Annotated in this window: 224 protein-coding genes, 2 tRNA genes, 3 pseudogenes, 2 riboswitches and 4 other annotated features (2 of these 235 running past the window's edge); of the genes and pseudogenes, 45 read left to right on the top strand and 184 right to left on the bottom strand. The window is 39.6% G+C overall.

The annotated features are described in order from the left end of the window. From ilvB to JFU24_RS23900, 6 genes and pseudogenes are all read right to left on the bottom strand, one after another. Positions 1 to 1,352 carry the 5' portion of an acetolactate synthase large subunit gene (gene ilvB, locus JFU24_RS23925; protein WP_201250598.1) on the bottom strand. The gene continues 364 nt to the left of window position 1, outside the view, so only the first 1,352 of its 1,716 coding nucleotides appear in the window; it begins with the start codon at positions 1,350 to 1,352; the stop codon falls past the left edge of the window. A 116-nt stretch (positions 1,353 to 1,468) separates the two neighbouring features. Further along, positions 1,469 to 1,727: a binding site (T-box leader), on the bottom strand. A 543-nt stretch (positions 1,728 to 2,270) separates the two neighbouring features. Further along, a complete protein-coding gene (locus tag JFU24_RS23920) occupies positions 2,271 to 2,546 on the bottom strand; it encodes a GNAT family N-acetyltransferase (RefSeq protein WP_053347192.1) in 276 nt (91 codons plus the stop codon). Positions 2,547 to 2,697: 151 nt separating this feature from the next. Then, the gene (locus JFU24_RS23915) at positions 2,698 to 3,105 is read right to left on the bottom strand and encodes a PadR family transcriptional regulator (protein ID WP_201250597.1); all 408 of its coding nucleotides are present in this window, start codon (positions 3,103 to 3,105) and stop codon (positions 2,698 to 2,700) included. Next, positions 3,095 to 3,640: pseudogene (locus tag JFU24_RS23910) on the bottom strand (sigma-70 family RNA polymerase sigma factor). The gene JFU24_RS23915 and the pseudogene JFU24_RS23910 overlap by 11 nt, the downstream one beginning before the upstream one ends. A 165-nt stretch (positions 3,641 to 3,805) precedes the next feature. Next, the gene (locus JFU24_RS23905; protein WP_201223467.1) at positions 3,806 to 4,165 is read right to left on the bottom strand and encodes a YidH family protein; all 360 of its coding nucleotides are present in this window, start codon (positions 4,163 to 4,165) and stop codon (positions 3,806 to 3,808) included. 179 nt (positions 4,166 to 4,344) lie between these two features. Further along, on the bottom strand, positions 4,345 to 4,518 hold the full coding sequence (locus tag JFU24_RS23900; protein WP_162878664.1) for a hypothetical protein: 174 nt from the start codon (positions 4,516 to 4,518) through the stop codon (positions 4,345 to 4,347). A 491-nt stretch (positions 4,519 to 5,009) separates the two neighbouring features. On the opposite strand from JFU24_RS23900, the pseudogene JFU24_RS23895 reads away from it, so the two are divergent. Then, positions 5,010 to 5,208: pseudogene (locus JFU24_RS23895) on the top strand (IS5/IS1182 family transposase); the annotation flags it as partial. 111 nt (positions 5,209 to 5,319) lie between these two features. Here the strand turns inward: JFU24_RS23895 and JFU24_RS23890 are convergent. The 3 genes from JFU24_RS23890 to JFU24_RS23880 form a co-directional block, all read right to left on the bottom strand. Further along, the gene (locus JFU24_RS23890; RefSeq protein WP_056529148.1) at positions 5,320 to 5,598 is read right to left on the bottom strand and encodes a 2TM domain-containing protein; all 279 of its coding nucleotides are present in this window, start codon (positions 5,596 to 5,598) and stop codon (positions 5,320 to 5,322) included. 184 nt (positions 5,599 to 5,782) lie between these two features. Then, a complete protein-coding gene (locus tag JFU24_RS23885) occupies positions 5,783 to 6,139 on the bottom strand; it encodes a GIY-YIG nuclease family protein (RefSeq protein ID WP_201186068.1) in 357 nt (118 codons plus the stop codon). A gap of 18 nt (positions 6,140 to 6,157) precedes the next feature. After that, on the bottom strand, positions 6,158 to 6,913 hold the full coding sequence (locus JFU24_RS23880; protein WP_201250596.1) for a DUF2087 domain-containing protein: 756 nt from the start codon (positions 6,911 to 6,913) through the stop codon (positions 6,158 to 6,160). A 227-nt stretch (positions 6,914 to 7,140) separates the two neighbouring features. On the opposite strand from JFU24_RS23880, the gene JFU24_RS31420 reads away from it, so the two are divergent. Then, entirely contained in the window at positions 7,141 to 7,302 is a 162-nt protein-coding gene (locus JFU24_RS31420) for a DUF5412 family protein (protein WP_446728306.1), read from the top strand. Positions 7,303 to 7,439: 137 nt separating this feature from the next. On the opposite strand, the gene JFU24_RS23870 is transcribed toward JFU24_RS31420, so the two are convergent. The 14 genes and pseudogenes from JFU24_RS23870 to JFU24_RS23810 all read right to left on the bottom strand — a co-directional run bounded on the left by JFU24_RS23870 (position 7,440) and on the right by JFU24_RS23810 (position 16,068). After that, positions 7,440 to 7,640 (bottom strand): hypothetical protein, encoded by a 201-nt coding sequence (locus JFU24_RS23870; RefSeq protein ID WP_201186072.1) that lies wholly within the window; start codon positions 7,638 to 7,640, stop codon positions 7,440 to 7,442. 381 nt (positions 7,641 to 8,021) lie between these two features. Beyond that, a tRNA-Arg gene (locus JFU24_RS23865) sits at positions 8,022 to 8,095 on the bottom strand. Positions 8,096 to 8,514: 419 nt separating this feature from the next. Beyond that, positions 8,515 to 9,261 carry an alpha/beta fold hydrolase gene (locus JFU24_RS23860; RefSeq protein ID WP_201250594.1) on the bottom strand — a complete coding sequence of 249 codons (747 nt, stop codon included), beginning with the start codon at positions 9,259 to 9,261 and terminating at the stop codon, positions 8,515 to 8,517. 329 nt (positions 9,262 to 9,590) lie between these two features. Beyond that, on the bottom strand, positions 9,591 to 9,716 hold the full coding sequence (locus JFU24_RS30870; protein WP_255264011.1) for a hypothetical protein: 126 nt from the start codon (positions 9,714 to 9,716) through the stop codon (positions 9,591 to 9,593). Between the two features lie 133 nt (positions 9,717 to 9,849). Further along, positions 9,850 to 9,923, bottom strand: a tRNA-Arg gene (locus JFU24_RS23855). A gap of 176 nt (positions 9,924 to 10,099) precedes the next feature. Further along, positions 10,100 to 10,612: a metallophosphoesterase family protein gene (locus JFU24_RS23850; protein ID WP_201186076.1), complete on the bottom strand. Its 513-nt coding sequence runs from the start codon at positions 10,610 to 10,612 to the stop codon at positions 10,100 to 10,102. A 2-nt stretch (positions 10,613 to 10,614) separates the two neighbouring features. Then, a complete protein-coding gene (locus JFU24_RS23845; RefSeq protein WP_053347203.1) occupies positions 10,615 to 11,226 on the bottom strand; it encodes an XTP/dITP diphosphatase in 612 nt (203 codons plus the stop codon). Beyond that, positions 11,195 to 11,977, bottom strand: a complete 783-nt coding sequence (gene rph / locus JFU24_RS23840) for a ribonuclease PH (RefSeq protein WP_053347204.1) — start codon at positions 11,975 to 11,977, stop codon at positions 11,195 to 11,197. Before rph ends, JFU24_RS23845 begins: the two co-directional genes overlap by 32 nt. An 89-nt stretch (positions 11,978 to 12,066) precedes the next feature. Beyond that, entirely contained in the window at positions 12,067 to 13,140 is a 1,074-nt protein-coding gene (locus JFU24_RS23835; RefSeq protein WP_201186080.1) for a GerMN domain-containing protein, read from the bottom strand. A 62-nt stretch (positions 13,141 to 13,202) separates the two neighbouring features. Next, positions 13,203 to 13,727, bottom strand: a pseudogene (locus JFU24_RS23830) (dihydrofolate reductase family protein). A gap of 45 nt (positions 13,728 to 13,772) precedes the next feature. Next, the gene (gene racE / locus JFU24_RS23825; RefSeq protein WP_201186085.1) at positions 13,773 to 14,576 is read right to left on the bottom strand and encodes a glutamate racemase; all 804 of its coding nucleotides are present in this window, start codon (positions 14,574 to 14,576) and stop codon (positions 13,773 to 13,775) included. A gap of 10 nt (positions 14,577 to 14,586) precedes the next feature. Next, on the bottom strand, positions 14,587 to 15,030 hold the full coding sequence (locus JFU24_RS23820; RefSeq protein WP_057218537.1) for a MarR family winged helix-turn-helix transcriptional regulator: 444 nt from the start codon (positions 15,028 to 15,030) through the stop codon (positions 14,587 to 14,589). Between the two features lie 226 nt (positions 15,031 to 15,256). Then, on the bottom strand, positions 15,257 to 15,481 hold the full coding sequence (locus JFU24_RS23815; protein WP_028392149.1) for a helix-turn-helix domain-containing protein: 225 nt from the start codon (positions 15,479 to 15,481) through the stop codon (positions 15,257 to 15,259). Positions 15,482 to 15,603: 122 nt separating this feature from the next. Beyond that, positions 15,604 to 16,068, bottom strand: coding sequence for an acyl-CoA thioesterase (locus JFU24_RS23810; RefSeq protein ID WP_201250593.1), 465 nt, complete (start codon positions 16,066 to 16,068; stop codon positions 15,604 to 15,606). Between the two features lie 593 nt (positions 16,069 to 16,661). On the opposite strand from JFU24_RS23810, the gene JFU24_RS23805 reads away from it, so the two are divergent. After that, positions 16,662 to 16,856, top strand: a complete 195-nt coding sequence (locus tag JFU24_RS23805) for a hypothetical protein (protein ID WP_201186089.1) — start codon at positions 16,662 to 16,664, stop codon at positions 16,854 to 16,856. Positions 16,857 to 16,908: 52 nt separating this feature from the next. On the opposite strand, the gene JFU24_RS23800 is transcribed toward JFU24_RS23805, so the two are convergent. From JFU24_RS23800 to JFU24_RS23780, 5 genes are all read right to left on the bottom strand, one after another. Next, positions 16,909 to 17,457: an SMI1/KNR4 family protein gene (locus tag JFU24_RS23800; RefSeq protein WP_201186090.1), complete on the bottom strand. Its 549-nt coding sequence runs from the start codon at positions 17,455 to 17,457 to the stop codon at positions 16,909 to 16,911. A 23-nt stretch (positions 17,458 to 17,480) separates the two neighbouring features. Then, a complete protein-coding gene (locus tag JFU24_RS23795; protein ID WP_201250592.1) occupies positions 17,481 to 18,005 on the bottom strand; it encodes an HNH endonuclease signature motif containing protein in 525 nt (174 codons plus the stop codon). 165 nt (positions 18,006 to 18,170) lie between these two features. Beyond that, positions 18,171 to 18,944, bottom strand: a complete 774-nt coding sequence (gene sdhB, locus JFU24_RS23790; RefSeq protein WP_053347215.1) for a succinate dehydrogenase iron-sulfur subunit — start codon at positions 18,942 to 18,944, stop codon at positions 18,171 to 18,173. A 17-nt stretch (positions 18,945 to 18,961) separates the two neighbouring features. Further along, positions 18,962 to 20,713, bottom strand: coding sequence for a succinate dehydrogenase flavoprotein subunit (gene sdhA, locus JFU24_RS23785; protein WP_201186093.1), 1,752 nt, complete (start codon positions 20,711 to 20,713; stop codon positions 18,962 to 18,964). 70 nt (positions 20,714 to 20,783) lie between these two features. Further along, positions 20,784 to 21,392, bottom strand: coding sequence for a succinate dehydrogenase cytochrome b558 subunit (locus JFU24_RS23780; protein ID WP_201186095.1), 609 nt, complete (start codon positions 21,390 to 21,392; stop codon positions 20,784 to 20,786). Between the two features lie 397 nt (positions 21,393 to 21,789). Between JFU24_RS23780 and JFU24_RS23775 the strand changes: the two genes are divergently transcribed. Continuing rightward, the gene (locus JFU24_RS23775) at positions 21,790 to 22,233 is read left to right on the top strand and encodes a YslB family protein (protein ID WP_342214755.1); all 444 of its coding nucleotides are present in this window, start codon (positions 21,790 to 21,792) and stop codon (positions 22,231 to 22,233) included. A 62-nt stretch (positions 22,234 to 22,295) separates the two neighbouring features. Here the strand turns inward: JFU24_RS23775 and JFU24_RS23770 are convergent, their stop codons facing one another. The 25 genes from JFU24_RS23770 to zapA form a co-directional block, all read right to left on the bottom strand. After that, the gene (locus JFU24_RS23770) at positions 22,296 to 23,528 is read right to left on the bottom strand and encodes an aspartate kinase (protein WP_201250591.1); all 1,233 of its coding nucleotides are present in this window, start codon (positions 23,526 to 23,528) and stop codon (positions 22,296 to 22,298) included. Between the two features lie 90 nt (positions 23,529 to 23,618). Continuing rightward, positions 23,619 to 23,795: riboswitch (Lysine riboswitch) on the bottom strand. Between the two features lie 61 nt (positions 23,796 to 23,856). Then, positions 23,857 to 25,629, bottom strand: coding sequence for an excinuclease ABC subunit UvrC (gene uvrC, locus JFU24_RS23765; protein ID WP_201250590.1), 1,773 nt, complete (start codon positions 25,627 to 25,629; stop codon positions 23,857 to 23,859). A gap of 103 nt (positions 25,630 to 25,732) precedes the next feature. Next, positions 25,733 to 26,053 (bottom strand): thioredoxin, encoded by a 321-nt coding sequence (gene trxA / locus JFU24_RS23760; RefSeq protein WP_328113193.1) that lies wholly within the window; start codon positions 26,051 to 26,053, stop codon positions 25,733 to 25,735. A 242-nt stretch (positions 26,054 to 26,295) separates the two neighbouring features. Then, a complete protein-coding gene (locus tag JFU24_RS23755) occupies positions 26,296 to 27,273 on the bottom strand; it encodes an electron transfer flavoprotein subunit alpha/FixB family protein (protein WP_201186102.1) in 978 nt (325 codons plus the stop codon). Positions 27,274 to 27,344: 71 nt separating this feature from the next. Continuing rightward, positions 27,345 to 28,118: an electron transfer flavoprotein subunit beta/FixA family protein gene (locus JFU24_RS23750; protein WP_201250589.1), complete on the bottom strand. Its 774-nt coding sequence runs from the start codon at positions 28,116 to 28,118 to the stop codon at positions 27,345 to 27,347. 140 nt (positions 28,119 to 28,258) lie between these two features. Beyond that, positions 28,259 to 29,032, bottom strand: coding sequence for an enoyl-CoA hydratase (locus JFU24_RS23745; protein WP_201223450.1), 774 nt, complete (start codon positions 29,030 to 29,032; stop codon positions 28,259 to 28,261). A gap of 127 nt (positions 29,033 to 29,159) precedes the next feature. Beyond that, positions 29,160 to 29,747 (bottom strand): TetR/AcrR family transcriptional regulator, encoded by a 588-nt coding sequence (locus tag JFU24_RS23740; RefSeq protein WP_201223449.1) that lies wholly within the window; start codon positions 29,745 to 29,747, stop codon positions 29,160 to 29,162. Between the two features lie 205 nt (positions 29,748 to 29,952). Beyond that, positions 29,953 to 31,650, bottom strand: coding sequence for an AMP-binding protein (locus tag JFU24_RS23735; protein ID WP_201223447.1), 1,698 nt, complete (start codon positions 31,648 to 31,650; stop codon positions 29,953 to 29,955). 392 nt (positions 31,651 to 32,042) lie between these two features. Beyond that, positions 32,043 to 32,795 (bottom strand): response regulator transcription factor, encoded by a 753-nt coding sequence (locus tag JFU24_RS23730; protein ID WP_242485498.1) that lies wholly within the window; start codon positions 32,793 to 32,795, stop codon positions 32,043 to 32,045. Continuing rightward, on the bottom strand, positions 32,782 to 34,035 hold the full coding sequence (locus tag JFU24_RS23725; protein ID WP_201223445.1) for a sensor histidine kinase: 1,254 nt from the start codon (positions 34,033 to 34,035) through the stop codon (positions 32,782 to 32,784). Before JFU24_RS23725 ends, JFU24_RS23730 begins: the two co-directional genes overlap by 14 nt. A gap of 191 nt (positions 34,036 to 34,226) precedes the next feature. Further along, on the bottom strand, positions 34,227 to 34,778 hold the full coding sequence (locus tag JFU24_RS23720) for a cob(I)yrinic acid a,c-diamide adenosyltransferase (RefSeq protein ID WP_201186113.1): 552 nt from the start codon (positions 34,776 to 34,778) through the stop codon (positions 34,227 to 34,229). 287 nt (positions 34,779 to 35,065) lie between these two features. Further along, positions 35,066 to 35,482 carry a GlcG/HbpS family heme-binding protein gene (locus JFU24_RS23715; protein WP_201250588.1) on the bottom strand — a complete coding sequence of 139 codons (417 nt, stop codon included), beginning with the start codon at positions 35,480 to 35,482 and terminating at the stop codon, positions 35,066 to 35,068. A 19-nt stretch (positions 35,483 to 35,501) separates the two neighbouring features. Continuing rightward, a complete protein-coding gene (locus tag JFU24_RS23710; RefSeq protein ID WP_201186114.1) occupies positions 35,502 to 35,834 on the bottom strand; it encodes a glycerol dehydratase reactivase beta/small subunit family protein in 333 nt (110 codons plus the stop codon). Next, positions 35,831 to 37,666 (bottom strand): diol dehydratase reactivase subunit alpha, encoded by a 1,836-nt coding sequence (locus tag JFU24_RS23705; protein ID WP_201250965.1) that lies wholly within the window; start codon positions 37,664 to 37,666, stop codon positions 35,831 to 35,833. Before JFU24_RS23705 ends, JFU24_RS23710 begins: the two co-directional genes overlap by 4 nt. Before the next feature lie 6 nt (positions 37,667 to 37,672). Then, positions 37,673 to 38,119, bottom strand: coding sequence for a diol dehydratase small subunit (locus tag JFU24_RS23700; protein ID WP_201186115.1), 447 nt, complete (start codon positions 38,117 to 38,119; stop codon positions 37,673 to 37,675). A gap of 12 nt (positions 38,120 to 38,131) precedes the next feature. Then, the gene (locus JFU24_RS23695; protein ID WP_190271077.1) at positions 38,132 to 38,707 is read right to left on the bottom strand and encodes a propanediol/glycerol family dehydratase medium subunit; all 576 of its coding nucleotides are present in this window, start codon (positions 38,705 to 38,707) and stop codon (positions 38,132 to 38,134) included. A 13-nt stretch (positions 38,708 to 38,720) separates the two neighbouring features. Beyond that, positions 38,721 to 40,388, bottom strand: coding sequence for a propanediol/glycerol family dehydratase large subunit (locus tag JFU24_RS23690; RefSeq protein WP_190271076.1), 1,668 nt, complete (start codon positions 40,386 to 40,388; stop codon positions 38,721 to 38,723). A gap of 450 nt (positions 40,389 to 40,838) precedes the next feature. Next, positions 40,839 to 41,087, bottom strand: a complete 249-nt coding sequence (locus JFU24_RS23685; protein ID WP_201223443.1) for a GNAT family N-acetyltransferase — start codon at positions 41,085 to 41,087, stop codon at positions 40,839 to 40,841. A 227-nt stretch (positions 41,088 to 41,314) separates the two neighbouring features. Next, positions 41,315 to 42,520 (bottom strand): IS200/IS605 family element RNA-guided endonuclease TnpB, encoded by a 1,206-nt coding sequence (tnpB, locus tag JFU24_RS23680; RefSeq protein ID WP_201223442.1) that lies wholly within the window; start codon positions 42,518 to 42,520, stop codon positions 41,315 to 41,317. Between the two features lie 65 nt (positions 42,521 to 42,585). After that, a complete protein-coding gene (locus JFU24_RS23675) occupies positions 42,586 to 42,747 on the bottom strand; it encodes a hypothetical protein (RefSeq protein WP_201223441.1) in 162 nt (53 codons plus the stop codon). Between the two features lie 214 nt (positions 42,748 to 42,961). Then, positions 42,962 to 43,369 carry a DUF350 domain-containing protein gene (locus JFU24_RS23670; RefSeq protein WP_053347227.1) on the bottom strand — a complete coding sequence of 136 codons (408 nt, stop codon included), beginning with the start codon at positions 43,367 to 43,369 and terminating at the stop codon, positions 42,962 to 42,964. A 65-nt stretch (positions 43,370 to 43,434) separates the two neighbouring features. Next, complete coding sequence (locus JFU24_RS23665; RefSeq protein ID WP_201223439.1) at positions 43,435 to 45,789, bottom strand: endonuclease MutS2; 2,355 nt, start codon at positions 45,787 to 45,789, stop codon at positions 43,435 to 43,437. A gap of 35 nt (positions 45,790 to 45,824) precedes the next feature. Beyond that, positions 45,825 to 47,543, bottom strand: a complete 1,719-nt coding sequence (gene polX / locus JFU24_RS23660) for a DNA polymerase/3'-5' exonuclease PolX (protein WP_201186121.1) — start codon at positions 47,541 to 47,543, stop codon at positions 45,825 to 45,827. Positions 47,544 to 47,759: 216 nt separating this feature from the next. Continuing rightward, positions 47,760 to 48,293, bottom strand: coding sequence for a CvpA family protein (locus JFU24_RS23655; RefSeq protein WP_098175815.1), 534 nt, complete (start codon positions 48,291 to 48,293; stop codon positions 47,760 to 47,762). Between the two features lie 4 nt (positions 48,294 to 48,297). Beyond that, positions 48,298 to 48,558 (bottom strand): cell division protein ZapA, encoded by a 261-nt coding sequence (gene zapA / locus JFU24_RS23650; RefSeq protein ID WP_053347231.1) that lies wholly within the window; start codon positions 48,556 to 48,558, stop codon positions 48,298 to 48,300. A 172-nt stretch (positions 48,559 to 48,730) separates the two neighbouring features. Between zapA and rnhC the strand changes: the two genes are divergently transcribed. Beyond that, positions 48,731 to 49,684, top strand: a complete 954-nt coding sequence (rnhC, locus tag JFU24_RS23645) for a ribonuclease HIII (RefSeq protein ID WP_207196164.1) — start codon at positions 48,731 to 48,733, stop codon at positions 49,682 to 49,684. A gap of 302 nt (positions 49,685 to 49,986) precedes the next feature. Here rnhC and pheT read toward each other — a convergent pair whose 3' ends face one another. The 3 genes from pheT to JFU24_RS23630 form a co-directional block, all read right to left on the bottom strand. Next, on the bottom strand, positions 49,987 to 52,401 hold the full coding sequence (gene pheT, locus JFU24_RS23640; RefSeq protein ID WP_201250587.1) for a phenylalanine--tRNA ligase subunit beta: 2,415 nt from the start codon (positions 52,399 to 52,401) through the stop codon (positions 49,987 to 49,989). Positions 52,402 to 52,428: 27 nt separating this feature from the next. Then, complete coding sequence (gene pheS / locus JFU24_RS23635; RefSeq protein WP_201250586.1) at positions 52,429 to 53,469, bottom strand: phenylalanine--tRNA ligase subunit alpha; 1,041 nt, start codon at positions 53,467 to 53,469, stop codon at positions 52,429 to 52,431. Between the two features lie 59 nt (positions 53,470 to 53,528). After that, positions 53,529 to 53,768, bottom strand: a binding site (T-box leader). Positions 53,769 to 53,812: 44 nt separating this feature from the next. Then, positions 53,813 to 54,571, bottom strand: coding sequence for a TrmH family RNA methyltransferase (locus tag JFU24_RS23630; RefSeq protein WP_201250585.1), 759 nt, complete (start codon positions 54,569 to 54,571; stop codon positions 53,813 to 53,815). A 122-nt stretch (positions 54,572 to 54,693) separates the two neighbouring features. Between JFU24_RS23630 and sspI the strand changes: the two genes are divergently transcribed. Then, positions 54,694 to 54,903 (top strand): small acid-soluble spore protein SspI, encoded by a 210-nt coding sequence (sspI, locus tag JFU24_RS23625; RefSeq protein ID WP_053347237.1) that lies wholly within the window; start codon positions 54,694 to 54,696, stop codon positions 54,901 to 54,903. Positions 54,904 to 54,937: 34 nt separating this feature from the next. Here the strand turns inward: sspI and JFU24_RS23620 are convergent, their stop codons facing one another. The 7 genes from JFU24_RS23620 to JFU24_RS23590 form a co-directional block, all read right to left on the bottom strand. Further along, positions 54,938 to 55,324: a general stress protein gene (locus JFU24_RS23620; RefSeq protein ID WP_053347238.1), complete on the bottom strand. Its 387-nt coding sequence runs from the start codon at positions 55,322 to 55,324 to the stop codon at positions 54,938 to 54,940. Positions 55,325 to 55,514: 190 nt separating this feature from the next. Continuing rightward, positions 55,515 to 56,345 (bottom strand): general stress protein, encoded by an 831-nt coding sequence (locus tag JFU24_RS23615; RefSeq protein WP_201223433.1) that lies wholly within the window; start codon positions 56,343 to 56,345, stop codon positions 55,515 to 55,517. 179 nt (positions 56,346 to 56,524) lie between these two features. Continuing rightward, positions 56,525 to 57,280: a YsnF/AvaK domain-containing protein gene (locus JFU24_RS23610; RefSeq protein WP_201186129.1), complete on the bottom strand. Its 756-nt coding sequence runs from the start codon at positions 57,278 to 57,280 to the stop codon at positions 56,525 to 56,527. A gap of 259 nt (positions 57,281 to 57,539) precedes the next feature. Continuing rightward, a complete protein-coding gene (locus JFU24_RS23605) occupies positions 57,540 to 58,865 on the bottom strand; it encodes a (Fe-S)-binding protein (protein ID WP_201186130.1) in 1,326 nt (441 codons plus the stop codon). Then, a complete protein-coding gene (glcD, locus tag JFU24_RS23600; protein WP_201223431.1) occupies positions 58,862 to 60,274 on the bottom strand; it encodes a glycolate oxidase subunit GlcD in 1,413 nt (470 codons plus the stop codon). The genes JFU24_RS23605 and glcD overlap by 4 nt, the downstream gene beginning before the upstream one ends. A 114-nt stretch (positions 60,275 to 60,388) precedes the next feature. Beyond that, positions 60,389 to 61,504: a CdaR family transcriptional regulator gene (locus tag JFU24_RS23595; protein ID WP_201223429.1), complete on the bottom strand. Its 1,116-nt coding sequence runs from the start codon at positions 61,502 to 61,504 to the stop codon at positions 60,389 to 60,391. Between the two features lie 75 nt (positions 61,505 to 61,579). Continuing rightward, positions 61,580 to 63,271, bottom strand: a complete 1,692-nt coding sequence (locus tag JFU24_RS23590; protein ID WP_201223427.1) for an L-lactate permease — start codon at positions 63,269 to 63,271, stop codon at positions 61,580 to 61,582. A 242-nt stretch (positions 63,272 to 63,513) separates the two neighbouring features. Here JFU24_RS23590 and JFU24_RS23585 point away from each other — a divergent pair, with 242 nt between their 5' ends. The 4 genes from JFU24_RS23585 to JFU24_RS23570 all read left to right on the top strand — a co-directional run bounded on the left by JFU24_RS23585 (position 63,514) and on the right by JFU24_RS23570 (position 67,292). Continuing rightward, positions 63,514 to 64,245 carry a FadR/GntR family transcriptional regulator gene (locus JFU24_RS23585; protein ID WP_201223425.1) on the top strand — a complete coding sequence of 244 codons (732 nt, stop codon included), beginning with the start codon at positions 63,514 to 63,516 and terminating at the stop codon, positions 64,243 to 64,245. 179 nt (positions 64,246 to 64,424) lie between these two features. Continuing rightward, positions 64,425 to 65,141, top strand: coding sequence for a (Fe-S)-binding protein (locus JFU24_RS23580; RefSeq protein WP_201223423.1), 717 nt, complete (start codon positions 64,425 to 64,427; stop codon positions 65,139 to 65,141). A 22-nt stretch (positions 65,142 to 65,163) separates the two neighbouring features. Next, positions 65,164 to 66,594 (top strand): LutB/LldF family L-lactate oxidation iron-sulfur protein, encoded by a 1,431-nt coding sequence (locus tag JFU24_RS23575; RefSeq protein ID WP_201223421.1) that lies wholly within the window; start codon positions 65,164 to 65,166, stop codon positions 66,592 to 66,594. After that, positions 66,591 to 67,292 carry a LutC/YkgG family protein gene (locus JFU24_RS23570; RefSeq protein ID WP_201223419.1) on the top strand — a complete coding sequence of 234 codons (702 nt, stop codon included), beginning with the start codon at positions 66,591 to 66,593 and terminating at the stop codon, positions 67,290 to 67,292. Before JFU24_RS23575 ends, JFU24_RS23570 begins: the two co-directional genes overlap by 4 nt. Before the next feature lie 60 nt (positions 67,293 to 67,352). Here JFU24_RS23570 and JFU24_RS23565 read toward each other — a convergent pair whose 3' ends face one another. Together JFU24_RS23565 and JFU24_RS23560 are read right to left on the bottom strand one after the other, a co-directional pair. Then, a complete protein-coding gene (locus JFU24_RS23565; RefSeq protein WP_056529259.1) occupies positions 67,353 to 68,438 on the bottom strand; it encodes a M42 family metallopeptidase in 1,086 nt (361 codons plus the stop codon). A gap of 64 nt (positions 68,439 to 68,502) precedes the next feature. Continuing rightward, a complete protein-coding gene (locus JFU24_RS23560) occupies positions 68,503 to 68,991 on the bottom strand; it encodes a dUTP diphosphatase (protein ID WP_201186140.1) in 489 nt (162 codons plus the stop codon). A gap of 109 nt (positions 68,992 to 69,100) precedes the next feature. Here JFU24_RS23560 and JFU24_RS23555 point away from each other — a divergent pair, with 109 nt between their 5' ends. Further along, a complete protein-coding gene (locus JFU24_RS23555) occupies positions 69,101 to 69,481 on the top strand; it encodes a sigma-w pathway protein ysdB (RefSeq protein ID WP_201186142.1) in 381 nt (126 codons plus the stop codon). Between the two features lie 64 nt (positions 69,482 to 69,545). Here the strand turns inward: JFU24_RS23555 and JFU24_RS23550 are convergent, their stop codons facing one another. The 26 genes from JFU24_RS23550 to JFU24_RS23425 form a co-directional block, all read right to left on the bottom strand. After that, the gene (locus tag JFU24_RS23550; RefSeq protein ID WP_201223417.1) at positions 69,546 to 70,118 is read right to left on the bottom strand and encodes a TVP38/TMEM64 family protein; all 573 of its coding nucleotides are present in this window, start codon (positions 70,116 to 70,118) and stop codon (positions 69,546 to 69,548) included. Positions 70,119 to 70,181: 63 nt separating this feature from the next. Beyond that, positions 70,182 to 70,454, bottom strand: coding sequence for a DUF1294 domain-containing protein (locus tag JFU24_RS23545; protein WP_053347251.1), 273 nt, complete (start codon positions 70,452 to 70,454; stop codon positions 70,182 to 70,184). A 70-nt stretch (positions 70,455 to 70,524) separates the two neighbouring features. Continuing rightward, the gene (rplT, locus tag JFU24_RS23540; RefSeq protein ID WP_034309067.1) at positions 70,525 to 70,884 is read right to left on the bottom strand and encodes a 50S ribosomal protein L20; all 360 of its coding nucleotides are present in this window, start codon (positions 70,882 to 70,884) and stop codon (positions 70,525 to 70,527) included. A gap of 35 nt (positions 70,885 to 70,919) precedes the next feature. After that, on the bottom strand, positions 70,920 to 71,120 hold the full coding sequence (gene rpmI, locus JFU24_RS23535) for a 50S ribosomal protein L35 (protein WP_034309070.1): 201 nt from the start codon (positions 71,118 to 71,120) through the stop codon (positions 70,920 to 70,922). A 34-nt stretch (positions 71,121 to 71,154) separates the two neighbouring features. After that, the gene (gene infC, locus JFU24_RS23530; RefSeq protein ID WP_053347252.1) at positions 71,155 to 71,655 is read right to left on the bottom strand and encodes a translation initiation factor IF-3; all 501 of its coding nucleotides are present in this window, start codon (positions 71,653 to 71,655) and stop codon (positions 71,155 to 71,157) included. Positions 71,656 to 71,753: 98 nt separating this feature from the next. Next, positions 71,754 to 71,890: a sequence feature (ribosomal protein L20 leader region), on the bottom strand. Between the two features lie 126 nt (positions 71,891 to 72,016). Beyond that, on the bottom strand, positions 72,017 to 72,511 hold the full coding sequence (locus JFU24_RS23525) for a GNAT family N-acetyltransferase (RefSeq protein WP_053347253.1): 495 nt from the start codon (positions 72,509 to 72,511) through the stop codon (positions 72,017 to 72,019). An 84-nt stretch (positions 72,512 to 72,595) separates the two neighbouring features. Further along, positions 72,596 to 72,766, bottom strand: a complete 171-nt coding sequence (locus JFU24_RS23520; RefSeq protein WP_201223415.1) for a hypothetical protein — start codon at positions 72,764 to 72,766, stop codon at positions 72,596 to 72,598. Positions 72,767 to 72,870: 104 nt separating this feature from the next. Beyond that, a complete protein-coding gene (thrS, locus tag JFU24_RS23515) occupies positions 72,871 to 74,802 on the bottom strand; it encodes a threonine--tRNA ligase (protein WP_056529270.1) in 1,932 nt (643 codons plus the stop codon). 440 nt (positions 74,803 to 75,242) lie between these two features. Next, positions 75,243 to 76,079 carry a sporulation protein YtxC gene (gene ytxC, locus JFU24_RS23510; protein ID WP_053347255.1) on the bottom strand — a complete coding sequence of 279 codons (837 nt, stop codon included), beginning with the start codon at positions 76,077 to 76,079 and terminating at the stop codon, positions 75,243 to 75,245. Between the two features lie 120 nt (positions 76,080 to 76,199). Continuing rightward, the gene (gene dnaI / locus JFU24_RS23505; RefSeq protein WP_053347256.1) at positions 76,200 to 77,138 is read right to left on the bottom strand and encodes a primosomal protein DnaI; all 939 of its coding nucleotides are present in this window, start codon (positions 77,136 to 77,138) and stop codon (positions 76,200 to 76,202) included. Continuing rightward, positions 77,125 to 78,543, bottom strand: a complete 1,419-nt coding sequence (locus tag JFU24_RS23500; protein WP_190271063.1) for a replication initiation and membrane attachment family protein — start codon at positions 78,541 to 78,543, stop codon at positions 77,125 to 77,127. Before JFU24_RS23500 ends, dnaI begins: the two co-directional genes overlap by 14 nt. A 58-nt stretch (positions 78,544 to 78,601) precedes the next feature. Beyond that, positions 78,602 to 79,063, bottom strand: a complete 462-nt coding sequence (nrdR, locus tag JFU24_RS23495) for a transcriptional regulator NrdR (RefSeq protein WP_053347258.1) — start codon at positions 79,061 to 79,063, stop codon at positions 78,602 to 78,604. Positions 79,064 to 79,322: 259 nt separating this feature from the next. Further along, positions 79,323 to 79,703: an adenosylmethionine decarboxylase gene (gene speD / locus JFU24_RS23490; RefSeq protein WP_053348147.1), complete on the bottom strand. Its 381-nt coding sequence runs from the start codon at positions 79,701 to 79,703 to the stop codon at positions 79,323 to 79,325. Positions 79,704 to 80,094: 391 nt separating this feature from the next. Beyond that, entirely contained in the window at positions 80,095 to 81,132 is a 1,038-nt protein-coding gene (locus JFU24_RS23485; RefSeq protein ID WP_201223413.1) for a glyceraldehyde-3-phosphate dehydrogenase, read from the bottom strand. A 159-nt stretch (positions 81,133 to 81,291) separates the two neighbouring features. Then, complete coding sequence (coaE, locus tag JFU24_RS23480; protein WP_201250584.1) at positions 81,292 to 81,891, bottom strand: dephospho-CoA kinase; 600 nt, start codon at positions 81,889 to 81,891, stop codon at positions 81,292 to 81,294. A gap of 24 nt (positions 81,892 to 81,915) precedes the next feature. Beyond that, the gene (gene ytaF, locus JFU24_RS23475; protein WP_201186149.1) at positions 81,916 to 82,548 is read right to left on the bottom strand and encodes a sporulation membrane protein YtaF; all 633 of its coding nucleotides are present in this window, start codon (positions 82,546 to 82,548) and stop codon (positions 81,916 to 81,918) included. 80 nt (positions 82,549 to 82,628) lie between these two features. Continuing rightward, entirely contained in the window at positions 82,629 to 83,459 is an 831-nt protein-coding gene (gene mutM, locus JFU24_RS23470) for a DNA-formamidopyrimidine glycosylase (RefSeq protein WP_201250583.1), read from the bottom strand. A 20-nt stretch (positions 83,460 to 83,479) separates the two neighbouring features. Beyond that, the gene (gene polA, locus JFU24_RS23465) at positions 83,480 to 86,104 is read right to left on the bottom strand and encodes a DNA polymerase I (RefSeq protein WP_201186151.1); all 2,625 of its coding nucleotides are present in this window, start codon (positions 86,102 to 86,104) and stop codon (positions 83,480 to 83,482) included. 126 nt (positions 86,105 to 86,230) lie between these two features. Continuing rightward, a complete protein-coding gene (gene hflC, locus JFU24_RS23460) occupies positions 86,231 to 87,163 on the bottom strand; it encodes a protease modulator HflC (RefSeq protein WP_201186152.1) in 933 nt (310 codons plus the stop codon). Then, complete coding sequence (gene hflK / locus JFU24_RS23455) at positions 87,160 to 88,176, bottom strand: FtsH protease activity modulator HflK (protein ID WP_201187983.1); 1,017 nt, start codon at positions 88,174 to 88,176, stop codon at positions 87,160 to 87,162. Before hflK ends, hflC begins: the two co-directional genes overlap by 4 nt. Before the next feature lie 254 nt (positions 88,177 to 88,430). Then, positions 88,431 to 90,209 (bottom strand): two-component system histidine kinase PnpS, encoded by a 1,779-nt coding sequence (pnpS, locus tag JFU24_RS23450; RefSeq protein WP_056529297.1) that lies wholly within the window; start codon positions 90,207 to 90,209, stop codon positions 88,431 to 88,433. Further along, entirely contained in the window at positions 90,193 to 90,924 is a 732-nt protein-coding gene (locus JFU24_RS23445; protein ID WP_201186155.1) for a response regulator transcription factor, read from the bottom strand. Before JFU24_RS23445 ends, pnpS begins: the two co-directional genes overlap by 17 nt. A gap of 292 nt (positions 90,925 to 91,216) precedes the next feature. Continuing rightward, positions 91,217 to 92,152: a malate dehydrogenase gene (gene mdh, locus JFU24_RS23440; RefSeq protein ID WP_201186156.1), complete on the bottom strand. Its 936-nt coding sequence runs from the start codon at positions 92,150 to 92,152 to the stop codon at positions 91,217 to 91,219. A gap of 125 nt (positions 92,153 to 92,277) precedes the next feature. Then, positions 92,278 to 93,549, bottom strand: coding sequence for an NADP-dependent isocitrate dehydrogenase (icd, locus tag JFU24_RS23435; protein ID WP_053347268.1), 1,272 nt, complete (start codon positions 93,547 to 93,549; stop codon positions 92,278 to 92,280). Positions 93,550 to 93,698: 149 nt separating this feature from the next. Continuing rightward, entirely contained in the window at positions 93,699 to 94,814 is a 1,116-nt protein-coding gene (gene citZ / locus JFU24_RS23430) for a citrate synthase (protein ID WP_201186157.1), read from the bottom strand. A gap of 537 nt (positions 94,815 to 95,351) precedes the next feature. Beyond that, complete coding sequence (locus JFU24_RS23425; protein WP_053347270.1) at positions 95,352 to 95,813, bottom strand: DUF441 domain-containing protein; 462 nt, start codon at positions 95,811 to 95,813, stop codon at positions 95,352 to 95,354. A gap of 188 nt (positions 95,814 to 96,001) precedes the next feature. Between JFU24_RS23425 and ytvI the strand changes: the two genes are divergently transcribed. Further along, the gene (gene ytvI / locus JFU24_RS23420) at positions 96,002 to 97,129 is read left to right on the top strand and encodes a sporulation integral membrane protein YtvI (RefSeq protein WP_201186159.1); all 1,128 of its coding nucleotides are present in this window, start codon (positions 96,002 to 96,004) and stop codon (positions 97,127 to 97,129) included. An 89-nt stretch (positions 97,130 to 97,218) separates the two neighbouring features. Here the strand turns inward: ytvI and aceA are convergent, their stop codons facing one another. From aceA to dnaE, 10 genes are all read right to left on the bottom strand, one after another. Further along, positions 97,219 to 98,502, bottom strand: coding sequence for an isocitrate lyase (aceA, locus tag JFU24_RS23415; protein WP_053347272.1), 1,284 nt, complete (start codon positions 98,500 to 98,502; stop codon positions 97,219 to 97,221). Positions 98,503 to 98,547: 45 nt separating this feature from the next. Then, positions 98,548 to 100,140 carry a malate synthase A gene (gene aceB, locus JFU24_RS23410; RefSeq protein ID WP_201186161.1) on the bottom strand — a complete coding sequence of 531 codons (1,593 nt, stop codon included), beginning with the start codon at positions 100,138 to 100,140 and terminating at the stop codon, positions 98,548 to 98,550. 426 nt (positions 100,141 to 100,566) lie between these two features. Then, on the bottom strand, positions 100,567 to 100,959 hold the full coding sequence (locus tag JFU24_RS23405) for an FxsA family protein (protein WP_201186163.1): 393 nt from the start codon (positions 100,957 to 100,959) through the stop codon (positions 100,567 to 100,569). An 81-nt stretch (positions 100,960 to 101,040) separates the two neighbouring features. Further along, positions 101,041 to 102,801: a pyruvate kinase gene (gene pyk, locus JFU24_RS23400; protein WP_056529314.1), complete on the bottom strand. Its 1,761-nt coding sequence runs from the start codon at positions 102,799 to 102,801 to the stop codon at positions 101,041 to 101,043. A gap of 133 nt (positions 102,802 to 102,934) precedes the next feature. Beyond that, positions 102,935 to 103,894: a 6-phosphofructokinase gene (gene pfkA / locus JFU24_RS23395; protein ID WP_057219326.1), complete on the bottom strand. Its 960-nt coding sequence runs from the start codon at positions 103,892 to 103,894 to the stop codon at positions 102,935 to 102,937. A gap of 276 nt (positions 103,895 to 104,170) precedes the next feature. Beyond that, entirely contained in the window at positions 104,171 to 105,169 is a 999-nt protein-coding gene (accA, locus tag JFU24_RS23390; protein WP_201186164.1) for an acetyl-CoA carboxylase carboxyl transferase subunit alpha, read from the bottom strand. Next, a complete protein-coding gene (accD, locus tag JFU24_RS23385) occupies positions 105,166 to 106,029 on the bottom strand; it encodes an acetyl-CoA carboxylase, carboxyltransferase subunit beta (RefSeq protein WP_201186165.1) in 864 nt (287 codons plus the stop codon). Before accD ends, accA begins: the two co-directional genes overlap by 4 nt. A 90-nt stretch (positions 106,030 to 106,119) precedes the next feature. Further along, positions 106,120 to 106,749, bottom strand: a complete 630-nt coding sequence (locus JFU24_RS23380) for a FadR/GntR family transcriptional regulator (protein ID WP_201186166.1) — start codon at positions 106,747 to 106,749, stop codon at positions 106,120 to 106,122. 5 nt (positions 106,750 to 106,754) lie between these two features. Further along, entirely contained in the window at positions 106,755 to 107,996 is a 1,242-nt protein-coding gene (locus tag JFU24_RS23375; RefSeq protein ID WP_201186167.1) for an NAD(P)-dependent malic enzyme, read from the bottom strand. 112 nt (positions 107,997 to 108,108) lie between these two features. Beyond that, positions 108,109 to 111,468 (bottom strand): DNA polymerase III subunit alpha, encoded by a 3,360-nt coding sequence (gene dnaE, locus JFU24_RS23370; RefSeq protein ID WP_446728294.1) that lies wholly within the window; start codon positions 111,466 to 111,468, stop codon positions 108,109 to 108,111. 181 nt (positions 111,469 to 111,649) lie between these two features. Here dnaE and JFU24_RS23365 point away from each other — a divergent pair, with 181 nt between their 5' ends. Continuing rightward, the gene (locus JFU24_RS23365; RefSeq protein ID WP_053347281.1) at positions 111,650 to 111,985 is read left to right on the top strand and encodes a YtrH family sporulation protein; all 336 of its coding nucleotides are present in this window, start codon (positions 111,650 to 111,652) and stop codon (positions 111,983 to 111,985) included. Next, positions 111,982 to 112,485: a sporulation membrane protein YtrI gene (gene ytrI / locus JFU24_RS23360; protein ID WP_201186169.1), complete on the top strand. Its 504-nt coding sequence runs from the start codon at positions 111,982 to 111,984 to the stop codon at positions 112,483 to 112,485. The genes JFU24_RS23365 and ytrI overlap by 4 nt, the downstream gene beginning before the upstream one ends. A gap of 154 nt (positions 112,486 to 112,639) precedes the next feature. Here ytrI and JFU24_RS23355 read toward each other — a convergent pair whose 3' ends face one another. Then, a complete protein-coding gene (locus JFU24_RS23355) occupies positions 112,640 to 113,578 on the bottom strand; it encodes a DHH family phosphoesterase (RefSeq protein WP_201186170.1) in 939 nt (312 codons plus the stop codon). A 169-nt stretch (positions 113,579 to 113,747) separates the two neighbouring features. Between JFU24_RS23355 and JFU24_RS23350 the strand changes: the two genes are divergently transcribed. Then, positions 113,748 to 114,050 carry a YtpI family protein gene (locus JFU24_RS23350; protein WP_201186172.1) on the top strand — a complete coding sequence of 101 codons (303 nt, stop codon included), beginning with the start codon at positions 113,748 to 113,750 and terminating at the stop codon, positions 114,048 to 114,050. A gap of 32 nt (positions 114,051 to 114,082) precedes the next feature. On the opposite strand, the gene JFU24_RS23345 is transcribed toward JFU24_RS23350, so the two are convergent. The 3 genes from JFU24_RS23345 to JFU24_RS23335 form a co-directional block, all read right to left on the bottom strand. Next, entirely contained in the window at positions 114,083 to 115,402 is a 1,320-nt protein-coding gene (locus tag JFU24_RS23345) for a DRTGG domain-containing protein (RefSeq protein ID WP_201186175.1), read from the bottom strand. 71 nt (positions 115,403 to 115,473) lie between these two features. Beyond that, positions 115,474 to 115,698: a hypothetical protein gene (locus JFU24_RS23340; protein ID WP_201223405.1), complete on the bottom strand. Its 225-nt coding sequence runs from the start codon at positions 115,696 to 115,698 to the stop codon at positions 115,474 to 115,476. A gap of 293 nt (positions 115,699 to 115,991) precedes the next feature. Continuing rightward, a complete protein-coding gene (locus JFU24_RS23335; protein ID WP_057219329.1) occupies positions 115,992 to 116,672 on the bottom strand; it encodes a metal-dependent hydrolase in 681 nt (226 codons plus the stop codon). Positions 116,673 to 116,792: 120 nt separating this feature from the next. On the opposite strand from JFU24_RS23335, the gene JFU24_RS23330 reads away from it, so the two are divergent. Beyond that, positions 116,793 to 117,890 carry a M24 family metallopeptidase gene (locus JFU24_RS23330; protein WP_201250581.1) on the top strand — a complete coding sequence of 366 codons (1,098 nt, stop codon included), beginning with the start codon at positions 116,793 to 116,795 and terminating at the stop codon, positions 117,888 to 117,890. Between the two features lie 96 nt (positions 117,891 to 117,986). Then, positions 117,987 to 118,442, top strand: a complete 456-nt coding sequence (locus tag JFU24_RS23325) for a universal stress protein (RefSeq protein ID WP_056529338.1) — start codon at positions 117,987 to 117,989, stop codon at positions 118,440 to 118,442. A 51-nt stretch (positions 118,443 to 118,493) separates the two neighbouring features. On the opposite strand, the gene argH is transcribed toward JFU24_RS23325, so the two are convergent. Then, on the bottom strand, positions 118,494 to 119,873 hold the full coding sequence (argH, locus tag JFU24_RS23320; protein ID WP_056529342.1) for an argininosuccinate lyase: 1,380 nt from the start codon (positions 119,871 to 119,873) through the stop codon (positions 118,494 to 118,496). Next, positions 119,870 to 121,075 carry an argininosuccinate synthase gene (locus JFU24_RS23315; protein WP_201186181.1) on the bottom strand — a complete coding sequence of 402 codons (1,206 nt, stop codon included), beginning with the start codon at positions 121,073 to 121,075 and terminating at the stop codon, positions 119,870 to 119,872. Before JFU24_RS23315 ends, argH begins: the two co-directional genes overlap by 4 nt. 214 nt (positions 121,076 to 121,289) lie before the next feature. Here JFU24_RS23315 and JFU24_RS23310 point away from each other — a divergent pair, with 214 nt between their 5' ends. After that, the gene (locus JFU24_RS23310) at positions 121,290 to 121,604 is read left to right on the top strand and encodes a hypothetical protein (RefSeq protein WP_201223402.1); all 315 of its coding nucleotides are present in this window, start codon (positions 121,290 to 121,292) and stop codon (positions 121,602 to 121,604) included. Between the two features lie 57 nt (positions 121,605 to 121,661). Here JFU24_RS23310 and JFU24_RS23305 read toward each other — a convergent pair whose 3' ends face one another. From JFU24_RS23305 to sppA, 9 genes are all read right to left on the bottom strand, one after another. After that, positions 121,662 to 122,174: a MogA/MoaB family molybdenum cofactor biosynthesis protein gene (locus tag JFU24_RS23305; protein WP_201223401.1), complete on the bottom strand. Its 513-nt coding sequence runs from the start codon at positions 122,172 to 122,174 to the stop codon at positions 121,662 to 121,664. Further along, on the bottom strand, positions 122,171 to 123,013 hold the full coding sequence (locus JFU24_RS23300; RefSeq protein WP_201186184.1) for an EcsC family protein: 843 nt from the start codon (positions 123,011 to 123,013) through the stop codon (positions 122,171 to 122,173). The genes JFU24_RS23305 and JFU24_RS23300 overlap by 4 nt, the downstream gene beginning before the upstream one ends. A gap of 257 nt (positions 123,014 to 123,270) precedes the next feature. Beyond that, a complete protein-coding gene (locus JFU24_RS23295; RefSeq protein ID WP_201223399.1) occupies positions 123,271 to 124,485 on the bottom strand; it encodes an acetate kinase in 1,215 nt (404 codons plus the stop codon). Between the two features lie 180 nt (positions 124,486 to 124,665). After that, positions 124,666 to 125,652, bottom strand: a complete 987-nt coding sequence (locus tag JFU24_RS23290; protein WP_053347294.1) for a class I SAM-dependent methyltransferase — start codon at positions 125,650 to 125,652, stop codon at positions 124,666 to 124,668. A 411-nt stretch (positions 125,653 to 126,063) separates the two neighbouring features. Further along, the gene (tpx, locus tag JFU24_RS23285; RefSeq protein ID WP_053347295.1) at positions 126,064 to 126,564 is read right to left on the bottom strand and encodes a thiol peroxidase; all 501 of its coding nucleotides are present in this window, start codon (positions 126,562 to 126,564) and stop codon (positions 126,064 to 126,066) included. Between the two features lie 182 nt (positions 126,565 to 126,746). Beyond that, complete coding sequence (ytfJ, locus tag JFU24_RS23280; RefSeq protein ID WP_201186188.1) at positions 126,747 to 127,211, bottom strand: GerW family sporulation protein; 465 nt, start codon at positions 127,209 to 127,211, stop codon at positions 126,747 to 126,749. 15 nt (positions 127,212 to 127,226) lie between these two features. Next, positions 127,227 to 127,919, bottom strand: coding sequence for a DUF2953 domain-containing protein (locus tag JFU24_RS23275; protein ID WP_201250580.1), 693 nt, complete (start codon positions 127,917 to 127,919; stop codon positions 127,227 to 127,229). Positions 127,920 to 128,019: 100 nt separating this feature from the next. Further along, complete coding sequence (locus tag JFU24_RS23270) at positions 128,020 to 128,562, bottom strand: RDD family protein (RefSeq protein ID WP_201250579.1); 543 nt, start codon at positions 128,560 to 128,562, stop codon at positions 128,020 to 128,022. Positions 128,563 to 128,574: 12 nt separating this feature from the next. Continuing rightward, a complete protein-coding gene (sppA, locus tag JFU24_RS23265) occupies positions 128,575 to 129,576 on the bottom strand; it encodes a signal peptide peptidase SppA (protein ID WP_201186191.1) in 1,002 nt (333 codons plus the stop codon). 205 nt (positions 129,577 to 129,781) lie between these two features. On the opposite strand from sppA, the gene JFU24_RS23260 reads away from it, so the two are divergent. Next, positions 129,782 to 130,582: an NAD kinase gene (locus JFU24_RS23260; RefSeq protein WP_201250578.1), complete on the top strand. Its 801-nt coding sequence runs from the start codon at positions 129,782 to 129,784 to the stop codon at positions 130,580 to 130,582. Between the two features lie 41 nt (positions 130,583 to 130,623). On the opposite strand, the gene JFU24_RS23255 is transcribed toward JFU24_RS23260, so the two are convergent. Genes JFU24_RS23255 through JFU24_RS23235 form a run of 5 tightly spaced genes read right to left on the bottom strand, consistent with a single transcriptional unit; the run spans position 130,624 to position 134,219 of the window. Beyond that, positions 130,624 to 131,394 carry a TatD family hydrolase gene (locus tag JFU24_RS23255; RefSeq protein WP_201186193.1) on the bottom strand — a complete coding sequence of 257 codons (771 nt, stop codon included), beginning with the start codon at positions 131,392 to 131,394 and terminating at the stop codon, positions 130,624 to 130,626. An 18-nt stretch (positions 131,395 to 131,412) separates the two neighbouring features. Beyond that, positions 131,413 to 132,156: an ABC transporter ATP-binding protein gene (locus JFU24_RS23250; RefSeq protein WP_057219336.1), complete on the bottom strand. Its 744-nt coding sequence runs from the start codon at positions 132,154 to 132,156 to the stop codon at positions 131,413 to 131,415. Beyond that, a complete protein-coding gene (locus tag JFU24_RS23245) occupies positions 132,140 to 132,922 on the bottom strand; it encodes an ABC transporter permease (protein ID WP_201186194.1) in 783 nt (260 codons plus the stop codon). The genes JFU24_RS23250 and JFU24_RS23245 overlap by 17 nt, the downstream gene beginning before the upstream one ends. Next, positions 132,919 to 133,203, bottom strand: coding sequence for a thiamine-binding protein (locus JFU24_RS23240; protein WP_053347303.1), 285 nt, complete (start codon positions 133,201 to 133,203; stop codon positions 132,919 to 132,921). Before JFU24_RS23240 ends, JFU24_RS23245 begins: the two co-directional genes overlap by 4 nt. An 11-nt stretch (positions 133,204 to 133,214) precedes the next feature. Further along, complete coding sequence (locus tag JFU24_RS23235; protein WP_309558004.1) at positions 133,215 to 134,219, bottom strand: ABC transporter substrate-binding protein; 1,005 nt, start codon at positions 134,217 to 134,219, stop codon at positions 133,215 to 133,217. A gap of 131 nt (positions 134,220 to 134,350) precedes the next feature. After that, a riboswitch (TPP riboswitch) is annotated at positions 134,351 to 134,460 on the bottom strand. Positions 134,461 to 134,681: 221 nt separating this feature from the next. On the opposite strand from JFU24_RS23235, the gene JFU24_RS23230 reads away from it, so the two are divergent. After that, positions 134,682 to 135,509, top strand: a complete 828-nt coding sequence (locus JFU24_RS23230) for a protein-glutamine gamma-glutamyltransferase (RefSeq protein ID WP_201223393.1) — start codon at positions 134,682 to 134,684, stop codon at positions 135,507 to 135,509. Positions 135,510 to 135,671: 162 nt separating this feature from the next. Here JFU24_RS23230 and rarD read toward each other — a convergent pair whose 3' ends face one another. The 7 genes from rarD to ezrA all read right to left on the bottom strand — a co-directional run bounded on the left by rarD (position 135,672) and on the right by ezrA (position 144,820). Next, positions 135,672 to 136,601 (bottom strand): EamA family transporter RarD, encoded by a 930-nt coding sequence (gene rarD / locus JFU24_RS23225; protein ID WP_201186197.1) that lies wholly within the window; start codon positions 136,599 to 136,601, stop codon positions 135,672 to 135,674. A 79-nt stretch (positions 136,602 to 136,680) separates the two neighbouring features. Further along, positions 136,681 to 138,282: an amidohydrolase gene (locus JFU24_RS23220; RefSeq protein ID WP_201186198.1), complete on the bottom strand. Its 1,602-nt coding sequence runs from the start codon at positions 138,280 to 138,282 to the stop codon at positions 136,681 to 136,683. Positions 138,283 to 138,427: 145 nt separating this feature from the next. Next, positions 138,428 to 140,011, bottom strand: a complete 1,584-nt coding sequence (gene mbcS, locus JFU24_RS23215; RefSeq protein ID WP_201250577.1) for an acyl-CoA synthetase MbcS — start codon at positions 140,009 to 140,011, stop codon at positions 138,428 to 138,430. Positions 140,012 to 140,145: 134 nt separating this feature from the next. Continuing rightward, positions 140,146 to 140,352, bottom strand: a complete 207-nt coding sequence (locus tag JFU24_RS23210; protein ID WP_056529390.1) for an alpha/beta-type small acid-soluble spore protein — start codon at positions 140,350 to 140,352, stop codon at positions 140,146 to 140,148. 82 nt (positions 140,353 to 140,434) lie between these two features. After that, positions 140,435 to 141,646: a tRNA uracil 4-sulfurtransferase ThiI gene (gene thiI / locus JFU24_RS23205; RefSeq protein ID WP_056529393.1), complete on the bottom strand. Its 1,212-nt coding sequence runs from the start codon at positions 141,644 to 141,646 to the stop codon at positions 140,435 to 140,437. Continuing rightward, positions 141,643 to 142,791, bottom strand: coding sequence for a cysteine desulfurase family protein (locus tag JFU24_RS23200; RefSeq protein WP_201223387.1), 1,149 nt, complete (start codon positions 142,789 to 142,791; stop codon positions 141,643 to 141,645). Before JFU24_RS23200 ends, thiI begins: the two co-directional genes overlap by 4 nt. A gap of 334 nt (positions 142,792 to 143,125) precedes the next feature. Next, positions 143,126 to 144,820, bottom strand: a complete 1,695-nt coding sequence (ezrA, locus tag JFU24_RS23195; RefSeq protein ID WP_201250576.1) for a septation ring formation regulator EzrA — start codon at positions 144,818 to 144,820, stop codon at positions 143,126 to 143,128. 168 nt (positions 144,821 to 144,988) lie between these two features. Between ezrA and hisJ the strand changes: the two genes are divergently transcribed. Then, positions 144,989 to 145,792 (top strand): histidinol-phosphatase HisJ, encoded by an 804-nt coding sequence (gene hisJ / locus JFU24_RS23190; protein ID WP_201186202.1) that lies wholly within the window; start codon positions 144,989 to 144,991, stop codon positions 145,790 to 145,792. 14 nt (positions 145,793 to 145,806) lie between these two features. On the opposite strand, the gene refZ is transcribed toward hisJ, so the two are convergent. After that, positions 145,807 to 146,451 (bottom strand): forespore capture DNA-binding protein RefZ, encoded by a 645-nt coding sequence (refZ, locus tag JFU24_RS23185; RefSeq protein ID WP_056529403.1) that lies wholly within the window; start codon positions 146,449 to 146,451, stop codon positions 145,807 to 145,809. A 153-nt stretch (positions 146,452 to 146,604) separates the two neighbouring features. Between refZ and JFU24_RS23180 the strand changes: the two genes are divergently transcribed. Further along, positions 146,605 to 147,084, top strand: coding sequence for a GAF domain-containing protein (locus tag JFU24_RS23180; RefSeq protein ID WP_201186205.1), 480 nt, complete (start codon positions 146,605 to 146,607; stop codon positions 147,082 to 147,084). A 41-nt stretch (positions 147,085 to 147,125) separates the two neighbouring features. Here JFU24_RS23180 and JFU24_RS23175 read toward each other — a convergent pair whose 3' ends face one another. Continuing rightward, positions 147,126 to 149,000, bottom strand: a complete 1,875-nt coding sequence (locus JFU24_RS23175) for a sensor domain-containing diguanylate cyclase (RefSeq protein WP_201250575.1) — start codon at positions 148,998 to 149,000, stop codon at positions 147,126 to 147,128. A 484-nt stretch (positions 149,001 to 149,484) separates the two neighbouring features. Here JFU24_RS23175 and rpsD point away from each other — a divergent pair, with 484 nt between their 5' ends. Beyond that, a complete protein-coding gene (rpsD, locus tag JFU24_RS23170; protein WP_053347316.1) occupies positions 149,485 to 150,087 on the top strand; it encodes a 30S ribosomal protein S4 in 603 nt (200 codons plus the stop codon). Between the two features lie 106 nt (positions 150,088 to 150,193). Here the strand turns inward: rpsD and tyrS are convergent, their stop codons facing one another. Beyond that, on the bottom strand, positions 150,194 to 151,450 hold the full coding sequence (tyrS, locus tag JFU24_RS23165) for a tyrosine--tRNA ligase (protein ID WP_201186208.1): 1,257 nt from the start codon (positions 151,448 to 151,450) through the stop codon (positions 150,194 to 150,196). A 70-nt stretch (positions 151,451 to 151,520) separates the two neighbouring features. Beyond that, positions 151,521 to 151,737 (bottom strand) — a binding site (T-box leader). Between the two features lie 146 nt (positions 151,738 to 151,883). Here tyrS and JFU24_RS23160 point away from each other — a divergent pair. Next, complete coding sequence (locus tag JFU24_RS23160; RefSeq protein WP_201250574.1) at positions 151,884 to 154,901, top strand: transglycosylase domain-containing protein; 3,018 nt, start codon at positions 151,884 to 151,886, stop codon at positions 154,899 to 154,901. A 195-nt stretch (positions 154,902 to 155,096) separates the two neighbouring features. On the opposite strand, the gene acsA is transcribed toward JFU24_RS23160, so the two are convergent. After that, the gene (gene acsA, locus JFU24_RS23155) at positions 155,097 to 156,815 is read right to left on the bottom strand and encodes an acetate--CoA ligase (protein WP_098175764.1); all 1,719 of its coding nucleotides are present in this window, start codon (positions 156,813 to 156,815) and stop codon (positions 155,097 to 155,099) included. 349 nt (positions 156,816 to 157,164) lie between these two features. Here acsA and JFU24_RS23150 point away from each other — a divergent pair, with 349 nt between their 5' ends. From JFU24_RS23150 to JFU24_RS23140, 3 genes are read left to right on the top strand one after another with little or no spacing between them, the layout of a single operon-like run. After that, entirely contained in the window at positions 157,165 to 157,797 is a 633-nt protein-coding gene (locus JFU24_RS23150; protein ID WP_201186210.1) for a GNAT family N-acetyltransferase, read from the top strand. Between the two features lie 27 nt (positions 157,798 to 157,824). Further along, positions 157,825 to 158,475, top strand: coding sequence for an acetoin utilization AcuB family protein (locus JFU24_RS23145; RefSeq protein ID WP_053347320.1), 651 nt, complete (start codon positions 157,825 to 157,827; stop codon positions 158,473 to 158,475). Next, a complete protein-coding gene (locus JFU24_RS23140; RefSeq protein ID WP_201223379.1) occupies positions 158,468 to 159,649 on the top strand; it encodes an acetoin utilization protein AcuC in 1,182 nt (393 codons plus the stop codon). Before JFU24_RS23145 ends, JFU24_RS23140 begins: the two co-directional genes overlap by 8 nt. Positions 159,650 to 159,747: 98 nt before the next feature. Here the strand turns inward: JFU24_RS23140 and ccpA are convergent, their stop codons facing one another. Both ccpA and JFU24_RS23130 read right to left on the bottom strand, forming a co-directional pair. Continuing rightward, entirely contained in the window at positions 159,748 to 160,752 is a 1,005-nt protein-coding gene (ccpA, locus tag JFU24_RS23135) for a catabolite control protein A (RefSeq protein ID WP_056529426.1), read from the bottom strand. Between the two features lie 380 nt (positions 160,753 to 161,132). After that, entirely contained in the window at positions 161,133 to 162,209 is a 1,077-nt protein-coding gene (locus tag JFU24_RS23130) for a bifunctional 3-deoxy-7-phosphoheptulonate synthase/chorismate mutase (RefSeq protein ID WP_053347323.1), read from the bottom strand. Between the two features lie 241 nt (positions 162,210 to 162,450). On the opposite strand from JFU24_RS23130, the gene JFU24_RS23125 reads away from it, so the two are divergent. Further along, positions 162,451 to 164,592: a cell division protein FtsA gene (locus JFU24_RS23125; protein ID WP_201250573.1), complete on the top strand. Its 2,142-nt coding sequence runs from the start codon at positions 162,451 to 162,453 to the stop codon at positions 164,590 to 164,592. Between the two features lie 56 nt (positions 164,593 to 164,648). Here JFU24_RS23125 and ytxJ read toward each other — a convergent pair whose 3' ends face one another. The 3 genes from ytxJ to JFU24_RS23110 all read right to left on the bottom strand — a co-directional run bounded on the left by ytxJ (position 164,649) and on the right by JFU24_RS23110 (position 166,248). Beyond that, complete coding sequence (gene ytxJ, locus JFU24_RS23120; protein ID WP_201186214.1) at positions 164,649 to 164,975, bottom strand: bacillithiol system redox-active protein YtxJ; 327 nt, start codon at positions 164,973 to 164,975, stop codon at positions 164,649 to 164,651. Positions 164,976 to 165,109: 134 nt separating this feature from the next. Further along, complete coding sequence (locus JFU24_RS23115) at positions 165,110 to 165,691, bottom strand: YtxH domain-containing protein (protein ID WP_201186215.1); 582 nt, start codon at positions 165,689 to 165,691, stop codon at positions 165,110 to 165,112. Between the two features lie 47 nt (positions 165,692 to 165,738). Further along, complete coding sequence (locus JFU24_RS23110) at positions 165,739 to 166,248, bottom strand: DUF948 domain-containing protein (RefSeq protein ID WP_053347327.1); 510 nt, start codon at positions 166,246 to 166,248, stop codon at positions 165,739 to 165,741. Between the two features lie 226 nt (positions 166,249 to 166,474). Between JFU24_RS23110 and JFU24_RS23105 the strand changes: the two genes are divergently transcribed. Beyond that, positions 166,475 to 167,587, top strand: coding sequence for an aminopeptidase (locus tag JFU24_RS23105; protein ID WP_056529438.1), 1,113 nt, complete (start codon positions 166,475 to 166,477; stop codon positions 167,585 to 167,587). A 118-nt stretch (positions 167,588 to 167,705) separates the two neighbouring features. On the opposite strand, the gene murC is transcribed toward JFU24_RS23105, so the two are convergent. From murC to JFU24_RS23090, 3 genes are all read right to left on the bottom strand, one after another. After that, positions 167,706 to 169,010: a UDP-N-acetylmuramate--L-alanine ligase gene (gene murC, locus JFU24_RS23100; protein ID WP_201187987.1), complete on the bottom strand. Its 1,305-nt coding sequence runs from the start codon at positions 169,008 to 169,010 to the stop codon at positions 167,706 to 167,708. 283 nt (positions 169,011 to 169,293) lie between these two features. Continuing rightward, positions 169,294 to 172,200: a DNA translocase FtsK gene (locus tag JFU24_RS23095; RefSeq protein WP_242485389.1), complete on the bottom strand. Its 2,907-nt coding sequence runs from the start codon at positions 172,198 to 172,200 to the stop codon at positions 169,294 to 169,296. Between the two features lie 409 nt (positions 172,201 to 172,609). Next, complete coding sequence (locus JFU24_RS23090; RefSeq protein WP_201250572.1) at positions 172,610 to 173,797, bottom strand: amidohydrolase; 1,188 nt, start codon at positions 173,795 to 173,797, stop codon at positions 172,610 to 172,612. Positions 173,798 to 174,335: 538 nt separating this feature from the next. On the opposite strand from JFU24_RS23090, the gene JFU24_RS23085 reads away from it, so the two are divergent. The 3 genes from JFU24_RS23085 to JFU24_RS23075 all read left to right on the top strand — a co-directional run bounded on the left by JFU24_RS23085 (position 174,336) and on the right by JFU24_RS23075 (position 175,973). Beyond that, positions 174,336 to 174,488 (top strand): hypothetical protein, encoded by a 153-nt coding sequence (locus JFU24_RS23085; RefSeq protein WP_201250571.1) that lies wholly within the window; start codon positions 174,336 to 174,338, stop codon positions 174,486 to 174,488. Between the two features lie 134 nt (positions 174,489 to 174,622). Continuing rightward, a complete protein-coding gene (locus tag JFU24_RS23080; RefSeq protein ID WP_201250570.1) occupies positions 174,623 to 175,156 on the top strand; it encodes an SF0329 family protein in 534 nt (177 codons plus the stop codon). A 175-nt stretch (positions 175,157 to 175,331) separates the two neighbouring features. Then, on the top strand, positions 175,332 to 175,973 hold the full coding sequence (locus JFU24_RS23075; protein ID WP_201250569.1) for a DUF4272 domain-containing protein: 642 nt from the start codon (positions 175,332 to 175,334) through the stop codon (positions 175,971 to 175,973). Positions 175,974 to 176,208: 235 nt separating this feature from the next. Here JFU24_RS23075 and JFU24_RS23070 read toward each other — a convergent pair whose 3' ends face one another. From JFU24_RS23070 to JFU24_RS23060, 3 genes are all read right to left on the bottom strand, one after another. Further along, the gene (locus JFU24_RS23070; RefSeq protein ID WP_242485387.1) at positions 176,209 to 177,015 is read right to left on the bottom strand and encodes a DUF1444 domain-containing protein; all 807 of its coding nucleotides are present in this window, start codon (positions 177,013 to 177,015) and stop codon (positions 176,209 to 176,211) included. A gap of 50 nt (positions 177,016 to 177,065) precedes the next feature. Continuing rightward, positions 177,066 to 177,377, bottom strand: coding sequence for a thioredoxin family protein (locus JFU24_RS23065; protein WP_053347331.1), 312 nt, complete (start codon positions 177,375 to 177,377; stop codon positions 177,066 to 177,068). A 492-nt stretch (positions 177,378 to 177,869) separates the two neighbouring features. Beyond that, positions 177,870 to 178,439 (bottom strand): hypothetical protein, encoded by a 570-nt coding sequence (locus JFU24_RS23060; protein WP_201250568.1) that lies wholly within the window; start codon positions 178,437 to 178,439, stop codon positions 177,870 to 177,872. A gap of 84 nt (positions 178,440 to 178,523) precedes the next feature. Between JFU24_RS23060 and JFU24_RS23055 the strand changes: the two genes are divergently transcribed. Further along, on the top strand, positions 178,524 to 178,973 hold the full coding sequence (locus JFU24_RS23055) for a YtoQ family protein (protein WP_056529456.1): 450 nt from the start codon (positions 178,524 to 178,526) through the stop codon (positions 178,971 to 178,973). A gap of 198 nt (positions 178,974 to 179,171) precedes the next feature. On the opposite strand, the gene JFU24_RS23050 is transcribed toward JFU24_RS23055, so the two are convergent. The 3 genes from JFU24_RS23050 to JFU24_RS23040 all read right to left on the bottom strand — a co-directional run bounded on the left by JFU24_RS23050 (position 179,172) and on the right by JFU24_RS23040 (position 181,944). Beyond that, the gene (locus JFU24_RS23050; protein ID WP_201250567.1) at positions 179,172 to 180,035 is read right to left on the bottom strand and encodes an AraC family transcriptional regulator; all 864 of its coding nucleotides are present in this window, start codon (positions 180,033 to 180,035) and stop codon (positions 179,172 to 179,174) included. A gap of 241 nt (positions 180,036 to 180,276) precedes the next feature. Continuing rightward, positions 180,277 to 180,789: a DUF84 family protein gene (locus JFU24_RS23045; RefSeq protein ID WP_053347335.1), complete on the bottom strand. Its 513-nt coding sequence runs from the start codon at positions 180,787 to 180,789 to the stop codon at positions 180,277 to 180,279. Positions 180,790 to 180,870: 81 nt separating this feature from the next. After that, positions 180,871 to 181,944: a M42 family metallopeptidase gene (locus JFU24_RS23040; RefSeq protein WP_053347336.1), complete on the bottom strand. Its 1,074-nt coding sequence runs from the start codon at positions 181,942 to 181,944 to the stop codon at positions 180,871 to 180,873. Positions 181,945 to 182,120: 176 nt separating this feature from the next. Between JFU24_RS23040 and JFU24_RS23035 the strand changes: the two genes are divergently transcribed. Continuing rightward, on the top strand, positions 182,121 to 182,438 hold the full coding sequence (locus JFU24_RS23035; RefSeq protein ID WP_053347337.1) for a PepSY domain-containing protein: 318 nt from the start codon (positions 182,121 to 182,123) through the stop codon (positions 182,436 to 182,438). 46 nt (positions 182,439 to 182,484) lie between these two features. Here the strand turns inward: JFU24_RS23035 and JFU24_RS23030 are convergent, their stop codons facing one another. Then, positions 182,485 to 183,330, bottom strand: coding sequence for a YtnP family quorum-quenching lactonase (locus JFU24_RS23030; RefSeq protein ID WP_201250566.1), 846 nt, complete (start codon positions 183,328 to 183,330; stop codon positions 182,485 to 182,487). A gap of 220 nt (positions 183,331 to 183,550) precedes the next feature. Next, positions 183,551 to 184,189, bottom strand: a complete 639-nt coding sequence (gene trmB, locus JFU24_RS23025) for a tRNA (guanosine(46)-N7)-methyltransferase TrmB (protein WP_053348155.1) — start codon at positions 184,187 to 184,189, stop codon at positions 183,551 to 183,553. A gap of 264 nt (positions 184,190 to 184,453) precedes the next feature. Between trmB and JFU24_RS23020 the strand changes: the two genes are divergently transcribed. Further along, a complete protein-coding gene (locus tag JFU24_RS23020) occupies positions 184,454 to 184,729 on the top strand; it encodes a YtzH-like family protein (RefSeq protein ID WP_201250565.1) in 276 nt (91 codons plus the stop codon). Here the strand turns inward: JFU24_RS23020 and JFU24_RS23015 are convergent, their stop codons facing one another. The 4 genes from JFU24_RS23015 to thpR form a co-directional block, all read right to left on the bottom strand. Next, the gene (locus JFU24_RS23015; RefSeq protein ID WP_201187993.1) at positions 184,730 to 185,512 is read right to left on the bottom strand and encodes a phosphotransferase family protein; all 783 of its coding nucleotides are present in this window, start codon (positions 185,510 to 185,512) and stop codon (positions 184,730 to 184,732) included. 365 nt (positions 185,513 to 185,877) lie between these two features. Continuing rightward, positions 185,878 to 186,597: a diacylglycerol/lipid kinase family protein gene (locus JFU24_RS23010; protein ID WP_201250564.1), complete on the bottom strand. Its 720-nt coding sequence runs from the start codon at positions 186,595 to 186,597 to the stop codon at positions 185,878 to 185,880. Beyond that, positions 186,584 to 187,591 (bottom strand): NERD domain-containing protein, encoded by a 1,008-nt coding sequence (locus tag JFU24_RS23005; protein WP_201250563.1) that lies wholly within the window; start codon positions 187,589 to 187,591, stop codon positions 186,584 to 186,586. The genes JFU24_RS23010 and JFU24_RS23005 overlap by 14 nt, the downstream gene beginning before the upstream one ends. A gap of 24 nt (positions 187,592 to 187,615) precedes the next feature. Then, the gene (gene thpR, locus JFU24_RS23000; protein WP_201186230.1) at positions 187,616 to 188,170 is read right to left on the bottom strand and encodes an RNA 2',3'-cyclic phosphodiesterase; all 555 of its coding nucleotides are present in this window, start codon (positions 188,168 to 188,170) and stop codon (positions 187,616 to 187,618) included. A gap of 489 nt (positions 188,171 to 188,659) precedes the next feature. Here thpR and JFU24_RS22995 point away from each other — a divergent pair, with 489 nt between their 5' ends. Then, positions 188,660 to 189,037, top strand: coding sequence for a MaoC/PaaZ C-terminal domain-containing protein (locus tag JFU24_RS22995; protein ID WP_152952308.1), 378 nt, complete (start codon positions 188,660 to 188,662; stop codon positions 189,035 to 189,037). 514 nt (positions 189,038 to 189,551) lie between these two features. Here JFU24_RS22995 and JFU24_RS22990 read toward each other — a convergent pair. From JFU24_RS22990 to JFU24_RS22940, 11 genes are all read right to left on the bottom strand, one after another. Next, complete coding sequence (locus tag JFU24_RS22990; RefSeq protein WP_201250562.1) at positions 189,552 to 190,796, bottom strand: Nramp family divalent metal transporter; 1,245 nt, start codon at positions 190,794 to 190,796, stop codon at positions 189,552 to 189,554. Between the two features lie 499 nt (positions 190,797 to 191,295). Continuing rightward, a complete protein-coding gene (locus JFU24_RS22985) occupies positions 191,296 to 192,108 on the bottom strand; it encodes an energy-coupling factor transporter transmembrane component T family protein (protein ID WP_201250561.1) in 813 nt (270 codons plus the stop codon). Beyond that, complete coding sequence (locus tag JFU24_RS22980; protein ID WP_201250560.1) at positions 192,101 to 192,976, bottom strand: ATP-binding cassette domain-containing protein; 876 nt, start codon at positions 192,974 to 192,976, stop codon at positions 192,101 to 192,103. Before JFU24_RS22980 ends, JFU24_RS22985 begins: the two co-directional genes overlap by 8 nt. Then, positions 192,961 to 193,776: an energy-coupling factor transporter ATPase gene (locus JFU24_RS22975; protein ID WP_201250559.1), complete on the bottom strand. Its 816-nt coding sequence runs from the start codon at positions 193,774 to 193,776 to the stop codon at positions 192,961 to 192,963. Before JFU24_RS22975 ends, JFU24_RS22980 begins: the two co-directional genes overlap by 16 nt. A gap of 14 nt (positions 193,777 to 193,790) precedes the next feature. Continuing rightward, positions 193,791 to 194,642 carry an SDR family NAD(P)-dependent oxidoreductase gene (locus JFU24_RS22970; RefSeq protein ID WP_201250558.1) on the bottom strand — a complete coding sequence of 284 codons (852 nt, stop codon included), beginning with the start codon at positions 194,640 to 194,642 and terminating at the stop codon, positions 193,791 to 193,793. Between the two features lie 119 nt (positions 194,643 to 194,761). Further along, the gene (locus JFU24_RS22965; RefSeq protein WP_201250557.1) at positions 194,762 to 195,937 is read right to left on the bottom strand and encodes a thiolase family protein; all 1,176 of its coding nucleotides are present in this window, start codon (positions 195,935 to 195,937) and stop codon (positions 194,762 to 194,764) included. Further along, positions 195,934 to 197,430, bottom strand: coding sequence for an AMP-binding protein (locus tag JFU24_RS22960; RefSeq protein WP_201250556.1), 1,497 nt, complete (start codon positions 197,428 to 197,430; stop codon positions 195,934 to 195,936). The genes JFU24_RS22965 and JFU24_RS22960 overlap by 4 nt, the downstream gene beginning before the upstream one ends. 69 nt (positions 197,431 to 197,499) lie before the next feature. Further along, on the bottom strand, positions 197,500 to 198,063 hold the full coding sequence (locus JFU24_RS22955; protein WP_201223358.1) for a biotin transporter BioY: 564 nt from the start codon (positions 198,061 to 198,063) through the stop codon (positions 197,500 to 197,502). Positions 198,064 to 198,450: 387 nt separating this feature from the next. Then, positions 198,451 to 199,302, bottom strand: coding sequence for a D-amino-acid transaminase (gene dat, locus JFU24_RS22950; RefSeq protein WP_201186241.1), 852 nt, complete (start codon positions 199,300 to 199,302; stop codon positions 198,451 to 198,453). Positions 199,303 to 199,327: 25 nt separating this feature from the next. Then, entirely contained in the window at positions 199,328 to 200,740 is a 1,413-nt protein-coding gene (gene pepV / locus JFU24_RS22945; protein WP_201250555.1) for a dipeptidase PepV, read from the bottom strand. Positions 200,741 to 200,892: 152 nt separating this feature from the next. Beyond that, positions 200,893 to 202,233, bottom strand: coding sequence for an MATE family efflux transporter (locus JFU24_RS22940; RefSeq protein ID WP_201250554.1), 1,341 nt, complete (start codon positions 202,231 to 202,233; stop codon positions 200,893 to 200,895). A 559-nt stretch (positions 202,234 to 202,792) separates the two neighbouring features. Between JFU24_RS22940 and JFU24_RS22935 the strand changes: the two genes are divergently transcribed. Continuing rightward, a complete protein-coding gene (locus JFU24_RS22935; RefSeq protein ID WP_053347355.1) occupies positions 202,793 to 203,527 on the top strand; it encodes an SDR family NAD(P)-dependent oxidoreductase in 735 nt (244 codons plus the stop codon). Between the two features lie 111 nt (positions 203,528 to 203,638). Here JFU24_RS22935 and JFU24_RS22930 read toward each other — a convergent pair whose 3' ends face one another. Beyond that, entirely contained in the window at positions 203,639 to 204,124 is a 486-nt protein-coding gene (locus tag JFU24_RS22930; RefSeq protein ID WP_201186249.1) for a DedA family protein, read from the bottom strand. Positions 204,125 to 204,345: 221 nt separating this feature from the next. Between JFU24_RS22930 and JFU24_RS22925 the strand changes: the two genes are divergently transcribed. Next, entirely contained in the window at positions 204,346 to 205,026 is a 681-nt protein-coding gene (locus JFU24_RS22925; protein WP_201186251.1) for a VOC family protein, read from the top strand. 46 nt (positions 205,027 to 205,072) lie between these two features. Here JFU24_RS22925 and lepB read toward each other — a convergent pair whose 3' ends face one another. The 10 genes from lepB to JFU24_RS22875 form a co-directional block, all read right to left on the bottom strand. Then, on the bottom strand, positions 205,073 to 205,651 hold the full coding sequence (lepB, locus tag JFU24_RS22920; protein ID WP_098175739.1) for a signal peptidase I: 579 nt from the start codon (positions 205,649 to 205,651) through the stop codon (positions 205,073 to 205,075). A gap of 64 nt (positions 205,652 to 205,715) precedes the next feature. After that, complete coding sequence (locus JFU24_RS22915; RefSeq protein ID WP_053347359.1) at positions 205,716 to 206,099, bottom strand: DnaJ family domain-containing protein; 384 nt, start codon at positions 206,097 to 206,099, stop codon at positions 205,716 to 205,718. Between the two features lie 210 nt (positions 206,100 to 206,309). Beyond that, the gene (locus JFU24_RS22910) at positions 206,310 to 207,968 is read right to left on the bottom strand and encodes an immunoglobulin-like domain-containing protein (protein ID WP_201250553.1); all 1,659 of its coding nucleotides are present in this window, start codon (positions 207,966 to 207,968) and stop codon (positions 206,310 to 206,312) included. 268 nt (positions 207,969 to 208,236) lie between these two features. Further along, the gene (locus tag JFU24_RS22905) at positions 208,237 to 208,647 is read right to left on the bottom strand and encodes a DUF4064 domain-containing protein (RefSeq protein ID WP_201250552.1); all 411 of its coding nucleotides are present in this window, start codon (positions 208,645 to 208,647) and stop codon (positions 208,237 to 208,239) included. 389 nt (positions 208,648 to 209,036) lie between these two features. Then, positions 209,037 to 209,210, bottom strand: a complete 174-nt coding sequence (locus JFU24_RS22900; protein ID WP_201186257.1) for a hypothetical protein — start codon at positions 209,208 to 209,210, stop codon at positions 209,037 to 209,039. A 36-nt stretch (positions 209,211 to 209,246) separates the two neighbouring features. Beyond that, on the bottom strand, positions 209,247 to 209,507 hold the full coding sequence (locus JFU24_RS31415; protein ID WP_397443376.1) for a DUF3953 domain-containing protein: 261 nt from the start codon (positions 209,505 to 209,507) through the stop codon (positions 209,247 to 209,249). Between the two features lie 44 nt (positions 209,508 to 209,551). Further along, entirely contained in the window at positions 209,552 to 211,012 is a 1,461-nt protein-coding gene (gene cobA, locus JFU24_RS22890) for a uroporphyrinogen-III C-methyltransferase (protein WP_201250551.1), read from the bottom strand. An 18-nt stretch (positions 211,013 to 211,030) separates the two neighbouring features. Further along, positions 211,031 to 211,846: a uroporphyrinogen-III synthase gene (locus JFU24_RS22885; RefSeq protein WP_201186262.1), complete on the bottom strand. Its 816-nt coding sequence runs from the start codon at positions 211,844 to 211,846 to the stop codon at positions 211,031 to 211,033. Positions 211,847 to 212,059: 213 nt separating this feature from the next. Then, entirely contained in the window at positions 212,060 to 212,770 is a 711-nt protein-coding gene (locus JFU24_RS22880; RefSeq protein WP_201250550.1) for a DsbA family oxidoreductase, read from the bottom strand. 73 nt (positions 212,771 to 212,843) lie between these two features. After that, positions 212,844 to 213,299: an RrF2 family transcriptional regulator gene (locus JFU24_RS22875; RefSeq protein ID WP_201186266.1), complete on the bottom strand. Its 456-nt coding sequence runs from the start codon at positions 213,297 to 213,299 to the stop codon at positions 212,844 to 212,846. A 170-nt stretch (positions 213,300 to 213,469) separates the two neighbouring features. Between JFU24_RS22875 and JFU24_RS22870 the strand changes: the two genes are divergently transcribed. Further along, positions 213,470 to 214,375 (top strand): EamA family transporter, encoded by a 906-nt coding sequence (locus tag JFU24_RS22870; protein WP_201250549.1) that lies wholly within the window; start codon positions 213,470 to 213,472, stop codon positions 214,373 to 214,375. 206 nt (positions 214,376 to 214,581) lie between these two features. On the opposite strand, the gene JFU24_RS22865 is transcribed toward JFU24_RS22870, so the two are convergent. The 8 genes from JFU24_RS22865 to JFU24_RS22830 form a co-directional block, all read right to left on the bottom strand. Next, positions 214,582 to 215,025: a ferritin-like domain-containing protein gene (locus tag JFU24_RS22865; RefSeq protein ID WP_201223351.1), complete on the bottom strand. Its 444-nt coding sequence runs from the start codon at positions 215,023 to 215,025 to the stop codon at positions 214,582 to 214,584. Between the two features lie 70 nt (positions 215,026 to 215,095). Further along, positions 215,096 to 216,373: a histidine--tRNA ligase gene (locus JFU24_RS22860; RefSeq protein WP_274608146.1), complete on the bottom strand. Its 1,278-nt coding sequence runs from the start codon at positions 216,371 to 216,373 to the stop codon at positions 215,096 to 215,098. Between the two features lie 1,350 nt (positions 216,374 to 217,723). Further along, a complete protein-coding gene (locus JFU24_RS22855) occupies positions 217,724 to 218,089 on the bottom strand; it encodes a hypothetical protein (RefSeq protein ID WP_201250548.1) in 366 nt (121 codons plus the stop codon). Positions 218,090 to 218,384: 295 nt separating this feature from the next. Next, on the bottom strand, positions 218,385 to 219,149 hold the full coding sequence (locus JFU24_RS22850) for a TIGR03943 family putative permease subunit (protein ID WP_201250547.1): 765 nt from the start codon (positions 219,147 to 219,149) through the stop codon (positions 218,385 to 218,387). Further along, the gene (locus JFU24_RS22845) at positions 219,149 to 220,162 is read right to left on the bottom strand and encodes a permease (RefSeq protein ID WP_201250546.1); all 1,014 of its coding nucleotides are present in this window, start codon (positions 220,160 to 220,162) and stop codon (positions 219,149 to 219,151) included. The genes JFU24_RS22850 and JFU24_RS22845 overlap by 1 nt, the downstream gene beginning before the upstream one ends. 220 nt (positions 220,163 to 220,382) lie before the next feature. Then, positions 220,383 to 221,051 carry a YdeI/OmpD-associated family protein gene (locus JFU24_RS22840; protein WP_201250545.1) on the bottom strand — a complete coding sequence of 223 codons (669 nt, stop codon included), beginning with the start codon at positions 221,049 to 221,051 and terminating at the stop codon, positions 220,383 to 220,385. 223 nt (positions 221,052 to 221,274) lie between these two features. Next, positions 221,275 to 222,537, bottom strand: coding sequence for an MFS transporter (locus JFU24_RS22835; protein ID WP_201250544.1), 1,263 nt, complete (start codon positions 222,535 to 222,537; stop codon positions 221,275 to 221,277). Between the two features lie 146 nt (positions 222,538 to 222,683). Further along, complete coding sequence (locus tag JFU24_RS22830; protein WP_053347372.1) at positions 222,684 to 223,439, bottom strand: SDR family NAD(P)-dependent oxidoreductase; 756 nt, start codon at positions 223,437 to 223,439, stop codon at positions 222,684 to 222,686. Between the two features lie 493 nt (positions 223,440 to 223,932). Here JFU24_RS22830 and JFU24_RS22825 point away from each other — a divergent pair, with 493 nt between their 5' ends. The 3 genes from JFU24_RS22825 to guaC all read left to right on the top strand — a co-directional run bounded on the left by JFU24_RS22825 (position 223,933) and on the right by guaC (position 226,861). Further along, complete coding sequence (locus JFU24_RS22825; protein ID WP_082527717.1) at positions 223,933 to 224,532, top strand: TetR/AcrR family transcriptional regulator; 600 nt, start codon at positions 223,933 to 223,935, stop codon at positions 224,530 to 224,532. A 544-nt stretch (positions 224,533 to 225,076) separates the two neighbouring features. Next, positions 225,077 to 225,580 (top strand): DinB family protein, encoded by a 504-nt coding sequence (locus JFU24_RS22820; protein WP_201186276.1) that lies wholly within the window; start codon positions 225,077 to 225,079, stop codon positions 225,578 to 225,580. A gap of 297 nt (positions 225,581 to 225,877) precedes the next feature. Next, positions 225,878 to 226,861 (top strand): GMP reductase, encoded by a 984-nt coding sequence (gene guaC, locus JFU24_RS22815; RefSeq protein ID WP_053347375.1) that lies wholly within the window; start codon positions 225,878 to 225,880, stop codon positions 226,859 to 226,861. A 348-nt stretch (positions 226,862 to 227,209) separates the two neighbouring features. On the opposite strand, the gene JFU24_RS22810 is transcribed toward guaC, so the two are convergent. Together JFU24_RS22810 and JFU24_RS22805 are read right to left on the bottom strand one after the other, a co-directional pair. Further along, complete coding sequence (locus tag JFU24_RS22810) at positions 227,210 to 227,770, bottom strand: HPP family protein (RefSeq protein WP_201186277.1); 561 nt, start codon at positions 227,768 to 227,770, stop codon at positions 227,210 to 227,212. Positions 227,771 to 228,211: 441 nt separating this feature from the next. Continuing rightward, positions 228,212 to 228,550, bottom strand: a complete 339-nt coding sequence (locus tag JFU24_RS22805) for a zinc ribbon domain-containing protein YjdM (protein WP_053347377.1) — start codon at positions 228,548 to 228,550, stop codon at positions 228,212 to 228,214. 241 nt (positions 228,551 to 228,791) lie between these two features. Here JFU24_RS22805 and JFU24_RS22800 point away from each other — a divergent pair, with 241 nt between their 5' ends. From JFU24_RS22800 to JFU24_RS22790, 3 genes are all read left to right on the top strand, one after another. Further along, positions 228,792 to 229,481 (top strand): response regulator transcription factor, encoded by a 690-nt coding sequence (locus JFU24_RS22800; protein WP_201250543.1) that lies wholly within the window; start codon positions 228,792 to 228,794, stop codon positions 229,479 to 229,481. After that, positions 229,478 to 230,482 (top strand): sensor histidine kinase, encoded by a 1,005-nt coding sequence (locus JFU24_RS22795; protein ID WP_201186280.1) that lies wholly within the window; start codon positions 229,478 to 229,480, stop codon positions 230,480 to 230,482. The genes JFU24_RS22800 and JFU24_RS22795 overlap by 4 nt, the downstream gene beginning before the upstream one ends. 100 nt (positions 230,483 to 230,582) lie before the next feature. Further along, positions 230,583 to 230,686: the start of an ABC transporter ATP-binding protein gene (locus JFU24_RS22790; RefSeq protein ID WP_201186282.1), read on the top strand. Its footprint extends 658 nt past the window's final position; only the first 104 of its 762 coding nucleotides appear in the window; the start codon lies at positions 230,583 to 230,585; the stop codon falls past the right edge of the window.

The following is a 230,686-nucleotide window of genomic DNA, read 5'->3' as shown; positions in this document are numbered from 1 at the left end:
GATATTGAAAGTACTGTCGCTTTCGGATCTGCTAGTTGCGCCCCGAGTGCGGAAGGTAATCCAAAGCCCATCGTGCCAAGTCCCCCGGAAGTGACCCAAGAATTTGGTTTGTTAAACGGATAGTATTGTGCTGCCCACATTTGATGCTGTCCAACATCCGTCGTAACAATGGCTTCTCCATTCGTTTTTTCATGAAGCATTTGGATGACTCGCTGAGGTTTCAGCACACCTTCTTCCTGTGTATAACGCAATGGGAATTCTTCATTCCATTTAGTCAGCTGTGTGGTCCATTCTTTAATATCCGGCATTTTACCACTTTGCCCAATCAACTCAGTTAGGGCTTCTTTCGCACTGCCGACTACCGGAATCTTTGTTGGTACATTTTTACCGATTTCTGCTGGATCAATATCGATATGGGCAACCGTTGCATGCTGTGCGAATTTTGCTAAATTCCCAGTCAATCGGTCATCGAATCTGGCACCGATATTTATTAATAGATCACATTTTGATAACGCCATATTTGCTGCAAAACAGCCATGCATACCGCCCATTCCGATAAAAAGCGGATGGTCAGCCGGAAAGCCGCCAAGACCAAGTAGCGTGTGAACAACTGGAATCCCTTGCTGCTCGACGTATTCCTTTAATAGATGGGATGCCTTTGCATGCAGGACACCTGCCCCAGCAAGAATGACCGGTCTTTTCGCTCCACTTACCGCTTCAACGAGCTTCCTAATTTGCAAATAATTTGGCTTCGTCGTCGGCTGATAACCAGGGAGATCCATTACAGGCTCATCATCCGTTGATACTCCTTCTAAAATGGCCATATCTTTCGGAATATCGATCAAAACCGGACCCGGTCGGCCGCTTGAAGCGATATAAAAAGCTTCTTTTATAATACGTGGGAGGTCTTCCGGCTTTCTTACTTGATAGTTGTGTTTTGTAATTGGGGTTGTAATCCCTAGTACATCAGCTTCTTGGAAAGCATCTGTACCAATTACACTAGTAGCAACCTGACCTGAAATAACAACAAGTGGTAAAGAGTCAATCATTGCATCCGCTAAACCGGTAACAATGTTTGTTGCTCCTGGACCAGATGTGACTATGACCACCCCCGGCTTGCCGGTAATCCTGGCGTATCCTTCTGCTGCATGGATTGCGCCTTGCTCATGTCTTGTCAAAATATGAAAAAGCTCTGAACTGTATAGCTTGTCATAAATCGGCAATACAGAACCACCCGGATAACCAAAAATGACTTCAACATTTTCCTTTTTCAATGCATCCATCAGGAATTCGGCACCACTAAATTGTGTCTTTCCACCTTTCCGATCAGCCACTACTGCTTTTTGTGTCATACGTAAAGACCTCCTCCACTTTCTCACTTGATATTTTTTCTTAAAATTCGGAATTTTCTGCTTTTTTAGCATACAAAAAAGCCTTCCCACCCCAAATGTACTTGCACTCTGCAAGTTAAAGGGGTGAAAAGGCTTGATAAGCCACTCCACGGTACCACCCTTTTTCGCACGAACTTCCATGCGCACTTTGAATAGTCTACACTATTCTCTGTTTTGGTAACGGGTACTGGTACGCACCCGTTCAGCTCTACTAGTCTGACGTTCAAGCCGAAACTCCAAGGTGAGTTCATCTTTCGGGACAATACCGGTTCTCAGCAACCCGGCTCTCTGTGAATGCCTTGTAAAAAGACTACTTATCCTCTTCAATGCTTTTCGCATAATTCATATTTTTAGAAACGCTTATGTTTGATGTCTTGTATTTGTGATTATCTTACTTGTATTTCGGGTACTAGTCAACAGGTTTTTAAAGAATTTTTTGATAATTCTAAATTGCAAGTTTTGTTGTATACGCTTACATACCTACTATTATCCCATTCTCTAAATAAATAAATTGTATTTATTTATTTTAAAAAATATTAAATATTCTATATTTTCAAATTACAAATCAATTTAAAGATTTTTCTCAAGGACCTTCATAAAAGCAAATAACTTATTCCGCGAACTTTACCCAATATCCCTTCTTCCTGTAAATTATGTTTTTTCTGAAAGGCGATTACTGCTTTTTTGTTTTACCCAAAATGACCGAACTAAAAAACCTGATATATAAATACTTACATCTCGTACGCAAGACAGCATAAAATCCAATTTCACATCATAACATCTGTTTTTAGTTTATTAGTATAAATACATAGAAAAAGGCTGAATACATAGGATAATGGATGAATAATCATGTTCATCCTCCTCGTATCAGCCCTTTAATTATTTGGCTAAAACATCCTCGTAATCGGCATTTTTTTCAAATTGTTTTTGAACGAATGTACATACCGGAACGACTTTTAGTTTTTCTTCACGTGCAAACTCAATCACCTTTTCAACAAGAGAATTACCTACCTTCTGCCCGCGAAGCTTGTCAGACACAACAGTATGGTCCACCGTGATTTCATTATCACCTGATTTATAGAACGTAATTTCCGCCAATTTCTCGCCAGATTCCGCGACAAAAAAAGAACCTTCACCTTTTTGGATATCCACCATTTTGATGACCTCCTTTTATATCCCTTTATCATATCTCACAAAATGAAAATTAAACAAATATTTAAAACTAAATTAAGATTGAACCGTCCAAATTACATCTTTTTTTCGATAAACACTTAACACAATGCCAAAATTGAACTACCCACCATTTTCACCCCTCTAAAACCGTTTGTAAGATGTATGAGCCTGCATTTTGTTTAGATTCTGACTTTGCGAGCATTCGGCGCCCTTTATTACTAAGGCGGTATGATTTCTTCTCCGTCTGTTCCCATTTGGCCTCAATGAAACCCCTCCGTTCCAAGTCATGCAGCATCGTATACAAAATTCCCTCCTGCTCGGTGAATTTTTCAATGCCCCGCCTTATTAAGGATGACATAATCTGATAACCGCTTTGTTCCTCCTGAAGAATTCGAAAAATGGCGATCATTACTTCCTCATCACTTTCCTTTGCCTGAACAAGTCGCTGTTTAATAGCCGTCTTTTGTTTGTCAGTAAACTTTACATCAGCAAAAACAGTTCTTTTCATTGCACGGTTGAGCTTATTCAATTTATCTTCCATCGTTATACCCCTCCAGCTTCTCTTTTAGCATCGCTTTCGCCCTCCGCATCCGGGTTTTTATTGTACCTTGGCTGATTCCCGTCATTTCGGAAATTTCTTTTATCGATAACTCTTGAAAATAAAATAAATAAATCACTTCCCTGTATTTTATCGGCAGATTCATCACGGTATGAGAAAGCATTTGATCCTCATCAAGCTTAAGAATAGTTTCTTCCACACTCATCGTTGCCTGTGGCTCCACCCGCTCATCCACGGTATATTCGATGTTCCGATGGTACCAGCTTTTCAAATAATCCTTACAGTGATTTATGGCAATCTTCCATAGCCATGTTCACAACTTTGATTGCTTCTTATATGTAGGCAATGCTTTATAACACTTCACAAAAATCTCCTGCGTTAAGTCTTCGGCAATAGTGAGATTTTTCACATATGAGTACACAAGCTGAAGAATATCCTGACCGTATACAGTCATAATCTCATCCAACCATATATCTTCTTCACCAGCCTCCATATATTCTGTAAATAACTCCTCCATAACCCTCATCCTTTCTTTCTAATTTATAGACGATTGTCAACAGGTTAAAGTTTTCTTAATTTACCCTTTATAATCAATGGAAGGATTCTTTCCATATACATGTAAGGATATGTATATAATAGGAAGAAACTAAAAAAACTGCCCTATACTGGATAGGACAGAATGTTAAAATTTTATAAAAAGAAAATATAAAATAATCATCAATAACATAATCACCATAAAGACCGCAATGAGAATTACCTGCGCACTAGAGGGTTTGAACGTCTCCTCGTTAATTTGTCGCTTCTTCTGCAAATAACCGAAAGTCGCCAATACAGTAATTACTAAACCCAAAGTACAAGTAAACATCCCCAACACAATACTAATCAAATCAATCCGGTCGTCCCGATACTTGCCGATCGTAAAATGCAAACTCGTAGTTAAAAAACCAACCCCTACAATCGCAATCACCGTTCTGATCCATGCCAAAAAGGTGCGTTCATTGGCCAAATGCTGCTGTGCATACTTTAATTGATTTTTTTCCATATCATCACCTTAGCTTGAATGTTTTATGAATAAATCATATCACAGTGATTGCTTTTTCACATTTACACTGGAGCCAATAAAGAAAATCATATACCCTTTTACTATAAACAGACTGATACACCAGAGACCTCGATTATTCCTAAATCCCCCTTGGTATACCAACCTTTTTATTTATTGTTTTATCTCTTAAGGAGCGAAAAGGCTCTAAACATAGACCCGACAAACATAAGCCCCGCACCACCAAGTAATAAATAAATACATAGTGTTTTATCAATAACATTCAAAGGATAAAGCAAGGCACCCAGTGCGAAAAAAGCCCCTATTCCTGTTATAATCCATCCTAATTTTTTCATGCGCAACTCCTAAAAATTAATTATTTAGTGAAGCTCCTCTAAGGGTTTCACCATCTATTGCAAAAACTACTCTGTCTTATTCCCATAATAATAGCTTAAACCATTTAAAAACTTACAACAAGTACGATTATCTTTCTAAAGGGTTTATTTAAAATTAACTAGAACTAAGAATCTCTCTATACGAAAAAAGGAACCATAACTGGTTCCTTCAGACTGTAGACTAACTCGATGAAAATCGAGTTAGTCTACAGTTTTTTTGAGGGGTTGTAAAAATTCGAACGTTGATTTCCACTCCAGGCACTCGCTTTCCGCGGGCGGTCAGGGAGCCTCCTCGGCGCCTTTGCGCCTGTGGGGTCTCCCTTGGACACGCTTTTCCCGAAGAAGTCTCGCACCTTCCGTTCCAATCAACTTTGTTTTAACAATTAGAATAAACACTTTTGCCTAGTCTTTTTTGTTTTAATATAGGAGTATTAAAACTTGAGGTGATGACAATGCTTTTGAAACATAATTCTATTCAGCGAGATCAACTTGAAATGATTACTTTGGATCAACTGGTGCCAGCGAACCATTTGGTTCGTAAAATTGAGGGTCCATTGACTTCCTTTCATTTATGACTTGGTGAAAGAGATGTATTCAGAGATAGGCAGCCCAAGTATTGATCCAGTTATTTTAGCTAAATTGACATTCATATTCAAAGGGAATTTCAAAAGGGGTCCGGAATTAAAACATTCTGGACCCCTTTTGTCTACAAACTGAAAGGAACCATAGCTGGTTCCTTAAATTGAACGTATTCATATTTTGTCAGACATCCTTTTTATCCTTTTCCATGAATTCCTTTATCTTTCTTTCTTCCCATTCTGATCCGAAGTTACCATCTGCAAAAGTTGTTATACCGTGTACCAGAACTCCAATTCCCCATCCTCCAAGTGGATAGAGGAACCACCAATAACTAGTATCCGTTATTAGGTTCATAACAAAAAGCATAGCATTAACCAAGAAATACACCGTTAGATGAATGTAGAATGCCTTAAGGTTTTCCACCCGCTTTTTCGCTCTTAAATATTTATCTTCATTTTCCATTCCCTCGCCCCCTTATCGTAAACACTTAAATATATTATTCTCCACATCAATAATACCTTATTTACCCAATTTTTATTACAAAAAGGAGACGATGTACATCCTATGATGGAATGCCGGGAATTCGGTTAATAATCGAAGATTGTTTAACTGCTATCTTTGTAAACTTAGATACCCTTCTAAAAAGTCAGCTGGATTTTACCCTATTGTATCCTCTTTCTTCATATGGCTGTATTTTTTCCAACCATGCTTCCTCAAGTTTTTTCAGTTCGCGTTTGGCATCAAAATATCCTGTTTCTTTCGGTTTTAGAACCTCTAGCACATCAAAAGAAAAGACTTCTTTCCCATATTGATTCCACTCATCTTGCAGCATTTTATTAGTACTTGTTCCCATTTCCAATTCAAATTGTTTACCCTTTAATGTCTTTAGATTCCTGGTGCTTCCTATAAATACTTTATTATTTATCGTGTTTTTTATTTGGTAAACTCCCGCTTCAACTTTTGTTTCCTTATATAATTGCTTTAATTCTTTTTTTCGATCCATCTTCATTGCCTCCATTCGTCATTTCTTCAGCCAATATTGGCTTCCATCAGGCTTTCTATCCAAGAATCCATATTCTATTAAATACCTTCTCAAAAGAACATAGTCATGATAGGCCGCTTCCAATATTTGATTGATTTCTTTTTCACTATATTTCTGGTCATTTTTAAAACGTTTCGAAATTTCTTGAAGAACAATAAACCTTTGTTTTTCCTTTGGTGGAAAAGTACTCAAAGCAGCCTGACTACCTTGTGAAAAGAATTTTTTCAATATGACCTCTTTTTCATCCTGCGTAACATTATAACGATCATCCACCATCCTTGCTTTTTGATGAAGAGGAACAAATGCAGGCGCATGTTTATCTTTATCTTTTAAAAGTTCCATCATGGCCAAAAATAACTTAGCTTGACGCTCTTTCTCTTTTAATACAAAGCGATGGTTCCGAATAGTAGAAGAACTCCCAATTCCCATTTCCTCTTGCACCTCAGCATCGTTTTTCCCTTGATAAAAAAGACGAAGAAGGCGATTCTGATGATCTGTGAGACCTGTTAGTTTCTTATCGAGATTAATCAAGTATTCGAACACCGATTGATGTGCATTTTCGATATGAATACGCATATACCTTTCTGCTTCATAAAGAGTCCCATCTATTGGATACACTATCCCTTTTTGAACTGTATTTCCGCACAGCAAACAAATAAACTGATTCTCTTCTTCGATATACCCCTGTTTTAGCTCATCATGCGATGCACTCCAAAACATTTCTGCATCCTGCATAAAACAAACACTTCCTTATAAAGTTTATAATATAATAAACATAATATTAATTTGTTTATATTATGTCAACATTTTTTGTGAATTAGACATTTTTATATCGTATTTATTCATTTTCCACATTAGTTTCGTTGCATTTTCACAAAAGGGGGTAGACTTTGGGAACATATAGTTTTGGGTAAAGAGAGAGCTATTAAGAAGTTTTTGAGTAGATGGGTTAATGGGAGTTTATTACTGATTGTCTGATTATTTACGGAGTGTATTGGACGTTCTTTGAAAAGCGGATTCTACCAACAGCGGATTTTCTTACAAAAGAATCATCTCTTGTCGACGAATATACGTTGAATGTTAACTTTACGAATGGCGTTGCGACGAAAGACGGTAATTATTAAAAATTGTGAAATTATTACCCTTAAACGATGTACCAAGTCAAAAAGCATCCAACTAGTTGGATGCTTTTTTTCAAATAATAATATGAAATTGGTTGAATTTAGTATAAATCCTTTGATTCGATAAAGAAGAATAAGTATTAGTTAGGCACAAACTTAAGTATTCCTTCCAGATAAACACCTTGTTCTTTTTTCGTGCACGCTCTTAACTTAATTCTTCCCTCCTCTTCTAATTCCTTGGCTAATTGGACTACCTTAGTTCCATCTTCGGCTATCTCTACTGAAAAGAAATTCCCCCGAGTGGAAGTTTGAATGAACTTAAATAATTTATCTTTATTCATCTAAACAACTCCTTATTTATTACAAATTCGACACAAAAGATAATCTACCTGCGATAAATAGAAATAAAAAACTTCCTTGAAGGAATACGAACATGAATAGTCCTAGAATCACAAGTCAATAGACATTCATTCTTGTAATTAGAAACCTAATTATTCTCCCTCTGATTTTTCCCAAGGTAAAAATGGAGTTCATACAATCACTAGATATTAACCCTTGCTCACTTGCCCTAAAACGAAAAAAACCTACGACAATGTAAAGGTCTATGAACATAATAATATTAATACCGAAAATAAGGAATCCCCCTAATCAATCATTTTAACTTTATCCCGATAAAAGAAAAACAGCCAAAACCTTAAAAAGGTTTTGGCTGTTTTTGTTAGTGTCCCAGGAGAGATTCGAACTCCCGACCGACGCCTTAGAAGGGCGTTGCTCTATCCAGCTGAGCTACTGAGACATTTCGCTGATTTTCTTCAGTTCAGTATAACGGTCACTTTTCGAACTTAGTCCGTAATCGTGATTTTTATTATAACCTAGTATAATACTCATTGCAATACTAGTAATAATAAATTTTGAAGAGTAATAGAATACCCCTACATTAATTCAAAATTCATCATGGTATTTGAATGAAGCTTGCAGTAAAAAAATGCAGAATACACTCTATCGAACAATTCGAAGTGATCATAATAATCAACAAAAGGAGAACACTTTGTTATAAGCGTTCTCTTCTTTTATCATATATAACTTATTAATTCATAATGACCTACCCATGTTATAAAAGGCAGCTAGAGAAAGCAATGTCATCCTGTTTATTTTAGTTAGATAAGTTACAAAACTGACGAATGAATTTCCGGAGTCTTTAGCATAGTAAACTTTTCATTCCTTCATAAAGCCAGTAATTTGACGATACAGCTTCTCGGGATGGGTGAAATTGACCATATGGTCAGCACCTGGAATTTCTATGATTCGAGCGTCTGAGTGCTTTCGAAAGTAATTGGCAACACGAAGGTTATCGGGTGAATCCTCCTTACCGATTATCAATAATGTTTTGGCCGTCAATTCTCCTAATCTTTCGATGGCCGGTGGTTGCGGCCAAATCAATTTAACAGCCGGCCATTCAAACATTCGGTTCATATGGTGCCGGAGCATTTGAACCATCAAATCCCGGTGAGGACTCATTGTTACAACACGATACGATGGATCACTGAGCAAAAGCTCAATCATCTTTTCGATATCGGGGGCAGCTTCATGAATCGTCTTCATACTCTCTTCAAATTCCTTTGAATAACTAAACCCAGATAATCCAGGCGCAAGCAAAACAAGTTTTGAAACCCTTTCAGGATAATTCAGAGCGAATTCAGTGGCAATTTGGCCACCCATTGAGTGACCGATGAGTGTCGCCTGATTGATTTCTAGATGATTAAGCAGCGACAGCAAATCTTCAACCTGGTTGACATCTTCTAAAGGGGTCGGTGATTTCCCGGTCCCACGTCCGTCAAAAGCAACGACCTTGTAGTGTTTCGCTAAAAGAGATGCGACAAATGTCCAGTTCCGTACATCAGCACCACCAGTGAGGAGAACCACAGGATGACCATTTCCATTAACTTCGTAATACAAATCCATTGAAATCCCTCCACCCATTACGATTTAATAATTAAAAATATGTTATCTTTCTTAATAATCCTGCCTTTTTCTGGCTTAACTTACAATTCAAGAAGCACCTTTTAATTTCCTTCCTTATTCTAGAATATTGCCCGATTGCGGAACAAAAATAAAGAAAATATCTTCATCTGTACTACACGTTACTTCAAAAAAACCAGCCCCATAAACGGGCGTTTATGGGGCTATTAATCCCTTTAATAAAAAAACAACTTATTTATGTCTATTCATAGAATCAAAACTCATTCCCAAAAACAAAGTAACATTTTCGATCATTTACACCTTTTTTGGTGCTAATATATGAAAAAAATATATTGGAACGCCCTTGGTTTAGAAGCGATAGAACTAGAAACAGGTATTTCCTCCAATAGTCCCCTTACGTCTACTTCAACATCTAATAATCCTTTTCTTTTGGTCATACGAAAAAAACCTCCTATATCGTTAGTAGGATAAGTCGATATACGGTGTAATTTCTTACATGACCGTTATACTGACCGTTTCACTAAACGATATAGAAGGTTTTCGTATCGGGCTTTAAAGCCACTTTGTTAGTGTCCCAGGAGAGATTCGAACTCCCGACCGACGCCTTAGAAGGGCGTTGCTCTATCCAGCTGAGCTACTGAGACATTTATGATATAAGTTGCGGTAAAACTTATGTATGCATTACCTTAACTGTTCCCTTAGGACACTTCTTATTATAGTAGGATATCAAAAGAAAGTCAACGGTTTTTCATAAAAAAGTTTTTTCTTTTTTATAAGCCAGGAAGCGGGGAAAAACGCTTCCTGATTATTATACATTAAGTTAGTCGATTCGATAAGACCTACTTAGCTCCTCAACGATTTTTCCTTCAAGATCATAATAGATGATTTCAAGTTGGTCACTTCCAATATCCAAAATGGCATATGTTTTCTCTTTTCGTCCGCGTGGCTGGCGTATGCTTCCTGGATTGATGAAGAGCTTGCCGTCAATCAACTCGGAACCAGCGGCGTGGGAGTGACCGAAGCAAATAATATCGGCACCGATTTCTTCACTTTTATAAGACAAATTCATTAAAGTCATCTTAATGTTATACAGATGTCCGTGAGTTAAGAAAAAGCGCTTGCCTCCAATGTCTTCAACAGCGTCATCTGGATAGGTGGCATCATAATCACAGTTCCCCCGTACCGCTAAAAAGCCCTTCATGAGAGGGTCTTTGCTTTCTAGCTCTGAATCACCGCAATGAATCATAGTAGCAACTTCTTCTTTATGACGGTCGGTTATCATGCTGATTTCATGAGTTAAGCCATGACTGTCACTCATTATTAGCACTTTCATCGTCACATTCCTTCTTCCCTTTTTAGAAATTGACCCAGTTTTTCATCCAAAGCCTTCAATGCATGAGCACGGTGGCTGATTTGGTTTTTTTCCTCTTTTGTCAGCTCAGCATTTGTTTTCCCCTGCTCTTTAACAAAAAAGACTGGGTCATATCCAAATCCATTCGTTCCTGAAGGCTGTTCGGTAATCAAGCCTTCCATCGTCCCAGAAACGGTGATTGTTTCCTGATTTGGTGACGCTAACGCTAAGGCGCAATAAAATCTTGCTGTTCTTTCCGCTTCTGGTACACCCTCTAGTTCCTGCAGAACTTTTTTCGTGTTCGCTTCATCACTCTTTGACTCGCCAGCATAGCGCGCAGAGTATACACCAGGACGCCCATCTAATGCATCGACAATCAAACCGGAGTCATCAGCTATCACGAAGTGACCTAGTTGATGGGCAATGGCTTCTGCTTTAAGAATTGCATTTTCTTCAAAAGTCGTTCCTGTTTCCTCCACATCTGGTGCGTCCGGTACGTCAAGAAGTGTTTTGACTTCATATCCTTTTGCTGAGAATAGACTTTCGAATTCCTTGGCTTTTCCTTTATTTTTTGTTGCAATAATTACTGTCTTCATACTTTGTCTCACCCTTTTGTATTTTATCGGCAATAACTCCAAGTGCTTCTTTTTGCACCTCGAATAAGGTTTGAAGTCCTTCTTGAGCTATTGAAAGTAATTGCTGTAACTCGTTATATGTAAAAGTTGCCTCTTCCCCTGTGCCCTGCAATTCGACAAATTCACCACTGCCTGTCATGATGATATTCATATCCACAAGGGCTGCTGAATCTTCCTGATAATTCAAGTCTAACACAACTCCTGCTTCTTCAATAATCCCGACACTTGTTGCTGCTAGATAATTTTTCAACGGAAATACCGCCAGTTTCCCCTCTTCATCCAGCCTATTTAAAGCAAGAGCCAACGCGACGAATGCGCCCGTAATTGAAGCTGTCCGAGTGCCGCCATCTGCCTGAATAACATCACAATCAATCCAGATCGTTTTCTCACCTAGCGCCTCTAAATCGACCACTGCCCGCAGTGACCGTCCAATTAGCCTCTGAATTTCCATCGTGCGCCCTGTTATTTTCCCTTTTGCCGATTCCCTGATTGTCCGTTGATTGGTTGCTCGCGGAAGCATCGAATACTCCGCATTTATCCAGCCTTTCTTTTTACCGCGCATGAACGGCGGAACCCGCTCATCAACACTTGCGGTACAGATGACCTTTGTGTCACCGACTGTAATTAATACCGAACCTTCAGGATGCTTCAAATAATCTTTTTGGATCTGTATCGTCCTTAATTCAGTATTCAGCCTGCCGTCAACGCGCATTTTGTATCCCCCTATTTTCAAAAAAAGAATAAGAGGCAGCGAAAGGCTGCCTCATTGTGTTATATCTATAAGTATACAAAATCCTTTCTTTAAAAACTACCTGTGTTCACTTTTTCTGGACGGACCACAGGTTCTGATAATTTCTTTCCTTCTTCGTTAAGAATATCTGCACTGCCTTGCACCTGTACTTCAACACTTTCAATTCCCTTTTGCTCCGTCAAAGATAAAACTAATGCATCAAGAACATCTTGAGAAACCTTTTTCTCTTTAAAACTACCAAGAATGTTTTCGTTAAAATTGAGGGTAACCTTTCCTTCTGCCATTTTCGGCTGATCAAGTAAGGCCACATCACTCATGAAGCCCGTTTGCAGGTTTGTTCCAGAAGGACTCTTCGTTAATTCCTCAATAACTGCTGTTACATTATCGGACACCGTCTCGCTAATACGGCGTGTTACCGGTACATAATAGGTGTACTCCTCGTCCCCGCCAATGTAATAGACAGTCAACGCTTTCGTATTCGAAATATCTACCACGTCACTCGTATCAATATTGATTCCGGAAGACCGTGAGATATTTTCATCTATCGGCGTGCCATTGACTGGCATTTCCGTAATATCTTCCCCATTGATCCTCATTTGGATTTTATCAACCGAGTCGAATTGAGTTAGTGTCCATGTAATAGCTTGAAGAATTTTGAGTTCATCTTCTTTTTGATAATTTTTGAACTCCGGTGAAAAGTCAGCCACAGCCACTCCTTCTTTTATGTTTACACTTATTTGAGTATCGGCAGGAATAACCGCTCTAAACCCATTGGGAAGCTTATCTGTAACTGGTCCATTATCCACGAGGTAGTCAAGGGCCTGTTTTGCGACGGCTTCCGATTTCGGAAGTTCCATTGTCTGTGGAACCACATATCCACTTTTATCAATTAAATACAACTCGGTCTTCACTGTTGCTGTTTCACCAGCAGTCTCTTCCCCATCTGTTGCCGGCTTTTGCTCCCCGTTGGACTCTTTTAATGAAGATTCATCCTCGACTAATGAAACATCCTTAGGCGGGTCAATCTCCTTTTTCTCTTCACCCCCAAATAATCCACATCCGGAAAGAAAAAAAGAAGATGCCAGAATGGTCACAGCCATTGTTACTTTTGATTTATTGGACATAAAATCACTCCTAGGACAGTTTGTACTCCTATTTATACGAGCCCTAAGGGAAAATAGACCAATTATTTTTCTCTCTGATCATGCAGCTGAGCAATCTGGCCGTACTGTTGTATGTTAGTCAGCTTTAATTTGACTTCAGGATTTCCTGCTTGAAACAAAGAAATCCCTTTACCTAATACTGTAGGAATAATAGAAAGAATCATTTCATCCACCAGCTGTTTTCTCATGAACTCACTAACTAACTCCGCACCACCGACTAGCCAAATCCTTGAGTCACCCTTTAGATTTCCGATGAAATCTTCCACATCTTCATTTACAAATTCCAGGTGCTCGTCTTTACCTTTCGCGCACTTCTAGAAAAGACGTAGCAGGTTTTATCTTGATAAGGAAATTCTTCTGCTAGTGTATATCTGTTGATACGTTTTGTTTCCCATGATCACCGTATCAATATTTTTAAAGAAATCGCCGTATCCATTATCCCCTGCACCTTCTGTCTCTTCAAGCCAATCTATGCTTCCATCCTCTCTTGCTATATATCCATCCATGCTTGTAGCTATATACATAACGATATGCTTTTGTGATACCATTTTTTTTGCTCCTTTCCACAAAAAAAAGACCTCCAAATGGAAGTCTTATAGGTGGTCAATTTTAATTGTTTCTATTGCATTGATATGAATACCGAGCCAACTCGATGCGATTGACCCAAACATATCTCTTGAACCAGTTGTGTAAAAACGATGAACCGGACGCTGCTTGCTTTTATTGATTAATCGATAGTAATCCAAAATAACACTTGCCTCACGGGCTGTCTCTTCCCCAGAGGAAATGACTTGTACTTTATCTCCCATATACTCTGAGATTACAGGCCCTAACAGCGGATAATGGGTACAGCCAAGGATTAATGTATCGATTTTCGTTTTCTTTAACGGGTTTAAAGTTTGAGCCACAACCCTATTCACGATTTTCCCTTGAAACTCTCCGCTTTCTACGATGGGGACAAATTTTGGACAAGCTAAACTATCCACTTTCACATCCGAATTGATGGAGGCAAGAGCGTCGTCATAGGCCTTGCTTTTCACTGTACCTTCTGTGCCAATTACTCCAATATGTAGAGAATTAGAAACCTTCAATGCCGCCCTTGCCCCTGGATGAATAACACCCAATACAGGAATCGGAAGTATCGCTCTAATTTCATCGAGCACCGCTGCAGTCGCAGTATTGCAGGCAATGATTAACATTTTAATATCCTTCTTCAATAAGAACCTTGTCATTTGCCAAGTGAAGGTTTGGACATCTTTTTTCGACCTTGGTCCATAAGGGCATCTTGCGGTATCGCCCAAGTAAATTATATTTTCATTTGGTAGCTGGCGCATGACTTCTTTAGCCACTGTCAAACCACCTACCCCCGAATCAATGATTCCTATTGGTTGTTTCAAAAATCTCGCCTCATTTTTCTTTCATTTCTTGATGTAGTTTTGCTAAAGTCCCACTTAGGGAAACGATATCGGATTCGCTGAAATTGACTAAAACGCCACTCAAGTACTGCTGCCGTTTGTTGATCACTTCTTCGATAATCCGTTCGCCTTCTTCAAGAAGGTGAATGCGAACCACACGCCGGTCTTTCTCATCCTTGACGCGCTGAACAAGCTGATGTTTCTCCATGCGGTCAATCAGTTCCGTCGTTGTGCTAAAGGCAAGAAACATCTTCGTAGACAATTCGCCAATCGTCATGTCGCCCGCTTCAAAAAGCCATTGCAAAGCCAGAAACTGAGGAATAGTAATTTTATAATCACTAAGAATTTCCCGTCCCCTTTGCTTAAGCCATGACGAAACATAGCGCAATTCCCTTTCGATCTCGACCACATGTGCAGCCTGATTCTCTTCACCCATACACCCAGCTCCCCACTTCATGAAACTTATCATACTACCATTTTGGGGGAAAGTGAAATAAATTTCAAGATAGATTATCTAAAGGATATAATGAAACCCCCTCCATTAAAATAAGCAGCATCTAAAGAAGTCAACACAATGAGAAATTATCTCAGACTTCCTTAAATGCTGCCAATGAATGGGAGAGAAAAAATATATAAGGCTTACGTATTAATGAGTCAACACATTAAAGCTTAAGTTCTCCCATACGAAGGAGTTCTATAACTGCCTGCGAACGTCCTTTGACTCCAAGCTTCTGCATCGCATTTGAAATATGGTTTCGAACTGTTTTTTCGCTAATAAACAATTCACCTGCGATTTCTTTTGTTGTTTTATCTTGTACTAGTAACTCAAATACTTCTTTTTCTCTTTTGGTGAGTAGTGGCTTATGAGTGAATTCGTTCTCCTTCAAGTAATGTTACCCTCCTTGCCTTCACCAGCATAAAACCCGGAGTGGGTGTCTATTTAGTCAAGATATAGTATGTCGGCTGGGGCAAGGGAGTGACTCTTTTACTTGTCTAATTGAAATTTTATTTAAGAATGTTTGACTTTTGTTCGCGCCATACGTTCCTTCATCTCTTCCGGCCAAGGAATCGGATTCCCAGTGGTTTTAGAGACTTGGACAATAGTTCCTCTACCCGTCAAGCAAACCGAACCATCTTGCTTGGTTCCCATGTAATGAATGTCCACAGAAGAATTCCCGACACGGGCCGCTTTTACATAGATCATCAATTGATCGTTAAAAAAAACCTGCTGGATATAATCACACTGTAAATCGGCAACAACCGGTATCTCATTGCTTCCATCCGAAGTCCAATCCTTCATAAAACCCATGCTATTAAAATACTCAATTCGTGCTTCCTCAAAATAGGTAAATGGAACCGTATTATTCAAATGACCGAACATATCCGTTTCCGAAAAACGGACCTTAATTTCATGTTTAAAAGAAAAGTCGCTGCCCCATTCTTTTATATTATCGATATATGATATTCTGTTCAATCTGTGCACCCCCTTATAAAATGAATGACTATTCACTCATTTTATAAGAAAAAATAGATAATGGAAAGGATTTTATATTCTCATCCTGTAAATATGATGGATTCGACCACTTAATTGTTGAAGCATACATACACCCAAATAATAGCTTTATTGTATTAGATCCCGGATTGACCGATCACGATATCGTAGAAGAATGCACAGCTGATTTTGCTAATAAGACTATCGTTAACATCTATTACAACCACGATGAACATCTATATCAGATAGAACCTAGATCTGCAAATGAGATAGTTTGGTATCACAGTCGTCCAGATGAATCCAATCAATTCAGCGTACTGAGTGAAATTTGGGATATCGATGATATGATTCCATTTACAAAATTTCAATTAGAAAAATAATACGTATCCGGTTCATAGACAACACATTTGTGTCATTTTTATGGGCCGTTTATTTCTTTACCTCACTCTTTCAACAAAATTGATATTATGTTGAAAGAGTGGATTTCAATATTTATCCCCTCTTTTTCAAAATGTGACACAAAAGTGATGTCTTTCCATGTTATGCTTTTAACAAACAAATAAGGAGCTGTAAACATGATTAGAATATTTGTTGTCATTTTACTTGCTAGCTTAATGCTAATTGGTTGTTCTTCTCAATCGAATGTAAAAACTTCGAATGTAAAGGCATCTAAAGAAGGGTCTGAATATAACGATATCGCAGAGGATATTTATCAAACAAACAAAAACGACAATAAACAAACAGTGATACTTGAAATCGATTCGAAATAATATTCGAAAAAAGAGCGACTGCATTCAATTAGCAATCGCTCTTTTATTTATTTTATCTAGTTCTATAGTAGTTTTCAGCTGTGTATATAGGCCAGCTCCAAAACGGTACACCTTGTGAAATAATGTAGCGGTCTAAGAAGATTTCAAAGTTAAGGTTTAGAGTTTTTATATCTGTAAATTCCAAAATGTTAAGGTAATTTGGATCCCCACCCTTTAGTTTTTCTATATCTAATATTAGATAACAGTCTTCCAATAGGTGTGCGATAGGAATCCCATGTTCACTTATATATTCAACTTCTTGAGTTTCTTTTATTTCATCTAAGTTAAAAAAATGAAGACCGCCCCCTATGTTAACACCGTCGTCATTGACTGATTCATATATTCTTGCCCCATTATGGAGTGTCAAGAACGCCTTGTAGTCTTCAGGAAGCTTGATACCTTGTTCACTTTCAAACTTTTCAACTTCAGTTGTCTTTATTGGAGCGTTAAAAGAACACGAAACGCTATAGACTTCCCCTTCCTCTGCTACTGACTTCATTTGGTCTTTGTTATCCAACAATTTCTTTAATCCGGACAATGTACTTTGTACAAAATGACTCACTTCACTAATCCCTCCAATATCAATTAATAGGAAGCCCACCAAGGATTAACTGTTTTTTGATGGAGATCTCTTGGCAACGGAAATAAATTAGACATCGCATTCGTTCCGCCATATTTTAATGGTAATTCATGATGTATATCAGCATTAGGCCATTTTGGTCCCCAATTTGGATCTCCATATGTTTTAATATACCATGGCATGAATTTATCCTTAAGTTTAGTATCTCTCTTAGTTCGTTTTTCTTCTGGTACTACCGCTATATTAGCTTTTGTCGGAGTCCACATAGTCGTTCTATTGTGTGAATTGTATATTTCAGGATAAGTAACTGTCTTTTTATTAACTAATACCTCTTCTGTTGCTCCATCACTAGTTTTTGTGCCACTACCTGTCCATCCCGCCGTAGTTCTTGAATAGGTTTGGTAAAAATGCGTAGTTTTATTATTGTAAGTCTTAGATGTTTTTTTACCTATTTTTATATCTGCACCTTGCCACTTCGTATCATATTTGGTTTGTTTTTCCGTATTTTTATAAACGAATAAATGACACAATTAATAAGTCTTTAATAAAAAGAACCCCAGATAAAACAATATAAAGATAATATCCCCACCATTAAAATCCGTTATTTCTCACCTTAATTTTAGATGTGAATCTGTTCACACTTTTTTAGACAAAAAAAGAACCTATATCCTAAGATACAGGTTCTTTTCTCATTATTAAACTTCGTCGCTTCCGAAGAAGTTACGGAATTGTTGAATAGTAGTATCACGGTTTAATGCTGCAATCGATGTAGTCAAAGGAATTCCTTTAGGGCAAGACTGCACACAGTTTTGTGAGTTACCGCAGTTTGCAAGGCCCCCATCAGACATAATTGTATTTAAACGTTCAGCTTTGTTCATTGCACCAGTTGGATGTGCATTGAATAAACGAACTTGTGATAATGGTTGTGGTCCCATGAAGTCTGAATTGCTGTTTACGTTCGGACAAGCTTCTAAACATACACCACAAGTCATACATTTAGATAATTCGTAAGCCCATTGACGTTTCTTTTCTGGCATACGTGGTCCTGGTCCAAGATTGTACGTACCATCGATTGGAATCCAAGCTTTTACCTTTTTCAATGAGTCGAACATACGGCTACGGTCGACTTGAAGGTCACGAACAACAGGGAAAGTACGCATTGGAGCAAGACGAACCGGCTGTTCTAATTGGTCAATAAGAGCTGTACAAGATTGTCTAGGTTTACCATTGATAACCATTGAACAAGCACCACATACTTCTTCAAGACAGTTCATGTCCCAAGCGATTGCTGTAGTGTGTTTGCCTTGTACTGTTACTGGATTACGACGAATTTCCATTAGAGCGGAAATTACATTCATATTCGGACGGTACGCTAATTCAAATTCCTCATCATAAGGAGCTGAATCCGGTGTATCTTGACGAGTGATTATAAAACGGACTGTTTTAGTCTCAGATTTAGTTTCAACCATTTTTTTGCTCCCCCTCTTTAATGTTTCGTAGTGTAATCACGTTTACGTGGTGCGATAAGTGATACATCAATATCTTCATAATGGAATTCAGGCGCTTGATCCAAGCCTTTGAATGTCGCCATTGTTGTTTTCATGAATTCCTCATCATTACGTTGTGGGAAATCAGGTTTGTAATGAGCTCCGCGGCTTTCGTCACGGTTTAAAGCACCAATTGTGATTACACGTGCTAATTGCATCATGTTTTGAAGCTGTCTAGTGAAGGCAGCTCCTTGGTTGCTCCATTTAGCAGTGTCATTGATGTTAATTTTCTTGTAACGTTCCATCAACTCAAGAATCTTGTTATCAGTTTCTTTCAACTTGTCATTGTAACGAACTACAGTAACATGCTGTGTCATCCACTCACCAAGTTCTTTGTGTAGAACATACGCGTTTTCATTACCATCAAGAGACATGACATCATTCCATTTTTCTTGTTGTTGTTTTTCGTAACCATCAAACAATGAAGAAGGAATAGACTCTGAAGTTTTATCAAGGCCTTCAATATATTTAACTGCATTCGGTCCAGCAACTGAACCACCATAGATTGCAGAAAGAAGTGAATTCGCACCTAAACGGTTACCGCCATGTTGAGAGTAATCACACTCACCTGCAGCAAATAAACCTTTAATGTTTGTCATTTGGTCATAATCTACCCAAAGTCCGCCCATAGAATAGTGAACTGCAGGGAAGATTTTCATTGGAACTTTACGAGGATCTTCACCCATGAATTTCTCGTAGATTTCAATGATTCCGCCAAGTTTGATATCAAGTTCTTTAGGGTCTTTATGAGAAAGATCCAGGTAAACCATGTTTTCTCCATTAATACCAAGCTTCATGTTCATACATACGTCGAAGATTTCACGAGTCGCGATATCACGAGGTACAAGGTTACCATAAGCAGGGTATTTTTCTTCTAGGAAATACCAAGGTTTTCCGTCTTTATATGTCCAGATACGTCCACCTTCACCACGAGCAGATTCACTCATTAGACGAAGCTTATCATCTCCAGGGATTGCAGTTGGATGAATTTGAATGAATTCACCATTTGCATAATTTACACCTTGTTGATAAACAATGGATGCTGCTGAACCTGTATTAATCATTGAGTTAGTTGATTTACCGAAAATGATTCCAGGACCACCGCTCGCCATGATGACAGCGTCGCCAGGGAATGATTTGATTTCCATTGAAGTCAAGTTCTGTGCTACGATACCGCGTGCTGTTTGGTCGTCATCGATAACAGCTCCAAGGAATTCCCAGCCTTCATATTTCGTTACAAGGCCTTCTACTTCATAACGACGAACCTGCTCGTCCAATGCGTAAAGTAATTGCTGACCAGTTGTTGCACCAGCAAATGCTGTACGGCTATGTTGAGTTCCACCGAAACGACGGAAATCAAGAAGACCTTCCGGAGTACGGTTAAACATTACGCCCATACGGTCAAACATATGGATAATCGATGGTGCTGCTTCGCACATCGCTTTAACCGGTGGTTGGTTAGCTAAGAAATCTCCGCCATAAACTGTATCATCAAAGTGGATATATGGAGAATCCCCTTCACCTTTTGTATTTACTGCCCCATTGATTCCGCCTTGGGCACAAACTGAGTGAGAGCGTTTAACAGGTACTAAAGAAAATAAATCTACCTGTTGTCCCAGCTCTGCTGCTTTGATCGTAGCCATTAAACCAGCTAGACCTCCACCAACGATAATAATTTTACCTTTACCCAATTCTGTCACTCCCTTATTTCCATTAGCAAAGCTATGTTTTTCCTAATACTTATAAATAAACTCTATCTTCTTATACGAAAGCGAAAATTGCGCTAACCCCTACATAAGAAAGAAGAACGAAAACGATCAAAGTAACGTAAGTCATGATTTTTTGCGATTTAGGTGAAACTGTTAGACCCCAGCTCACTGCAAATGACCATAATCCATTAGAGAAGTGGAAAATTGTCGAAATGACCCCAACTAAATAAAATGCAATCATAAATGGATTAGAGAAAATCTCTGCCATCATGTCAAAGTCAACCTCTGCACCTAATGCTGCTTGAATTCTAGTTGACCAAACATGCCAAACTAGGAAAATCAACGTAATGATTCCGCTTAGACGTTGTAAAAAGAACATCCAATTCCGGAAAAATCCAAATCTACCCAAATTATTTTTAGCAGTAAACGCGATATAAATCCCGTAAACTGCATGATAAATCAAAGGTAAGAAAATGATGAAGATTTCCAAGAAATAACGAAACGGTATGCTTTCTAAGAAATGTGCTGCTGAATTAAATGATTCCGGTCCCTTTGTTGCCATATAGTTGGTAACTAAATGCTCCAACAAAAACAGCCCGATCGGAATAACTCCAAGTAGTGAATGAAGTTTACGATTCCCAAACTCACGATTTTTTGCCACTAAGTGCCCCCCCTTAATTTGTGAAAAATCATGCAAAGATAAACTGGTGGCTACCTTTTATCTCCGCGTGAAAATAAAGTATAGAGTTTGAAACATCCCTATACTTTCTTACAATTATGTGACATGTCCATTTTACTCCTGACTTCTATGTGCGTCAAGAAAACGGATACAAGAATTCTCTTTTTCAGAATAGATTTTATTGGTTAAAATTGTATAATTTTTAATTGTCAAGATTATAACTTGGAGAAATTAGTAATTAATCTATTAATATCCCGGAATAATTTCTCATTTTTTCCCAATTACGATTGAAATAATAAAAAAACAGTATAATTTGCAAAAGAAAAACGTTTATAATAGATTTACAGAAAGAGGCGATAAACTATGAAAAAAATATTCTCTGCTGACGATAGAAGAAGAAGAAATTCAAACAGAAGAATCTCATGTTCCAGCTTTCGGCTACGAATTAATCCGAGAAGTTTTATTGAACGATATTCTCGGAAAAGATTCTAATCAAATTCTCTATTGGGCAGGTAAACAATTAGCGAGAAAATTCCCACTGAATGGCGAACAGGAAGTTGTTGCATTTTTCCAAAATGCAGGCTGGGGCCATCTTGAAATCATAAAGTTTTCGAAAACCGAGATGGAATTATCCTTAACAGGTGAAATAATCAGCCGTCGCTTAGATCTTCATCCTGACTGTCACTTCCAACTTGAAGCCGGTTTCCTTGCCGAGCAGTTTACACTGCAGAAAAAATTCTTAAGTGAATCGACAGAAGAAATCAAACGCCGCGCAAAAAAAGTGACATTTACCATTCAATGGGATCCTAGAGACCCAATCTAATGAGCCCAAAAACAGACTTACCTTTTTTGTCGGAAGTCTGTTTTTCATTAGACTCCAAGCAATCAAACAAGCACTTTTGCATGCTGCCCTAATTTAAACGCTTCATGAAGTGCTTCGACTGCCTTCACCATTTCCTTTTCATTGACGACAGTTGAGACTTTAATTTCAGATGTACTGACCATTTTCACTTGGATACCTGTGTTAGCCATCACTTCAAACATTTCGGCAGCCACTCCCGGATTAGATACCATTCCTGAACCGACGATAGACACTTTGGCCAATCCACCCTCTGTTTCTACTCTATCGAATGCCAATTGGTCTTTATTTTTTTCTAGCACGTTTAAAACAGCTTCCGTATCTTCACTTTTTATGGAGAAAGAAAGGTTTGTTGTATCCTCTGCTGTCATACTTTGGATAATAATGTCAACGTTTATCCGGTTTTTTGCAAGTGTCATGAAAATTGTGGATAATGATCCTAGTGATCGGGGCAAACCATTCACTGTGACCCTTGTAATACTGTCTTCAAAAGCAATACCGCGTACAATTAAATTTTCTTCCATAGTTGCTTCCTCCTCAATGGTAGTTCCTGCTTCTTTCTCCATACTCGAACGGACTTCAAGCGGAATCTGGTGGTTTTTCGCATACTCAACAGCTCTTGGATGAAGAACACCCGCCCCTAGATTGGCAAGTTCTAGCATTTCATCGTAAGAAATAGATTGCAGTTTTCGAGCGTCTTTTATGTAACGTGGGTCTGTTGTAAATACACCCGTTACATCGGTATAAATATCGCATCGGTCCGCATTTAATGCTGCAGCAATAGCCACTGCAGTCGTATCAGACCCGCCCCGCCCTAGTGTCGTGATTTCTCCATTTGCATCATTCCCTTGGAAACCTGCAACGACTACAATTTTCTTTGCCTGAAGCTGAGCTTGAATTCTCGAAGCATCAATGTTTAAAATCCGGGCATTCCCATGAACGGATTCTGTTTGCATGCCAGCCTGCCAGCCGGTGAAAGAAATAGCTTCACGCCCCGCTTCAATTAAAGCCATCGTTAACAGGGAAATCGTGACCTGCTCTCCAGTCGTCAATAACATATCCATTTCCCTCTTGCTTGGGGTTCTGGAAATATCTTGAGCCATGTAAACTAGTTCATCTGTTGTTTTCCCCATAGCTGAAACAACGACGACTACCTCATTCCCATTCTCTGCTTCCTCGATTACTCGATTGGCAACATTTTTGATTTTCTCGACACTACCGACGGATGTCCCGCCAAATTTTTGAACGATTAATGCCATCCTAATGCACCCTCTTTTTCTTTTTTAGGCAATAAAAAAAGCAATGAGAAATATCTCATTGCTGTGATCACGTATTTAATACAGTAAACACAGTGAGATAGCTCTCCAGGGTATACCCCCTGACAATCCGCCATTTATTAAATGTCAGACCAGAAAAACAAGGTATGAGTCTTGTCTTCCTTCGGCGTTATCCCCTTTCAAAACCTTTCATCGAAGCTCATACTTCTCCAGGTTTTTACTATTGAATTCCGCACCTCTATCAGCACTTTTAAGTTGTCTAGTTGAAAATTCCTTCTTATCATAGCATAGAGAAATGTAGGTAGCAAGATTATTCTTGCAATTTTCTAACGATTCCTTCAGCTACTCCTTTTGGCATGCCTGCCTCTTTAATTTGTTCTACCGATGCCTCTTTAATTTTTTTCAATGAACCAAAATGCCTTAACAATTGCTTTCTTCGTTTTTCTCCGACTCCAGGTATATCATCAAGCTGCGAGTGAACCGCATTTTTCCCGCGTAGCTGGCGATGAAACGTAATCGCAAACCGATGCACTTCGTCCTGAATTCTTTGCAACAGATAAAATTCCTGGCTACGCGAATCAAGCGGTACCATTTCCAGCGGATTGCCAATCATCAATTGCGATGTTCTGTGCTTTTCATCCTTAATGAGACCAGAAAGCGGAATATCAAGACCCAGTTCATTTTCTAAAATATCTCGAACAGCCTCCACATGTCCCTTTCCACCATCAATAATGATTAAATCCGGAAGTGGCAGCCCTTCTTTTAAAACTCGTGAATATCTTCTGCGTACAACTTCACGCATCGATTCATAGTCATCGGGTCCCTGGACAGTTTTGATTTTATATTTGCGATACTCTCTTTTTTCCGGCTTACCGTCAATAAACACAACTAAAGCGGAAACCGGATCACTGCCCTGAATGTTCGAGTTATCAAAAGCCTCGATCCGATGCGGGGTATAGATGCCTAATTGCACCCCAAGATTTTCCACCGCGTTGATTGTTCTTTCTTCATCCCGTTCAATCAAAGAAAACTTTTCCTGAAGGGCTATGGCGGCATTTTTATTCGCCAATTTAAGCATATCCTTTTTTGATCCCCGTTTTGGATGAATCGTCTTCACGCCAAGCAGCCCTTCAGCCATTTCCGCATCTACTGACTCTGGCAGCAAAATTTCCTTTGGTTTAAAGTGATTGGTAATCTCGTAAAACTGACCTAGGAATGTAAGAAGTTCCTGATCCGGTTCATCATACACTGGAAACAGGGAAACATCCCTTTCTATCAATTTCCCTTGTCGCACAAAAAATACCTGAACACACATCCAGCCTTTATCATAGGCATAGCCAAATACATCACGGTCGATAAAATCAGTCGTCATCATTTTTTGCTTTTCCATCGTGATATCGATGTGGGCAATTTTGTCACGGAACTCCTTTGCCCTTTCGAAATCAAGCTCTTCTGATGCCTCTAACATTTTTTCTGTCAGTTCTTTTTTTATCTCAGTATGGCCGCCGTTTAAAAATCGGTTGATATCATCCACCATTTTTTTATATTCCTGTTCCTCTACATCATACACACATGGAGCCAGGCACTGCCCGAGGTGGTAATAGAGACAAACGCGATCCGGTAGGGTATTGCATTTTCTAAGAGGATAGATGCGGTCGAGTAATTTTTTCGTTTCATTGGCCGCAAAGGCATTCGGATACGGACCGAAATATTTACCTTTATCTTTTTTGACTTTTCTCGTAATGATTAGACGCGGATGCCGTTCAGCAGTCAACTTGATGAATGGATACGTCTTGTCATCCTTCAGCATGATATTATATTTTGGATCATGTTTTTTGATTAAGTTTAACTCTAAAATGAGAGCCTCAATATTTGACGAGGTAACGATGTATTCAAAATCGTCTATCTCATTAACGAGTCGTAACGTTTTCCCATCATGGGAACCTGTGAAATAAGAGCGCACACGGTTTTTTAATACTTTCGCTTTTCCTACATAAATGATCGTTCCCTGACGATCCTTCATTAAATAACAACCTGGTTGATCGGGAAGAAGGGCAAGTTTATTCTTTATTTGTTGGTTCATACATTCAGCCTCCTGTTCTCCCTTTTTACAATTAATTATATATCAAGATAGCGAAAAAAGCTTCAAGTCCGCAGACTTGAAGCTTTTTTTAGCTAACTTAATATTAAGCGTGTTTTGCAATAAGTTCAGCAAGAGCTTCTTTAGGTTGGAAACCAACAACTTTGTCTACTACTTCACCGTCTTTTAGGACGATTAATGTCGGAATGCTCATTACGCCGAATTTTCCAGCTGTTTCTTGGTTTTCGTCTACATCCACTTTTACGATTTTAGCTGTGTCGCCAATTTCAGTATCAAGCTCTTGAAGAACAGGAGCAATCATTTTACAAGGTCCACACCATGGAGCCCAGAAGTCTACAAGAACGACACCTTCGCTAGTATCAGTTGTGAAAGTTTGGTCAGTTGCATTTACAATAGCCATATATATATCCTCCTCAAATTTACTCAAATAACTAAAGACAGTATACCATTGTTACTAGAATCGATGCTAATATTTTGCTTCAGTGGTAGGATGTCCAAAAACAGAGTAAATATACAGGTTTCTTACCTCTTCCTGATAGCTTAATTATTAATTAAAAATACAACACACAAAAAAAAAAAGGCATTTATCAGTTAACTGTCAAATGCCTTGTTCCTTACCTATATTGTTTATACTTTAAATGCTTTCTATTACGCGTTCACTTTTAACTTTTTGAACTCTTCTGTTAGTAATGGAATGACTTCAAAAAGATCACCGACAATTCCATAATCAGCTACGTTAAAAATGTTAGCTTCTGGATCTTTATTGATGGCAACGATAACTTTAGAGTTGGACATACCAGCTAAATGCTGAATAGCTCCAGAAATTCCGCAGGCAATATATAGGTCTGGAGTAACAACTTTACCCGTTTGGCCGATTTGCAAAGAGTAATCGCAATAGTCTGCATCACATGCACCACGAGAAGCACCGACTGCACCGCCAAGAACTTGAGCAAGTTCCTTTAATGGTTCAAAACCGTCTTCACTTTTTACGCCACGTCCGCCGGCAATGACTACTTTTGCTTCTGAAAGGTCGACCCCTTCACTTGCTTTTCTCACAACATCTTTAATAATCGTACGCAAGTCTTTAATATCTACACTTAATGTAGAAACATCACCAGAACGGGACTCATCTTTCGGCAATGGTTCAATATTGTTTGGACGAACAGTTGCAAACACAATTCCTGCTGTGACAATTTTCTTTTCAAATGCTTTACCAGAATAAATCGGGCGAGTGAAAACGATGTTTCCGCCTTCTTCTTCAATAGAAGTAACATCGGAGATTAAACCTGATTCAAGCTTGCCAGCTAGTTTTGGCGCTAGATCTTTTCCTAGTGCAGTATGACCGAAGAAAATGCCTTCTGGTTTTTCCTGCTCTATGACAGCAAGCAAGCTTTGCGCATAACCATCTGATGTATATTGTTTTAATTGATCATTTTCAACTGCTACAACTCGGTCTGCACCATACTGGATCAATTCATTCCCAAAATTTTGAACACTGTCACCAACTAAAACACCTACGATTTCTCCGCCATCTGCTGCAAGTTTAGCCGCACCGATTGCTTCAAATGATACATTTCTTAGTGAACCGTCGCGAACTTCGCCCAATACAAGAAACTTTCTAGCCATTTATAAAAACCTCCTGTGCTCTATTTTATCTTTTTGTTGTGTGTAGTATATTTTGAAAAGAACCTCTTCTATTAAATTACTTTTGCTTCACTGCGTAATAATTGAACAAGTTCGCTAACTTGTTCGCTAATCTCGCCGTTCAGCACTTTTCCAGCCTCTTTTTTAGCAGGAAGGTAGATTTCAATTGTTTTTGTTTTTGCTTCAACATCTTCTTCTTCCAAATCCAAGTCGTCCAATTCTAATTCTTCAAGTGGTTTTTTCTTCGCTTTCATAATTCCTGGCAAAGAAGGATAACGCGGTTCGTTTAATCCTTGTTGAGCTGTTACTAGCAATGGAAGAGAGGCTTCGATTGTTTCAGAATCTCCTTCAACGTCACGGATAACGCTTACATTTCCAGCAGCGATGTCCAATTTAGTGATTGTTGTAATATATGGAATTCCCAAAATCTCAGCAACGCGCGGACCTACTTGGCCGGAGCCTCCGTCGATTGCTACGTTTCCAGCAATGATTAAATCAGCATTTTTACCTTTTAAGTATTCACCAATAATTTTGGCAGTCGTGAATTGATCGCCATTTTCTATGTCGTCTTCAATATTTATTAATACGGCTTTGTCAGCACCCATAGCAAGCGCAGTGCGCAATTGCTTTTCAGCTTCTTCAGTTCCAACGGAAATAACCGTTACTTCTCCACCTTGTGCATCACGAACTTGGATTGCTTCTTCTACAGCATACTCATCGTATGGGTTAATGATGAATTCTGCTCCATCCTCATTAATTTTCCCGTTAGAAAGTGTAATTTTTTCTTCTGTATCAAATGTTCTTTTCAGCAGCACATAAATGTTCACGATAATACCTCCCGAATAATTTGAGTTTTGAAGATTATGAATTTTTTAAACATACTACTTGTATTCTTCAGATTTCATCAAAATCCTGCATAATGTATAAAAATAAGTTATTAATTCACTAGTTTTGACATGAAACACTACTATTTCCCTTTAAATATTGCTTCTCTTTTTTCGATAAAAGCACCAATTCCTTCTTTTGCATCAGCAGTATCGAAGGCTTGGCAGAATAGGACAGCTTCTCTTTCTACACCTTTATAGTAGGAATCATGCTTAGTATAATTTAATAGTTCAATAGTCGACTTTAATGCAAGAGGGCTTTTCTTTGCGATTTTAAAGGCTAATTCCTTCGCTTTCGGAATAAGTTCTTCATCTGTGAAGGCATGATTAGCTAATCCACATTGCACAGCTTGTAATCCTGTAATTGGCTCACTTGTAAATAGCATTTCAGCGGCCATTGCCGTACCGACATAACGAGGTAACCGTTGTGTGCCTGCAAATCCAGGAATTAATCCAAGCTGTAGCTCAGGCAAACCTAGTTTTGCTCTTTCTGTTACTAAACGGATGTGACAGGCCATAGCCAGTTCCAATCCCCCGCCAAGCGCTGCTCCATGAATAGCTGCAATAACCGGTTTTGGAAAAGATTCAATTTTTTCAAATACAGATTGACCATTTTTGGTCAGTTTCTCGAAAGCTTTACCGTTTTCTACTTCTGTAAACTCTTTAATGTCTGCTCCAGCAGAGAAAAACCTACCTTCTCCATGAAGAAGGACAACCCGTACGTTCTCGTTCTCCGCAATTTGATCGAAGGCTTGTGACAGCTCTCTAATGATTACCGAAGACAACGCGTTTGCAGGTGCATGATTAATCGTTATAAAAGCAACATGATTCTCGATTGAAAGCTTAAGGTATTCCATATCTATCCCTCCCGGCATGCTAGTCAAACTTTTTTTGAAAATTCAATATGTATCACTTCCCCATAAAACTGGAAAGCTGATTAATCGATTTTTTTGAGGATGACTAAGCCACCCTCTATTAAAATCGTTAACTTTTCAAGCTGCATCCACCCAGTAGAAGGCGGTGAACATCTTTTGCAAGGTCTGAGAGTGAATACTTTTGCTCATTCATCACCCAAGTTGTCACTGTTTCGTCAATCGTTCCAAAAATCATCTGCCTAGCAAGTAAATGATTTAAATCCGGCGAAAATTCGCCGTTCTCTTTTCCTTCTATAATGATCTGATCAATTAAATTTAAATATCCTCTTAACACATCATTAATTCTTAGGCGTAATTCTTTATTCGACTGTCTTAATTCCAACTGAGTGACGATTGCTAAATTCACGTCTTCTGAAAGGATTTGAAAATGTTTTTGAATGAGCACATACAGCTTTTCTGAAGCTGAGCTCTTTCCCTTAAGTTCTTCTTCAATCTGTTCTACAAAATAGCCCATCTTTTCATGAAATAATGATATTAAAATATCTTCTTTATTTTTAAAATAAAGATAAATGGTGCCATCCGCTACGCCTGCTTGCTTGGCGATTTTGGATACTTGTGCTTGATAATAGCCGTTTTGGGCGATGATGATAACAGCTGCATCAATAATTTGATTATACTTCGGTCTGTTGCTTTTCACTGGATGTCCCCTTTCAGAAAATGAATGAATCATCATTCATATTTCTATCATAAAATGGCGACCCTTTACTGTCAAGCAAAAACTTCTTAAGAGTCCTACACATTCCAATATGTTTATTGTACAGCTCAGATCTTTAGGTTGTCCAGTTGTTCTGTAAAAACACGGAGCTAAATTAACAACTGCTCCGTAAGAAGGTTAAGCTTCTTTAGGCTTCTTTTCTTTCCTCTGATATTTTTTTCTTTTCTTCATCAATAAGAACTCTGCGTAATATCTTTCCAATCGTCGTTTTAGGAAGTTCCTCTCTAAATTCATAGCTGCGCGGTACTTTATAGGAAGCTAGACTCTTTCTCGCAAACTTGTTCAATTCTTCTTCTGTCACACTTGCATCTTTTTTCAGAACGACATAGGCTTTGACCGTCTCACCACGATATGGATCTGGGATTCCTGCCACGACTACCTCCTGAATGGCCTCATGCTCATATAGTACTTCTTCGACCTCACGAGGGTAAATATTGAAGCCGCCTGCAATGATTGTATCTTTTTTCCTTTCGACTACATAAAAGAAACCTTGCTCATCCATGTAACCTAAATCGCCTGTAAGCAGCCAGCCGTTTTTAAATGTGTTTTCCGTTTCTTCCGGACGATTCCAGTATCCCTGCATTACCTGCGGCCCTTTTATTGCAATCTCACCAATTTCATTCGGCGGAAGCTCTTCGCCACTTTCTAGTGACAGAATTACTGAGTCCGTATCCGGCCAAGGCAATCCAATGCTTCCTTTAACCCGAGGCTGATCCCAAATAAAGTTGGCATGGGTAACCGGAGATGTTTCCGTAAGACCAAAGCCTTCAACCAGCTTCCCGCCCGTAATTTTCTCAAACTGCTCTTGAATCTCTAATGGAAGTGGTGCTGAACCGCTTATACAAGCATTGATAGAAGAAAGATCATATTTTGCGAGATCCGGATGGTTCAAGAGACCGATATACATCGTTGGTGCGCCTGGAAACATTGTTGGTTTCTGCTTTTGAATTGTTTTCAGCGTTGCTTTAACATCGAACCTTGGCATAATGATCATCGTGTTCCCTTCCATAACGGAAAGAACCAATACAGTCGTCATACCGTACACATGGAAAAATGGAAGAATCGCTAGAATCCGTTCTTCACCACGTTTATTTTTATAAAGCCAAGCATTACACATTTTCGTATTTGCAAGCAAGTTCTTATGGGTGAGCATAACCCCTTTAGGAAAACCGGTTGTTCCTCCTGTATATTGTAAAAGGGCCAGGTCATTCTGCACATCAATCGGCTCAGCGACTTCTTCTGGTATTTTTCGTTTCATGATTTCAGTAAATAGATGGTGATTACCCGCATGCTCCACATTGATGACAATACCGTATTCCTTTTTTTGAATAAAGGGATAGATAAGATTTTTCGGGAAAGGCAAGTATTCTTTGATGGCGGTTATAATGATGTGTTCTATTTCTGTTCTTGGGGCAACCGCAGTGACACGGGGAAATAAAATATCCATCGCTACGATTATTTTCGCTCCGGAGTCTTTCATTTGATACTCGAGTTCGCGTTCCGTATAGGTTGGATTAGTTTGAACTATGACTCCCCCAGCCATTAGTATCCCAAAAAAGCTAATGACACCTTGCGGACAGTTAGGAAGCATGACGGCAACTCGTTCTCCCTTTTGAAGACCGATACCTTTTAAATAGGCTGCGAACTTTAAAGCTGATACGTACACTTCTTTGAAGGTTAATTCCTTTCCCTGGAAATGAATCGACACCTTATCAGGAAATTCATCAGCAGACTCTTTCAAAAATGAATAAAGAGGTTTATCTTCATACGACAAAACAGCTGGTATTTGTTCCGGATAAATAGCTTGCCACGGCTTATTGCTCATTTGCCCCCTCCTTCTGAATATTCTCAATACTCTTTTTCATTATAATACAACCGGGATTTTCTTACAATTGCTGAAATTTAGAAAAAGTAAGCATAAAAGCTGATAATCAGTAGTAGAGCAGTGAAACCTCGAATCTTTAAGATTTATAGGTAGGGGTTCTAAAATAGAGTAAAGGGGCAGGTAGATTGATACTTTCCTTACTTCTCGCATAATTTTTTCTTAATTTGTTCACTTAATTTTCAAGTTCAGTCGTAAAAAGTTAAATGATATGAAATGAGTTTATCGCAATATGCCGGGGTTTATTAAAATATTTAATAAGAGAAAGCTGCTTTTCATAAATAACTTTGTATGGCTCCTAAGAGATTTAATCTAACGGATTAATTCATTCTACATTACAAAATTATTGAATGAGTTGATTCTTTTTTTCTTCCTATAAGAGATTGCTGCTGATATTGTGTTGGTGTAACACCTTCATGTTTTTTGAACACCCTTGCAAAATAATTTGGATCGGAGAATCCACATTTCTCGCTTACTTCCATTACGTTTTCCCTGCTGTAGGTCAAACATTTTTTCGCTTCTTCAAGTCGACGGACCGTAACATATTGAGTAATCGTATAACCAGTCTCTTGTTTAAAAAGTCTGCTAAGATATTGGCCACTAAGAAAGACCAACCTGGATAAAGTATCTAAATTTATATCTAAGTGATAGTTATTTTCTATATATTCCATGACTGTTAAAATATCGTCATGTTCACAGGGTGCTTTTAAAGAAGCTGAAACCGAGCGCTTTACTAAAGGTATATATTTGTTTAAGGCTTGCTCGATTTCTTTCGGGTGAGCAGGTTTTAATAAATAGTCACCTGTTCCTGACTTAGACGTTTTAAATGCTATGTAACTTTCATCGTACCCCGTTAGGAAAATAATTTGGCATTCCGGAACATCTCTTTTGATCATTTCCGCTGCCACCAAGCCATCCATGATAGGCATTTTAATATCCATAAGGATAACATCCATTCGATTTTGTTTAGCTATGTTCATGGCCTCCACCCCGTTTGTAGCTTCGAATAATTGGCTTATTCCTAGATTTGCTCTTTTAATTATCATTGTTAGCACTTCTCGTTCTAATGGTTCATCATCCACAATCATTACCTTCAAGACAAACACCTCCTGGATTAGGGATGACTATCCGTACCTTTGTGCCATTTCCAGGTTGGCTTTCTAACGCTGTAATACCGTACTCTTCCCCAAAATAAAATTGAATTCGCTTATGGACATTATTCATCCCAATTCCTGTAGTATGACTATTTTTTCTCACACTTGGTTGTAAAAAAATAGAGGATAACGTTTCCTTTGTCATCCCCACTCCGGTATCAGAGATTTCTATTACGACATTGTCATTTTTTATAAAAACATGAATTTTTATATCAACTGTACTATTATTTGGTTCAAACCCGTGAATGATAGCGTTTTCAATTATAGGTTGAATAGAAAGAATAGGCATTTTCAATGCTTCGGCATCAACTTCTACTATTTCTTCGTATTGAATTCTGTTACGAAAACGAGACTGTTGAATACTTATGTAATTTTTAACATAATCCAATTCTTCTTTTAACGAAACATGCTGATCTATATTACGCAGACTGTACCTCATGATTTTAGCCAATGAATACGTCACTTTTTGTGTTTGTTCCGCGTTCTCTAAATAAGCTAATCGGGAAATAGTGTTTAATGTGTTAAATAAAAAATGAGGATTAATCTGGGATTGCAATACCTTAAACTGTGCTTCCTCAAGAAATTTCTCCAGTGTGGCACGAACCTCCATCTCCTCCATCAACTTTTGATTCTTCTCATTTAACTCATCCTGCGCAAGATTATTAGCACCAGTTTTGATAATATAATTAGCTACTAGCTGAAGCATTTCTATTACTGCTTCAATTCGCTTGCGACCTGTAAATTCAATCTTCTCTACATAAAGCTGTATGAGCTCTTGATCCATTGGTATATGTTTTATTTTCTCCCTAATCTGGTTCACATGCTTTTCATCACGATTTTCTAACAGCACCTGGCCACATAAAACAGATCCAAGGTACTCCCCATTAAGAATAATAGGAGCAGCTATATCAACTAGACCAGAATGGCAATAATGCAAGATGGGCTTTGCCTGTTTTGCTGCAATGAGCCCCACCTTTTGATCCGACAATACACAGCATTGCAAACCTTCTTGGGAGGAGCGCATATGGTTACAAAAACTTGTGAAATTAGTTGGCATGGTTACAGGTATCCCCTGCTGATCCGCAATTATTACTCCAAAACCGGTAGCATCTGAAAAGCGTTTCTGGATATCCTGAAGAATATCCACATTCACAACATTACGTAATGTCAACATAGTTAACCTATACCTCCACATTAATTATCTTTTTATTTTGAAAATTAAAAATCATATGTCTTTTTACATTATAACTAATTAATTTTCAATAAAAAGTATAAAGTTCCGGAGTCAACCAAATAAATTTTTTTGTGAAATAAAAAGACTTGAAGACATGCTGCGTTAGAACTAAGAAAGCCTTCTTTCTGATGTTAGACTTGGTGCAAATTCGGTTCAATTGTCCCTGTCTGATGATTTACATAACGAGCTAGTACAAATAAGTAGTCAGACAATCGATTTAAATATTTTATTACAATTGGATTTACCGGTTGTTCTTTGTTAATTGCGATTGCATTACGTTCCGCTCTTCGGACAATGGTTCTTGCACTATGAAGTGATGCACCGATTGGACTTCCACCAGGCAAAATAAAATTAGTAAGAGCTTTAAGGTGTTCTTCCATTTTATCTATTTCTTTTTCCAAGAAGTGAACATCTTCTTCTTCTATCGGCCACCCCACTTGTTTCCCTATAGGAGTAGCTAATTCTGCTCCAATGTGAAACAATTTCGTTTGAATAATATGTATTGTTTCCTGTAATGACTTCCATTTCTCTTCGGCAGGAGCAAAAGAAAAAGCTAACCCAATCATGGAATTGGCCTCATCACATGTTCCGTAAGCTTCAACATACACAGATGCCTTTGACACTCTCTTTCCATATACGAGACTTGTTTCACCTTTATCACCAGATTTAGTATAAACCTTCATTACTTACACCCTCTCTATTTTTTTTGATAATTATATACCGCTCTCATCATGAAGATTTTCATAAAAAATGATAATCGCTAAACCAGAAATCGGTGGAATTCTGATTGTTAAGAGGCTTAAAAAATCTCTGCATTATGGGAAATCACTCTGGTATCAATGCCCTCATTTCAGTTCACGTTATTTAAGGCGAATGTCCATAAAAGCCCAGTTGATTCATGTAACAATCAGTGAAGAAGATAAGGAACCTCCACTGATTGTAATTTTGCTTTATTCATGGAGAATCCCAATTAATTTTCAAATTCATACAGTGCATCAACTGCACTCTGAGCTACGCGTATATCTTCATCAACGGAGCCACCACTTACACCTACTGCTCCGATAATTTGCCCGTTATTATACAATGGAATGCCTCCGCCAAATACAACAACCCGTCCGTTATTTGTAGTATTAATACCATAAAGTTCTTTTCCATTTGCAGCTACTAGAGCCAAATTCTCTGTCGTCATTTTCATGGCTATTGAAGTCCACGCTTTGTTTTGCGCAAGTTCAACGCTTACCAATAAAGCATCATCCATTCGGTGACAGGCGACAAAATTCCCTCCTTCATCCACAATGCTTATAACCATAGGTACTTTAATTTCGTTCGCCTTCTTTTCAGCACTCTCAATCAGATTTTTTGCTAATGTTAAATTGATATGACTCATTTTCCGCCACCCTTTCCTCTTAAAAAGCTAATGGCAATCCTTTAACTAAACGAGCTGCGTTCTTCCCTAATTTGCGACCGTTTTGAATGATGTCTTGTAAATAAGGTTCTTCCTGCTTCAAATTCTCGTGATGTACACATATATTCCCAACGCGATCGATGCCAATCCCCACTTTCAATGGAGACATACATGCTGCTTTACTCCCTAGTTCAATATAGTTGCTCGCTTTATCACATTTTTGCACTAAAAACGAAACCCCTTCTTCTTCTAGTCCTGCACATATTTCTTGAATTTGATTAACATTAAGAGCGCTGTCGTACAAAATTGCAATGTTTACTTCACGTTTATTCATTTAAATACCTCGTGCCTGACAGTGGCTAATATCAATCCAGTAGCCACTGCATTTCTCGGACCTTCTGTGCCGCGTATATTGGCAAAACCTGCTACAATCCCGTACTTACCCAATTCCTCTGTTAACATTTGTGGAATTTCAAAGTCTAGTGCAGATCCCCCCACCATAACGACAAAAGAAAGGTGCTTTAAATTACCTGTGGGGATTACCCGCTTAAGGGCGCGCAGCGCATTCGTCACAAACACCCTCCGTTTTGCACTTCTTCGGGTATCTCTAATTTTCTCCATAGATGCTTTGGTTGCTAAAGGGATAAGATCATCTTCTTCCCGGATTACAACTTTCCCAAATGTATATGGAGGAAAAGGGGTTTCAGAAAATAGCATCGTTCCGTCTTCTAGCTGCATATGGAATAAACTTAATACTTTTCCTAAAGGATGCTTTTTTATTTTTTCAGCGAGTTCCTTGTTGCCTAAAGCGAGTTCAGAATTTATGAGCATCGTGACCATGTCCCCTGCCCCAGCCAAGTGACTCGATTTAATTTTGCCCGATTCATTCATCATTGCAGCATCAGTAGACCCTCCACCCATATCGAGAATTACGATTGGCTTTCTCGTACCAGGGGTCGTTAGGGCTCCTCGAATGGCCATTTCCGCTTCAATACCGCCAATTTCTACGGCGACGCCAATTTCCTTTTCCAATAAAGAAGCCACTCTTTGGACAGGAACTTTGTCTGTTTTAACCATTGAGGCTAAAGCGACTCCGCTTTCCATGGATAGCTCACCCGCCATAGCCCCGTTAATTGAAGTCGGGATTACTGCATCAACGGCGAGAAAGTCAGAGATTGTAATATCATTTGGTAATTGTCCAGTGAGTTGGGCTAAATCATGCCGGAGACCATTAAACATCCCTCCAACATTGGTGCCTGTTTCTCCATAGACGTCTACCAATACTTCTAGCTTTTCATAAGTATTCATTATCGCTGCAGCTCCATCATTAATGGACACTTCTAGCTTTTGGTTATTCGCTCCTTTTAGAAGGACCCTTCCCGCTTCTATTTTTCGTTCGACAACTTCCCCTTTTGGTGTTCGAATTACCACCGCTGATCGATTGCCAACTAATGCTTTGGCAACTAACGCAATTTGTATCGTTTGGTCAGGATCCAATTGAAAAACAGTAGAAAGACCGTATGGATTGCTTAACGTCCGAATCACATGGCCCGGTAAAGCCACTTCTACTGCTGCTAATTTCAACAGAGGAACTTTTTCAATCATAGCTACCTCGTCCACGATGGGAATCTTTTTGTTCAGACGATTGTGTATTAATACTCCATCATCTTTTTGTACAACGGCACCGGTGATAGAAATCCCTTGACTTACTACCCGATTCAATTGGTGAGCAGCCCACTCATAATCAAAGTTTCTAGGGATAACAGCAATATAGTCTTGCCCCTTTTTTTCTACGTCCAATAATTGATCAATCAACACCGTTATTCCCACTCCTAACCCTGCTCCACCCGGAGTATCAGGGTTATGACCTATCATAGAAGATTCCGTGATAATGGTTTCGCTAATGAGATCCATGGCCAAATCACCTATAACCGGCACAGCATCATTCAAGCGAATAAGATCAATGTCTTTTAACTCGATGCCTGCTTTTTTAGCTGCTTCCTGCAAAGCTAGGCGAATGCCTTTCACGTTATCAGTCGTTCCTTTTATACCCGTTGTTTTCACTAAATACTGTGAAAAAAACTCTGTATGGTTTCCTTCCACACTTGCAATCGCCACTTCCGTTGATGAATTTCCGATATCTACACCAGCTAGAATCTTTTTCATCACTCTTTAATCCTCATTCCTCTTTAGCCTTCCTCGTCTTTCATACACATCTGCAGCTTCGCGAATTAATTTTGCATTCTCTAATGCCCCATACTCTTCTTCTAATTCATTAGCTATCGCTAAAAGCTGTTCTTTAGTCGAACGATTAGGGCGCATTGCATTATAAATTTGTAAGATACGGGCATCGGAAATATTAATCATTTCCGATGCTCTACGGAAGTTTTTTGCCAGCTGTGTTCTTCCTAAACTTTCACTAATATCTGCGTGCATTTCAAGCGTTTTTGGACTGATACGCAAGTCTGTTTCAGTTACGTCTCCTTTTAAAGCAGCATCCAATGTTAAATCATTGTAGGGTTTTTCTGTACGTGAAAATAATAAATCAGGCCTTTTTATCCCGAGTGGATAGTCATTTTTTGTTAAATTTACCTTTTTTTTCGTTGTTAGATTTTCCATCTGAATTCCCTCCTAGTCTTTAATTAAAAATTCTACTTTTAATTCAACTGGCTTTTGATCTGGAATAATAGATTGGCACTCTTTTAAATAGAGCAAGGCCGCTGCTGCTTGGTATTTAGGCCGTGTCATTTCGTCATTTAACACCGGTACAGGGCTAGGGCTTTCCCCTAGCGCGTACATGGCCGCGTTTCGTCCAATCGCCCTATACATGTCTAACGTAATTAAAGGTGATTGAGGAAATAATTCAAGATTGGTGAGCGGGTCTAAATCTCGTTGATGGATTACTGCTGTTCCCCTAGATTGCAGGCCTATACTGATTCCTGAACCACTCATTTGGGCTCCTCCATGTGCCATAAAAGCCAAATCAGCAGTGCGCAAGCTGCGAATGACCCGTGGTACGGCACCTTGCTCTTCAATCCCGGAAAGGATTTCACGTAGGACAGAAGCGTGATCGACTTTCACAATTGTTTTATTCATTTCTTTTCCAAAAGCAGGAGCGATCGCTACGATCACTTCTCTCGGATTTGTTCCTTTCGTGGCCGTTCCGATATCTGTTAATTTCATCTCTATTAAAAATGTTGTCGTCATATTCAATTCCCCCTTAATCAAAATCTTGCGGACTAATGGCTTGACGAATGTTTTTAATTTCTTCCCATCTTTCCGGACTGAGTCGATAGCCCGTCCCAGGTCCCTTGTAATCGTTTTCATCATTTACCGCACTTATAACCACATTATCTTTATTAATAATGGCTGATGTATGTAAATAGTCACCAGCTACCCTATGTTTCAACATATTGAAAATTCGTTCTGCAGTTTGTCGATAGCCACGCTTAGCTAAGATAAGAGCTACATCAAAACCTGAAATCCCATCTCGTAGTATTCGCTCTGCTGCCTTTAAATCTTCAACAACATTACGCTGCGGCATATCTACACTGCTGTTAGCATAAGTAGCCGCTTCGATTTCCTCATCTGTAATCACAGGGAATCCTAGCTCTTCGAAAATAACTTGTAAAGCTTTTGCTGCTTGATAACGGGTTTTGATAAGGCTTTCTTCATCCACCGGTTTTAATCCGCCGTCCACCATCATATCTCTTTGAATAATTAAGTAATCGTCCAAATCACTAGAATCCATATTAGAGCCTGCAAACATATCCTCATTGTTTGGTACAGCAGCAAATCCGGCAAAGATAAAATCTGTACCAGGAAGCATTTGACATAGCATTTTAGCGCTGCGTCGGATTTCCGAATGAGAAAAGGTTTGGTCATTTCCCGAAGCTACCTCCATATCAAACAATGTAGTAGCTAGGTTTTCTGCTAAGACAGCGCGGATTCCACTCGGTACCGAGGCTGGTATGCCAATACAACTGATGGAACCGTTTTGCAGCCCTTGAACGCCCGCTCCTTTCGCCATCATGACACAGCGAATCTCTAAATAAAGCATTGATTTTCCTTCTGCTCCGGCCATTTGCACCTCGGAACCAGTACCTGATGTAAAGCGCATTTTAGCACCTCTTGAAGCATAGGCAGAGGCTAAAAATGATTTCGACCAAGGCGTGTCATCCCCATCCATGAAGACTGATTCCGTACCATAGATAGAGACAGTTTCCGCATAAGAAGTCATTCCAAGCATTGCTAAGCGAAGTTCCGTCGCTTCTTCTAAAGAATCTTGAGTCAAGATTCCATTCCTTGCAGTTTGGGAACCTACAAGTAATGCCAATGCGTTAAAGGGGGCATAACGGGCAACTCCGACAGTTGTTTCTTGTTCATCAAATCCATAGAGTCCGGCTTCGGCAGCGTCTGCTGCCATTAATACAGGATTATCTCGTACATTCGTCACATGACATTGGTTAGACGGTGTTTTCCTTGCCCTCATTTTTTGTAAAGCCATCATCATTTCAACAACATTCATATGATTTAGGACTTCTAGAACTTTTGCGGGTGTGAGCCCTTTTGACAATCTAACAATTTCTGAACGAGACACATTAATATCCACGAGTTTCTTAGCAATCTCCAAGCTGTCAAGAGCCATGACTTGTTCGGTTAAGCTTCTATCTATTGTGTAATCTGCAATAAATTGATCTAACATATCAAAGTCTTCTCGTCTTTTCCCATCCAACTCTACTATCTGACCATTTTCTATTGTAATAGAAGGCTTGGGATCATTAGGGCTCGACATAGCAACAAATCCCATTTCAGGCCATTCTTTAACAAATCCATCTTTATTGACCGGTCTTTCTTCTAAGATCTCAAATCGTTTTGAGCGTAGCATAAGCGAATCCCTCTTTCTATGATTAGTTAGTTATTGAATAGCCTACATTAATGAGTTAATAAAAGAAGTAGAGACTTCTTCTTGGGTACAATAGCCACCATCAAAAGGCAATATTAAGGGCTTAATGATAATGATCTCCACCCTTTTTTAGCTTGGATATCATATTCTACTTTGTTAACTGTTTGATGGAGTTTTTATGACAATGTCCCTCCTTAAATTTGTTTCGTTTGTTTTATTATAATTTTCAGAATTATATATGTACCTAGACACAATTTGCATTCACTAGCATTTTTTTTACTTTTTAGCTATTAAATTTATTGACGAGTGACTAAACTCCGATTTTGAATTAGCCTTTGGTGTTTGAACACAGTATCTTAAGAAAACTCCTAACCTTGCAGACCTTAAAAAATGGAACAAAAAAAAGGAGTAATCTTTACTCCTTTTTGAACTTTAGTTTTTAATTCTATACCAATATTTATATTTTTCTTCAAACCCTAATTTAGCGTACAGGTTTAATGCAGGGGCATTCGATAATATAACCTGTAGGTAAGCATATTTCGCCCCATTTTCTTTTCCCCAATGCAAGAGATTTTTAATGAGTTTTGCTCCATACCCTTGGTTTCGAAATTTTTCTTGCGTAACAATATTGAACAACCCTAAGTATTCGCCTTCTAAAACGCCCAGTCCACACGCTAACACTGTTCAGCTTTTATCAGTCAGCAACATAAAGCATCTATCTGGAATAATATTCTCTAATTTTTTTTAAAATTGTTTGATCATGATCACTTATATGGTTTAACAGACAGAAATTACGAAACCAGTTTTCATTTAATTGATTATAATTGAACTACCCACCACTTATCGACCTTACGGTCTGATTGAAGTGGGGGATTCCTAAGAACATTAGCCTATCGGCCAATTTTTAATTAGGCTACTCCCGTAATTCCTACGGTTAGAAGCCTTATGGCTTCATTCATTAGATTGAGTCCTGCGTTAATATCTCGATCGTGGTAAGTAGAACAAAAAGGACAATCCCATTCACGAAGATTCAGATGTTTAACGTCTTTATTTTGGTAACCGCAGCTAGAACACAATTGGCTAGAAGCAAACGTTTTAGATACGGTCACGATTTGTTTACCATACCAGTTTGCTTTGTATTCCAACATTTTTTTGAATTGGTACCAAGATACTTCACTAATAGCCTTAGCTAGTTTGTGATTTTTCATCATATTCGACACTTGCAAGTCTTCCATTCCAATCACATCGTGGTTTTTGATGATTTCGGTAGAAACTTTATGTAAGTAATCCATTCGGGCATTTGACATTTTTTCGTGTAGGATAGCCACTTTTCGTTTTTGTTTTTGATAGTTTTTGGCTTCAGCCAATGGCTTATTTTGATTCAAGGCTATTTCTTGTCGCCTTGAAAGAATCCGTTGTGCTTTGGCCAATTTCTTTTCGACCGTCCGGAAGAATTTTGGGTTTTGATAGACCGTACCATCTGAAAGAATAGCAAAGTTCTTCAAACCAACATCTACACCGCACGAACGATTCGTTTTAAGAAGTACTTGTACATTGGTTTCGGCTAAAACGGAAATGAAATATTTACCCGAAGAGTTCCGCCTGATTGTGGCATTGATGATTCGCCCTTCGACTTCGCGGCTTTTAGCAAAACGAACTAGACCGAGTTTTGGCAATTTGATTTTGTTTCCAACAATTCCAATATTCCCATTCGTATGTTTAGTTGTATAGGACTGGATAGGATTCTTTTTCGATTTGAAGCGTGGTGACTTGTTTTGCTTTTTATAATATCGACTATAGGAATCTGCTAAATTTTCCACCGATTTCTGTAAGGCAATACTGTCTACTTCTTTCAGGAAAGAATACTCTTTCTTTAAAGCTGGAAGTTCTTTGATTGTTGCGTATTTATTCAGAAAAGAACCTTTCCATTCATTAGAGGGTAATTGGCCGTTCTGCTTCATTTCTTCACAGATATACCAGTAGGCATCTTTCTCCTTTTGTTTGCCTAAAAAGAAGTTATAGACAAAACGGGAGCAGCCGATCGTTTTATTGATTAGAACTAGTTGTTCTTTAGTTGGATAGATTCGAAATTTATAAGCTTTGTTTACGACCATTGGTTTCACCCCCTTATAGTTATTATTAACCACCGAACGTATGTTTGTCAAAAGATTACTTTGGCTTATGCCAACCGCCATTCATCTCCCCTTACCGTTGGGCTCTCGCCCTTCACACGTTTGAAGAGGGAATATTCTGGCGGGAAATGATAAATTTGCGTTTGCAGTGCCGGTAAAGCGTTCATTGATAGTTCTTCAATCTTTTGTATCAGTTTAGACTGATACACTTTTCGTCCTCCTCTTCCAAACTGTCAATATAACCATTTATACACTCAAAACATCATTTTTTAATAGGAGCTCAAATAAAAGAAGCGACACAAAGGCCGCTTCTATCAGGTGAAGAATATCATATAAATGATTCCAAGCAGAAAAAAAATTCCGCAACAAACGATTAGGATTTTTGCAAGTTTCTCCACAGTTTTCTCCCTCTCATGCAGAGCATTAAGAAATTCCAGCGCCGATGACAAAAGATAAAGCGATTGAAATGATCATCGATAGGAATCCAACTGCCCGATTATCTTTTTGTATCTCTTCATCTATTTTAAATCCAGGCGTCATAAATTCAAAAATAAAATAACCGATCAGCAGCAGGACAAATCCGTATACGCCCCAGCCAATCATTGTAATTATCGAGTTCTGAAGGAGAATAGATTGTTGAAATACATAGGCAATCCCAAAAATCTTGCCGCCTGTGGCCATCGCGACAGAAAGATTTCCCTGTTTGATTTCCTCCCAATTTTTGTACTTTGTGACAAGTTCAAAAATGGCTAAAAAAACAATAATGCACAAAATAACAACACTGTAACGAGCAGCTATATATACATATTCATTTTCCCACATGTTCTCCATGGTACAACTCCCGAATGGTAACTGACCATCCGGCTTGGCAGAATAGCCGGAATGACCACTTTCCTTTATTTAAATTCTACCACCGTCACACCTGTTCCACCTTCTGCAGCCTCGCCGAACCGAATTCGTTTGACAGAGCGGTGATGTTTCAAGTATTCCTGAACACCTGACCGGAGAGCTCCCGTTCCTTTACCGTGAATGATAGAGACACTCGAATATCCGGCCAGCAGAGCATCATCAACATATTTCTCCACTCTGGACAGTGCATTTTCGAAACGTTCCCCACGAAGGTCAAGCTCAAGGCTAACGTGATAATCTCTTCCTTTTATCGTGGTAAGAGGTTTCGTTTCTTTTACTTTTGTAGTCTTAATGAATTCTAAGTCAGATTCCTTTACCTTCATTTTCATGATTCCGATTTGAACCTGCCATTCATTACTTGAAGCTTTCTCAATTAGATGACCTTTTTGTCCAAAGCTAACAACCTTAACTTCATCTCCAGGTTTTAAGCTTTTATCCAACGGTTTAGCCACTTTATTTGCTGATTTTTTTATTTTAGGCGCTGCATCTTCAAGTCGCTTTTTCGCGTCGATTAATTCATGCTCTTTGACATCAGCATGCTTTTCAAGACGCAGTTTACGTAAATCAGCAATAATTGCTTCCGCTTCTTTTTTTGCATTTTCCACAATGGCAGCTGCTTCTTTTGCTGCCTTTTCGACCATCGCATCCCGTTCTTCATGGTATTCACCAATTTGCTTTTGAAGGTCTTTATGAAGAATTTCAGCCTGTTTCAGGTGATCTGCGGCTTCTAGTTCCTCTTCTTCGGCCTTCTTACGGCTATCTTCAAGGGACGCTATCATATTCTCAACTTTATTCGTATCTTCACCGATATGGCTGCGGGCGTGGCTAATAACGCTCTCTTCCAAGCCAAGACGCTTGGAAATTTCAAACGCATTACTCCGCCCCGGTACACCAATCAACAGTTTATATGTTGGACTCAAGGTTTCTACATTAAATTCAACACTTGCATTTATGACGCCTTCCCTGTCATATCCATACGCTTTCAATTCTGGATAATGGGTCGTTGCAATCACACGTGCACCGCGCTTATAAACTTCATCCAAAATCGAAATGGCTAATGCGGCACCTTCCTGAGGGTCAGTTCCCGCTCCAAGCTCATCGAATAAAACAAGGCTATCATAATCGACATTCTTTAGGATATCGACAATATTGACCATATGGGAAGAGAATGTACTTAAGCTTTGTTCAATCGACTGTTCATCGCCAATATCGGCATAAACAGAGGAAAACACAGCCGTTTCAGACCCATCCAGCGCAGGGATTTGCAGACCGGACTGGGCCATTAACGTACAAAGGCCAATCGTTTTAAGGGTAACGGTTTTACCCCCTGTATTGGGACCAGTGATGACGATTGTCGTAAATTCATCACCTAGGAAAATGTCATTAGCCACGACAACATCACTCGGAATGAGCGGATGCTTCGCTTTGAATAATTTCACGCGTCCTTCATTATTTAGAATCGGTTTAGACCCTTTTATCGCTTTTGCGTACTTTGCCTTGGCGACAAGGAAATCGACTTGTGCGAGCACCTTAACATTGTGAAGCAATTCCGGGGTGAACTCACCGACTTTTTCCGATAACTCGACTAAAATCCGTTCTATTTCCTGTGTTTCCTTCACTCGTGTTTCCTGAAGTACATTATTCAATTGAACGATTGCCTGTGGTTCAATAAACAACGTTTGTCCGGATGAAGATTGATCATGAATGATCCCGCCATACACACTTCGATATTCCTGTTTTACTGGGATAACAAAACGGTCATTGCGGATTGTGATAATGGCGTCTGACAACATTTTCGACGCATTGGAGGAACGAATCATACTTTCGAGTTTTTCCCTGACACGGCTTTCGTTCGTACGAATCTGGTTTCGAAGGGTACGCAACTTATCACTCGCAGAATCCATCACTTCGCCGTGCTCACTAATAGCATAAGTAATTTCCTGCTGCAATTCAATCAACGGATGAAGTGAATCAATATATTCTGCTAAAAGTGGAACTTCGATTTCCTGCTCCGCGATTTCATCAAAGAAACGACTCAGAATTCTGCCGGCACGAAGCGTACTCGCAAGCTCCATCAATTCCATCGGTGAAAGCATACCGCCAATCTGAGCCCGTTTTGCATGTGGACGGATATCAAAAATTCCGCCCAATGGCAAATTTCCTTTTAAACGGACAATTTTGGCTGACTCATCTGTTTCTTCCTGCCACCTCGATACTTCCTCAAAGTCAGTAGAAGGCATCAATTGCTGTGCCTTCTCCTTTCCTATGGAAGAGGATGCATGTGAGACTAATTGTTCTTTAATTTTATGAAATTCCAATGTCTTTAAAGCTTTATTATGCATGGAGTTAAAGCTCCTCCTCTTTTGTGGGCAAATAGTTAGTCATTTCTCTTTAAAAACGTTAATAATCCATCAGTATTCTTAGCATTAAGGACAGTGGATTTTTTAATCCAGCCTTTTTTAGCCGAAGAAACCCCGACCGGCATATGTTCAAGCATGTCAATGCTATGAGCATCGGTATTGATCACAATCGGAACGCCTGCTTCCTGTGCCTTCCGTAAATGAGGCGGAGCCAAATCTAATCGATTCGGGTTAGCATTCAATTCCAGTGCTGTATTCGTTTCGAGCGCTAGTTCAATCAGCATATCAATATCAACATCATAACCAGTTCGTTTGCCGATAATTCTTCCAGTTGGATGGGCGATGATATCAACATGCGGGTTATTTAACGCAGTTTTTAAGCGATCCATAATCGTATCACGAGGCTGGGAAAAACTTGAGTGGATTGAGGCGATAACCAAATCCATCTCTGCCAACAACTCATCGTCATAATCAAGTGTTCCATCAGGAAGTATATCCATTTCAATCCCTGAAAGCACGGTAAAATCATCATATTTTTCATTCAGGTCATGAATGATTTGTTTTTGCTCACGTAAGCGTTCCACGGTCAGACCGTTAGCCACTTTCAAATATTGTGAATGGTCAGTGATGGCCATGTATTTATAACCTTTGGCCCGGCACGCTTCAATCATTTCTTCAATCGAATAAGCCCCATCACTCCACGTGGTATGCATATGCAGATCACCTTGAATATCTTCTACCGAAATAAGTGGTTCATCTGCATCATATTGCTCCACTTCCGTTCCATCTTCACGTAATTCTGGAGGAATAAACGGCAGTCCAAAATGATTATAAAAGAGTTCTTCTGTTTCAAAAGTCAATACTTCACCCGTCTCAGCCACTTCTACTCCATACTCACTGATTTTCTCACCGCGATCTTTAGCCAGTTGGCGCATCCGGACATTGTGATCTTTTGATCCGGTAAAATGATGGAGGGTCGTGATAAATTCCTTATCCTTCACGATTCGGAAATCAACAGATATATCATATTCATAATCAAGTACAACTGACACCTTTGTATCGCCGGCTGCAATCACCTGTTTTATGCCCGATAATGAAAGAAGCTGATCCTTCACCGCTTCGGGATGATCAGTCGAAATAATAAAATCGAGATCTTTAATCGTTTCCCTCATACGACGAATACTGCCGGCTCTTGATGAACGGATGATATATTCCATGTTGGTAATAGCCAATTCAATATCATCCGCAATCGGTCTCATGAAGGCAAGCGGAAGCCGATCAGGCCTTGAACCAGCCTCAGCAATCGCAGACAAAATCTTCTCTTCCGTTTTTTTACCGAAACCGGAAAGTGCCGCGACCTTGCCTTCTTCACAAGCGAGTTTCAGGTCATTCACATCATTGATATGAAGCTCTTTATGCAGCTTGGCAATTTTCTTCCCTCCCAACCCTTGAAGTTGTAAGAGCGGAATCAAACCTTTTGGCACCTGCTCCTGAAGCTCTTCAAGAACAGTCGACTTTCCTTCATTGATATACTCTTCAATGACGGCTGCTGTTCCTTTCCCGATTCCACTTAAAGTGGTAAAATCTTCGATTGCCGTCAAACTCCGATCATCCGTTTCTAAGGCACCTGCCGCCTTGCGGAAAGCTGAAACCTTAAACGGATTCTCTCCTTTTAACTCCATATATATTGCAATTTTTTCTAATAATTTAATGATATCTTTTTTATTTACTGTCATTTTTTTCACCGCCGAAAAAATTAGTAGGGTGTCCCTTATTTTCTTTCTTAAAGATACCTTTCTTGGAGGTAAAGTACAAGCAGTCCGATTCTTACTATACGAATCAACTAGAAAGAAGTTTCATCGTTCTCCATACAAAGGGGCCTCACCCTTTCAAAGTATAGGAATCTAGGACTTTGAGAAAGGTAGATAGGCCCTCGTTTACTGTCATTAAGATTATTTCACAAACCAAAGATCTTTAACTTGTTCGGAAAGGAACGGCGTATGTTTCACTATAGATTCTGCCAGAAAAGAGCCGGTTAATGGTTCCTGAATGGAATCCATTGGCAGCAAGGCAGCTATGTATAATATAATAAACATGATAAGATAGACTTCGACAAATCCTAATATCCCGCCACCCCAGCGATTTAGCTGTTTTAAAATCGGCAGATAGGTAATGAAATTGAGCATCGATCCAAGCATTTGCCAAAGAATTTTGGTAGCGAAGAAAATGATTGCAAAGGCAATAGCGTTGTAATACGCCGTTTCAAGCCCTACTGTCTCGAAAAACATATTAATGGTCGAAGAATCACCTATCGTCGGGAATGGGATCCACAATTTCAAATTGGGAGCAAGATCGCCGTAGAACACATAGGCGACAATGAAAGCTACTATAAATCCAGTCATATGAACAGTTTGTAAAATAAAGCCACGCTTTAAACCGATTAATAAACCGATTAAAAGAATGGCCAAAATTGCTAAATCAAGCATGTACTCAGTCCTTCTCTCTCTTTAATTCCAGTTGAAGCTGGTCTAGTTCATCTTTTAATTTAATATATTCGTGGACGGTATTCACGGCCGTTAATACCGCAAGCTTACTCGTATCCAAATATGGATTTTTCATACTGATTTCTCTCATTTTCTCGTCAACCAGCGAAGCAACCTGGCGCATATGACTCGCGCTTTCTGTACCGACGATTGTATATGGTTGTCCGTATATATCAACTGTTGTTTTATTTCGTTTATCGTCTGACAAAATGATGCCCCCAATCTAAACAATCCTAATTCTATCATATCATGAAGTTTTTCGTCATGAAAGAGAGTACAACGTCATTTCTTGCATAAAATTGCAATAATTTGTCAAACGAAATCGACCTTAGGTTGAGGACTCCCTAAAAAAATAAAATTGAGTTAGGAGTTTACTAATTATGTCTCATGTTGTTTTACTTATCAGTCCTTCACAAATAACGGAAATGAAATCTCATTATTCCTCTTCCTTAGCCGCAAAACTGCCACCAGGAAGTATCTTTTCAGCTAAGCCACCCCTATGTACGGTGACCGCCTATAAATCCGGAAAAGTCCTTTTTCAAGGAAAGAATGCTGAAACAGAAGCGGAAAAGTGGCAGAAAGGTGCCGCTGCTCCAAAGAAAAAAGCAGCCTCTACCGCATCAGTTAATGTCCATCGTTATTCACCGCCTGCCCAGATTGGCACCATGTCTGTTATTGGTTCGGATGAAGTCGGGACAGGAGACTATTTCGGACCCATGACCGTCGTTGCTGTCTATGCAAAAAAAGAGCAGCTGCCTCTATTGAAAGAACTGGGTGTCCAGGATTCTAAAAATCTAAAAGACCCACAGATTATCGAAATTGCCAAACAGATTAAAGATGTAGTGCCATTCAGTCTGCTTACTTGTGATAATCCGAAATATAATACACTTCAGGCAAAGGGGATGTCACAAGGGAAAATGAAGGCCCTCCTTCATAACCAGGCAATAAAGAATCTTATGCAAAAAATCCAGCCAGAACAAGCAGAAGCCGTCCTAATCGACCAATTCGCTCAACCTGATGTATTTTTCAACTACTTGAAAGGCCAAGAACTATTTCAGGCAAACGCCACCTATTTGTGCACCAAAGCGGAAGGTATTCACCTTGGGGTAGCTGCCGCTTCCATCCTGGCACGCTATGCATTCGTAAAACGCTTTGATTTGCTGAGTGAAAAAGCCGGTTTCAAAATCCCTAAAGGTGCCGGCTTTGCTGTCGATGAAGCGGCAGCACGATTGATTCACGAAAAAGGAATCGACTCTTTAAATGAATTTACGAAAACCCACTTTGCCAATACGGAAAAAGCGAAGCGACTATATCAACAGAAATATCATAAATAAGGTAATGGTCTGAGTATTTTTATTTGCTTTACACGTGAATTCGCTCTGTTTACTCGTGAGTTCGCCCTGTTTACTCGTGAGTTCGCTCTGTTTACTCGTGAATTCATCCCGTTTACTCGTGAGTTCGCCCTGTTTACTCGTGAATTCATCCTGTTTACTCGTGAGTTCGCTCTGTTTACTCGTGAGTTCGCCCTGTTTACTCGTGAGTTCGCTCTGTTTACTCGTGAGTTCGCTCTGTTTACTCGTGAGTTCTGATTATAAAAAGACAGCTTCCCAAAATTCAGGAGGCTGTCTTTTTGAAATTATCCTCGTAGTTCTGCGCCAGCTTTTTCTTTAACAGCCGCAAGTACATTATCATGTGCTTTTGTTATATCCTCGTCCGTTAGTGTGCGTTCCGGATCGAAGTATTTCAGTGAGTAAGCGATGGATTTCTTACCTTGCTCCATTCTTTCACCTTCGTATAAATCGAAGATGCCCACTTCTTTCAGCAGCTTTCCACCGGCTTCTATAATAATGCTTTGAATGTCCCCAGCTTTTGTTGCTTTATCAACAACAAGCGCGATATCGCGTGTGGTCGATGGGTAGCGCGGAATGGTTTCATAGGCAATTGGCGCCACTTCCGCTTCAGCTAATGCTTTTAAGGAAAGTTCAAAAATGTATGTTTCTTTAATATCCAAGTCTTTTTGAACCGTTGGGTGCACCTGTCCGATGAAGCCAATCACTTCACTATTCAACAGTACCTCAGCTGTCCGTCCTGGATGCATATCATTGATTTCCGCTTGGCGATAACTGATTTGATCAGCTAAACCTAGTGTATCGAATAACGCTTCAATCACGCCTTTAGCTACATAGAAATCCACGGGTTTCTTTTCGCCTTGCCATAGGTGGGATTCCCATAGGCCTGTGATAGCCCCAGCAATATGTTCTTTCTCTTCAGGAAGCTCTTGTCCATCCTGCTTAAAGAATACTGAACCGATTTCATATAAGGCAAGTGAATCCAGTTGGCGAGCATTATTGTATTTCACGACTTCTAATAATTGTGGCACGATGCTCAAGCGCAATTGGCTTCGTTCTTCACTCATTGGCATTGCCAAACGAATGGATTCGCGAGTCTCCAATGCGAATTGGGCCGCTTTTTCCTGGCTCGTTAGTGAATAGGTTACTGCTTGGTAAAGGCCTGCTCCTTCAAGGGTACGGCGAGCTTTCCGACGTTTGATTTGATAGTCCGTCAATTGACCTGGAGTTGCTGAACCGATTGGCAACGTTGCGGGAATGTTGTCATACCCATATAAACGTGCCGCTTCTTCAACTAAATCCGCTTCAATCGTAATGTCACCGCGGCGGGTCGGGACTGTGATTGTGAACGTTTCATTGTCAAGCTCTACTCCAAATTGCAGGCGTTTGAAGATCGACTCTACTTCAGATACCGTCATGCCAGTACCAAGAAGTGTGTTGATTTTTTCAAGTGTGATGCTTATTACAGCAGGTTCCATTGTTAATTCGTCAACTTCTGCTGTTCCTTGCAGAATTGTACCACCTGCATACTGTGCAATTAATTGAGCAGCACGCTCTCCAGCTTCACGTACCCTGGCTGGATCGACTCCTTTTTCAAAACGGGCACTGGCTTCACTGCGTAAACCGTGGTCTTTTGAAGCTTTACGAACAACGGTACCGGCAAAATAAGCACTTTCAATAATTATATTCGTTGTATCATTTTTCACTTCGGAATTAGCTCCGCCCATCACTCCAGCAATTGCAACCGGCTCGTTGCCATTGGTGATTACTAAATGTTCAGGTGTCAAAGTACGTTCCGTTTCATCCAATGTGACCACTTTTTCTGCATCTTTTGCTCTGCGAATGACAATTTCTTTTGAACCAAAACGATCATAATCAAATGCATGTAGCGGTTGACCATATTCAAGCAAAATGTAGTTCGTAATATCGACTACGTTATTATGCGGACGAATACCTGCAGACATAAGGCGAGTCTGCATCCAAAGCGGTGACGGACCGACTTTTACATCTTTGATGATTTTAGCGATGTATAATGGATTATCTGCTTTCGCTTCCACTTTGACACTAATATAATCTGATGCTTTTTCAGCTGCTTCTTCATTCTCGATAACCGGCCATTTTACTTCCCGACCAAGAATAGCCCCTACTTCGTAGGCAACACCAAGCATGCTCAAAGCGTCAGAGCGGTTTGGGGTTAAGCCAAGTTCCAGCACTTCATCGCTTAAGCCAAGCTCTTCTAATGCATCTTTACCTACTTCCGCATCATTTGGAAACACGAAGATGCCTGTTGCATAGTCTTTAGACACAAGCTTGGATTCAAAACCCAATTCTTGAAGCGAACAAATCATACCGTGCGATTCTTCTCCGCGAAGTTTTGCTTTCTTAATTTTGAAGTTGCCCGGAAGCACAGCGCCGACAGTAGCCACTGCGACTTTTTGACCTTTATCGACATTCGGTGCACCACAAATGATTTGAACGGGATATTCTGACCCGATATCGACTAGACATTTATTCAATTTATCGGCATTTGGATGCTGTTCACGTTCAAGTACATGTCCGATGACAACTCCTTTAAGCCCTTCACTTTTCTTTTCTACCCCTTCAACCTCAATACCGCTTTTTGTGATTTTGTCAGCAAGCTCTGTTGCATTGATGCCGGAAAGGTCTACATAATCTTGCAACCATTTATATGACACAAACATGGTAGGTCCTCCTTTTTAAAATAAAATTTATGCTTCGTGATGATGGAATTGTTTTAAGAAACGAACATCATTTGTATAGAAGTGACGGATATCATCCACACCGTATTTCAACATTGCGATTCGTTCCACACCGATTCCAAAAGCGAATCCTGAGTATTTTTCCGAATCGAATCCAGCCATTTCAAGTACGTTCGGGTGAACAATCCCGCCGCCCAGCACTTCAATCCAGCCTGTTTGTTTACAGACGCTGCAGCCTTTTCCACCGCAGATTTTACAAGAAATATCAACTTCAACAGATGGTTCTGTAAATGGGAAGAAACTTGGACGAAGACGGATTTCACGGTCTTGACCAAATACTTTTTTCGCAAACACGTCAAGCGTACCTTTCAGGTCGCTCATGCTGATGTTTTCATCGATGACCAGGCCTTCAATTTGTTGGAATTGATGGGAGTGTGTCGCGTCATCGTTATCACGGCGATATACTTTACCAGGGCAAATAATTTTAACAGGGCCTTGGCCTTTATGTTTTTCCATCGTTCTAGCTTGTACCGGTGAAGTGTGTGTACGCATTAGGATTTCATCTGTGATGTAGAAAGAGTCCTGCATATCACGTGCCGGATGGCTTTTCGGCAGGTTTAATGCCTCAAAATTGTAGTAGTCGCTTTCGACTTCTGGACCTTCTGCAACTGTGTAACCCATACCGATGAATAAATCTTCAATTTCTTCTACAACACGTGTTAATGGGTGAAGATTCCCCTTGTTAACCGGTCGTCCTGGAAGTGTAACATCAATGGTTTCTGTTGCTAGCTTTGCATTGACAGCAGCTGTTTCAAGAGCTTTTTGTTTCTCCTCAATTTTTGAAGCGATTGCTTCACGAACATCATTAGCAAGAGCACCGATTTTCGGCCGTTCCTCCGCTGACAATTTACCCATGCCACGCAATACCTCAGTGATAGGTCCTTTTTTCCCTAAATAAGAAACACGGACTTCATTCAGTTCCTTTAGTTCGGAAGCTGCGGCAACTTTTTGCAACGCTTCTTCCTGCAGTTCTAGTAAACGTTCCTGCATCATGTCTTCCTCCTTTATTTTCCTTTTGTAAAAATAAACACAAAAAAACCCCAATCCCAGAAAGGGACGAGGTTTATGTATCGCGGTACCACCCTTATTAGTGCACAAGCAAAAAAACTTCGCACTCACTTCATAAAAATAACGGCTCTTCACCGGAACATTTTTCGGACCCTATGTCTTCCCAATGCCAACTCGAAAGGTGAATTCCCTTAAGCAGCGCCATAAAAATGCTTTCAGTCACGGCATTTTTTCCCTGGTTATGGATATCTTAAGTTACTACTCTTTGTCATCGTTGTTTTCATTATAAAATTCTGTTTTATTATATTATAATTCGTCAGCCGTTTCAAATTGATTTTCGTAAATGGTACATTAAAATCCCAGCCGCAATCCCTACATTAAGAGATTCGCTTTTCCCGTAGATAGGAATATAGAGGTTTTTCGTAGTTTTCTCTAGCAATCCCTTTGCTACTCCCTGTCCTTCATTACCAACAAGCAAAGCAAATCGAGAGGACTTTTCCACTTCTTCAAATGGCGAGGCTCCTTCAAGGGCTGTGCCGTAAACCGGTGTGCCTTTTTGCTTCAATTCATCGATGATTTCAGAAAGGTTTCCTTTGATGACAGGCATATGAAACAGGCTTCCTTGCGTCGAACGGACCACTTTCGGATTATACAGATCTGCACAGCCTTCGCCGAGAATGACAGCATCAATTCCAGCCGCATCTGCCGTCCGAATCATCGTTCCGAGATTCCCTGGATCCTGTACCGCATCTATCAACAATAGTTTATCCGGATTAATGGACGCCATACTAATTGATTTCTGCTCACATACAGCTGCAATTCCCTGAGGGGTCTCTGTATCACAAATCGCTTTCATAATATCATTTTTAACATAAATGACTTCTGTGCCTTCTAGTGTAAAATGGGCAGGCATTTCTGTTTCTTCATTAACAATCACTTCAATGACGATTTCTTCTTTTAACGCTTCTTCAACGAGGTGAAAGCCTTCGACTAAATATTTCCCTGTTTTGTCGCGCTCTTTCTTCGTCAATAGCTTTTTCCATTGCTTCACTTGCGGGTTTTTTACGGATTCAATATATTTCAAGGGTAAACGCTCCTTTAACTTTACACTGATTGTCCTATTATAACGCAATTTACATACATATTGCATGCCAGTTTGTGAAATGCTATTAATGTGAGTCATTATGTGTAAGAGGAGGAATAAATGTGAATTTAAACCTAAGGAATGCGATCATTCAAAACGTAACCGGGAATACTCAAGAGCAGCTAGAAGACACGATTGTCGATGCAATTCAGAATGGCGAGGAAAAAATGCTTCCTGGATTGGGCGTATTATTCGAGGTCATTTGGCAAAATTCATCTGAGCAGGAAAAACATGAAATGATTACTGTTCTCGAATCAGGATTAAAAAAATAACAGCCCTCGCAGGCTGTTATTTTTTTGTATTCGCTTACTTCGGCACTACTTTATCAAAGCCTGACTTTAGTTCATCGATAGATACTTCTTCATCGAGCAGCAAGATGAATTTTTTTGCGCTCACTTCTTCAAGCATCGCTTTTGTCTCATCATAAGAGTAGCCGTATTTCGTGAAAAAGCTGCGTAAATCTCCAGATCCTTCATCTGTGAAGTAGTGGAAGATTCTTAAAAAAAGAGTGTCCTCCTTATCCTGATTGGCGATGATCAGGATATCCGTATGTTCATTTCCAAGCTGCACATCATTTTTTATATTAGCTGCTACTGTCATTTGGGGGCCAGTAACGCCTTTAGCTTGTAATTCTTGAATTGCAGCAAGTAGTTCCGGATTAGAGTCAAAAACACCATATACGTTTTTTTCCATGTTTCTCCCCCTCCTTGTTACTCTACTTAGAATAAATTCCTTTGTAATTATACCTTGCGGCTTGATCAATAAACAAGCAAATTGTCTAATGAGAAATCCTAACCAATCATTAAAGGAATCCTTTGCATAAAAGGATTTCCACCCATTCCTTAAAAAAATAACAGCCTTGCGCAGGCTGTTATTTTGCGTCTTACAGATTATCGGTGTTAACTCGATTTTTGATGTATTCATCTCTCATGATATCCTTTTCCTTTTCTTCTTGCTGCACACTTTCAACATTCGGGTTCATAGTCCGATCCAGTGCCCCTGCTGTATCCAGTGCTTTTTTAGTATCAACAGAAAATGGGTCTACATTGGGGTCGCTCGCTAGTGTTCCATCATAATCCCCAGGCTTTTCCACCTTATATTTTTCGGTGGAGTTCGCCTTTATTTCTCGTTCTTCAGCTCGATTCGTGTTCAGGTATTGATTTTCAAATAAGTTGGCAGAATTCCCATGAAGCTCTTCGCTTTTTCCAGGCTGGGCTTCTACTTCCCTTGTTTGATAAGCATTAGCTGTTGTTTCCGGGAAAAGGTTAGGGTCCGGATTATTCATCATGCCTGTTTTAAGTGGGTTCTCTGCGGTAAGCCTGTCCGCTTTTTGCATGGTGTCGGTAGTTACTACTTCCTCCGGTGATATGGTTTCTGATTCATTCAGGAGAATCAGGAATTTCCCAGCTTGAATTTCGTTTATATAAGCAGTGGCTTCACTATCGGCAAGTCCCATATCTCCTAGCCGGCTCCTCATGTCTCCAGATCCTTCGTTTAAGAAAAAGTGTTTGACCTTTTCAATAAAAGAATCCTTATATGAATTCGTAATGACGTCTACATCCGATTCCTGCTTTTCATTCCCAAAATTCAAATCTTCTTTTTTATCTGCTATTACGGTTATTTCTTCATCACGAACTCCCTTTACTTTGAGAGTTTGTATTTCCTTAATAACTTCCGGATTAGAATCAAAAACACCATATAATGTTATTCCCATGCTTCTTCCTCCTTTGATAATTCCGATTTGAATCTTATGTGTATTTATACCCGGATGGCCCCAAATTAAACAAATGATGACTTACTCCAAAAGCGGTTTTCTAAAATTCCCTCTTGTAAAAAGAATTAGGATAAAAAGAGCCTGCAGTTTAAAAACTGCAGGCTCTTTTTATTACTCTTTTAGAAGCGCTCTTTTCTTCGGTCAGTTGCCTTTTTTTCATGTACGATTGTATCTTCAGTACTATCAAGCTGGATATCTTCTTTTTTGAAGGTATCCTGGACTTGTTCAGTTTCTTGTACAGCATGCTTCTTGATAACAATTTCATCTGTGACAACTGGTATTTTCGATCCTTCCAACTTTTCATCTACAACTGGGATACGCAATGTTTCCCCTTCATTAATACTGCTTGTTTCCAAACTATCCTCACGGCCTCGTCCATTTACTCCATAAACGTCGTCTTTATTTAATGCATCCGTTTTTTCGGTACCGTTATAAAGGGGGTTAGCTGAGTTCGTATCCAGCGTTGTTCCTGACGTTCCAACACCTCTTGCTCCGGTAGTGAATTTGTTTCGTGACGTTCCCAGATGTCCTTCTCCCTCTTCTACAAGAACTAGAACTTTCCCTTGTTCTACATCATAGACATGCTCTGCCGCTTCACTGTTAGAAAGCCCTGCATCCGCTAACCTGGTTGAAAGATCAGCCGTATTATCTGGCATGAAGAAACGTGCTACCTTGTCCATAAAGGATTCGTCGTTTGGAACATTTGTCATCGTATGCACATCAGTTTCTCGTTGATGATTCGTAAAATCTAATGTCTCTTCCTTGTCTGCAACAACCAAAATATCGTCTCCCTCAAAGCCCTTAGCCTTAAGTGCATTAATTGCTTGGATTACTTCTGCATTCGATTCATATACACCATATACTGTTTTATTCATGTTTCATTCCTCCTTAGGTTTTGTTGAGTGGATGTTATATATAAACTCTACCCTCTAGGTCCCTAAGTAAACGAGGATGTAATATTTCATTTTTGATTATATCATTACAATTTTTTCTCAAAACAGAACGGCATTTTACTTGAAACCAAGCCACAGCAAGGGTTTACTCATTTATTGAATTTTAACATTTACCCAAATAATACCATTTATATACTTTCATTAACTACTTGAAGTCAATCAATACATCCGCTTTCTTCTACTATAAAACAACAGCCTCTAAAAGCAGATCCACAATATGAACCGCTTTCGTACACTCGCTCAAGTTTTCTCTTTCGATTCCCAATTGCATTTGTAGCAAACAACCAGGATTTGCTGTAACAACAATATCTGCCTGTGTCGATTTAGTGTGTTCCATTTTCGAATCGAGAATTTTCATAGACATCTCTGATTCTACAATATTATAAATCCCAGCTGAGCCGCAGCAACGATCGGCATCTTTCATTTCCCTAAAATCAATTCCTTCTATCGATTGAAGGAGAATTCTCGGCGCCTTTGAAGTTTTCATCACATTCCGTAAGTGACAGGAATCTTGATATGTCACTGACTGTGAGGGCAGTTTCAAGCGAACTTTTTCCTGAAAACGTAAATCCACAAGAATTTCGCTGATATCTTTCATTTTGTTTTTAAAAGTAATGGCCCGTTCGTACCACTCCGGCTCATCTTGAAGCAAATGATCATAATCAATAAGGAATGCTCCACAACCGCCGGCATTTGTAATAATATAATCGACTTCGTCCGCTTCAAACGCTTCAATATTACGCTTGGCTAGTTGTTTTGCGCCTTCTTTTTCACCACTATGACCATGCAGGGCTCCGCAACAAGCCTGGGCTTTCGGGATTACGATTTCACATCCAGCCAGCTGCAGAAGTTTTAGTGTAGCCTTGTTTGTATCCAAAAACATTGTATCCATTAAACAGCCGGAAAAGAAGGCTACCTTTTTGACCGGATTTCCTATCGCAGGCAGCTCTGTTGGCCGATTTTTCATTTCGGATTTTTTGGGAACTTTCGGCAGCACTTTTTCCATGTTCGCAAGATTATCCGGAAGGATGCTTAGGACACCAGTTTTACGAGCAATGTACTGAAGACCAGAACGCTGGTAAAAGCCCAGTAAACTTGTCATGTTCTGCATCCGCTCTTGATGAGGAAATAATCCGTTAAAAGCCGCCTTACGCATCGCTTTTACTGGAAGACTGTGTTTTTTATTCTGATGGATGATATCCCTCGCTTCTTCTAGTAGATGTCCATATTTAACACCGGAAGGACAGACTGGCTCACATGCCCTACAGCCGAGGCAAAGGCTTAAAGAACGCTCTACATCTTCATCCGGTTCAATCAAGCCATCCGTCACCGCTTTCATAAGTGCAATACGGCCCCTTGGTGAATGGGATTCCTTTAATCCTGATTCAATATATGTCGGGCAATGGGGTAAGCAAAAGCCGCAACGCATACAATTAAGCAATTCATCCTCATTCATTTTCTCCGCAAATTGGTCGGCAATGATTTCCCTCTCTTGGACTGTCGTCACGATGACACCACCACCCTTTTCCTACTTTCTTTGGCGAATACCTTGCCTGGATTCATGATGTTATTCGGATCGAATGCCTGTTTAATTCCCTTCATCGCGGCAATGCCCTCTTTTTTCAGCTTCCATTCAAGGTAAGGGGCCTTCATGGCTCCAACTCCATGTTCACCGGTAACCGTGCCTCCAAGGTCAATAGCCACAGCAAAAATGTCGGCAAAGGCAAGCTCTACTCTCTCCATTTCGTCATGATCACGGGCATCAGTAATACACGTTGGGTGAAGATTTCCATCCCCAGCATGACCAAATGTACAAATGTTCACATTATGTTTAGTAGCGATTTCATTAATGGCTCTAACCATTTTGGCAATTTCCGAACGTGGTACTGTAGCGTCCTCTAAAATTGTCGTAGGTTTCAAACGTGCGAGTGCAGAAAGAGCTGTCCGTCTCGCCGTTTTCAAGGCCACTGCATCGAGTTCCGTTTCAGCAATTTCAACAGAGACAGCTTTTTCCTCTAGACAGATATCCGCCATTCTTTTCATATCACGTTCTACAACTTCTGGCGGTCCATCCTGTTCGATTAGGAGAACTGCTTCCACATTGGTAGGCAAACCGATTTTCGCGAAATCCTCAACCACTATCAAGGTTGGCCGATCAAGAAATTCAAGGGTGACTGGAATGATTTTATTTGAAATGATTTTAGCCACAGATTGGGCCGCAGCATCCAGGTCTTGATATAAAGCAAGCATGGTCTTTGTCGTTTCCGGAATGGGAATCAGTTTTAAGATCGCTTCCGTTACGATACCAAGTGTGCCTTCTGAGCCAACAAACAGCTTTGTTAAATCATAACCGGCTACATCCTTGGCAAGCTTTCCTCCTGTTCGAATGATGTCCCCATTCGGAAGAACTACTTCAAGCCCGATAACATAATCACGAGTGACCCCGTATTTTAAACCTCGTAATCCACCAGAGTTCTCATTTATATTGCCGCCAATTGTGGAAATCTTCATCGAACTTGGATCGGGCGGATAAAATAAGCCCTTCTTTTCAACCGCAGAAATCAAATCCAATGTGATAAGCCCAGGCTGGACCGTAGCCGTTAAGTTTTCCTCGTCTATTTCAAGCAATGAATTCATCCGATTAAATAAAAGGACAAGGCCCCCTTCAGTCGGGCATGTGCCTCCGCTCAAATTCGTTCCCGAGCCGCGTGGAATGATAGGAACTTTGTGTTCATTACAAACTTTGACGATTGCGGCCACTTCATTCGTGCACCCTGGTTTAATAACGGCATCCGGCATCGATTGATATCCCGGCGTTGCATCGTATGAATAAACAAGGCATTCCACTTTAGAATCATCGTAATTTTCCGGACCAACAATGCTCAGTAGTTGTTGCTTAACCTGTTTTGCTAACATATACATCCCCCTTATGTAATAAAAATAGTTCACGAATTTTTTATGTAGTTTAAGTATAGAAAAAAGCCAGTCCATCTTCTATGTATGAACATATAGACTTTCTGGCATTTAATATTATTTATTTGTATGTTTATCTAAAATTTGTACAGCTAGATACATAGTGACTAAATCTGACAGCTTCCTAGGATTTAATTGGGTCAACTCTTCTATACGTTTGAGCCTGTAATGGAGAGTATTAATGTGTATATGCAGGGCTGCAGCGGTTTCTTTCAAAGAAAGATCACAGGAAAAATACATGGACAGCGTTTTAAGTAACTCCTCGTTAAGAAGTAGGTTCTCAATTGTCCGGGTTAAATATTCCTTTCTTGTTTCAGGGGTAACTTCATCGAGCAGGACTTCGAGCTTCAAGTCCTCATCAAATACAATATTCGATGAAGAAAGCGCAATTTTCAAGGACCGTTCTGCTTTAAAAAAGGCTTGTCTAAATGCGGAACCTGGTGAACGTGAACTAACCCCCACGCTCACTTTATATCCGGAACTTTCCTCAAGTTTTTTTTGCAATTGGCTTAATTTCGTTAATTGGTGGGTTTTTGAACCGATAAAATCAGCTAATGAAAGAATGACGAACTGGTTCCTTCCCCAACGAACTACGATGTCCTTTGGGTGCTGCTGCCTTATGTAAATCTGCAGCGTCCTCCACACATGCTGTTCAATGATTTTTTCTGTCTGAAATTCACCAAGAATGATAATTCGGTCAACCATAACATCAATTCCCAGCAGCTTTGCCTTCTGAAGGAAAGACTCATTGAACCTTTGAAGCTGATGCCATTCAAACACAAAGAATTCCATCAGGCGGGACTGCGATTCTTCTTGTTCGATATGGTAGCTTTCCTGAATAAACATCTCCGTCATCTTTTTTAAAAGTTCTGCATATGGAGAAACCTGTTTGGGATCACCGGTAATACCAATTACACAAACGGCTTCCTGATTAAAAAAAATGGGCAGGTTGATTCCCGCCTTTACCCCTTTCCAATGTTGTTCATCTTGTTTATTGATAATCAGTTTCTCACGGTTTTTAAAAGCATGGATGGCTCCTTCATGGTAGGAACCAATACGACTTTTATCCGTGCTGGCGATAATCGTTCCAGCATGATTAATAATGATGATTTCCTCATCAATCAACTTTCGAACCTCATGAACTAATTTTTCTGCCACAGCTGCTAAATGCATAAGTTGCCTCCCTTCGTATAAGATTATAAAAGCATAGAGGACTCTCCCTTTTCAAAAGGGAGAGCCTCATTCAAATTATGGAATCATCCAGGATAGGACGCCATTTTGCAAGAAAGTAATTATACAAACAAGCAGCAATAAGAACAAGCTATGTTTAATCGTGAATCTCAATAATTCTGATTCCCTGCCTGCCAATCCTACAGCAGCACAAGCAATGGCAATCGATTGAGGCGAGATCATTTTACCGGTAACCCCTCCGGATGAGTTCGCCGCAAGTGCCAGAACCGGTTCCATCCCTACCTTAAGTGCTGTAACTTTCTGAAGACTGCCAAATAAGAGATTAGCAGATGTATCGGATCCAGTAATAAACACCCCTAGCCAACCGAGAACCGGTGCAAAGAACGGAAACAAATCCCCTGATTTTGCAAGTGTCATTCCTAATGTTGTCGACATGCCAGAAGCATTCGTTACGTACGCAAAAGCCACAACAGAAGAAATCATCAAGATTGGTTTTGCCAACTCTTTCATTGCTTCGGCAAAAGTGTTAAAGAAAACTTTTGTAGAGATGTGTGCAATAAACTTCGTAACGATTGCAGCCAGTAATATAGCTGTACCCGCTGCCCCGAGCAATTCTATTTTGAAGAAAGCGGCAATCGGTAATCCATTGCTCCCGATAATCTCGTTATGCAGACTTGGTACTTCAATTTGGAAGGTTAATAGTTTTCCAATTTCATTGATGCCGCTCAGTAACATATTGTCACCTTCATAATGTCCAGAGAGCGCAGGTTTTATTGGATTCATCCCCCATATCGTTATGAAAAGCGTTAACAAAAGGAATGGTGACCATGCATGGAATATTTGCCATTTCGTATACCTTTTTTCCACTTCCACTGAATCATCCAATGGTTCAACAGCTGCTGCAGTTTCTTCAGACGCAAACCGGAAGATTGTTTTAGGCTTCCAAAATTTCAGGAAGATTGCTAAAGCAAAAAGTGACACTAGAGCAGAAAGGATATCCGGTAACTCAGGTCCAAGAAAATTCGAGCTAAAGTATTGGGTAATTGCAAAGGATAGACCAGAAACCAAGATAGCTGGCATAACCTCAAGCGATCGTTTCCACCCAGTCATAATCAAAATGAGGTACAGAGGAATGAACGCTGAAAGGAATGGCAGTTGGCGACCGACCATTTTTGAAATCTCCATGGCAGCAATCCCCGTAGGCCCTTCCATAGCAATAATCGGTATTCCAACGGCCCCAAATGCGACCGGAGCTGTGTTGGCAATTAAACAAATGCCAGCTGCATATAGCGGGTTAAACCCAAGACCTACTAAAAGTGCTGCGGAAATCGCAACCGGTGCTCCAAATCCAGCAGCCCCTTCTAAAAAGGCCCCGAAAGAAAACGCAACCAATAGAGCCTGAAGGCGGCGGTCTTCGGTAAGCGAAAGAACCGAAGATCGAATAATATTGAATTGTCCGCTTTTAATTGTCATTTTGTACAAAAATACTGAAGTGATAATAATCCATCCAATTGGCAGTAGCCCGTACACCGCCCCTTGCGAAGCAGACATTACGGCCTTTCCTGCTGGCATTCCATACACAAAAACGGCAACTGCAAGGGCCACTAGCAACGTCGTAAGACCAGCAATATACCCTTTCATTCGCTTGATCGTAAGAGCCCAGAAAAAGTAAATAATTGGGATAAGTGCTGCAATGGAAGATACGACTAAATTATCGATAATCGGCGTAAAGTTTTGTGTCCATGTCATTCATTTCGACTCCTTTTGCTTAATTTTTAAAAATTTCAGAAATTATGTATCAGGTGAAAACCCTTACATGTCTAAATATTCAAAGTCATCTGATGACTTGATGAGTATTTATTTAAATTAAATGATAAAAAATATAAAATCAAGATTTTTTTTAGATTTTTAATCTTACACAAGTGAGAAAGATCGTTTGTGTTATATAATATTAACCAGAGAAACTCATAGAAAATAGAGGTGTTAACTACTTGGTATATAAAAAAATTAAACCGAAAAAAATTTATGAAGAAGTCAGCGAAGAACTTTATGAAATGATTCGGTCAGGCACCCTGAAACCAGGTGAACAATTAGACTCCATTCAACAGCTTGCGGAAAATTTCCAAGTCGGACGACCGGCAATCCGTGAAGCATTAAGTGCATTAAGTTCAATGGGACTCATTGAAATCAAACAAGGAGAAGGAACATTTGTTAAAACATTTGACCCTAGCATCATGAACCTCCCATTAACTGCTGCTCTTTTGATGGATAAGGACAATATCAAGCATTTGCTAGAGGTTCGGAAAATCCTTGAGTCAGGAGCGGCTGAAGTGGCTGCGAAGAAACGAACAAATGAACATCTTGCTGAGCTTGAGTTCAGGCTTTCTGAAATGGAAAAGGTGACTGAAGATGAAGAACTGAGTGATAAAGCTGATATAGCCTTTCATGTCGCAGTCGCAAACGCTTCCCAAAATGAATTGCTCATTACGCTGATGCATCACGTTTCAGAGTTAATGACGGAAAAGATGCGTGATATTCGGCGAATTGCTCTATATTCCGAAGAAATGACACTTAAACGACTTTACCAACAGCATGCGAAGATTTATGACGCGATTGTGGCGCAAGACGAAGCAAGAGCCCGCAACGCTATGCTTTTTCACCTTCAAAACGTTGAGGAATCATTAGATAAAGTCATCCTCACTAATCAGCAAACAAATATTTGATTATTCATTAAATTTCAAAAATACTCTATACAACCAAGGAGAAAATTGGTATATTATTTTGAAAACGATTTCTTCATTTATAATCCTGGAAATTGGTATTTTCTTTAAACCATTTCCTTTTTCTATTATCTAGTCATCGGATGACCTGTTAACCTATTTTAAAAAAGGAGGAGACCAAATTGAAAGTAACTCTCTTTGCAACTTGTTTAGTTGATTTGTTTCAATCCAATGTCGGAAAAGCAACAGTAGAACTACTCGAGAGATTAGGCTGTGAGATTGATTTTCCAGAATCGCAGATTTGCTGTGGACAGCCGGCATACAATAGCGGGTATACAAAGGAATCAAAGGAAGCTATGAAAAAGATGATCCAAACGTTCGAGGATGCTGAATATATAGTAACCCCCTCAGGTTCCTGTGCGGCTATGTTCAAAGAATATCCAGTCCTTTTTAAAGGCGATGCTGAATGGGAAACGAAGGCTGCTGCATTGGCGGCAAAAACATATGAATTGACCCAATTCATCGTGAACGTTCTAAAGGTAACTGATGTTGGCGCAACATTTGAAGGAAAAGCGACTTATCATGCTTCCTGTCATATGACTCGGCTTCTTAAAGTGAAAGAAGCCCCAGCCATTTTGTTAAGCCATGTTAAAGGACTGGAAATGACACCTCTTCCGGACGCTCAAAATTGCTGCGGATTCGGGGGAACCTTTTCAGTTAAGATGGGGGATATATCCGAACAAATGGTCGAGGAAAAAGTCTGCAATATTGAAGATACCGGAGCCGACTTTTTAATTGGCGGCGATGCAGGATGTTTAATGAATATCGGCGGACGTATCCAACGTAAGGGTCAACCTATTAAAGTTCTACATATTGCCGAAGTATTGAATAGTATTTAAGGAAAGCGAGGAGGGATAAACCATGGCTATGAAAACCAGCTCTGCCAAGTTTAAAGACCGAGTGGATGAAGGAATACATAATGATTTTATGCGACTGGCGGTATCGAGTGCCCAAGAACGATTACACGGACGGCGGCTGACTGCCGTTGATGAGTTGGGAAGCTGGGAGGATTGGCGGTCCCTTGGGGAAGAAATCCGACAGCATGTGCTTAGCAACCTTGATTTCTATTTGCATCAGCTTGCAGAAAATGTTTCGAAACGAGGAGGTCATGTCTTTTTTGCTGAAACAGCTGAAGAAGCAAGCGGATACATTAAGGACGTTATCGTAAAAAAGAATGCCAAAAAAGTCGTGAAATCCAAATCGATGGTCACGGAAGAAATTAATTTAAATGCCACTCTTGAAGCTGTTGGACTTGATGTCGTTGAAACAGACCTCGGTGAGTACATTTTACAAGTTGATGATCATGATCCGCCTTCCCATATCGTCGCGCCTGCTCTCCATAAAAACAAAGAACAAATAAGGGATGTTTTTAAAGAGAAGCTTGCCTATACGAAAACCGAAAATCCGGAGGAGCTTACCGCTCATGTCCGGGGTATTCTTCGGAAAGATTTCTTAAGTGCGGATGTTGGCATTACCGGCTGTAATTTTGCGATTGCAGAAACTGGCTCGATTGGTTTGGTAACGAATGAGGGAAACGCTGATTTAGTCACGGCCCTGCCAAAAACGCAAATTACCGTGATGGGGATGGAACGGCTTGTACCTACATTCGATGAATTTGAAGTTCTTGTCAGTTTATTGACAAGAAGCGCGGTCGGTCAAAGATTGACCAGCTACATTACCGCACTTACCGGTCCACGTGATGAAGGGGATGTCGACGGACCTGAGGAATTCCACCTTGTCATCGTCGATAATGGCCGCTCTTCTATTTTAGGAACTGAGTTTCAATCTGTTCTCCAATGCATTCGCTGTGCAGCCTGTATCAATGTCTGCCCGGTCTATCGCCAGGTTGGCGGCCATTCCTATGGTTCCATTTATCCGGGTCCAATTGGTGCTGTGCTTTCACCATTACTTGGTGGCTATGATGATTTTAAAGAACTACCTTATGCATCAACTCTTTGTGCAGCTTGTACCGATGCCTGTCCGGTAAAAATCCCTCTGCATGATCTGCTAAGAAAGCATCGTGAAGTCATCGTAGAAAAGGAAAAAATGGCTCCCTTCTCTGAAAAGATGGCAATGAAGGCATTCGGAATCGGCGCCGCTTCTCCAATGCTTTATAAGTTTGGTTCAAAAATGGCCCCTTCAGCTATGTCCCCTTTTAAAACGGGAGATATCATCTCAAAAGGTCCCGGACCACTTAAAACTTGGACCGAAAGCCGTGAATTCCCAGCTCCTAGTAAAGAAAGCTTTCGGGACTGGTTTAAAAATCGCGAGACAGGAGGGAAACCATCATGACTGGAACTATCCAAAATGAAGGCACGTTTTTAAATAAAATTGCCAAAAACCTAGGAAGAGCTCCTATAACCGAAGGCATAACCCGTCCTGTTTGGAAGCACGCTCCCCAATTCGAGGTTTTGAAACATGCGACACCAGATGATCTTGTCAACGAATTACAGGAGCAGTGCAAACGGGTCCATACGCAGTTTCACCTTACCGACTCAAAGCAAGTTGCACACCTTTTAAAACAGGTGATTGAGGAACTTGGAAATGGACAATTAATCATTCCAAAAGATAATCGATTCTCTGACTATCAGTTAGTTGATGTGCTGAATGAAAAAGGTGTCCACGTTTGGGACCATCAAGCAGGGAAAAAAAATATCGAACTGGCAGAAAGTGCTAATATCGGAATTACATTCAGTGAAATAACACTTGCGGAATCAGCGACCGTCGTCTTATTTAGCGGTAAGAACCATGGCCGTTCCATCAGCTTCCTGCCCGCTTGTCATGTTTCCATTATCCCAAAGAGCACCATCGTTCCGCGAATGACACAAGCTGCAGCTGCCATTCGTTCTAAAGTTAATCGCGGTGAAGTCGTTCCTTCCTGCATTAATTTCATAACCGGACCGAGCAATTCCGCTGATATCGAAATGGACCTTGTCGTTGGTGTTCATGGTCCAATTAAAGCCGTCTATATAATTGTCGAGGATAAGTAACTATCAATGAAAAAGGAGAGGCCCTTTAAAGGAGCCTCTCCTTTTCTAAATTTCTCTATGTTATTCGTAAATAATACGGTCCACTGCTTCACGGTCGAGGCGTTTGATCACTTCGACAATTAGTTTAACTGCATTTTCATAATCATCACGATGAAGCATTGCCGCATGTGAATGAATGTAGCGTGTTGCAATCGTAATTGCCAGTGCAGGAACTCCATTTGCTGTTAAGTGAATGGAACCTGCATCCGTTCCACCGCCTGGAATCGATTCATATTGATAAGGAATGTTCATTTCGTCAGCCGTGTTGGTAACGAAATCCCGCAGTCCTTTATGAGCTACCATCGATGCATCATATATAACGATTTGCGGACCTTCACCCATTTTACTCATCGCTTCTTTATCGGTTACACCTGGTGTATCACCAGCTATACCGACATCAACGGCAAAACCAATATCCGGCTGAATTTTGAACGTTGACGTTTTAGAGCCACGTAGACCAACCTCTTCTTGTACTGCACCAATCCCGTATACAACATTCGGATGGTCACTATCTTTCAACTGTTTAAGGACGTCAATAGCGATTGCACAGCCAATTCGGTTGTCCCAAGCTTTAGCAAGCAACATTTTTTCATTATTCATGACTGTGAATTCAAAATACGGTACAACCATATCGCCCGGCTTAACGCCCCATTCCTTTACTTCTTCCTTGCTAGTTGCACCAATGTCAATAAACATATCTTTAATCTCTACCGGCTTTTTCCTCGCTTCTGCTGACAAAATATGTGGCGGCTTTGAACCGATAACCCCAGTTACATCGCCTTTATTTGTGACGATCGTCACGCGTTGAGCGAGCATCACCTGTGACCACCAGCCTCCTACCGGCTGAAAACGCAAAAATCCTTTATCATCAATTTGAGTTATCATGAAACCAACTTCATCCAAATGTCCAGTAACGACGATTTTCGGACCGTTTTCATCACCTGTTTTCATAGCGATCAAACTTCCCAAACCATCAGTCGATATTTCATCCGCGAAAGGGGTTATGTATTCAGCCATTACTTTCCTTACTTCACTTTCATTTCCAGCAATGCCTTTAGCATCCGTTAAATCTTTCAGCATCCTTAAAGTTTCATCCAATTGAGCCATGCATTTACCTCCCTCTTTTTTACACTACAAGAATAATTATACAAAATATCGGTTGCACAAACAATTAATAGCCTTGTTTTTGTCTTTCGTAATTCACTTCATTTTTGGTGACGTATGCATTTTCCACATCCTCTGCGGAAAATCCTAGCAACTTCCCTAAATGTAGATATTCAGCAAAAACCTTTTGAAACGCGGACTCTGTTAATTGCACACGAAACTCGTTGATGTACCCGTATATCAAAGTGAATTGAGCCGTTAAATCAACATGACCCATTTTGAAAGCCGATGGAACTTTTGGTACAAAACTCTTTTCAATCCCAAGTGACAAAATAAAGTGAATGCCATCCACGTATTCAGCCAAAATCGTTTCTTTATCCGAAGGACCTTTAAGACTCCAGAATTTAAAACATCTCGTTTCGTTAGCCAGCTCCCCAAGCTCCACTAAAAGAGCAAGAGTCTTCCGCTCGACCAAGTTTTCTGCACCCAGATCGTGCTTTGTCTCTATATGCTTATCTAAGGCCGCCTGCATGTCCATCAATTTTGCTATGTTCACTTTTATCACTACTTTCTATCTTAATCCCTTAAATTATAACAAATAAATGAAACTTATTAAAAACCCATACGTAAATGAAAGGAATCACTCTGTTTAGGGAGGTAGCTACATGGTGTTAATATTGCGGTTCTTAATTTTGGCTCTCATCATCTTCTTAATATATACGGCTATCAAATACCTATTTAATCCAAAACGAAAATTAGAGCTGGCACATGAACAGAAAAATTTCTTTCTGCTCGATGATACAAAGAATATACACAAGAATTTTTTATTGACGTACAATGGGGTTATGTTTGAAGGGGAAAAGTATTTAGGAACGACGGAACGCTCCTTCGAGGTTATCTCCATCTTCATTTGGCCTAAGAAAATAGCCGATTTGAAAGGTTTGAAGCGCAATGACTTTTTAAAAATCGAAGCATCCATAAAAAAACAATATCCGGATGCCTTGATTGATTGGAAAAGCCCTGTAAAGGAATTTTTGGATAACTAAAACATATCGAGTGGTGTTACAACTACGTACTTAAGAGCCTTGAGGAAATTACACTCAAGGCCCTTTATTTATCATGTGAGCGGAAAAATTCTTTCCAGGGAACGACCGTCTGCTTTTCTCTTAATAAATAAAGCAATAAGGTTAATGATAATAAAATAATGACGATTAATGTCGGGCTGAAATCTGCAATATAATGGCCAAACACTGTATATACGAAGGCTACAGGGATATTCGTCATGAAGGATAAATAAAAATAGTTTTTCAACCCTTTATTGGATTCCAACAAGCAAAGCGACAATAAATAAAAGTGTATAAACGGAATAAGCCTCAGCACCGCAATTTGTCGGCTGTTAAGCTTTCGGTTTCCAAACAGCTTATTTTTAAGTCGTAGAAGCTTATCCTTCGTTTTCGGAAATTTACCTATTACAATATAAAAGGCCATACTGGACAACGTCAAACCGATTATGGAATAGATAGTTCCAAATGCTGCACCGAATAAAACACCGCCAGCCATGCAAACCACGATAACAGGAATGAATAAAAATTGCCGTAATAAATGAAAGGTAATAAAGATTAATGGCGCAAACACGCTGCCGGATTGAACGTAGCTCATCACAAGTGTCAGTTTATCATTCATGTTTTCCCCCCAGCTACTCTTTGTTGCTTCTACAAGCATATACACTAAACGAGCTACATATGACTATCGAATTAAGATCTTGATAAGTAACCCTATTTGGATGACCATCAAAACCGGCAGTCCCCACTTAAAGGAGGTATGCTTCGTTTTATGATGGAAATGTTTCATTCCAAGAAAGGTCCCAGTTCCCCCACCTATGACTGCCCAAAACCAGAGTGTCTTTTCGCTGATACGATACTTCCCATTGCGTGCTCTCTTTTTGTCGACTCCCATTATGACAAAGCCTACGATGTTAATGATAAACATAAAGGCAAGTATGATCCAAACTCCTTGCATTCCTCTCTCCCCCTTTAAATATGTAAAAAGCCACCCTCTTGAAAAAGAGAGTGGCTGATATCAGTCAGACTTATTTGTCTAATTGTTGTTTAGCAGCAGTTGCTAATTGAGCAAAAGCTTGTTCGTCAGCAACAGCAAGATCAGCAAGCATTTTGCGGTTTACTTCGATACCAGCAAGCTTTAAGCCATGCATTAAACGGCTATAAGAAAGACCGTTGATGCGAGCTGCAGCGTTGATACGAGTAATCCAAAGTTTGCGGAAATCACGTTTTTTCTGACGACGGTCACGGAAAGCATAGTTTCCTGACTTCATTACTTGTTGGTTAGCTACTTTGAAAAGAATATGTTTCGCGCCATAGTAACCTTTAGCTAATTTTATTACCTTTTTACGACGTTTGCGAGTAACAGTACCGCCTTTTACACGTGGCATGTTATTTCCCTCCTATTTAACTCGATAAATCGAACTTATTTAATATTGTCTAGCATATGACGAATACGTTTGAAGTCACCTTTGCTTACAAGGCTAGCTTTGCGAAGCTTACGCTTTTGCTTAGTAGATTTGTTAGCAAATAAATGGCTTGTGTAAGCGTTAGAACGCTTAAGTTTGCCGGATCCAGTCTTTTTGAAACGTTTAGCAGATCCGCGGTGAGTTTTCATTTTAGGCATAAGGTATTCCTCCTCATTACAAATTACTTTACAATTACTTTTCGGCTTTTGGTGCTAAGATAATGAACATGCTGCGTCCGTCCATTTTTGGATGTTGCTCGATTGTAGCCACTTCTTTACATGCTTCAGAAAAACGAACGAGTACACGTTGACCAATTTCCTTATGTGTAATAGCACGTCCTTTGAAACGGATAGAAGCTTTTACTTTATCGCCTTTTTCAAGGAATTTAATACCGTTGCGAAGCTTAGTATTGAAATCATGTTCTTCAATCGTCGGGCTCAAACGAACCTCTTTAAGACTGATAACTTTTTGATTTTTACGTGCTTCCTTGTCTTTCTTTTGCTGCTCGAAGCGGTGTTTTCCGTAGTCCATAATCCGGGCTACCGGAGGCTTTGCATTTGCAGCAACTAAAACTAGATCAAGATTTACACGAGCGGCAATTTCCAATGCTTCGAGTTTCGTTTTAATTCCAAGTTGTTCTCCGTTTTGGTCAATAAGACGAACTTCACGGGCTCGGATGCCCTCGTTTACCATCGCGTCTTTACTAATAGTTAGCCACCTCCAAAGATATTGGCGAATACGAATATTTGAATCAATTCGGTCACGCTCACAACTCGCTTACAGGATATAATCATAATAAAAAAGTGTGGATGCATGCTGCACCCACACTGATAGACTAATTCAGAAAGATCCAAATAATCAAATCATGACCTGTTAACTGCATCGTTTGCGTCAACCAGGTGAGAAGCGGGTGCTTCTTCTTTTCCTCAAACACGTATTCAATTCACTTTAGAAATATATCATAAACACTGATGACTTGTCAAATGCTAATTTATTCGTTTTTCACAACAGAATTAATCTTATCAGACATTTTGTTATTTGACAATACGTTTTTTTAAAGAAATTTAGACAAATAGTATTCGTCATGATACATTTCATCGAAAAATAATGAGTCCCGCTTCGTACCTTCTAGTACAAAACCCATCTTTTTATAAAGGGAAAGTGCTGGTTCGTTGTTAGCAATAACTGTCAATTCAAGGCGTCGGATTTCATATGCCAGTGCCTGCTCCTCCATTTTTTGAAACAGCTTCGTTCCGACTCCTTTTCCTCTCTCTTGTTCGGATATGCCGATGACAATTTTGGCAGAATGCTTTGTTCTGCTAAGTTCATTGCCCAATAATATGAGATATCCTATCAAGTCGTGGCCGCTTGCTGCAACGAGGAAAATGGAGCGGGGGTTATTTTCAATTTGCTCGATTTGCCTCTCCAATTTGTTCTCTGTTGCTTTTCTTTCACCCGGATTGTACAACATGAACCCGGAATCTTCAACATGATTGAACAGAGCTGCCAATTTTCCCGCATCTTGCCTTGTAGCCTTCCGTATCTCCATTTCTCCCCACTCCCTCATATAAATATTTTATTGGGTAATTAGCTGAATTTACATCTTGGATCTATTAACTAGAGTCTTCAAATGTTACGGGTTTTCTTTTGCCCTTTTCTTTTTCTCAATAGCATCCCACGCAAATAGAACTATCCAAAACAGCAGGACCGGGACAATAGCATATTGTCGATAACCATCCAGTAACAATAAGATGATGACGACAAGAAATGTTGGCCCGAATAGATAGGAAAATTTCTTATTCATGCTGACCACTCCTTTTCATTGTTGACTATACTTTCACATGCTGTTGTTATTAATCATGCATTATGCAAAAGAGAGACACAACAATATGTGTCTCTCTTTTGATGTTAACGGCTTACTTCTGCTTTAATCGCTGAAACAAAGTCTTCAAACGCGACTGTTTCTGATTTTTGTTCACCGTATTTACGTACGTTTACACTGCCTTCTTGGGCTTCATTGTCACCAACAACCAGCATGTACGGGATTTTCTGCATTTGTGCTTCACGGATTTTATAACCAATTTTCTCGTCACGTGTATCCAAATCAACACGGATGCCTTCTGCTTTAAGTTTTTCTTGCACTTCTTTGGCATAATCCAAATGAACTTCTGGTGAGACCGGAATCACTTGTGCTTGGATAGGTGCCAGCCAAGTTGGGAATGCCCCCTTGTATTCTTCGATTAAGTAAGCAACGAAACGTTCCATTGTGGAAACAACTCCGCGATGGATAACGACCGGACGGTGCTGCTTGCCGTCTTCACCGACATAGTTAAGATCAAAACGTTCAGGAAGCAAGAAATCAAGTTGAACAGTTGAAAGAGTTTCATCTTTTCCTAAAGCTGTACGTACTTGAACGTCAAGCTTCGGACCGTAGAATGCTGCTTCACCTTCTGCTTCAAAATAATCTAGTCCAAGTTCGTCCATCGCGCTTTTCAGCATGCTTTGTGCTTTTTCCCACATGGCGTCATCATCAAAATACTTCTCTTTATCCTGCGGATCACGGTAAGACAGACGGAATGAATAATCCTTAATATCGAAATCTTTATATACTTCCAGAACCAAGTTCACAACACGTTTGAACTCTTCTTTAATTTGATCTGGACGGACGAAAATGTGAGCATCATTCAATGTCATCCCACGTACACGCTGTAGACCAGAAAGAGCGCCTGACATTTCATAGCGGTGCATCAAGCCAAGCTCAGCAATCCGGATTGGTAGCTCGCGATAGCTGTGGATGCCGTTTTTATATACCATCATGTGATGCGGACAGTTCATCGGACGCAGGACCATCTGTTCGTTTTCCATCTCCATGACTGGGAACATATCATCCTGGTAATGATCCCAGTGTCCAGATGTTTTATAAAGGTCAACACTTCCCATTACAGGTGTGTACACGTGGTCGTAACCCAGGCGTTCTTCCTTATCTACAATATATCGCTCAATTGTGCGGCGAATTGTCGCACCCTTTGGTAACCACATTGGCAGACCTTGTCCAACTTTCTGTGAGCTCATGAACAGGTTCAATTCTTTTCCGATTTTACGATGGTCACGTTCTTTAGCTTCTTCTAGGAAACGTAGGTGTTCGGATAGTTCTTCTTTCTTAAAGAAAGCAGTTCCGTATATACGTTGAAGCATTTTGTTTTTGCTATCGCCTCTCCAGTATGCACCGGCGACGCTTAATAGCTTGAATTCTTTAATTTTCCCAGTAGATGGAACGTGGATTCCGCGACAAAGGTCAAAGAATTCACCTTGCTCATAGATCGTTACTTGCTGATCAGCAGGAATAGCATCGATCAATTCCAATTTATACTCGTCACCAATTTCTTTGAAACGAGATATGGCTTCGTCACGACTTACTTCGATGCGAGCAATTTCCAAGTTTTCATTAACGATTTTCTTCATTTCTTTTTCAATCAAAGGAAGATCTTCAGGTGTTAATGATTCCTCTAGATCCATATCGTAGTAAAAACCGCCTTCGATGACAGGGCCGACACCGAATTTAGCATTTTTGTAAAGACGTTTGATCGCTTGTGCCATCAAATGAGCTGTACTGTGGCGAAGCACTTCAAGCGCATCTGCTGCATCTTGTGTGACGATTTCAATTGTACCGTCTTCTTCAATTGGACGTTTCAAATCATATAATTCACCATTGAACTTTCCAGCAATGGATTTTTTTCTTAAACCAGGGCTGATGGATGCAGCAATGTCTTCAGTAGTTGTACCTTTAGCAAACTCCTTCACCGCTCCGTCAGGAAATGATATTTTCAGTAATTCAGACATTCAGTTTCACTCCTTCTTATTTTTAGAACAATCTGTTTTCAGTTATAGGTATCCGAGCGAGAAATCTAATTACAACACAAAAAGCCCGCCCCTGTATAAAACAGGGACGAGCTTAATAATCATAATCATTAACCCGCGGTTCCACCCTCGTTTCACCTTGCTTTTCACGGCAAAATGACACTTGTAACTTGGTAACGGCAGCTTCCCGTCAACTCATAGTCGCAATCTAATTGCTTTCCGAGCCGAAGTTTAAAGGTGGTAAGTGATCTATGCGAATAGGAAGCTTACAGCCTTTTGGCTCCCCTCTCTGAAAATCGGCGACTAGAATACCCGTGTCCTCATCATAACTTTTGTTTTTAATAGTATGTAGGAAATTATAATTTGTTATACGGTGAAAATCAAGGTTAATTTTCTGTTTAGTTCATTATCCCCAAAAAAGATTATTCAAACGCCTTCGAAAATGCTGAGAGCGGCAGGACAGTCGCCCGCTCCTCGAAAATCCGCGCCATTGTTTGAATTAGGCCTTCTTCCTTGTCATCGGTATAGATGTACAAGTTTTCCGGAGCAATCGATAACAGCGGGGCAAGTATCACCGTATCGAGAAAAAGTGAACTTTTGGCAAGGAGCCGCCTGTCAATCATACTATTGATTTTTGGACGGTCAAGCTTGCTGAATTCCTGATCATAGAATTGAAAACCGTCTCGATTGACAAGATGAAGCTTTGGTAATTTCGACTCCTGCCCATGCAGGCAATCACGGAGCGTAGCAATAAAATTTTGATAGTCCTGTTCCAACTTATATTCATCAATCGCCTTGACCACATACTTTTCCAACGTATGCTGAAATGATTTTAAACGGAAAGTCGTAAAGGAATCGAATGAAAAAGACACCTTCCCCGCCAAAATGCTTTGAAGCCCTTCCTCAATCAATTTTTTTTCCGTACTGAATAACATCCCTTGACACCTAGCTCTTTCTCCTTCAATAATCGATGATGCAATTTCGGTAATCGCTTCAATTTCTTCTCGTTCTCTATAGAAAAATTTACTAATTATGATTTGTTCAATCACAGGAAGCATCTTTTCTTCCAACAAAAAAGAATGAAATACTTCACTGAGCAGGATTAGCCATTTATCACCTACTGACTCTGTCATATCCACATACATACCTTGTTGTGGAAGAAATCGAATGTATGGTTGAAATTCTGCCCCTAACGGATGGACAGAAACTAAATTCAGTAATTTTAATGCCTCTGAATCATTTTGAAACGAAATTTGCACTACGACATCCCCCCTTCCCCCTTGCTTCTTTTTTCATGTATATGGGGATAGGGACTTGTTTAGAAGTAGGATAAGGCTTGTAATAGAAAAAAGTGACCTCTAATAAGAGACCACTTTCCACTATCTTCTCCGGTTTATTCCATCAAGCTTGACCGGTTCTGCTAAATATTGAATTCTTTCCAATACTCTGGCCGCTTTCACTTCTTCCTTCTCACCGCGCTGTGAAAAGGTTAAGTGATTTTCAAGGCCATTCATGTCAAAATTCGAAGTGAAAAACGTAGGCAGGTTTTCCAGCATCCTAAATTGCAAAATTGGCCCAAAGACTTCATCGCGGCCCCAGCTTGTCATAGACTCGGCTCCGATATCATCCAGCATAAGAACAGGTGCCGTTTTGACCATTTCAATTTTCTCATTGACGGTATTATCGCCAATCGAGCCCTTTAGTTCTCTTAAGTAGTCCGGTACATAGACGATTAGTGAGGATATTTGCCTTTCAGCGAGTTCATTGGCAATTGCCCCCAATAAATAAGTCTTGCCAACGCCGAACTTCCCATAAATATATAATCCTTTTTGTCTTTTACCCGGCTCATACTCCATAATGAATGACATCGCTTTACCTAAAACGCCTAAACGTTTGTTTTCATCATCCGTTTGTGAAAAGTCTTCAATGGTAGCCTTTAAAATATCCTTTGGCACATAAAGACTGCGAATCAATTTTTCGCGTTTTCGCTTTTCATCCTCTGCCAATTTCCGCGGACAGATTTCATAATTCAAATTAAGTGCCTTCCCTTGAACAACCAGTTTGGGATAATAGCCATGCATCATATTGATACAGCCATCCAAACTTGGACATTTATCACACTTATTACTTTGCGAAGTAAATTCATAAAGCTTCCCTAAGTTTTTATCAATCATTTCCTTCGTAACAGTCGAACTATTGGCATTCAAAAATAGCCGCACCTGTTCGTCTTCAAAAATTTCCTGTTTTAACTTTTCATAACGCTCCTGAAATTGGTTTGTATTAGCCAATTTATTAAGGGAACTATTAATCTTTTCCATCGTTCATTTCACCTCCAGCTTTCCACTGCTTCCATTTCTCCTGAAGCTCGCGTTTCTGTTCATTCAATTCAGGCTGATCCACTTTCTGCTCCTGCTGTGTTTCTTCTTTTTTCTCAAGCCATTCGGGAACCACTTCTTCCCGAATCGTCTTTTTCCGGCCGCCTTTTGCAACGTTTCTGCTTCCCTGAGCCCAATCCTGATATTTCCGGTGCTCTTTTTTAGCTAGTTCCATCGCTTCGATGACAGTAGACACCTTCAGACGTGCCCAATGGCCCGCCAGTTTTTCCACATAGCCCTTTGTGAATTTCATATCTGTTTTGAGCATAACATATTCAATTAAGACATTGACGACCCCCGGATTTAGCTTTTGGTTGATCATCACACCTTCTACCACTTTCAAATCACCGCTGGATGGCTCTGCACCGCCTGACAACTGCATCAGACGGTCGCGCGGGGAAATCGTCTCCAAATGACGGATTAGCTCTTGTTCCTGCGTTTTCGGTTCTTCTTTTTGTGTTCGTTCACGTATCGGCTGCACGCGATTGACAAGGGAAGGCATATCGGCCTGTCGCTCGATTTGGTACCAGTCCCTTGCCGCCTTTCTTAATATTTCCTCGTCGATCTCATCATCCAATGAAACGGCATCCATAACTAGTTTTTGCATTTCAAGCGGATCAATGCCATATAAAAAGGCAAGTTTGGCAATCGTACTTTTTATTTTCGGAGTAAAGGCCTTTTTCGGCACGATTGATGATTTTATTCCGGCTAACAAAAGGTCAAAATCAAATAAGCCGTCAAATCCCGATGGCTCGACTCCATCCGCTCGATTGATATATTGCTGTTCGGGCAAAGGTTTCCATTCGTTTTTCGCTTCATCTGTTACATATAAGGAGTCCAAATGATCTGATGAAAACACCTCTGCAAAAGATTTTGTCACACTTTCATACTGATCCGTTAAAATGTGATCATCGCAAAAGAATCTCTTTAACCGGTTAAATTGTACTTTGCCAATTTTTTTGTATAAGTATATATTCAGCATACCATCAGTGAAAAACTGTTGAGGTGACAGCGGCGAATTCAATTCGTAAATAAATTCCTTCGTATCTTCTTTCGATTTCTTATACACATTCAGCAGTCCGATTCCCTCAAGCAAAAGGCGTGCTTCGTAAATATCGCCTAATTTAAGGCCAATTGTATTCATTAATTGATAATGTGAGGAAGCTTCCGACCAGAGCCGATTTTCCTCTAACTCACTCCATAACGTCATGTATAGGCTAATACAGATCGGTCCAATAAGAGGTTGATATAGTCGGGTTAGTATTTTCCGATCATAATCATGAAGCAGCCCCGCAGATGAAACCAAGTATGAATCCGCTGGGAGCAATTCTTGCCAATGCATTGACATCTCCATTCAAACCTTTCAAAAGATGTAGTGAAAAAAGAGCCAAAGTAAATCTTCAGCTCTACTTTCTTTCTTTATTTATTAAATCTTTCAATTCATCAATAAAGACATTAATATCTTTAAATTGTCGATATACGGAAGCGAATCTAACATAGGCAACCTCATCGACTTCTGCCAGTTTGTCCATCACCATTTCGCCGACATTGTCACTTTTCACTTCTGCGATGCCCTGGTTGCGCAATTCCTTTTCTACATAACTGGTAATTTGCTCCAATTCCTTTAGTGGAACTGGACGTTTTTCGCAGGCCCTGATTAAGCCACGTAGGATTTTATCACGACTGAACTCTTCCCGTGTCCCGCCTTTTTTCACTACAATCAGCGGCGTTTCCTCTACCTTTTCAAATGTCGTGAATCGAAAACCACATGCCTCACATTCACGGCGTCGTCGAATCGATTTACTTTCATCGACTGGCCTGGAATCGAGCACTCTTGTTCCATTATATTGACATGATGGGCATTTCATCATTATCAGCTCCGTATTTTATGTAGGACTCCCCTATCTAAATGTTCCCCAAGGATTTACTCTTCTATCTCAATCTTATATTAAAAGGAACAACCAGTACAAGTAAAAAGTGTAACTTCCAACAGTAGGCACTTTTTTGAAGGAGCGTTATCAGAGTCTTTATGCTTTTTACTAGTCACAATCTTTAGTTTAAAGCGGGCTTGCTAATTTATTGCATTAAAAAAGAGATGCACCCATGGCATCTCTGTGTATACGTTTTTTATAGGGCACTTATATTGGCTTTTTTCATTTGTACCGGACCTAATCCACGTGGAAGTTCAATGTTTTCACGTGTTTGCGCATTCAAAGCTTCAGCAATATAGTTTGCCGCAATATTCGGATCCAAATTACCACATGTATAGACATCAATGCTTGCATAGCCGTGTTCTGGAAAACTGTGAATCGTTAAATGTGATTCAGAAATGATGACAACCCCACTTACTCCTTGTGGAGCAAACTTGTGGAATGCTACTTCGCGAACCTCTGCACCTGACTTCAATGCAGCATCAACAAAAATCTTTTCAATCAAATCAATATTGTTCAGTTTTTCAAAGTCACAACCCCAAAGTTCAGAAATGACATGTCTACCCATTGTTTCCATAGTGTAAGCTGTTTCCATTTTAAGCTTCCCCCTTACCATGATTAAAAATTACATAACTTCTAACAACTACCACGGGGGAAAGTTAGTCCAAAGAGGTCCTAACCCTTTAAGTAGCCATCGTGCAAACTCTCTTTTGAAGAAGTTCACGATTCATAGTATATATTGTTTGAATTTTTTTTGCAACTGCCATTTTGAATTTTCGGCAAGATAATGTTTATACAAAAAAAATGTAAGGGCTTTCTTAATGAAGTCCTTGCCCTTTGAATCATTTCATAGCAGTTTATCACTTCGCAAAAAAAATTTCACATTAAACCGCTAAAAATAGAATTAAAAATTCGCTAAAAATAAACCCGAGCCCGCTAAAAGACTCAGCAGACTCGGGTTTATTCAACTAATTAGCAGATAATTGAACTTCTGAAGTTTTTTTCAACTCGGAAGCTACTAAATTTACAAGATCCACTACACGGTTTGAGTAACCCCACTCGTTATCATACCAAGCAAGGACTTTCACTTTTCTATTCCCAATCATCATCGTTGATAGACCATCGATGATTGCAGAGTGCGGATTAGTTTTGAAGTCACTCGAAACAAGAGGTTCTGTCGTGAATTCCATAATCCCTTTAAGTTCATTTTCTGATGCGTCAATGAATGCTTGGTTCACTTCATCAATCGTTACATCATGATTTAAGTCCACAACAAGATCGACTAAAGAAACGTTAGGTGTTGGTACACGTATCGCCATACCGTGAAGCTTGCCTTTTAATTGAGGCAAAACTAGAGAGATGGCTTTAGCCGCTCCTGTTGTCGTAGGAATGATACTTTCTGCAGCTGCACGAGCACGTCTTAAGTCTTTGTGCGGGTTATCGATATTATTTTGGTCATTTGTATAAGAATGAATCGTTGTCATTAAACCGTTGTCAATGCCGAATTTTTCATCGAGCACTTTCGCAACTGGTCCAAGGCAGTTAGTTGTACAAGATGCATTGGATATAACAAAATGCTTGTCAATTTCTAGCGCTTCCTGATTGACGCCCATTACAATGGTAACGTCTTCATTTTTACCCGGAGCGGATAAAATAACTCTTTTTGCCCCTGCATCTAAATGAAGAGCCGCTTTAGAACGATCATTGAATTTGCCCGTAGCTTCGATTACAATATCTATGTTCATCTCTTTCCAAGGCAATTGCTTTGGATCGCGGTTATTTATTAGTTGTACACGGCGGCCATTCACTACAAGTGAATCATCTTCCGCTACAATTATACCGTCGAATTTACCATGGATCGTATCATATTTTAGTAAGTGGGCTAAAGTTTCAGCAGGATAGCTTGCATTAATGGCAACAATGTCCAAACTCTCATCTAATATGGCCTTTCGGAAAACCATTCTTCCAATTCTCCCAAATCCGTTAATCGCTATTCTTGAATTCATTGTTCGGACCCTCCTGAAAATATTAATGTTATACTTATTACCTCTCATATGTAATTAGTATAACATAATTGAGTGCAATTGTGCTAATAAAAATGCGGATTGTTGTTATTTTTTCAAAATAAAAGGAAGAAACCATAAGGCTTCTCCCTTTTTTCTCATTTATAAGACATTCCAATTGCAAAGTACGGTTTTAACCTGCTTCTTTGTTTCCTCAAGATTCCCATTATTATCAATGACCGCATCCGCTAAAACTTTTTTATCAGCTAACGGCATCTGTGATTGAATTCTTGCAAGTGCATCTGTCTCTGATAATCCATTCCGGTTCATTAAGCGTTCCAATTGAACGCGCTCATCTACATATACCAATAGAGTCTTTTCAACCATGAATGTTAACTTACTTTCGAATAGGAGCGGAATATCCATAAATACCGTTTCTTCTCCTGCAGCGAGTGCCTTTTCCGTTTTTATACGCATCCAATTCCTAACAGCAGGGTGCACGATACTATTTAAAAGCAATCTCTTTTCTTGATCATGAAATATAATAGACCCTAATTTCACCCGATCAATATTGCCATCCACCAATAAAATATCTTCACCAAAAGCTTTTACTACTTGATGGTAGGCTTCTTCACCTGGCTCTACGACTGCGCGGGAGGCCACATCTGCATCTACAATCGTGAAACCGAGTTCCTGTATATAAAGGCTGACGCTGCTTTTCCCGCTTGCAATCCCCCCGGTGATTCCAATGATTTGTCCCATAAGCTCCCCCTTTTAAATCAATTATTATAACTTGAATACACCAATTAAAATCAATAGCACGCCCGGAAGAAAGGTTAACTGCTGCACAATTTTATTATTTGAAAGCAATTTCCCGCTTTGAAGTCCGCTCCAAATGAAGATTGAACTCATTACAGCGATACATATTGCGAGAATAATCGGAGAAATCCCGATCATAGCTGCTCCAACTCCAGCTCCGAACGCATCAAGCGAAAGTGCAAACCCGAGAACAAGTGCTTCAACACCAGTAATTGTTCCTGATTTGTCAAAATCGGCATTCAATGGTTTTTGTAAAATATTTATGACTACTCCAAGTGATTTAATTTCAAAATTAAAGATGATTTTTTCATGATATCTCTCGTCGTTCAATTCCTTATCAGGCTTAAAATACTGGTATACCATCCAGGCACCAAGAAAAATGAGAATGATGCCCCCAGTTTTTTCAGCCGCTCCGACAGAAATAAGCTGACTGATGAACTGCCCGATGACCATCGCAATGCCTAAACTCAGTGCCGAACAAAATGAAATGACCGCTATTGACTTTAAGGGGATTTTCATCTTTCGCATACCAAATGTCAAACCTACGCCAAAACCGTCAATACTTACTGCAAAAGCAAGAAAAATAATTTGTAGCCACATCGGAATTATTACTCCTTCCCTTCTCGTTGCTACCCTAGTATATGGAAGGAGCCCATCCGATGTGTTTGAAAAGACATTGACTAGTTAAGTCGCTGACACAACGGGCATATATGTGTGCCGCGTCCGGCTACAACTAGCTTTTCAAGTGGTGTACCGCACGTTTTGCAGTTCTCTCCTTTACGTCCGTAAACATTAAGTTCTAACTGAAACATGCCGATTTGCCCTTGAGAGTTAATGTACGAACGAATCGTACTTCCCCCTTTTTCCACCGCTTCACCTAATGTTGCTATGATTTCGGAATGCAGCTTTTTAATTTCCTCTAACGTAAGTGAAGAAGCTATTCTCTCTGGATGAATCCCGGAACGGAATAAAGACTCGTCCACATATATATTTCCAATTCCAACGACAACAGTTTGATCTAGAAGAACTGGCTTAATCTTCCTACTGGTTCTTGCCAGCTTCGCACTAAGCCCCTCGACTGTAAACTCTTCTGATAGCGGTTCAGGACCTAAATGCGATAATGGCAATTGCTCAAGTTCTTCCCCTTTTGTAAATAAATGCATCGTCCCGAACTTCCGGACATCCCGGTACCTAAGTTCACTGTCATCCGTAAAAGTAAAAATAACATGAGTGTGCTTATCATACGGCTCTTCTTTTGGATGCACTCCGTATTTCCCTTCCATCCTTAAATGCGAAACCAATGCATAATCATCCAGTGTGAAAATGAGGAACTTGCCTCGACGGCCTATTCGCTGAATTGTCTGCCCTCTTAAAGCATCCTGAAACTGTTCGACAGGTTCAGGTGCTTTAATAATCTTAGGCCAGAAGACGGACACTTCCTTGATTTCTTTTCCAAGTACGAGCTGCTCTAACGTTCTTCTGACTGTTTCTACTTCAGGAAGTTCTGGCATTACTAATCACCTATCTTTTATTATTTGGCATCAAACCATGTTGGCCCGTAAGCATAATCCACTTTGAGAGGCACATTTAATTCAATAGCATTCTCCATTTCCTCTGGTACGATTTTCTTAAGGATTTCGAGTTCTTCCGGAGGTGTCTCAAAAATTAATTCATCATGCACCTGCAGAAGCATTCTCGTTTTTAGCCCCTCTTTTTTCAGACGCTTATTCATATTAATCATGGCAAGCTTGATGATATCTGCTGCACTGCCTTGAATTGGCGTGTTCATGGCTGTCCGTTCGGCAAAACTTCTAATGTTGAAATTACGGCTTGTAATCTCAGGAATATAACGCCTTCTTTGCAGCAAAGTCGTACTATATCCTTTTTGACGAGCTTCATGTATGCTTTCTTCCATATATTCCTGTACACCAGGAAAGCTTCTTAAATACTTCTCAATGAACTCTCCCGCTTCTTTTCTAGTAATGCCAAGGCTTTGTGAAAGTCCGTAGTCACTTATACCATAGACAATCCCAAAGTTAACCGCTTTTGCTTGGCGTCTCATGTTCGAAGTGACTTCCTCTGCTGATACATGGAAAACATCCATCGCTGTTTTTGTATGGATATCCATCCCTGCCTGAAACGCTTCAACTAGGCCGCTATCATTGGCGATATGTGCAAGCACTCGTAACTCGATCTGAGAATAGTCAGCAGCAAAAACAATCCAATCCTTTTCAGAAGGGATAAACGCCTGCCTGATTTTCCGGCCTTCCTCTAGCCTGATTGGGATGTTTTGAAGGTTAGGGTCTGTCGAGCTTAATCGGCCGGTCTGGGTTAATGCTTGGTTGAAACGAGTGTGTACCTTATCTGTTTTCCGATTGACTACTTTGAGCAAGCCTTCAATATAGGTGGATTGCAACTTACCAAGCTGACGGTAAAGTAAAATTTCTTTCACAATATTATGCTGGCTCTCCAATTTTTCCAGCACATCAGCTGACGTAGAATAGCCTGTTTTAGTTTTCTTCAATACTGGAAGCTCCAACTTTTCAAAAAGAATTACCCCAAGTTGTTTCGGTGAATTGATATTGAAAGCCTCTCCAGCCAGATCAAAAACTCGCCCTTCGATGGTTTTTAATCGAATAGCTAATTCCTGCCCCATGTTTTTCAGTCGTCCAATATCTACCTTAACACCCTGCCACTCCATATTAGCCAAGATAATGGACAAAGGCAGCTCAAGTTCCGTTAACAAATGGTATTGCTCAAACTCCTGCAGCTTTTCAACCATAGGTTCTTTTAAAGAAAAGATAGCCTTCGCTTTTCTGGCGATATGATCTCTCAATTCAGATTCTTCGGGTACCTTGCGTTTTGCACCTTTTCCATAAAAAACATCATCGGTTTCAAGACGTATGGTTCCTTGAGTTTTCGTGATTTCGGCCACTTCATCCACTGACTCTGCAGGATCTAAGATATATGATGCTAGAAACACATCAAAATCAATGCCTTTTATTTCAACTCCTCGATGGCGCAGTGCTACAACCGTGCGCTTTGCGTCAAAAACCGTTTTCTTTTTTGTTTCATCTTCTGCCCAAGATTTAAATATATCTGAAGTCAGTGCCGTCTCACCATGGAAGTAAAAATGGCCATTTTCATTGCTGACGGCTATTCCAAGAATGTCTGCATGATGATAATTATCTTCTAAGATTTCAACATATAAAGCACTTCCATCAGCAAACAACTCTGCAGTCATTTCCGAAGTGTGAACCTCAATTTTTTCTTGTTCAATCGGTACACTTTCTGAAACATCCAATTTATCGAGCAGCGTGGAAAAACCAAGCTCTTTATAAAATGAAATAACCCTTTCCTGGTCCATTCCGTTGTACTCGGTCTCATTGACCATAACTTGAATTGGCGCTTCCCTTGTAATCGTCGCAAGCTCTTTGCTTAACAAAGCAAGGTCTTTATGTTCTTCAATTTTTTCCTTCAATTTTTGACCGCTTACCTCATCAATCGAACTTAGCAGGTTCTCAACCGTTTCAAATTGGTGTAATAATTTAAGTGCCGTTTTTTCACCAACTCCCGGTATGCCAGGAATATTATCGGAAGCATCACCCATCAACCCTTTTAAATCAATGATTTGCAGGGGTGAAAGGCCGTATTTTTCATGTATATGCTTTGGTGTATATTCCTCAATTTCAGTGATTCCCTTTTTCGTGATTGAAACCGTCGTACTCGGGGAAGATAATTGGGTTAAATCTTTATCACCGGAAATGACTTTTACCTCAAAACCATCTCTTTCCGCCTGTAGAGACAGCGTACCGATAATATCATCGGCTTCGTAATTTTCCAATTCATACCTTTTTATTTGGAAACAGTCGAGCAACTCGCGGATAAAGGGGAATTGCTCGGATAATTCAGGCGGCGTTTTCTGGCGTCCACCCTTGTATTCTTTAAATGTCTCATGTCTGAATGTCGTTTTACCGGCATCAAAGGCCACAAGAATATGCGTTGGCTTTTCTTCTTCAAGAATGCGGTTAAGCATCATGGTAAATCCGTACACCGAATTCGTATGTACACCCTTATCATTATTCAAGAGCGGAAGCGCAAAAAATGCGCGGTAAGCAATACTATTTCCATCTATGAGTACTAACTTTTTATCCAAATTCGTCTTCCTCCAGTCACACAGGGTTATGTAGTTCAGCTTCTATTTATAAACGCAAAAAGCCGTGCATTTTCTTTCTCTATTCTACCATGAGTAGAAGTGGAAAGAAAAATGACGGCGACTATGCTATTTTGTATTTCCCATTAACAAGCTAGCGTACGGTGAATCTGATGGCAGAACGATGACCGTTTGATCACCAATCGTTTTTTTATAAGATTCAAGCGTACGGTATAGTTTATAGAAATCAGGATCTTTGGAAAACGACTTATTATAAATTTTCGCTGCTTCCCCTTCTCCCTCAGCCCGAATCACTTCTGCATCTGCCTCTGCAGTCGAAAGCAATTCTTTTACCTTTCGATCAGTATCCGCAATAATTCGGTTTTTCTTCGCATCTCCTTTGGATAGGTACTCTTGCGCTTTCGATTCGCGCTCGGAAATCATCCTTTTAAAGACGGATTCTTCATTTTCCGCAGGCAGATCCGTCCGTTTTATCCGGACATCAGTTAGGCTGATCCCGTAACTGTCTTTTTGTAGCAGTTCGTTAACTTTCTCCGTAATACGGTCGTTCAAGCTTCCCCTCGATGACTTCTCATCATTAATAATTTCATCATAATTCAACTGACCCAACTCTGAACGTACTGCCGAATAGATGAACTCTTCCATTCTCGTTTCCGCATTCTCGAGTGTCCTTGCATTGGTGATCAATTTTTTTGGGTCCTCTATCCTCCAGACCGCATAGTTATCGATGAGCATCCGCTTTTTATCTTTTGTATTGATTTCCGCCTCTGACACATCAGAACTCATTTGATATTTTGGCAGGGTAACCACACTTTGAATGAATGGTACCTTCGCCTTTAATCCTGGGGTTTTATCGATTCTAACCACCTCACCGAATTGGCGGACGACTTTATATTCACCCTCCTTGACGATATACACATTGGTGAAGATAATCAGCAGCAACACGATAAATATAATGAGGAAAATCCCTATTTTAACATAGCCTCCCCAGTGAAAATTACCTTTCCTCATCTCATTAAAATCAATTACTTTTCCGCTCATTGTTTGGTGCCTCCTTCCCCTGTCGCTTTTTCTTCAGGTACAGACTCCTTCTTCGTTTCTTCTTCAGGAATAGGCGTTTTTTTCGTTTCCTCTTTTTCTAGTGAGCGAAGTGGTAAGTACTTCATTGTATTTCCATCATCATTCATGATATAAATCTCTGCATTCGGCAATACTTCTTCAAGCGTTTCAATAATAAGACGGTCTTTTGTTATACCCTTATTGCCTTTATATTCACTATATAATTTTTCAAAGACCGCTACATCCCCACGAGCAGCCTCCGTACGAGCGGCTTTATCACCATTTGCTTGTGAGATAATGGCGTCTTTTTCCCCTTCAGCTTCATTAATACGTTTGTTTTCATATTTATCCGCTTCATTGCTTTTCGTATTCGCCGTTTCTCTAGCATCTGTGACATTCGTAAAGGCTTTCCGCACTTCTTCATTCGGTAACTCCACATCCTGGAGCTTAACCGCAGATATTGATATGCCTACATCATATTTCTCCATTAACTGTGATAGCAGTTCCCGGACATCTGCTTCAATTTGTGCTTTACCGGAAGTAAGTGCATCATCAATTTTCGTGCTTCCGATAATACTTCTTAAAGCAGCGGAAGTCGTGTCATATAAAATTTTCTCTGGATCATCTGCATTGTACAGGTATTTTGGAGGGTCTGTGATTTTCCATTGAACCACTAGGTCAGCAAGAACAATATTTTCATCCCCCGTAATCATCTTGGTCTCCCTCGGATAATCTGTTACCTCTCCATTCTCCTCCTTGTATCCAAATTTAAGACTGAATGTTTCTTTCGATAGTTTTTCAACCGACTGAATCGGCCAAGGCAGCTTAAAGTGAAGGCCTGGTTCTGTAATCGTCTGCTCTACCTTACCAAACGTCATAATGACAGCCTGATCGGATTCATCTACCGTGTACCAGGTCGATATCGCAACAACACCAAAAATTAAAATAAGAAATACTAGTCCTGTGATTGTATATATCCTTTTTAAACTGACGATATGTATCACCCCTTATTTGCCGTTATATCTTATTTACGCAAGGAAGGGTCTAAAGTTTCATAAAAATCAAATATTTTCCTAATGAAAATAGTATAGAAGGTAGGTAAAGAGGAATATAGTCAAAAGAAAAGACAGAGACTTAGTGTCTCTGTCTTCGCCTAACTCCTTGGATGAGGGGCTGTACAACCATTTTAACCCTCCATTATGAAGTCAGTTTAAATAAATTGTAAAGGACATGTAAATTCACACAATTCCTACACTTTTCCTTTTAAGCTTTTATTTAACGTTACCGTAAAAGTCGTACCCGATCCCGGCGTACTTTCTACTTTGATTTTACCTTTATGGACTTCTATAATATGCTTGACGATAGCGAGTCCGATGCCTGTTCCTCCTGAATCACGACTCCTTGCCTTATCAATGCGATAAAACCGTTCAAATATTCTTGGAAGTTCTTTTTCTTCAATACCGATACCGCTATCTTGGACTATAATATCCACCGTTTGTTCATTTTCAGTGACGTTCACGGTGACCCACCCTCCATTTGGTGTATATGTCAACGCGTTAGTAATCAAATTAATGAAAACCTGTTTGATCCTGTCTGATTCCCCTTCAATAAAAACAGGTTCCGAAGAAGCTTTTATCTCAAGAGAAACTTCTTTTTCCTTCAATTTACCAATAAGCATCTCTTGTATATCACCAAGAACATTTGTAATATCCACGACGCCTGTTTTTAAAACAAATTCCTGTTGCTCCATTTTTGATAAATTAAGAAGTTCCTGAATGAGTTCTTGCAGACGATCACTTTCTTTCAAGATAATGGATAAAAAGTGCTTCAATGTTTTTTCGTCTTTTAAAGCCCCATCGAGCAACGTTTCTGAAAAGCCCTTGATAGAAGTAATCGGTGTTCTCAGTTCATGGGATACATTGGCCACAAAATCCTTCCGCATTTGCTCGAGCCTTTTCAATTCGGTAATATCATGGAAAATGAGGAGAATCCCCTTCCATTCGTCATGAGTACCGATAATCGGAGCCCCGTATATCTCAAAATGCTTACGTTCAATAGCAAGTGGTATTTTCACTTGGCGTTTTATTGTCTTTTCCGTCCGGAAAATTTCTTCTATTATAGAAATGACTTCTTGATCTTTAATGACCGAGTAAAATACTTGAAACAAAAACGTAGCCGAGTTTACACCGAAGCTTTTTTTGAATTCCCGGTTAATTAAGGTCGTATAGCCTTTACTGTCGATTAATAGGACACCACTACCGATATTTTCAACCAGTGTTTCCAAACGATCCTGATTCATTTCCCTCGCCGTTTCTGTTTCCTGTAAATTCCTCGCTAATATGTTTAGCGAAGTCGTGAGCATCCCTGTTTCATCAGAATGCTGCTCGAATGTCCGAGTTCTATAATTCCCCTTTGCCAATTCAATGGCTGCCATCGTTGCTTCCTCAATCGGCCGGGTATAATAAGAAGTGATTTTACTCGCAAGCATGAGGATAATGATCAAGGCTACCCCTAAACAAATGATCAATATTTGCCACATTTGCTTATTAACTTGGTGGATGGCCTCTATTTCGTTGCTATGAACGACAAAGCCTTCAATTTCTCCATCCTTTTCAACCGTTTTCCAATAATAATGGAGATCCGATTCTCCCTCGATAACTTCATATCCTTCTTCTTGCTTAAGACCTTTTTCCAAGATGATCTTTCGAAGGATATTGGCATGGTTTTTATGTAGCTCATTTGACGATGTTGAATCGTATAAAATCTCTCCACTCGCTGAGAGGATGGTTAAGTTGGAATCTAACAGGGGTGTTAATTTTGCCGTTTTCCCTTCTTCCAAAAAGGATGTGATCCCCCCATGCTCCTGAATATATGTAGAAATGAAAAATGTTTCGTTCTGTATACGCTCATTAAATGTTTTAATATAATAGCTTTTGAACAAATGTCCCAATAAAAAGCCCACGGCCATCATGACGACCATCACCAACATGATGAGAGTATAAAGAAGCTTTTTACGATAGGTGGTCATTCTTTTTTGGCTCCTCAAGCTTATAACCCAAGCCCCTGATCGTTTTGATATAAAGAGGTTTTCTTGTATCTTGCTCTATTTTTTCACGAAGGTGGCTAATATGGACATCAACGATTCGCGAATCTCCTGCAAAATCGTAATTCCAAACCGCACTTAAGAGCTGATCTCTCGTTAAAACTCTTCCTTTATTCTTTGCAAGGTATAAAAGTAATTCAAATTCCTTTGGAGTTAATTCTAATTGTTGTTCATCAAAGAATGCTTCGTAACGTTCAGGATAGACTTTCAAGCCGCCTAATTTTAGGAACCCATCTTCCTGATCAAGATTTGTTTCACTGCCATTCGATTGAAGCTGGGATCTTCTTAGTATTGCCTTAATTCGGGCAACCACCTCACGTGGACTAAAAGGTTTGGTTAAGTAATCATCCGCCCCTAGTTCAAGACCAAGCACTTTGTCAAATTCATCGTCCTTAGCTGTCAGCATCAAAATTGGTATATTGATTTTTTGCTGACGAAGCTGTTTACACACTTCAAGCCCATCCATTTTAGGCAACATCAGATCCAATACGACTAAATCCGGTCGTATATCCACAGCAGCCTGCAGACCTTCTTCCCCATCTAAAGCTGTAACTACTGAATAGCCTGCCTGTTCTAAATTATACTGAAGTAAGGTAACTATTGATTGTTCATCATCCACTACGAGAATTTTCTTTGACATTAGATCCTCCTGAATTATGTATTACCCCTGAGACTTTTTTCAGTCTACTCATCCAACTCTATTATAAAGAATATTATATGAAATTTACACATAAAAAAAACATCATTGAAAAGTAATCCTACCATTAGCAGGGATCATCGTCTCCTTTATGGTTATTAAACATGGATTAATTAAGTCCCGGTTAAGAAACGGCCAGAAAAAAAACTACCCGGTTGGATGGGAGGATATGGCCTTAGCTTAGCCTTCCCTTTCATTCTTCCGGGCAGTCTTATTAAGATGCTTTCAATGTCTCTTATTGTAAAACTTGCATTACTGCTTTAACTGATTCAACTGATTTAGAAAGTGATGCTTTTTCGTCTTCAGTTAATTCAAGTTCGATAATTTGTTCGATACCATTTGCACCTAGTACAGTTGGCACGCCAAGGTAGATTCCTTCGAATCCGTATTCGCCTTCAAGGTAAGCGATAGAAGGTAGAACGCGACGTTGGTCTTTAAGGATAGCTTCAGCCATTTCTACTAGAGCTGCAGCCGGTGCATAATATGCACTTCCGTTTCCAAGAAGGTTAACGATTTCTCCGCCACCAGTACGTGTACGAGCAACGATTGCTTCTAAACGATCTTGAGGAATCAATGTTTCTAAAGGAATTCCGCCAGCGTATGAGTAACGTACTAGAGGAACCATATCGTCACCGTGTCCACCAAGAACGAAACCAGTTACATCTTTAACAGATAGGTTTAATTCTTGAGCCACGAAAGTACGGAAACGAGCTGTATCAAGTACACCAGATTGTCCAATTACGCGTTCTTTAGGGAAACCTGATTCTTTATAAACAGTGTATGTCATTGCGTCTACTGGGTTTGTTAAAACGATGATGGTTGTATTTGGAGAATATTTAACCACTTCTTTAGTTACAGATTTCATAACTTTTTGGTTAGTTTGAACTAAGTCGTCACGGCTCATACCAGGTTTACGAGCGATACCAGCAGTGATGATAACTACGTCAGAATCAGCTGTATCTGCATAGTTTGAAGTACCGATGATGTTAGCGTCAAAACCTTGAACTGGAGCTGCTTCCGCCATATCAAGTGCTTTACCTTTTGTTGGGTTTTCTGCTTGTGGAATATCAACTAAAACGATATCACCAAGTTCTTTTTGAGCTGCTAGGAATGCTGCTGTTGCTCCAGTGAAACCAGCACCAACTACTGTAATTTTTTTGCGTTTAGACATGTTATTTCCTCCTTAAAATATGTAAATATTTTTGGAAACTTTTAACGTCTTTATCCACACATATATATAAAGCTCCCTGAAAAAGAAGACCGTATCGGCTCTTTTCCAGAAAGCATCATAAGTAATTATTTAAGGTTTTTGATAAGTTCGTCAGCGAACTCAGAGCATTTAACTTCTGTTGCACCTTCCATTAGGCGGGCAAAGTCATATGTTACAACTTTAGAAGCAATTGTTTGTTCTACTGATTTTGTGATGCTGTCTGCAGCTTCGTTCCAACCAAGGTGTTCAAGTAAAAGAACGCCTGAAAGAAGAACTGAAGATGGGTTAACTTTATCAAGACCAGCGTATTTAGGAGCTGTTCCATGAGTTGCTTCGAAGATAGCATGTCCAGTTTCGTAGTTGATGTTTGCTCCTGGAGCAATACCAATTCCGCCAACTTGTGCAGCAAGTGCATCAGAAATGTAATCTCCGTTTAAGTTCATTGTTGCAACAACATCAAACTCTTTAGGACGAGTTAGGATTTGTTGTAAGAAGATATCAGCAATAGAATCTTTAACGATGATTTTGCCTTCAGCTTCAGCAGCAGATTGTGCTTTGTTAGCAGCTTCAGTGCCTTCAGCTTCTTTAATTTGATCATATTGGTTCCAAGTGAATACTTTCTCAGCGAATTCTTGTTCTGCAACTTCATAACCCCAAGTTTTGAATGCGCCTTCTGTAAATTTCATGATGTTACCTTTATGAACAAGAGTTAATGATTTACGGCCTTCTTTGATCGCATAGTTAAGTGCAGAGCGAACAAGACGTTTTGTTCCTTCTTCAGAAATTGGTTTAATACCAATACCAGAAGTTTCAGGGAAACGAATATTTTTAACACCGAATTCATTTTGTAGGAAATCGATTAATTTTTTCGCTTCGTCAGAACCTTTTGCATATTCGATACCAGCATAGATGTCTTCAGTGTTTTCACGGAAGATAACCATGTCAGTGTCTTCAGGACGTTTAACTGGTGAAGGTACACCATCAAAGTAACGTACTGGACGTAGACATACGAATAAGTCTAATACTTGACGTAATGCAACGTTCAATGAGCGGATTCCGCCACCGATTGGTGTTGTAAGAGGTCCTTTAATAGCGATTAGATATTCATTAATGACATCAAGAGTTTCTTGTGGAAGCCATTCGCCTGTTTGGTCAAATGCTTTTTGTCCAGCTAAAACTTCTTTCCATTCGATTTTCTTTTCGCCATTGTATGCTTTTTCAACAGCTGCGTCTAAAACGCGTGAAGCTGCTGCCCAGATATCAGGACCGATTCCGTCTCCCTCAATATAAGGAACGATTGGGTTGTTTGGTACGTTAAGAGCACCGTTAGTAACTGTGATTTTTTGGCTTTGTGTCATGTCTCTTTACCTCCGATTCAAATTCAAAGGTTAGCTGGCCGCTTAATTTAAGCTGAACCACTAACCTTTTTTACTCACATCTATTAATTTACTACAAAATCGATGAAATAAAAAATAAAATTTCGAAAAAACTTTTAACTATTCAAAAATTATCGGTTTTCAATCGGTACGTATTTTTGCATACCTGGTCCAACATACTCTGCACGTGGACGGATCAGACGGTTGTTTGAATATTGCTCTAGGATATGAGCAATCCAGCCTGAAGCACGGCTTACAGCAAAGATTGGTGTAAATAGGTCATGCTCGATACCTAAACTGTGGTATACAGAAGCAGAGTAGAAATCAACGTTTGGTGGAAGATTTTTTTGACCAGTTACAATTTCATGAATTTTGATAGACATATCGTAGTATTGTGGTTGACCAGTAAGTTCAGTCAATTTTTGAGACATTTCTTTAAGGTGTTTAGCACGTGGATCACCTTTACGGTATACACGGTGGCCAAAGCCCATGATTTTTTCTTTATTAGCTAATTTTTCGTTGATATAAGGCTCAACGTTTTCTACAGAACCAATTTCTGTAAGCATTTTCATAACTTGTTCGTTAGCTCCGCCGTGAAGAGGGCCTTTTAATGCGCCGATAGCAGAAGTCACGCCAGAATAGATATCAGATAATGTAGCCACACAAACACGTGCAGTGAATGTAGAAGCGTTTAATTCATGGTCAGCATGTAGAACTAATGCTTTGTTGAATGCTTCTTCTTCGATTGCTGTTGGTTCATTACCGCTTAACATATATAAGAAGTTAGCAGCAAAGCTTAGATCAGTACGTGGTGCAACCGCTTCTTTTCCTTGACGGATACGAGCGAAAGTTGTTACCAGTGTAGGGATTTTTGCTTGGATGCGGATTGCTTTACGATAGTTAGCGTCTTCACTCATTACATCTGCTTCTTCATCATAAAGACCAAGAAGAGATACTGCTGTACGAAGAGCTCCCATTGGATGTACTTTATCAATTGGGTATGTTTTGAAATGATTAACCACTTCAGCTGGAATTGCAGCATTTTCAGCAAGTAGTTTAGTTAATTCTTCTAATTGGCTTTTGTTTGGAAGAGCTCCATGCCATAAAAGATAGATTACTTCCTCGAATGTTGCGTTTACAGCTAAATCATCGATATCATAACCTACATACGTTAACGTATCATCGATAATAGAGCTTACTGATGAAGTTGTTGCTACCACACCTTCAAGACCTTTTGTTGCTGTCATACTAAATCTCTCCTTTTCCTAAGTATTCCCCTATGCCCTTGCTTATTGCGTATAAATATAGCGCTTCCAAGAAATTAGCTATTGAATACAACCATCTATTTTTTAGCAGAAGACATACATCTTGTATTGGAAGCGTTCACAGAATATGACCCCAACAATAGTAAAATGTACGATAATCCTTTATACGAAATTCTAAAAATAATGCTTGTAGCTATTCCTAGTGAGCGCTTGCTCAATAACTACATCTCTTTTTAAGATTCCTCAAAAATATCAATGATATTCTGAATCCCATTTTTAATAAACCAGAGCAGTTACATGATTATTATAAACAATAAACACTTTTTTGGGAATCAAAAGCACCTAAAATGTGAAAAAATTATTATTTTATTAGAAAAATTAGCTACATATTCTCTTGCTTTTTTTAATGGGATTCAAAACGTTTTTTTGAAAATTTGTTACAAAGCAGAATAATCGAAACATTAAATAGAATTTTTTCATTTACGCTCTTACAATCCATTCTATCATTTACCATTTTGCTCATTTGAAAAAATCAAAGATTTGCATGCATAGATAAGCAATTCCTGCCCCAATTAACGGTCCAACAGCGACACCTTTGAATAATGCGACCGCAAGAATCGTCCCAAAAACAAGAGCCGTTGTAATATGAGGATCATGTGAAAGGAGGGTAATTCCATTTTTCGCTATAAGTGCAACAGCTATTCCAGATGCGAGCGCAATCCAGGCATAAGGTGACTTTATGGCGTCACCCAGTTCCTTGAAACCAATCGCTCCATTTGCAATGGGGATTAGCACTGAAATCGTAATGATGGTGACGCCTAAGTTGATCCCTTTCGCTTCTAAATATGGAAACACTTTTGTATCAAGGCCGATGAGTTTCATGAGTAAAAGAAAACCCGCAGCCGCAATCAGTGATGTGTTTTTTCCAACCCAACCGATAACTGCAAGTAAAATTAAAAATACGACAGGACCGTTTATCATTCTCCCTTCACCTTCTTTCTTTTTGTTATTTTAACATAACAACCTCCACTCTTTCTCAATAGGAGATTGATTTATAAAACGATACTAAAACGGAAAAAAATTAAGCAGAAAGACGAAAGAATCTTTCCTTTCTTTTCCAACGTCGTTACAATTATAATACAAAGTTTATGTTAGAAGGAGGGGATGTCTTGAATCCTGTTTATATTTATCGTTTCATTCGTTCTTTACTGGTCATCGGAGGCATAATTTTAGGTGGAATTGCCTTGTTCTATTTATCTAAATATACATATCCATTCATTATTGCCATGATTATTGCTTTCTTGATGAACCCTCTGGTTACTTTTTTTGAAAAGAAAGGCCGGTTACCAAGAGGATTGGCTGTGTTCGTTTCCCTTTTACTCATTTTTCTTTTATTTGCAGGACTCATTACCCTGCTGGTTACTGAAATTATTTCAGGTACCAATTACCTTGCTGGTGTCATACCTCAACATATTGAAACTATAGTAGATTATATCGAAACATACATCGCGACCACTATCATCCCTTTATATAATCAAACAACCGCTATGTTCAATAATTTAGATATCGAGCAGCAAGACACCGTCCTCAAGAATATCCAGAATATTGGCGAATCCATCACTACCGGTGTCAGTAGTTTTATTCAAGCGTTCTTAAAAAATATTCCCGCAATCATCGGCTGGTTTCCAACTACAGCAACAGCACTCCTCTTTACCCTACTGGGCACTTTCTTCATTAGTAAAGATTGGGATCACTTCGGCCGCATAACGGGAAAGTTTTTACCTGATAAGATTTTTGCAGGTGCCAAGCGTTTATTCCGGGATTTAAAACGAGCTTTATTCGGGTTTATCCGGGCACAATTCACACTTGTTTCATTGACAACGGTTACGATCTTGATTGGTTTACTCATTTTAGGAGTGAACTATTCAATTACCATTGCATTAATTTGCGGATTGGTTGATATCATTCCCTATTTGGGTACCGGGACCATATTTATTCCATGGATTATTTTTGAATTCATTACAGGGAATACTAGCCTTGCAATTGGTTTGTCTGTGCTTTACATTATCGTAGTTGTCCAGCGTCAATTAATTGAGCCCAAAGTTCTTTCTTCTAGTATCGGATTGGATCCACTTGCTACTCTCGTTGCTTTATTCATCGGTTTCAAATTAATCGGTTTTCTGGGACTGATTGCAGGGCCAGTAGTCCTTGTCATATTTAATACACTTCAGCGCGCCCATGTCTTTAAGGCCATATGGGCATTTATTATCGGAGCGGATACAAATAAGACCACCTAAAGCTTTAGAGTTAACTTTTAATCAGAAATCTCTCGTTCCTATAAAAAGTCCGCCTCGAGTTTGAGGCGGATTTTTTTATAGTCTATCTATTATTTTGAAGTCTCAAATTGTTCTGCTTCAGTAGAGCCAGCAAGTGCTGTTGTAGATGATGTTCCACCAGAAACTACTTGTGCTACTTCATCAAAGTAACCAGTTCCAACTTCACGTTGGTGACGAGTTGCAGTATAGCCGTCAATTTCACTAGCGAATTCTGCTTGTTGAAGTTCTGAGTATGCAGCCATTCCACGGTCTTTATAACCAAGAGCAAGGTTGAACATGCTGTGATTCAATGAGTGGAAACCTGCAAGCGTTACGAACTGGAATTTATAACCCAATTTACCCAATTCAACCTGGTAGCTAGCAATTTCTTCATCACTTAATTTTGCTTTCCAGTTAAATGATGGTGAACAGTTGTAAGCAAGTAGTTTACCAGGGAACTCTGCATGAATCGCTTCAGCAAATCGGCGAGCATCTGCTAGGTTTGGTTCAGAAGTCTCGCACCAGATAAGATCAGCATATGGTGCATATGCTAGACCACGTGCAATCGCTTGGTCAAGACCTGCGTTTGTACGGTAGAATCCTTCTGGAGTCCGTTCACCTGTGATGAAAGGTGCATCAACCGGATCGATATCATCCGTGATCAAGTCTGCAGCATCTGCATCAGTACGAGCAATTAAGATAGTTGGTGTTCCCATTACGTCTGCTGCTAAACGGGCTGATACTAAGTTACGTACTGCCGTTTGCGTTGGAAGAAGAACTTTACCGCCTAAATGACCACATTTTTTCTCGGAAGATAGTTGGTCTTCAAAGTGAACGCCAGCAGCTCCAGCTTCTATCATACCTTTCATTAGTTCGAATACGTTAAGAGCACCCCCGAAGCCTGCTTCAGCATCTGCTACGATTGGAGCAAACCAATCAATATCATCTTTTCCTTCAGCAAAGCTAATTTGGTCAGCACGTTGCAGTGTTTGATTAATGCGTTTAACAACCTGTGGTACAGAGTTAGCTGGGTATAAGCTTTGGTCAGGGTACATTTGTCCAGCGATATTAGCATCAGCAGCTACCTGCCAGCCACTTAAGTAGATTGCTTTTAAACCAGCTTTTACTTGTTGCATTGCTTGGTTACCAGTTAATGCTCCTAGTGCGTTAATGAAATCCTCTGTATTTAAAAGGTTCCATAGTTTTTCAGAACCTCGGCGAGCTAATGTTTGCTCGATATCGATAGAACCTCTTAATTTGATAACTTCTTCAGCAGAATAAGGCCGTTTAATTCCAGTCCAGCGTGCGTCATTTTCCCAGCTTTGTTGTAGTTGTTGCGCTCTTTCATTAGTCATTATAATTTCCTCCTAATTTATATTAAAATATTAATTAACTAAATATTAAGATAATTGTTCATATGCCGGATTTGTTAAGAAATCCGCAAAGTCATCTGCTGCAATCAGTTCTTCAAATAGTTTAGTAGACTCTTCAAATTTCCCTGATTTGAAAGCTTCTTCTCCTACCTCTGATTTAATGACTGCTAATTCTTCTTCTTTAATCTGATGGAATAATTCTTCGGTGATTTTTCTACCATCTTCTAAAATACCTTTTGGATGACGGATCCACTGCCAAACTTGAGCACGTGAGATTTCAGCTGTTGCTGCATCTTCCATTAGGTTATGAATAGGAGCAGCGCCTCTTCCACTTAGCCAAGATGCAATATACTGGATGCCTACGTTAATGTTCGTCCGTAATCCAGCTTCTGTTATCGTTCCTTCTGGTACTTCTAGCAATTCTTCTGCTGATACTTGAACATCTTCACGTTTCCGATAGATTTGATTCGGTTTTGGAACAAGGAGGTCAAACACCTCTTTTGCTGTACTTACCATGCCTGGGTGGGCTACCCATGTACCATCATGACCGTCTCTCGCTTCGCGCTCTTTATCAGCGCGTACCTTAGCAAACGCCTCGTCATTTTTGACCGGGTCATTTTTGACTGGAATTTGTGCTGCCATCCCGCCTATTGCCGGAGCATTACGAGTGTGGCATGTTTTGATTGCTAATAAGGAATACGCTCTCATGTTCGGGACAGTCATCGTAACCTGTAACCTATCAGGGAAGATAACATCATCCGAGTGACGGAATTTTTTCAGGAAGCTGAAGATATAATCCCAGCGGCCACAGTTCAGGCCTGCGGAATGATCTTTCAACTCGTACAGAATTTCGTCCATTTCGAATGCTGCAAGAATCGTTTCAATCAAGACAGTTGCTTTTATAGTTCCTTGCGGGACTCTTAAATCGTTTTGTGCATAAACAAAGACATCATTCCATAATCTTGCTTCGATATGGCTTTCCATCTTCGGTAAGTAGAAGTATGGACCGCTTTCTTTTTCGATTAATGCTTTTGCGTTGTGATAAAAGTATAGTCCAAAGTCGAAAAAGCTAGCTGATATTGGCTGTCCATTTAAAAGAACATGCTTTTCTTCTAAGTGCCAGCCGCGAGGCCTTACTTTTAAAACAGCTGTTTTTTCATTTAATGCGTATACTTTTCCATTTGGATTTTCAAATGAAATGGTACCGCGAATTGCATCGCGTAGATTCAGTTGACCATCTATACAATTTTCCCAAGTGGGTGAATTGGCATCTTCAAAGTCAGCCATAAAAACATTGGCACCTGAGTTCATAGCATTAATGATCATCTTACGGTCAACCGGTCCAGTGATTTCAACCCTGCGGTCTTGCAAGTCATTCGGGAGGGGCGCAATTGTCCAATCACTTTCACGAATATGCTTCGTTTCTTCAAGAAAATTAGGTAGCTTGCCTTGATTTAGGTCCTCTTGAACGATTTTACGTTGTTCTAAAAGTTCTTTTCTTCTTTCACCGAAATGCCGTTCAATTCTTTCGATAAATTGAAGAGCTTCCGTTGTAAGTATTTGTTCATATCCAGGCTTAATAGTACCTGTAATTTGTAAGCCTTTTGCTTCAGTAATCATGTTGCTTCTCCACATCCTTTCAAGCTCTTTTATGTTATAATACAGTTGTTTCTTTTCTTGATTGTATTATATAACACACTGTGTAAATTTGTCACCAGTTTTTTCTAAAAAAAATTAAAAAAGAGAATATTTAACTTGGAAAAGCCTGGTATAACAACATTTCTCTTGAAAAATAATTAAAATATTCTGATATTTTATACTAGTTTTACTTCCAAAAATCAATTCTTGATCAGTGAAACAGGCAAAATCTCACCCCAAAAATTTCTCTCATGTTTGGCCTCAATAATTTAAAACTTAAACAATGCAAGAGCCTTTTCAGTAAAAACGCAAAAAAGCATCCTTAGAAATACCGGGGATGCTAATGTTAATTCATTTCTCTAACCAAAAGAGGCTGTCTAAAAAGTTTAGCTTTTAGACAGCCTCTTACTATTTATGGCGAATAATCGTTACTTTTCCTTTATTCATCCTGTTCATAATAAACCGGATAACGATCGGTTTGAGGAGATTCCTGGTTGGCGGAAATACTAGGATTAATCCTATGATATCCGAGATAAGTCCCGGTGACAGCAACAATGCAGCTCCAAGAAAGATACAGATTCCATCAATGATTTCATTTCCTGGCATCATTCCGTATCGAATCTGTTCCTGCGCCTTTTTCCATGTTTCCATTCCTTGCCGCTTGGCCAAATAGGCACCGATTAAACCGGTAGATACAATCAGGAACAGTGTTGGCCAAAAACCAATCACATTGCCTGACAACAATAAGACAATAATCTCAATGACCGGCATCGCAATGATAAACAATAAAAAATATTTCATCTACATTCCTCCTGCACAGCCCACGTATGGTGCGGTACACTCATCTTACCTCATTGGACCGAAATCATCCAAAATTTCGTTCTATAAAACGTTAGCATGTCCATCATAAATGATTCCGCGACTAGCATCGACCGTAATTCTTTGTTTATCCTTAAAGATTTTGGTCGCATCTTCTGCTCCAACGATAACCGGAATGCCCAAAGTGACTCCCACAACAGCTGCGTGGCTTGTCAAACCGCCTTCTTCAGTAATCAATGCAGCACACTTTTGAATTGCCGGCATCATATCCCGATCAGAACCAATTGTAACTAATACAGATCCTTCAGTTACTTTTTCCAAAGCTTCCTTGGAATTCCTAGCTATAACCACTTCACCTTTCGCAGATTTCCTGCCGATTCCTTGAGCCTTCAAAAGAACCTCTCCTAATACATGAATTTTCATCAAGTTAGTCGTTCCTGTTTCACCTACGGGCACACCAGCTGTAATGACAACTAAGTCTCCATGGGATACCAATCCGGAATGCAGGCTTTCATCGATTGCCGTTTGGAGCATTTCATCCGTGGTCGTCGCTTTTGGTCCAATCTGCGGGTAAACTCCCCAGGCCAATGCAAGTCTTCTTGAAACATGATCATTAGATGTAACAGCGATAATCGGTGCCTTAGGACGATATTTAGAAATCATCCGTGCCGTATGACCGCTCTCGGTAGGCGTAATGATTGCGCCGACATTTAGATTAAGCGCCGTATGGGCAACAGACTGGCCAATAGCATCAGTGACATTATGACGATTCACTTTGCTTCTTACTGATAATATTTCCCGATAATCAAGGGCTGTTTCTGCACGAGAAGCAATGTTATGCATCGTTTGAACGGCCTCAACAGGGTACGTCCCAGCTGCTGTTTCACCGGAAAGCATGATGGCATCCGTTCCATCAAAAATGGCATTGGCCACGTCACTTGCTTCTGCACGGGTTGGCCGTGGGTTACGCTGCATCGAATCGAGCATTTGCGTAGCTGTAATAACTGGTTTCCCGGCATTGTTACATTTTTTGATCATTTGTTTTTGGACTAGTGGCACTTCTTCTGCAGGAATTTCCACTCCTAGGTCTCCACGAGCTACCATCAAACCATCTGACACTTCCAGGATTTCATCAAGACGGTCGACGCCTTCTTGATTTTCAATTTTAGGGATGATTTGAATATGTTCCGCTCCATTCTGTTGCAGAAGTTCACGCACTTCTAGGACGTCAGATGCCCTACGAACAAAAGAGGCAGCAACAAAGTCAATTCCCTGTTCAATTCCAAATAGGATGTCCTGTTCGTCTTTTTCCGTGATGCCTGGTAGGTTAACTGAAACACCTGGCACATTTACACCTTTTTTATTTTTAAGTGTTCCACTGTTTAAAATTTTCGTATGGATTTCTTTTTTGACTTCATCCACCTTTAACACTTCAAGACCAATTAAACCATCATCTAACAAAATTCTGGATCCCGGATGGACATCATAGAGAAGTCCCTCATACGTAATAGAAAATTTTTCAGGCGTTCCAAGGACTTCATTCATAGAAATACTGACTTCATCACCAGCAGTCAACTCTATAGCATCGTTCTCCATATTATTCGTCCTTATTTCCGGACCTTTTGTATCTAAAAGGATAGCAACCTGTTTCCCTGCTTTCTCTCCCGCTTCCCTAATATTGCGGATTCTAGCGGCATGCTCCTCATGATTGCCATGAGAAAAATTCAGCCGAGCTACATTCATTCCTGCTTCTATTAATTGAACCAGCTTTTCTATACTTTCACTTGCGGGACCAATTGTACAAACAATCTTGGTTTTTCGCATGGTGTCAACCTCCTCTAAGAAAAACTCGCCGACTGTCCACCTTTTGGCAGACAGGGCGTAGTAGTTATAAGCTTATTTTTTCTAATATTTGAATACTATCTCAGCACTGATTTTTTTCATTAACCAGTACCAATTAAATTGATAACTCTGCGGATAGATCGTACATTTTCTTGTCAATTGTATGCTGTTTCGCAAGTGCTTCGATGATATCATAATCAACTAGTATATTTTGTTCTATCCCGACAGCCTTGCCGCCTTTGCCTTCAAGAAGCAATTCTACAGCACGTGCTCCGAGTCGGCTTGCCAACACTCGATCAATTGCTGAGGGAGATCCGCCGCGCTGAACATGGCCAAGCACTGTAACACGCGTTTCAAAACCTGCTTTTGCTTCAATTTGTCTGGAAATATCAACGGCGCTTCCAACACCTTCAGCGACAATAATGATACTATGCTTTTTCCCCCGGTCATGTCCGCGGTTCAACTTACCAATCAACTCTTCCATATCGTATTTATATTCAGGACATAGAATCGTTTCTGCTCCGCCAGCAAGACCTGCCCAAAGAGCAATATCGCCCGCATTTCTTCCCATTACTTCAACCACATAAGTTCTTTCATGAGAAGTTGCTGTATCCCGAATTTTATCGATAGCATCGATTACCGTGTTTAGAGCCGTATCAAAACCAATTGTAAAATCTGTACCTGGAATATCATTATCAATCGTTCCAGGAACCCCGATACATGGAAAGCCTCTTTCAGTTAATGCCTTAGCTCCCCGGTAGGAACCATCTCCACCTATAATAACAATGCCCTCAATACCAAACTTATTCAATTGTTCAATAGCTTTTAGCTGACCTTCCTCAGTCTTAAATTCCGGACAGCGAGCCGTATGTAGCATTGTACCGCCGCGATGAATGATATCACCGACTGATCCAAGTTCAAGTTGCCTTATATCTCCATTTATCAGACCTTGATAGCCATGATAAATTCCGAAGACCTCCATCTCATGAAAAATCGCTTTCCGGACAACAGCTCGGACTGCCGGGTTCATACCTGGAGAATCTCCTCCACTGGTTAATACACCTATTCTTTTCATTATTGTCACCTCTCTACAGCACTAATCAAAATTAAGCTCACATTAACTTTCGTTATTACATTGTACCCTTTTTCTACCTTCAATAAGCAATCGCTTTTTCACTTTTGCTTACTTGATGTTCTAAGCCTAACCGATTCTCTTCAGAAATTGAAGTAAAATGGCGTAAAAGTTTGGATTCTTCACTCAAACAGATATATATATGTATGTATGCTTCCCTAGTAAGGCTGAAAAAAACGTGTTGCCCTTGGCAGCACGTTTTTTCCAGTTGCTAAATGCTTATGAATGCTGTTCAACTTCCTTAGGTTTCCCCTCTGGTTGTTTTTCAAATTCATATTCACCAATTTTCTTAAATTTCATATAACGTTGATTGATCAGTTCATCGCTATCCAAAGGAAGCAACTCATTAAATGAACGTTTCAGAATATCCTTAATGGCTTCAGCCTGTACATTAGCATCTCGATGGGCGCCGCCTTTCACTTCAGGAATAATCTCATCAATAACCCCTAAGCGATTTAAGTCAGGAGCCGTGATTTGCATTGATTCCGCGGCCCGTTTAGCCTGGGAAGCATCCTTCCAAAGCAAAGCAGCAGCCCCTTCAGGAGAGATTACTGAGTACGTTGAATTCTCTAACATGAAAATTCGATCTCCAACTCCTAGAGCCAAAGCACCACCACTGCCCCCTTCACCGATGACAATACTGATAACTGGCACCTTCAGTCCTGCCATTTCAAAAAGGTTTTTCGCGATGGCTTCACTTTGTCCGCGCTCTTCTGCCGCTTTACCAGGGAAAGCCCCCTTCGTATCTATGAAACAAATAATCGGACGATTAAATTTTTCAGCCTGTTTCATTAGACGCAAAGCTTTTCGATAGCCTTCTGGATGGGGCATACCAAAGTTACGACGGATATTTTCCTTCGTATCCTTCCCACGCTGATGACCGATGACGGTCACAGCTCGTCCTTCAAATTCGGCGATACCAGCTACAATTGCCTCATCATCTCCATAATAACGATCACCATGAAACTCGATGAAGTCATTAAATAAAAGCGGAATGTAATCAAGAGTTGTTGGACGAGCCGGATGTCGAGCAATCTGTACACGATCCCATGGTTTTAAATGATTATAAATATCGACTTCTAACTTCTCGAGACGTTTTTCCAAAGTTTCGATTTCAACCGTCAGGTCTACATCCGCATCCTTCGTTATTTCCTTCAGCTCTTTAATCTTACTTCGAAGCTCTGTAACAGGACGTTCAAATTCTAATTCGTAAATCATAACCATTCACCACCCGGGGCATGGATTTTAAGGATTGTTGTCAAGGTTTCTTTTAATTCCGTACGTTTAACTACCGCATCTAATTGCCCGTGCTTCATCAAAAATTCAGACGTTTGGAAATCTTCTGGAAGATCTTCGTGTATCGTCTGTTCAATGATTCGACGTCCCGCAAAGCCAATTAGGGCTCCAGGTTCAGCAAGGTTAATATCCCCAAGGGACGCAAAACTTGCTGAAACTCCGCCTGTAGTAGGATGTGTCATCATCGAAATAATCAGACCGCCTTCATTACTGAACATCTTTAGAGCAGCACTGGTCTTAGCCATCTGCATCAAGCTAAGAACACCTTCCTGCATCCGCGCGCCGCCTGATGCTGTAAATATGATAAACGGAATCTTCAATTCTCCAGCCCGTTCAATCGCCCGGGTGATTTTTTCCCCAACGACTGAGCCCATGCTTCCCATCCTAAAATTGGAATCCATGATAGCCGTGGAAACTTGGTAGCCATTAATGTTTCCTACCCCTGTGACCACTGCCTCATTAATCTTGGCTTTCTTTTTATCCTTTTCCAGCTTCTCCAGATAATCCGGGAACTGAAGTGGGTTAACTGAAATCATTTCTTTATCAAATTCATTAAAACTACCGGCATCAAATAAATATTCAATCCGCTCATGAGAGGACATTGAATGATGGAATCCGCAATGCAGACAGACTTTCTGGTTTTTCACTAATTCTTTTGTATACATGATTTTTTTACAGCCGGGGCATTTAGTCATAATTCCTTCTGGTACATCTTGTTTCTCACGATCTAAAGGAACCGTTGCATATTTCTTCTTAGACTTCGCAAATAGCTCTTTAAGCAAGCTTAATCCTCCCTTTACCACCAATTATCTATATTATGATACTTGGCCCAAACTATATCAAAAATAAAATTAGTATCGTGTAAAAAGGTGTCACTCGTCCTTCGACATATTTCTAATTCTAATTAGATACGTTTCAATGGCTTTTTCTTCATCTCGTTCGAGCAAATATGTAAGTAATGCAAGATAATCTTCCTTTTTTGTATTACCCAGTACCAACTCTGATGTTCTAGCATAACTGTTGACAATGCGCCAAATTCTTTCAAGCAATCGATTGCGATTTAATATGGCAATCCTTAAGAAGAAATCATCATCAAGAAACTCGTCAGCTTTGACCCAGAGGATTAATTGTTTGATGTCTTCAGCTGTAGCGAAAAAGGCTACAATCCGTAAACAGTCAATTTCAATCAATCTTTTCGTCTCAGCTAAATCTTCTTGTACCTTTTTGTCTTGCAAAAAAAAGGTTCCCAGAAGCTCTACTAACTTATGCTCCTGGAAATCCCTGATAAACGTCCCTTCACCACGTCTTGTTTCTATCAATCCTAATAGCTCTAAGGCACGCAATGCTTCACGGACAGAGGAACGTCCCACATTCAGTCGATCCGATAACTCCCGTTCAGAAGGAATTTTATCTCCTGGTAAAAGGCTGTCCACTTCAATCATGCTACGTAGGCTCTCAACAACATCGAGATAAATTTTGGATGAAGAAGTACGATCCGCCAAAATAATTATTCCTCACTTTTTCCAATGATCGCTAATTTTCTTGTTTTTTCTTTAATTTCTTCTGGATCCACTTTAATTCTCGCCACTCCTGTTTCCATCGCTGCCTTGGCCACAGCCGCCGCAACGGCAGGTGCTACTCTTTCATCAAAAGGAGCAGGAATAACGTAGTCTTCGTGAATCTCATGTTCTTGTATTAAACCGGCAATTGCCTGAACAGCAGCTACCTTCATTTTTTCATTGATATGGGTCGCACGTACATCTAAAGCCCCACGGAAGATTCCAGGGAAGGCAAGAACGTTATTGACCTGGTTTGGAAAATCGGAGCGTCCTGTCCCAACTACCTTCGCACCAGCTGCTTTCGCTTCCTCCGGCATGATTTCCGGATCAGGATTAGCCATAGCGAAAATGATTGCATCCCGGTTCATGGTGGAAACCATTTCTTTAGTTAACGCGCCAGCTGCAGAAACACCGATAAAGACATCCGCATCTTTAATAACTACTTCTAGAGGTCCTTCAACCCTATTTCTATTGGTTACTTTGGCCACTTGTGCTTTTATCTCATTCATGCCTGTCGGACGGCCCTCAAAAATGGCACCTTTCGTGTCACACATAATAATGTCACGTACTCCATAGCTATAAAGCAATTTAATGATTGCAATGCCAGCAGCACCGGCTCCATTTGCTACCACTTTAATTTCTGATATTGATTTATTTACAAGGCGTAAAGCATTTACAAGACCGGCAACAGTTACAATTGCTGTCCCGTGCTGATCATCATGAAAAACAGGGATATTCATTTCTTTCTTAAGCCGTTCTTCAATTTCAAAACAATTCGGTGCAGCAATGTCCTCTAAGTTCACTCCGCCGAATGTAGGCTCAAGTAATTTAACAGTCTCTACAATTTTATCCACTTCTGTCGTTTTTAAACAAATCGGAAAAGCGTCGACTCCTGCAAAACTCTTAAATAAAACGGCTTTACCTTCCATAACTGGCAAAGCAGCTTCTGGTCCAATGTTTCCTAGTCCCAACACAGCCGTTCCATCAGAAATGACAGCCACAGTATTCCCTTTCATCGTATAGTCATAAACAGTCTCAGGCTTCTCGTAAATTTCTTTACACGGTTCCGCGACACCAGGAGAATAAGCCAAGCTTAAATCTTCGGCATTCCTAACAGGTACCTTTGAAACTGTTTCTAACTTTCCTTGATTCAAGCGATGCATATGTAATGCTTCTTCTCTTAACGTCATAATTTCACTCCTTGAACGAATTGGTCAAACCGAAATATATATGCTGAAATCTAGTGGTCAGACCACAGCGGCCTATTTTCAATATAACATAACTATTAAAGTTGTAAAACAGTTATTCTCTCTTAAAGACTACATTCCCTTTTCCGACCATGTCAATTAATGCCTGAATTAGACTGTCTGTAGGATTGACCCAATCCCAATAAGATAGCTGTACATAGCGATTTTCCCGCTGATAAAAAAGCATGACCTTCGTTTCACCACTATGTTGCATTAAAATTTTTTTTATTTTTTGAAGAGTATCCTTTGTTTGCTTTTCAGCTTCAATTTTCAAGAATAGTGTTCCATTTATCCCCTGTTTCATCTTTTTCACTTGTTCAAGCGGGTATACATGCTGGATAATGAGTTGGGTTTTCCCATCCCGCTCTTCCAATGTCCCTTTAAGCATAACAAGCTGCCCGTGATTCAAGACCGCAGAATGATTTTTATACACATTTGGGAATACGACTGCTTCAATGTCCCCTTCTTCATCACTAACGGTTAAAAAGGCCATAACATCGCCTTTTTTTGTTCTAATGGTTTTAACCGCCGTTATATATACTCCGAGTAGGACTTTTGACTCTTTTTTATTAATTGCTTCGTCAATGGTTAAGCAACCGAAATACTGAAAAAGATCTCTGTAGCTTGTCACTGGATGATTTGAAAGATAAAGTCCCAGGACACTTTTTTCCAAGGAAAGTTTGTCTTCAACGGGAATAGGATCGACATGGTTATATTTGGGTTTGAGTGAAAACTCTCCATCCGAAAACATATCAAATAAATCATCATCTGGATTAACCAATTCGGTATGGCTGATTGCTACGTCCAAACTCGCTAATAATGTAGCACGGTCTTCACCAAATTCATCAAATGAACCTGAATGGACAAGCGCCTCCAACACTTTTCGATTGACAATTTTCCCGGAAACTCGCAAACAGAAATCGAATAAATCAGCGAATTTCTTTTGGCGCCTGGCCGCAAATATTTCTTTTAAAACTGTACCGCCTATTCCTTTGATGGCCCCAAGGCTAAAACGGATCCCTTCCTTTTCTGGTAAAAACGGGAATCCGCTTTGATTAATAGAAGGAGGCAGAACCTTAATCCCTTTCTTTTTGGCCTCACGTGCATATTGTGAAATCTTTTCATCATTCCCGACGACCGATGTCATAAGGGCTGCCATAAAATATTCTGGATAATAGGTTTTTAAGTAACCTAGTTGATAGGCTATGACACTATAAGCCACTGCATGACTCCGGTTGAATCCATAGTTAGCAAAGCGAACAATTAACGTATAAATTTCTTCAGCCGTTTTCTCAGAATATCCTTGGTTCAAAGCGCCACTTACAAAATGCTGCCGCTCCTGGTCTAGAACTTCCTTCTTCTTCTTCGAGACAGCCCGGCGTAATAGGTCAGCTTCCCCAAGTGAGAATCCGGCAAGGCGAGATGCAATTTGCATAATTTGTTCTTGATAAACGATGACTCCGTATGTAGGTTCAAGGATATCCTGTAAATCTGGGTGCAGGTAGTCAATTGGCGTTAATCCATGTTTCCGCTCGATAAACAGCGGAATGTTTTCCATTGGACCTGGACGGTACAAAGCATTGACCGCGACAATATCCTCAAAACGGTTCGGTTTCAGCTTGATTAAAACCTTCCGGATTCCATCAGATTCAAATTGAAATACACCCGTTGTTTCGCCTCGGCCTAACAGAGATAACGTCTCAGAATCACCCATCGGTATGTTGGCCAAATCCAGCTTTTTCCCAGTTCCTTTTTTGATGTTTTTTAAAATATTATCAATGAGCGTTAAATTGCGAAGTCCTAGAAAATCCATTTTAAGAAGACCTAGTTCCTCGAGGATGTCCATCGGATATTGAGTCAGATGGATGCCATCATGCCCTCCTTGAATCGGGATATGCTCGGTCAAAGCCTGGTCACTGATGACAACGCCGGCAGCATGGGTCGAAGTATGACGTGGCAGCCCTTCAAGCAGTAATGCTGTTTGAAATAGCTTCTGATTTAGGTCACTTTCATTAACGAATTCCTGAAGACGCTTGGATTCTTTGAAAGCTTCAGGAAGCGTGATGCCAAGCCGACTCGGAATCATTTTCGATACAGCTTCCTGTTCCTTCGGATTCAAGCCGAACACACGTCCAGTGTCACGCAGCGCAGCTTTGGCAGCTAATGTTCCGAATGTAATGATTTGTGCTACATGAAATTCCCCATATTTTTTCGCGACATAGGCAATCACTTCTTCACGGCGGTTATCAGGAAAATCAATATCGATATCCGGCATCGACACTCGCTCCGGATTCAGAAAACGCTCGAACAGCAGGGAATGTTCAATCGGATCGACATCCGTTATTGATAATACGTAAGCAACCATCGAACCTGCGGCAGATCCCCTTCCAGGGCCGGTCAAAATCTGATTGTCCTTGGCGAATTTCATGAAGTCCCATACGATTAAAAAGTAATCGCTGAATTTCATCCTATTAATAATATCCAGTTCATACCGAAGGCGCTCTTCGTAATCGGCGGATGGCTCAGACAGTCTTTTCTTTAATCCTTGGAAACAGACAGCTTCAAGCATTTCTTCAGCCGTAACTCCAGCTTCAGTAGGGTACTTAGGCAGCAGGGAACGATGAAACGGAATATCGAGATTGCATTGCGTGGCAATATGGAGCGTATTTTCGAGTGCATCCGGCCTGTCATGGAATAATTCTGCCATCTCAGCTCGACTTTTTAAATAATACTGATTGGATGCAAGCACCGTCCGTGTCTCATCTGTCAGCTTGTCACCATTTCCGATGGCCAGCAGCACTTCTTGAGCGAGGGCATCACTTTCATTCAAATAATAGACTGGATTCGTCGCTACAATCTTTATCTCTAATTCTTTCGCCAACAGACTGATGGCTTCGTTTTGTTTCTCTTCTTCTGCAATTGAAAGTCTTTGAAGGGAAAAATAAAAGTTATCATGTCCAAAAATCTGCAGATATTGTTCAGCTGCCTTTTGAGCCTCTTCCGGCTTTTCTTCCCTCAGAAGCGCTTCTACTTGCCCCTCCGCTCCTGGAGAGATGGCTATCAATCCCCGTGAATAGGCTTTAAGCCAGTTCATTGGAAGTCCTGACGGAGATTTTGTTTTTATGGCACTGCTTATTTTAAGCAGATTTTGATATCCTTGAAGATTTTTTGCTAATAAAAGAAGGCGATGTGCTGCTTCCTGTTCATCAAGAACATCTGCAAGAATACCGATAATCGGCTTTATCCCCTGTCTCTTACATTCTTTATAAAAATAGACTGAACCGTACATAACATTTCGATCGGTTAAAGCAAGACTTGTACAGCCATCCGCTTTCGCTTTGGCCACTAGTTCACTGATTTTCACCGTACTTGTCAGCAGGCTGTATCCGCTCTGAATATGGAGATGAGTATACACGTTTTTTCTCCCACCTTTGTAAGGCATGTTTCTTTTCATTATAGTGTTTATTTCAAAAAAAGAAAATATGTTCTCATTGCCAGTATCTTTTTATCCCATGATTTTGCCCCACTATCATATTACCTCTGTACTTCCCATATAAATAGAGTAGAAGAATATAAAGCCAAAAGGATGATGATACATGAATGAAGCCTTTGTTCCGGCATTTATCAACAGTTTTTTCATATCGCTTGGAGTTTTGCTTGGCGGGTCGATTATCGGAGGGCTAGCTGCTTTTTTCACGGGACAAGCCCCGATGACGACTGTGTTTCGATTATCAGACAGCCTGCGTATTTGGGCGATTGTTGCTGCCATCGGAGGTACTTTTGATATGGTCTATAATTTCGAACGCGGTATTTTCCACGGGGAAACGAAAGATATTGTCAAACAGGTTCTACTAATTATTTCTGCTCTTGGCGGAGCACAGACAGGAGCGCTGATCATCAACTGGTTCACTCAGGAGCATATATCCTCATGAGGATTCCTCCATTTCACCGGTCCCCCACCTGGCAGCGTTTTTTTGCCGGGGCTGCACTTGGCGGATTGATCAGCTGGGTGATTTTCTTTTATATGTATGGGGTCCAGCAAGAAACACAGATTAGAATCATTCACGACCAAAGAGAAGAGATCAAGGATCTGAACGAAGAAATTGCGATTTGGGAGCAGGAATATAAAAAATTAAACCAGCAAAACGAAGAGATTTTAACGATTCAAGAAGTGGAAGTAACGATTACGAATGGAAAATACAGTCTCGATCGGCTGAGTATCGCTGAAGCAGAGGATGTGATAGAGGACGACCTTTCCTCCCTTCTCGCCAAGGATATCGTAAGCGTATATAACGGAAAAATGCTACTAAAAAAATCAATTGAAAATAAAATCGTGGACATCAATAAAAAGCGTTATAAGCTTGAAGTCGTGGAAATCATGTTTTATACGAAAATGAATATTGAAATCAAACTAAAGAGGACTACTTCTTAATAGGAAGACGAAATAATTCTGTACGTCTGTTTGGTAGGTGAATGATGAATCCAATTTTAAATATCCACCAAAATAAAAGACCAAATCCATATGTGATTTGGTCTTAAAATATTATTCAATTATTGCTTTGCACTACAAAACTATTTACTGTTTTTTATTCTGCTTTATTCAACTCTTCTAAATCAGCAAGGATATTGTCCACTTCATCCCAAGAATAGATGGAAGCCCCTGCTGCAAGCGGATGGCCTCCGCCGTTATATTTCCGGGCAATCGTATTGATGATTGGCCCTTTAGAGCGGAAACGAACCCGAATTTCATTTTCCTCCTCAATGAAAAAGACCCATGATTTCACGTTTTTAATTGAACCAAGTGAGGAGACAAGCTGAGATGCTTCAGAAGTCGACGCATGAAATTTTTCAAGGATATCTTTCGTGATGATCATTTTCCCTGTGCCATATGGCAGGATTTCGAAATGCTGCAGCACGTAGCCATTTAACCGGACGATACTTTCATTAACGTCATACATCTCCTGATATAACTGCGGACGGGAAAATGAATAGTGAATAAGCTCACTAGCAAAAGCAAATGTTTTTTCAGTCGTGCTTTGGAATAGGAAACGCCCTGTATCGCCAACGATGCCTGCATACAAAAGACGGGCTGCTTCATCACTCATCTTCAAGCCTTGGTCTTTGCCGAACAGATAAAATTCATAAATCATTTCACTCGTAGAACTTGAAGATGTATCGACCCAACGCATATCGCCATATGGATCTTCGTTAGGATGATGATCAATCTTAATTAATTTATCTCCCGTCGTGTAACGTCTATCACAAATCCGGTCTGTATTTGCGGTATCACACACGATGACCAAAGCACCTTGATACGTTTCATCTGAAATCACATCGAGCCTTCTTAAATAATTCAATGATGGTTCTTCTTTCCCAACCGTGAAAATTTGTTTTTCAGGGAAAGATGCTTTCAGAATTTCCGCCAGTCCCCCTTGGGAACCATAAGCATCCGGATCCGGACGGACATGACGATGGATAATAATAGTATCGTAACGCTTAATATCTGCTAAAATCTCAGCTTTCATATAATTCTCCTTCTATATATGTATTATCGTGCTTAATATAAAGATGATATATTTTATTTAATCAAAAAATTGGAGAAATAGGAAGAGTCATCTTGTTTACGGTGGCATTCTTCTAAGTTTCCCGCTACAATAATAAGGTACATATGTTAAATTGGGGGAATTATTAACAATGCCTATTCTTGTCACCTTGATTGTTCTTTCACTAGGAGTCTATTTCTTTTATAAAATTAAATCGGTGCGTACAAAAATGCCGATGGAGAAAAAGTGGATTTCTGGAAAGTCTTCCATTGCCCTCGGTGCTTTTGTCTCTCTATTCGGAGTCAATCAGCTTTTTCTATTCCACACGACAACAACTTATATCATTTCTGCCGTTTTCATCTTCGTTGGAGTATTCAGCATCTGGGGAGGCTATAAAATGTATAAATTTTACCTTCCACATGCGATTGAAGAAGCTGCAAATCAAAAAGGATAATCGAATTCGATTATCCTTTTTGATTTAGTTTTTTACGAACGATCGAGCAATTGGCAAGTAAGCATCGCCTTACCGACAAGTTTGCCTTGGTTAAACACCTCGACATCTACTTTTCCGAATTTACGTCCCACATCAAGCACTCGCGGATGGATTTCAAGCGTACTGTCGATCTGGACTGGCTTGATGAAGTAAATTGTCATATTTTCAACGACTAAGTCACCACGCTTATAGCTTCTAAGTGCCCGGTTTGCTGAATCGGTAACCAAAGTCGTGAAAACCCCGCTTGAAATGGTACCAAGATAATTGGTCATTTGAGGAGTGACGCCATAGTTATACACTTCCTCGCCCTTCCCGCGATTCGAAGTCATAACAAGCTGACTCGTAATTGTATCGTCAATCGTTTCGCCCACCTGCGGCTGCCTTTGACTCATTTGCAGTGCCTTCAGTACATCCTGCCTGCTCACTATTCCCTTTAGAATATGACTGTCGTTTACGACTGGAATCAACTCGATGCCTTCCCACACCATCATATGGGCAGAAGACGCGACACTCATCTTATCGCCTACGGTCATCGGATTTTTCGTCATCACCTTTTCAATGAGCGTTAACTCTTCCTGACCCATAATATCTTTTGATGTGACCATACCTTGAACCTTCATATTCTCATCCACAACAGGGAAACGGCTGTGCCCTGATTCCTGATTAAGTTCATGCCAAGTCTGAACCCGGTCACCTACTGTTAAAAAGGTCGTTTCTTGAACAGGAGTCAAAATATCCTCTACCAACAAAATTTCCTTTTTAATCAATTGGTCATAAATCGCCCTGTTGATCATGGTTGCTACGGTAAATGTATCGTAACTCGTAGAAATGACTGGCATTTCCAATTCATCGGCTAATTTTTTAACAGGATCTTCAGTATCGAAACCACCGGTAATCAGCACCGCGGCACCCGCTTTTAACGCGTGCTCATGGGCCTGGGTACGGTTCCCTACAATCAGTAGATTTCCTGCACCTGTATATCTCATCATGGCATCTAGCTTCATAGCCCCAATAACAAATTTATTTAATGTCTTATGAAGACCCGTTTTCCCACCTAGAACTTGTCCGTCTACAATATTAACTACCTCAGCGAACGTGAGCTTTTCAATATTCTCTTTTTTCTTTTTCTCAATACGAATCGTACCAACCCGCTCAATGGAACTTACATAGCCTTGATTCTCTGCCTCTTTAATTGCTCGATACGCCGTACCTTCACTTACATTCAATGCTTTAGCAATTTGGCGGACGGAAATCTTCTCCCCAACAGGCAGTCCATCGATATGTTTTAATATTTGTTCATGCTTTGTAGCCAAGCGCTTCACCCTTTTCACGGTATTCCTATTCTCCATTATAAGGTCAAAGAGCCTAGTTTATCAAACAACTACTAATATTGACGCAACCTTTTGTATTCCACCTTCCGTTTGACTTTGTGTTTCTTAGGAGAATATAGAATCCCCGTCAAGTTTCCGGCTACCGCCAATAACGCAAACAACAACCAAGATCCAGCAAACAAGCTCTCCAATCCGCCGCTTTCCAGCGACAGACGCGGCACTGCATAATACAGCATCACCCCGCACAAAAGCAAGCACAAAAATAACCTCTGTTTCATCCAATCCCTCCTTTTTTCCATCTATTCATTTTATGCCTACAAAAGAAAAAAAGAATCTTGACTCATATATGAATGAACTAGATTTATTTTCTCCTTATGTTCATGACTTCTGCTCAAAATATAAAATTATTATTATTATGAAAAAACATCCTGACCACTTCCAGTTAATTGTCAGATAATTCTCTCTAGCTCCTTTTTTGTTACCGATATTATCTAAACCTAATTCCTCCACCATCCATTCGGCTAATTTTCACACATATAAAAACGGGAGCCCCTTCGGGCTCCCGTTCCTCTTATAATTCGATTTCATCTCCGACTTTCATGACTAGTCCATTTTCCTCTTCAAGCAAGTCAATGAATTTGTTCGGATCCTGTTTAATGACAGGGAACGTATTGTAATGAATCGGCACTACTTGCTTGGCCTTAAGGAATTCCGCTGCAAGTGCTGCATCCTCCGGTCCCATGGTATAATTGTCGCCGATTGGCAGAAATGCCAAGTCAATTGGATGTCGTTTGCCTATCAGTTTCATGTCAGAATACACTGCTGTATCACCTGCATGATAGATTGTTTTTCCTTCTGCAGTAAGTAACACGCCGGCTGGCATCCCTAAATAGATAATTTGGCCGTCTTCTGTAGTGAAACCTGTTCCATGAAACGCTGGTGTCAGCTTCACTTTTCCAAATTCAAACTCGAATGCACCACCGATGCTCATTCCGTGGGTCCGAACGCCTTGAGCTCCTAAATAGTCGGCAATTTCGGCAATGCCGATGACAAGTGCATCATGCTTCTTCGCCAATTCAACCGTGTCACCAACGTGGTCATTATGACCATGTGTTAAGATAATCACATCCGGTTTCACATCTTCTACCTTCAAATCAGTTAATTCATTTCCTGTAATAAACGGATCAAATAAAATTGTTTTTCCTTTCGTTTCAACTTTTACAATTGCATGTCCATGAAAAGATACTTTCATTTCTGATGCTCCCTTCTGATACCCATTATTTTATTAATCAATAAGTTCTTAAGGCTTTGCCATTTACTATTTTTTCATATATTGCTAAGGTAATTATATCTTATTAATGGAGGTATAGTCATGAATGAACGTTTGAATGAATTACAAAATTGGCTGCAAACCAATGAAATTGAAGCAGCCTTGCTTACATCTCCAGATAGCATCTTCTATTGCAGCGGTTTTTTAAGCGATCCGCATGAAAGACTTCTTGCACTTGCCATTTTTGGCAACGCCGAACCATTCCTGGTCTGTCCGCAAATGGAAGTTCCGGATGCTAAACAAGCTGGATGGAATGGAGACATCATTGGATACACCGATATTGAAAATCCATGGGAAAAAGTTCAGCAAGCAGTTAGCAAACGTGGACTAACCATGAAAAAAATGGCCATTGAAAAAGAACATATGAATGTAGAACGCTATGAAAAAGTTCAGCACTACTTTGCTGCACCAAAACTCGTTTCAGCTGAAGAAAAACTTCAAAGGATGAGGATGATCAAGTCAGAAGGGGAAATGGTCAAAATCCGTGAAGCATGTCGTCTCGCTGACGTTGCAATTGAAGTGGGTGTCAATGAAATCCATGAGGGTAAAACGGAAATGGAGATTCTCGCAGCTATTGAATTCGAAATGAAAAAGGCTGGAGTGAGCCAAATGTCATTCTCTACCATGGTCCTGACAGGTAAAAATGGCGCTTCTCCTCATGGTACACCAGGTATTACGAAAGTTCAGCGTGGCGACCTTGTCCTCTTTGACTTAGGCGTCGTCTTTGAAGGATACTGCTCTGACATCACTAGAACTGTTGCTTACGGTGACATCAATGATAAACAAGCAGATATCTATGAAACGGTAAGAAAAGCTCAAGAGGCTGCGGTTACAGCCAGTAAACCTGGTGTTTTCTGTTCGGAGATTGACTTGACAGCCAGAAATATTATCAGAAATCAAGGATACGGTGAATACTTCCCGCACCGCCTTGGTCACGGACTCGGCATCAGTATCCATGAATACCCGTCCTTAACGGAAACAAATTCACTCGAACTGCAAGCAGGAATGGTTTATACGATTGAACCAGGTATATATGTACCAAATGTTGCAGGGGTCAGGATTGAAGATGATCTGTATATCACCGATACAGGCTGTGAAGTTTTGACGAAATATCCAAAGAGTCTGCAAATCTTAAGATAGTACGATTGAAACATTCGCTAATTTGTTACAATTGAGACAGGATGCACCTGGTAAATCATTATATAATAGGAATGAAATAGAAGGAGGAGATTCACTATGAATAGTATAGATTATAAAAATATTCTAGTAGCAGTGGACGGTTCGGAAGAAGCAGAGTGGGCCTTAAAAAAGGCAATCTATTTAGCAAAACTCAGTGACGCGACCCTTGTGCTTGCACATATCGTGGACACAAGGAATTTCCCTACTATTGAAGCTTATGATATGACTATCCGTGATCACTCTGAAACCTTTGCCAATGAATTATTGGAAAAGTATAAAACGGAAGCCATTGCATCCGGGATTGCCAACGTAAAAACTGAAGTGGCATATGGTTCTCCTAAAGTTCAAATTCCAAGAGATTTAGCGAAAAAACATACAATCGATTTGATTGTATGCGGTGCAACAGGTCTTAATGCTGTCGAACGTTTCTTGATCGGCAGTGTGTCTGAAGGCATCGTTCGCCATTCAAACTGCGATGTAATCGTCGTGCGTACGAATATTGATAAAAAATAATAGTCAAAAAAAGCTCGTTCACCGAAATTGGTGAACGAGCTTTTTTTGATGTTATTTACTAACCAGTTTTTCCGCTTTTTCAATCGCCAGCTGTACTTGCGCAAAGCCTGTACCACCAGCGCTATTACGACGTTTAACTGCTTCGTAAGGATTTAATGCATCGTAAATATCATTTTCAAACAACTCTGAAGCTTCCTTAAATTGTTCTATGCTAAGGTCTACCAAATAGCAGCCATTTTGGACACAGAATAATACAAGTTTGCCGACAACTTCATGCGCTTTACGGAAAGGCATACCCTTTGAAGCAAGGTAATCGGCCAATTCCGTTGCATTAGAGAAGTCATTTTTTGTTGCTTTTTCCATGACATCTGTTTTCACTTTCATTGTCGAAATCATACCTGCAAAAATTTTCAGTGAGCCAACAGTAGTTTTAACCGTATCAAAAACGCCTTCTTTATCTTCTTGCATATCTTTGTTATAAGCAAGCGGCAGTCCTTTTAATACTGTCAATAATCCTGTTAAATTCCCATAAACCCGTCCTGTTTTACCACGAATCAATTCCGCCATATCAGGGTTTTTCTTTTGTGGCATGATACTGCTTCCCGTCGAGAACGCATCGTCTAATTCAACAAATTGGAATTCCTGGCTTGACCAAAGAATGATTTCTTCGCTGAAACGAGATAAATGCATCATCATAGTCGCACTGTTACTCATGAATTCGATGGCAAAGTCACGGTCACTCACAGCATCCAGACTGTTTTCATAGATACCATCAAAGCCCAGTAGCTCGGCACTTAGAGCGCGGTCAATAGGGAAAGTTGTCCCAGCAAGCGCCCCTGCACCTAATGGTGAAATATTTATTCTTTTGTAGCTTTCTGTAAAGCGCTGCTTATCCCGCTCAAGCATCCAAAAATAGGCCATTAAATGATGTGCAAATGAAATCGGCTGTGCCCGTTGTAGATGTGTATAACCTGGAATAAGTGTTTCCACATTTTTCTTAGCTTGTTCCAAAATCGCTTCTTGCAGGTCATTAATGAGTTCCACAATGACTTTCGTTTGGTTACGCATGTATAAATGAAGATCTGTTGCAACTTGGTCATTACGGCTTCTGCCTGTATGCAGCTTTCCGCCAACTGGTCCAATTTCGTTAATAAGCATACTTTCTAGGTTAAGATGGATATCCTCCATCTCAACCTTAAAAGTTAATTCGCCCTTTTCTGCTTTTTCCTGTAAACTTTTCAGACCTGAAATAATCTGATCTGCATCTTCTTCGGGTAAAATGCTGCACTGCTTTAACATGGTTACATGAGCCAGACTGCCTTGAAGATCTTCAAGGACAAGTTCCTGGTCAAAGGAAATAGAAGCTCCAAACTCGTCTACCCATTCTTCTGCAGACTTTGTGAATCTTCCTCCCCAAAGCTTGCTGCTCACACTGTCACCTTCTTGTTATTGACCATGCTGTTCACTTTCGTTGGAAGTCCCCATAATTTAATGAATCCAACTGCTGCATCATGATCGAATTCGTCTGCTTTTGTATAGGTCGCTAATTTTTCGTCATATAGAGAGTACTCAGATTTTCTTCCTTCAACAATCGCATGGCCTTTAAAAAGTTTCACACGAACTGTACCTGTTACATTCACTTGCGTTTCTTTCAAGAATGCAGCCAATGCTTTTTGAAGTGGAGAGAACCAAAGACCTTCATAAATCAATTCAGTCATTTTCTTCTCGATTACTGGTTTGAAGTGAGCCAATTCTTTTACAAGTGTGATATCTTCAAGCTCTTTATGTGCAGCGATTAATGTCATAGCACCTGGAGCTTCGTATACTTCACGAGATTTGATTCCTACTAATCTATTTTCTACGTGATCGATACGTCCGACCCCGTGTTTACCAGCGATTTGATTCAATTCAACAATCAAGTCAGCCAATTTATAATTTTTGTCATTCAATGTAACCGGTACACCTTGCTCAAAACCAATTTCAATGATGTCAGCAGTATCTGGCGTATTTTCAAGGCTAGTTGTCAGATCATAAGCCTCTTCTGGCGGAGCTGCCCATGGGTCTTCTAGGATTCCGCATTCGTTACTTCTTCCCCAAAGGTTTTGGTCAATCGAGAATGGACTTGCTAAGCCGATTGGAACCGGAATGCCATTTTTCGCTGCATATTCAATTTCCTCTTCACGAGACCATTTCCAGTCACGAACAGGTGCAAGAACTTTTAAATTAGGGTTTAAAGCTGAGATGGATACTTCGAAACGCACTTGGTCATTTCCTTTTCCCGTACAACCGTGCGCAACTGCTACCGCATTTTCTGCTTCAGCCACTTCTACTAGTTTCTTAGCGATTAGTGGACGTGATAGAGCTGATACTAATGGATATTTTCCTTCATATAAAGTATGGGCTTGAAGAGCCGTTAATGCGAATTCATCAGCGAATTCATCTTTCGCATCAATCACATATGAACTTACCGCACCAACAGTGATTGCTTTTTCTTTAATGAAATCTAAATCTTTTCCTTCACCGACATCCAAGCAACATGCCACAACTTCGTATCCTTGATCTTGTAACCATTTAATTGCAACGGAAGTATCTAGTCCTCCGGAATATGCTAATACAACTTTTTGATTTCCCATATTTTATCGTCCCTTTCGTATGAATAAAAATTCATTCGTTGTTATTTTTATTCAATCTATGATTAGTACTTTATCATTTTTACAAACGGAATACAAGGGGTATTTTAAAGATTCTGCTAAATAATTTGTTAATATTTTAAGGCCCACACATAATGGATGCATCCGCTAAAATATAGTAAACTAGAAGTATGAAAATTCGAAAAGGGGGGGAAATATGAAAGAGCTATTTACGTATGATGAACGGCTTGGCATCTCCATTCCTGACCTGTCCCGGGAGTGGGATGAATATACGAAAAGCGAGCAACAGCAAATACTCGTGCAATGGGAAAATATCCGGGGCAACATCCCAGATCGCATTAAGGAACTAGAATCCTTCATTAACCGGAAACAGCTACAGCTCTCTGACGAAAGTAATTTCGTATTATCCTGCCATCTCAATTCTGAAATTGCCGAACTTGCTTCTATCATCAATGACTTATGGCTTTGGTATCGAGCTAATCAAGGCGTGAGTGAAAAGATGCATAATTAAGGCCGATTCCATGCAAAAAGCCACAGCTTTGAAAGCTGAGGCTTTTTTACATTTTTCTTATATATCCTTCCGAAGTTCACCAACGACATGTCCCAATTCCGGTAGAATCAATTTATTCATCGCCAGCCGAACCGCACCCGAAGATCCGGGTGTGGAAAAAACTGCCTTGTTGTTCACTACTCCGGCAATGGCCCTCGATAAAATGGCCGCCGAACCAATGTCCTCTTGATAACTAAGCATCCGGAACAATTCACCAAAACCAGGGATTTCTTTTGTCATCAATTCTTTAACTGCCTCGATTGTTACATCTCTTTTGGCAATGCCAGTGCCTCCGTTAGTTAGGATGACATCTACCTGGCTGTTTTCACAGCCAGCAGTAATCGCCCCTTGAATCGCACCACGTTCATCTTTGACAATTTCATATTCCGTCACTTCATGCCCTTTTAATTTCAATAATTCAATCATTAGAGCGCCGCTTTTATCAGTCTCTTTATTACGTGTATCACTAACGGTTATCACCTTACAGCGAATCGCCTCCGTGATGGCTTTTTTGTGTTCCTTGACACTCATTCTTCATCAGCCTTCTTTTTCTGTAAATACCGATACTGATAGAACTTTTGGGCAAATTCACTTACATTGCGGGTCATTTGATAATTGGACCCAGCCCCGATGGCCATGCTGATAAATGGGATGCCCCGAACTAGTTTTTTTCGAAAAATAGTAATAGATACGGCCTTCAGCAGCTGCTTAAGTGGCTGTTCCATCCAGGTCGGATTTGTAAGTTCTTCAATTCCCAAATAAAAATAGTCATCTTCTGCAGTCTGAACTTCCCGAATCAATTCTTCCCAAGCTGTTCCTCGAAGCCTCTTCGGCATTGCTCCTGCATTAAATACCTTTAAAGCCAGCATCATTTCAAAGGGCGTATTCACTTCAAAACCATAGGACATCGCAATCAACTGTACAGTCCTGACATTGATGACTGTCATGGCCGGGATATCACTTCCAAGTAAAAGTAGCCCGCCGGACCCGCTTATTCCGCCTTGTGCAAAAGAATATAAGCGGTGCTTAGCAATATGCTGATTCGCTATGTAATTCAACTGATCGATCGTCAAGAGATTTAGGTCATTAAGTGTCTCGATATCTTCATTAAACATCCGTGCTGATGCTAAAATCTGCTCTCTTGCATCTATTTGAACTTGTGAGCTCTGAACCATGGCATGCAGATGAAAAAGCCAGGTATCAAGCTTTTCAAAAAACTGCTGTTGGACGTTTTCTGGGAGCAGTGAAAAACCCTGCTCTAGCCATTTATCATACAATGCTGCCAGGTCTGTTGGCTCATATTGATAAAGGTTTTCCTGCCATTCACTAATTTCATTCCAAATTGTTATTTCCCGATTCGTGAATTCCATGCATCAAGCCTCCTATGTACAGAATTGGTGGATTCTCCCTTAATTATACCATAGGTAGACTTTTCAAGAACCTTTAGATGATTGGTATGAGGATTCAGTACTCGCGGATATGTTAACTGATAAGATATCAAAAAGTTATACGAAGGTCCATGTGAGGATTCAAATCTATTGAATCACCTTTTAACAAATAGGTTGATTGCAATCATAGAAAAATCTCCTTACCCGAAAAATTAATAGGTAAGGAGATTTTCTATGATTCAAGAAGTCACGTTTTCAATGCTTTCACTCAAAGCTATTTTTACAGTATCTCTAACAATCATGATTTCTTCATTGGTTGGAATGACCATCACTTTCACCGGGGAATACGGTGCGTTAATAAACGCTTCCTCACCCAAGGTACGATTGAGATCCTCATCCCAGTATACGCCCATAAATTCGAGGCCATCCAAGATTCTTCCCCGAATGGTTTGACTGTTTTCACCGATACCCGCTGTAAAAATGATGCCGTCCACACCTCCCATTTTCGCTGTATAGGAACCTATGTACTTGTGGATCCGATCAGCAAACACTTCAAGTGCGAGTTCCGCACGCTCATTGCCTTTATCTGCTTCCACTTGGATGTCGCGCAAATCGCTGGAAAAGCCAGAAAGAGCTAGAATGCCGCTTTTCTTATTCAAGACATCCAGCACTTCATCAGCTGTTTTCCCTGTTTTTTCCATGATATAAGGAATCAATGCAGGGTCAATGTTGCCTGAACGCGTGCCCATTGTAACTCCGGCCAATGGAGTAAACCCCATCGATGTATCAATCGACTTTCCGCCCTTAATCGCCGTAATGCTTGCACCATTTCCTAAATGGCAGGATATTAATCGGAGCTGTTCAATCGGCCGACCAATCATTTCTGCGGCACGCTGGGACACATATTTATGTGAAGTACCATGAAACCCATACTTCCTGATTCCATATTTTTCATAATATTCAAATGGTAAGCTATACATATATGAACCTGCTGACATGGTTTGATGAAAAGCAGTGTCGAATACAGCTACTGCTGGAACTTCGCTTAGTATTTGCCGGAATGCCTTAATTCCAGTGCTATTAGCAGGATTATGAAGGGGAGCTAAATCTGAAAGCTTCTCAATCTCCTCTATTACATCCTCTGTAATCAAGACTGAGTCACTAAACACCTCACCACCATGCACAACACGATGCCCTACACCATCTATCTCTTCAAATGAGCCTATGATGCGATGGTGAATCAGTTTTTCTAATAAAAGCCCGACAGCTACTTCATGATTGGGTATGTGCAGCGTTTCAGAAACCTTTTTGCCTTCAACGCTTAAAGTAAACGTGGAATTTTTCAAGCCGATCCTTTCTACAAGACCTTTTGTAATTACTTGTTCACTCGGCATCTCAAAAAGCTGAAACTTCAAAGAAGAGCTGCCTGCATTAATAGCCATAATTTTAGACATCCATCCTGCTCCTTTACTCTAAGCTAGTCTACAATTCCTATGATCATCACTACGAAACGTGCAGTATATTGTATAATCTTATCATGGTAAGCGGATACAACCAATAAAAATTTAAAAATTTAAAATAATCACTTTTCCCTAAAAATAAAAGCCAATGCCTGTGGCACCAGCTTTTATTATCTATTTTTCCTCTTTAAACCAATCATCCATCTGTTGCATAACAGACCTTGTCGCTTCGAAATCCGATAACTTCGGAAGTTGTACGAGAAGGGCCTTCTTCGGTGCTTCGATATCCTCTTTTTTCTTTTGAAGAATAAGAATGCTTTTCGCAGCCTCTTCATTTTTAAACATGGAAAGCGGTAGCTGAACCATCCCTTGGATATGTGTATGTTTTTTCAAGAAATCATTGAGCTTAGGGGCTTCTTCCGAGACAAATAAGTTATTCGGAACAATGAAGAATAAATATCCGCCATCCTTCACATGCTTAACACTTTGCTCGATAAATAAATGATGCGCATAAGAATGTCCGTTTTCAGCCTTCAACTCATATTCAGTTGCACGAACATCATTCGGATAATAACCAATCGGCAAGTCACTGACCACAACATCTGAAGGATCAATGAAGAGCGGCTCTAAGCTGTCCTGATTGAAAAATTGCAGCGGGTGTTCTTGTAGATTGGCACCTGCATAAGCAAGCCTAATCAAGGTTTCATCAATCTCAACACCATATGACGCGATGGCTTTGTCCGTTAGTTGGTTCAAAATCGCAAATAGTAAGTTACCCGTTCCGACGGCAGGATCAAGCATGACTAACTCTTTTTGATTCTTCGTAAATTTACCAACTAAATAGCTGACAAACATACCTACTGCATCCGGCGTCATATGGTGATTCGGCTGTACGCTCTGCTGCATACCTTTTAATATTGCTAGCTGGTACGCTTTACGAATGGCTTCCTTTTCATATTTCTCCGGTGAAAAATCCGCATATTGCTTTGCTAACCTTTTCTTCGATACTTCACTAATTTCCTCTTGTAGTACTTTCCCTTGGAAGAAATTCTCTCCGGTTTCTCCTAAGGCATCCAGATATGTACATGATAGTTCACTTTGCAATATTTGGGCTGTTTCATCAAATTCATAAAATAATTGTTCAACTGGGGTAGACTTCACTTATTTATTCCTCCTGTTTGCTTCTGTCCCTATTTTATAGGTAAGAAGAAAGAGATACAAGTCGTACGTCCTGCTTATCATTCTTCGCTTGTTTAACGTACTGTTTTCCTATTTGAAAGTCCGCATATAAGGAATCTCGCGCGAGCCATCCTTTTTTTCACCCTTAGTAAATATAAGGTAAATATGTTAATTTAATAGTGTTGATGACTGGAGGGGTTGTATTTTTTTGATGATTCTAAAGTGGGGATTTTATGTTTTTATTTGTCTATACGGACTACTTACTGTTCTATGGATTATCTTTGTGATTTCACTTGGATGGTTAGAATTTAAAAACCTATGAACAATTTCCTCCTTTTAAACTTTAAAACAAAAAACCGGGCACAATGAGCCCGGTTTCTATGAATTCGTATCTTATTTTGCTGCTTTAGCTGCTTCGATTGCACCTTCGTAATTTGGATGAGTTGTACCCTCACTAACATATTCAACGAATGTGATTTCATCGTTGCTGTTCACAACGAATACAGAGCGCGCCAATAGACGAAGTTCTTGCATAACGACACCGTAAGCTTCACCGAATGAAAGGTCGCGGTGATCGGAAAGTACTTGAACATTGTCCAATCCACTTGCAGCACACCAGCGCTTTTGTGCGAAAGGAAGATCATTACTGATCGTCAGTACTTTCACATTATCCAATTTTGCAGCTTCTTCATTGAATTTACGTGTTTGTGCATCACATACACCTGTATCGACAGATGGAACTACACTGATAATGCGGACAGACCCTTTAGAGTCGCTTAATGTAACGGGTGATAAATCATTAGCCAATACGGTAAAATCAGGAGCTTTGTCCCCCACTTTTAGTTCTGGTCCTACTAAAGTGACCGGGTTGTTTTTAAATGTAACTGAAGCCATTAAAAATTCCTCCTTTTTCTGCTTTATGTACAAGCCTAATAATATTTGTTTTACCGGAATTTTGCAATTAATTGAATTGAGAAAAGTGAAAATCCCTATGCGTTAAACTTAAACGTTCCAAGCCTTTCAATAATTTTGTAAAATATACGCAAAAAGAAAACTCGGCGGATGCCGAGTCGCAGTTAGAAATCTAAATTCTGTTTAGGCTCTTGATATTTCGTTGTAGATTGTTGACTGCTGCCTTGCTTTTGATTACTGTCTTTTTTAGAAAGCATGGACTGAATCTTATCGACTACTTGTGGCGCTAAATCCATCATTTTTTCAAGAAGATGCGTCCCTTCATCCAGATGAATCATTTTCACGCCATGTGAACCGACAATCAGAAAGGCAATTGGTGTAATGGATACTCCACCACCGCTACCTCCCCCAAAAGGCTGCTTGGAAGCGCCCTGCTGGCCTTGATGGTTTTCGTCAATCACAAATTCGCTGCCACCAGCTGCAAACCCAAACCCAACTTTGGATACGGTTAATATGACACTACCATCTGGAGTTTCCACCGGATCTCCGATAATCGTATTCACATCAACCATTTCTTTCAGATTTTCCATTGCCTCTTTCATCAACCCTTGGATCGGATGATCTGACATCTAAATTCCTCCACTCTAAAACGATTGTTTGTTGGAATCACCTGACAGCTTCGCTAATTTCTTAGACTTAAACTTCACTCTTCCGCCTTTCCAGTATCGAAGCAGTTTTATTCCAGTCACCATAGCTTGCCCGATTCTAAATTGTAATATGCAGGAAATCGACGTATTAGCCTGCTTCCTCTGAAAGTCAGGTGTAATTGAATAAGAGGGCATGATTTTAAAATTTAAATAGGTTGTTAATATGCCAATGATGGAACCTTTAAGCGCCCAGCAGCCACCTGTTAAGACCCCGGTGTGTGCGGCATTTTTAGTACCGACCATACTATGCCAGGCAAATTCTATAACTTGAACTTTGCCTAAGAAATGACGAATGACCCGATGAAAATTGACTATATGTTGAAGCAGTGTCTTCATGTCAGCCATTCCATCCCGTAAATCTTCCGGTGTAATTTTATCTAATCCTTCTTTTTTAGTTTCTTCCTTCATTCCTTTTTCTTTCTTTACTACTATCGATGCCGAGTCATCGTCCTTCTTGATGACAGGTACCTTGAAGGTATAATGAAAAAGTCCATACCATGCTGATGCTTTTATATGAATTATGTCATTTTTATGAACACGTTTGTAGTCAAAGTGCACTCTTATTTTCGTAAAAACAAGAAGAAGCAGCACCACAATGAGAATAGTCAAAATTAGCAAAAGCCACTTCATACATCCACGCCCTTTCAGCCTATCATTATCGGCTTGGGCAAAAAAAAATAAACCTGCAAAAGCGAAAATTACGCTCTTACAGGTTCATAATTAAAACAAATTATCTTCTAACTAAAACAACACTTGTGTCTGCAAAGACATCATGCAAAGCCTGTTTCTTTGGTAAAAGGCCCGCCAACACATAGCCAACCCACGTGACTTTTGAAATATAGCGGCCAATCAGCTCCCTGAACAATACTGTACCCCAAGAAATAGCCTCTTTCTCTTCTTTCAATGCCACAACTTTCAGTCCAAAAATCATCTTACCCAACGTCTGGTTTAAGTATTTGGTCATCAATACGAAGTAAATAAAGAATACAAGCCCCGTTAAGAAAGCCTCTGCCGAAAACCAAAGATCGTCTGTACCATTATAAAACTTAAAAATGGGATGAATCAAAATCCGGTTTAAGCTCCCGATAATCAACAAATCCGCTAAATATGCCCAAAATCTCAACCAAAAACCAGCAAAGTAAACTACCTTCACTTCGCCATCATCCACGATTGCCTGTGCTGGTAAAAGCTCTTGCTGAACGATTTCTTCTTCTTGCTTTGTATTTAGATTGGATGAATCGATTTGTTCATTGTTTTCATTTCGTTCCGTCATCCTTCAGCCCCCCTATTCCGCATACAAATACATTAAGCGTGGAGAATTTGAAGAGGAAAGGATTTTTGTCAAAACAGCCGTTTCCACATCATTGCCCAACATTTTTTGCGCTCCCATACTGAATAATGAACCGAAACCTGCCTCATCTGTATAACGGATTACTTGCGCGTCTTTTTTACCGATATCCGTTTTCATCGCGGCAATTACATCATCCAAATGGCCGAAATCATCAATTAAATGGTTTTCTTTCGCCTGACGTCCATCATAAATCCGGCCATCAGCTATTTTACGTACTTCCTTCTCTGTCATACCGCGCCCGTCGGCAATGATTTTAACAAATTGATCATAAGAATTATCAATCATATTTTGGAGGATTTCGCGTTCTTCATCAGTCATTTCCCGAGACGGACTCATAATATCTTTGTGTGGACCGCTTTTGATTGTTTCAAACTCAACTCCATACTTTTTAGCTAGTTTCTCGTAATTATACCCATGCATAATGACCCCAAGTGAACCCGTCATTGTTTCTGGACTAGCATAAATCTTATCAGCTGGAGCAGAAATATAATATCCGCCAGAAGCTGCCATTGAACCCATAGAAACATAAACTGGTTTTTTCACCTTTTTAATATCAAGGATCTTATCATAAATCTCAGCACTTTCCACAACACCGCCGCCAGGAGAATTTACACGCAAGATAATTCCTTTAATATCGTCATTTTCTTCAGCCATTTTCAACTTATCCATGAAGGCTCTGTGATTATATGTTGCTGAACTAAGTAATGAAGCTTCTCCAGTATCTTGGATTGTACCTTCTACATCAAATACCGCAATAACATTTGAGAAATCTTCGCCTTCTATAACTTCTTCGTAAAACTCGCTGTCGGAAGCAAATAATTCATCAATAATATTTTCCGTATCAGCTGTAAATACAGTCGTAGCAGTCCCTACAATAATAGAGACAAAAAATAAAACGGCTGCGATTCCAAGTGCTGCCCAACGCTTTCCATTCATCTGTGTTCCCCCTTAAATATATATATCCTTCTTACCATACGAACTGCATACAAAAATGTTTCAATCCATGATAAACTAAGACATATAAAATTGTAGCAAATAATCCTCTAATTGGAAATGAGAAGGTACACTTTGTAATATCGGCTTTCCCTTATACAGAAAAAAAGAAAGCCCTTTCATCACTATACATACTAGGGGGATCATGATGAACACTCGAAAAAATATTTATTTTTTCCATGCTTCAAATGCAGAGATGCTAAACAAGGTCGAACGTCTAGCCGAGTTAGCAAAGCAATATTCGTATGAAATCGTCCAAGACTTCACAAAAGCCAACATTATCGTAAGTATTGGTGATGACGGCACCTTTTTGCAGGCAGTCCGTAAAACCGGATTCAGAGAAGATTGTTTATATGCTGGCGTTTCCACCACAGGAAATTTGAATATGTATTGTGATTTCCACCTAGAAGATACAAACAAAATGATTGATGCCATGACTAGAGAGCAAATCGAGGTGCGCAAATACCCAACTATTGCTATTCAACTAGATGACCAACCTTCCTTTTATGCCCTCAACGAACTCAGTATCCGCACTTCTATCATCAAAACGTTCATCATGGATATTTTCATTGATCAAATCCATTTTGAAACCTTCCGTGGGGACGGAATCATTATAGCGACACCGACCGGAAGCACAGCCTATAATAAATCGGTCAATGGGGCCGTTGTGGACCCGCTTCTCCCATGCTTTCAGGTAAGCGAGCTCGCTTCAATCAATAACAATACCTATCGGACCTTGGGTTCTTCATTCATCCTAAGCGGCGATAAAACATTGACTGTTCACCTTGAACAAAACGGGCCAAGCTATCCAATCATTGGCTTGGACAATGAAGCCTTGAGCATTAGTTATGTCGAAAAGGTCAAGATCCGATTAAGCGGTAAAGTCATCAAAACCGTTAAGCTGAAAGACAACTCCTTTTGGGAAAAAGTAAAACGGACTTTTTTATAAAACTCCCTAAAAAGGGACCAGATATAATATCTGGTCCCTTTTTATATATGATAAAAATCTTTGGTATTTTGATAAAGGGTTTCATATACAATCTCAATTGGTAAGTTTTTAATTGACGCAATTTGACGTGCACTGTCATGCATCATGCCCGGATGGGTCCATTCCCTTTTGAAAACCCCTTCAAACGGCCATGGGCCATCCGTTTCAAGCATCATCAGCTTAAGCGGATAAACCGAAACTAACTCCTGTATTTCTTCTTCGTAACAAACATCAGGTGTGATGGAAATGTGGTACCCGTTTTTGACCATTCTTTCTACTGTTTGGATATCCCCTTTAAACCAATGAAAATGGGCCTTTGTAATTTGATTTTTCTCTAATAGGTCGCAAACAACAGGCGCATCATCATAGACCGCATGAAGAATAACTGGTTTTTCAAACTCTTTCGCAAAAGCAAGGAACCTATCAAGTATCTCTATGTACTCTGATGTATCTATACTGGGATTTTCTTGCCTTAAGTAATATGGCAGCCCTACCTCACCTACAGCAAACATATTGTGCCTATGTCCCCGCATCCAACTCAATAAATCATTCACTTCTTCTTCACTTGGGAGGGACTGCTCAGGATGAAAACCAAAGGCAGGCTTAATACGTGAATCTTTGATGGAAAGCTGATAATTTTTTATGGACGAGGTCAAATTCATGGAAACAGTTAGCAAGGATTCCACTTGTGCCTTTTCCATATCAGTGAGAATCTGCTTCTGCTTACTTTCATCATACCTATCCAAATGGATATGGCTGTCGATGATTTTCATTTTATATTCCCTCCTAACTTAAGTAGTAAAAGTTGGCTTTAGTGCGGCATATAATTCTCTCTTCAAATTGAAAAATTCATCACTAAGAAGCTGTTCCTCACTTCTTGGCCTTGGAAATGGAACTACAACTTCTTTGATGACAGTTGCTGGTTTTGCTGATAACACGTATATTCTATCGGAAAGGAAAACCGCTTCATCAATGCTATGCGTAACAAAAAGCACCGACCTCCGATTTTCTTCCCAAACAGACATCAGCCATTTTTGCATTTGCAATCTTGTCAGTTCATCCAAGGCAGAAAAGGGTTCGTCCAAGCACATCAATTCCTGTGGACTTAAAATACTTCGAATAAACGCAGCTCTTTGCTTCATGCCGCCAGATAATTCGTGCGGATATGCTTTCTCGTACTCTTCTAATCCGGCTTTCATCAATAGAGCTTTTGCCATTTCTTTATCTTTAACCCCCGAAAGCTCGCTTCCTAGCAAAACATTTTCTAATACCGTTCTCCAAGGTAAAAGGGATGGCTGCTGAGGCATATAGCTTATATGACCCTTTAAGCCATTTATTTTTTTACTGTCCAGTGAAATGATGCCATGATGCGGCTTCAAAATGCCCCCGATTAGGTGAAACAATGTACTTTTCCCACTGCCAGATGGCCCAAGGATGGTTACAAACTCTCCATCATCCACATAGAAATTTATATTCTCTAAAATATTCTGTTTACCATCGAAAGAATAGGAGACATCTTTAATTTGCAGCTTCATCCTTTTCACCCTCCTTTCTCTTCCATGAAACAAAGTATCTTTCAAGTATGGTAATGATTCCAAAAAAGAGAAGACTCAGTCCCATAATGATAAAAATGGAAACAAACACCCGATCTGTCCTAAATGAAGAGGATGCGAGCGTCATATAAACACCTATCCCCGATTTAGCCCCAAGCCACTCCGAAATAACCGCCCCCATTACACTGTAAGTGGCCGAAATTTTCAGTCCAGAGAAAATGAACGGAATCGAGTGAGGAAGTTCTAGCTTCCAAAATAGTTGCATTTTCCCTGCTCCCATCATCTTGAAATAATGCTTAAGTTCATAAGGAGTCTGGCGAAAACCGTCCAATGAAGCAACAGCGAGAGGGAAAAAACATACGAGAGAAATCACAATCAGCTTCGGCAGCATACCAAAGCCAAACCAGATGACTAGAAGCGGCGCCAAAACGATGATAGGAATATTTTGTGATAGAATGAGAAGCGGATAAACCGCATCTTTTACACCAGGAAAAAGGTGTAAGAGAGCAGCAATTACTAAGCCAATACAGCTTCCAATAAAAAAACCAGATAATGCAAGGTTAGTAGTTGATATAAGGTGTCCAAAAAGGCTATGAAACGACTCTATTCCCTCGATAAAAATGGCTGATGGAGCAGGAAGTAGCCATTTTTCAACCTTTAATAAGCCTGTTGCTAACTCCCACACTATTAGCAACAATAATAAAAGAAAGAAGGGAGCCCCCTTCTTCCAAATCTTTCTTCCGCTCATGGCCGATATTTCTCCGTTAACGTATCCATCGTGATTCCGCTAGGCTGGTACAATATTTTCACTTGGGAAATGACATTCGGCGAACCTATTTCAATCATTCTCACATTCATTTTTTCTATAACGGCCAGAAGCTCAGAAAGCTCACCTTCCATTGTTGTTTCAAGCGGGTGCACCTCGTACTTGACACCTGATTCATCGATGATTTTGATCGCTTCATCGACTAAGGGGATGACATTTTCCCCTTTAGGAATAATTTGTATACTAATTAATGAGTTTGCCATTGTAGTTCCTCCTATTGTGGTAAAAATTCATTGGTAAATGCTTTCTCAGGATCGAAATCACCTTCAAGAAGATTATTTTCAGTCATCCACTCACTATAATTCTTCCAAATTTCAAGCTTTTGTTCACCCCATCTAGGAGCATCATCCTGATACTTAGATGCAAGCCACTTCTGGCTTTTCTTCACTAGCTTTTTATCTAGATCTGGTGCAGCCTTGATTAAAATGTCTGCCGCATCATCAGGATTCTTAATCGCAAACTGGTACCCTTTCGAAGTTGCCTCTACGAACGCTTTAACAGTATCTGGATCCTCTTTAATCATCTTTTCATTTGTGGTCAAAACAGGCGTATAGTAATCGAGCTTATCTGAGTAATCAGTTAAGTAAACCATATTCAGCTTTTCATTTCGCAATTCAGCCTCAATACCTGTCCATCCATAATAAATCCAAGCGAAATCAATATCTCTTTTCACTGAAGTGAAAAAATCCGAGTCGCCTGTATTTACTATTTCCACTTTATTTACATCCGCATTATCTTTTGTCATGAGAGATTCGATGATAGCCTTTTCAACTGGAGACCCCCAGCCACCATACGTTTTCCCTTCAAAATCCTTAGGTGTTTTAATATTTTTAGCCACAGGAGAAGCGAATCCTGAGGTATTATGCTGGATGACAGCCGCTAACGAAACAATCGGCACGCCTTGCACACGAGCCTGTGTAATGCCCTCCTGGTAGCTCACGCCAAATTCTGATTTCCCTGAAGCCACAAGCTTATCAGCTCCTGCCTCACCTGGCATGATAATTTCTACATCCAGGCCTTGTTCTTTAAAATACCCTTTTTCCTTCGCTACATACAATCCTGTATGGTTTGTATTCGGTGTCCAATCGAGAACAACCGAAACCTTTTTTAATTCTTTATTGTCTTCATTTTTACCTGCTTCTTCCTTTTCAGTAGTGCCGCCAGCACCACATCCAGCTAAAAGGAATAACAAAGTTATCAGTGGCAATAATTTATTCACTATTTTTCCTCCTACACATTATATAAGGTCCATATGCCGAAACTTTATTGGGTGCCAGTCCCCATCCAAATAATAGATTAAAAAACAAAAACGCCCGAGGATGAATTCGGACGTTAACATACAAAACAGAAAGTCAGTCATAATATGTTCCCTCCGCTGGCATCATCCAGATCAGGTTCAAAGAGTCAGCATCTTAAGGACGCAATCTCAGCCAGCAATACCGGCTCCCCTACATTTCTTGCACATATGAACTTTTCTCTCTCATTATATCAATTCATACAGAAAAGGGAATACTAATTTGCTTCTTCTAACGATGGGCCATTCTGATCATCCTCAGTAATAGGAATAAAATTTGATCAGTATTGTTCAGCAACTCATATAATAATTATTATTACACTGTAGATAGTTCTTGAACTACTTGAATTAATCATTTAATTTTGTGACCAAGAGGTGGATATGATTATGATAAAAATTAATCAAAAATGGTTAGATGTCAGTCAAATCCAACCAGGTATAATATCTGAAAAAGCATTAGAAATTCTCCAATTAATGTGGAAATATCCGAATATTTTTGTATATAAGACAATGGAAGATCTTAAATTCGATATAGAGATGAGGCTGCAAGTCAATAAAGCTGCCGTTTCGTTAGATAAGAGTAATCCTGAATTTACAATACTCGAGGATTCTGTATGCAATGAACAATATTGGCGACTTACAAAAGATGGAGCATTTGAGCTTAAACCAAGCGTACCCCCTCATCTGGCACTTGAGGATATTTTCATTAACGGAAGTCTTTACGCTTTCGAATGCGGGACAGCGATAGTCATTGTTTTTTTAAAAGCTGTTTTAGATACGGTTGGTCCTAAGAATTTTGACCGTCTTTTTTCAGGCCTTACTCTTTATGACTGGCACTATCCGCAGAATTTGATTCTTCGAGTTCATGAAGGGACGGGTTATGTACCAGGCGACTGTGTTTACTTCAAAAACCCAGATTACGACCCGAGCACTCCAGAATGGCAAGGGGAAAATGCGATATTCCTTGGAGAAAACCTCTTTTATGGCCATGGGATTGGGATTACCAATCAACAAGGAATCATCGATGAATTAAATAGCAATAGAAAGTGGAATGCCATCATATCAGCGTTCCTAACAAAGCATATTGTAAGCATAAATAGTTCCCACTATAGTCAATTCAAGCCAAATATCCCCCGTAATAACTCCGTGTCGCTTCATGACTGCCTATCCAATATAATTGTTTCTGAAATAGGCTCGAGAACTTTTCTAGCGTAGGATTAACCGTTTCTCTTATTAAAGATATAGATTTTGAATCATTTTTCGTTTATTTTAATAGCTTGTGAAACTCGACACTGACTAACAATTTTTTTCAGAGTGACGTGTATCACTATAAAAAAAACGCTTGGGAAATGGATTTCCTCAAGCGTTTTTTTCTTTTTATGCACCAAAGTTTCTTTTTTCTTTAAACCTACGTGTCCCTGCCTTCCCCCATTTTGTAATGGAAAGCGTATAAACCACCAAGGCAGACCAAATGAATAAAAAGGCTAAAAGATGTGCTTTTGTAAAACTTTCATGATAGACAAATACCCCGATTAACAAGGTTAAGGTTGGAGCAATATACTGAAAAATGCCAAGCATCGATAACGGTATCTTTTCTGCCCCTTTTGCAAAATATAATAGCGGTAGAGCCGTGGCAATCCCACCGCCAACTAACAGCAAGCTTGTGCTCCCTGAGGTTAAAAATTGTGATTCGGATTGGAACATCAAATATATCAAGTAACCTAGAGCAAGAGGGGTTACCATCATCGTTTCGAGTGTCAGTCCGATTGCTGATTCTGCCTTTATCATTTTTTTTGCCAGACCGTATAACCCAAATGTCATGGCTAAGACTAGAGAGACCCAGGGGATCGTACCGAAATGAATACCAAGTATCAATACACCGATTCCTGCGAGCAGGAACGACACAATCTGTACCCCGCTCAATTTTTCCTTTAAGACTATTACTCCCAACAAAACACTGACTAGCGGATTGATATAATAGCCGAGGCTCGTGTCGAGAATCCGGCCCGAATTAACAGCCCATATGAACACTCCCCAATTAGCTGTAACAAGCAGTGATGCCGTAAGCAATGCCGCGAATAATTTGGGATTTCCCATTATGTTTTTGACATAATCAAGAAATGCTCCCCATTTTTTCATAAACATCAATAAAACAAGCATGAAGACGAAAGACCATAACACCCGCTGAGCTAAAATCTCTATTGCACCGACTCCCTGAAGGAACTTCCAGTAAATTGGTACGACTCCCCACATTAAATAAGAAAGGGCGGCATATATCGCCCCTTCTTTTTGTTCATTTATTTTCATAACCTGCCTTCTTTCTAATTACATTCCTTTATCGAAATCCTATTAATATTTTGCTTACCTATTTCATGTTTTGCAACTGTTATTTTTTATCATACATTATTCGGTCATCAATGACCGTCATGACCGCTTCAACTTTCAGAAGATCATCTGGCTCTATAGCTAAGACATCCCGGTTAAATACGGTAAAATCGGCGTCGTATCCCTTTATGATCTGACCACGCCGGTTTTCAAGACCAATCGCAGCCGCACTGCCTTTTGTATAAAGCGCGAAAGCGTCATAAACAGACAGCCTTTCATCCATGCCGTACACTGTTTCATCATCACTGTTAATCTTTTTCCTTGTAACAGCTGCATGAATCCCCAAAATTGGATTTAATGGTTCAATCGGTGCATCTGACCCTCCCGCACAAATGATCCCCAGCTTCAAATACGTTTTCCAGGCATAAGAGGATTCCAATAATTTTGCTGAAACCTTTTCTTCGACCCATGGAAAATCGGACGGTACGAAACCTGGTTGAATATCAAAGATGACCGGTAGTTTTGCGGCACGCTCCAAGAGTTCTGGGCGAACAATCTGTGCATGTATAAGCCGGTCCCGAAGACCCTTTTTAGGTGGAAAAGCTTCAATCACATTCAGGACATAATCAAATGCGAGATCACCAATGGCATGAACAGCAATCGGCATATCAGCCTGCCTTGCTTTTTGCACCAATTCCTGCAGTTCCTTTTCAGTGAAAATAGCCACACCATTCGTATCCTGTTGATCTTCATAAGGCTCACTCAACAGGGCCGTATGTCCTCCTAATGAGCCATCGGTAAATATCTTCATACTATCGAATTTAATATATCGGGTGCCTTCTTGATACCGCCCACCGGATGCCAGCATCTCTTCAAATGCTTGGTGATGAACGAGCAAATTGGCACGAAAGGTCATGTTTCGGCCCTCAATGACCGATTTAAACGCCTGATAAGTCGGCATGAAGCCATTGTAGTAAAAAAGATCCTCTGTATGCCCACCAGTCAAACCAAGCTTATATGCGTCTTGTATGGCCTCTGTAAGCGCGTTTTCGATATAGCTCTGGTCAATGCCGGGAAGACGGTCTAACACAAGGTTCTGGGCCTGATTTTCTTTAAACAAACCATTTAGACGCCCATCGGGATAACGGCAGATTACTCCGCCTGACGGTTCTTCTATTTCTTCTGTAATCCCTGCTTCTAAAAGGGCACGAGAATTAACGACCAGGGCATGACGACATACTCGTTTTAATACGATTGGATGCTCTGTAGATATGGCATCTAGTTCATCTCGTAGAATCAATTCAGAACTAGGCCATTCATTTTCATTCCAGCCCTCAGCAACAATCCACTTTCCAGACGGTGTTATTTCGCACTTTTTCTTTACGGAACTCATGATGGACTCCCGGCTATTCATCAAAGAAAGGTCTAAACGGAGCAGTCGTTCACCATGCCCGACCAAATGAAGATGACTATCCACTAATCCCGGCAGCATAGTTTGTCCTTTTAAGTCGATTTCCCTGGAAATATTGTCAGCATATTTTTCTTTTATATAGGCAAGCCTGCCGGTATCAACGATCACACCATTGTCAGTGAAGACTGCCTCCACTTGATCTTCTTCTTTTATCATCGTATAAATCGACCCATTGAACCATAACGTTCCCATCCCCGTTTTACACTCCTTATTAAATGTTTCGTAATATGCAGTAAGTGTAACATCTCATTTCATGAATTCCCATATTTTTGATTTTGAAAAATCCTCTGTTATTTAAAAAAACGCCAGCCGGAGGGCTGACGGTAATGATTTTGATTTATTTATTAAGAAGTGTCTCTTCTCTTTTCCTTAAATCTACTCGTTTGATTTTGCCGGAGGTCGTTTTAGGAAGTTCTTCTAAAAATTCAATCTTCCTTGGGTATTTATACGGCGCTGTCAATTCTTTTACATGCTTTTGCAGTGTCTTAATTAAGTCTGGGCTGTTCGGATCTATTTCGTCTATTAACACGATGTACGCTTTAACCACATTTCCGCGTATTTCATCAGGACTGGCTATAACAGCACATTCTTTCACATATGGATGTTTAACGAGTGCATCTTCTACTTCAAATGGTCCAATCGTATATCCAGAGCTGATGATGATATCGTCAGAACGACCTTCAAACCAGAAATAGCCTTCTTCATCCATTTTCGCTTGATCGCCAGTTATATAGTAGTCACCACGGAATTGCTTTGCTGTTCGCTCTGGATCTTTAAAATATTCTTTAAAGAGAGCAGGTGTATTTACATGCACAGCAATATCCCCTACCACACCAGGAGGACAAGGCTTACCGGTATCATCAATGATTTCTACATGATTGCCCGGAGTTGGTTTACCCATTGAGCCCAGTTTAATTTCCATGCCTTTTGTTACACCTACCAACAGTGTGTTTTCAGTTTGTCCATATCCATCGCGGACTTCGATATGAAAATGGTTTTTAAAAACCTCAAACACTTTTTGGTTTAAAGGTTCCCCCGCTGATACAGCACTATGAAGATCGGATAGATTATAGTCGTCAAGGTTATCCACCTTGGCCATCAGACGGTATTCTGTTGGTGTACAGCATAGCGCATTCACTTTATAGTCCTGCAGCAACTGTAGATATTTTTTCGCTTCAAACTTTCCGTGATAAGCAAGGCCAGTTGCTCCTGTGCCAAGAACCGCCAAAAACGGACTCCAAATCCATTTTTGCCACCCAGGTCCAGCCGTTGCCCAAACCACATCTCCTTCACTAATGCCCAGCCAGTTTGCTGCAGACGTTTTCAGATGGGCATACGCCCATCCATGTGTGTGGACGACTCCTTTGGGATTTCCTGTTGTTCCGGAAGTATACGATAAGAAGGCCATATCCTCACTCTTTGTAGCTGCCATAGGCAGCTGATCAGATTCCGCGTCAGCAAGCTCATTCAAATCAAGCCAATTCTCCATTTGTTTTCCGATTGAGAATTTAAGAAGGTTTTCCGCTCCCTTTACTTCATCAAATTCATGAGTGTATTCATGATAACTAACAATTCCTTTTACATCACCGTGATTGATTCGAAACTCCAAATCCTTCGCGCGGAGCATTTCAGAACACGGAATAACAATCATGCCGATTTTCAAAGCGGCTAAATACACTTGATAAGCTTCTACTAAACGTGGGATGATGATAAGGACCGTATCACCTTTCCCAAGTCCCTTTTTCTGGAAGGCATTCCCGATTTTATTTGCACTTTTTATTAAGTTCTCATATGTAAGTTGTTTTTTGTCTCCGGATTCGTTTTCCCAAAGTACAGCAACTTTTTCTGGTTTTTTTGCAAAATGTTCCATTTCACTCACTAAGTTGTAATGTTCCGGAGCTAATAAATCTTCACGTTTCATTTGCTTCCCCTCCAATAATGAACTCTTAGTACCTACTCATTATACAAGATACTTCTCTAATATATCTATGTATTTTTACAAATAAATAAAGAGAGCGGGTTAAGAACCCGCTCTCTGTAGCCATATTTATTAAATTATCGTTTGTATCCTCCGCCTAATTGTTGTTCAGCCATTTGAACAAGGCGTTTTGTGATTTCTCCACCAACTGAACCGTTAGCGCGAGATGTTGTATCGGCACCAAGTTGTACGCCGAATTCTGAAGCGATTTCGTATTTCATTTGTTCTAGAGCTTGTTCTACTCCAGGTACCAATAATTCGTTTGAGCTGTTGTTGTTTGCCATGTGTTTTTCACCTCCTTGTGATTATAGAGTGTGTTAAAACACATGGCTTCATTCGTACTTATTTATTGGTAATTCTAGGATATTAAAATAAATCTTCCATTGCTTCTTCTTTATCGAATGTCTGCCCTGGTGTAACCGTCAATACTTCTGTGTCCGACACCGCTTTTGCTATTAACGATTCGAAGTCAACGAAGCTTTCATAGTAATTGACTTTTTCACGTTTCGGTTTTGTTTTAGGACTTGCTGGCGTAAAGACCGTGCAACAATCTTCGTATGGAAGATTGGAAATTTCAAAGGTATCGAGCTCTCTGGCAATTTTGATGATTTCCGTTTTATCCATAGTAATCAACGGACGTAGAATTGGTGTATTCGTCACCTCATTGATGGCATACATACTGCTCATCGTCTGACTCGCTACCTGTCCAAGGCTTTCACCAGTGATCAGTGCCATTGCTTCTTCTTTTTCACGGATTTGATCGGCTACTCGCATCATTAAACGACGAGTTGTCGTCATAGAATAGTTCTCTGGAATCTGTTTTTGAATTAACAGCTGAATTTCCGTAAACGGAACGATATGCACTTTCATGCTGCCATTTATCTCAGCAAGCTTGCCGGCCAAGTCAATTACCTTTTGACGTGAACGCTCACTTGTGAAAGGAGGGCTGTAAAAATGGATGGCTTCTACATCCAATCCACGTTTCATGGATAGGAATCCAGCAACAGGGCTATCAATCCCTCCTGAAAGCATCAGCATTGCCTTTCCGCTTGAACCAAATGGAAGACCACCAGCTCCCTGAATGATCTCACCCGTTAAATACACTGCTTCACGTCTTACTTCAACAAGCAGATTCAAATCCGGATTTTTTACATCCACCTTTAAATCTTCTGTGTTGCGAAGCAAATGGCCGCCAAGTGCCCGGTTAATTTCATCGGTATTGTATGGAAAGTCTTTATCTGCTCGTTTTGTCGTGATTTTAAAGGTGCCCACTTCTTCAAGAGTATGATTAAGATAATATAACGCAGCCGTTTTCATCACTTCTAAATCACGTTCAATTTTAATCGCAGGACTTAAAGACTGGATGCCAAAAATTCCTTTTAATCGTTCAATAACGGGCTTATGGTCGACCCCGTTTAAGAGAACATACATCCGTTCCCGATTGGCTGTAAGCACAACGCCCTCGATATCCTTTAAACTCCAGCGGATATGCGCCTTCATCTTGTCCACAAAGCCTTTACGGTTTCTTTTTTTCGTAGAGATTTCGCCATAGCGAATAATTATATGATCAAATTTCATTTTGCAACCCTCATTATTTTTTCTAAATTAACGACTATTTTCTGTATCGCCGCCAGAACTTTTTCTGCTTCTTCCATTTCATTGCTATAGGTAGTACTGATTCGGATAACACTTTCGGAACGAGCTTGATTATGGAACATTGCATCTACCGTTTTGCTTACCGTTCTCTTTTTCGAAGAGCAGGCACTAGTTGTCGAAACATATATCCCATCCGCTTCAAGAGCATGAAGCAATACTTCTGATTTGAGTCCCGGAACGGAAAAATTCAAAATATGATGTGCTCCCTCTTCAGGACTGTTAACTAGTACTCCATCCATCTCTTGCAAACCTTTATATAAATATTTATTGATTTGCTGTAGCTTATCATGATACAGCAACTGGTTGTTCATACTAATACGGAAGGCTTTTGAAAGAGCGACGATTCCCGCCACATTTTCGGTACCGCTCCTGATTTTCGTCTCTTGATTGCCACCGTGAAAAAGCGGATCGATCCGGACGCCATCACGTATATAAAGGATGCCTGTTCCCTTTAGACCGTGAACTTTGTGACCTGAAATGGTACATAAATCCACATTAGCATCACGCAGTGAAAGAGAAATCTTTCCAGCACCCTGAACGTTATCAACATGGAAGAGTACCTGTGGGTATTCCCTCAACAATTTTCCAATTTCAACAATAGGTTGTATCGAGCCCACTTCATTATTAACATGCATAACGGATACTAAAATGGTATCTTCTCTTAAAGCATGTTTGAGATCTGCTAATGCTATCTGACCATATTCATTTACAGGAAGATAAGTAATTTCATATCCCTGTTTCGTTAATGAATGGCATGCATCTTCTACAGAAGGATGTTCAATTGCTGTCGTGATAATATGTTTCCCTCGGTTAGCATGTGAAAAAGCGGCTCCTTTAATCGCCAGGTTGTTTCCTTCTGTACCCCCGGAAGTAAAATAAATTTCCGAGCTTTTCACCTTTAATAATTCAGCAATCTGTTTTCTTGCAGCAGAAAGCAATTTTTCTGACTGAACCCCAAGCCCATGAAGCGAAGAGGGGTTGCCAAAATAGTCAGTTGAAACCTTTATGAAAGATTCAATCACTTCTGAATATGGTTTTGTTGTTGCACTATTATCAAAATAAATCATGGGTTCACCTTCCATGTTTTTGTATCTATGATGGTCACACTTCTATATGTCGTTTCAAATGTTGTTGTTGCGACTTCTAATATTACCATAATTGAAATTGAAAGAGAATGTAAAACGCTGGTCAAACACCTGTGAAAACACGAAAGGAGAGTTGTATGGATATTGTTTTAATAGACATTAATTATATTTTATTCTCAAAACTCGTTCTGCAAGAAATCTATCACGTTTTATACTTTTTTTAGTCAATATTTTGAATAACGAATATGAAGTTATCTTAACTTTATGTTGTTCTACCATTAATAAAACACACGAAAAAACCCGCCATAGCGGGTTTTTAGGAAAGAACTTCTTCTATATTTTCTCCAATTTTTCGTAAGCTGCCTGGATCGACCTTTTCAATAGCCGCGGCTGCTGTTTCCAATGCAGCTTGATATTCATAGCTTCGGAATTTCGCTTCTGCTTCTCTTAAGCTATCAGCAACGGTATCGTGGCTGCTGCGGTAGCGATTTCCGAATTGAATCACTTTTTCCGCTAAATACATATGCTCAATCAGCTCTTGCGCCTTTTCGTAGACCTTATTGACCTGTTCGACTGCTTTTTCTAAAAAGATATAAACAGCTGCCATGTCAAGCGGCTTTTCTTCAAGTTTGTTTTGAACGTCATCTATGCTTTCTTTTGCATCATGAAGCACCACTTTATACTCTTCAGGCAGACCAGGGATATTGCTTTTTGCAATTAAACGGCTTGTATCAAGCATTTTCCGTTTCAACTCCGCCAGTGATTCACGTGCATCCATTTCATCTTTTCTTAAAGCTTGTAATTTAACAGTAAATTCTTTCTGGTATTCCTGCAATTCGTTCAACTGTGCAGCAAGCCCTCGCATCTCTTCGCTAATAAGCGAGCTTGCCATCACATTATCCTCCATTTTCAAGACAAGCAATTGATGGCGTTTCGAAATCTGCACTATTTGCTTTTCCATTTTCCGTTGTGCATCCAACTCATTTTCAGTTAGATGATAGGTGTGTTGAACATGTATAGTCTCAACTTTGAGTTTATCGTTTTCATATTCAAGGTCACTTATCGTTTTCCTGAGGACTTCATCATTTTTCAAGACATACTGTTTGGAAAGCACTTCTTTCTCCAGAAGGTCATAAAGCACCTCAATGCTTTCGCGCATCTCTTTAATCCCTTTATCAACAGCTTCAGTTTCAGCATTTTCCAATTGTGTTTTATATAGATCCAGTTCTTCCTCAAGCCGTGAAATCTCCTGCTCGAATTGGATATGACTTAACTGATACCCCTGTCCGGACATTTCCTCATATCCTTCCTTTAATTCATGAAGTTGTGAGTGCAGTTCGGATTGACTATCAACCAATAATTTTGGAAGCATCTCCATTTTAGCAGATAAGACTGCAAGCTTTTCCTTTATGGAAAGTACAAGCTCCCTTGCATTCAAATAATTCCCATTTTCAGTTTCTTCTTCATACTTTTGAAGGATCTGCAATACTTCATCCAAAGAGGCCTCTAGCTTTTCAGCAGCTTTCCCATAATTATGGCGGTGTGCAAGCAATGATTTCTTCAATTGACGGTAAGTTTCCTTAATATCCTCAATTTCTAATCTATTCTTTTCCTCACTTCCTACAAGTTCATTTAATTCGTACAGAATCTTTTTAATCATTTCTTCAATTTCATTCAGCTTGACTGTAATTTGCCGCTGTACCTCTTTTGAACGGCTGAAACGGTATTTATCGACAAACTCCTCGGCATCGAATAAAAGCTCCTCGACTTCCGGCATATGATCCGTGATGATAGCGTCCCATTCAATACGCCAGTTTTCAAACATTTCCTCTGTTTCACCAGTCATGTTCAATTGTTTGACTTTAGAAAGCTCTTCTAGCACGGGGCGGTGCATGATGCTTATTTTCCAGGATTCCAGACGATCAATCTCTTTAAAAAACCTCTTTTTGAAAAAATAACCCCAAATAATAAAAATTAAAATTAATACAATTATCCCAAGTATGTAATCCATGGTAAGCCCCCTGTTCTAGTCCTTACAGCCTCGCTCTTTTATATATCAATTTTAAAAATGTTAAATTTAATGCTTTTATGATACCATGTTAGCAATAATTTTTGATGAGAAAAAGATTTTTTTGTGGAAAATTGCTACAAAATACCGGGTTTTTGGGAGGGAATGGCCATGAAAGCTGACAGACATGTACATACTCCGTTTTGCCCACACGGCTCTACGGACAAATTCGATGAATATATTACGCGGGGAATTGAGCTAGGATTAAAGGAAATCACATTTACAGAACATGCTCCTTTGCCACGAAATTTTCAAGATCCAACACCTGAAAAAGACAGCGGTATGGAAGCTTCCATGCTCCTAGATTACTTTCAAGAGCTCCGCGTCCTGAAAGAACACTATAAAGACAAAATCCTGATCAAAAGTGGTCTAGAGGTTGACTTTATAGAAGGTTATGAAACTGAAACAAAAGATTTTCTCAATGAATTCGGCGAATTCATTGATGACAGCATTCTTTCCGTCCATTTCATAAAGCAGGAAAGCAACTGGCATTGCATCGATTTCAGTGATGATGCGTTTGGTGAGATTGCCAATAAACTAGGTTCCATCGAAGCGGTTTATGCCAAATATTACGATACCTTAGAGAAATCAATCACAGCTGACCTAGGCATCTATAAGCCAAAAAGGATAGGACATATTACACTTGTTCATAAATTCCAGCACCGATACCCACCTGCAAAAAGCTTTGACGACCGTGTTTACAGGGTATTGGATATGATCAATGAACAACAATATGCACTTGATTATAATGGAGCAGGGTTCGTAAAGCCGCTATGCCGTGAGCCCTATCCTCCTGAACGGTTTGCAAAGCGTGCCATAGACCTTGGCATCCCGCTTATTTATGGTTCCGATGCACACCAGGCTAAAGATTTAGGCCAGGGATTTGAATCGTTGATTCCAGAATTCAACGGGTAAATCACGTAAACACTTCAGGCCCGTCCCGCAAGCAGGGGCTGGAGGTCTTCGGCAATAAATAATGTATCTTGCAGAAAACGAGCGACTTCCTCAGCATATAAATTTGTGTAATAGGCTTCCTGTGGGAACACATGAAGGACCTCCATCGCATAATGGGTATGCAGGACCGGAGCCGAGAGCAGGCCCTTTAGTTGCAGCATATACAAGGGGATAGAGACCGACTGAAAACTTCTGCTTTTAATGCCTTGTTCCAAAACATATTGAAAATAAGACTTTTCCTTTGTAAAATAAGTCGAATGAATTTCCCGGTTTAAATTTGAATCGAGTGAAGATTCTCCATATATAAATCGAGCTGCCAGGAAGTTTTCTCTTTGGAATGTAAGAATATCCTTTACCAAATTCATCAAGCATTGCTTTGGACCTTTATGATCCAGCAGCGTCATGTTCGTCTCAAGGACGAGAATATACTCTTCTAAATAGGAAGTGAAGCAGAATTCTAGCAACCCCTGCTTATTTTTAAAATAGTAAGCAATATTAGCAGCATTCACTTTCGCTTTATTCGCAATATCCCGTATGGATGTCGCATGATAGCCTTTTAAATGAAATAAATGTAAAGCAGCTTCCACAATAGCTTGTTTCGTTGGCGTCTGGCGATTCATTAGGCAATCCCTCGCTTTCTTTGAGACAAGTCTTGTGGACTATTTCTGCATTGAAGAGCTTGAATCCTTTAGTAAGTTCTCGACAATTTCTCTCCAATCAATAGGCTTGACTAGAAAGTACTGTAAAAATATGAGGAAGACAGGTGAACCCTTTTGTTTAATGTCGAAATGTATCAAGGAAAAAAAGAAAAAAACTATGAACTTGTCCAAAAACAGCTCTTTGCCTTAATAGAAGATGAACCAAATCAGATAGCCAATTTCAGTAATGCCGCTGCTTTACTGAATCAATTTCTCGTTGAGATTAACTGGGTCGGCTTCTATTTACTTGAAGAAGACCAATTGGTGCTAGGACCTTTCCAAGGCCTTCCAGCCTGTGTCCGCATTCCAATGGGCAAAGGCGTATGCGGGACCTCAGCGGCCACAAAAAAAACCTTGCGCGTCGATGATGTCCATCAGTTCCCAGGACATATTGCCTGCGATGCTGCATCACGTTCTGAAATTGTCATACCCCTTATGAAGGAGGGCAAACTAATTGCCGTTCTTGATATCGACAGCCCAATTACGAACCGATTTGACGAAGTGGATCAGCAAGGACTCGAGAAATTCGCGGACATCCTAACCAAGCGTTTATAGAGTAAAAAGGGAGCGGCAATCCATGCCGCTCCCTTTTATTGTTACAGAAATCCATGTACATGAACTTTGTTTTTCCCTGAATTCTTCGCAATATATAACGCCTCATCTGCCCTTTTAACTACCTCTTTCATGTTATCTAAATGTTCTTTTGACCAACAGGACACGCCGCAGGAAATCGTCACTCTAGGATTGGATTTCTCCCAGACCTTATCCTTTACTCGTTCGGCAATGCGAACACCTGACTCTAAAGGAACACGTGGAAGGTAAATAGCTAGCTCTTCTCCGCCCCACCTGGCCCCGATATCCGTATCACGAATATTATGTTGAATGAGATCAGCGACCTGGATCAGAATATCATCTCCAACCTGATGACCATATGTATCATTAACCCTCTTGAAGTTGTCAAGATCAATCATAATGAAAGTGCCCTCTTCATCCTCTTCCATGGATTCGGACATTTTATCATCGAGATAACTCCTTGAATACAGTCGGGTTAAATGATCGGTAATGACCAGTTTTTCAAGTTCTTCACGAAGCATGGAATTGGCCATCGCCAAACTTGAGTGGTGGATAAGTGACTGTAACAACTTAAACATTTCAAATGAGAAGAAATAGGCTTCCTTATGCAAAATAACAGCGAATCCCTTAACATCATTACTTTCCATCATAGGAACTGCCATTAGGGAATGATATTTCACATTTTCATTGGGACAATGAATACTTAAATCCCCGATAAACAGTGATTCCTTATCAACATCAATCTTACCTTTCAGGAAAGATATATACATACTCGCCTCCTCTGAATCAAAAAACTCAGAGCTTCCTGTCAATAAACTCACTTTGTCACCAGGATGGAGCAGAATAAATCCTGTCTGATCAGCATGAAAGGACTTTATAATTTGCTGCTTCATATATTCCATGGTTTCACTCAAGCGCAGATTGGAATTTAAATGCTGTGATGTCTCATTTATAAGCTGTAAATCTGAAACAAGTCGTTTTGATTGTTGATACAGTTGAGCATTCTCCAAGGCACTTCCAGCAGTATTAGCCAACAATGAAATAAACTCAATTTCATTTTCAGGGAACACGAGTGTATTAGGCGCAATAACCTGAAGAACGCCATAGACCCCTTGTTTACCTTTTAAAGGAGCATATAAAATAGAGTGATTTTCAGATGAGTGATCCTCAAATTGTATGCTACCGTTTACATAAGCCTTTAGTGCAGCCACATTCTCACTATCATATTCGAGGTCCTTGATTGGCAGGTTTTCATGGCTGTCATTATCATGGGAGAGCAGCAGGTAATAATCAAAGGTTGGGTAAACAGTGTGCAACGTCGAGATAATTTCCCCTAAGACCGCGTCCATGTTCATTGAAGAATGAAATTTTTCTGTGACCTTGAAGAGTTGTTTATATCGTCTTTCCTCATCTGATATCTTAGAAATTGATAACGCAGCTTTCAAGATTGTGGTGAATTCTTTAGAAAAAGCAGCCCCTTCTTCCGGAGTAAGGCTTGTAAGAGAGCCATTTTTCCGTTCTTTGAAGGCCGTTAATCCAATGATCTTACCATTATCCCAAAGTGGTATAACAGTCTGGAAATCCTTTACTTCCTGCTGCATACTTACTGTTACATCTCTATCATCTTTCTGTTCTTTCAAGATCATTTCTATATACTCTTGTACAGGAACCTGCATGTTATAATCGTGAAAACATCCGGTAGAGGTTTCTTTATAAAATTGCTGTTTCCACTCATCAAATTTAAAGAACATTACCTCTTCCATACCTAGCAGGTCTTTCGTCTCAAATAAAAAAGTCTCCAAGAATGTTTCGTAATGGAGTTCACCTTGCATATTCTGTATGTGTTTAAAGAAAAGTACTCTTAATTCATTAATCAACCGAGCTGTTTTAATCTTCATCTCTATCATCCCTATATTACAGCCTATTTTTTAAAGAACCTTTTAAGGTTTCATAATACTTCCACTTTAAAACGAAGCAAAAAACTAGATTTAATCGAAACTTATAGTAATAGTTCCCAGGAAACTATTTATTGAAATTCATACTTTTTACTTATTATAACGCTTTCATCGGAAAAACTCTCCCAAAAATAGTACTTTTTTATGTAATTGTAATTTTATCCCTTGAATTATCTTTAAACTCCCTTTTAATGAAAAGCTAACTGTCCTTGACTCATTGAGCAGAATATTATACAATACTCCTTGTGTAAAATATTGCAGCCTATGTGACAGCTTTTATGTTCTCATTTTGTTCCTCCATACAGAGGTGTATCTCGTAACTCTCTGCTGCTAGGGCGAAGGTACATGAAAACAAAATGGTCATAACCGTTTATTCACACGGTTTTTATTTTACCAAAATAAAAACATTTAAAGGAGGAGTCATCCTATGGCTCGTTATACTGGCCCAAGCTGGAAACTATCCCGTCGTTTAGGAATTTCCCTAACAGGTACTGGTAAAGAATTAGAAAAACGCCCTTATGCTCCAGGACAACATGGTCCTAACCAACGTAGAAAAATTTCTGAATATGGAATTCAACTACAAGAGAAACAAAAACTTCGTCACATGTACGGAATCACTGAACGTCAATTCCGCACAATGTTCGACCGCGCTGGCAAACTTAAAGGTGTTCATGGTGAAAACTTCATGGTTCTTCTTGAATCACGTCTTGACAACCTAGTTTACCGTCTTGGTTTAGCTCGTACACGTCGTCAAGCACGTCAACTTGTTAACCACGGTCACATCACTGTAGACGGAAGTCGCGTAGACATCCCTTCTTACAAAGTGTCTCTTGGACAAACAATCTCAGTTCGTGAAAAATCACGTAACTTCTCAATCATTAAAGAATCAGTTGAAGCAACTAACTTCGTACCTGACTTCCTTACTTTTGATGCTGAGAAATTAGAAGGTACTTTCACTCGTTTACCAGAACGTTCTGAATTGCCTGCTGAAATTAACGAAGCTCTTATCGTTGAGTTCTACTCTCGTTAATAACTTCAAAAAAAACCTCATCCTTGGATGGGGTTTTTTTTTGTGCACAGAACTCAACTTCCAGACAAAACAAGGCCCGGCTGAGATTCAGCCGGGCCTTGTTTTCTCATTTCACTAATGTATATTTCTTCTTACCGCGACGAACAAGGATGAACTCTCCTTCAATCTTAACCTCTTCAGCCACGACATATTGCAGATCAGTCACTTTCTCGCCATTGATGGAGATTGCACCATTCTGAATATCTTCACGAGCTTGTCGCTTCGATGGAGAAATCTTCGCTTCAACAATTAAATCAACTAAGCTGATATCTTCCTTACTTTCACGTTCAAAGGTCGGAACATCTTTAAAGCCCAATTTAATTTCGGCCGCACTTAAATTTTTCACCTCACCGCTGAATAGAGCTGCAGAGATTTTGATTGCTTGGTCAAGAGCTTCCTGCCCGTGAATCAAACGTGTCATTTCTTCCCCTAAAGCTTTTTGAGCTTTACGTAAATGCGGTTCAGTCTGCACGGATTGCTCTAACTCTTCAATTACTTCACGTGATAGGAATGTGAAGAATTTCAAGTATTTCACGACATCAGCATCCGCTGTATTAATCCAGAATTGGTAAAATTCATAAGGAGTCGTTTTTTCCGGATCAAGCCAGATTGCTCCGCCTTCCGTTTTACCGAATTTCGTTCCGTCCGCTTTCGTCACGAGCGGAATCGTCATGCCGAACGCTTTTGCTTCCTCGTCATGCGATTTACGAATCATTTCAAGACCAGTCGTAATATTGCCCCACTGATCACTCCCGCCAATTTGCAACTTACAGTCATGATTATCGTATAAATGACCAAAGTCGATCCCTTGTAAAATTGTATACGCGAATTCCGTAAAAGAAATCCCTGTTTCCAAACGGGAAGCAACCGTGTCTTTTGCCAGCATGTAGTTTATGCCGATGTATTTCCCGTAATCACGCAAGAACGTAACCATGTCGATTTTACCTATCCAGTCATAGTTATTGACCATAACTGCGCCATTTTCACCTTCGAAGTCAAAGATATGGGATAGCTGCCCTTTAATACAGTCGGCATTATAAAGCACTTTTTCCAACGTTTGCAGCTGGCGTTCTTCTTTTTTACCGCTTGGATCACCGATAAGTCCAGTAGCCCCTCCTACAAGTACAAGGGGACGATGACCGTGCTGTTGGAAACGGCGCATTGTTAAGAATGGCAATAGATGTCCGATGTGCATACTATCCGCGGTTGGATCTACCCCACAGTATAAAGAAATTTTTTCTTTTTCTAAAAGGTCCTTAAAACCCTCTTCATCCGTTTGTTGATAAATAATCCCTCTCCACTCGAGTTCCTTTAGCAATTCCATTTTATAATTCCTCCTTCAAATCCGAAAATATCCCGCAAAAAGCATACAAAAACGCCCCTTCATATAAATATGAAGGGACGAATAAATTCGCGGTACCACCCAACTTGAGGACATAAAGCGTCCTCCGCTCGAGACGAATAACGGTCGTCAACCGTTTCCTGCTACTAATCATTTCACAGCAAATGCTCAAGGAAGTAATTCATCTCACTATATGTACCGATTTCCACTGACCACCGGCTCTCTAAAACAGGGATAGTTTGACTACTGGGTCCTATCATCGCGCTTTTTTAATAAATTTTATTGTTAATAAGTTTTTATCATACATAACATTCATTGTCAACATCACCCTTACAGATTCTAGAAAAATATGAAAGTTCGCCTTTCCCTTCCGTGTTATATGCTATAATATATGTGATTTCAGGGGGTATGATACATGAATAATAATCAAAAAGATAGATTTCAAACAGCATGGAAACAGCTAACCCGTTTTTTTCAAAATGAAAAAACACAAAAAAATGCAAGGGTTACATACCAAGTCATTTGGAACCTAACGTTGATCCTCATTATTGTTGGGGTTCTAGGATTCTCATTCGCCGGCGGCGTTGGAGCCGGCTATTTCGCTGCCCTCGTCAATAATGAGCCGGTACGCTCAAAGGATGATTTAAAAAAGGACATTTACAATTATGAAGAGACCTCTGAGGTATACTTTGCGGATAAAGTATACTTGGGCAAGCTCAAGAGTGACCTTGATCGTGAAGAAGTGTCCATCGATAAAGTTTCCGACCATCTTAAAAATGCAGTCATCGCTACAGAAGATGAGTATTTTTATGAACATAACGGAGTTGTTCCGAAGGCTATCCTGCGTGCAGTTTATCAGGAATTTACGAATGCATCCGTTCAATCAGGTGGAAGTACTTTAACACAACAGCTCATAAAAAACCAAGTCTTAACGAACGAAGTATCATTTGAACGGAAAGCAAAAGAAATTTTACTTGCGCTCCGGGTCGAGAAGTTCTTTGAAAAAGAAGAGATTTTAGAAACCTACCTAAACGTCTCCACTTTGGGACGAAACTCTTCCGGACAGAATATTGCTGGTGTCCAGTCGGCTGCTGAAGGCATTTTCGGAGTGGAAGCTAAAGATCTATCTTTACCCCAATCTGCCTTTATTGCAGGATTACCGCAAAGTCCTTTTGGGTATACTCCATATACCCAGCAAGGGAAGCTTAAAGATAATCTAGAGCCCGGAATTAACCGGATGAAAACCGTATTAAAACGAATGTATAGCAATGAATACATAACAAAAGAACAATATGATAAAGCAATCGCATACGACATAACAAAAGACTTTATCGGTAAAAAGGCGTTGCCCTCTGAGAAATATCCATGGCTCACCTATGAAATAGAAAAACGTTCCATTGAAATTTTGTCACTTAGCTTAGCAAAAGAAGATGGATATGAAGAAAAAGATTTAGAGAACGATGATTTAAAAAAGCAATATTTAGCACTAGCTGATCGTAAACTGCGTCAAAACGGCTATAAAATTTATACGACAATCAATAAAAAGATCTATGACCAAATGCAAGAAGTAACTAAAAACTATCCAAATTTCGGATATGATAAAACCGAACAGGTCATCGATCCGGATACGAAAGAAATGAAAACTGTAAAAGAGCCCGTTGAGGCGGGAGCTATCCTTATTGAAAATAAAACAGGGAAAATCATCAGTTTTGTCGGTGGACGTGACTTTAAACGGGAACAAACAAACCATGCAACATCATCACTACGGTCAAATGGTTCAACGATGAAACCGCTATTGGTATACGGTCCAGGCATTGAGCTAGGAAAGATTTCACCTGGGAGTGTAACAGCCAACGTACCAATTACCATTCCAGGCAATACGCCGTGGCGGCCGGGAAACTATGGCGGCGGAAGCCTCACCGGCTTAACGACAGCTCGGGAAGCGTTAAAGAATTCGTATAATATTCCAGCTGCCCTATTTTACATGAAAATCATCAACCAAAATCCGGTTTCCTATTTGGAAAAAATGGGCTTTACATCTTTAACAAAAGGGGATTACTCAAATCGTGCCATGTCATTAGGTGCCTTGGACAAAGGTGTAACCGTTGAAGAAAATGTCAATGCGTTTGGCACATTTGCCAATTCAGGGGAATTCGTTGATGCTTATATGATTGACAAAATCGTATCAAAAGATGATGAGGTCATCTATGAACACAAAGCAAAACCAGTAAAAGTATTTTCACCGCAAACTGCTTATTTAACGCTTGATATGATGCGGGATGTCGTAAACAGCGGTACTGCAGCTTCGGTCAGGAACCGACTTGCTTTCTCCAGTGACTGGGCAGGTAAAACCGGGACTGGACAAAACTATTGGGATGCTTGGTTTGTCGCCACTAATCCAAATGTAACGTTCGGTACATGGATGGGTTATGACACACCGAAGTCTTTAAAAGGGACCTATAATGGTCTTGAATATAATAAACGTAATATCTATTATTGGGCAGATTTGATAAATGCCGCATACAAAGTCGATTCAAAACTCGTCGACCCTGATAAGCGGTTTGAGATGCCCGGCGGAATTGTCAGTCGTTCCTTCTGTGGCGTTTCAGGCCTTCTGCCTTCAAGTTCATGTCAAAAGGCTGGACTTGTCAAGTCTGATTTATTCATCGCCAAATATGCCCCATCTAGAGCAGATAATAGTTTCATAGATGGACAATATGTATCAGTCGGCAGCAAACGATACGCGGCTCTTCCACAAACACCGAGCGAATTCACAAGCGGTGGGTTCATGCTGAATCCTGCGTCCTTTGAAGATATCGGATTGAAATATGTGGATGATCCCGGATCCTTAATTCCCGGAGGAGAAAAATGGGGCAATGTCGTCGGGACGAAAGCGACACTTAATGATAATGGAAAAGCGCCTAATGCCCTTTCTATCACTGTAAGTAACAATAAGATTTCATGGGGGCTTCACCCTGAAGGAGATGTCGTCGGCTATCGCGTCTACAAAAATGGTAGAAAAGTGGCGAGCATCAATTCTGGGGGTAACCTTGTTTACACTGCCGGATCGAGTGGATCTTATTACGTAACAGCTGTAGACATAGTCGGCAAAGAATCAGCACCTTCGCAACACGTTGAAATCGGCGCTAAAAAGACAAGTGCAAAAGCGGAAGCTAAAGATAAAGACAACAAATCAAAAGATTCCACTAAGAATAAAGATAATATCGCAAATGAAAAAACAGATACCGAAGAGAAAAAACCAGACTCAAAAGAAGAGAACGTTACTGCAGAAAAAGACAAAGATACAAACAACACAGATAAAGAAGATACAGGAAAAGATACAAATATAGACAAAGAAACAGACCAAAATAAAGACCAAAATATAGACCAAAACAAAGACACAGATAAAGCTGAAGAAGAGGAAGAAGAATAACACGCTTCTTGAAGTAACTTAGCAGGCTGCGGGGAAACGACCCGACAGCCTGTTTTTTATAGATTTATTATTTCCTATGCTATTTAACTTGATTAGCATAGGACCCTTAAACTTTAAACACATGAAAAAGGCATCCATGCCAATGAACATGGATGCCTTTTTTCTACTATTCTTGATTCCAGATAACTCGGCTTTTTAATCTTCCATTGATGATAAATCACCAGTTGGAAGATCAAGTTCCCAAGCTTTCAAGACCCGGCGCATGATTTTACCGCTTCGTGTTTTCGGAAGTTTATCTCGGAATTCAATTTCACGTGGTGCGGCATGTGCTGCGAGACCTAGCTTAACAAATTGACGAATTTCTTCAATTAATTCATCGTTGGCTTCGTATCCGTCACGAAGGGCAATAAACGCTTTAATAATTTCGCCCCGGACTGGATCTGGCTTCCCGATAACCCCTGCTTCAGCAACGGCTGGATGCTCAACCAACTTGCTTTCCACTTCGAAAGGACCTACTCTTTCCCCGGCTGTCATGATGACATCATCTACGCGGCCTTGGAACCAGAAATATCCTTCTTCATCCATATAAGCGGAATCCCCAGAAACATACCAATCGCCTGGCATAAAGTAAGATTCATATTTTGACTCATTATTCCAGACAGTCTTCATCATTGAAGGCCAGCCTTTTTTAATAGCAAGGTTCCCCATTCTGTGCGGAGGAAGCTCTTTACCTTGATTATCCACTATTGCCGCTTCCACACCCGGGATCGGTTTCCCCATCGAACCCGGTTTGATTTCCAGGCAAGGATAATTACAGATGAGTTGAGCACCTGTTTCCGTCATCCACCATGTGTCATGGATGCGGTGATTGAATACTTTCATCCCCCAGCGGACCACTTCCGGATTCAACGGTTCACCGACACTTAAGACATGGCGGAGAGAACTTAAATCGAATTGTTTAACGATTTCGTCTCCTGCACCCATCAGCATCCTGAACGCAGTCGGTGCACTATACCAGACCGTAACACCAAAGTCTTGCAGAGTTTTGTACCAAGATTCAGGCTTAAATCGACCACCTACGATGACATTCGATGTACCTGTCAGCCATGGACCAAAGATACCGTAAGACGTCCCTGTCACCCATCCAGGATCCGCTGTGCACCAATACACATCTTCTTCCTGTAAATCAAGGACCCATTTTGCCGTTTGATAATGCTGAACCATCGCATTATGTACGTGGAGCACACCTTTTGGCTTCCCTGTCGAACCGGATGTATAGTGAAGAATCAGTCCATCAGCGCGGTCCACCCATTCAATCTCAAATTTTTTGTCCGCTTCTTTTAGTTTTTTATTAAAGTGATAATATTTTCCTTCTTCTTTGATATTTTCCCCCACTAAAAAAATATGCTTCAAATGGGGCAATTCATCCACCGGGACACGAGGCAAAAGCTCAGGAGTCGTTACTATCACACTTGCCTCGCTATCTTCCAGACGATCTCTTACGGCGCCCTCCATGAAAGCTTCGAACAACGGACCGACTACTGCTCCAGTTTTAATGGCACCTAGTAATGCAAAATAAAGTTCCGGGGAGCGAGGCATGAAAATGAAAACACGATCACCCTTTTCCACCTTGGCAATGTTCTTGAACACATTGGCCGCTTGGTTTGAATAATCTTTCATTTCCTTAAATGTGTACTTTTCATTTCTTTTTTCATCTTTGTAATAAAGGGCGACCTTGTTTTTTCTGTATGTTTCAACATGGCGGTCAATGGCTTCATATGCGAGATTCACTTTACCTGTTTCAGACCAGGAGAATTCCTTTTCCGCTTCAGACCAGTCAAACGTCTTGTATTTTTCATCGTAATTCTTTAAATTAAAATTACCCTCAACTACTGGCAGCGCTTTCACATTCATACGACATACTCCCCCTTTTTTCAGCTTTATATTTTGTATTATAGTATAAAAATCTAATTTTCTCAATTTTTAAAATACTTATTTTTTCCATATTAGGGTAAATTCATTCGCTATAAATTTTGAAAACTTAAGGCGAATATTGCTAAAAGGTGATTACGAATTGATATTGGAACATAAAGCCATGTTGTAACAAAAGATTCAAATATGTCTCGAACTTTCAGAATTATCTCACTTGTTTTTTATGTATAATTTATGTAAACTTTCCATTTGGTTAGTTTTCAAGCATAATGAATCTTATACTTTGGGATATAAGTATAAAAGATAACTATTTTACAAGGTTGGTGAAAGAATGGAATATAGTAAGACCTATTACGCTAAGGAATTGCAGACATTAAGCGGCACACTTATCATTGAAGGCCCGCTTAATGGACAAAAAATGGCATCCTATGAGTTTCACGAAGACTTAGTCGCCTTTCGCCCACCTGCTCTGCAGCATAAAGCGTTAATCGAGATCGCAGACTTGCCTGAGGGCAGAATCTTTATAGCGCGTGAAAATCAGACCATCGTTGGTTATGTAACTTATTTATATCCCGACCCCTTGGAACGCTGGTCAGAAATCAAGATGGATGACCTGATTGAGCTTGGTGCAATCGAGGTCATCCCTAAATATCGGGGTGCCTCCGTCGGGAAGAACTTAATCCGTCTCTCCATGGAAGACGATTCGGTAGAAGACTTTATCATCATCACAACTGAATACTATTGGCATTGGGATTTGAAAGGGACAGGATTGAATATTTGGGACTATCGCAAAATCATGGAAAAAATGATGAGTGCCGGCGACTTGGTCTACTTTGCAACAGATGACCCGGAAATCAGTTCCCATCCAGCCAACTGCCTGATGGCGCGTATTGGAAAAAGAGTGCCGCCTGAATCTATCCAGAAGTTTGACCAACTACGTTTTATGAATCGATTTATGTATTAAAAAGGTGAGTAAAGAGGAGGAACAAATATGATTGTTGAAAAAATAATGAATGAAGATATTATTTCTCTCACTCCAACAGATACAATCCATAGCGCTGTCTTAATCATTAAGGAGAAACGAATTCGCCATATTCCCATTGTCGATGACAACTTTCAACTTGTGGGATTAGTCAGTGACCGTGATATACGGGATGCTGCTCCTTCGATTTTCCGCACCTCAGAATACAAAAATGATTTACAAAAACCACTAACCAGCATCATGAAAACAGATATAATCACAGGGCATCCGCTAGATTTTGTTGAAGAAATCGGGGCTGTATTTTGTGAAAACAATATCAGCTGCCTGCCAATCGTGAAAGAAAAAAAGTTAGTAGGCATTATAACCGGTTCTGATTTGCTTCATTCTTACGTTGAATTAACGGGGGTTAATCAGCCCGGTTCCCAAATTGAAATCAAAATTCCGAATAAAGCAGGTGCGCTTTACGATATTGCCCTCATTTTCAAAAAGCGCAATTTGAATATCCTGAGTACTCTTGTTTATCCGGAAAAAACTGAAATTGATTATAAGATTCTTGTAATCCGTGTACAGACAATGAATCCATTTATGGTGGTGGAGGATTTAAAGAAAGAAGGCTATACCGTTTTATGGCCTAGTCTACCGGGGATTTCTCATGACTGATAAATCACTGTTTGTCTATTCCGATGAACTCCTTACCTATAAATTCAGCGACGAGCATCCTTTTAATCAAAAGCGGCTTAAGCTCACGCTAGATTTGTTAAAAAAACACCATGCCATTAGTGATGATCAAATTATAAAACCTAGACTTGCTACCGATGAAGAATTAGAACTGATTCACGACCACCATTATGTAAACGCTGTCAGATTGGCGGGCGAGGGAAAACTTCCTCTTGAAAAAGCCGTAAATTATGGATTAGGAACAGAAGATACTCCAATTTTTCCTAATATGCATGAAGCAAGTGCCTTACTAGTAGGTGGAACCTTAACGGCCGTGGATGCGGTTATGACCGGTCAGTCTCTGCATGCCCTGAATCTTGGTGGGGGGCTGCATCATGGTTTTCGCGGCAAAGCTTCGGGCTTTTGTATTTATAATGATAGTTCGGTCGCGATTAAATACTTACAAAAAAAATATGGCGCACGTGTCTTATATGTCGATACGGATGCCCATCATGGTGACGGCGTACAATGGTCGTTTTATGATGACCCAGAAGTCTGCACCCTATCCATTCATGAAACAGGACGTTATTTGTTTCCCGGCACTGGCAATATTAACGAACGAGGGCAAGGAAAGGGCTACGGCTATTCATTCAATATTCCCGTCGATGCGTTCACGGAAGATGACTCCTGGCTCGAATGCTACACAGCTTCCTTTAAAGAAGTGGTTGAATTCTTCAAACCGGATGTCATCTTAACACAAAATGGTGCCGATTCTCATTATTATGATCCACTCACCCACCTATCTGCCACAATGAAGATTTACAGGGAAATACCAAAATTGGCTCACGAATTGGCCCATCAGTATTGTGAAGGCCGCTGGATTGCAGTTGGCGGCGGAGGGTATGATATCTGGCGTGTCGTTCCGCGTGCCTGGTCGAGGGTCTGGCTTGAGATGACGAATAATGATATATCAGGCCCCCTCTCGAAAGAATGGCTTAATACATGGCAGCCTGAGTCCCCTGTGACGCTCCCAAATGAGTGGGATGATATGGAGGACATATACGAACCGATTCCAAGGAAACCAGAAATTACCGAGAAGAATGCCCAAACGCTCGAAAAGGCTCTTTATCCCATCCGAACTTCCAAACAAACATCAACAAGTAATGATAAAAGCTGACTAAAAAGGTCGTTGAAAAACGATCTTTTTTTCGTCAAGACCCTTCATATAGTTTTCAAAACTAAAAGAGAGTGCCCTAAGGACACTCTCTAACCAGCTTATTTCGTTGATTGCCGCTCTTCAATTCGATGTGGTAAGATCACTTTTTCATGACCCTCCTCCACTTGTTCTTTATTCATCAATTTTGTCAGAAGCCTCATTGCAACCGCTCCGATATCGTATAAAGGCTGAACAATCGTCGTAATTTGCGGGCGAACCATTAAGGTCAATCGGGTGTTATCAAAACTGATCACTTCAAAGTCTTCCGGTACATTATAGCCTTTGTCCTGAGCAGCATGGACAATTCCTAGAGCCATTTCATCAGCGCCGACAATGAACGCCGTCGGTTTCTTTTCAGCTTCCAGAAACTTATCAAAAGACTCAATCCCTGAATCATATGTATAATCGCCATCAACAATATAACTCTCATCGAATGAAAGCCCCGCTTCTTTCAACCCTCGTTTATAACCAGCTAATTTCTTTTCATTAATTAGCGCGGACAAGTTTCCAGTTACAAAAGCAATATGCTCGTGACCCTTTTGGGCGAAGAAGGTAACTGCGTCAAATGCAGCTGCTTCATAGTCAATATTAACGGATGGGACTTGTCCGCTTTCTTCTACCGAACCAGCCAATACGATTGGAACAGGTGAATTTTTAAACTCTCTCACATGTTCATCCGAAATATTTCCACCCATGAATACGATACCATCTACTTGTTTTCCAAGCATCGTATTCAACAAATGAAATTCCTTATCTATATTCTCATCAGAACTGCTTAGAATGATATTGTATTTATACATAGTCGCAATATCTTCTATGCCTCGTGCTAACTCGGCAAAAAAGATACTAGAGATATCTGGGATAATAACCCCTACTGTTGTTGTTTTCTTGCTGGCAAGACCCCTCGCCACTGCATTAGGACGGTATCCTAACCTATCAATCACGTCTGAAACTTTCTTTCTTGTTGCAGGCTTTACATTTGGATTCCCGTTTACTACGCGGGACACAGTGGCCATAGAAACATTCGCTTCGCGTGCCACATCATAAATGGTTATATTATTCATTCATCCATTCCTCCATTTCTTTCATTTTTCCCATAAAAGACTCGAAATATTTGAGAAAAATTCTTTTATACGTTTTTCTTCTATAAGGAAGATTATTTTAGGAACAATCTGACTAACAAAAATGCAGTCCTACTCTTTCTTCTCAGCCATGATTCATAATCTCTACAAGTATAAAATTCACATAGATATCACTTTATGTATGACCCAACCTTCCGAACAGTTCTCATTCTTGTTATTTATCATACGATAGTAGAATCTTTCCTGCAATCCAATAGTGCCTTTTTATAGACTTTTTCTGCAAAAACAAGTATTTTACCATTAAAAATAGCCCTTGCCAAGATGGTAAGGGCCGTAAGTGCATATTTTAAAAACCTTCTAGCTTATACTGTTACCCAGTTCAAACGTTTAATTTCTTCGTAGAATTCATCAAATTGTTTGAAGTCCATTTGCTGTGCAGAGTCTGATAAAGCAACAGACGGATCAGGATGAACTTCTGCCATGACACCATCCGCACCGATAGCAAGAGCTGCTTTAGCTGTTGGAAGCAATAGGTCGCGTCGTCCAGTAGAATGCGTTACGTCAACCATAACCGGTAAGTGAGTTTCTTGTTTTAAAATCGGAACAGCAGAGATATCAAGTGTATTTCTTGTTGCTTTTTCGTAAGTACGGATACCGCGCTCACAAAGGATGATGTTACCATTACCTTGTGACATGATGTATTCCGCTGCATGAATGAACTCCTCGATTGTTGCAGCAAGTCCACGTTTCAAGAGAACAGGTTTATTTACGGCACCTGCAGCTTTTAACAAGTCAAAGTTTTGCATGTTACGTGCTCCGATTTGGATGACATCAATATGTTCAACCGCAGCTTCGATGTCGTTTGCACTCACGATTTCACTGATTACAGCTAAGCCGTATTCATCAGCTACACGCTTAAGAATTTGTAAGCCTTCCAAACCAAGTCCTTGGAAATCGTATGGAGAGGTACGTGGTTTATATGCACCACCGCGCATTAATTTCAAGCCTTTTGCTTTGATGACTTCAGCTACTGCAGCTGTTTGTTCATAAGATTCAACGGCACATGGTCCGAAAACAAAGCTTGGAATTCCGTTCCCAATCAATTCGCCTTTAATGTCGATGATTGTATCTTCCGATTTTTGTTTTCTAGAAACAAGAAGCGTTTTCTTCTGGTCATCTTTTTGAAGTTCCAAGCCTAATTTGAAGATTTCTTTGAAAATATGTTTAATCGAACCAAGATCAAGAGGTCCTTGATGATTAGCTTCGATAAGGTCCAACATTGTTCTTTCACGGACCGGATCGTAACGGTTTACACCTTGTTTTTCTTTTACGCGGCCAATTTCCTGTACAAGTTCAGCACGTTGATTAATAAGATGTAATAACTGAAGGTTCACATCATCCAGTTGATTACGAAGTCCATCAAGCTCTTTGTTGCTCATTACAAATCCATCCCTTCGTTTTTTAAAATTAAAACCGGTTCAGCGATTAAAAGCCCAAATTATCTATTTGAATTTTCACTCATTTGCCCCGATTATTTTATCCAATGAAAAATTTTATAATATTTCATGTATAATTAAATCAATTATAAATGAAGTATCTTTAAATGTCACTACATTTTTCTTTAATAATTAAACGCTTTTAAGCATTAAAGTCATAATTACATAAAAGTAGGTGTTTACCATGTACGAAAAACTGTTTGCTTTAGATATTGGAACACGATCCGTTGTAGGAATTATATTGGAAAAAAAGCAGGAAAGCTATAATATAATAGATATTTTATCTGAAGAGCATTCTGAGAGAGCCATGCTCGATGGACAAATTCATGATGTCCTTGCCGTATCCAAAGTCATTACTCATATCAAAAGTCAACTTGAAGAAAAACACGGTTCCTTAAAGAAGGTTTCCGTGGCTGCTGCCGGAAGGGCCTTAAAAACGGAACGGGCGGAAATGGCGATCAATATTGGAGGCAAGCCGATGCTGACACGTGAAGATATCCTTCACCTTGAATTCAGTGCCGTCCAGGAAGCACAGGCTGTTGTTGCCAAACAAACCACTTCCCATTCCATGTATTATTGCGTTGGTTATTCTGTTTTATACTACCGGCTTGATGGACAGGAAATAGGTAGTCTAATTGACCAGAGCGGTGATGAAGCATCTGTTGAGATCATTGCTACCTTTCTTCCGAAGGTTGTCGTAGAATCACTGCTGTCAGCCTTAAAGAGAGCGGATTTGGAAATGCAGGCTCTCACCCTTGAGCCTATAGCAGCTATCAATGTACTCATTCCGTCATCCATGCGGCGCTTAAACGTCGCTTTAGTAGATATTGGAGCCGGGACATCAGATATTGCCCTGACAGATTCAGGGACCGTCATTGCCTATGGGATGGTGCCAATTGCCGGTGATGAAATAACCGAGGCAATCAGTGACTACCTGCTTCTTGATTTCCCATTAGCCGAAAATGCAAAAAGAGAGTTAATCAATCATGATCATATAACAGTTACAGATATCCTCGGTTTTGCCAACGATGTTTCCAGGGAAGATATCATCCATAATATTCATCCCTCACTCGATCGTTTGGCCGAGTCAATCAGTACGGAAATTCTATCTCTGAATAACGCAAAACCGCCAAAAGCAGTTATGCTTGTTGGTGGCGGAAGTCAGACACCAGAGCTTCCCCGCCTTTTGGCTGAAAAATTAAATTTGCCTGAGAACCGAGTTGCTATTCGTGGTATAGAAGCCATCCAAAACCTCGGGATTTCAGATACGATTCAAAAAGGTCCCGAATTGGTTACCCCAATTGGCATAGCCATTGCAGCCGATAAAAACCCGATACAGTATATGAGCGTAACCGTTGACGACCGTCCCATCCGTCTATTCGATATGAAACGGACAAGCCTGGGGGATTGCCTGCTCACGGCCGGTATCCGGATGAGTAAACTGTATGGAAAGCCTGGGATTGCTAAAATTGTACATATCAATGGGCAGCAGATTACGCTTCCAGGAGGACACGGGAAGAAATCTCTTATTACTTTAAATGGGAAAGAAGCCTCCTTAGATGATGAAGTTAAAAATGAAGATGTCATTATAACCAAAAAAGGTGAAGACGGTGAGCCCGCTATTTTACGGATAAGCGATGTGCTTGATGACCACTCCAGTAAAAAAGTTACCCTTAATGGAACAGAACATAGGATTTGGGCCTCTATCACCAGAAATGGAAAAGCGGCGTCTGGCAATGAACTTGTTGAGGACCATGATCAAATAACCTGCGAAATGCCTGGAACAATCCAGGAATTAATTAAGGAGGTTCAACAGCCTGAGCTCCTTACTCGTCTTGAACCTTTTTCCTTTCAGTTAAATGGTAGAGCCATTCGGCTCCCGGCCTTAACAGGAAGAATCACTAAAAATGGTTTAGAATCGAAACTTGCCTACTCTTTTGATGATGGAGATGAAATAGAAATCACAAGACGGACCCAGCCAACATTACTGGATGTTGCTGACGCCCTTAATATTCAGCACACCTTCTCCATCCCTGTTTTTTATGAGGGTAATCAAGTTATCCTCTCTAAGAAACTAGCTGAGTTTCGGCGGAACAACGAACTTCTTGAAGAGAATGATTTCATTCATACAGGAGATTCAATCAGCTTAGTCCGACAAAAACTAGAACCATTTATTTTTCAGGATGTATTCCGCCATGTCGAAATTGACTTGCCCGCTCAAGGAGATAAACGCTTTACCCTTATCAAAAACGATCAAGAAACGACCTTTCATGAAGTAATTTCTCCCGGGGATCATTTAAAAATCCTTTGGCCAACTACTGTATGAATGAAGGCGGAATAAAAAAGCCGGATCCCTCAAGCAAAGGGATCCGGCTTTTCAACTTATTCAGAGATAGCTTTAGTTAGTGAATCGTATGTAATTCTCCAATGAGATTCATTCCAGGCTGGTTTTCCATTTTTAAAAAGAATAACCTGTGGCGATTGATGTTTAATATCAAATGTTTCTGCCACATAATTGGATAGAGGACGCGCTTCTTGAACGGCTAAATAGGCCGTTTTTAGTTCCTCGTTCGCTGCCATATACTTTTCATATTGTTCATATGCTTCAGCGCTGACTGGGCATGTTAAACTATGCTTGAAAAGAAGGAACGTCTCCTTATTTAAAAGCTCATTGAATTGTTCTTCTGAATCAATTTTATTTATTGTCATTTTTTGAAGTCTCCTTTCATTATTAGCATAGTTTATCATCAAAAAGACGATGAAGCTATCGTACCGCTTCATCGCCTGATTCTTGACAAACTTCTATGCGCCTTCACCAGTAATATATGAATGAAGATTTGAGTTTAATTTTTTAATTTATTTTCTGTTTCATCAAATGCTTTTTTCGCTTCATCAAGCTTTAATTTTGCCGTATTCTTGTTTCCGCTTGTAGGATCGGCTGGAGCATTTTCTGAATCCGTGTTGTTATCGTTCGTATAATTGGTTTCGACCGATACGATTGGAGCATCTGAAGTTCCAGTTACATCAATATCCTTATTGCTCGAATTTGTAGTATCATCGGCAGCATCACCGTTTTCTTCTTTACCCACTTTTAAACTTTTCACTTTATTAACAATACCAGATGATTTATTAGAAACAATTTCAGTGACAGAGCTTGTTTTTTCTTTGGCAGTATCGGCCAGAGCTGTACCTTTTTCCATTGCCGTTTGTCTTAGTTTTTCTGTTTTCTCTGAAAGATTTCTAGCTTGTTCATTTAAATCACTTCTTAATTCCTTACCTGTTTTCGGAGCCATAAACAGCGCTGTTGCTGCTCCAATCATGCCACCGATTAAGGCGCCAATCATAAAGTCCTTTGAATTGATAGAGTCGCATTCGTCCTCATATGATTTCTGATAGTCCTTTGTCGGAAATTCTTTTTGAGTCATAGTACATTCCCCTCTCAATTTTCAGTTTATTTTTATTTAACTAGATTTTAAGATCTAGAGCGTAAAAACCTTTTTTTAGGTAAGTTATCTGTTTCTAGTGCTTCCCGTTCTAACTCCGCTCTTTCATTTGGAGTCGGGGCAGCCTGCTTATTTCTGGATTTCCATTTGTCCCGAATTTCCAAGGCTACATTACTCCATTGTACAATTTGGGAGATTCGCTCTTGATTATTATCAATCTCCGTCTGCACCTTATGGGAAACCTTTTGGACGGAAGTGTTAAAGCTTGAGATGGATGTGCCGACATCCTTCACAGCATCTACTACTGTGTTCAGATTTTCTGATTTTTGTTGCAAGTCTTCAGCCAACGTATTTGTTTTATGTAATAGCTGGGTAGTTTCGAGCGTTATGCCCTGCATTTGGCTTTCAAGTCCTGTCAGCGTCCGGGCCACGCTGTCCAAGGTAGCTTGAAGTGATGTGAGTACCTTGGTTAAAAAAATAACAAGGACTAAGAAAGCAATCGCTGCAATTGCAGCACTTACGTATAAAATAATCTCCATTGGAACACCTCCGAAAAAAATCGACTATTAAGTAACTGTTAGTTATTAGTTACCCCTTCCCTGTTATTATAAACGTTTTTATTTTTTCAATATACCCTACCAAACCCTAATCTGGAAATATTATTGTCTAAAACCATTTCCTCCATAGGAGTCTATAGATGAACTTATGGCAATAAATCGGGTATGATAGAAAGATAAGTCGAATTTAAACATTGGAGGTATTTTTATGAAAGATCCTAGAATTGAAACATTAGCAAATAACTTAATCAATTATTCCGTGAAGCTTCAAAAAGGTGAAAAAGTCTTAATAGAAAACTTTGGATTGCAGCGTGAACTTGTTAACGCCCTTGTGAATGAAGCCTATGCAGCAGGTGGTTACCCGTTCGTCCTTTTAAAAGACCACCAGGTGGATCGTGCCTTGTTAATGGGTGCTCAAGAAGAACAATACAAGATGATGGGTGAGTTTGAAGCAAACGTAATGAGCCAGATGGATGCTTATATCGGGCTTCGTGCCGGGGATAATATCAATGAGCAGTCCGATGTCCCTGCAGAGAAAATGGCAATTCAGGGACAAACAGTCGGGAAAGTACATAGAAATATCCGCGTACCAAAAACAAAATGGGTCGTACTTCGCTACCCGACAAATTCCATGGCTCAATTAGCCAAAATGAGTACAGAAGCATTCGAAGATTTCTATTTCGAAGTCTGCAACCTCGACTACGGCAAAATGAGCGAAGCAATGGACAACCTTGTTGAATTGATGGATAAAACAGATAAAGTCCGCTTAACAGGTCCCGGAACGGACTTATCCTTCTCCATCAAAGACATTAAAGCCATCAAATGTGCAGGTGAGCTAAACATTCCTGACGGTGAAGTATATACGGCTCCTGTGAAGGATTCAATCAATGGTGTGATTTCATATAATACTCCGTCCCCTTATCAGGGTTTTACTTTTGAAAACGTGAAGTTAACATTCAAGGATGGGAAAATTGTTGAAGCAATTGCGAATGATACTGAACGCATCAACAAAATTTTTGATACAGATGAAGGCGCACGATATGTCGGTGAATTTGCGATTGGTGTAAATCCTTATATTCTACACCCGATGCAAGATATCCTCTTTGATGAAAAAATTGATGGAAGTTTTCATTTTACCCCTGGACAATGCTATGATGATGCCTTTAACGGAAACCATTCAAACATTCACTGGGACCTAGTCAATATCCAGCGCCCTGAGTATGGCGGAGGAGAAATTTATTTTGATGATGTCTTGATTCGTAAGGACGGACGCTTTGTCTTACCTGAACTGGAAAAATTAAATCCAGAAAATTTAAAATAACATTTATAAGTTGTACCGGATTTTAAAAAACCAGCCGCAGTCTATTTTGCGGCTGGTTTTTTTCTATGGATCTAAACTAAAAAAAATGGCCGACCCGCTAACGGATTGGCCATTTTTTTTATTTAACCTGTAGTAACTGCTCATAGGCCGCCTGGAACTTTTGAATGTCCCCTGCACCCATAAATAGTACGACACTGTTTTCATGATTTTGCAATATAGATGTTGTGTTCTCCGTTATCAGCTCGGCACCCGGTATTTTCTCTTGAAGATCTTCAATCGACAACTTTCCTTGGTGTTCACGAGCAGATCCAAAAATTTCGCATAAGTATACTTTGTCGGCTAAATTCAAGCTGTCGGCAAACTCATCCAGGAATGCTTGCGTTCTTGAGAAAGTATGTGGCTGGAATACCGCAACAACTTCACGCTCTGGATATTTTTGACGCGCTGAGTCAACAGTTGCTGAGATTTCAGTCGGATGATGCGCATAATCATCAATGATGATCTGACTTCCGATTTCCTTCTCAGAGAACCGGCGTTTGACTCCGCCAAAAGTCCGCAATTGGGCTTTCACAGCTTCCGTATCCAAGTTTTCATATTTACAAAGAGCAATGACACCTAGTGCATTCAACACATTATGCTTTCCGTAAGTCGGAATAGTAAAAGTATCATAATAATTGTTTCTTACATGCACATCGAATGTAGTGCCTTCTGAAGTGACGAAAACATTTTTCGCTTGAAAATCATTTCCTTCCGCGAATCCGTAAAAAATAACTGGTACTTTCGCCTGAATATGTGGTAAATGCTCATCATCTCCGCACGCAATAATGCCTTTGTTGACTTGAAGAGCCATCGTTTGGAATGCCTCAAACACGTCTTCAACATTGGCATAATAATCAGGATGATCGAAATCAATATTTGTCATGATTGCATAATCCGGATAATAAGAAAGGAAATGTCGGCGATATTCACATGCTTCAAATACGAAGTAATTAGAATCCACAATCCCTTTACCCGTTCCATCCCCAATCAAAAAGGATGTTGGTTTTACGCCACCCATAACATGGGCCAGTAAGCCGGTTGTCGATGTTTTACCATGCGCTCCCGTAACTGCCACACTAATATAGTTTTTCATGAAATCACCAAGGAAACGGTGATAACGGATGATTGGCAAACCCAGTTCCATTGCCTTTACGATTTCCGGATGGGTGTCCGGGAACGCATTCCCTGCAATAATGGTCATTCCTGGTTGTATATTTTCCTCATTGAAAGGAAGGATTTTTATCCCGGCTTTTTCTAACGCTAATTGTGTAAAAAATTCTTTTTCATAGTCGGAACCCTGCACTTCAATATTCATATCATGCAGTATTTGAGCAAGAGCGCTCATACCCGATCCTTTAATTCCCACAAAATGGTAAGCAGTCATAAAGCGAACCTCCACCAATCGTCTACCTGTATGACAGTATATGACGTCATCTTTTATTTGTTTTTTCATTACGAGACTTGAAGAAATGCAATTTCTTCATAGGTTTTTTATACTTATATTTTCAATCACTCATCAACAAAAAACTATTATATCACTTTTTTATTCATTCATCCATGTCAAGCAGATACCAAATTATCAAATCATTGGCTATTCCGTCATGAAAGGTGATAACACCGCGTTTTCACCTTTAACATTATATACAATTTCCTTTTAATAGGTTCTCTTAATTCACATGCAAAAATTCAAGTTCTTCCTCTGTGATTAAAACATCACGGGGTCTGCTGCCTCTTGATTCCGAAACAACCCCCTGCTGCTCCATCATTTCTATTAGACGCGCTGCCCGGTTGTAACCCACACGGAAGCGTCTTTGGACACTTGATGCTGATGCAGCCTGCTGACTCACAACAAATTCACATGCCTCAAAGAAAAGCTCATCTGCATCTTCAGTAACCTGTGCCCGATTTAACAAATCTTCTTGCTCAAATAAATACTTCGGCTGCTGCTCTAGTTTCACGTGGTTGACGACTTGATCAATTTCTTCGTCACTTACAAAAGTTCCTTGCAAACGCACCGTTTTTGATGAGCCGTTTTCAGCAAATAACATATCCCCTTTTCCTAACAGCTTTTCTGCCCCTCCGCTATCGATAATCGTGCGTGAGTCGACTTGGGAAGAAACAGAGAACGCGATTCTTGTCGGAATATTTGCCTTGATTAATCCTGTTATGACATCGACTGATGGTCGCTGTGTGGCCACAATTAAATGAATACCACAGGCACGGGCCTTTTGAGCAATGCGACAGATCGCTTCCTCGACATCAGCTGGGGACATCATCATTAAATCCGCCAGCTCATCAATAATCACCAAAATATAAGGAAGCTTGCTTGAATATTGTCCGGCTTTTTCTGCTTGGTCATTAAAGCGGCTAATATCACGGACGCCGGCATGAACAAACAATTCATAACGCCGTTCCATTTCCTCTACCGCCCATTTCAGGGCAGCTGTAGCGGCCTTCACATCAGTAATGACTGGACTGACCAAATGCGGAATCCGGTTATATGGAGCAAGCTCGACCATTTTCGGATCGATTAATAGTAATTTCAACTCCTGAGGCGTCGCTTTATACAGCAAGCTAACCAGCATCGTGTTGATACAGACACTTTTCCCTGATCCGGTTTGTCCGGCAATCAGGCCATGTGGCATTTTTCTTAAATCAGTGATAATCGGCTGACCTGATATATCGAGTCCAAGTGCCACAGCAAGCGGTGATTCATGCTCTTGAAATTCAGTACTTTCCAAAACCTCTCGCAAAAATACCGGCTTACTTTTCCTGTTTGGAATCTCGATACCAATTGTATGCTTACCCGGAATCGGCGCTTCCATCCGCATATCCTGAGCAGCTAGACTTAATTTGATATCATCCATCAGGTTTGTTACTTTATTCACCTTCACACCCGGTTCCGGATGCACCTCGAAACGAGTCACTGCTGGCCCTTGAGTGACATTGACAACTTTTGCCCGGACATTAAAGTTCTTCAGTGTCTCATCTAGTAAAAATGTCTGCTCCTCAAGCCACTCATCATCATGCTCTGCGTAAGTAGGAGGTGTCAGCAAATCAATCTTCGGAAACACATAATAAGGATTGTCGTCCACTTCTATAGACACCAGAGCTTCTGAGATATCCTTCATGCTTCTTCCTTCTACTTCTGTTGCAGCCTCTGTATTCGGTTCTTTTTGCTCAACATTTTCAGTGGTTTTCACTTCCGGCATGAAAGGCGATTCATAGACCCCACTTGATTCCATATTGGATTCACCGGCATTCTCAGGTTCGGCTACCGCTACGGATTCATACTGCGTTTCCCGGAAGCTTATAGATTCTGGCATAACCGGCTTCTCTTCCAACACGACTCGGTCTGCCTCTGTTTTCAATTCATGAATGGATCCGGATTGTACTGCTTGTCCAGACCCTGCTTCATCAGGATTTATTGTAGGTTTCTTTTCAAAAGAAACTACTCCCCTCTCTGAATCAGGGCTTTTTTTTTCCGCTATAATCTTATTTAGGTATTGAGTTTTTTCCCGATCCTGCTTAAGCATCATCACATTAAAAGGAATATGTTTTTTTGGGCGTTTAGGCTGTTCTTCCGTAATAGTCGCCGCTGGTTCGCTTTCTAAATCAATCACTTGACTTTCGACAGGTTTCTCGACATATTCCGGTGTTGGTTGTATAACTTCTTCCTTTGGAGCTACATAAGCTTTGGTCGGTGTCGCTTCCACCTGTTCCATAATCGAAACAGCCACTTCCCGCCCAAAATCACCCTGATCCTGCTCTAAGGCTTTTATTTCTTCCACCTGTTCAGAAATAGGTTCAGAAGGCTCGCTTGCTACTTCCTCAAGGGGTGTTGCAGGTGCGTTTTTACGGAAATAAGCGGGAATCTCCATCTCTTCTTCCCTTTTTTCTTCCACTTGTTCTGGTACAAGAACAGAAGGTTCAATTGTTAATTCCTCATAGGCCACTTCTTTTGTGGTGTTAGAGCTATACGCTGGAACTTCTGGCTCTTCTTTTTTGAGAACAGGTAGCTTGCTTTCTAATTCATACTCGACAATTCGCTCATTAGTGACCATCTTTTTTTCTGGACGACGAAACCCATATATAGGTGAGGGGATTTCCGTCGGACGGAATGGAGTTTTCGATGGAACTATTTTGTTTGTTGATTCACGATCGACGTTTCTATGCTTTGGTTCAGGTCCCCTCACAGGGCTTCTAGTTTTGGTCACTTTTTCCTGTTTAGACTTAGGCTCACGTTCACGCTTAGGCTCACGTTCACGCTCACGCTCTTCCCTCTTTCTTTCCCTAGGCTTTCTTCTATGCTGCTCTTGGTCAGGAATGAGAGGAAACTTAAATTGCCCTTTCGGATATTGAAACAGGATTTTTGTATCCGGATCATTCACCTGGGACATCTTCTCCACTGTTTGATTGTATTCTTTTATATCTTCTTTCCTTGTGTTTGTATGCTTGGAAAAATCCATATTTTTTAATGTTTCTTCATCTAGCGGTTCATCTATAATAATTTCTTCAATCTCAATAATTTCCTCTGCTTGGAACCATTTCTTCATCTTATTTAGCCATTTCAAACCTATCACTCTTTCTACTATCTGTAGTTATGTAACTTATTCTACCAGTTATTTATAAAATATCGAGAGAATTTAAGCTGAATAGGAATTTGTATGTGCTTTTTTTATTTATTTGTACTTACCCTTCGATTTTCGCATAACTCTTATCCTATTAAACCCCTTCTGAAAAGAGTATAAACCTATTCTATATAAAAAAATAACGTTAGCCCTTAGTCTACTATTTAAATAAAACACCGCTGTTAAATGATGTTTACAAAGAGATTAAGTTTTAATACAAACCATATCATTCTTGGTGAATTCTTCTAGTTTTATTAATGTAGCGGCAAGATTCTACAAAACACCGTTCGATTAAACCGAACGGTGTTTTGGGGGTTATATAACTATTTTAGAAAAGTAGGGCTACAGTTGACTAATCTAATTCATAAAAACTACATACAACTTGCGCCACTGATTTGGCCGCAATCAGAAGCGCATCTTCATCGATATCGAATTTAGGATGGTGATTGAAATACACCTTCTCTACCCCTTTTGGTTTACAGCCTATGTAAAAGAAACAACCAGGCGTTTTTTCCGCATAATATGAAAAATCTTCTGATCCTGAGAACATTGGGAATTCTAAGACCTGCTTAATATCTGGGTCATTCATGTTTTGAAGGCTATTTTTCACAAATTCAGTCATTTTAGGATCATTATATAAAGGTGGATAATCCGGCATATATAAAAGCTCACACTGAACATCAAATTCTGTTTCTATCCCTTTAACAATCCGGTGTATTTCATTGTTTATCAGCTGTTCGGTCTCCTCTGTCATATAGCGTACATCCCCTTCAATCTCTATCCGATCTTTTATGACATTAAAGCTTCCTTTTCCATCGAAAGAACCGATAGTGACAACGCCCATATCAAAGGGGTTCAAGCGCCGGCTGATTACGGTTTGAACAGCTGTTACAAAATGGGAACCTGCAACAATAGCATCATTAGCCAAATGTGGGGAAGAACCATGGCCGCCTACACCTTTTATCCCTAACTTGAAATATGTCCTGCCAGCCATCGAATAGCCGCTGCGATACCCCACCTCTCCAGCTGGATGTGATGGGAACAAATGCGTTCCAAAAACAGCGTCTAGATCATCTAGCACCCCTGATTCCACGATGCTTTTCGCACCTCCTGGCGGTACTTCTTCAGCATGTTGATGGATGATTTTAATGGTACCAGAAAGGGAAGACTTAAGCTGAATGAGGCAATCTGCCAAGACTAATAGATAAGCTGTATGTCCATCATGTCCACAAGCATGCATCACACCTTCATTTTTAGACCTAAATGGAACCTCGGTTTCTTCTAAAATAGGCAGCGCATCAAAGTCTGCACGAAGACCTATCGTTTTTCCTGGTTTCCAACCTTCGATTGTTACGATGATTCCTAATCCATTTCCAACATTCGTTTGAATGTCCACATCTTTTCCCTTATAAAAATCAATGATATATTGTGCTGTTTTTTCTTCCTTAAAGGAAAGCTCCGGGTTTTCGTGTAAATAACGACGAATTTGAATCATTTCATTTTTACGCATTTCTAGCATGTTCATTAATTGATTTTTCATAGTTATTGTCCCCCTTTAAATATCGGCTTGATAATTATGTGAAAAGAATATTAATTAAGGAATGTTCCTTTCGTTCAAACATCGGAATGTTAACGAATTTTCTTAAAGAAAACTTATAATAGTTTAAGAACTCTGTGTATAAAACCATAAGAGCAATGATTTTTAATTTTTGGGTTAAACAATTTGTTTTATTCGGTTCATCTTAAATCCGAATAAGTACATCCTGACAGCATAAAAACAAACTACCTTACAGTTTCGCTTTAACTGTTCACACTTCCTTCTTTTGTAATAGAATGATTAAAGTCACTTTTTATCTTTTATCTATAATTACTCTAAACTGATGCTTCTTCTGTTCCTAGCTTGCTTGAAGATTGTCTGGGAAATAATACTGCGAATCTCTGATATAAGTTTGCTTGGTATCAAATTTAAGGGAAATTAAATTAATACTTTACATTTTTAATGTCAAATCCTCAAATCTATTGGCATTTAGCAACTGTGAAAAAATATTTATACGCTTTTGACTTGGGTTGAAGGTGTTTTGTTATGGGATGCAATGGAAAAGCTTACAGAAAAAGAACCGGATGAACTTGTTGAACACGCTGATGATATTTTAAAGAGCATCCATTCTATAGATGTTGATAGACAGATATACCAAGTAAAGATAAAAAAGAAAGAAAACTTTCGAAATTAGAAAGTAAGAAATAATCTAGTTCTTTAAAATAAAGAGCCGACACTATAACAAATAATGAGTTGGCTTTTTCCATTTAATGTACAATCATTGTAGCGAGTATCATTCAACTAAAGGACGGAATATTGGGGGGCAATTTGTTGTATAGTCCAAAATGGAGCAAAGCAAAGAAACGGTTAACGGATTTTCTATGTGAGACATTGCGCTCGAGAGTGGATTTTCAAGTTATCAATTACCGTAAAGCTCATGACCAATTAGGCAGAGCTGTAATTACCGTTGATAAAGTGGAAATATTGAGCATGTGTACAATTACAGCTGCAAGAGAAGAATTTTATAGAGAATGTGACATACGAGATAAATCTAATCAGTATGACTTTGATGATGTACCCAAAAATCGGGCCTTACAAGATCAGGCTCATAAAATACTAAAAGCAGATGGAATTTATGGTCAATATGATTTTTACTTTGCATTAGAGGAATACTTTAACTCACCAATTGAGGAATTATTAAAGTCTTCGGATGTTTTGATTAACATTCTTTGTCTATTAGATCGTCGTATCGGAAAAAGAAAATTACTCAAGATGGAAAAAACTATTTTAAAAGAGCATGAGCTTATTCAATATTTTTATAAACTACGCTGCGATGCAGAAAATATAAAAATTATGATATAGTCCCTTATAATGATTGGTCGTTATAGTTCAAGAAGAATCAAATAACTTTATTTGCTTTGGGAATTGAGCGGGATTATGTATATAGGTAGAAGACAAGCAAGAGCCTGTTTTATAAAACTAACGCAGCAATATTTCTGTAATGAATGAGTATGAGATTACTCTAGTGAGGTGTACAATGAAAAGTTCAACAATTAGAAAGGAACACTCTGAAAATATACTAAGAACATTAAATGTACCCATTAATGTGCATTTACCCTTAGCAGAAAATGAAGATGAGGTTTCACTTAGAACAAAAGAAGAAATTATAAACAGAATAATACCATTATCTATTGTTTCAGCGAAAGCACTGAAGGCTCCAAAGGCAGAAATCAAAAAATTCATCAATAGATATAATGCTAATGAGTTATTTACAGAAGAGGAACAAAAATTTATCTCAACATGGCGACCTAAACAGAATGATTTAATCGCTTATTCCTGGAAATTAGAATGTATATGGGTTCTACTTTGGTCTGTAAATTTAATATCTGAGATAAATACTCCTGCTGATATGTGTGATGTAGATTTGGTGTTTGAAACGGTTTTAAATCATTCGAGACAAGAATTGCTAAATATGGCCACTTTAAAACCAATTAACGTTGTCTTGGATAATCTAGATTTTATTTATCGCGCACATTGGGCTGTAAGAGAAGACCAACTAAATCATTTGGAAATTCCCCCTGCTCTAAACGAAGGTGTAGTTTACGAAAGACATTATGCTCTTAATTGGTTGGTTAATTACATGAATCAAGAATGGGAAGAGATTAGTACAGATACATAAGACTAATTTTTATTCCACCCATCAAAAGAATCTTGGGAAACAGTTGCTGTTTATGTAACTCATGCATCTCTTTCTTTGATGTTTGGGCTGGAAAATTTGGAGAAAATGAAATATAGCGGTAAAAAAATAGCCATAAAACATTATTTCATAAAGCACATAAAAAAATAGGACCCCTGACGAGCTGGAATTTTTCCAAACTTGCAAGGGTCCTTGTATTTTGTGCATTCTGCTTTACTTATTGTTCACGCTTTTTGTTTTTACCCAAAATAAAGATAGGCTCCAGCTCGTCTTCTTCGTACAGGAAGGATAAAGCAGTAATCGGTACGTGGCCACTTGCAAAAAAGCTCATCGCCATTTGTGCGAGCACATCATACCCAGTATTATTCTTCACATCTGCAATGATAATGACATCCTGATGAGGAATCGCCACTGCCATTGTTCCCTGAATTTTGTCCTTCATTTCTCGAAGCCATGATTCATTAAGGATTCTGCTTGCGTCGTAGCCATCATTTGTGTTCAAAAAGTAAAATGTATTATCCGCGACGATATCCGACTTCATTTCTGTTGAGAGGGAACGGACATTGAAACGGGCAATCTCCCGGATTCGGTCCCCCTGCCAATTTTCCCGCTGAATCATTTTTTCATCAATCAAACGGTAGGTTTTGCCTAAGTCCAGTGCATAAAAGACACGTGTTTCGGCCGTATGCTCATCGAATAAAAAAGGGTTTCCTTCTTCCGATTCCATTGGAAAGGACGTCGAACGAATGACTGGGAAAATGAATTTCTCCTTGCCTTCCATGCTGTGTTCTTCCCCCATTACATTCAGACCCTCTTCCACGTAATAGACAACTTCATCGATGGCTTTTTCCTGAACGTTTTCATAATTAGCTAGCACCGGCGGCAATTCGACGGTGATACCTTTACCCGTTTTCACATTCTCCACCCGTAACGTATCTTTCTTGCTATCGAATTTAAACGTGCGATTATCGTCTTTTAAACGTTCTTTTAAGATGTTTTTCAGCTTCGTGCTATCCATTTTCAAGGTTGACCCTCCTCTTCATTGAAAAATCCCCAGCGAGAAGGGGATTTTGATTATAATGCTTGAATGAATTCTTCAATTTGTTCTTGTGTTTTACGATCTTTACTCACGAATCGGCCAAGCTCTTTGCCATTATCATAAGCGATAAAACTTGGTATTCCGAATACATCATTGGCTACACAAACATCGATGTATTTATCACGATCTACATAAATGAACGTAAATTCAGGAAATTTCGCTTCAATCTCCGGCATTATTGGTTCAATCACACGGCAATCTCCACACCATGTCGCTGAAAAAAGAAAAATATGTTTGCCTTCATTTTTTAATACATCATATTGTTCTAAAGTCTGTAAATTTTCCATTTTTATATTCCTCCAGCTCTAAATTATTATCTTAATTTTTTATATTTCCATCATACCAGACTCTGCATAAATCAACCATTAATACGGATTAGGGTTGAATTACTTATTAAAAATATTACTAACTCTTAATAATTCTCCAGCAAATAAAAAAACTGATTACTGAATCACAGAAATTCGAAGAATGTAAATCGATACAAAACCAATCTATCTCCTTTACTAAAACAGCCTCTAAAGACCTTGTCGTATTACCGCAAACATCTCAAAGGTTAAGAAGCTGCGAAACGCATCTAATATCTGAACAATCATCAGAAGCTTCCGAAGAGGTTAGTTCTTCGAGCAAAAATCATATACTAGCCATTACCTAAGTCAACGAAGCTCCTTCCGAACTATGTTTCTTTGCCAATGGTATACAATCGGTCACTAGCCAGTTTCATCTTTATGATAACGAAGCCTAATAAGGGAAAGCCCGGAATGATACTTCCGAGCTGTTCCTTATTTCTGAGGCACTGATGAAACGATTTCCATCATTTGTTTTGCATCGTGTTTTATTTGATCTTTATCGGTTTCAGTTGTCAGCTTGACTCCACCGATTCCTAGCGCAAGCTCATACTTATCTTCCGCTAACTCTTTTATTGTGATAAACCCAAATTTATCATCATTTTGAAAGGAATGCAGCACCAAATATTTATCTCCCTGTTCTTTAATCGCCAGAAATAATACGGAGCTGTCTTCATTTTCATTTGGATTCACAAATAATATATAAGCCTGATTATCACTTTTTAAGATCAAATTATTATCATGTTCTTCTTCTACCTTAAAATCCTCTGGCAGATACACCTGAATGAGACCCGCCTCTATATTTGGCTGTTTCTTATCGTCACGAAATGCCAATTCTGCGACCTTAACTGCTTTATCAGTTTGCCTTTCAATGCCCGAGCAACCAACAACAATTAGACTGCTCATTAACAGGAAAATAAGAATTTTATTAATCGATAGAGCCATCGTCATTCCTCCAGCCTTCTCTTTTCCTAAAGATTGATTACAGAATACACTCTTATGCATACTATTATCCTTATTTATGAAATTCATCCATTTTCTCAAAACATGATACAATGAAATCAATTTATATACCAAGGGGGAACAATTATGAAATTAACTGTTTATCTTGCTGGGGAAATCCATTCAAATTGGAGAAGTGAATTAAGAGATAAGGCAATCGCCTTGAAACTTCCGTTAGAATTTGTCGGACCGATGGAAAACCATGAACGTTCCGACAATATTGGAGAAGAAATTTTAGGAGTACAGCCCACCCCGATTTTGAAGGATGCGGCCGCTTCCCAAATTAACAATTTACGGACAGGTCTCTTGATGAAACAAGCCGACCTTGTCGTCGCACTTTTTGGTGAAAAATATAAACAATGGAATACTGCCATGGATGCCAGCACTGCCATCTCTCTAGGCAAACCGCTTATTTTGATTCGTTCGGAATCCCATCACCATGCTTTAAAAGAAATATCGGAAAAGGCGAGTGTCACAGTCGAAACCGTGAACCAAGCTCTGAAGGTGCTTTCATATATATTTGAAGATGGATTGTGAAATCTTCCATTTGCCTGAGACTATAGTTTTCCGACAATATACACCAAATTATGTAATAGGTACATTAATGAATTTTAAAGTATTAATAAGACGTGGATAATCTAGCCCCAAAGTTCCTTCAAAATAAAAAGCTTGTAGGGAAATTAAATAAACTTTCTCTACAAGCGAAAACAAATATATTAGACCTTACTCTTCTATCTATTTAACAGGAATCCAAATCTCGGAGTAGTAATCAGGGTTTGAAGCATCATCGTCTGTGTATACTTCCATTTCAAAAGTTCCAGCATGTTCATAACCGCTTGTAGGAAACCATTCCGAAAAAATTCGTTTCCAAACTTCTTGAATAGCATCTGGCATTGGTCCGTGAACTTCAAATATAACCCATTTGGAGGCCGGAATTGTTAGGCTTGAATACCCTTCTGGCACTTGAGCGTCATACTCTGTCGCTATCCAATAATCCATAGTCTCATTTTGTTCCAATATTCGTTTGTCAACACATACTCCCAGTAGCCCTTTTATTTGGCCATTGTTCAACTTTCCTAACTGATCGTCGGTTCCATCCGAATTCACTTTGTCCCAAAGCTTTGGAATTCCAATTAAATTTTCTCCATTAACTAATGAAAACTCTCGCTTGATTCCAATTACTTGAAAGGAATCTCTTTCAATAATATTGTATTTCATCGGTATTTCCCCTTTCAGAATTACCTGTATTACCAGGCGTTCATAGAATGTCAGCTTCCCAATATACTTTCGTGCTTCACTTGGAGATACTCCATGCTGCCTTCGAAAAGCCTTTGAAAAAGCCTCGGGAGTGTCATAGCCATACTTGTATGCTAAATCAATAATCTTGCAATTTGTGCGTGATATCTCCTGAGCAGCTAAAGTCAGCCTTCGACGCCGGACATATTCACCAACGGATATGTCCGTTAATATGGTGAACGTCCGTTGAAAATGAAAGGCTGAGGCATTCGCTTGTCTGGAAATACTTTCAATGGTTAGGTCATCTAGTAAATGCTCCTCCATATAGTTGATTGCCTTTTGGATTGATTCAACCCATCCCATACCACTCACTCCTTGTAATCTATTCTAGCAACCCTGTTAACTTAAATCCTGTCAATTTCTGCTTTGTTGTGACTGTCTTCTTTCTTCACCTATCTTTTCAGTCAATCCCTTCAAAGCAATCCTTTGCATTTGGCACATCGATGGTAGTATGGTTAAACCCTATAAAACCAGTGTCTCACTAACTTTTAGTTGGCCTTTCAAAAGGTCAAAATAGTTAAATCAAAAGCCATTGGACAAAATCTCACTTTTGCATTTTTTTCTTATACTCGTGCTGACCTGCTAGCATTCTCATAATATGAAGGAACATTTCAGCTCGGGTGATTTGCTCATTTGTAAACACTCCGATTGCTCCTTCTTTTTTGCTAATATTCGCTTTCTTAGTGAAGTCGTCCATGACCGGACCCAACTCTTCACCATTTAGTAACCGTTCAGCGACAATTTCCGGGAGTGGAATTCTAGCTCCACCGGCGATGTAGATCTCTCCATCCTTCGTAGCCATCGCCCCCCAGTTGCATACGAATAGGCCGTGATTCATCTTTACGACACCGCCTTCAAGACCGATTCCGATTTCGGCATCGCTTTGGCTCAAGCAATTTTGGGCGCGCGTTATCGCTCCATTCATTGTTTCCTCATCAGAAAATGGCTGTTCCGAGACCCCGCTTTCTACTTGAAGTGAAATGATTTCAGCTTCTTCGTAAACGTCGAACACTGCCTTTACTTTCGCCGGATTTTTACTGCCTACTGCTATTTTCAAAATAGTTACCTTCTTTCTATGTAAAAAAAGCTGCTGGAAAAGGATACATGACTGCACCCCTTTCCATTTCAGCTTCCTCTATTAGCCGTTATTTTTTAATGTCTCAAATGTCGTTTTATCACATGCACGAACTAATTTCCCAATCAGTTCACGAGCTGCCGCATAATCATCAATATGAATCATGGACGCATGTGTATGAATATAGCGCGAACAAATGCCAATCACGCCACTTGGAATACCTTCATTTGCAATATGGACTTGTCCGGCATCCGTGCCGCCTTGGGAAACAAAATATTGATATGGGATATCATTAGATTCAGCAGTATCAAGGATAAATTCCCTCATGCCGCGATGTGTGACCATCGACCGGTCAAAAATACGGAGTAGGGCTCCTTTTCCAAGCTGGCCGAATTCACTTTTACTGCCTGACATATCGTTTGCTGGACTTGCATCTAGGGCGAAGAAAAGATCCGGTTTGATCATATACGCTGCTGTTTTTGCACCACGCAATCCTACCTCCTCCTGTACCGTTGCTCCGGAGTATAAGATATTTGGTAAAGTTTCATCTTTTAAATCTTTTAACAACTCAATCGCCAGTCCACATCCATAACGATTATCCCATGCTTTTGCAAGAATTTTTTTCTCGTTAGCCATCGGTGTGAAAGGACATATCGGTACAATCTGCTGACCTGGTTTGACACCAATTCTCTTCACATCTTCCTTATCATCTGCTCCGATATCAATCAGCATATTTTTAATGTCCATTGGTTTTGAGCGTTGCGATTCATCTAACAAATGAGGCGGGATCGAACCAATGACGCCAATAACCGGTCCGTTATCAGTGATGATTTCAACCCTTTGCGCCAAAAGTACCTGACTCCACCAGCCACCTAGAGTCTGAAAGCGGAGCATTCCGTTTTCTGTTACCGAAGTGACCATAAAGCCCACTTCATCCATATGTCCAGCAACAAGTACAGTTGGTCCTTCTTCATTCCCTCTTTTTACACCAAAGATTCCACCAAGGCGGTCTTGAATTATTTCATCTGAATATTTTTCAAGCTCACTCTTCATGAAACTCCGAACAGCATGTTCATTTCCTGAGGCACCTGGTAATTCTGTCAATGTTTTAAAAAGCGCTAAAGTCTCATGATTCATCTTTCTACTCCTTAACTATGTGTTATTTATTACTATTTTACATAACTTAGAATAATGTTACACTTGAAAGTTCTAATTTATCAGTTAATGGTTAAAATTTCAAATTATTAGTCAAATAAAGAGTTCTTCTGTATACTAGAAAGCGTGATGGAAAAAAAGCAATGGAGGAGAAATTCATGAATTGGAAAACGTTTTTACTAGGCACTGTAGCTGGGTTCGCTGCCGGCTATGCGACAAAACAAATTTTGGATCAATCAAGTAATCCTTCTCCGGATAAAGTGTTAGCCCAAGTGAAGGAAACAGTCAAAAAGGACGGAAACATATATGGCTCATGGATTTTGATGAAGCCGGAAAACTACAAAAAAAATAATTTAGACTATGAAGTGTATAAAGGCGGCATTACTAGAAACACAGAGGGAAAACGCGAGCAATTCGAATTTGTAGCGGATGCCTCTACAGGAACAATTTTGGAGCTTAATGCGCAAAACGATTGAAACAAAAAGGAGGTCGTCAAAATGACGTCCTCCTTTTTTGTTATCCTTATCGCTTTCGTTTCAGTTCAGCCGTTATTTCTTTACCCGTTTCATTCCATTTTATGGCACAATAGTGAGCATCATGGTAAAAGCTGTACCACGACCCGTTTTCCAGTCCGGATTTCATCCACTTTTCCTTCGCCTGGATGGAAGTCATTGGGTAATCATCGTAAGCAAGTACCCAAAGTACATTCGCATGGGCATGTGTCGGCATAATATCAGCCATATGAATCAGCCTGTCCAAACCATCTTCAATGATGATAATCGCATGTCCATCGCTATGTCCGCCGGTATGAATCATTTTTATGCCTTCAGTGATTTCTTTCTCTCCATTAAACGGGCGAACAAGTGAAGCAACAGCTTCCCAGTTTTCTGACCAATATGTACTTTTTGAACGAATATTCGGGTTTTGCATTTCCTTCCATTCAATTTGAGTCGTAATAATTTCTGCGCGTTCGAAAACAGGAACCCAAGCTTCACCTTCACGTTTCGTCAATCCGCAGGCATGGTCGAAATGCAGATGAGTCATTAAAATGTAATCGATATCATTTGGTTGAATCCCAAGCTTGCCTAAATCCTCAATGAGTTGGGATTCTTCCGTTACCCCAAAATTTCGTTTTTGCTTGTCATTCATCTTCCCATTACCAATTCCGGAATCTATAAGCATATTTAATCCATTTGCCTGAACTAAAATCGGATCCGTCCTCAACTCAATCTGGTTATTTTCGTTAACCGGATACTTCTTAGACCAAAGCGGTTTCGGTACAACACCAAACATCGCACCGCCATCCAAGTGGGTTACACCACCATTCAGCCATGTTAATTTAATTTCCCCTATTTGCAAAGTTTCCATTTTTACCCCTCCTCTCTCTTTAGTTTAACATCTGCTTCCATTTATTGAAATTGATAACATCCAGCTCTTTATTTCCCATGAAAGGCATTGAAAGAGATTGCGAAAATATGGCCTAACCTTATTCAAAATGGAAGCGTCATAATCACTGACATCACTAATTTATCTAAATCTGCCCAAAAACAAAAAACCAGATGCTGTGCACCTGGTTTTTCATCAATTATTATTGAAACTTTGCTTCCAACCGGTAAATCCGATTGCCTTTACTCGAGAACTTCTCTTCATATTCAGTCATGATATTTCCTTCAAAGCTGCTGTTATGCAAATCAAGACTTACATATTTTAAAAGCATGCCGTACTCGGAAATACTCATCAAGGAAGACTCAAATAGTCCTTGGTTATCCGTTTTAAAGTGGATTTCCCCTTGATCTGGAAGAATGCCTTCATAGACCTCAAGGAAAGTTTTATACGTTAACCGGCGTTTGGCATGACGTGATTTCGGCCATGGATCAGAGAAATTCAAGTAGACGCGATCTACGTCACCTTTAGCAAAATATTCTCCTAAGTTCGCTGCATCAACATTTAACAACTTTAAATTTGGCACTTCTGCTTCAATTAACAAGTCGAGTGCCGCTACAATGACGCTTCTATATACTTCAATTCCAATGAAATTCACATCAGGATGGGCTTTCGCCATTTCTGTTATAAATCGGCCTTTTCCCGTACCCACTTCAATATATAACGGATTATCGTTACCGAATACTTCATGCCATTTACCTTTATGGCTCACTGGCTGCTGAATCACATATTGCGGAAAATCATTCAAACGGTCTTCAGCCCAAGGTTTATTTCTTAAACGCATGATGACACCCCTATTTATAATATAATCGTTCAAACCATAACACGAGTAGATGGATTCCTGCAAGCTGATTTTTTCAGGAACCGCCGGCGAGGGCCCATTCATTAAATAAAAAAACTGCCGGCCATCATGGCGACAGTCTCTGTAGTTTTCATGTATAAAACTTTCCGCAACACACACCATAAATAAGTGAAGGGCAGGGAAAATCACCTGAGAATCCCTTTTATCCAGGCTCACTTTTACTATTTAAGAAAGGAGTGGAATTATATGCCGCTATCCCACGAACATCAAATGGAACTATTAAAAGATATATTAACCAACCATCAAACAGACTGCTGCGGTTCCGTTTCTGAATGCGAACAGGTTGAGAGGCTCGTCAAATCCTTGATGATCAATATGGATATTGATAGTAACGTGAAAACAGTACTGACGGAGATTTACGAATACAGTCAGACAGGAATCGGTGCCGCCGATTTAGAAGCACATATAACAACCCACCAGAACGACTTGTCCCAATGGGTGGATGACATTGATCAATACTAATCAGCCAGCCATTAATAGCGTTTCAAGTTTATGAAGTAAATCGTTTCTTTCCTCGTACCGTTTTCTACGATGATGCCATTGGATGGAAAGCACAAGTTGTGAAACCGTGTGCCATTTCATCCTCATCTCCAGGCCTGCGTCAAGCTTCTTGCCATAACGGGCAAGCCACTGATTCCATTCTTCCCTTGGGACGTAGGAATACAAGAGTATGCCCAGGTCAATGGCTGGATCGCCAATGACTGCTCCGTCCCAATCAATTAGAAACAATCCGTCAGTTTCGGTCATGAGCCAATTATTGTGGTTCACATCACAATGACAGACGACTTTTTCGTCGCATTCAATCAACAGAAGATTGTTCTGTAAAAAATGAATGGCTTGCTTGATAATCGGAATATCCGTAACATCCGAAGATAACCCGGTTTCTATTTCTGTAAGTATACTTTCAGGTCGTAAAGGGGATTTCCCAAGCCTTTTGAGCATGCTTAACAAAGGATCGGATTGATGAATTTTTTGAAGCAGCTTTGCGACTCTTATATTGTTCATTTCCTGCTGAGATAGCTCCCTGCCTTCCATCCAATGCTGGGCCGTAATTACATCCCCATTTTCCAAGCGTTTTGTCCACATTAACTTTGGAACAATGCCCTCAGCTGAAAGAACAGCTAAAAATGGCGATGAATTTCGTTTTAGGAAGAGCTTCTGTCCATCTTTCTCGGCAATAAAGGCTTCTCCTGTAGCTCCTCCAGCAGGGGATATATCCCACTCCTGACCTAATAAATGTTCCAACTGGTTCACCTTCGATTTCCTCGCTTAATTATACAAATGTGGGTACGTTTCACCTAGTGTATGTATTACCACTACTTTGAGTCCATGTTTAATAAAAAACCCGCCTGTTGGCGAAGCTGCGTGTATACGTGCATCGGGATGATACCCCGCAATTAAAAACATCCTCATATTAGAGAAATAAAAAAATAGCTATTGAGCAATTAAACAATAGCCATAAATTAAATTTTAGTTGAAATACCGTTTCTTCGTCAAGTACTATAAAACGATTATACGCATAAAACAACAACAAATAAATCATTTCAAAACTTATAATGAAATACGGCCATTAAACATGACACAGATTTTCTCTTTCAGAACCTCTACTGCTACTTCATCCATCCCAACAATTTCTCATCGTCTGGCTTTGACTTCGGTGAAATTTTCATCCCGCCACCAAAGTAGGGCTGGTTTGCGATAACAATGAACCATACCTTTTTTAACTGATGTATGTTGCCATCAACAGTCAAATTCATATAACTAGGCTGATAAGTGAATAGCTTTTTTATAAAAATAAACAGATAAATTAATTTACCCGTTTTCACAAGATTAAACCATTTTTTTAGAGGAGAACGGTCCGCTTCATAAGATATTTCAGCATCAATACCCATTCCAAGGCTGTTCATAAAATAACCGGTCTGACCATTCGTCTCAAACTGCCCGATGTCAATAACCCTGACGACATTATCCTGAAATAAAGAAAGGGCTTCCTCTGCACTCTTGGTTTTCTGAACTCCCCTTACATAATCATTGCCAGACCCAGCTGCAAGGGAGCCAATGATTGCATGAGGAAACTCAGCAGCACCATTTACCAATTCATGTAAGGTACCATCTCCCCCAACTGCAATCATTCGGGTTTTCTGATTAGTCTGGGAAAGAATTTCCTTCGTCAACCTTAACGCATGCCCTTTTTCTTTCGTAAAAAAGACCTCATAGGGAACATCTTCTGATTTCAGTATTTCCTCGACCTTTTTCCAGGTTTTAATACTTCCTTTATTTCCGGCCATTGGATTGACAATGAAATACATCGTTTCATTAAGGCGCTGCATGCCCTTTTCCCTCTGCTTGATTATTATCGGTATCCCATTCTGGTCGTATGCTTGAAGTAGTTTGGCAATATTCCAGCAAAGCCTGCGCACCTTTTAACTGCTGAGCCTTAAGGGGAGAAGAAATTGTCCGCATCCTTTCAAACCATTCCGGGAATGTCCGTTTATCCAATATATCGATATCATACGGCGTTTCCGGGTAATCCACATATCCATTTCGGGAGAGAACCACTTTTTTTATCGGCAAGTTCACTTCATATAGTTCAAATAACTGGGAGACGATGTTTCCCATCCGATTGACAGCCAATAATGGATTGAGCACTTTTTTGTCAGGATACTTATGATGCCGGCGGACCCAGAATCGATCGCTCGATCCAATAAAAGCCGAATCTTCCTCCGCTTCCAAAAATGTGATGCACCAGGCATCCACAGGCGTTAATAAAATGACATCGACTTCGACAGGCGCATTTTTCAATAGAAAGATAGGTTTGTATAAAACGAGAAACGTATCCGGAAACCGCTGCAGAAAAAAGCGGAGCCTTTCATCCAAAAAGAATGATTGGTCCACAAATGACTTTTCACGAAGCGTCGAGCTGCCCCACTTCATTTGAAATCGGAGCAGCTGATTTAAAAAATTCTGTTTTAATTCATCCAGATTAGCTGGATTAGAGGGAAATCTTAATGAAAAGACATTTTCATTTCTAGCCAGGTTCGGTATTTGTTGCTCCTCGACCTCTAGCGCTTGTTTATCTGAACGGTGGAATAGGCCTTTCACCTTGTTGAACAAGCCCCGTGGCTCCTCATGAGGTGTATCGTCCTGTACAAGGGTTTCCATTACATCAGGTTGGCTATACAGCTGATTTAGCTCGCCCGCGTGATAAGCAGCCTTCAATTTATCCCATTGCTGTTTTTTTAATTTTGCAAATTGTGTTGGATATCGATAAATATCCTGCTCATACCGAGAAATATAATCCTGCATTTTTATGAGCTGTGCCATTCGAACACCACCCATCTTCCTCTATTATTGAAGGTTTATTGTAAAAATCTGTTCGTATGAAGGGGAAGCTCCAAGATGTGTTTGATAAAGCGCAATCTGAGCTGCTTCAAAATGCTTAGTCTCCAAATTTGCTATCTGCCGGACCCTTTCTATCGAAAAGAGACTCTCACCCTCGAATTTTCTTGCCAGCGTTATATGCGGCTTAAACTGTTTTTTATCCAGTTCAAAGCCGGCCTGCACACACGATTCATAGATTTTTCTTTGAATGGTAAAAAGTCTGTCTTGCTGTTTGACACCTGCCCAAAGAATTCTTGGGCTCTCATTTTTTCCAAAAACCCCAATATCCCCGAGTTCAAGGTCAAACATGGTCTCATTGGCAAGCTCACTTTCCACTCGCCCTAGGGCATCCTTTTTCATAGAATCAGGAGCATTCCCTAAAAACGCCATCGTAATATGATAATCGGCTTGATGCAGCCATTTCTTAAATGGAAACTCCGATTTAATTTGTTCTGTTGCATCATTTAAATAAGTCTTTATATCATCAGGTAATACCAAAGCAAAGAAAAAATGAGTATTCATTCGTCACTATCATTCCTTCCTGTTCTCCATTTAATTTTACCATAATTCCAATTGGGAATACCTGCCTTTAACTTGAATTCAGGGAATTCCTTTAAGCAAAAAAAAGACTGAAAGTTCTCAGTCTTTCCTTTACAGCAATTCTTTATGCCATCTCGTTATCGCAGGTTCAGTGTCTCAACCAACTTGCCTTTTTTACATATATACCTGCAGTCTGGTTCCCGTCGACAGTATTCTTCACCTGGCAGAATTATAAAATTCGCTGACTTGCCGATATCCACCCAATAATCATGGGTAATCCCAAATGCCATTAACATAATAGGTAAATTTACAAAATTCCTGACTCTCACCGAATTTTACGTAAAGTTTAATCACATAACGTTCGAATAACCGCATGTATTTTATTATGAATGGTTATTCATTTATTATTTAAACGTGTTATATTTTATATGTTAGACATTGGAAATCTAGATATTTTAGGGAGGAAGAAACATTATGCTGAAACCTGGGGATGTATATACGTGGGAACGGACCTTTACTGAAGAAGAAACGTTACAATTCGCTGAACTTTCAGGAGACCAAGGCAGACATCATATGGAACGCGATGAAAAAGGGCGATTAATGGTACATGGATTATTAACAGCAAGTATAGGGACTAAAATCGGAGGCGATTTGAACTACATCGCCCGTGAAATGGTCAATGAATTCATTCGTCCTGTATTTACAGGCGACACCATTACATGTGAGTTAATTTTGACAGAAGTAGAACAGATGGAAGGTTTCAAAAAAATTGCCCTTAAATTCGTTTACCGCAATCAAAAGGAAAAGGAAGTTTTGATTGGGACAAGTCACGGTATTATCAGGGATTAATCGGAGCCAAGGACGGATTATCCTATGTGAAGGTCGAATTAATTAATCGCACGGTCGAATTAATCTAGTGAAGGTCGATTTAATCAATCGCACGGTCGAATTAATCTAGTGAAGGTCGAATTAATAATCGCACGGTCGAATTAATCTAGTGAAGGTCGAATTAATAATCGCACGGTCGAATTAATCTAGTGAAGGTCGAATTAATAATCGCACGGCCGAATTAATCTAGTGAAGGTCGAATTAATAATCGCACGGCCGAATTAATCTATGTGAAGGTCGAATTAATCTGGTGAAGGTCGATTTAATCAATCGCAAGGTCGAATTAATCAATTAAAGGTTCACATTCAGCCATGTCAGCCTCCATCTGACTGTTATAAGCAACGGAAAAAGGACCAGTACCTGGTCCTTCAACTTTTCTTTCATTCTAATTAATGCTATGGGAATAAGGCTGTACCGAATCATGCTGCTCCATAAAATCCACGTTCCATTCTCCAGACATAATCTTTCCTTCTCTTTAGCTGAAAATTGTTTCATAAAGCAGGAACAAATTCAGCCCGATAATAAGTACAGCGATAAGCCCGGCTATGCTGGAGGTGACTTTATGATTGACTAGATTGCCCATAACCTTTTTATTGCTCGTAAACATGATTAACGGAATTAAAGCAAATGCAATTCCAAACGAGAGAACCACTTGACTCATCACAAGTGCTTTAGATGGGTTTACTCCCCACAATATAATGGCTAAAGGAGGAACTGTCGTAATGACTCTTCTCAAATAAATCGGTATATGCCTTTTAATAAAACCCTGCATGACTACATCACCTGTCATCACACCAACGGAAGAGCTTGATAATCCTGCAAACAATAATCCTATCCCAAAAAACATCGCCACAGAAGGTCCAAGCAGGGCACCAAATTGTTGATACGCAACATCTAAATCCTCAACAAGTATTCCACTTTTATGAAACAAAGCTGCTGAAACAATTACCATGGCGGCATTGATTGCACCTGCAATAAGCATAGCTATAATAATATCGATTAGCTCAAAACGAAAAATCTTTTTTCGTTCTAAATCGTTTTTACCGACAATTCTTTTCTGTGTTAAAGAAGAATGAAGGTAAATCGCATGTGGCATGACTGTCGCTCCAAGCATGCCCGCAGATAGTAAAATACTATCTACCCCCTCGAATTTTGGAGTGAAGAGTCCCAGAACAACTGCAGAAGTATCAGGTTTTGCATAAAAAACTTGAGCCCCAAATGCAATAACTACAACAAAAATCATGACCGTGATCAAGGCTTCGAATGTCCGATATCCTCTACGCTGGATTTCCAATATGGCAAAAGAGCCTATCGCCGCAATAATGGCAGATGTGATAAGCGGCAGATCAAAAAGCAAATAGATTCCGAGTGCCGCACCTATAAATTCAGCCAAATCGGTTGCCATGATAACCGCTTCAGCCTGTAGCCATAATAAGAAAGATGTCTTTTTTGAAAATCTCTCCCTGCATAGCTCAGGAAGATTTTTCCCTGTGGCAATTCCTAATTTAGCAGACAATGATTGGATTAGAACAGCCATTAAATTAGAAGCAAAGATAACCCATAATAATGTATAACCATATTTAGAACCTGCTGTAATATTTGTAGCATAATTCCCTGGATCAATATAGGCTACAGCGGCTATAAATGCTGGACCTAGATAAGGAAGCAGTGTTTTAATTCCCCTAGAAGAGGATTGATGTAATTCACCAGAATCAGACATAACTATTTCAACCCCTTTTTACACGCAACTCAAAATGTTGCGATAGGTAAACTTTTTAAGTTATAAGAAAGTATATTCCTGAATCTTGAAAATGTCAAAAGGAACAAACTGATAATATTGGAAGCAGTTTTGCGGTAAAAGTTGAAGAACAAGCCTGATCGAGGGCGAATAATAAAATTAAAACCGGCTTAGTGAACATTGTCATTTCTCGATAGCATGTAATCTTTTTTTGGTAGCTAAAACAAAAAAACTGAAAACCTATTGGTGTTTCCAGTCGCAAAGGGGGATAGTTTAGACTCAGTTCCTCAAGCCCAAATAAAAATGTCTTTCAAGAGCTAAGCAAGTGTCTTAAGCAATGTAAAAACGGGGAAATCGTCGGAGAGCCAAGCCTTTTGTTATAAAGCTGCATTTTAATTACATTTAATTCGACCTTATTGAATACGACGCTGAGTAAAGGGTAAGGAAGTTAATAATGAATTAACTCTAATAGCACAAGGTTTTATAACACTTCTCCTCCAATCTTCAGAAATAAAAGGCCCAATAAAACTAGCAATAAAATACTTAGTGTCCAATAATCTAAACTCTTAAATTTTAATAGTTTAAAACGAGTTCTATTACGTCCATCACGATAGGCACGAGCATCAATCGCAAGCGATAAGTTTTCGGCCCTTTGAATGGAAGTTAATAACAATGGAATAATGACCGGAATATAATTCGTAATTCTTTTAACTTTGCTTTGATGATCAAACTGCACACCTCTTGAGCGCTGTGCATCAATGATGCGGTCTAGCTCCTGAATAATAGTTGGGATAAATCGTAATGCAATCGACAGCATTAAGGCAAATTGTTCTACTGGTACATGCAGTTTTTTTAGAGGTCTCATGATTGTTTCTAGACCGTACGCTATATCTAATGGCTTTGTCGTTAAAGTTAATAATGAAGTCATCAAAACAAGGAGGACAATTTTCAATAGGACGCGGCAACCTTCGACAATTCCTTCCATATAAATATGCAAGTAGCCAAATTGAAATATTAGATTCTCCCCTTTTGTTAAAAATAAATGATACACAAAAGTGAAGCTCAAAATAAATAGAATCGGCAATAATCCTTTTATAAAAAAGGATGGTGGAATTTTTGAACATGCTAGACAACCTAAAACAAGACACGTTACTAGCACATAACTTATATAACTATGTAAGAAAAAAACCAATAACATAAAAATAGCTATGGCCATTAGTTTTGTTCGCGGGTCTAAACGATGTAAGATGGAATCTCTAGCGACATACTGACCAATAATGACATTTTCAATCATATTGGTATCTCCTTCCCTTTAGAAGTGTAAGCACTTGAGGCATCACATCTAATTCTTTCAAAGATGCTACCTGTATCCTTTGCCCTGTCACCTTCTCTATTGCTAGTAACAATTTCGCTGTATCGGGTATATCTAATCCCATGGATTGTAGTTCTTCCCTTTTATCCAAAAACAATGACATAGGGTTCATTTGAAATTGCAGCTTCCCTTTGTGTAACACAATGACTTCATCAGCATATTCCACTACGTCATTCATTTGATGTGTAATCAATATAACCGTATGATTGCCTTGTCGTCGCCACTCCTCTATGTTTTGTAAGATGCTCTGCCTACCGAGTGGATCTAATCCGGCAGTGGGTTCATCTAAAATAAGAATCTTGGGCTCTAACATAAGGACAGACGCAATCGCAACACGTCTTTTTTCTCCACCACTTAAATGAAGCGGAGATTTTTCTAGGTAACTTGCATCCAAGCCTACTAAATCAATTACTTGCTGTGCCTTATTTACGATAGCGTCTTTATGCCATCCTCTATTTCTAGGGCCAAAAGCTAGTTCTTTTAAAACAGTCGTTTCAAATAATTGGTGTTCAGGATATTGAAAAACAAGACCCACATCTGGAGAAATTGTCGGTTTTCCTTTTTTATTAGGTCTTATTAGCTTCCCATCCATCGTATTCTGGCCTACTGTCGGCCATAATAATCCTTGCATCACTTTGGCTAAAGTGGACTTTCCTGATCCCGTTTGCCCGATGATAGATACCCATGTTCCAGATGGAATGGTACACGAGATATCTGTTAATACTTGTTTTACTTCGCGAGTTGCAGGGCTGTAATAATCATATTGAATATGCTCTAGCGCGAGTTCCATAAGTATTCTACCATCCCTTCTATATCCGTTATATGCATTGGCACTTCTACTTCCTCCTGCTGCATCTGCATTTTCAATTTTAATGCAAAGGGTAATTCCAAACGACAGTCTATTAGCATCTGTGGCTTATGGAAGATTTCAAGAGGGGTTCCGGTAGACACAATCTGTCCTTGATTAATTACTATCACTTTTGTTGCTGATAACACTTCGTCCATATGGTGCGTAATATGCAAAATGGTAATACCTTCATTATGCAATTGACGCATGATGGATATAATTTGATGTCTCCCATCAGGGTCAATCATGGACGTAGATTCATCAAAAATAATGAGTTTTGGTTCCATTGCTAATATTGCAGCAATGGCAACACGCTGCTTTTGACCACCAGAGAGTTTATGTGGCTCAGTCTCTCGAAAAGGAAGCATCCCTACTTTTTCAAGTGCAGCCTCTGCTCTTTCTACCATCTCACTGGGAGGACAGGCGATATTTTCAAGACCGAAGATTACTTCATCGAATACATTGGTCGTAATGAGCTGTTCTTCTGGGTTTTGAAAAATAATGCCTATTGATTTGCGAATTATTGCTAGATTTTCCTTTTGTTTTGTATCAAGGCCTTGAAACAAAACTCTGCCTTTTTTCGGTAATATCAGTCCATCTGCCAATTTGGAGATGGTCGATTTACCAGAACCGTTTGGGCCGACAATTGCCACAAACTCTCCCTTTTCTATTTGAAAAGAAAGTTTTTGAATAACATGCTTCTTATTAGGATAAGAAAATGATACAACTTCAAAACATAGCATAATGGAAACCTTCTTTAATCAGTAGTTGTGTCACGATGTGCATGCCATTTTGCTAGGAGCATATCTGCAGTTAGCCCCTGATCATTTGAGAGCATTCTTTGTTTAGGCTTCTCCCAAACACTGATTTTCGAGCCGTTCACACCAAATACTTCACCTGTTAATTCCGAATCGTCGATAGTCGTTAATAAATATATAAGATGTGCCACTTCATCTGCTGTGCCTACTTGCCAAAAGGGTGGAAACACTTCGTCATTCGCAGTACATTTAGCTTGAATATACTCAATAACAGACTTTGTCATATCAGTGAGCGCTGCAGGAGAAATCGCATTGACCCGAATATGGTCTTTTTTCAGCTCTTCTGCCAAAGTCCACGTCATACCGAGGATTCCCGCTTTTGCTGCACTATAATTCACTTGACAAACTGAGCCTAATAAACCTGCAGTTGACGTCATATTGATGATACATCCGCCTTGACCGCGTTCCTTCATAACATTTATCGCTGCCTTTGTACAAGCGAAAGTACCCGTTAAATGAACGTCAATCACATCCTGCCATTGAGCTGCCGACATATTGATGCATTTTTTATCACGCACGATGCCAGCATTGTTCACCAATATATCCAACTGACCAAATGCGTCCATTAGCTGAGGGACGATTATTTCACCGCTAGACACTGATGCTATAGACTCACAGATCCCAATAGCCTGCCCACCCAATGAATGAATTTCTGATACGACTTGTGCTACTTTTTCAGGATTCGTTCCATTGACACCTACAGCTGCTCCTTCTCTTGCTAAACGTAATGCAACGCTTCGTCCAATTCCCCGGCTAGCTCCTGTCACTAATGCCACTTTCCCTGTTAACATCCTCGATCCTCCTCTAAAAACCATCAATATTCCATTTACTAGCGTTGAGCTCTTAACACACAAATCACAGTGAATAGCTTATTCGCTATATACGAAACTGTTAATGAAAATGGAAGGCTTCACTCCTTCGAAAATCGTTCAACTAATGTGGCTAGCCCAAGTCCTCCCCCAATGCCAAGGGTTGCTAGTCCTCTCATAAATGGCTGCCGTTTCATCTCTGCGCAGAGTCTGGTCATTAAAATAGCTCCTGATGCTCCATAAGGATGGCCAATGGCAATGGCACCACCACCACGATTGACCTTTAATTGCGGAATGCCTAGACTTTGAATGGACGCTAATACTTGAGAGGCGAATGCTTCATTAAACTCAACTATATCGATATCATCGACTGTTAGGTCATGCCTTGCAAGGAGTTGATTGACGGCAGATACTGGACCTATGCCCAAATAATTTGGGTCTACACCAACTGCTTGCGCATCAATAAATTTCATTAGTGGCTGCAGTCCTAGCTCCTCGCATTTTTCTAAAGACATTATTAATACAAGCGCTGCACCATCGTTGATAGGACATGCATTTCCTGCTGTTACAACACCATCATTTTTAAATACAGGCAATAACTGCTGTAACTTTTCAAAGCTCGTATTGGCTCGTGGACATTCATCTTCACTAATAATGATTGAATCTTTACCATACTGAACCGTGATCGGTACTATTTCATCGGTGAATCGTCCTTCACGTTGAGATTTTACAGCCTTTTCATGGCTGCCTAGCGCAAATAAATCTTGTGCTTTGCGGGAAATCCCATATTTCTCTGCAACATTTTCAGCCGCAATACCCATATCTGGATCGCCTATACTGTCTGGTGAAAAACGAGCACGCATATAAATTTCCGGCGGTTGATAGGAATAAAGCGAGGTTGGCTTTTTCATTCGCCAAGGTGCTCGACTAGTGCTTTCAACTCCACCTGCTAAATAAATGTGACCTGCTCCGCTTTGAATCATACGGGCAGCCTGGTTCACTGCTTCTAACCCAGATCCACATTGACGGTCGACAGTCACACCAGGTACCGTGTAGGGTAAACCTGCTGTTAATAAAGCATTACGAGCAATATTTCCACCAGGTCCCACTGTATTACCAATGATCACATCATCAATCTCTGAAGCCGGAATATTATTTTCATGGATAAGGTGTTTTATGAGTGGTGCTAGTAAATCCTCTGGTTCTAGATTTTTGAATACACCACCTAATTTTCCTATAGGTGTCCTTTTCGCTTCTACAATAACAACTTCTCTCATCGGCACACCTCTATCATTTGTTGTTTTACAAGGTTACGCGCAATTTTCCCGCTACTAGTATAAGGAAATGCTGTGACTTCGATTAGTTCTTGCGGGGTTTTGTAGGATGCCAGATACTTCCGGCAATGGCTTTTTACTTCTTGTAAGTTGAGTGTGTATCCCTGTTTCCACTGTACAAGTACGATGACCTTTTCACCCCAGTAAGCATCAGGTAAACTTGTCACCATTACTGCTTCAATTTCCGGTAATTGCATCAATACCCGTTCAATTTCTTCCGGAAATATGTTCAGACCCCCACTTACAATCATGTTTTTTGCCCGACCTTCTATGTAAAGATAACCCTCTTCATCCCGCCTTGCGTAATCACCTAACTTTAACCAATTGTCTTTCAAAACATTATTTGTTTCATCCTCTTGCTGAAAATAACCCGAAAATATCATCTCACTTGAAACAAATAACTGACCCACTTCCCCTGTCTTCACTTCCTTGCCACCCATATCTCTAATTGAAATTTTCACTTGCGGAAATGGCTTACCGACTGTATCTGGCTTTAATCTATTATTTTGAGGCGTTAAATAGGAAATATAACTGGCCTCTGAAGAACCATAAAATTCATAAATATTCAGATTCGGAAATACTTCCATTACCCCTTCTTTAGAGGCTGCTGACCATTTTGCTCCTGAAGAAATAACCGCTTTTGGCACATAAAAAGGATGCGGAGCCCTCACTGCGTAATCCATTATTGCTGAAATCATAGTCGGAACAAGGAAAATAGTTGTCTCTTCTACGTGCTGACAAACTTTCAGTACATCAGCTGGTGTAAATTTACGTATAATATGAAAAGTCGCACCTATAAACAATGTTTGGATTGCTGCAAATAATGACAATGAATGGACAAGAGGTCCCGGTGCTAATATATGGTCACAGAACTTGAGATTAAATACCTTATTCGTTGAATAAAAGCTTTCTAGCCAAGATAAATGTGTACGAATATACCCTTTTGGTGTACCTGTTGTTCCTGATGTAAAACCTAAAAATAAAACTTCATTTATCAAAGGGGTTATAGGTTCTTCCGCTGCATTAGAAGCAAGCCAGTTTGAAAAATCGTCCTCCGTGCCATCTGGCTCAACTATTATAGTTGGAATACCTTCCTCTTCCACTTTATCCGCTAAACTTCCTTCGACAAACAACAAAGCAGGCTCACATTTTGTCAATACGTATCGAATTTCAGATGCACTCCATTTCGGATCAAGTGGCACAGGTATCAAACCAGCTTTGACTACTCCAACGAAGATTTGAATGAATTCAACACAATTAGACATTAATATGGCTATATTCGATTTTGATGAATGTTCCACATTCGACAAGCCATTTGCAATTTGATTCATCGAGTCAACTAAAGCACTGTATGTTAGTTGTCGAGTTCCAAGCTGCACTGCCACTTTTTCAGGACAGATGTCTTTGTACATCGTTATTTGGTCAGTTATATTCATGTTATTATTACCTTTCATTCACTTTATGCAATCAAATAAAGAAGAAAACCGTCCCACCATTTGTAGTCATTATTCCTCTTCTGCTGCTGCCAGTCGTTCTTGAATTGGACTCACTGATTTTAATTGCACAGCAATTATCGCTGCAATGAATGCTTTAATTAAATCCCCTGGTAAAAACGCAATACTCGCCATTAAACCTACCCATACCGATGTATTTGTAATAAGAGCCATAATAGGTGCACCAATTAAGTTAATCAAAAGCACCCCGCCAAATATGTTAACGATAACGACTTTCCATGTTTTGACGTTGGACCAGACTTTTTCAGTGAAGTAACCGATGATAAAAGCAGCTAGCGGCCAACTCCAAATATACCCTGCTGAAGGCCCCACCAATACAGCAAGTCCACCACGGCCACCTGTTAATAACGGCGCACCAATTGCAACCAATACTATAAAAACTATTAAACTCAATCCGCCCATTTTTCTACCTAAAAAGCATCCCGCAAGCATAACGCCTAATGTTTGTGCAGTAATTGGTACCGGTATGAATCCTAAAGGAATTGGAGGGATTAACCCTAAAACTCCGATTAATGCTGCAAACAATGCTGAATAAACCATTTCTTTGGTTGTCATATAATTTCCCTCTCCATTTGCACTATACAAATTAATCAATTTTGCATAGTAACCATTTTAAAAATATTAAATTCCTAAACATTCGAAATAGATTGAATTCTTTTGTACATACATTTGATTAAGGTTTAGACCGGTCGACCTCCATGCCTTGTTTAAATAATAATAGTAGAAAAGATTTTTGTAAACCACATTTTTTTTTAGTTAACACATATTATATATATATCAGCTTTTTAACTATTAGATTGGAATACAAAAAAATCACAAAAGGTTTTAATTGTTAAAATGCTTGAATTCCGATAACGAATAAGAGGAAAACGAATGGGGATATAAAAACGTGAAATGTAAAACCCCCTTGCCGCGTGGCAGGGGGGCACTTATTAATTCTCTTTAAACGGCACCGCATTGTCTCTCAATTTCTTCAGAAAACAGTTTTTGCAGACTTTTGGTAATCGGTCCTGGTTCTCCATTAGCAATCGATTGTCCATCGATGTTAATAATCGGTGTCACTTCTACACTTGTACTCGTGTAGAGGACCTCATCAGCTGCCATCATTTCCTCGACTGTGAAGGCTTCTTCGACATAGGGAATATCATTATCGGCGCATAGTTTTAGCATCACCTGACGAGTAATCCCATTCAGAATCAAGTTGGTGGCCGGATGCGTTTTCAATGTCCCATTCACCATGATAGCGACGTTAGATGAACTTCCTTCCGTTACCGTCCCATCACGATGCTGAATTGCTTCGTCACAGCTAGCTTCCACTGCTTGTTGCTTAGCCAATATGTTACCTAGTAGATTCAAGCTTTTAATATTACAGCGCAACCAGCGGATGTCGTCGGTCGTCACGGCCTTGACCCCAGGCTTCACTTTTCCTGTATAGGGCATTTCTTTCGTATAGGCGACAAAGACCGGCTCCACCTCATTAATTGGAAAAGCGTGAGTGCGCGAGCACACTCCCCTCGTCAATTGCATGTAGACAATCCCGTTCCGTAGTTTATCTTCAGCGATTAGTTCTTTAACTCGAGCTTCGATTTCCGCTACAGTAAAAGGGACCTTCAGCTGAATCATTTTTGCACTGTCCATTAGACGGTTTACATGCATATTACTCGCAAATACTTCGCCGTTATAAACTCGAATGACTTCATATATCCCGTCACCAAATTGATAACCTCGGTCCTCAATATCAACCTTTACGTCCGACCTTGTTTTAAGTTCGCCGTTATAAATGATTTTTCCCATGTCTTTCTTTCTCCCTCTCAGCCTCTTATTTAGCTAATTCATAAATGGCACGTGCATAAATCGCTGTTGCCTTAAGCATATCTTCAATAACAATATATTCATCCTTTTGATGCGCAATATCTTCACTGCCTGGAAAAAGCGGGCCGAATGCGACGCCTTCCTTCAATGAACGGGCATAAGTGCCACCGCCAATTGAAAGGAGTTCTGCTTTATCACCGGTCTCTGCTTCATACACTTGCTGCAGCGTCTTAATCAGGAAACTTTCGCTGTTCACATAGTGAGGCGTTGAATGCGAATTAGACTCCACACGCAAATTATATGCTGCAAGTCTTTCTTCTAATGCCGCTTTTTGCTGTTCCCATTCAAATGTTACCGGGTAGCGCATACTGAAGCCAATGGAACTGTCACCCTGTTTGGAATAGTTGAATACTCCGGCATTAACCGTCAATTCACCTGTTTGCTCATCTGTGTAAGCCACACCTAAATTATTTCCACGGGAATCTTCAAACAAATAATTCTTAATGAAAGTAAAGTAGGATTTCGCATGCGGATCAAGTGTTAGGTCTGCTAAAAATACAGCTAGATACATACCTGCATTGACTCCATTTTTCGGCTCCATTGCATGAGCTGAAACGCCGTTCAGTTCTAGAAGCACTTGATTTTTTTGTGGTACGGCTTGCCCCTTCAACGAATATTTTTGAAGATAATTTTGATAGTTTGTCACAACTTCAGCGGGATTTACAGCTTCCACTGTAGCCGTTGCGAAATCTGGTACCATATTCGTTCTTCGGCCTGATGAAAATTCAATAACATTCACTTCGGAGTTCGTTCCATTGCCTGCATCGGCTGGATGTATAACTGAGAAATCCCAGATTCCCTTTTCCGCACTGATGATTGGGAAGTCAGCATCTGGCGCAAAGCCCATCGAAGGCATTTCTTCCACTTCAAAATAACGGCCAACACAGCGCCAGTTTGATTCCTCATCCGTTCCGATAATCATCCGCACACGTTTGTTCAAAGGCTTACCAATCTCCCTGACAAGCTTCATTGCATGATAGGCAGCCATCGTCGGCCCTTTATCATCAATTGCCCCACGAGCATAAATACGACCATTACGGATCTCAGCGCCAAACGGATCCGAACTCCAGCCATCTCCTTCAGGAACAACATCGACATGACATAAAATACCGATCAACTCCTCGCCTTCACCCATTTCAATATGGCCGGCGACATTATCGACATTCTTCACAGTAAAACCGTCTTTTTCGGCTAACTGAAGCATGTAATCAAGCGCTTCCTTTACCCCTTTACCAAATGGAGCCTCTTCTGTCGGATGTTCTTCATCCAGTACGCTTTTTATTTTTAATAAATTTTGCGTATCCAGTAGTATGTCCATTTTCCGTTTCTCAACTTCTTCACGCCAATTCATTTCACTCAAAATACGACAACTCCTCTTTTATATATATTTTTTATTTTATCACTTTTATTATCTGATTCGCCAAGCGTTGATACCTTTTTTAAGTATTCCCGTTTTATCACTAACGTCAAACTACTGTCAAAATGACCGTTGCAACTAAAAAACACCCTCTCTCAATTATAAGAGGGTGTCTTCACTAAACTCTCTTCGTCCATTAGAATCATTATTTTTCTGTTTAACCTCGGGATGTATAACGCTAAAAATAAGGAACGACCTAAACTGAATATAAGAAAGGCAAGCCATAATCCATGATTGCCATGTTGCGGGACGGCCAAAAACTGGACAAACAGAAAGGCCAGCAGCGCAAGAAGCATGGAGTTCCGTACAGGAACAGCTTCAGTAGCACCCGTAAACACTCCATAGAAAATGAGTCCGATAAAGGCTGTGAATGGGAATATGACTATCCAAAGTCCGTATACATGGGTCAGTTCAATGACTCCTGGGATATTCGTGAAGAGCAGAATAATTTTATCGCTAAATAACCAGTATAAAACAGCAAGTATGAGAGAGGCATACAGGCCCCATTGCGCTGAAAGAGCTAGCGTTTTTTTATAAAGGTGTACATCTCTCGAACCAATGGCTTTCCCAATCAGAAGACTCGATGCATTTGCAAAACCATCAAAGCAATATGCCATCAGATAGTGAATTTGAATGAGTACAGCATTGGCTGCCAAAGTCTCTGTCCCAAAAGTGGCTCCTTTGGCCGTGAAAAGATTAAAAACCGTAATCAAACAAATTGTCCTGATAAATAAATCCCTGTTCACCACCATCATTTTTTTCAAGGAAGTATAATCGAATCCCGCTCGTAAAGAAAAGGTTTCAGGTATGGAAACTACCTTCCTAATCACCAACAAACCAACGAAGAAAGCTGCAATCTCTGAAATCAATGAAGCCGTAGCGACTCCTGATACAGACCAGGAAAACCTATTTACAAAAAGCAAGCACAGGACAATATTGATCAGGTTCATGAAAACTTGAATGAACAGAGATGTTTTTATGCGGGATTTTCCAATTAACCAGCCTAGAATGACATAGTTCATTAACGCAAAAGGCGCACCCCAGATCCGAATACTGAAATAGTCAGATGCAAAGGCGGCAACATCCGATTCCGGCGTGATTGCAGCTAAGGAAACATTTAAAATGGGCTTCTGAATTACGATAAAAAGAAGACCGATAATTGCCGCTATCATAAAAGGACGAATCAAGGCCATCAGGCTTTGTGTCTCATCCCTAGCCCCCTCTGCTTGTGCAGCGAAGGCAGATGTACTAACTCGCAGAAAACCAAAAAGCCAATACATCGTATTAAAAATAATGGTTCCAACAGCTACCCCGCCGATATAAGCAGGATCACTCAACTTTCCAACCACAGCCGTATCAACCGCCCCAAGCAAAGGCGTACTCATTGTCGAAATCGTAAGAGGAATGGCCAAGGATAGATACATTCTGTGATTCATCAATAAATTACCTCCTTTTTACATAAAAGACTTCTCAAACGCCTGAAAAACAAGAAATGGAATGATGTTATAAAATTTTGTATTGAAAGTACAAAAAGTTTGCAGTATTCGATTTTAATCACTAGAATTGAACATATGGTACTCATCAACAAAAGTTGCTAGGAAATATATAGTGCTTTTCTCAAACGAAGACCATGATAACGTGCGAAAGGATCTACAAGGTTGCTGGTGAGTATTATCAAATAGAACGGTTAAGCTATTTTTGTATATTGACAATTTACGGAATCAAAATTTGAATATTACAAGATTGACAACGCTTTCAACTATACCTGTATGTTTTGTTTTTGAACCAGGGAGTGGGAAGTCTATTTAAATATATCAACTTTCCCAGATTTACAACATCTTTTTTCCCAGCAAGAAAAAGGCAATGTGTAAACGGAAAAATAAAATGCTTGACGGATTCATAAAGGAGTTATAGTATTGCTCGTTGATCATACAACTTTTGCACTATGCGTGGTCATATTGTCCAGCTTTTAAAAATCTATTAGGAGTGATTATGATGGGAAGATTAACTAATAAAGTGGCACTTATTACTGGAGGAGCATCCGGTATGGGTAGAGAAATGGTAGACCTATTCACAAAAGAAGGAGCTCAAGTTATTGCTGCTGACATCAATGAAAAAGCTGTTGCAAAAGTGAACGAGCTAGATAATGTCTATGGTACACTTCTTGATGTATCTTCTGACGAAAGCTGGAAAAAAATGATGGATACTGTTATTGAGAAATTTGGTAGAGTTGACATCCTAGTCAACAATGCTGGAATCTCAACAGAAAAACAAATTAATGATACAACATTGGCTGATTGGCAACTAATGTTAAGTGTTAACGGATTTGGACCTTTCCTTGGTATGAAACATGTTGTTCCTTACATGGTTGAAGAAGGAAAAGGCGCTGTTGTAAATATTTCTTCCTTTACAGCTCAAATCGGTATGGGTTTAAACGCTTATTCAGCTTCTAAAGGTGCTGTTCGTGCTATTTCTAAGGCTGCTGCAACACAATATGGCCGCATGGGCGTCCGTGTTAATGCCATATTCCCTGGTATTATCGAAACACCAATGACACAAAAATTAGAAGAATCAAAAGAACTTGTAAACCAAATGGTTAAAGCGACTCCATTACAACGTTTAGGTCAACCAGCTGATATTGCAAATGCAGTGCTTTACCTAGCATCTGATGAAGCTTCATACGTTACTGGTGCTGAGCTAGTTATCGACGGTGGATATTCTGCTCAATAATAAAAGTTAACAATAAACAACCCCGTTTCTGAAATTCAAAAACGGGGTTGTTTTGTTTCATTATTTTAAAACTCGGGCCCACTTAAGGAAGTCAGTTCTCCCCCAAATAATTTAAGTTAAGACACCAATAAAATAGCCAAAAGCTGTAAATACAAAACACCAGCTGAAAGCTCCTGCACCTGCGAAAATAATATATTTTCGTTTCCCCATCCCGTTCATCCCAGAAAAATAACTGGCGAAGTGGCGAACACCTGGGATGAAATATGCAATAATAATGGTCCACGGACCGTATTTATTGAACCATTTCTCCAGCCTTTCCAGCCTTGCCGGAGTCATCTTAATCCACTTGCCGTGCTTTCTCAAAAAAGGCTTGCCTACCTTTTTACCAATAAAGTAACTGACCAGCATTCCAGAAATCGACCCAAGAAAACTGACGAGGAATGCCCCTTGGACATTTAAAACAGCAATGGACGACAAATAGCCGACAAAAGTCATCATAAACTCATCAGGTACCGGCAAACCAATAATTCCGAGGGCCAGCAGTCCATATATCGCAAAATAACCATAGTTTGATATTAAATCTTTTACCATGTCCATCTCTAGTACTCCATCTCAGACACCCTTTTAATAAAGTAATCCAATTTCTGATACGGGCCTGGTTAACGTGATTACTTCTTTATAATAGGATAACCTAATTTAACCCATATAAGTTGGTTTTAATGAAAAAAGAAAAAAAGAGAATACACAAACTCCAAATTGGTTTATTAAGGAAGATTTAAATTACAATGATAGAAACTGAATGAAGAAAGGTGATAAATATGCTGATTAAAAAAGTGAGTCTTATTGCGAGTGACATTGCTGAAATGAAGAAATTTTATGTCGAATTGCTAAATGCCAAATTGCTAGACGAGAGTCATCATGGCTTTACTATAAAAGCAGGGGCAAGCGAATTGGCTTTTACAGAAACAAAAAACGGAAGTAAACCCTTTTATCATTTTGCCTTCAATATCCCGTCCAATCAATTTCAAGAAGCGAAGCAATGGATCAAAGCACGGACTTCTTTAAATACGGAAGATGGCGATGATGAAGTTTACTTCAGCCACCTCAATGCACACTCGCTATATTTCACCGATCCGACCGGCAATATTGTAGAGTTTATTGCCAGGCATTCAATTGCACCAGAAAGTGAAGTGCCTTTCTCAATGGATTCTTTATTAAGCATTGGTGAGATTAATTTAACAACTGCCAAAATCGATGCGATCGGCCAGCAACTAATCGACTTTGGTATTTCCCCCCGGGATAACGGCACTTTGAATCCTAATGGCATTTCTTTCATGGGCAGCAATGGTGTGTTCATTTTATTAAGCAAACCGGGACGGCGCTGGTTCTTTTCAGACCGGGCTGCAGAGATTCACCCATTAACAATCGAAGTAGATCCTGGGAAAACGATTCATCAAGATGAAAATGGGAACATTCGGTTCATCTCTTCACCGATATAAGTTTTTCCAACAATAAAGCGGACTCGACAATCGAGTCCGCTTCCTTTTATTTTACAATTTTTATTTCCTTGATCGGCCAATACACTAGATTCGCTTTGCCGACAATTTCGTCGACGGAAATCGTGCCGATTTCACGGCTATCCAAACTATTTTGGCGATTGTCCCCCATAAGGAACAGCTGATCATCTGGCACTGTCATGCTGCCGGTTATATCCTCGAGCTTGAAAGAATCGGTCAGCGGCACGCCTGCCATCTGATTCTTATATTTGTCTAGGTAGGGTTCTTCATATGCTTTTCCATTAATATAAAGCGTATCATCTTTATATTCTATATGGTCACCTGGCAGACCGATAACCCGTTTTATATAATCTTTATCTACCGTTGCATGAAAAACAACAATATCAAACCTGTCAATACTATCGATGTTTGTTCCAAACTTATTAAGTACAATTCGTTCGTGGTCTTGTAGTGTTGGCATCATTGACTCACCATCTACGACAATAGGTGCAAAAATATATGTTCGAATTAGAAAGGCCAGAATGACTGCAATCCCGATCGCTTTTATCCATGAAAAAACTTCTTTTCTTTTTTCCAAACGAAGTCCCTCTCTCTGTTTTTTATTCATGTCATTATATCATAATCCATTCATAATCACGTCATACAAATACCCACATTTTGCACTTTATCTATCACTTCCATTTTTCATACTGAACTTCGATGCTTCCCCACTCGATTTCCCGACGTTGCATTTGTGTCGGACAAATACCATTATATGTACGTACTTTCTCATTAATTTCTTCAATTCGTTTGGTTAATTCTGATTCAGATGAATTCATTTTTTTTAATCGAACCACGTCAGATAGCTCTCCCCGGATTTCTTTTTGCCATTTAATCCAAAGCGGAAGGAAACCGGCGTCTTTGGCCTTCGTTAAGAAATTATCATACATATTTCCCGATAATGCCGACTTCGGAAGCGGTTTTCCAAAGCCAGGATTATTCTTCAGACCGCCGTCCTTTTCATAGTCCCGAAATATCTGATCCATCCAATTTACATGACCCTCTTCTTTGCCCATTACACTATCTCCCCCCAGACAACTTCGATATTACATCTATTTACAATTATAACATTTAAATCAATATTTGCTCATATACACCAACCAAGAACTTCATTTATTAAGCTCTTTCTACTATTATAATTACATTGTTCTGCCGAAAACATTCCAGCATGCATCCGCATTCAAGCAAAAAGGGATTCCAATATTCCGGAATCCCTTGTTTTCTATCTATTTAACTGTGATTTTCCTTTTTACTAATGCCTTGTTTTTGGACTTATCCGTAACCGTATAAGTCAATGTATAGGTACCCTTTTTCTTGGTATTTACGGTCCCTGTGATTTTGATTTTACTTGTTAAACTGCCATCCAAATTATCTTTCGCCGTTACCCCTGATTTAGGGTTAAATTCCGAGTTATAGCTAATGGTTTTATCTTTGGCTCCGGAAATGACTGGCTTGGTGCTATCTATGGTGATCTTTCTCGTAACAGTTGTAACATTCTTCGATTGATCAGTGACTGTATACTTTAATGTATACGTTCCTTTTTTCTTTGTATTTACCGTACCCGTTACCTTGATTTTACTAGTCAAACTGCCATCCAAATTATCTTTCGCCGTTACTCCTGATTTAGAATTAAAAGCTGAGTTATAGACAACGGTTTTACTCTTGGCGCCGGAAATGACTGGTTTGGTGCTATCTATGGTGATCTTTCTTGTAACTGTCGTAACATTTTTTGATTGATCAGTGACTGTATACTTTAATGTATACGTTCCTTTTTTCTTTGTATTTACCGTACCCGTTACCTTGATTTTACTAGTCAAACTGCCGTCTGCATTATCATTAGCACTCACGTTTGTTTTTGGATTAAATGAAGAATTAAGTCTGATTGTTTTATTTGCGGCACCTGAAATGACAGGTTTAACCGTATCCTTAATTGGCACACCAGGACTTGATTGTTTCTTCGCAATGTAAGCTGATGAAACATAGCCCTTCACCTTTTGATCTTCAGTTTGTACGGGGTACCAGACAAATTTATTAATCTTAGAACTGTCATAGACAAAATCCCCGCTGATGACCAAGTTTGTACCGTTTGGCACGGTATTGGAACCTGACGAAGTATTTGCTTCTTTCCGTATTCTCACATCTAGTGTCGTCACCACTTTGTCTCCTGCCTTGAACCAATAAGCAGAGTCATGCGTTTGATCGGCCAGTGTGTATTCCAGCATTTTAAAGGTGATATTTTCAGTGCTTTCACGATCATATTGAAAGTCGGATGTTCTGAATGGATATTTTGCTAGTTTTGTATCATTCAAATAACTTTGTTTTTCTATCTCAGCAAAAACCTCTTCTTGATATGCATTCGTATTTATTTTCCCAGTTTCCTGGTAAAGAGGACTGTTCACAGGTTTTGTCCCATTGTATGCCATGACAGGGAAATACCAATTTTCAATAACTTTACGTCCTGCACCTTTGATTTTCGGCAAATCTTTTCTTGAATACATACTGCTCAGGACCTCGACGCCAGCTTCAATATTATAAACTATATCATTTTCCAACTTTTTCTGGTCATACCCACGTTTATCGGTAAGCTGCATAAGACCGATACCGCCATCGTCGGATTTAATAGGCTTGCCAGCATCATTAAATTGCCTCCAATCCCCGTTTTCCTGCGTAGCCACGGCCTTTACCACTTCAGGAGGGATTTCAGCTTTTAATGCTGCATTAGTGAGTAAGCAGTTAATCTGTGGATAGGAAGGATTTACATTCGGTTGAATCTCACCAAATGATGAGCAGGCATTGGTTAATTCAGACGCTGCAAAAGCCTGTCCATTGAACAAACTGAATGTTAAACAGGCTACTATTCCAGCCTTTACTAAAGGTAACTTCATGAATCAAACTCCAGTCTATTTATATTTAAATTTATAATAATTCTAACATGATAATCTAGTAATTGTAACGATTACTGGAATAAAATTGGTTTTTTGAAATCAAATTCCTAAAAAGGATAAACAATTTGTTTATTACCTAGAACAAAAGAAGCTGACTCACATTATCGAGTCAGCTTCTTTCTTTTCCAATCACAAGAATATGTATTTATTATGGTTAAAATTTTTCCTATCTTATGGTTAGACTTTTCGGCGCTATGTGGCTATTCTATTATACAATCACATCTACCGGTTCACTCGGTTTCCGCACCAGACACATGATACCCGGCACGATGAAGAAGATAAGGGGCCATACATGAAAGATGGTCAGAATGCCTGTAATGATGAATAAGATTCCGGCTGCCTTCACTTTGCCGCTTTTTACTAGAAAGATAGCAATCAGGCCGCCAGCCAATGTAATAAACAAGGATATAATCCCAGCCCATAATAAGCCAATAAAAAACTTGATTGACATATCCATATCAGACGTTGAAAACTCTGACTCTGTCATTAATGAGTAGTCTACTATTTCTGTTACATCGATACTGTTGATATAAACCGCTGCTATAATCGTCACGATTAATGAAATCGCAGCGATACTCACGCCAATAATACTTAATACAAATTCCCATGTCCGTTTCAATTCATTCGCCTCCCTAGAAAAGTTACTTATATATAATACCCAATCTGGGAAGGAATAAAAGACTTTTCTTAAACATCCTCAGGCTTTTTTTGAGAGCATAAACACGGCTCTGCTATTCTATTATTATTTTTTCTTCACTTCATCAATAAGGCTAATAAGACAGATGCATAATAAAATTAATCCGATAAACGTACCATTGGAACTAGGTTCTTCACCAAAAAATACAGGTGATATGAAAAAATTTAATATAAATATGATTATTGCGAGACTAACTAATACTCTATTAATGAAAAACACCCACCCTTCCATAAGACTAGTTCCGAAGCTACAGGATTGAATTGAAGAAGACTCATAAAGGCATATAAAAAAACGACTCAGATATAGAGCCGTTAATCATCCTTCTTTTTTAACTGTTCGTTTAATTTATCTACTTTATTTTCTAAATGATGCATTTTTGTCATGTGTTTTATAAAGAAACGGAAAACCTTCACAACCATTACGACTAAAAGTACAAGAAGAGCGAGGTAAAATAATTGCCATAATATATCACCAATATAATTCATAATATCACCACCTGAAATTAAATGATTAACCATCGCTTAGTTACTAAAACCTTGTAAAGAAACTAAAAGGACAAATAAAGCTACTAAGATACAAACATACCCTCGAACTTTTCGGTCATTCCGAAGTTTTTCTATTCCCACAAACAACACAAAAGCTCCTAATAAAAATAAGGTGTATGAAGAGTAGTCTACATTCCTAGTGATCAAACTATAAGATGATAGGGCTATTATACTAAACACCAACGAAATTTGAATCTTTATCAGCAACAAATCCCCTCCAAAGAAAAAGCATACCATTTATCACCATTATTTTGGCTGGAAAATGGAAAAAAGGCTCTGTATCAGAGCCTAAAAACATTCCTATTCACAATCAAAGCCACCAATTGCTCGACAGACGGTTCATGCGGCATTATATCCGGCGTAAACCCAAAGTCTTTAAGTATCCTGCCGGTACTTTTCCCGATTACCCCGATGGTAGCTTGAGTTAACATCCCGCTAACATCAACGCCTGCCTTGTCCCCATAATCCATCAGCATATCCACTGAATGCTGATTAGAAAAAAGAACCGTATCAACAGCATTTTCTTCTAGCATTCTCGGAAGAATTTCAAGAAATCTTTCATCCACATATTTTTCGATAGATTGAAAATAGTCCTCGTCCCCATAATTTGGATCCAAGTGTTCCTTTTTCCGATCTCCTATAATCAGCAGAGTTCCGTCTTCCGTCATCTCTGATTTGAGAGCTGCAATTAACCCGCGTTGCTGTAAGACTTTCTTCGATTTCCTCGATACCACATAAAGCTTGGCCGAAATTTGGCGGAAGTCTATAGCATACTCTGTGAGTAAATCTAAAAACCCATGAACACTCTCTGGGGAGGTAAAGAGCATCCGATCATACAAAAGGAAAGATAGCAGCTGACTTTTTTTAGCTTTTACTTTTGTCGTAATCCATTTAGGAAACTCGATGACATCGCCCCCAAGTTCATAAAGGTTCTCCGCCAAGGAACTTTTTGTCGTTCCCGTTCTAGCTACTAAAAACTGCTGCCCATATAGTGGTTTCTTTTCAAACCATTGCAGCCTTTTTCTTAGTAAAATGATATCCCCGACCAAGGTGATAGCCGGGTTCTGAAGCGACTTTTCACTTACCATTTCCACTATATTGGCCAGGGTCCCCTCCACCGTTTCTTGTCTTCCATAGGTGCCCCATTGAATGACGAGTACCGGCGTGTTCTTTGATTTTCCATAACTGATCAAGTTTTCACAGATATTCGGAAGATTGGCTACTCCCATATAAAATGCAACGGTATCTACACTATGTACAAGCCCAGTCCAATCTATTTCCTGTTTGGTACGTTCATGGCCTGTCACCATCGCAAAGGAACGTCCATAATCCCGATGGGTCACGGGGACTCCTGCATACATGGAAGCGGCAATGCTCGACGTAACTCCTGGAATGATTTCAAATGGAATGTCTTTTTCTTTCAACGATTCCGCTTCCTCCCCAACTCTTCCAAAAACGGCAGGATCGCCGCCTTTCAAACGGACGACATTGTGTCCTGCCAGCGCTTTGGAAACGAGCAGCTCATTGATTATCTCTTGCCTAATGCCCTTTGTATAAGGCGTCTTTCCACAATACATCAATTCACAATGAGGAGGAGCAGCTTCCAAAAGCTTCGGATTGAGCAACCGGTCATATAAAATCACATCCGCTTTTTCAATCGCTCTTTGCCCTTTGACGGTAATCAGACCTTCATCGCCTGGACCTGCCCCCACAAAATAGACTTTCCCCTTGGCCTTGGTCATCACTTCACCTCTATCTTCTTACTTACTTGAAATGGCATGATAATATTTCACCAGTTCGATTAATGCACTACCCATTCTTTGATCTTCTGGATAAATGACCCGCTTGATTCCTTCATCGATTACGACCTGCGCCGTTACTTTTCCAACTGCAAGAGCAATCACATCGGATTTAAACCAGTCGATTATTTTATCTTCCACACCTTGTTCACGGGCAAATTTCATCAAATTACGAGGCTGCGGTGCGCTCGTGAACACGACAGAATCTATTTTCCCTCCAAGAATTTCTTCGATCAGCTGCTGCATCGTTTCTGTTTCCGGCGGAATATGTTCGTATGGAAGAATTTCTTTATGCTCTACCTTTTGTTCATCCAACCAATTCATTAAAAGAGGTGCCGGGTCCCCGTGCAGTTGCAATGCGACCTTTACATCTCCAAACAAATGGCCCTCTAGATTGCGAACGAGCCCTGCCGTACTGCCATCATCGTCACGGATTAATGGCTGCAGGCCTAGTTTTTTCAGCATATTCGCCGTTTTATAACCACGAGCTGCAATTTTCATAGACTGCAAAGCTTCTATAAAACGAGCCTCTGCTTCCATCTTCACAGCGGTTTTATATAGAAGTTCCGTTCCCACTCCAGTCGTGAGAATGATCCAATCATACTCTCCTGCAATTAAACGGGTGACATCCTCCTCTAGATGAGAATCATCAAGGAAGACCGTCCCCTGTGCTGGACGAACTAGCGGTACGCCCCCAAGATTATGAACAATTTTACTTATTTCTTCTGTTTTCCTCGCTCCCAATAGAGCAATGGTTCTGCCGTTAAGCTTACTCATTCATAACCCTCCATATGTATATTCAATTTTGAAACCTCTTAGCTATCTCACCTATTATACAAATTTTCAGTCTATGAAACTATAGAAAACAAAAGACTCTTCATTATCTTTCCATAATTAGATACACAATCCTATCAGTCCAAGGTCTTAACATTCATTTTGAAAGAAGTAAAAAAGAGACCCTGATTTCGGGTCTCCGTTTTCATATCTGCTTTATTTTTCCGGTACGTTACAAGAACCGTCCGTACAAGCTTCACCTGTTGCTGGATCATTCACCATTTGAAGCGGATTTTCCTCAGCCCATACCTTTTTCAGCGTATCCAGGAACGCCTCTGTTGGCTGAGCTCCTGAGATGCCATACTTGCGATTAATGACGAAGAATGGGACACCTGTAATTCCAAGCAGGCTTCCTTCTTGCTCGTTCCCTCTAACCTCCGCCGTGAATGCAGTGCCTGCTAGCATGGTTTCTGCCTCAGACTTTTCAAGGCCGGCCTCTTCAGCCAAACTAGCCAATGTAGCATGATCACCAATATGTTTGCCTTCCGTAAAGTATGCTTTAAAAAGGCGTTCATTCATTTCATTATCTTTACCTTTTGATTCAGCAAAATGCATCAAGCGGTGAGCATCAAACGAATTCGTTAAGACCACCTTGTCAAAATGATAATCGAGTCCCAATTCTTTAGCCTGTTGGGTCAGATTTTGGCTGCTCGCTTCTACTTCCGCTTGCGACATGCCATATTTCTTCGCAAGCATTTCATTCGAGGTCATCTTAATATCACGTTCAGCCTCCGGGTTCAACTCAAAACTGCGAAACGAAACCTCTACCTGATTTTTATTTTCAAATTGGCTCAAGGCCTCCTCGAACCGACGCTTTCCTATATAACAAAACGGACATTGATAATCAGACCAAATTTCTACCTTCATGTAAAAACCCCCTTCATTTAATGCAATCACATTAAGCACATTATATAATCTTGGGTATCCTCTTGCAAGGATATTACCCTAGACACTCTTTTTCAAAATTGGCAAAGTCGACTTTTTTCATAAACTCTTCTAACGTATACCCCTTTAATAGGCGCAATGTTTCCTGTTCTGCTTCATTCATGATTTCTTCCAAAGCCGTATCCAACTGCTTCCCAACTTCGCCGCATTCACTCGTTTCCATACAAACAAGACATTCTGGGCGTACGGCTTGATACACATCCGCTAAAGTCAGCTGAGAGGCAGGCACTTTCAAACTATATCCACCATCGCGCCCTTCCTTTGTTTCGACAATCCCTGCAACAGCAAGCTGAGCCATCACTCGGCGTAAAAACGTCGCATGTGAATTCACCTTCGAAGCTATCGCTGAACTCGTCAAAAGCTTCCCGCTTTGAGCAAGCCAAACCAGTGAGTGAATGGCAATAGCAAATCGCGGCGGCCCAATTTGATTATTTCGATTACCTGAAGACATGCTTATCCCCCCTTACAAATCCTATCTCCACTTTTCACATGATATATGTAAGGCCATTATACTATGTTCCGTTCTTCCGAACAAATGACCCCAGCCTATTTGATAAAGAGAGCATTATTGATATACTTTTATAGTCTGAATTTTAAATCTTTAATGACAGGAGAACGTTCATGAATGGTAAATACCCATATTTACTCGTCATACTTGGCGCTATGCTTTGGGGAACAACCGGAACAGCTCAATCTTTCGCCCCTGATGACGCCCACCCAATTGCGATTGGTTCCGTCCGCCTGGCTGTTGGTGGTACTGCCTTATTGGTCATTGCAATCTGGCAAAAAAAAATAACTCTACACAATTGGCCAATAAAAGAAACCATTTTGGCGACGCTAGGTATGGCCTGTTATCAACCACTATTTTTCACAGCTGTCAGCATGACCGGAATCGCCATCGGAACCATTATTACACTTAGCAGCGCCCCTATTATCGCCGGCTTCCTTGAATGGCTATTTGGTAAAAAACGTCCATCCCCGAGATGGTGGATGGCAACAGGTTTATCAATTGCCGGATGTTTGCTTCTTTTTTCCAATCAAGGTTCTGTTACCATTGATCCAGTAGGTGCCTTGCTTGCGCTTGGTGCTGGGGCTTCCTTTACAGTATACACACTGGTAAGTAAAAAGATTTTGGATAAACAGCCTCCAGAAGCAACCGCTGCGGTCATCTTTTGTTTCAGCGCCCTGCTTTTAGCACCTATGTTATTTATATTTGATATCAGCTGGATAGGAACCACAAACGGGTTGGCCGTCAGCCTCCATCTTGGTCTTCTCGCTACCGCAGTTGCCTACTTACTTTTTAATAAAGGGCTTTTATCTGTTCCATCATCAACAGCCGTTTCCCTGTCACTCGCTGAGCCTCTGACAGCCGCGCTTCTAGGCGTATTCCTCATCGGAGAGAGCTTGACTCTAATGTCTTGGTTTGGTGTTGGACTACTCTTATGCGGGATAATTTCACTGACGATTTCGCCAAAAGCGTCAAAGAGTCCTGCTATTATGAACCAGAAGTTGTCTGCGAAAAAGTGACGCTTTTACAGAGTTGGATTTTGCAGCATAATTAATAAATAAGCTAGGATTTTTCCTAGCTTATTTTTTTTGTATGATTGCAGCATAAGCTGTAAATGGATTAATTCGACCGTTGGGAAGGATAATTCGTCCTTCACGCAAATAATTCGACCTTCAAAAGGATAATTCGTCCCTCACGCAATTAATTCGACCCTCATAAGAATTAATCATCCTTTTAAGCCGACTAAGTAATATAAAAACCACACGGCATGATTTTGCTCATCGGCGGCAGCACGATTGAATGCCTTGATTACGGATCGATCAGCCGCACCATCTGCCACTTCTCTATAAAAATCTACGGTTTCCTGCTCATCCTGGAACGCAAATTCCACCCCGTCTCTATAGGACTCAGGGCACGATTCCGTCACTTTAGGCTGTGGCTGCACCCCCGTCAAACTGGTATAAATCTGAGCAAATCTCTGAAAATGCTTGACCTCATCTTCCCTAATTTCCATAATCCGCTTCCGCTGCTTCTCATCCGGTGCTAATTCAGCTAATTTCTCGTAACACTGGATGGCGCTGTACTCGCCATTTATCGCCTTTTCAAGCTGACGGACTAATTTATTCTGCTGTCTACTCCAATCATCTTCATACGTTTCGTACCCATACATGTATAAAAACCTCCCTGTTCCTTTTCCCATTATGCTATGAAAAAACTGAGAAACATGTCATTGTAAGTTGTCAAAACATAAACGGAAGTGATGCCTCTTCCCCGGTTTTCAAATCCTTTAATTTAATGATATTCTCGTTCACCTCATTTTCCCCAATTATCATGACAGCCTGAATCCCTTCTTTGTTCGCCCTATCCAATGCCTTACTTATCTTTTTGCCAGTTAATTCGACTTCCACTTTGTATCCCTTTTGGCGGTATTCTTTGGCCACACCTAATGCTTCTTTCTCCATACCAATTGGAATAATATAGTAGTCAAGATTAGAAACATTTTTTGTTTGATTTGTACTTTTCAAAGCAGTTAAAATCACATCCAGACCAAAAGAAATACCTACAGTTGAGACTTTATCATTTGTACCTGCAAGCCCGCCGATTGCATTGTCATATCTTCCTCCACTTCCAATACTCGACTTTAATTCGCCGTCAGCAAGAAAAATTTCATATACCGTTCCAGTGTATATCTCAAGTCCTCTAGCTAAAAATGGATTAAAGATGCAGATATCCTCAAGTTGTAAGTATTTCAATAATCCTTTTAACTCCGATAATTCCTTTACTCCTTCTTGGAGTAGAATATTATCTGTCGCCAAGCCTTTGAAGAAATTCAAATCGATTGTTTTCCCTATTTTTAGCCAACTTCTAATTGCATTTATCGTTTCAACTGCCACTTGTTTTCTCTCTAACTCTTGTGAAACACCCTCTATCGATATTTTTTCAAGTTTATCCAAAGTTAGTGTCACATCAGCTATTTCAGACTTAGGGACACCCAGCACTTCAAGCATGCCCGCTAATAGCTTCCGGTTGTTATATTGAATACGCACATCTAAACCCAACTTCTGAAAGGCCTCAATCGCCATCATCATTAGCTCTGCCTCCGCCGCCTGTGATTCCACGCCAACTATATCAACATCGCATTGGGTGAACTCACGAAACCTCCCTGCCTTAATTGGTCCATCACGAAACACTTTTCCGATTTCATACCGCTTAAACGGCTTCCTTATTCCTGGGTTCATTGCGACGACCTTTGCAAAAGGAATGGTTAAGTCATAACGAAGGGCTAATTCCCGTTTGCCCTGATCAGTCAGTGTGTACATTTCTTTTAATATTTCCGCTCCTCCTCCATATTTCGAAGCAAGTAATTCTGTATAATTCAAAATTGGTGTTTCAATTGACTGACAGCCATAAAGAAGGAAAACATCCTCTAAAGTCCTTTTAACCTGATTACGAATTGCTTCATCTTGTGGTAAATAATCCTGTGTACCTTTTACATTTTGATAAGCCATCTTCTTCATTAAAACTCCTCCTTTTGTTAGAAAAAATAAAAAAACCGCATCTGATTAACTTACTAATCAAATACGGTTCATAATAAATAGCTTTCCTATTCACGATTTTTCAGCAATCGGATAGCAAAGCTACTGTGTATGATGATGAAGTTGTGAATTCATAAAGGTTTTTCCTTCTTCCATTTTCATCCACCCCTAATTACAAAGTATTTTAACACACTCCATAAAAAGGAACAATACCCCAAGTCTGCCCACTTGGTTAAAAGTTGAGTCCCATGTAAACCCAGTTGAATAAATAGTTTGTACCCATAAAATTACTAGGCTTTGCCTAGTACCACAACTATGTTGGGTCAGTTTTTCTTACTACAGCTCTTAGTTTTCGTTGATTCAGCTGATGACGAAAAGTGTAAATTACCGAGGGATTGGTCCGTTTTATTCCAACTTTGCTTTAGCAATCAACCAACTTTATTTGGTTCGAAAAACATAGATTTTAATCTATGTATAATTGCACCCTGTTTATTATCAGGGATGAGCTGTCGCTGTAAAAAAATTTATTGAATTGTGTTTTTCTTTAATTCAAATTCAGCGAAGATATACCGAAAGAAAAAATTGATTTTCTTGAAGTTAATAAACTATTAAATCGTGTTGAAAAACAGCATGAAGAGCTTCGTAAAGGAAGAAGGAGAATCTTATAAACACTTAGCAATACTAAAACATGTGACCATCTATACCTCTAATAAAAAAGCGATGAAGTTCTGGAAAGAATGAAAAAATAATGAAAAGAGCATTAGGAAAACTGATATTACCTTTGATAATATACTAGGCAAACACTAGCATATTCACGATATCTTAAATTATTAACAGATGGGCTGACAGGGGTCTTAATTTTGGAATATTATTGATCGGAATTTAATTCTAATACGCTGATAAATAAACAAAAAGAATGCTTTAGTAAAAAAGATTGATCATTTTGTAATGGGAACACCAAGATTTTTGATATCAAACTTACTTATTTTATCCTTTCAGTGATTTTTATTGTGAGTGCGTAATTAGTGTTTTTTGGACTGTTGATTTTCAACAGTCCAAAAATTGAGGATCCTATCTATGATCTTTTCAAGGGAATTTCACAAGCATGAATTGCGTTATCCTTCAACAGTCGGAATGGAGGATGTAGATCTGGGGTCAGTGAATGATCCAGATATTGTGTATCTAGGAAGATAACAACTTGAGATTGCATGTTCAATGCCGATAAAGAGGTTTATGTAAACAATAATGCTAGTTTCTACTAAGGTAAACAGCTTGATAATAGAAATTAAAAACACTGCCAACACTTCAATTTGAGTGTTGGCAGTGTTACGTTTAGTCTTCCTGATTCGGCCAAATTTGATATAAATCAGATTTATCTTGACCTTGTAAATAAACTTTCTCTACATTTTGTAAATTCTCATCTCTAATTTTGATTAAAAAATCACCGGATTCACCAATCAATAGACGGTTATTTATATATAAATACATGTTTTCACCATCTATTTTATACTTATAGCCACTATATTTCATGGCTCCTCCAGTGAAATTTCCATTAGTAGTGAAAGTGTTACCCTCTAATTTTGCAATGTCTAGATAGATCGCATCTGTTTCAGTAGTATTTTTTCTAAACAAGCTCCATGCTCCTATACAAATAATTATTAATACTATTATTCCTATAATAAGTGAATTTCGTTTCAATATTGTACCTTCTTTCAATAATTTTCATCACTAATTAATAACTACTTCTAGAACCTTTTAAAGAAGTAGAGTTAGGTTCAACAAACTGAATGTCAGCCGATTTATTCTAATCAAATACGGTTCATGATAAATAGCTTTCCTATTCACGATTTTTCAGCAATCGGATAGCAAAGCTACTATGTATGATGATGAAGTTGTGAATTCATAAAGGGTTTTCCTTTTTCTATTTTTATCCACCCCTAATTACAAAGCATTTTAACACACTCCATAAAAAGGAACAATATCCCATAGCAATCTATTGAATAATCTCCACATTTTCATACAAATAAGCTTCTTCCGGTGCCTTTATTTTCTTCGACTCTTTTAAATCAATAACCGGTACCGCTTCACCTTTATAACTCCCTTTTTTTAATGTACCTGTAATGGTGTACCAATCATTCGTCTTCATATTTTTCACATTTCCATTGACCATATAGCCGTATAACGTCGCGTCGACCACACAGCAGGACATGGAGAGACGGGCGATTGCCATTCGTTTTTCTTTAAATGAATCTTCACGATAAATAAACCCGGAAAGCTCTATTTCCTTCCCCTCGATTGTATCGAGGTTGTTCAGCAAATCATCCAAAACTTCAAAGTAATTGTCATCTGTGACAGAAATCTTTTCACTGTTCACGTGTTTCCCTGCATCGTATGAACTTACTAAGGGAGTCTGTTGCTGAACCATCCCTCTTTTTGCCAGCACTTCTCCGCTCAATGTAAAGTCCGTCAAAATGAAGCCAAGCATAATCGGAATGAAGAACAAACTATATTTCAGGACTTTCATGGCCGGTGAAGACTCGCTATGGGATTCACACTCACAATTATGCAGGCTCTGTTTTTGTTTTTTCATACGCAGAAGACTGATTCCTAAAAAAGCAAAAAGCGCAGCCAACGCATATGGAACCATTTTGGGTGCAATTAATTTCGTTAAATGACCAGAAACGTACAATTTAAAAATCATAAGACCCAATCCAAGTAGCAGCAGTCCCTCAAGTCTTTGGATAAAAAAACTTTTCATTAGAAGCCCCCCTTACTTATCATTACACCTGCGAGCAGACACAGACTGAAGACGACTGCGAAAACAAGCAGTACATATGTGACGACAAAGCTCCGTTTAAAACAGGACAGCATAATCAGAACATTTTTCAAATCCAGCATTGGACCAAATACAAGGAAACCAAGGATAGATCCCGGTAGAAAACTATGAGAAAAGGAAGCGGCAACGAATGCATCTGCTGATGAACAGAGCGAAAGTACAAACGCTATTCCCATCATCAGTGCTGTTCCTTGAATCGGTGTCTGACCGATATCGGCCAGAATAGTCCGATCCATTAAAACTTGAAATACACTGGCAAACAAGGCGCCTATGATAAAGTATCTGCCGACCATAAAAAATTCCTGTGAAGTGTGATCGATGAAGCTTGTCCATTTACTAGGCCCAGGAGTAACGTGATCATGCTTATGAACAAGTTCTATCCTATCTTCTTTTACCACGTCTTTACTGCAGAAGATATAAATAAATAAACCTACAATAACGGCCGTAATAACACAGAGAATGATTCTTCCGTATAGAATGGACGGGTTATTCTGAAAGGCATAATAAGTTGAGCCGAACACGATGACATTTAAGATTGGGGCGGTAACGAGTAAAACAACACCTGCATGAACCGGGACACCCTTCACAATTAACCTTCGCACGACCGGTATGATTGCACACTCGCAAACCGGGATAATCAGTGCCGCCGCAATCGCAGCAAAAATAGCCGTAAGAGGTCTTTTTGGAATCATCCGCTGAATGATTTCTTCACTAACAAACAACTGGATAAACGAAGATGCAATTGCACCCAAGAACAGAAAAGGAATCGATTCTAAAAACAACCCCAAAAAGATAACCAACACCGAATGAAGCATCGGGTAGGCTGAGAAATCAAGTGCTTTTGGAATAAACACATCGCCTAGAAAAAAGAATGCAAGTAGCAAAAACAGCAGAATCAATAACAGCAGATTGCCCGTGTATCGTTTCAAAAGCATTTTTCAACCACCTTTACAAATCATAATTATTACGATTTGAAATTTTAATTTGGTCTAGTATATGCCTTTGATAGAGTGAACATGACAAAAAACAGAGAGTGAACTAGTCTCTCTGTTTCAGGTTGGAGCTTTCTTTATTTATGGTAAGGTTTACAGATTCTAGCTAAGCTCATGCATGATGAACTACAGAAGAAGAAAAGTAGAAGGCATCGTAATACACTTATTTATCTCTTCTATATAAATCCCGACTCTTATAACCCTCTCCAAGAATCATTTTCATTTCTTCACGTCGTTTTACTTTTGTCGCTTCTTGTTTTGCACTATACACATAACGTGCCCAATCTTTACGGTACCCTGGAGTGAGTGATTGATAGAACGCAAGTAAATCCGGAGAATCCTGCAAATCTTTCTCTATATCCTGAATCATCGCGATATAATCATCTACACATTGACTTGCTTTGGAAGATGGTTGATTCTTGTTTCGGGAATCTTCTTTTAGACCGACAACCGTAAAGACATCATCTAATCCAACCATACGTGCAAACTTAATGTTACTCGAACCAATATAACCATTTTCATCTGCACCTAGCCCAGCTAATAAATCATCACGATGAATAAACGTTGGATACACTTTATTCCCCTTCTTGGGATAAGCCAAAAAGATATAGCCGCTTTTATTCAGATAATTTTTTTCAATTACCTTGTTTACGATTCCTTTTAAAGACTCCATATCTAATACAAAAGCAAATATAAGATCATACGTACTTTTAGAAAGCTCTGTATCATATTCCGCTAACTCCGCTAAATAATCTGCACCATCTGGTAAATGCAAGACTGCCACCTTTTTATATTTTTGTAAATTCAATTTTTCAACTATTGTTTTAGCCATCAAGATCCACCCGTCAAATTTAATATTGTATATCTTTAGTGTAAAAGTTCCCCATTTCATTCGCAACTTTTCCTGTTCAAATTATGAAAGTATACTTTTATTTTCAAATCTATCTAGTGAAAATATTTATTTAAGAGTCAAAAAAAGACGAGAGAATTAATCTCCCGCCTTTTCTATTATCATTGCTTTAAGGAATATTAACGGTGTTATAGTTTAGAGGTAATTAGTTCCAAAGCCCAGCTTCTTCGAGTTTCTTTTTACCTTTGAATGCTAGGATAATCAATACTAAATTGATAGTCAACATAAAAGCAATTGCAACCAGTACTGATGTATAGCTACCTGTAAATTCAAAGATATATCCGTATCCTGGTAAAGCGACAATCCCCGCTACTGCTAATCCAATCACAGCAGAAGCATAGATTTCACTGTATTCTTTATTACCAAACAAAGCTGTTGTTAGTAGCGGTCCTAATGTACCGATAGATGCAACTACAAATCCATAGATAGCAATTGCCAACGTAAACATCGCAGAGTTTTCTGGAATTGCTAAAAGTATTCCAATTGGAACTAAACCTAAAATCATCGCAAAGAGTGCTGTATTTTTCGCACCAATTTTATCAGATAATATTCCGAAGGATAAAGCTCCTAATAACACACCAAGCGACCAGCCCCCCATTGCATTACCTGCGAATGTAACATCATAGCCCAATCCCATTGCGAATGGTGCAACATGTTGACCAAAGCTTCCTATAGCCGTGATAAAGAAGAAAAATAGAAGTAATGCATAAAATGCAGAGGATTTTCTTGCTACAACTGCAGTAACTCCTTTACTTGTTACTGCTTTAGGAATTGTTTTTTCATCACTTTTTACTTCGTCCACTCCAAGTGGTTGTAAGCCTTTTTGTTGTGGGGCCATTCTGATCGTTAAGAGTACGATTGGTATAACGATCGCCATTACTAATACTCCTAAAATAATATAAGTATTTCTCCAGCCTTGGCTATCAATTAAGTTACCCGCCATAGGTTGAAGAATTGCTCCGAATAAGCCACCTGAGGCTACCATAATTCCCATTGCCAAGCCATTATGCTTTTTAAACCAGTTATTAATTAATACTGGACCAGCCATTTGGCAAACAAAAATGGAACCAATTGACATAGGGATACAGAACAAGTACCAACCCCACACAGAATTCATTAATCCAAACATCGCAAATGATCCTGCTTGTAAAATAACTCCTATTACTAATATCATTCTAATATCATATTTCGCCATCATTTTACCTGCAATTGGAAGGAAAATCATGGTGACAATTGATGAAATACTAAAGTACAAGGATAAGCTTCCCATTCCAATGCTTAAATCCTCTGTAACAGGTGTTAAAAACAATCCACCTGCAGTCATAATACCGCCTTTTGCAATACCGACCATAATAGCTAAGCCTGCTAAAATCCACCAAGCATAGTGAATTTTTTTCTTCTGACTCATTGATGTGTGTCCCCCTACTTCTCGTTTTATGCCAAAATTTCCGCAATAAAAGCCAGTAGCGTTATCGATTATAAATAACACTACTGGTTATTAACTAGTCATTATCTTTATTGTGTAATATATTCACTTACCAAATCAACAATCCATTAACGTAATTTGATAGATCCACCATCAACCATGATTGTTTGACCAGTAATATAATCAGAATCATCGCTTGCTAAGAAAACGGCTGTACGTCCGATATCACTTTCAAGTTCGCCAAGTCTTCTTAAAGGAATTTTAGCAAGCATGTTTTGATAATATTCAGGTTGGTCTTCTGCCCATTGAAGCATTCCAGGTGATTTAGCAATTGGAGCAATGATGTTTACATTGATGCCAAATGGACCAAATTCATTAGCCGCTACACGGGTAATTCCACGAATTGCTTCTTTTGCAGCCGCATATGAACCTTGATTAGCATCTCCATTAATCCCAGCTCCAGATGCAAAGTTAATGATTTTCCCTTGTGTTTCTTTTAAGTAAGGCAATGCTGCTTGCATGAAGTAGAATGTTGGATAGAATCCTGTATTAAAAGATAAATCCAATTCTTTTTGTGTTGTATCAGCAATAGAAGCCATTCTTGATGCATGTGCATTATTCACCAAGATATCTATTTTCCCGAATTTATCAGCCACTTCTTTTACGATAGCACCCAATTTGTCATGCTCTGCAAGATTAGCCTGAATGAAAATGGATTCTGGTTGATATTCTTGTAATTCTTTTATAGTTTGGTTACCAAGCTCTTCGTTTAAATCAATGATTGCAACTTTTGCTCCTTCTTTAACAAAAGCCATCGCCATACCTTTACCAATGCCGCCAGCTGCCCCTGTAATGATAGCGGTTTTCCCTTGTAGTCTACCCATTTTTCTATCCCCTTTTTTACATGTATTTTCTAGCGAACTGATCTGCTTCTCTATGCATATATCTTTTATTCATACTTTTTTCATACGAATCGTGAATACGCACATTAGCATGAACCAATAATATATAACGTTGACTAACAAGTCAATCAAAAATTTGACTTGTTAGTCAACCAAAAAAATGTAATCATGAGAATGTATGAATGACTATTCTTTCACTAGGGATGAAAGATTGAGAATAAAAAAGAAGACTCCTAATTAACCCTTCCAATTATACCCAATTAACAAATGATAAGGCTTTCGAAAATACTATAAATAAGCAAAAAAACTTCGATTTTTTTTGTTATAAAAGCTAAACTTATATGATACGGTATTCATTAAGAAAAGAAAGTGAATCACGAGAAGTTATATTCATTTACCAATCTGCAGATTTTTCTTATAAACACATCTAAATATGCAACATTAATGAAATAATATACAGCAAGCGAGGAATGAAATGATGGCACCTAAGAGTGATGAACAATTTAAAATAATACGGGATCAACGCTATGAAGAAATCAGTAAAGCTGCCTTGAAGGTTTTCGCACGCAAGGGTTTTGCAGCAACTAAAATTAGTGATATTACTTCATCTGTAAAATTAAGTCATGGACTTTTCTACCATTACTTCCAGTCAAAAGAAAATATTTATTTGTCTCTTATTATGAACATACTAGACCAGTTTATTGAAACAGTGAAGGAAGCCGAAAATAGAAAGGGCACACCCTGGGATCAACTTGCATGGTTCACTGAGCTTACATTTTCCGGATCACCAGAACAAGCACAAGATCGTCGTATTCTTGTTATTGAGGCCCAACAATCTGATTCGCTCTCTGATGAAGTTAAACAAGAATTAAACCAAAAATATACCATAGCTATGAATGGGATAGCCCGTATTATCAGTAACGGGCAGCGTGATGGAATCTTTATAGATGGTGACCCGATGGAACTGGCCATTTACTATATATCCCTCAACCAAGGTCTATTATTATGGAATGCCAAAGGTTTCAATCCAGTTAAGATTTCAGTTGAAAAAGTAATGCGCCATTTGCAGGTATAACCCTAGCTTCCCCTTGTTATAAACTTATGGATAGTATATTTAAAGTAAAGTAAAAAGTCTGGAGGAACAGATCTAATACAGTTCTGATTTCCTCCCTCAAACCATAATTATAGAGACGATGCGCCACAAAAACATGGCCTATTCTAAAATCGCCCCCTTTCTTCGTCTCACCTCTAGAATCTTTCACACGCTCTTTCTCAGATCATCCTATCAAAACAATCGTTTTATGAATTTTTATACACCTATTATACATTAGATGTCCGTTTTCTCTATGTTCATTTTACGTTGGTTTATGTTTAATCACTCTTCTGTCCATCTATCCATTTTTTTCTAAAAATGCTTCAAATCTGTTAAGATTATTAATAGATAAAAAACACTTTTTTGAAATTTTGACTCCCTTAGAATAAATCAGGGAAACCACCTAATAGACGAACGATTTTTAATATAAAATGAGTATACCTTTCGGATTCAGTCGTACGTATCATGAAAAACGTGTTCGAGTGATACATTCAAAAACGAGGTGTCATATAAGGGGGAGGTTCGTATGAATTTTATAGAGTATGATTTATTATTCGAATCGAGAAACCAGCTAATAGAGGAAATTACAGAATTGGAGGACAAGACACTAAATCACAAACCTGTTCCTGATATATGGAGCATCGCCCAAATTTGCCATCACTTATATCTTTCTGAACAGGCAATTACTGAAGCTATAGCCAGAGGTATTCGGGATAAGGATTACAAAAATATCATTCAAAAAAATATTTACTTAATTTCTGATATGAAAAAAAAATTCAAATCTCCTGACATCGTTTTACCATCACAAAAACCTTTTCAATTATCAAAAATTATAGATTTACTGGCTGAATCAAGGGATCAACTATTGCAGGTTCTTTATGAAATGGATAAAGATATTGTTTTAACTAAAAAGAAAGCCAAACATCCCATGTTCGGGGACCTATCATTGGATCAATGGATTGAATTATTATCCTTACATGAGCAAAGGCATACCAAACAGATACAAGATTTTAAATTCAATATTATGTAATCCCTTCAATCGCAATGTCACCTTAGACTCTTCATCAGCTGTTTTAACATTCTAATTTTTTTTGGATTCTTTGTCTATTCAATATACGACCAAATACCAGTTTCCTCTATGTCAATAATACGATGATATACGTTTAAGTTACCCCTCTGTCTATCAATTTGTCATAACTTTTTTGAAGTGACACACAATATAACTATTAAAAATTTTGACTTACTGAGAAAAATGATGTACATTACCTAGTGGGCGAACAATTTTAATATAAAAATATAAAAACATTCGTATATAGAGGTGCATATCATGGAAAACGTGTTTGATTATGAAGATATTCAATTAATTCCTGCAAAATGTATAGTAAATAGCCGTTCTGAGTGTGATACAACTGTAACCTTAGGTAGACATACATTTAGGTTACCTGTGGTCCCTGCAAATATGCAAACAATTATAGACGAAAAGGTTGCCATTTACTTAGCGGAGAATGGTTACTTCTATGTGATGCATCGTTTCGAACCAGAAAAGAGACACTCATTTATTAAAGATATGCACTCACGTGAATTAATCGCATCTATTAGTGTGGGCGTCAAAGAAGAAGAGTATGGTTTCATACAACAATTATCAAATGAACATGTTATACCAGAATTCATTACGATAGATATCGCACATGGTCATTCCACTGCTGTTATAAATATGATTCAGCATATTAAAAAACACTTACCTGATACTTTTGTTATTGCAGGAAATGTGGGAACTCCAGAAGCAGTAAGAGAATTAGAGCATGCTGGTGCTGATGCTACAAAAGTAGGCATTGGACCAGGGAAAGTATGTATCACTAAAATTAAAACTGGATTTGGAACTGGTGGCTGGCAATTAGCTGCACTTCGTTGGTGTGCAAAAGCAGCAAGTAAACCTATTATTGCTGACGGAGGCATTCGCACACATGGTGATATAGCTAAATCAATTAGATTCGGTGCCTCTATGGTTATGATTGGTTCATTATTTGCTGGACATGAAGAATCTCCAGGAGAAACAATTGAGAAAGATGGAAAGGCCTTTAAAGAATACTTTGGTTCAGCTTCGGAATTCCAAAAAGGTGAAAAGAAGAATGTTGAAGGCAAAAAAATGTTTGTCGAGCACAAAGGATCTTTAGAAGATACATTGAAAGAAATGGAGCAAGATCTTCAGTCCTCTATTTCTTATGCTGGAGGAAACAAGTTAGAAGCAATCCGTAATGTAGATTATGTTGTAGTTAAAAATTCAATCTTTAACGGTGACAAAGTATATTAAGATTATTATATTTCACAACCTGGTGAGCAAGATACTTTATTAAGTACTTGCTCATCTTTATATTGTTAATTAATTCCTTTTTTTAAATTAGTACCCTCTTTAATCCTATTGTATATCTCAAACGTGATTTATGAATGATTTATCAGACAAACAGGGTTAAGCCATTTCCATATGCTAAAGGTCCCAACCTTTAGCATATGGAAATGGCTTTTTATTTTTATCCGTATCATTTTTTTAAACTTGCGAGACTAGTAAAATCCAGATAATTAAGCTAAAAGAGCAATTTTTAATAAACATCATCTGATAACTAATCATATTAGTTATCTCAGTTTATATACATTATTAGTCTCATAACCAGTGTTTTGGATACTGTCTTGCTTGAAATAAGTTATTATAGATCATTGATATAAAAACTAATAATATAGTTCCTATTGCAATCGAAATAAGGAATCCCCATCCAGCTTGAGAATTAACAGCAACAAGGGCACTTGCTGCTGCGGGAGGATGAACAGTTTTTGTAAGAGTCATTATTAATAATACAATAGCTAATACTAGACCAATAATGAATAGACTCTTACCAAATATGCTCCAAATAATAAGTGCTGAAGTGGTAGAAATTAAATGTCCTCCAATAACGTTACGAGGTTGAGACAAGATACCTTTATGGGCACCAAATACAATTACACAGCTTGCACCTAGAGGAGCTAATGCCATAGGATATCCTAAATAAACAGCTACAAAACTAATGATAATAATAGCAATGAGTCCACCTATAGCTGAAACAAAGGAATCAATATAATCAATTCTGTCTTTATCTCTAGTTTCGCCCTTCATTTTCTTTAAATAAGCTTTTAATCCTATGTTTGGTTGATTATTCCAACTTTTCTCAAGATTTTTTTCAAAATCCATAATTTACGTTTCCCTCAAGCTTCCTAAATAATTTGACAAGAAATTTGACAGAGTTTCTGCCATATAAAATTATTTTACAGGAAAACAATGAATGTTTAAATATATATCTGGATTTTGTTTATTTTGGAAATTACGAACTTTTCGACCCTCTTTTCATCCTGCATTTTCAATACAAAAAGTTAAGATAAAGCCCCTGTAAAATGCCGAGTACAAGATTGCCCGCTAGACCTTATAACTGAGAAGAATGATAGAATCTTCCGTAAATAATCACGCCTCGTTTGCCGTATAGACTGCCATGAAAACTCTCCATCTATTTTTTTACAACTATTCCTCCAATAGTGAAACTTTTCAGAAACTAAAAAAATCCTGGTAGAATTTGAATATCTACCAGAATTGATAATAGAAAACATTTTCGGTTCAGTTGCATAAAAAAAACTGCTTTTATACCTTTTTAACAAATTCAGATTTTAATTTCATAGCTCCAAATCCGTCAATTTTGCAATCTATATCATGATCTCCATCAACCAAACGTATACTTTTTACTTTTGTACCTATTTTCAGGACTGATGAACTCCCTTTTACTTTAAGGTCTTTAATTACTGTTACAGAATCACCATCGTTTAAGACATTTCCATTTGCATCTTTGATAATTTTTTTATCACTATTTTCAGTTTCTAATTCTAAAGTCCACTCATGAGCACATTCTGGACAAACAAAAAGACTTCCATCTTCGTACGTGTATTCTGAATTACATTTTGGGCAATTTGGAAAATCAGACATAATTTCATTTCCTCCATTCGTTATGGTCCATTCTAATATACTAGTGTTATCCATACAACCGTTAATAGTCGCCCATGTCACGGTATTTCTCAATCCGTTTGATTCGTTCCACAGACCCTTATCGGCAATACATTCATTGTTTTTTCCCAAGTGCTGGTACTAAAATGCTCCCACTCTATAGAACCCATAAAGGTTTTACTATATAATTTTAAGAAAAAGCTGAAAAAGTGTGGTGAATCATTTGTTTAAACTCTTATTAATAGAAGATGATACGACGTTATTCAACGAGATTAAAGATAGATTAGCGCAATGGTCTTATGATATTTATGGGATTAGTGATTTTAGTAAAGTGATTCAGGAATTCACAGACATAAAACCTGATTTAGTCATTATTGATATACAATTGCCAAAGTTTGATGGGTTTCATTGGTGCAGAATGATCCGGACCCATTCCAATGTTCCCATCATCTTTTTATCTTCACGTGATCATCCTACCGACATGGTGATGTCCATGCAGCTTGGAGCTGATGACTTTATTCAAAAGCCCTTTCATTTCGATGTACTCATCGCAAAGATACAGGCCACCCTTCGCCGTGTCTATAATTACAATACCGAAAAGATCGAATTGAAAACCTGGTGCGGCGCAACTGTGGATTACGAGAAGAACACGGTATCGGCCGAGACTGGCACAATCGAATTGACGAAAAATGAAATTTTCATCTTGAAAAAGCTCATTGAGCAGAAAAATAAGATCGTAAGCCGGGAAGAATTAATCAACAGCTTATGGGATGACAAACGTTTCATAAGCGATAACACCCTTACAGTCAATGTGAACCGTTTACGGAAAAGACTTGATGAACTTGGCTTAGGGCGCTTTATCGAAACGAAGGTTGGACAGGGCTACATCGCTGTTGAAGAGGCAATTACATGATTAAAAAATATATAGTGGAAAGATTCAGTTGGATTATTTTCTATATACTCCTTCATCTTTTTATCATCTTTGTCGCTTTTATTGATACGGCAATTCCACTAAAGCCCATCCTCTATATTGTCTTTTTATCGATGATTATGTTCAGTATCTTTTTAATTGTCCGTTACAAAATAGAAACGAAATTCTATAAAAGTTTAGAAGACCGGGAAGACAATCTTGATTTAACAAATATAGCCGATCCAGACAGCCCTTTTGAAAGAATCATTGAAAACAGCATCATGAATCAAACCGAATTTTTGAAACAGTCTGCTTCACAAGGTCAAATGACTTTAGAACAGGAGAAGGATGAATTATTATCTTGGATTCATGAAGTGAAAACACCCTTGACGGCCATGCACTTAATGATTGACCGCTTGGATGATGAAATGCTGAAATCCCATTTGACTTATGAGTGGCTGCGCATTCACCTTCTTCTTGACCAGCAGCTCCATCAAAGGCGCATTCCTTTCATCGAAAATGATTTGTATATTGAGAATACCGATTTGGAAACAATAATCTTTGATGAGATTAAAACGCTGCAATCATGGTGCATTCAAAAAGGGATTGGCTTTGACATTCATTTAGAAGTAACCGAAGTGCTTAGTGATGCCAAATGGCTGGCCTTCATCATGAGGCAGCTCTTGACCAACTCCATCAAATACAGTGAAAACTCAGATATCACGATATATAGCCATGAACAAGCTGAACAAACGATTCTTGAAGTGAAGGATTCTGGACGGGGCATCGACCCAAAGGATTTATCCCGCATATTTGATAAAGGATTTACATCCACGACAAATCACCGTGACAATGCGGCAACAGGCATGGGGTTATATTTAACCAAGAATGCTGCTGAGTCCCTATTCATCTCCATTGATGTAAAATCAGAGCTTGGGACCGGAACGACCGTTACCTTGAGCTTCCCAAAAAGAAATGATTTCGTGAATATCACAAGCATGTGACAAAAGTGTCACATGCTTTTATTCTTTGTTCGTCCAAACGAAGGAAAAGAAATACATTGCCTTTTATAATGAGGATATAGAAAAAAAGGAGTGTATCCAAATGAATATATTAGAAGCGAAAAAAATCCATAAAAGCTATGGTAATAAATTTAATAAACAAGAAGTATTAAAAGGACTGGATATTAACATCCAAGAAGGCGAATT

Source organism: Peribacillus sp. TH27, assembly GCF_016650915.1.
GTDB lineage: Bacteria > Bacillota > Bacilli > Bacillales > DSM-1321 > Peribacillus > Peribacillus butanolivorans.
This window is presented reverse-complemented; position numbering and strand designations above follow the sequence as displayed.

Bases quoted from the DNA above. Each gene is read 5' to 3' on its own strand.
- JFU24_RS23920 (WP_053347192.1), bottom strand. From the start codon at position 2,546: ATGGTGGATATCCAAAAAGGTGAAGGTTCTTTTTTTGTCGCGGAATCT.
- JFU24_RS23915 (WP_201250597.1), bottom strand. From the start codon at position 3,105: ATGGAAGATAAATTGAATAAGCTCAACCGTGCAATGAAAAGAACTGTT.
- JFU24_RS23905 (WP_201223467.1), bottom strand. From the start codon at position 4,165: ATGGAAAAAAATCAATTAAAGTATGCACAGCAGCATTTGGCCAATGAA.
- JFU24_RS23900 (WP_162878664.1), bottom strand. From the start codon at position 4,518: ATGAAAAAATTAGGATGGATTATAACAGGAATAGGGGCTTTTTTCGCA.
- JFU24_RS23890 (WP_056529148.1), bottom strand. From the start codon at position 5,598: ATGGAAAATGAAGATAAATATTTAAGAGCGAAAAAGCGGGTGGAAAAC.
- JFU24_RS23885 (WP_201186068.1), bottom strand. From the start codon at position 6,139: ATGGATCGAAAAAAAGAATTAAAGCAATTATATAAGGAAACAAAAGTT.
- JFU24_RS23880 (WP_201250596.1), bottom strand. From the start codon at position 6,913: ATGCAGGATGCAGAAATGTTTTGGAGTGCATCGCATGATGAGCTAAAA.
- JFU24_RS23870 (WP_201186072.1), bottom strand. From the start codon at position 7,640: ATGAATAAAGATAAATTATTTAAGTTCATTCAAACTTCCACTCGGGGG.
- JFU24_RS23860 (WP_201250594.1), bottom strand. From the start codon at position 9,261: ATGGATTTGTATTACGAAGTTAATGGAAATGGTCATCCTGTGGTTCTC.
- JFU24_RS30870 (WP_255264011.1), bottom strand. From the start codon at position 9,716: ATGACCAAAAGAAAAGGATTATTAGATGTTGAAGTAGACGTAAGGGGA.
- JFU24_RS23850 (WP_201186076.1), bottom strand. From the start codon at position 10,612: ATGAAAGTGCTAATAATGAGTGACAGTCATGGCTTAACTCATGAAATC.
- JFU24_RS23845 (WP_053347203.1), bottom strand. From the start codon at position 11,226: ATGAAGACAGTAATTATTGCAACAAAAAATAAAGGAAAAGCCAAGGAA.
- rph (WP_053347204.1), bottom strand. From the start codon at position 11,977: ATGCGCGTTGACGGCAGGCTGAATACTGAATTAAGGACGATACAGATC.
- JFU24_RS23835 (WP_201186080.1), bottom strand. From the start codon at position 13,140: ATGTCCAATAAATCAAAAGTAACAATGGCTGTGACCATTCTGGCATCT.
- JFU24_RS23820 (WP_057218537.1), bottom strand. From the start codon at position 15,030: ATGGGTGAAGAGAATCAGGCTGCACATGTGGTCGAGATCGAAAGGGAA.
- JFU24_RS23805 (WP_201186089.1), top strand. From the start codon at position 16,662: ATGATTAGAATATTTGTTGTCATTTTACTTGCTAGCTTAATGCTAATT.
- sdhB (WP_053347215.1), bottom strand. From the start codon at position 18,944: ATGGTTGAAACTAAATCTGAGACTAAAACAGTCCGTTTTATAATCACT.
- JFU24_RS23770 (WP_201250591.1), bottom strand. From the start codon at position 23,528: ATGGCATTAATCGTTCAAAAATTTGGCGGGACATCCGTCGGTAGTGTC.
- uvrC (WP_201250590.1), bottom strand. From the start codon at position 25,629: ATGAACCAACAAATAAAGAATAAACTTGCCCTTCTTCCCGATCAACCA.
- JFU24_RS23755 (WP_201186102.1), bottom strand. From the start codon at position 27,273: ATGGCTAGAAAGTTTCTTGTATTGGGCGAAGTTCGCGACGGTTCACTA.
- JFU24_RS23745 (WP_201223450.1), bottom strand. From the start codon at position 29,032: ATGGAATACCTTAAGCTTTCAATCGAGAATCATGTTGCTTTTATAACG.
- JFU24_RS23735 (WP_201223447.1), bottom strand. From the start codon at position 31,650: ATGAGCAATAAGCCGTGGCAAGCTATTTATCCGGAACAAATACCAGCT.
- JFU24_RS23730 (WP_242485498.1), bottom strand. From the start codon at position 32,795: ATGATTGTGGATGATGAACCATTAGAACGAGAAGTGCTAACAATGATA.
- JFU24_RS23725 (WP_201223445.1), bottom strand. From the start codon at position 34,035: ATGTTGACATTACGTAATGTTGTGAATGTGGATATTCTTCAGGATATC.
- JFU24_RS23720 (WP_201186113.1), bottom strand. From the start codon at position 34,778: ATGAAGGTTTATACTAAATCTGGTGATAAAGGTGAAACAAGTCTCGTA.
- JFU24_RS23715 (WP_201250588.1), bottom strand. From the start codon at position 35,482: ATGAGTCATATCAATTTAACATTAGCAAAAAATCTGATTGAGAGTGCT.
- JFU24_RS23710 (WP_201186114.1), bottom strand. From the start codon at position 35,834: ATGAATAAACGTGAAGTAAACATTGCAATTTTGTACGACAGCGCTCTT.
- JFU24_RS23705 (WP_201250965.1), bottom strand. From the start codon at position 37,666: ATGAAAAAGATTCTAGCTGGTGTAGATATCGGAAATTCATCAACGGAA.
- JFU24_RS23700 (WP_201186115.1), bottom strand. From the start codon at position 38,119: ATGGAAAATCTAACAACGAAAAAAAAGGTAAATTTAACAAAAAATGAC.
- JFU24_RS23695 (WP_190271077.1), bottom strand. From the start codon at position 38,707: ATGACGACAACATTTTTAATAGAGATGAAATTAACAGATATCGGAACG.
- JFU24_RS23690 (WP_190271076.1), bottom strand. From the start codon at position 40,388: ATGCTACGCTCAAAACGATTTGAGATCTTAGAAGAAAGACCGGTCAAT.
- tnpB (WP_201223442.1), bottom strand. From the start codon at position 42,520: ATGGTCGTAAACAAAGCTTATAAATTTCGAATCTATCCAACTAAAGAA.
- JFU24_RS23670 (WP_053347227.1), bottom strand. From the start codon at position 43,369: ATGGAGAACATGTGGGAAAATGAATATGTATATATAGCTGCTCGTTAC.
- JFU24_RS23665 (WP_201223439.1), bottom strand. From the start codon at position 45,789: ATGCATAATAAAGCTTTAAAGACATTGGAATTTCATAAAATTAAAGAA.
- polX (WP_201186121.1), bottom strand. From the start codon at position 47,543: ATGACAGTAAATAAAAAAGATATCATTAAATTATTAGAAAAAATTGCA.
- JFU24_RS23655 (WP_098175815.1), bottom strand. From the start codon at position 48,293: ATGCTTGATTTAGCAATTTTGGCCATTCTTTTAATCGGTTTATTAATC.
- rnhC (WP_207196164.1), top strand. From the start codon at position 48,731: ATGTCTCATGTTGTTTTACTTATCAGTCCTTCACAAATAACGGAAATG.
- pheT (WP_201250587.1), bottom strand. From the start codon at position 52,401: ATGTTTGTGTCATATAAATGGTTGCAAGATTATGTAGACCTTTCCGGC.
- pheS (WP_201250586.1), bottom strand. From the start codon at position 53,469: ATGCAGGAACGTTTACTAGAACTGCAGGAAGAAGCGTTGCAAAAAGTT.
- JFU24_RS23620 (WP_053347238.1), bottom strand. From the start codon at position 55,324: ATGGAAAAAAACGTATATGGTGTTTTTGACTCTAATCCGGAACTACTT.
- JFU24_RS23615 (WP_201223433.1), bottom strand. From the start codon at position 56,345: ATGGGAATAACATTATATGGTGTTTTTGATTCTAATCCGGAAGTTATT.
- JFU24_RS23610 (WP_201186129.1), bottom strand. From the start codon at position 57,280: ATGAATAAAACAGTATATGGTGTATATGAATCGAATGCAGAAGTAATC.
- glcD (WP_201223431.1), bottom strand. From the start codon at position 60,274: ATGTTAGCAAAACAGGTTAAGCAACAACTACTGAGCATTGTTGGTCCG.
- JFU24_RS23595 (WP_201223429.1), bottom strand. From the start codon at position 61,504: ATGCATTTAGCAGCTGTGGCAGAAAAATTAGTTCATGAGGTTCGAAAG.
- JFU24_RS23590 (WP_201223427.1), bottom strand. From the start codon at position 63,271: ATGACATGGACACAAAACTTTACGCCGATTATCGATAATTTAGTCGTA.
- JFU24_RS23575 (WP_201223421.1), top strand. From the start codon at position 65,164: ATGGCTATGAAAACCAGCTCTGCCAAGTTTAAAGACCGAGTGGATGAA.
- JFU24_RS23570 (WP_201223419.1), top strand. From the start codon at position 66,591: ATGACTGGAACTATCCAAAATGAAGGCACGTTTTTAAATAAAATTGCC.
- JFU24_RS23565 (WP_056529259.1), bottom strand. From the start codon at position 68,438: ATGGCTCAATTGGATGAAACTTTAAGGATGCTGAAAGATTTAACGGAT.
- JFU24_RS23555 (WP_201186142.1), top strand. From the start codon at position 69,101: ATGGTGTTAATATTGCGGTTCTTAATTTTGGCTCTCATCATCTTCTTA.
- JFU24_RS23550 (WP_201223417.1), bottom strand. From the start codon at position 70,118: ATGAATGATAAACTGACACTTGTGATGAGCTACGTTCAATCCGGCAGC.
- JFU24_RS23545 (WP_053347251.1), bottom strand. From the start codon at position 70,454: ATGCAAGGAGTTTGGATCATACTTGCCTTTATGTTTATCATTAACATC.
- rplT (WP_034309067.1), bottom strand. From the start codon at position 70,884: ATGCCACGTGTAAAAGGCGGTACTGTTACTCGCAAACGTCGTAAAAAG.
- rpmI (WP_034309070.1), bottom strand. From the start codon at position 71,120: ATGCCTAAAATGAAAACTCACCGCGGATCTGCTAAACGTTTCAAAAAG.
- infC (WP_053347252.1), bottom strand. From the start codon at position 71,655: ATGGTAAACGAGGGCATCCGAGCCCGTGAAGTTCGTCTTATTGACCAA.
- JFU24_RS23525 (WP_053347253.1), bottom strand. From the start codon at position 72,511: ATGGAGATACGGAAGGCTACAAGGCAAGATGCGGGAAAATTGGCAGCT.
- JFU24_RS23520 (WP_201223415.1), bottom strand. From the start codon at position 72,766: ATGAATAAGAAATTTTCCTATCTATTCGGGCCAACATTTCTTGTCGTC.
- thrS (WP_056529270.1), bottom strand. From the start codon at position 74,802: ATGTCTGAATTACTGAAAATATCATTTCCTGACGGAGCGGTGAAGGAG.
- dnaI (WP_053347256.1), bottom strand. From the start codon at position 77,138: ATGGAAAAGATTAATAGTTCCCTTAATAAATTGGCTAATACAAACCAA.
- JFU24_RS23500 (WP_190271063.1), bottom strand. From the start codon at position 78,543: ATGTCAATGCATTGGCAAGAATTGCTCCCAGCGGATTCATACTTGGTT.
- nrdR (WP_053347258.1), bottom strand. From the start codon at position 79,063: ATGAAATGCCCATCATGTCAATATAATGGAACAAGAGTGCTCGATTCC.
- speD (WP_053348147.1), bottom strand. From the start codon at position 79,703: ATGGAAACAATGGGTAGACATGTCATTTCTGAACTTTGGGGTTGTGAC.
- JFU24_RS23485 (WP_201223413.1), bottom strand. From the start codon at position 81,132: ATGAATTCAAGAATAGCGATTAACGGATTTGGGAGAATTGGAAGAATG.
- coaE (WP_201250584.1), bottom strand. From the start codon at position 81,891: ATGGGACAAATCATTGGAATCACCGGGGGGATTGCAAGCGGGAAAAGC.
- ytaF (WP_201186149.1), bottom strand. From the start codon at position 82,548: ATGTGGCTACAAATTATTTTTCTTGCTTTTGCAGTAAGTATTGACGGT.
- mutM (WP_201250583.1), bottom strand. From the start codon at position 83,459: ATGCCAGAACTTCCTGAAGTAGAAACAGTCAGAAGAACGTTAGAGCAG.
- hflC (WP_201186152.1), bottom strand. From the start codon at position 87,163: ATGAGCGGAAAAGTAATTGATTTTAATGAGATGAGGAAAGGTAATTTT.
- pnpS (WP_056529297.1), bottom strand. From the start codon at position 90,209: ATGACCACCTATCGTAAAAAGCTTCTTTATACTCTCATCATGTTGGTG.
- JFU24_RS23445 (WP_201186155.1), bottom strand. From the start codon at position 90,924: ATGTCAAAGAAAATTCTCGTAGTGGATGATGAACAATCAATAGTTACC.
- mdh (WP_201186156.1), bottom strand. From the start codon at position 92,152: ATGTCTAAACGCAAAAAAATTACAGTAGTTGGTGCTGGTTTCACTGGA.
- icd (WP_053347268.1), bottom strand. From the start codon at position 93,549: ATGACACAAAGCCAAAAAATCACAGTTACTAACGGTGCTCTTAACGTA.
- citZ (WP_201186157.1), bottom strand. From the start codon at position 94,814: ATGACAGCAACAAAAGGTCTTGAAGGTGTGGTAGCAACAACTTCATCA.
- JFU24_RS23425 (WP_053347270.1), bottom strand. From the start codon at position 95,813: ATGATAAACGGTCCTGTCGTATTTTTAATTTTACTTGCAGTTATCGGT.
- aceA (WP_053347272.1), bottom strand. From the start codon at position 98,502: ATGACTAATGAAAGAGCGCAACAACTACAACAAAGCTGGGAAAATGAC.
- aceB (WP_201186161.1), bottom strand. From the start codon at position 100,140: ATGATTACTGAAGCAAAAGGCTTACAAATTACAGGTACTATTAAGCCT.
- JFU24_RS23405 (WP_201186163.1), bottom strand. From the start codon at position 100,959: ATGAAATATTTTTTATTGTTTATCATTGCGATGCCGGTCATTGAGATT.
- pyk (WP_056529314.1), bottom strand. From the start codon at position 102,801: ATGCGAAAAACCAAGATTGTTTGTACAATTGGTCCCGCAAGTGAAAGT.
- pfkA (WP_057219326.1), bottom strand. From the start codon at position 103,894: ATGAAAAGAATAGGTGTATTAACCAGTGGAGGAGATTCTCCAGGTATG.
- accA (WP_201186164.1), bottom strand. From the start codon at position 105,169: ATGATTTACGAATTAGAATTTGAACGTCCTGTTACAGAGCTTCGAAGT.
- JFU24_RS23375 (WP_201186167.1), bottom strand. From the start codon at position 107,996: ATGACGTTAAGAGAAGAAGCATTACATATGCATCGCTTGAATCAAGGA.
- JFU24_RS23365 (WP_053347281.1), top strand. From the start codon at position 111,650: ATGAATGAAGCCTTTGTTCCGGCATTTATCAACAGTTTTTTCATATCG.
- ytrI (WP_201186169.1), top strand. From the start codon at position 111,982: ATGAGGATTCCTCCATTTCACCGGTCCCCCACCTGGCAGCGTTTTTTT.
- JFU24_RS23355 (WP_201186170.1), bottom strand. From the start codon at position 113,578: ATGAAAGCTGAGATTTTAGCAGATATTAAGCGTTACGATACTATTATT.
- JFU24_RS23350 (WP_201186172.1), top strand. From the start codon at position 113,748: ATGCCTATTCTTGTCACCTTGATTGTTCTTTCACTAGGAGTCTATTTC.
- JFU24_RS23340 (WP_201223405.1), bottom strand. From the start codon at position 115,698: ATGAAACAGAGGTTATTTTTGTGCTTGCTTTTGTGCGGGGTGATGCTG.
- JFU24_RS23335 (WP_057219329.1), bottom strand. From the start codon at position 116,672: ATGAAAGTATCTTTTCATGGACATGCAATTGTAAAAGTTGAAACGAAA.
- JFU24_RS23330 (WP_201250581.1), top strand. From the start codon at position 116,793: ATGAATGAACGTTTGAATGAATTACAAAATTGGCTGCAAACCAATGAA.
- JFU24_RS23325 (WP_056529338.1), top strand. From the start codon at position 117,987: ATGAATAGTATAGATTATAAAAATATTCTAGTAGCAGTGGACGGTTCG.
- JFU24_RS23315 (WP_201186181.1), bottom strand. From the start codon at position 121,075: ATGGGAAATCAAAAAGTTGTATTAGCATATTCCGGAGGACTAGATACT.
- JFU24_RS23310 (WP_201223402.1), top strand. From the start codon at position 121,290: ATGAAAGAGCTATTTACGTATGATGAACGGCTTGGCATCTCCATTCCT.
- JFU24_RS23305 (WP_201223401.1), bottom strand. From the start codon at position 122,174: ATGAGTGTCAAGGAACACAAAAAAGCCATCACGGAGGCGATTCGCTGT.
- JFU24_RS23300 (WP_201186184.1), bottom strand. From the start codon at position 123,013: ATGGAATTCACGAATCGGGAAATAACAATTTGGAATGAAATTAGTGAA.
- JFU24_RS23295 (WP_201223399.1), bottom strand. From the start codon at position 124,485: ATGTCTAAAATTATGGCTATTAATGCAGGCAGCTCTTCTTTGAAGTTT.
- tpx (WP_053347295.1), bottom strand. From the start codon at position 126,564: ATGGCTTCAGTTACATTTAAAAACAACCCGGTCACTTTAGTAGGACCA.
- ytfJ (WP_201186188.1), bottom strand. From the start codon at position 127,211: ATGTCAGATCATCCGATCCAAGGGTTGATGAAAGAGGCAATGGAAAAT.
- JFU24_RS23275 (WP_201250580.1), bottom strand. From the start codon at position 127,919: ATGAAGTGGCTTTTGCTAATTTTGACTATTCTCATTGTGGTGCTGCTT.
- JFU24_RS23270 (WP_201250579.1), bottom strand. From the start codon at position 128,562: ATGACGGAACGAAATGAAAACAATGAACAAATCGATTCATCCAATCTA.
- sppA (WP_201186191.1), bottom strand. From the start codon at position 129,576: ATGAATGGAAAGCGTTGGGCAGCACTTGGAATCGCAGCCGTTTTATTT.
- JFU24_RS23260 (WP_201250578.1), top strand. From the start codon at position 129,782: ATGAACACTCGAAAAAATATTTATTTTTTCCATGCTTCAAATGCAGAG.
- JFU24_RS23255 (WP_201186193.1), bottom strand. From the start codon at position 131,394: ATGAAAATCATCGACAGCCATATCCATTTGGATAGGTATGATGAAAGT.
- JFU24_RS23250 (WP_057219336.1), bottom strand. From the start codon at position 132,156: ATGAAGCTGCAAATTAAAGATGTCTCCTATTCTTTCGATGGTAAACAG.
- JFU24_RS23245 (WP_201186194.1), bottom strand. From the start codon at position 132,922: ATGAGCGGAAGAAAGATTTGGAAGAAGGGGGCTCCCTTCTTTCTTTTA.
- JFU24_RS23240 (WP_053347303.1), bottom strand. From the start codon at position 133,203: ATGGCAAACTCATTAATTAGTATACAAATTATTCCTAAAGGGGAAAAT.
- JFU24_RS23230 (WP_201223393.1), top strand. From the start codon at position 134,682: ATGATAAAAATTAATCAAAAATGGTTAGATGTCAGTCAAATCCAACCA.
- rarD (WP_201186197.1), bottom strand. From the start codon at position 136,601: ATGAAAATAAATGAACAAAAAGAAGGGGCGATATATGCCGCCCTTTCT.
- JFU24_RS23220 (WP_201186198.1), bottom strand. From the start codon at position 138,282: ATGGGAACGTTATGGTTCAATGGGTCGATTTATACGATGATAAAAGAA.
- mbcS (WP_201250577.1), bottom strand. From the start codon at position 140,011: ATGAAACGTGAAGATTTATTAGCTCCGGAACATTACAACTTAGTGAGT.
- JFU24_RS23210 (WP_056529390.1), bottom strand. From the start codon at position 140,352: ATGGCAAACAACAACAGCTCAAACGAATTATTGGTACCTGGAGTAGAA.
- thiI (WP_056529393.1), bottom strand. From the start codon at position 141,646: ATGAAATTTGATCATATAATTATTCGCTATGGCGAAATCTCTACGAAA.
- JFU24_RS23200 (WP_201223387.1), bottom strand. From the start codon at position 142,791: ATGATTTATTTTGATAATAGTGCAACAACAAAACCATATTCAGAAGTG.
- ezrA (WP_201250576.1), bottom strand. From the start codon at position 144,820: ATGGATTACATACTTGGGATAATTGTATTAATTTTAATTTTTATTATT.
- hisJ (WP_201186202.1), top strand. From the start codon at position 144,989: ATGAAAGCTGACAGACATGTACATACTCCGTTTTGCCCACACGGCTCT.
- refZ (WP_056529403.1), bottom strand. From the start codon at position 146,451: ATGAATCGCCAGACGCCAACGAAACAAGCTATTGTGGAAGCTGCTTTA.
- JFU24_RS23175 (WP_201250575.1), bottom strand. From the start codon at position 149,000: ATGAAGATTAAAACAGCTCGGTTGATTAATGAATTAAGAGTACTTTTC.
- rpsD (WP_053347316.1), top strand. From the start codon at position 149,485: ATGGCTCGTTATACTGGCCCAAGCTGGAAACTATCCCGTCGTTTAGGA.
- tyrS (WP_201186208.1), bottom strand. From the start codon at position 151,450: ATGGAATTGCTAAAGGAACTCGAGTGGAGAGGGATTATTTATCAACAA.
- JFU24_RS23160 (WP_201250574.1), top strand. From the start codon at position 151,884: ATGAATAATAATCAAAAAGATAGATTTCAAACAGCATGGAAACAGCTA.
- acsA (WP_098175764.1), bottom strand. From the start codon at position 156,815: ATGAATGTGAAAGCGCTGCCAGTAGTTGAGGGTAATTTTAATTTAAAG.
- JFU24_RS23150 (WP_201186210.1), top strand. From the start codon at position 157,165: ATGGAATATAGTAAGACCTATTACGCTAAGGAATTGCAGACATTAAGC.
- JFU24_RS23145 (WP_053347320.1), top strand. From the start codon at position 157,825: ATGATTGTTGAAAAAATAATGAATGAAGATATTATTTCTCTCACTCCA.
- JFU24_RS23140 (WP_201223379.1), top strand. From the start codon at position 158,468: ATGACTGATAAATCACTGTTTGTCTATTCCGATGAACTCCTTACCTAT.
- ccpA (WP_056529426.1), bottom strand. From the start codon at position 160,752: ATGAATAATATAACCATTTATGATGTGGCACGCGAAGCGAATGTTTCT.
- JFU24_RS23130 (WP_053347323.1), bottom strand. From the start codon at position 162,209: ATGAGCAACAAAGAGCTTGATGGACTTCGTAATCAACTGGATGATGTG.
- JFU24_RS23125 (WP_201250573.1), top strand. From the start codon at position 162,451: ATGTACGAAAAACTGTTTGCTTTAGATATTGGAACACGATCCGTTGTA.
- ytxJ (WP_201186214.1), bottom strand. From the start codon at position 164,975: ATGACAATAAATAAAATTGATTCAGAAGAACAATTCAATGAGCTTTTA.
- JFU24_RS23115 (WP_201186215.1), bottom strand. From the start codon at position 165,691: ATGACTCAAAAAGAATTTCCGACAAAGGACTATCAGAAATCATATGAG.
- JFU24_RS23110 (WP_053347327.1), bottom strand. From the start codon at position 166,248: ATGGAGATTATTTTATACGTAAGTGCTGCAATTGCAGCGATTGCTTTC.
- JFU24_RS23105 (WP_056529438.1), top strand. From the start codon at position 166,475: ATGAAAGATCCTAGAATTGAAACATTAGCAAATAACTTAATCAATTAT.
- murC (WP_201187987.1), bottom strand. From the start codon at position 169,010: ATGACTGCTTACCATTTTGTGGGAATTAAAGGATCGGGTATGAGCGCT.
- JFU24_RS23090 (WP_201250572.1), bottom strand. From the start codon at position 173,797: ATGAAAAATCAATTAATGAACATGCTAGAAATGCGTAAAAATGAAATG.
- JFU24_RS23075 (WP_201250569.1), top strand. From the start codon at position 175,332: ATGAAAAGTTCAACAATTAGAAAGGAACACTCTGAAAATATACTAAGA.
- JFU24_RS23065 (WP_053347331.1), bottom strand. From the start codon at position 177,377: ATGGAAAATTTACAGACTTTAGAACAATATGATGTATTAAAAAATGAA.
- JFU24_RS23060 (WP_201250568.1), bottom strand. From the start codon at position 178,439: ATGCATAAGAGTGTATTCTGTAATCAATCTTTAGGAAAAGAGAAGGCT.
- JFU24_RS23055 (WP_056529456.1), top strand. From the start codon at position 178,524: ATGAAATTAACTGTTTATCTTGCTGGGGAAATCCATTCAAATTGGAGA.
- JFU24_RS23050 (WP_201250567.1), bottom strand. From the start codon at position 180,035: ATGGGATGGGTTGAATCAATCCAAAAGGCAATCAACTATATGGAGGAG.
- JFU24_RS23040 (WP_053347336.1), bottom strand. From the start codon at position 181,944: ATGAATCATGAGACTTTAGCGCTTTTTAAAACATTGACAGAATTACCA.
- JFU24_RS23035 (WP_053347337.1), top strand. From the start codon at position 182,121: ATGAATTGGAAAACGTTTTTACTAGGCACTGTAGCTGGGTTCGCTGCC.
- JFU24_RS23030 (WP_201250566.1), bottom strand. From the start codon at position 183,330: ATGGAAACTTTGCAAATAGGGGAAATTAAATTAACATGGCTGAATGGT.
- trmB (WP_053348155.1), bottom strand. From the start codon at position 184,189: ATGCGTTTAAGAAATAAACCTTGGGCTGAAGACCGTTTGAATGATTTT.
- JFU24_RS23020 (WP_201250565.1), top strand. From the start codon at position 184,454: ATGCCGCTATCCCACGAACATCAAATGGAACTATTAAAAGATATATTA.
- JFU24_RS23010 (WP_201250564.1), bottom strand. From the start codon at position 186,597: ATGCAGCGCCTTAATGAAACGATGTATTTCATTGTCAATCCAATGGCC.
- JFU24_RS23005 (WP_201250563.1), bottom strand. From the start codon at position 187,591: ATGGCACAGCTCATAAAAATGCAGGATTATATTTCTCGGTATGAGCAG.
- thpR (WP_201186230.1), bottom strand. From the start codon at position 188,170: ATGAATACTCATTTTTTCTTTGCTTTGGTATTACCTGATGATATAAAG.
- JFU24_RS22990 (WP_201250562.1), bottom strand. From the start codon at position 190,796: ATGTCTGATTCTGGTGAATTACATCAATCCTCTTCTAGGGGAATTAAA.
- JFU24_RS22985 (WP_201250561.1), bottom strand. From the start codon at position 192,108: ATGATTGAAAATGTCATTATTGGTCAGTATGTCGCTAGAGATTCCATC.
- JFU24_RS22980 (WP_201250560.1), bottom strand. From the start codon at position 192,976: ATGGAACTCGCGCTAGAGCATATTCAATATGATTATTACAGCCCTGCA.
- JFU24_RS22975 (WP_201250559.1), bottom strand. From the start codon at position 193,776: ATGCTATGTTTTGAAGTTGTATCATTTTCTTATCCTAATAAGAAGCAT.
- JFU24_RS22970 (WP_201250558.1), bottom strand. From the start codon at position 194,642: ATGTTAACAGGGAAAGTGGCATTAGTGACAGGAGCTAGCCGGGGAATT.
- JFU24_RS22965 (WP_201250557.1), bottom strand. From the start codon at position 195,937: ATGAGAGAAGTTGTTATTGTAGAAGCGAAAAGGACACCTATAGGAAAA.
- JFU24_RS22960 (WP_201250556.1), bottom strand. From the start codon at position 197,430: ATGAATATAACTGACCAAATAACGATGTACAAAGACATCTGTCCTGAA.
- JFU24_RS22955 (WP_201223358.1), bottom strand. From the start codon at position 198,063: ATGACAACCAAAGAAATGGTTTATTCAGCATTGTTTGCAGCATTAATC.
- dat (WP_201186241.1), bottom strand. From the start codon at position 199,302: ATGGGAAAAATCATTTATAACGGCGAACTTAAAACAAGGTCGGACGTA.
- JFU24_RS22940 (WP_201250554.1), bottom strand. From the start codon at position 202,233: ATGAATCACAGAATGTATCTATCCTTGGCCATTCCTCTTACGATTTCG.
- JFU24_RS22935 (WP_053347355.1), top strand. From the start codon at position 202,793: ATGGGAAGATTAACTAATAAAGTGGCACTTATTACTGGAGGAGCATCC.
- JFU24_RS22930 (WP_201186249.1), bottom strand. From the start codon at position 204,124: ATGGACATGGTAAAAGATTTAATATCAAACTATGGTTATTTTGCGATA.
- JFU24_RS22925 (WP_201186251.1), top strand. From the start codon at position 204,346: ATGCTGATTAAAAAAGTGAGTCTTATTGCGAGTGACATTGCTGAAATG.
- lepB (WP_098175739.1), bottom strand. From the start codon at position 205,651: ATGAATAAAAAACAGAGAGAGGGACTTCGTTTGGAAAAAAGAAAAGAA.
- JFU24_RS22915 (WP_053347359.1), bottom strand. From the start codon at position 206,099: ATGGGCAAAGAAGAGGGTCATGTAAATTGGATGGATCAGATATTTCGG.
- JFU24_RS22910 (WP_201250553.1), bottom strand. From the start codon at position 207,968: ATGAAGTTACCTTTAGTAAAGGCTGGAATAGTAGCCTGTTTAACATTC.
- JFU24_RS22900 (WP_201186257.1), bottom strand. From the start codon at position 209,210: ATGAATTATATTGGTGATATATTATGGCAATTATTTTACCTCGCTCTT.
- JFU24_RS31415 (WP_397443376.1), bottom strand. From the start codon at position 209,507: ATGGTATGCTTTTTCTTTGGAGGGGATTTGTTGCTGATAAAGATTCAA.
- cobA (WP_201250551.1), bottom strand. From the start codon at position 211,012: ATGACCAAGGCCAAGGGGAAAGTCTATTTTGTGGGGGCAGGTCCAGGC.
- JFU24_RS22885 (WP_201186262.1), bottom strand. From the start codon at position 211,846: ATGAGTAAGCTTAACGGCAGAACCATTGCTCTATTGGGAGCGAGGAAA.
- JFU24_RS22880 (WP_201250550.1), bottom strand. From the start codon at position 212,770: ATGAAGGTAGAAATTTGGTCTGATTATCAATGTCCGTTTTGTTATATA.
- JFU24_RS22875 (WP_201186266.1), bottom strand. From the start codon at position 213,299: ATGTCTTCAGGTAATCGAAATAATCAAATTGGGCCGCCGCGATTTGCT.
- JFU24_RS22870 (WP_201250549.1), top strand. From the start codon at position 213,470: ATGAATGGTAAATACCCATATTTACTCGTCATACTTGGCGCTATGCTT.
- JFU24_RS22865 (WP_201223351.1), bottom strand. From the start codon at position 215,025: ATGTATGGGTACGAAACGTATGAAGATGATTGGAGTAGACAGCAGAAT.
- JFU24_RS22860 (WP_274608146.1), bottom strand. From the start codon at position 216,373: ATGAAGAAGATGGCTTATCAAAATGTAAAAGGTACACAGGATTATTTA.
- JFU24_RS22850 (WP_201250547.1), bottom strand. From the start codon at position 219,149: ATGAAAAGTTTTTTTATCCAAAGACTTGAGGGACTGCTGCTACTTGGA.
- JFU24_RS22845 (WP_201250546.1), bottom strand. From the start codon at position 220,162: ATGCTTTTGAAACGATACACGGGCAATCTGCTGTTATTGATTCTGCTG.
- JFU24_RS22840 (WP_201250545.1), bottom strand. From the start codon at position 221,051: ATGGCTAAAACAATAGTTGAAAAATTGAATTTACAAAAATATAAAAAG.
- JFU24_RS22835 (WP_201250544.1), bottom strand. From the start codon at position 222,537: ATGAGTCAGAAGAAAAAAATTCACTATGCTTGGTGGATTTTAGCAGGC.
- JFU24_RS22830 (WP_053347372.1), bottom strand. From the start codon at position 223,439: ATGGGTAGACTACAAGGGAAAACCGCTATCATTACAGGGGCAGCTGGC.
- JFU24_RS22825 (WP_082527717.1), top strand. From the start codon at position 223,933: ATGATGGCACCTAAGAGTGATGAACAATTTAAAATAATACGGGATCAA.
- JFU24_RS22820 (WP_201186276.1), top strand. From the start codon at position 225,077: ATGAATTTTATAGAGTATGATTTATTATTCGAATCGAGAAACCAGCTA.
- guaC (WP_053347375.1), top strand. From the start codon at position 225,878: ATGGAAAACGTGTTTGATTATGAAGATATTCAATTAATTCCTGCAAAA.
- JFU24_RS22810 (WP_201186277.1), bottom strand. From the start codon at position 227,770: ATGGATTTTGAAAAAAATCTTGAGAAAAGTTGGAATAATCAACCAAAC.
- JFU24_RS22805 (WP_053347377.1), bottom strand. From the start codon at position 228,550: ATGTCTGATTTTCCAAATTGCCCAAAATGTAATTCAGAATACACGTAC.
- JFU24_RS22795 (WP_201186280.1), top strand. From the start codon at position 229,478: ATGATTAAAAAATATATAGTGGAAAGATTCAGTTGGATTATTTTCTAT.